This is a genomic window from Streptomyces sp. NPDC030809 (assembly GCF_055572195.1).
The window spans coordinates 1-180257 of sequence record NZ_JBVIDV010000015.1; the positions used below are offsets into that span (position 1 = coordinate 1).

Below are 180257 nucleotides of genomic sequence, written 5' to 3' on the forward strand. Positions count from 1 at the left end.
GGGGGGAGGGGGGGGGGGGGGGGGGGGTGGGGGGGGGGGGGGGGGGCGCCCCCCCCCCCCCCCCCCCCCCCCCCCCCCCCCCCCCCCCCCCCGCGCCTGTTCAGTTCTTCGCCATCACGCGGAACGTCTTCACCGAAGGGTCGGCCGCATCGGGCAGCAGCACCCCGTGCTCCGCGCCGCTGCGCAGGTAGTCGACGACCTCCTGGGTGATCACCTCGCCGGGGGCCACGGCCGGCACCCCGGGCGGATAGGGGCTGATCGTCTCCGCCGAGATGCGCCCCGCGGCCCGCTCGGCGGGTACGTGCTCGGCCTCCGCGAAGAACGCCTCGCGCGGCAGCACGGCCTGTTCCAGCTCCAGCGCCCCCGGCCGGGGCAGGTGCACCTCCGCCCGCTGCGGGATGCTCCCGGCGCCCTCCACCAGCGCGTGCAGCGCCGTCAGCAGCGTCTCCTCGGTCCGGTCGTCGTCCGCGAGCGTGACCGAGATGCTGACCCGGCACGTGTCGGAGCCGCCGATGTCCACGTTCCGGTGGGCGCGCAGCCATTCGGCGGCCTGCATGCCGCTGATCCCGAGGCCGCGTACGTCGACGACGATCTTCAGCGGGTCGAGGTCGGCGGCGAGACCCTCGTCCACGACCTCGCGCCCCATCACCTTCAGCCCCGGCAGCTCCGCAATGCGGGAACGGATGCGCCAGGCCCGCTCCAGTGCCCCTTCCAGCAGGCCGTGGCCGTGCTGGGCCATCTGGCGCCGCCAGCCGTCGAGGGTGGCGTACACGAGGGTGGAGGCGCTCGTGGTGCCGAGCAGGTCCTCGCGCTGCTTGAGCACCTCGGGCGAGACGCGGTCGTACTGGAGGTGGAAGACGGAGCTCTGCTCGATGGCGGCGCCCATCTTGTGCACGCTGGTGACGACGAGGTCGGCCTCGTGGTCCATGCCCCAGGCCGGCAGGCGGGGATGGAACGGCAGGTGCGCGCCCCACGCCTCGTCGACGATCAGCGGCACCCCCGCCTCGTGGCAGGTACGGGCCACCCCGCGGATGTCCGCGCACGTACCCCAGTCGGTCGGGGTGATCAGCAGCATGCCCTTGGCGTCGGGGTGCTCGCGCAGCCGGTCGCGTACGTCGTCGGGCTCGGGCGGGTGCGCGAGGTGCCGTTCGGCGTCGAACTTCGGGTGCACCCAGACCGGCTCGACCCCGTTGACGATCACCGCGGCGATCACCGACTTGTGGGCGTTGCGGGACACCAGGATCTTCTCGCCCGGTCCGGCGACGGCCAGCATGGCGGTCTTCACCGACAGCGAGCTGCCGCAGGTGGAGAAGAACGCCTGCTCCGCCCCGACCGCGTCCGCCATGAGCTCCTGCGCCCGGTCGAGGACCCCTTGGGACTCCTGCCGGTCGTCCAGCCCGTTGAGCAGCAGGACGTCGGAGCGGAAGACGTCCGCACCGACCACCTCCAGCACCCGGGGGTCCACCCCGCGGCCCTGCTTGTGACCGGGCGGTCCGTAGACGACGTCCCCCCTGCGGCGGAACTCCTGCAGGGCCTCCAGCACCGGGGCCCGGGCCTGGTCCAGCTCCATGACGGCATCCCTCCTGCGGATGGAACGGCCGGCCGCCTCCGGCAGGCCGCCCGCCGGGACCGGGCAGTCCCGGGGGCGGGACCGTGGCGGTCCCGCTCCGCGTCTGGCCCGCAGGCGGGCACCGAAACGTCCCCGCCTCCCCGGCCTCCGGCCTCCGCGTCCTACGTCTCACCGGACGCGGGAACCGGCGTCCCCAGGGACGCGGAGGCCGCAGCCCGGAGCCCGAGCCCGAGCCCGACCGGCTTTCGCCCGCGGGAACCGAACCCCCCGAAGCCGTGCATGACCCGCCGGACCCGGGGCAGGCGACTGGTCCACGACCGCCCGGATCCGGAGGACATCGAGATGACCACCGCACGCGAGATCATGACCCCCGACGCCACCTGCATCGGGGCGGATGACACCATCCTGCAAGCCGCGAAGAAGATGACCGAACTGGGCGTGGGAGCCCTGCCCATCTGCGGCTCCGACCAGAAGCTCAAGGGCATGCTCACCGACCGCGACATCGTGGTGAAGGTCCTGGGGATGGGCAAGGACCCCGGCTCGTGCACCGCAGGCGAGTTCGCCCAGGGCGAGGCCGTCACCATCGGCGCCGACGACGACGCCAGCCTGATCATGCGGACCATGGCCGATCACAAGGTCCGCCGCCTGCCCGTCATCGACGGGCACACCCTGGTCGGCATCGTGGCCCAGGCCGATGTCGCCCGTTCCCTGCCCGACCCCCAGGTCGGCGACCTGCTCCAGGCCCTCTCCTCGGACTGACCGGCGGACCGGCCGCCCCCCCCGCCGGTTTACGGCGGGGACTCGGCCCAGGTCTCGGGCCCCCCGCCGCGCCACTCCACCACGGCCGGATCCATCAGGTCCAGCGACTCCGGGTCCTCCATGCCCGCTGTCTGCAGGAAGACCAGGATGTCGGAGGGCTGGTGGGCCACGCCGATCGCGACGCCGTCGTACCGGACCCGGCGCCAGCCGCGCGCGTCCGGAGGATGGATCACCAACCGTGCTGCCATGCCGTTCAGCCTCCCTCAGGTGCAGCGGCCGCGCACACCGGCGTGTGGCCCGCAGGCTGCACGCCGGTGTGCGGGGGGCCGGGTATGTCTTGGCCGGGGCGCATGCTCATGCCGCCTCCCGCCGTTCCGTGTGCCCGCAGCCGCGAACCGCGCGGCGCAGCTCGACGCGGCCGGCCCGCCAGCCGGCGGAGCCCGTCCAGTAGGGGTGGGTGCACAGGCGCCCGGACAGGCTGATCAGCCGGCGCCTGAGCCCGGTCGTCCCGGCCGTGACCGGGGCGTCCGCCAGGTCGGCGTACGCGTCCCCCCAGGCCCTTTCGAGCGCGAGGAGGTCCTCAGGAAAACGGAATGCTGCTCTCACCCCCCAATAGAAACACGTGTTCGATTTCCAAGGCCAGCGAACCCGCGCCTCGGTGGAAGCGGGCAGGGCCGTCGGCAGGGCCGCGGTGGGTCGGCCCCGGCATCCGGCCGTGCCCGTCCAGGGCCACGAGGCGGTGCGCGGGCGGCTTGGCGGTGTCGGGCGGGGCGGTGTGCCGGTCAGGATTCCGGCGGCCTGGTCCAGGTCTGCCGCGGTGCGAAGCCCTCGCGGCGCAGCCAGTGCTCGGTGTAGACGATCCGGTCCGCCTCGATCACGACCAGGGGGCCGGGCGGCGGTTCGTCGAGGGAGCGGGACCGTTCCACGTGGTCGGACTGCCAGCGGAACGCCGGCCAGTAGTGCGCGAAGGCGGGGTCCTCCTCGTACAGCACGCGGGCCCGGCCGAAGAGCTGGGCGCCCCGGCTGCTCGCCTGCCCGACCAAGGGGGCGAAGACCCCGACGGACGCCCTCGGGTCGGCCGCGAGGTTCCGCATCTTCGGTGAACCGGGCGCCGTGCTGAACATCACCGCGAAACCGAGGTGGAAGTAGCGCACGGGGGTCGCGAGCGGCCCGTCCGGGCCCGTCGTCGCGAGCACGCACATGTTCTGCGAGGACAGCAGGTTGAGGATGCGCTCTTCCAGACGCTCCCGGTCGAGGCGCTTCTTCGGAGAGGGGCCGGCCAGCCACGGGTTGGTTACAGGCATGATCGATTGTCACACCGCCGGCCCCTCCGCCGCAGGGCCTTGCGCCACCTGCGGCCGACGGGCGAGGGCCGCCGATACGCTGGGCGGTGCGCAGTCGCGGAAGGGAGCCGTGGGATGAGCAGTTCGGCCGGTGACTACAGCGGTGGCGTCGATCCCGAGCAGGCCCTGAAGTACGCCGTGCAGCACATCCGCGGGGACCGGGCGCAGATCGTGGAAGGGGTCATCGAGCCGGTCGCGCCGAGCTGGGACCGCGAACGGGCCGTCAGACTGATCCGACGTCAAATCGCGCGCAGAGTCGAGGAGTTGGGGTGCCTGGAGGGCTCGGGCAATCTGGACCTGCCGGGCTCGCCGAACTGGTACGTGCCCGCCCTCGCGGTGGTGCCGGAGGAGCTGGCGAAGGGGGCCGGGGCCCTCGTCCCCGAGCAGACCCTGCTCGTCGTGGAGGTGACGGGCGAGGCCGATGCCGACACCGGCCGGATCGTCAAACGGCGGCGGTACGCGGAGTACGGGGCCCCGCTGTACCTGCTGGTGGACCGGGCCGAGCGATCGGTGACCCTGTTCGCGGAGCCGGGGCGTCTCGGGTACACGCGGGTGGAGGGTCCGCATCCGTTCGGGACGGCCGTCCGCCTGCCCCAGCCCTTCGGCCTGGACCTCGACACGGGCGCGCTGTAATCGGAAACCGGAAGGGCGGGAGACCACGTGGCCACGGACGACGGCGCGGGCGAGGACAAGGGCAAGGACGCGGGCGCGGAGGAGGCCGTCCGCGAGGGCGGGCGCCGGGACGACGGGCTCGGCGGCGCCCAGCGGGCGCACTGGCAGGCGGTCTACCGGTCCCACCCCGGCATGTACGGCGAACAGCCCTCCGCCCCGGCCGTCCACGCCCGCGAGGTCTTCCGTACGGCCGGAACCGGAACCGGAACCGGGGCGCGGCCCCGGGACCTGCTGGAGCTGGGGGCCGGGCACGGGCGGGACGCCCTGTACTTCGCCCGCGAGGGGTTCACCGTGCGGGCCACCGACTTCTCCGCCGCCGGCCTCGCCCAACTGCGCGCCGCCGCCCGCGCCCAGGGCACCGCCGAGCGGGTCACCACCCTCGTGCACGACGCGCGCGACCCCCTGCCCCTCCCGGACGCCTGCGTGGACGGCGTCTTCGCCCACATGCTGCTGTGCATGGCGCTGTCCACCGAAGAGATCCATGCCCTGGTCGGGGAGGTGCGCCGGGTGCTGCGGCCGGGCGGGGCCTTCGTCTACACGGTCCGCCACACCGGGGACGCCCACTACGGCGCCGGCACCGCCCACGGCGACGACATCTACGAACACGGCGGCTTCGCCGTGCACTTCTTCTCCCGGGAACTGGTCGAGGACCTCGCCCGGGGGTGGACCCTCCGGGAGGTGCACCCGTTCGAGGAGGGCGACCTGCCCCGCCGCCTGTGGCGCGTCACCCAGGACGCTCCGGGCGGGTCCGGCGTATGGAGGGCGTGAAGAGTGCGCTCGCCGGCGTATGGATCCCGCCAAGGGAGGTGGTGACGGGGGGGCGGGGGCTCCGAGGCTGCTGTCCTCACGTGTTCACCTCGGAGGAAACGGCGACATGGCGATGCACACGGGCGGGGCGACCGCGGCGGCCACCGGACGGGAACGGGCTCCGGGCGGCCGGGCGGAGCCGCCTGATCCGAGCGGCCCCGCCGCGCAGCCGCCGCACGACGCGGCGGGCGAGCGGCACAGGCTCACCGCGCTCCAGGGCCTCGCCGCCCTGTCCCTCGACGCGATGGCCTCCGTCGCGTACGGACCCGAGTCGATCGTGCTCGTGCTCGCGGCGGCCGGGGCGTACGGCCTCGGCTTCACCCTCCCCGTCACCCTCGCGATCACCGCCCTCCTGGCCGTGCTCGTGGCCTCGTACCGGCAGGTCATCGCGGCCTTCCCGGACGGCGGCGGCTCCTACGCCGTGGCCGGGCGGCACCTGGGGCGGCGTACGAGCCTGGTGGCGGCGGCCTCGCTGGTCCTCGACTACGTGCTGAACGTCGCGGTGTCCGTCACGGCGGGCGTGGCCGCCCTGACCTCCGCGTTCCCCTCCCTCCACGCGGACCGGGTGTGGCTCTGCCTGGGGGTGCTGGTGCTGGTCACGGCCGTCAACCTGCGCGGGATCGCCGACTCGGCCCGGGCCTTCCTGATCCCCACGGCCGTGTTCGTGGGCTCGATCCTCGCGATGATCGCCGTCGGGCTGCTCCGCGACGGGCCGGTCTCCACCGAGGCGGCCGCCGGGCACGCCTCCGCCCTCGGCGGGGGCGCGACCACGGTCGGGGCGCTGCTCCTGCTCAAGGCCTTCGCCGCCGGCTGTTCCGCCCTCACCGGGGTCGAGGCCGTCGCGAACGCCGTGCCCGCCTTCCGGGCCCCGGCCGCCCGCCGCGCGCAGCGCACCGAGGTCGCGCTGGGGGCGCTGCTCGGGATGATGCTGATCGGCCTGTCCGTCCTCATCGGACGCTTCCACCTCCAGCCGGTCGAGGGGGTCACCGTCCTGGCCCAGCTCGCCGACGCCTCCTTCGGCCACAACGCGGCCTTCTACGTGGTCCAGTTCGCCACCGTCGTGCTGCTCGCGCTGGCCGCGAACACCTCCTTCGGCGGGCTGCCCGTCCTGATGGGCCTGCTCGCCCGGGACAACTTCCTGCCGCACGTCTTCGCGCTCAAGGCCGACCGGCAGGTCCACCGGCACGGCGTGATCTGGCTGGCCGCGGTCTCCGCCGCCCTGCTCGTCTGCTCCGGCGGGGACGTCAACACCCTCGTACCGCTCTTCGCCATCGGTGTCTTCGTCGGCTTCACCCTCTGCCAGGTCGGCATGGTCCGGCACTGGTCGCTGGAACGCCCCGCCGGCTGGCGCGCGAAGGCCGTCCTCAACGGGTTCGGGGCGGTTCTGACGGGAGTGTCGGCGGTCGTGGTCACCGCGACCAAGTTCACCGAGGGCGCCTGGCTGATCGTCCTCGCCCTGCCGCTGCTCGTCCTCGTCTTCGAGGCCGTGCACCGGACGTACGGGCGGATCGGCGAGCGGCTGGAGCTGGGCCGCATCCCGCAGCCGCCCGCGCGGGCCCGCTCGCTGGTCGTCGTACCGGTCTCCGGCCTGTCCCTGCTGACCTGCCGGGCCCTGACCGCCGCCCGCTCGCTCGGCGACGAGGTCCTCGCGGTCACCGTCACCCATCCGGCCCCCGAAGAGCGGCGGGCGGCCGAGGCGCTGCGGCGCGACTGGGAACTGTGGAACCCGGGGGTGCCCCTCGTCGGCCTCGTGTCCCCCACCCGCGCGCTGGGGCGGCCGGTCTCGGGCTACGTCCGCGAGTTGTCGGCACGCCACCCCGGCACCCAGGTGACCGTCCTCATCCCGGAAACCGAGCCGGAACGGCTGTGGCAACGCCTCCTGCAGAACCAGCGCGGCGCGGTGCTCGCCCATGCCGTACGGCGGGACACGGACGCGGCAATCTGCCGCCTCCGCTTCCGCCTCCGCTTCTGAGGCCGATCGCCGGCGGGAGGGCACCCCCGGGGACGCATCGCCTCGCAGCGACCGAAGCGACCGAAGCGACTCAGGCTCGGACACGCTCCCACGCAGGCCCGTCCCCCTCCGGCGGCCGTCGTGCGGCCGGGCAGGCGCTCCCCGCCTATGCGGGGGTGGGCAGCTCGAAGGTGAGGGTGTGGGTGCCGTGGTCGTTGGGGTGGGAGGAGACCTGGGTGAAGGGGAAGGCGGCCAGGGTGGCCAGCGAGGCGGTGTTGTCGGAGGTGATGCGCGCTCGGACCGTGCGCACGGCCGGGTCCGCGGCGGCTCGGGCGAGGAGGGCCCGGAGCATGGCGCGCGCGTAGCCCTGGCGGCGGTACTCGGGTATGACGGAGTAGCCGACCTCGACCATCCCGTTCTCGTCCGGCGCGCCGTGGAAGCCGGCGTCGCCGACGACCGTGCCGTCCGGCTCGGAGACGGCGGCCCTCGTGGTCCAGGGGGCCGCCGAGGGCTCACGGTCGAGCTGGTCCGCGCGGTACGCGAAGATCGCCCGGGCCCGGTCGCCGACGAAGTGCTCGTGGAGGGTGATCCCGGCCTCGGCGCTGCCGCCGGCGAGGTCGCCGTCGGCGAGCGCCCGCAGGGCCTTCGCGGTGAGCGGGACGAAGCGGATGCGCGGGGGCTGGGGGGTGGGTTCGCTGGTCATCGCGGTGATCATCGCCCGGGCGCGGAGGGCTGTCCACCGGGTTTCGACCTGCGGTGCGTCACCCGGCGAAGGGGCCGCCGGGACCGAAGGCGAGGGCGGCGAAGCGGGTGCCGATGCGCTGGTGGGTGGCCGCGTCCGGGTGCAGGGCGTCGGGGAGCGGGAGTTCGGCGTGGTCGGCCTCGGCGTAGAGGGCGAGGCCGCTGAGGTGGTGCAGGTGCGGGTCGGTGGCGGCGCGCCGGCGGACGATGCCGGCCAGCTCGTCCCGGATCACGGCGAGGGTCAGCTTGCCGGCGGCGGTCTCCGCGGGGTCGCCGGTGGCGGTGAACCGGATCCGGCCCTCGCGCAGGGCGGTGAGGTCCGGGGCGCTGGGGCCGGGGGTGTGCTCGTGGATGGGGCAGTGGAGGGGTGAGACGACCAGCAGCGGGGTGTCGGGGTGTCCCTCGCGGATGGTGTCGAGGAAGCCGTGCACGGCGGGGCCGAAGGCGCGCAAGCGCATCGCGTCCGCGTTGACGAGGTTGATGCCGATCTTGACGCTGATCAGGTCGGCGGGCGTGTCCCGGATCGCGCGCGCGGTGAACGGGTCCAGCAGGGCGCTGCCGCCGAACCCCAGGTTGACCAGCTCCACTTCGCCGAGGGCGGCGGCCACGGCCGGCCAGATGCCCGTCGGGGTGGCGGCGTTGGAGCCCTGGCTGATCGAACTGCCGTGGTGCAGCCAGACCTTCCGCCCGCCGGTCGGCGCGGGCCGCACGGGGGCGTTCGTGCGCAGGGCGACCAGCAGGGTCGTTTCGTCGTGGGGGAGGCGGATCTCGACCTCGACCTCCTCGTCCCCGTTCCCGCCGCCGGCCGGCAGGCCGTCGAAGTGCAGGGTGCGGGCCGGGCCGGGGCGGTGTTCGGCCGTTCCGGTGGCCATGTCGAGGGTCAGGACATCGCCCCCGGCCGCGGTGGCCCGGCCGGCGAGCCGCCCGTCGACCAGCACCTCGTACACCCCGTCCGGGCGCGGCGGCGCTCCGGCGTACACCCGCTTGGTGGGTACGACGTCCAGTTCGACGGCGGTGGCGCGGGTGCGGAAGACCAGCCGTACGCCGGAGGGCTGCGACTCCGCCATGGCCAGCTGGCCGTCGGGGATCTGCTGCCGTGCCCACGCGGGCAGCCGGTGCGGCAGGATCCCGCGCCCGGTGTGCTCCAGGTCGAGGGCGCCGCGTACGTAGTCGGCGGTGAGGGCGGTGGTGATCCAGGGCGTGTTCATGGGTGGGACTCTTCGGGTCTTCCTCGTCGCGTCAGCGGGTGGGGGCGCCGGGCCAGGCGCGGAGGAGGGCGTCCAGCGCGTTCAGGATTTCCGTCCAGCTCTCCTGGGAGGCGGGGGAGCTGTGGCTGAAACCGCCGGCGCCCTCCAGGGTGACGTAGCCGCTGAAGACGCTGCCCAGCAGCCGCACCGCGTGGGTCTGCTGCGGTTCGGGCAGGTCGTAGCCGCGCAGGACCGCGCGCATCATCTGGGCGTGCCGGACCCCGGCGCCGGCCGCGGCCGTCTCCGCATCGAGCGGGAAGCGGGCGGCGGTGAAACGGCCGGGGTGTTCGAGGGCGTACGTGCGGTAGGCGTCCGCGAAGGCGGTCAGCGCGTCCTTGCCGGCCCGGCCGGCCACTGCGGCGGCGGCCCGGTCGGCGAGCTCTTCCAGAGCGAGCAGGGCGATCCTGGTCTTGAGGTCGTGGGCGTTCTTGACGTGCGAGTACAGGCTCGCCGTCTTCACGCCGAACCGCCGGGCCAGCTCGGCGGGGGTCGCGTGCTCGAAGCCGATCTCGTCGGCCAGGTCCGCCCCGGCCCGGACGAGGCGCTCGGCGGTCAGGCCGATCCGGCCCGTCCGTCCGGTCTGACCAGCCTGACCGGACGGACCAGCCTGACCGGACGGACCAGCCTGACCGGACGGACCAGCCTGACCGGCCGGACCGGACGGACCGGTCCGGCCGGTCCGTTCCGCGTGCGCGGCCTGCCCGTCCTGCGTCGTCATCCCCGTCCTCCGTGTCGCTCCACAGCCCGCCGTCTCCTGAGCAAAGGATGCACTTGCCTAATGCTCTTAGGCAAATCGGCAATCCGATGAGGCAGGGAGCATGGCTGGCTGCATCGGCTTCGGCGCAGCCCTTACGCAAGGACCGTGCGGGCTGCGCCGGCGGCGGGTCAGTGGGAGAAGAGCGGGGACACGGCGGCCTCGGACGTGCTCTGCCAGTAGGTCACGCGCGCCTTGTCGTCCACGTACACCCCTCCGGAGGGGAGTTCGAGGAGCGAGCCGTCGCCCGTCGTGGTGTCCACGTTCCGGCTCGGCGGGGCGACGGCGAGGTTCTTCGTCAGGGTGCCGACGTCCTTGTTGCCCTGGCGCGCGAGCAGGCCCGCGTACGCCTCCTTGCCGGGGGCGAGGACGACCGCGGACCGGGGCTTGCTGCTGCCGATGACCGGCAGGAGGGTGCCGTCGCCCTGTTCGAGCCGGACCACCGGGTAGTTGTACAGCGTGCACGGCTTGTCGCCGGTGTTCTTGAGCGTGAGCAGCAGCCGCGCGTCGTCCTTCACGGGAGGCAGGGCGAACTCCACGCCGAGCTCGGTGTCGTAGACGTCGCAGACGGGCGCGTGGGACGAGCCGGAGCCGGAATCCGTGCCGCTCGGCCGGGGCGATGCGGATGCGGATGCGGATGCGGATCCGGATGCGGACGCAGACGGCTGCGGTGACGCCGACCCGCCGGCGGACGCCGAGGCCGATGCGGAGGCGGAAGGTTTCGCCGACGGGTTGTCCCCCGCCTTGTCGTCGCCCCCCGACTGGCAGGCGGTCGTCGTCAGCAGCGCGGCTGCGGTGAGACCCAGGGCGCCGATCTTGAGAGTGAGATGGGTGGTGTTCCGGAAGGTGTTGCGGACGGTGCTCATCACGATCCCCCGTGGCAGGCAACTGACGTATGTTCAGTTTGGTGCGCTCAGCATGCCCGCCCCGGCCCGGAATTCACGTCTTCCGGCACGTCGTTACAGGTCGCGGACATGGAAGTGACCCTTCCGCAGAGCATCGGCCGGTACCCCCGGCGATTGGCCGGAGAGGTGCTGGTTCGTCCCGGTGGAGCCTCCTAGATTGGGCTTCGCGCTGCCGTCGTGATCAGGGGAGAGCGGCGGAGGGGGAGGGAGAACGGGTCCGTGGGGCGTCGCGAGAAACCGGTCGACCCCTCGGCCGGGCCGGTGCAGGCCTTCGCGTACGCACTGCGCGAGCTGCGCCGCGCGGCCGGGGAGCCGACGTACCGGGCCATGGCCCAGCGGGCCGGCTTCTCCGTCACGGCGCTGTCCCAGGCGGCCGCCGGGGAGAAACTGCCCTCGTCGGCCGTGGCCCTGGCGTACGTGGAGGCCTGCGGCGGGGACCGGGCCGCATGGGAAGAGCGGTGGCGGGCCGCCGAACGGGCTGCCTTCGCGCGGGAGGCGGCCGCGGAGCAGGAGGAGGACGCGCACGGCGGCGGGGACGGTGGGGCAGGCGCTGCGCCCTATCGCGGGCTGGCGCGCTTCGAACCGGGCGACAGCGGCCTCTTCTTCGGGCGGGAAGGCCTCACCGACGCGCTGCTGCGGCACTGCGCCGCACACCGGCTGACCGTGGTCTTCGGCCCGTCCGGCAGCGGCAAGTCCTCGCTGCTGCGGGCGGGGCTGGTCCCGCGGCTGGCGGCGGCGGGGGGCGCTTCCGGTCCGGCCGGAGAGCCGGTCCCCGGCCGGCCCGCGGCCCTGCGGATACTGACCCCCGGCGCCGAGCCGCTGCGCACGCACGCGCGCGCGTTCGAGCCCGCCGCGGGGGAGGGCGACACCTGGGTCCTCGTGGACCAGTTCGAGGAGGTGTTCACGCTCTGCCGTGACCCGGCCGAGCGGAAGGCGTTCATCGACCTGCTGCTCACCGCCGAGGACCCGGCCGCACGGCTGCGCGTGGTGCTCGGCGTACGGGCCGACTTCTACGGCCGCTGCCTGGAGCACCGGCGGCTCGCGGAGGGGGTGGCACGGGCGGCCCTGCCGGTCGCACCGATGACGGCGGCGGAACTGCGCGCGGCCGTGGTGCGGCCGGCCGCCGTGGCCGGGCTGATCGTGGAACGCGCCCTGACCGCCCGCCTGGTGGCGGAGGCCGAAGGGGAGCCGGGCAGCCTGCCGCTGCTCTCGCACGCGCTGCTGGAAACCTGGCGCCACCGGCGCGGCCGCTCCCTGACCCTGGCCACGTACGAGGCGATCGGCGGCCTGGACGGGGCGGTGACCCGCACCGCCGAGGAAACGTACCGCCGCCTGAGCCCCGCCCGCCGTGAACTCGCCCGCCGCCTGCTGCTGCGCCTCATCGCCCCCGGCGACGGCACCCCCGACACCCGCCGCCCTGCGGACCGGGCCGAGCTCGATCCGGGCGGCGCCGGGCCCAGTGAGGCGGCGCTCGTGCTCGACCGGCTGGCGCGGGCCCGGCTGATCACGCTCGACGAGAGCACCGTGGACCTCGCCCACGAGGCGCTCATCGCCTCCTGGCCGCGCCTGCGGGGCTGGATCGACGCCGATCGCGAACGCCTGCGCCTGCACCGCCGGCTCACCGACGCGGCCCGCGCCTGGGACGGTCTCGGCCGTGATCCCGGGGCCCTGTACCGGGGGGTGCTCCTCGCGGCGGCGGCGGACGCCTTCCCCGCACCGCACGCCTTCCCCGCACCGCACGCGGACGCGGATGCGCAGGCGGATGTGCACGCGGACGCGGTGGCGGTTGCGCGTGCCGATGCGGTGGCGGATGCGGGCAGCGCCCCCGGCCGGAACACCGAACTGACCCCCCTCGAAGGGGACTTCCTCGCCGCGTCTCTCGCCGCGCGGGACCGCGAGCAGCGGGCCGCCGCCCGCACCACCCGCCGCCTGCGGACCTTCGCCGTCTCCGTCTCCCTGCTGCTGGTGCTCGCCCTCGTCGCGGGTGTGGCCGCCTGGCGGCAGAGCCGTACCAGTGACCGGCTGCTGGTGCAGGCCGAGGCCCGGCGGGTGGCCGCGCTCGCCGAGGGCAAGCGGCTCACCGAGCCGAAGGAGGCCATGCGGCTCAGCCTGGCCGCCTGGCAGCTGGCCGACCTCCCCGAGACCCGGTCCGCCCTGTTCGGCGCCGTCGCCCAGCGCGGCCGGGACGTGCTGCGCATCCCGGGAGCCTCGGTCTCCCAGGTCACGCTGAGCCGGGACGGCCGTACCGCCGTCGCGGAGATCGGCGGCTCGGGCGGCCGCGTCGAACGCTGGGACGTGCGGACGGGCCGTCGCCTCTCCTCCGTCAAGCGGCCCGGGGTGGCATCCGACGAGGCGCTGGTCCTGGCCCCCGACGGCCGTACGGCCGCCGCCTGGGACGAGGACGGCGGCGTGTACCTCTGGGACCTGGCCTCCGGCCGACGGGCCGCGAAGCGCCTGGAGTTCGTGACGTCGCCCGCGGGGAGCGTCGACCTGGCGTTCAGCCCCGGCGGCCGCGTGCTGGCCGTCACCGCCCTGGAGCTGTGGGACGGGGCGGACGGCTCCGACCGTTCCGACCGCCCGGACCAGTACACCCGGCTGTACGACCTGGCCACCGGCCGCATGCTGTTCGAGCACGGCCTGTGGACCGACGCGGGCGCGCTGGAGAGCCGGTACGAGCTCAGCCCCGACGGCTCCCTGGTGGCCCTCTGCCGGGACGGCAGACCGCCGCAGGTGTGGGACGTGCGGCGGGGTGCGATCCGTCCGGGCGGCTGGGAGCGGGCGCCGGGCCCGCGCGGCTGCCGCGACGCGGCGCTCGTGTTCGCGCCGGACGGCCGCAGGCTCGTCACGGCATCCGCCTCCGGGCTCGTGACCTGGGACACCGCTTCGGGGAAACGGCTGTCCTCCCTCGCACAGCCCGGCTTGGGCCAGGTCGGGTTCAGCCCGGACGGCCGCTTCCTGGTGGGGCTGAGCGGAACGGACCTGCTGCTGTTCCGGGTGGGCGGCGGCTCCGATCCCGTCCTGCGCAGGCCCGTCGGCTTCGAGGACGTGGACCAGTTCCGCGTGAACGTGGCGGACCGCACCCTGACGTACCGCTCGGACAACTCGCAGGGGGTGGTCCGCACCCTCGACCTCGGCCACCTCGTCGACCGCGAGACCCGTCGCGAGCCGGTGGAGCAGACCCGGCTGAGTCCGGACGGCCGGGTGCTGGCCACCGTCGAAGCGGGCCCCGGAGGCGGCCTGGTCCGCCTCGTGGACACGCGTACGGGCGCGGTCCTGGCCGAGTCGCCCACCGCACGCTGCGGACCGGCAAAGGACCCGGGGACGGGCGGGGAGTGCGGAGGGCCCGAGCTCATCGCCTTCAGCCCCGACGGCCGTTTCCTCGCGCACGGGGGCACCCTCGAAGCGGACGGCCGCCTGGTCCTGCACGTCCTGGACCTGCGCCACCCCGCCCGTACGGCCGTCGCGCTCACCGTACGGAAGGGCCGGACGGGGCACGTCGACGTCCGCGGCTTCGGCGGGCTCACCGGGCTGGCGCCGGCACCGGGCGGTACGCGGCTGCTCGTCGGTCTGGATGCCGAGGCGGGGGCGGACTCGGGGACGGCATCCGGGACTCGGCCGCCCGAAGCCGGCCCGGCAGAGGAGACGGCCGGAGGCGCCGGGGACTCCGGAGCGGACCCTGACGGGGACTCCGGCGCGGACTCCGGCGCGGACCCTGACGACTCCGGCGCGGAAACCGGCGAAGACCCTGACGAGGACTCCGGCGCGGACTCCGGCGCGGAAACCGGTGAGGGTTCCGGTGAGGAGCCCGCCGGCACGGACTCCATCGAGGTGTGGGACCTCGCCCACCGGCGCCGGGAGCAGCGGTTCGCCGATCCGACTGCCGACGGCTCGTACGCCTACGGTGCCCCGATGGCGGTACGCTCCGACGGCCGGTTCTTCGCCGCGACCCTCTCGGGGGGCAGGGCAGCGCTCTTCGGCCTGCCGGGCCGCCGCGCTTCGTACCCGCGGCTGAGCTCGAACAACATCACCGACCTCGCCTTGAGCCCGGACGGCCGCCGCCTCGCGGCGGGCGACTCGCTGGGGAACGTGACGCTGTGGGACGGTGACGGCGAACGGCGCCTGGCCGAGCTCACGCCACCGGACGGCATCTCGGCCGGCAGCACCGACGCCCTCGCCTTCTCGCCGGACGGGCGCCTCCTCGCGGTCGGCGATTCCGGCGGCCGCCTCCAGCTGTGGGGGATCGCGGACCCGGCCGCCCCGCACCCCCTCGGTTCCCCGCTGGACACGGGCGGAAGCGCGGTCATGGCCCTGGCCTTCTCCGAGGACGGCCGCACCCTGCACGCCTCCGGCAACCACCACGCGATCCTCCGGTACGCGGTCACCCCCGAGGCCGTCGCGGCCGAGGTCTGCCGGCGGGCCGGCGGCCGCGGCCTGACCGCGGCGGAATGGCGCACCCGCATCCCGTCCGTCCCGTTCCGGCCTTCCGGATGCGGTGCGTGAGCCGCCGGGGTGGCGGCCTCCCGGGTCCGCGGCCCGGAGGAGCAAGTGACCAGGCGCCCGGGTGCCCGCGGGCCGGGGCCCGGGACCGACCGCTCCCGGGCCTCGGGGATCATGGGGTCATGCTGGATGCCCTGAGCCTGGACCTCACCCCCGTCGTCGCCGAGCAGCCCGACCCGCTCCTCTTCGCCACCGTCTCCGGGGCGCACCTCTACGGGTTCCCCTCCCGGGACTCGGACGTGGACCTGCGCGGGGTGCACCTGCTGCCGGCCGAAGACCTGCTGGGTCTGCGGGAGCCGGAGGAGACGCGCAGCCGGATGTGGGACCGGGACGGGGTCGAGATGGACCTCGTCACGCACGACCTGCGCAAGTTCGTGCGGCTGATGCTCCGGCGCAACGGGTACGTGCTGGAGCAGCTGCTCTCCCCGCTCGTGGTGCACACCACCCCGGTACACGCGGAACTGCGCGAGCTGGTCCCCGGCGTGCTCACCCTGCACCACGCGCACCACTACCGGGGGTTCGCGGCGACCCAGTGGCGGCTGTTCGAGCGGACGGGTGAGCTGAAGCCGCTGCTGTACGCGTTCCGGGCCGCCCTGACCGGGGTGCACCTGATGCGCAGCGGCGAGGTGCAGGCCCACCTGCCGACCCTGCTCGACGAGGTCCCCGAGGCCCCGCGCTACCTGGCGGAGCTGATCGAGGCCAAGGTCGCGGCCGAGCACGCGCCGGCCGCCGGCCCGGCGCGCGAGCTCCTGGCGCAGGACCTCGACGCCCTTCTCGACGCCCTCCAGGAGGCCCGCACCGCCACCGCCCTCCCCGCGGAGACCCGCGCGAACGACGCCCTCGACGCCTTCGTCGTACGGGCCCGCCTGGAGGCACGGAACACGCCCTGACGGCGGCCGCCGGCCGTCCCGCCCCCGCCCCCCTTCCCGCCCCCGCCGGGGGCAGGGACGGGGACGGGCCGGTGCATCAGGAGCCGTTGAGCCAGGGGATCTCCTGCGCGGCGTAGCGGTAGGCGCGGAAGACGGAGTTCTGGAGGCCCCGGGAGGATTCGAGGCCCACGCCCTCGTCGAAGGTGCCGAACTCGGGGACCACGAACTCCCACACCACGTCGCCCTCGGGGGTCACCTCGAAGAGGCGGCCGAAGGAGCCCTCCGCCACGAAGGTGTTGCCGTTGGGCAGGCGCTGGGCGCTCGACATGTACGGGCTGTAGAAGTTCTGCGGCGGGTTGTCCTCGTAGGACCACACCTCTTCGCCGGTGTGCGGGTCGAGTTCCAGCACCCGCGAGTACGGCACCGAGGTCGTGTCCCGGTAGGTGCCGTTGTCGAAGACGAGGACGGTGCCGCCGGGCAGTTCGTGCGGGTAGTGCTGCTGGGCGAGGACGTCCGGGCCGATCCGCCAGCTGACCGAGCCGTCCGTGCGGTCCACGGCCACGGTCGTGGACGCGCTGCGGAAGCCGACCACGATGCCGCCGTCGGCGAGTTCGTTGACGGTGTTCGCCATCGGCCAGTGCTCGCGGGCGAAGTGCTGGTTCAGCGGCACCTGGGCGGGGTCGAGGTGCTCGATCGCGGCCCACCGCCAGACCACCTCGCCGCTCCAGGTCAGCTCGTACACCACGTCTCCGTAGATCACCCCGCCGGGGGCCTCCGAGCCGGGGATCCCGCCGCGGATGCGGGCCGCGTCCGCCGGGTCCAGCGGCTCCACGGCGAGGATGACGAGGTTGCCGTTGGCGAGGACCGAGGCGTCGTGGTGGTGGAAGGGGTGGCGGGCCTCGCGCACCACCGTGCCGTCCGGGGCGATCTCCTGGAAGATGCCGCCGTGGTAGACGTCCCAGATCGGGAAGAGGGTCGGGCCGGTGGTGTCCTTGCCCTGGTAGAAGAGGTTCCCGTTCGGCAGCAGGCGGCCGTGCCGGCCGGGCGGGTGCGGTGAGCTCCAGCTGTGGACGACGTTCCCCTCGATGTCCACGAGACGGACCTCGCCGGGTCCGGCGATCGGGGTGTAGAGGGTGTAGCCGCCGAAGCTGCGCTCCGGGTCGTGGGCGCGCAGACCGAGTCCGCGGCGGCGCAGGGTGTTCTGGTCGATGGTGCTCATGGGGTGTGGGTGCTCCAGTGCAGGTTCGGGAGTGCGGGCTCGGGCTGGGGGTGTGCGGGAGGGGGAGGGGAGAGCAGGGAAGGGCAGGGCAGGGGAGGTGTCAGGGCAGGGTGACCGCGGCCGGGTCGGCGGCCTTCAGCGGGGCCGTGTGCAGGCGGGTGCGCAGGGCGGCGCGGTCCGCGGACCCGGGCAGCTTCTGCGCCGCCTTCGCCCAGGCCGCCTCCGCCGTCAGCTGGTCCAGCAGTGCGGGTGAAAGGTTCGTCCCGTACGTGTACTTGGGCTGGAAGGCGGCCGCGTACGAGGCCTGGAGCGCCCCGTGCGACTGCGCCACCACGTCGCGCTGCGCCCGCGCGGGGTCGGCGGCCAGCTCGCGCTGGGCGCGGAGCAGGGTCCGCAGCACGGCGGTGGTGCCCGCGTCCCCGGCGGCCGGTCCGGCGACGAGGAGGGTGCGTGCCGTGTACCCGGTGAACGGCAGCTCGGCGTAGCGCTCGCCGAGGGCCGTGCGGGCGGCGTCGTAGAAGCTGGGGAAGGTGACGCCCGCGTCCACGTCCCCGCGGGCGAGTGCGGCGGCGACCTGGTTGGGGGCGAGGTTCACGACGGTGACGTCCGCCGCGGTGAGCCGTGCCGAGCCGAGCATGCGCGACAGCGCGTACTCCACGTTGGTGCCCTGCGGCACGCCCACCTTGCGGCCCTTGAGCGCCGCGAAGCCGGAGACGTGGCGGTCGGTGCGGGTCAGCAGCCGCCAGTCGGAGAACCGGGACAGCTCGGCGACGATCCGGACCTCGCGGCCCCCGAGGGCGGCGGTCACGGCCGGCAGGTCGCCCACCACACCGAGCTGCGCCTGCCCGCCGAGTACGGCGTTCAGGGCGTCCCGTCCGGTGGCGAGGCCGGTGATCCTGGCGTCCACCTTCTCGGCGGCCCACAGCTGCCGCTCCTGCGCCAGGTGTACGGGTGCACCGCCCAGGTGGTCGCTGGTGGCGAGGGTGACGGCGGTCCGGCCGTCGGCCGCGGTGCCGCCGCCGTCCCCGCCCCCGGCAGAGCAGCCGGAGGCGACCGAGGCGAGTACGGCGGCCAGCACGGCGGCGGCGAGAACACGGGGTCTGAGCATGGGGAAACGTTCCTTTCGGGGGTGGTGAGAGGGAGGGAGTGAGGGAGTGAGGGAGGGGAGGAGCGTCGGAGCAGCGGCCGGCTGCCCCGTGCTCAGGCGGGCGGGGCCGCCTCGTGCTCGCCCGACAGGCGGGAGGCGATCAGCGCGCGCAGTTCCGGGTCCGGCGGGCCGGCCGGGACCGGATGGTCGGCGAGTACCCGGCCGGGGGAGCCGCCCAGGACCACCACCCGCTCGGCCAGCGCCAGCGCCTCGTCGATGTCGTGGGTGACGAACAGCACCGTGAGCCCGGTGCGTTGCCACAGCCGGCGCAGCAACTCCTGCATACGGGCCCGGGTCAGCGCGTCCAGCGCACCGAACGGCTCGTCCAGCAGCAGCACTTCGGGCTCCGCGGCGAGCGCCCGGGCCAGTGCCACCCGCTGCTGCATGCCGCCGGAGAGCTGGCCGGGGTACTTCTCGGCCCCCTCGGCGAGCCCCACCTCGGCCAGTGCGGCCAGCGCGCGCCGGCGCCGTTCGGCCCGGCCGAGGCCGAGCCGCTTGAGGGCGAACTCCACGTTGCCGCGGGCGGTGCGCCACGGGAACAGCGCGTACTGCTGGAACACCACACCGCGGTCCGGCCCCGGGCCGGTCACCGGGGCCCCGGCCACCGTGACCCGTCCCGCCGCGGGCTTCACGAAGCCCGCCACCGCGCCCAGCACCGTGGACTTGCCGCAGCCGCTCGGACCCAGCAGGGCCGTGAACGAACCCGCGGGCAGTTCCAGGTCGGTGTGCTCCAGGACCGGCGCGGCCGGCCGGCGCCGGGAGCCGCCGTACGCGACCGACAGGCCCTCGACGTGCACCGGGCGGCTCATGAGGCCTCCCAGTGCGCGAGCCGGCGGCCGGCCGCGGCCAGCAGCAGGTCCACGGCCACCCCGAGGAGTCCCAGGACCAGCAGCCCGGCGAACATCCGGTCCACCCGCAGGAACTGGCCGTCCACCTGGAGCCGGTACGCCAATCCGGCGTCCGCCCCGCCGAGTTCGGCGGCCACCAGCGCCAGCAGGGCCACCGAGGCCCCGTACCGCAGTGCCGCCAGCAGCGCCGGGGCGGCCGCGGGCAGCAGCACCTCGGCGAACCGCCGGGGCAGCGAGGCGCCCAGGCTCCGGGCCGCCCGCAGGTGGGTCGCCGGCACCCGCGAGACCCCGTCGTGCACGTAGAGCCACACCGCGAGCAGGACCGCGTACGCGATCAGCAGCCGCTTCGCGGTCTCGCCGATGCCGAACCAGGCGGTGGCCAGCGGCACCAGGGCGATCGCCGGGATCGGCCGCAGGAAGGACACCAGCGGGGTCACCGCGGCCGACAGCCGCGGCAGGTAGCCGGTGGCGAAGCCGAGCGCGGAGCCGAGCAGGGCCCCCAGCGCGAACCCCTGCCCGGCCCGGGCCAGGCTGGCGGCCAGGTCGCCGGCGAGGGTGCCGTCGCGGGCGCCCTCGGCCAGGGCGGACAGGGTCTGGGCCGGGGTGGGCAGCAGCCCCGGGGCCACCACGCCCGACCGGGCCAGGAGGTACCACAGCGCGAGCGCGGCGGCGGCCGCACCCAGGGCGGGTCCGAGCCGGCCCAGGGCCGCGGGGCCCGGCGGGGAGGGGGTGGTGTGCACGGGAACTCCTCGTTCGGAAGGTGAAGCAGGAGGCCGAGGAGGGCCGACAAGCGGCTGCCTCGCTCCGTGCCTCGATCGGTACCTCGATCAGTGCCTCGATAAGTGAGGTCAATAATTGACGAGGTCTATGAACAGCGTGTTGCAGCAGTACGAAACGTTCCGGCGCCCTCCGGGCGGCCCCGGAAGATGAGGTAATTTCACGAACGTGTCCCGCCCCGAACCCACCCCCGAAGCCATCGAGGTCGGTCGGGTGATCCGCGCCTGCCGCAAGCAGCGCGGGGTCGCCATGGCCGCACTCGCCGCCCGCTCGGGCCTCTCGCAGCCCTTCCTCAGCCAGCTCGAACGCGGCCTGGCCACCCCCAGCCTCAGTTCCATCTACCGGATCGCCGAAGCCCTGGACGTCACCCCCGGCACCTTCCTGCGGCCCCCGGACCGCCCCGGCACCGTCAGCCACGAGAGCGACCCCCAGGTCATCCGGGTCAGCGAGGCCGCCGGCCAGATCGCCCGCGTGCTCATCCCGGGCGGCCGCAGCGGCCTGATGGAGGCCTACGAGCACCACTTCGAGCCCGGCGCGGGCGAGCGCGGCTGGTTCCGGCACCCCGGCGAGGACTTCCTGTACGTGCTGTCGGGCGCGGTGGTCCTGGAGGTCGAAGGCGAGGAGCCGCTGACCCTGACGGCGGGCCAGAGCGCCCACCACCGCGGCGAGGTCCCGCACCGCTGCCGCCTCTCCGGCACCGAACCGGCCCGCACCCTGCTGGTCACGGCCAACGGCTGACCCGTACGAGGCCCCCGGCGCGGGTCCCGGGACCCCGGGGCGGGGCAGCCCGGGCCCCGCGCGGGAACCGTCGTGAGGAGGGTCACCGCGCGGCGCGGTCCCGGTGGGCCGGGGCGGGTTGCTAGATTGTGCGGCGGCCCGGTCCCGGGCCCCGGACGAGATGCGCCGTACCCGGTTACGCACGACGACGCGCCCAGGCGCGCTGTCCCACCGGCAGGCGCCGACCGCTGTCCGCACCCGGGCAGCGTTCCCTCGTCGCACAGATGGGCCGGACCGATGACCGTACCGCTCACCCGCACCCTCTACCGGACCACCGCGCACGCCAGCGGGGGCCGCACCGGATCGGTCGTCACCGACGACGGCCGGCTGGACGTCAGGCTGGCCCCGCCGCGCAAGAAGGTGCCCGGTACGACCAACCCCGAGCAGCTCTTCGCCGCCGGGTTCGCCGCCTGCTTCACCTCCGCGCTGGCCGAGGTGGCCGCAGAGTTCGGCGCGGACGCGGCAGCCGCCCGTGTCGCCTGCGAGGTGCAGCTCGGCACCACCGACACCCCTGCCGGCTACGGCCTCGCGGTCGGCCTCACCGTCTCCCTCCCGGGCTGGCGGGCGGCGGACCTGCTGCCGCTGCTGCACCGGGCGGACGCGGTCTGCCCGTACTCCCAGGCGGTACGCGGGAACATCGAACTCTCGCTGGTGGCCGTGGACGACACGGCGACGGAGGACACGGCGACGGACGACACGGCGACGGAGGACACGGCCGCGGACGGCGGCGGCACCGGTGGCTGAGCCCGCGGCCGACGCCCCCGACGGGCACCCGGCCGCCTCCCCGGCCCCCGGCGGCCCCGGCATCCCGGTCCCCGAGCCCTCCGCCTGGCTGCGGCGCGGGATCAGCCGGAACGGCGGCCCCCTGGTCGCGGACCGGCCCGGGGCCGAGGTGGTCTGGCTCCAGGCCGGACCGTACTTCGCCGACAGCCGCGGTTTCGCGGGCGTCACCTCGTACGAGGACGGCAGCGTGCACTTCCACCACCTGACGGGCGAACCGGGCGAGGACACCGGCACCTTCCGCCGGGAGGGCGCCGACCTCGTCGAATGGGGCACCAACACGGACGGCAGCACCTTCCTGGAGGTCTGGACCCCCCTGCCGCTCGGCGAGGACGGCGAGGACGGCGAGGAGGGCACCGGGTCCTGGTCCGGTCCGGACCACCACGTGGTGCGCGTCGGCCGGCACCTCGTGCACGTGGACTCCCGGAGCGGCACGTACTGGCAGCTGTGACCGGCACCCGGCCGCCGTCACGGCCGGAACTCGTAGAGGTGGAAGCCCCATTCGCCGCCGGCTGCGATACGCCGGCCGTCCGGGGTCCACGCGCAGGAGGTCAGTCCGCCCGCCGTCCGGAGCACGGTCAGCAGACCGGAGCCCGCCGTCTCCCAGATCCGCAGCGTGCCCTCGCCGTCGGCGGTGGCGAGGCGGGTGCCGTCGGGTGAGAAGGCCACGGCCGTCACCGGTCCGGTGTGGCCGGTCAGCGGTGCCGTGTACGTCCGGCGGGACCGCTCCCAGATCCGGACCGCTCCTTCCTCGTCGCCGGCGGCGAGCAGGAGGCCGTCCGAGGAGACCGCCACCGTGGTGGCCCCCCTCGCCTCACTGCCGGGGGAGGGGAACCGCATGTCGGTGTCCAGATCGTGGATGGCCACCGTGCTGCCGGCGGTGGCGAGCCAGGTGCCGTCCGGGGAGAACGCCAGCGCCTTCGACCCGGAGGTGGTCTGGCCGATGGGCACCGGGGTACCCGTGGCCAGGTCCCAGACCCGCCCGAACGCGTCGTCGGTGGCCGCGAGCCGGGTCCCGTCGGGCGAGAGGGCCAGTGCCCGGAGCCAGTTGAAGGCCCCGTGGACCTCACCGGCCGGGCTGCCGGTGACCGTGTCCCAGACCCTGATCGCCCGCTCCCCGTCGGCTACGGCCAGCCGCGTACCGTGCAGGGAGAGCGCCACCAGGGGCGGCCTCGTCCACGGGCTTCCGGGGAACACCTTCAGCCTCCCCGGGACCGCGTGCACCTCGCAGAGGTTCACGGTCCCGGCGCCGCCCGCGGTGGCGAACCAGGTGGCGTCGGGTGCGAGGGCGAGGGTGGCCGTGGTCGAGACGCGCCCCGGCCCGATCGCGCCGCGGTCCCAGATCTGCACGGCCCCGTCGCTGCCCGAAGTGGCGAACCAGCTGCCGTCTGCGGACACCGCCACCGCGTTCGCGCCGTCGCGGACGGCGCGGTGGCCGCGCCGGGCGGAGCAGGTCCCGGCCACCAGGTCCCAGACGCGGACGGCGCCGTCGGCTCCGGCCGCGGCGAGCCAGGTGCCGTCGGGTGAGACGGCCAGCGCCCGGGAGGCCGCGGACCCGTCGGACAGCGTCCGGACGCAGGCCCCGGTGGCCCGGTCCCAGATCCGGACCGGCCCGTCGGTGCCCGAGCTGGCGAGCCAGGTCCCGTCCGGGGAGACCGCCACCGAGTCCACGCGGCCCACGTGCCCGGTGAGGACGGCCGTACAGGCGCCGGTGGCCCGGTCCCAGATCCGCACCGTGCCGTCGTTGCCCGCCGAGGCGAGCCAGGTGCCGTCGGGGGCGACCGCCACCGCCCGTACCAGCCCGAGGTGGCCGGTGAGCGGGAGGGGGCGCGGATGCCCGCTCCGCTCCCGGATCCACACCGCCCCGTTGTCCCCCGCCGTGACCAGCCAGGTCCCGTCGGGGGAGACGGCCACGGCACTCACCTCCCAGGCGTGGACGCGGAATTCGGCGGTGCGCGTGCGGGTGGCGCAGTCCCAGAGCTGCACCCGTCCGTCGCGGAGTCCGATGGCGAGCCAGGTGCCGTCGGGGGCGACCGCCAGCGCGCGCACCTGCCCGTTCCCCACGTCCAGCCGGGCGGTGCGGGTGTGGGTGGCCCGGTCCCAGACGTGCACGGATCCGCTCTCGTCCGCACTGACCAGCCACGTGCCGTCGGCAGGGACCGCGACCGCGCGGACCTCCCCCACGTGCCCGAGCAGGGTGCGCTCCAGCGCCGGGTCCGGCAGGTCCGGCGGCGGCCACGCGTTGGTCAGCCGCGGCCCGGGGAGCTGTCCTTGGCGCAGGCCGGTCTGCTCCGCCCAGTCGGGGAGGCCCTGGAGGCGGCTGTGCAGGACCGCGGTGAGGGCGTCGGCGGGCTCGGTGGGCGCGAGCAGGTGGGCCGTACGGGCCAGGTCGCGGGCCATGCGTGCGGCCCGGGCGGTGGGCACGCGGGTCAGGTCGCGCCAGGGCGCGGTCGGGCCGCGGCGGTGCAGGCGTGCTTCCACCCAGCGGATGTCACCGGCGAGGGCCTCGGCCTCGGGGATGCGGCCGGCGCCGACGAGGTGGCCGGTGATGTGGTCGGCGAGGTAGCCGTCGGGCAGCGCCCACCACGCGGTGGCCGCCCCTGCGGGCCCGGCCTCCGCCTCCGCCGCCCCGGCCCGGCCGGCTCCGCGTGCGCCCGGGTCCCCGCCCGGGTCCCCGCCCGGGGATCCCGTCCACGCGGCCAGGGGCGGCGCGAGCGGCAGGTCGGCGGCGGCCGTGTCGGCCACGACGGCGTGCACGGCCCTCATCCGCTCGGGGCCGAGCAGGCTGTGCCGCAGGTAGTCGCGTACCACGTCGTGGAGGGTCACCGAACCCCCGGCCGCGTTGTCGAGCGAGGACAGCAGGCTCAGGCTGTCCAGTTCCCGGATCAGGGCCCGGGACCGGGCGAAGGTCAGCCCGCCGGTGTGCTGCCAGAGGCCGGCGACCAGGGACAGCGGTACGGCCTCGTCCTCGGCGAACACCCCCAGCTCGGCGAAGCGCTCGCGGCCCGCGGGCGGCAGCAGCCGCAGCGCCGCCTCCAAGGTCGCCGCCGCCGACTTCTCGCGCTGCTGCGGATCCCCGGCGTCGAGGACGCCCGCCTCGTGCGGATCGTTGGCTGCGGGCCCATGGGCGTGCAGCCGTTCCAGTACGTCTGCGGCGGCCGCGCCGGGATCCATCCCGGTGGCGACCTCGGCGGTGATGAGCCGGTTGGTGATGCGCAGCAGGAGCGGCCAGCGGCCGGTGGCATCCAGCAGTCCGGCCACCGTACGGCCGTCCAGACCGGGCAGTTCGTGGGTGAGGACGCGGCGGGCCTGGGCGGGGGACATCTCGTCGACCACGACCCGTACGGTCCCGGCCCCGTCGGGCAGGACGGCCGGCACCCGTGTGGTGACCAGCCGTACGCACCCGCTGCCGCCGTGCAGGAACGGGGCCATCTGCTCGTGCGTCCACACGTCGTCCAGCACCAGCAGGGTCCGCGGCAGCCGGTCCAGGCGGCGGCCGAGGTGCTGGCCGGCCAGGTCGGGGTCCTCGAACGCGGTGGTGTCGCCCGTGATCAGCCGGGTGACCTCGGCGACCTTTCCGGCGATCGCCGCCCGCCCCCGCACGTCCTGGCCCACCGTCACCATGAACACCCGGTCGCGGAACTCGCGCCGTACCTGCGGGTCGGCGCAGACCGAGCGGGCCAGCACCGTCTTCCCGAACCCGCCGGCCCCCTGGAGCCCGGTGGTGATCCCGACCGTCCTGCGCCGCCGCCCGCGCACCGCTGCGGCGGCCCGCCGAGCCTGCTCGCGGTCCACCACCCATTCCGGCACGGGCGGGGCCGACGGCGGGGGCGGCTCTTCGGCTCCCGCGGCGGGGGCCGCGGCCAGCCGCGTCAGGAGCACCGAGACCACCGCGCCGGCGAGCACGAACACGAGGGTCGCCGTCCAGGGATTGCGCCGCAGCCAGTCCAGGGGGCCCGGCCAGTGCGCGGATCCGCCCGCCACCCCGGCGACCAGCCCCACGACCGCCGCTGCGACGGCCCCGGCCACGACGAGCACCCCGGTCGCCACTCCCCGAAGCCTGCCCACAGCCATCCTCCCCGCCGCCCCACCCGCGCTGGGCCCCGGCCGGTACCCGTACCCGCCCGGTCCCCGGTCCACGCGGAACACGGCGTCCGCCGACACGGGTCGGGGTGCGGGGTACGGGGGTGGCCGGGTGGCCGGGTGGCGTACTCCGTGGCCGCACAGGGGCCTGACGACCCGAGAGCTGAAGAGGGGAGAGGGAAGAGGGGGATGGCGACGGCCCGCCGCGCGGGGGAGGGCGGCGGAGCCGTCGCCGGCCGGCGCTGGGGAGAGCGGGTGGGAGACGCCGGCCCCTTCGGGTGGTGCGGTCACGCTACGCCGTGCGCGGCTGAAACAACACCCCCTGGTGTGGCTTGTTTTCGGCTTCGGGGTGGGGGAGACGGGAGGGGCGGGGGAGAGCGGTGATCCGAGAGGGCCCGGTGTGCCGTCGGAAGGCGGGGGAACCCGCCCTCGCCTTCCGCGCCGTCGAGGTGGCCGGCCGTGCATCTCCGCCTGGAACGTGCCGCAACCCGCGCTGTCTGACGGAGGCTCATCGCGGGTCCGCGGCCTCGCCGCGGGTTCCGGGGATACCGGCCGGGTCGCGCCCGTACGGGTACCGGCCGGGTCGCGCCCGTACGGGTACCGGCCGGGCCTTGCCCGTACGGACCCGGCCCGGTCATGCCCGCAGGCGGCGGCGCAGCCTGCCGGCGAACGGTGCCACGGCCGTGCCGGTGAGGGCCAGCCCGGCGCCGGTGAAGACGGTCGGGTTGACCCACCCGGGCACCTGCTCGGTCGCGTCCGGGTCCCCGGGGTAGTCCTCGCAGACCATGGACACCGGCAGTACGGAGCGGGTGACGAGGTGCGCCTCGGGCACGGACGGGTCCCGGAACATCCGGCTCACCCGGCCGTTGCAGATCGACCCCGGGTCGGTGGGGTCGAACCCCGTCAGGTGGCCGGACACGAACGCCACCGCCCCGCAGACCAGCCCCACGAAGGCGACCATGAGGCACGCCCCGGCGCTCACCACCGGCCCCGCCGACCGCTGCCGCACCGCCGCCACCGCCCGCAGCACGAGCAGGACGAGACAGCCGAGCGCGAGGAGGGGTACGAGGGCGGCAAGTGAGATGATCATGAAAAGACCGGACGCGGAACGGGACCCCGACGGTTCCTGCGGGCCGTCACGTCAGTTGCGCCGCCGGTCCGGCGCCACCCGCCACAGGACCGGGCAGCCGGTGCTGAGGAGCACGGTATTGATGACGTAGCAGCCTTATGCCCGCAGCAGGGCAGCCTTGAGCCACGGCTCTGCCGGCTCCGGAACCAGGCGGGGAACCGAGAGGGAGGGCTCCGTCCCGGCCGACTGGACGAGCGTCCTCGCGGCGGTCGCGCGGGCCTGCGGCGGTGCGGGCATCCGGCCGGTCCCGGCCGCACCGCCCTGGGATACGGCCCCGAGCGCCCCAGGGCGTGGTCGGCGGCCGGCCCTCCAGCTGCTCGGGGGCCATGTAGGCGGGTGTGCCGACCAGCATCCCGGTCTGCGTGAGTGTCATCGTCGCGTCTGCCATGTGGGCGATGCCGAAGTCGACGGATTCGCCGCGGGCGAGGGCGTGCCGGGCCCCCGGGAGGAGGACCGTGGCGACCTGGCGGTTGGCGAGCGGGCCCAGGTCGGCGTAGCGCAGCTGCCACTGGTCCCGGTCGGCCGTCCGGTCGTGCTCGGGGTCCTGGTAGGTGCCGCTCGAACGCGTGCAGGCGCTTTTTCGGCAGCCGTGAGATGAGGAACCGGCTGAGGACGAACGCGTCCTTGAGCCTGCCCAGGTGGTGTTCCCCGGCCGCCTTCTCCACCTCGGGCGCGATGCCGACGCCAACAAGACGGTGTCTTGGTTGGTGTCGGCTCATGATCGGAGGCCGGCCGCGTTACAACTGATACCAGTCGTCGCCATCGGCTTGGAGCGAACGGCCGATGTAGTCCTGCAGGTTGTTGGCGACCCACCGACGACTGTCGCTCTCGTGCTCCCAGACGAAGATGTCGGGACGCTCGGGCTTCTGTACGAAGGCGAACTGGTCGCCTCCTCCGTTGTCCCCGAAGAAGAGGAAGGCGTCGAACGTCATGTAGAGCTGCGCGAACGTCCGGTCGGACCAGAAGAGCAGGTTCCTCTCGACGATCTGACCGATGGGCCAGACGGTGTCCACGTGAGTGTGCCCGATTACCCCGTTGCTTTCGAGGAGCAATTGCCGAAGCTCTGCCGGCAGCGTTCGCCTGAGTCGCGTCTCCGCCGCGACGAGATCGGATGCCTGGGCCGGTTCCCGGAAGCCCACGCCGGGAAAGATTGCTGTCGCTGCCTGTCTCCACATGATCCGGAGCCTAGCCAACCACCTCCAGGGCGGTTGTACTGCACCGGTGGTAGCGGATGACCATGCCGGCGATGCCGACGAAGGCCAGGAAGTGTTCGGCCTTGCGCTCGTAGCGTCCGTGCAGGCGACACCCGTTCAGCCAGGACACCGTGCCGGGCGACGCCCTGCGGGCCGACGACGATCCGGCGGACCTCGTGACCGCGGATGATGTGCTGGGGGCCGGGGCCCCGGGCGGTGGCGGTGGTGGGGTGCGTCGGCCGGGGGCCTCGGGGGTGGAGATCTGTTCACGGGGTCGGGACGGTGTCATCATGATCCTTTCTCGGGCGCCGAGTTGGGGGATCAGGGCATGGACTTCGTGCTGTCGTTGGATGCCGCCGCGGCGACGCTGGGGACGGCGGGCGGCAAGGGGGCGGCGCTCTCCGAGCTCGCCCGCGCGGGACTGCCGGTGCCCGGCGGGTTCCACGTGACGACCGCCGCGTACCGGGAGTTCGTGACCTCGACCGGGGTGGCCGACCGGATCCGGGAGGAGCTCGCCGCAGCCTCTGCTGCCGGCACCGGCGGTACGGAGGGCGGGGTGGAGCCGGGGACGGGGGCCCGCATCCGGGCGCTGTTCGCGGAGGGTCCGCTGCCCGCCGCCGTGGAACGGGCGGTCGTGCAGGCGTACGCGGAACTCGGCGACGGCGCGCGCCCGGTCGCCGTACGCTCCTCGGCCACCGCGGAGGACCTTCCGGACCTGTCCTTCGCCGGCCAGCAGGACACGTACCTGAACATCACCGGCGAGGCCGAGCTGCTGGCCGCCGTCCGGCGCTGCTGGGCCTCCCTGTGGACCGATCGGACCCTCGCCTACCGGGCCAGGGCGGGCATCGCTCACGAGGAGGTCTCGTCGGCCGTGGTCGTGCAGGAGCTGGTGGCCGCCGACGCCGCCGGGGTGATGTTCACCGTGGACCCGCTCGGCGGACGGACCGACCGGCTCGTGGTCAACGCGGCCTGGGGGCTGGGCGAAGCGGTGGTCAGCGGGCTGGTCACCCCCGACACCCTGGTTCTCGACCGGGCGAGCCTGGCCGTCGTGGAGGAACGTATCGCCGCCAAGGAGGTGATGACCGTACCGACCGCCGAGGGCACCGCCGAACGGCCGGTCCCCGCCGATCTGCGCACGGCCCCGGTCCTCACCCCCGCACAGGCCGCGGAACTCGCCCGGCTCGGCCTCGCGGTCGAGGAGCTCCACGGGGAGCCGCGCGACGTGGAGTGGGCGCGCGAGGCGGGCTCCTTCCGCATCCTGCAAGCGCGCCCGATCACCACCACCCCGGCACCCCGCCCCGAGGTGTGGAACGACAGCACCGGCACCGACTCCCTCTGGACCAGCGCCAACCTGGGCGAGGCCGTCCCGGACGTGATGACCCCCGCCACCTGGTCCTTCGTCAAGGCGTTCATGGGCGACGTGATGGTCGGCGCCCACCTGGAAGGGCGCCCCATGTACGGGAACATCGGCGGCCGCTTCTACATGAACCTCAGCGTCACGGCCACCCTCGCGGCCGCGTTCGGGCAGGGCCGGAAGTTCGCCCGGGCCAACGAACTGGTCTTCGGCCGCCTCCCGGAGGGCATGGACATCCCCCTCCTCCCCGCGTCCCGGCTGAAGGTCTGGCGGGACACCCTCGGCGAGGCCCTCGCGGTGATGAGCCGGATCCGCGCCAACGGCAAGCAGCTGCCCGCCTTCCTGGACGAGGCGCCCGCACGCTGCGAGGAACTGCGGGCCCGGGTCTGCGCCGCGGAGAGCGCGGCGGCCCTGTCGGCCCTGTGGGAGGTGCAGGTGGCCCCGTACTTCCGCCGCTGCTGCCACATGCTCCAGGCCGCCACCCGCGGGGACGGCGACTCCCTCGTCAAGGTGCGCGGCACCCTGGAAGCCCTGGTGGGCGCACAGGACGCCGACCTGCTCACCACCGGCCTCGGCGACGAGGGCCGGCTCGCCAGCATGGGACCCCTGCTCGGCCTGGAACGGCTCGCCCGCGGCGAGACCGACCGCGCGACCTACCTCCGTACGTACGGCCACCGCAGCCCGCACGAGTTCGAGGTGTCCCTCCCGCGGCCCGCCGAGGACGCGCAGTGGCTCGACCGGCAGCTCGCCGCGCTCGGCACGGTCGAGGAGGACGCGGAGCTGCGGCTCGCCCGCCAGAACGCGGCCCGCACCGAGGCCTGGAACCGGCTGGCAGCCGCCCACCCCCGCCGGGTGGCGGGCATCCGCGCCGCGCTGGACGGCTGGGTGGCCTCGGCGCGGCTGCGGGAGGCCGCGCGTACCGAGGTCGCCCGCGTCTTCTGGCTGCTGCGCACGTTCGTCCTGCGCGCCGGCGAGCTGAGCGGGGCGGGCGAGGACCTGTTCTTCCTGTCCCGCGAGGAGATCCTCGCCGTGCTCGGCGGCGACCGGGCTCCGCTCGCCGCCGTGGCGGCCCGCCGCGCCGCGTACGAGGGCTACCGCGCGCTCCCCGTCTACCCCACGCTGATCCGGGGCGAGTTCGACCCCGCCGCCTGGGCCGCCGACCCGGACCGGCGGGCCGACCTGTACGACGCGCACCACACGGCGCCCGCCGCGGACACGGTCGCCGGCTCGCCCGCGTCCGGCGGCGTGGCGGAGGGCATCGCCCGGGTCGTCGCCACCGTCGAGGAGGGCGAGTCCGTCCGGCCGGGCGAGATCCTGGTGACCACGGTGACCAACGTCGGCTGGACACCGCTGTTCACGCGCATCTCGGCGATCGTCACGGACGTGGGCGCGAACCTCTCGCACGCCTCCATCGTGGCGCGGGAGCTCGGCATTCCGGCCGTGGTCGGATGCGGGAACGCCACGACGCGGATCCGGACGGGGGACAGGATCCGGGTGGACGGCGGCCGCGGGACGGTGGACGTCACGGCGGCCGCGGCCCCCGCACCCGAGTGACCGACCGGCTCCGCCGCCCTCACCCAACCGACCACATGAACGGATGAGCTGCTCCGGTGTACCAGCACGATCAGGCCATGCGCCGCCACTTCCACGAGGCCGCGGCGCAGCGCGGCTTCGCCATCGCCCCCGAACAGGAGCCCGCCGTCGAGCGGCTGGCCCGCCTCGCGGCCGAACTGGCCCGGCCCGCATGGACCTTCCCCAAGCGGCCGCGCGACCTGTACGTGTGGGGACCGGTCGGACGCGGCAAGAGCTGGCTGGTGGACACCTTCTACGAGGGGCTGCCCGACGGGCGCAAGCGCCGCCTGCACTTCCACGACTTCTTCCGGCGGCTGCACGACGGGGTGACCGGCCCGGCCGCCCGCCGCGACGGGCAGAGCGCCGTCGACAGCGCCCTCGACGACCTGATCGGGGACAGCCGGGTCCTGGTCTTCGACGAGTTCCACGCCCACGACGCGGGTGACGCGATGCTCATCGCACGCCTCTTCCGGACCCTGCTCGACCGCCGGATCACCCTGGTCACCACCTCCAACTACCCGCCCGCCGGACTGATGCCGGACCCGCTCTACCACCACCTGTTCGAGCCGACGATCACGCTCATAGAGGAGCGGATGGAGGTCCTGGACGTCTCGGGGCCGGTGGACTTCCGCCGGGACCCGGCGGGCGGCGGCGGGCGCCGGTTCGCGACGGGCCTGTGCCTGGCCCCGGACGGCGCCGCGCTGGAGGCGGCCGGCCTCACCGCACCGGCGCCCGCGGAGGCCGCCGCCGCCCCCGCCCACCTGCGGGAGCTGCCGGCCCGTGCGGTACGCGGGGACCTGGTCTGGTTCGGCTTCGACGCGCTGTGCGAGACGGCGACGGCGGTCCCCGACTACCTGGCACTGGCGGAACGGTTCACCACGCTCGTCCTGGACGGCGTACCGCCGCTGGCCGACGCTTCCGCGGACGGGCGGCAGAGGTTCGCGAACCTCGTGGACGTCGCCTGCGACCGGGACGTACGCCTGGTCCTCATCGGCTCCGACCCCCTGGCCACCCTTCCTGCCGACCGGGCCCTCACCCGCGACCTGGACCGCACGGCGAGCCGCCTGGCCATGCTCCGCCGCCCGGACGGGGCCCGGGCGGCGGGGGCGGGCGGCCGGTAGCCGGGAGCGGGCGGCCGGTAGCCGGGAGCGGGCGGCCGGTAGCCGGGAGCGGGCGGCCGGTGGCCGGGAGCGGGTGGGCGATGGCCCGGCCCGGCCCCCGGTTGCCGCCGCCCCGGGGGCGGGAGACGCTGGACGTGAGCTCCGGCTCGGAGCCGGGGCACGTCTGCCGGAGCGGCCGGATGGCCAGGATCCCACGCGGAGTCGCCGATGTGCCCGGGCGGCGGGCGGTCGTGCACGACCGCCGGGGCACACTCGTCGCACTGGATCTGGACACCGGTGCGGTGGTGTGGCGGTACGGCACGGGACTGCGGCCGTGTGCGCTGGTTGCGGGGACGGTGGTGGCCTTGCGGGTGGGTGTCCCGGGGGCGCAGGACGCGCCGAACCTTCCCGTCGTCGAGCTGATCGACGCGGGTACGGGAGGCGGACGGTGGACCTCGGCGCGCGTGGACCTGCCCGACTGGGTGCGCCCGCGCCTGGACGACGGCCCGGAGTTCACGCTCGGCACGGGGACGGATCGGAACCCGGTGCTGCTCCCGTGGACCGCCCGGGCGCTGTACCGCGGAGGTGCACCTCCGGGGCCCGAGATCACGGGCGGCCGGGACGGTGCGGCCGCGCGTGCGGCGCAGGGGCTGCTGCGCGTCGACGTGACGGTTCCCCGCGTGGATGCGCTGCCCGCTGCGGCGGCGCCGGCCGCGGACCCGGATCCGGAGGCCGAGCCGGCGGCCGGGTCGCCGGCGCCCGTCCCCGCCTCCGGTGCCCCCGACGTGGTCGAGTACGGCCGGGCCGGCGAGCTCGGCATGGAACTGGCGGTGCACCCGGCCCCACCGGAGCCGGACGGAACCGGTACCCCCACTGTCACCACCGGCACCCCCGCCGCCACCGGCACCGGTACCGGCACCCCAGCCACCACCACCGGCACCGGCACCAGCACCGGCACCCCAGCCACCACCACCGGCACCGGCACCGGCACCCCAGCCACCACCACCGGCACCGGCACCGGCGCCGAAACGCCCGAGGTCGTCGTCCTCCGTGCCACGGACCCCCGTACCGCCTCCGTGCTCTGGGAGGTGGTGCTCGACGCCTCCGACCCGGCCACCCCGAGCCGTCCGCACCGGCTCCGGCCCTAGCGGGGGCGCACCCACCGGCCCGACCCGACGTGAACGGCCCGCAGCGGCCCCGCGACACCAGGAGGCGGACATGGCTGTCTCGGACGAGGAAATCGCCCAGGCCAAGGACATCAGCGTGGAGCAGGTGAGGCTGCTGCGCGAGACCCGCGGGGTGACGAACGAGTCGCTCAAGGAGCTGCCCGCCGCGTCGGTCCGCAAGGCCCTGCGCCGCCTGAACTACCCCGACCTGCCCACCGCGCGGGCGCGGTTCCGGCTCGTACAGGAACGCGGGGACGACGGCCGGGTCCCCGAGCACGCCCGGGGGACGGCGCGCGAGCAGAGGCGTTCCCTGGCCCGGGCGACGGCCCCGCCCCCGGAGACGGCCGGGGTTCCGACGGGCCGGCACGCCGCGGGCCGCCCCGGCCACCCGGGCCGCATCGAGCGGACCGCCGGGCTGGCCCGGCCCCGGTGGGAGTGGCTCGGCCCCGGGAACATCGGCGGCCGCACCCGCGGCATCGTCGTGCACCCGGCCCAGCCGGACCGGATGTGGGCCGCGAGCGCCGGCGGCGGCGTGTGGCACACCGGGGACGGGGGCGGGCAGTGGGCGCCGGTCGACGACTTCCTCGCCAACCTCGCCTGCGCCTGCCTGGCGATCGACCCCGCCGACCCGGACACGCTGTACGCCGGCACCGGCGAGGGCTTCCAGAACATGGACGCCCTCCGCGGCAACGGCATCTTCCGCACCACCGACGGCGCCTCCTGGCACCCGCTCCCGGCCACCCAGAACGCCGACTTCCGCGCCGTCAACCGCATCGCCGTGTCCGCCTCGGGCGAGGTCCTCCTCGCGGCCACCGAGTCCGGCCTGTTCCGCAGCACCGATCTGGCGCGGGCCGTGTGGACCGAGGTGCTGGACGTTCCCGTCGGATACGTCGCCTTCGACCCGGGGGACAGCTCCCGGGCGGTCGCGGGCGCCCGGCGCGCGGGCGCGGCCTGGGCCAGCCGGGACGGCGGGCTCACCTGGCGGCCCGCCGCGCACGGCCAGTGGTCCGGGCGCGTGGAACTCGCGTACGCGGTGCACGACCCGGACATCGTGTACGCCTCGGTGCAGGCCAAGACCGGCCGCATCTGGCGGTCCGAAGACGGCGGACTGACGTACCGGGTGACGAAGACCCTCGACCCGAGCGGCCGGATCGCCGACTACCTCGGCGACCAGGGCTGGTACGGCAACACGATCTGGGCGGGGGACCCGACCGATGCGAACCTGGTCCTCACGGGCGGGGTCGACCTGTGGCGCAGCACCGACGGGGGCGACCACCTGGCCGAGATCAGCACCTGGTGGCACCCCGAATCGGCACACGCCGACCAGCACACCATCGTCTCGCACCCCTCCTACGACGGGGTGCGGAACCGGACCGTCTTCTTCGGCAACGACGGCGGGGTGTTCAAGGCCGAGGACCTGGCGGAGGTGGGCACGGAGGCGGAGCCGCCCTTCGTCCGGGGCTGGACCGAGCTGGTCAACAACTACGGGGTCACCCAGTTCTTCGGAGGCGCCGGCAGCACCGCCACCGGCAAGATCATCGGCGGTGCGCAGGACAACGGCACCCTCTGCTTCGACCCGGCGACGGGCACCGAAGGCTGGACCGAGTTCCAGGGCGGTGACGGCGGCTGGTGCGCCGTGGACCCGGAGGAGCCCGACATCTTCTACGGGGAATACGTCTTCCTGAACATCCACCGCAACACCGACGGCGGCACGACCAACGACCCCGACCGGTACATCAGCGGGCAGTTCTGGAACCCCGCGATCCCCGACTGGGACTGGAAGCCCCTGCCGTTCCGCATTCCCGATGCCATGAACCAGCAGGCGCTGTTCATCGCCCCGTTCGTGATGGACCCGCGGGAACCGCAGCGGCTGCTCGGGGGAGGCATGTCCCTGTGGCGGACGAACGACGCGCGGACCCCGAACACCCGGACCTCCGGCCCCACCTGGAGGTCGGTCAAGCCGCCCGCCGGCTCGGAGATCAGCGCGATCGCGGTGTCCCCGGCCGACTCCGACGTCATCTGGGTGGGGCACCTGGACGGCCTGCTCTTCCGTACGGTGAACGGCACCGCCGTGACGCCGGTCTGGGAGCGGGTCGGGGTGATGGGCCCGAGCCCGCTGCGCCCCCAGCGCTACTGCGCGTGCATCACCGCCCACCCGGAGGACCCGGACACGGCGTACGTGTCCTTCGGCGGCTTCGAGGCGGGAAACCTGTGGGTGACGCAGGACGGGGGTGCGCAGTGGACGGACCTGTCCGCCACGCTGCCCGCGGCCCCCGTACGGGCGGTGGCGGTGCACCCGCGGCGGACCGCCTTCCTGTACTGCGGCACGGAGGTGGGCCTGTTCGCCAGCGAGGACGCGGGCACGAACTGGTCGCCGACGAACGAGGGACCGGCCAACTGCTCGGTCGACGACCTGTTCTGGATGGACGAGACCCTGGTCTGCGTGACCCACGGCCGCGGAATGTTCCGCATCGACCTGTCCGGGGTGTGAGGGCCCTCCGGGCGCGGGGCCGGGCCGGGCCTCCGGACGGACCCGGTCTGCGGAGGGGCCTGGTGTGCGGAGGGACCCGGTCTGCGGACGGAGGGCGGCCCCGGTCTCCCGACGGGTCCGCCCCCGCTCCGCGGTCAGAGGACGTTCATGAGGATGATGGCCAAGAGGTCCAGCAGGATCACTGCGACCACGAACCCCGTCGTGACCCAGGCTCTGCGTGATTCGTCCATGTGTGCGACTCGCCTCCGGGGTGGCTCGGGCGTACCGCGTACTGCCCTACCGCCATGATGACCCGGTTGCCCGTGAAGCACAGTCCGGCGGTCGCCCGGTCAGGCGGGGCGGGCGACGGACGGTACTGCCGGCCGCCGCCCGCCCCGTCACGTCACGCGTACGGGTCGAAGGGAATCCCCGCCGGCTTCGCCTTCGCCAGGTGGGAGGCGAAGGAGTCCTCGCGCAGGCCGAAGTGCGCACTGCCGAAATCTGCCTGGGCGAGCTTGTCGCGCAGCCCCGCGGGGTAGCCGTCCCAGCCGACGAGCGTGGGGAACTGCCAGGTTCCGCGGTGGTTCTCCGGCGGCTCGTCGTTGGGGTTCGCCGCCCGGAAGCAGTGGGTGCCGATGCCGTCCTTGTGGTAGACGATCTTGGGGTGGGTGCCGTCCCAGCGGATCTGATCGCGCGCGTGGACGGTGAAGTCCCCGTGCGCCGAGGTGGACACGTACTTCGCCTCGCCGCCCTGGCTCCACACCACCACGTGCTCCCAGTCGTGGCGGTGCCCCCCGAGGCTGATCCCGGAGAGCGCCTGGTCCTTCTCGAAGTACAAGGCGTACACCACCGCGCACCAGCCGTTGTTGCAGGCCGCGCGGGAGTAGCCGTTCGTGTTCGCCAGGTCCGAGGCGTCGCGGCAGTTGCCGTTGAGCGCCCCCGTCGGCTTCAGGCCGCCGTTCAGCTCCCCGTTCGACCCGATGGCCGGTGTCGGGTAGCAGCCGTCCGTGTCGTAGTCGTACGCCGGCTGGAACGTCGACTCCAGGCTCGACGCGTTGCCCGGCAGGGCCGGAGGCGGGGCCGCGAAGGCCGTGTACGGAAGGGCGAGGACGAGGGCGAACGCGGCCCCGGTGACGGCGGCCGCTCTCCGCATGCGCTGACTGGTCCGGGTCCCCAAGGCGGGCCTCCTGAGTGGGCGTCATGAACGCAGGACGGGGCGATCGGTCACGGCAGGACTCACCGGCGGACGCGGCGCTGTGCCGCGCCCGCCCCGACGCGCCCGCAGCATCATTGGCGAGGCAGGTCGCCGCGGCAAGGGTTCGGACGGCACGGGATCAGGTCATGAGCAGCAGCCGCGTGCTCGGCACGAGCTTGCGGTTCACGCTGGTGCTCTGCACGAAGATGGTGAACTCGTCGTTGTGGTCCGGCTTGACGCGGACCTCGGCGTCCGGCAGGCCGAGCAGCGCCCGGGCCTCCGGCCCCGTGTACACCCGGTCCGTCTTCTTCTCCAGCACCGCGATCTGCTTGCGCGCCTGGACCTTCTCCGACTTGCTCAGCTGGTAGTACGCACAACCCGTGCGGTAGGTGTGCCCGGATTCCACGACCCATTCCCGGATGGCGGCCTCACGCGCCACCGGAATGAGCTGGTAGGCCGAGGGATCGGCCGGGGTGAGACCGGCCGCCTTGATGGTTTCCGTGTTCACTGCGTCGGCGCCGGTGGAAAACACGGCACGGGATCCGCGGATTCCCTTGGTGCGGCCCACCATGAATTTCTCGGTGGCCTCCTGGATCACCTGTCCGGCCTCTTCCAGACCCTGCGTGCTGGTGGCGTCCCAAATGGCGACGTTGTCCTTCGGGAATCCGCACTGCACGGCCTCGCGCTTGCCCATCTGGTCCGGCACGAGCACGGCCAGGGTCCAGTTGTCCTCCTGGGTCTCGATCATCGAGGCCACGGCCTGCACCAGCTGGCGCGGGTTCTTGCCCTTGGCGTCCGGGCAGCGGTGGCTTGCGTTCTCCTGCCCGTCCGTCAGAACGAACGTCAGGAAGCTGTGGTCGCCGTAGAGCTGGGCCGTCTGGGCGAGTTCCCGCTGGGACTTCAGGGTGGCCGCCATCAGGGCCGTCATTCCGCCGGGCCGGTACAGCTGCTTCAGGGACGGCATCCGCAGCACGTCCTTGTCGTAGATGACGCACTCGACCGTGTCCGCGAAAACGTAGACCGTGACACGGGTTTCCTGGTCGAGTTCCTGCGACCGGCGGGCCAGGTAGGAAATCTGCTGGTCCGCCACATCGACGACCTTGCCGCTCAGATGGGACATGGACGAACTCGCGTCCAGAACGAGAGCGACGTGATTGATGTAGTTCTGGCTTCCGGACATGGCGGATCCCCTTTTTCCGATCTCCGACTTGATGTTCTGATCCTCGCACCCGCCACTGACAATCGGTCCGGAGCGGCGGACGGGGCCCCGGCCCCGGCCCCGGCCCGGGCCCCGGCCCCGGGGTGAGAGCGGGGCGAGGCGGGTCGGTTGGGCGGACCGGGCGCCGCCCGCGGGTAGCGTCGCCGGCATGAATGTCGCCCGTTCCGCAGCCCTGTTCGCCGTCGCCGCCCTGTTCGAGATCGGCGGTGCCTGGCTCGTCTGGCAGGGCCTGCGCGAGCACAAGGGCTGGGCCTGGGTCGGCGCCGGAGTCCTCGCCCTGGGCCTGTACGGGGTGGTGGCCACCTTCCAGACCGACGAGAACTTCGGCCGCATCCTCGCCGCGTACGGCGGAGTCTTCGTGGCCGGTTCCCTCGCCTGGGGCATGGTCGCCGACGGCTACCGCCCCGACCGCTTCGACATCGCCGGCGCTCTGATCTGCCTCGCCGGCATGGCCGTCATCATGTACGCCCCGCGCGGCCACTGACGGCGTGCGCAGCGGACGCGGCGGGCACAAAACCTGTCGACAGCGCGGCTCCGGCCGGGTTGGCTGGGTGGATGCCAGAGCTGCGAACCGAACGCCTCCTGCTCCGCCGGTGGCGGGAATCCGACCTGGAGCCGTGGGCCGCCATGAACGCCGACCCCGAGGTCCGCGCCCACCTCGGCGAGCTGCTCTCGCGCGAGCAGAGCGACGCCGCGGTGGCAGGGATGCGGGCCGGCTTCGACGCGCGCGGCTTCGGCTGGTGGGCGCTCGAATCGAGGCGGACGGGCGAGTTCCTCGGTCGGGCCGGTCTGGACGAGGTGGACGCCGGAATGCCCTTCGCCGGGGTGGACGTCGGCTGGCGGCTGAAGCGGTCGGCATGGGGCAACGGCTACGCCACCGAAGCCGCCCTGGCCTGCCTGGAGTTCGCCTTCGGGACCCTCGAACTGCCGGAGGTGCTCGCCTCGACCACCGCGGACAACGTCCGCTCCCGCGCCGTGATGCGCCGCATCGGCATGACCCGCGACCCGGCCGACGACTTCGAGGACCCGAGCGTGCCCGAGGGGCCCCTCCGCCGGTGCGTCCTGTACCGGACCGGCCCGGACCGGTGGGCACGCGCCTGAACCCGCGGCCCGGCGGGCCCTTCCCACCGATGTGCCTCGCGGATTCCCCGCTGCCCGATCACAACCGCTCGCGCCGCGCGCCGCGCCTCCGTCCGTCGGCGGATCCGGCCGACCCGGTGGCTCCTGCGGATCGTGCGCGCCCCGGCACCGCCTGCGGCCGGACGGTGCGCCAGCGCGGGCCCTCGTACCCGGGAGCGTCCGGAGACGGGAAGTGGAACGGGACGCGGAGGCGGTCGGCGAGGGCCCGGCCGGCCTCGGTGGCGGCCCGGCCGGGAGAGGTGCCGTCGGCGCGGCCGTACACGGTCGCCAAGTGCCCCTCCCCGTCCGGGTCCGCCAGGACCGCGAGGAGCAGTACGAACCAGTCGTGCACGGTGTCCCCGTCCCACACCGCCTCCACCGCCAGCACCCGGCCCGGGAGGGCGGCGGCCCGCGCCGCGAGTGCGGGAGTGTCGAGCGGATCGGGCGCCGCGCGCCGCACCCGGTCGCCGAGGACCTCGTACCGGGCCTCGACCACCCGCTCCGCCTCGTGGAGCCCCACTCCCAGCGGTCGCAGCGCCTCCCAGACGGACTTCACGGCCGAGATCCGGCGGTCGCGCAGCACCTCGGCGTCCACCTCCCGCCGCGTCCGCTCCTCCAGGTACGGCCACCAGCCGCTTCCTCGCATACGGCTGAACCTACGTCAGGGCCCTGCCGTGCAGCACGCGGGTTTCCCCGGCTCCGGCTCCGGCTCCGGCACCCGGCCTCCACCGTCCCTGCGGCCCCCCGCCCGGGCCCCGGCTTCCGCCCGCGTTCGCGTACGTTCAGGGCATGCACATGCACGCCACGCTGACCGACCACGCCCGGTGCATCTGGGGCGACGAGTACGGCCCGACGCCCCCGTGCGCGATCCGCGAGCACCCCGTCCACTTCTTCACCGAGGAGCTGACCTTCGCCGACGCCGAGGACATCCTCGCCATGCTGCGCGAGCTCTGCCCCCACCGCGCCGACGGCCTCCTCCCCGTATGGGTCCGCAACCTCGCCTACCGCCTGGCCCTCTTCCAGCGCCCCGAGGACCCGGCGCTGATGCGGGAGGCGGCCCTCAACCTGGAGCTGCACGGGCCGTCCTGGGACGAGATCGCCACCGCCCTCCGCTCCCGCGCGGACGCCCTGGACCCCGAAGGGGCAGTCCCGTACGGCCTCCCGCCGCGGTAGCCCCGGCCCTCCGGCACGGCCCGGCCCGTTCCGGCCCGACTCGGCCCGGTTCCGGCCCGTTTCGGCCCGGCCCGGCTCGGACCGACCCCGTCCCGGCGGCTCGGCCGCCGCCCGGAGGTCAGCCGGTCAGGTTGTGCCACGCGTGCCCGCAGGCGCCCTTGCAGGAGTTCTCCCTGCGGCGGGTGTCGGCGACCGCGAACACGGACACGAGCACGCGGAACGCCGATACGTGCTCCCCGGCGGGCAGAGCCGAGAAGCCCGTCCGCGGCGGGTCCAGGCAGATCATCACGGCCGGATCGGCGGTGGGCTTCACCCCGGAACGGGCCACCCCGCTACGGCCGTCGGCGGCCGTGACGTGGGCCTGCATCGCGTAGCGGGCGAGCTCGTCCAACACCTGCTCCCGGCGGGCCGGTCCGAGGCCCGCGAACCAGGCCGTCCCCTCGTCCAGCGTCCGGCGCTCCTGGGCGACCTCGTTGACGATCCGCTCGACCTCGCGCAGGAAACTGCGGCGCGTCCCCTCGTCGTCCCGTCCGCGGTCGGCCTCGAACCGCTCCCGCGGGCCCGGCATTCCGTGCCCGGCGAGCCAGTCCAGCAGCAGACGGCCGTCCGCCAGGACCGCGTCGCCGTCCCATCGCCCCCACCTCAGGGACACCCCGTGGTGCAGGACGACCACGGCGAGCCGCCCGCCGTCCCGGTCGAGCAACTCGAAGCGGACGTCCCCGAGGCACATGCAGTGGGAGCCGGGCAGCGCCTCCACGGCCATCGCCGCCCGCAGCCGCGCCAACTCCGCCGGAGCGGCGAGGCCCACCGTGATCCCGCCCGGCGCCCCGGACCCGTCCACGGGGCTCACCCGTACCGCGTGCGCCTGCTCCAGCACCCCGTCGAGAGCACTCGTCGCGTCCATCAACCGCTCCTTCTCCGCGCGGGTGCCGATGCCGCGCCGCCCGCCGTGACCGCCGCCGCCATCGCGGCTCCCGCGACCGCCCCCGCCTGCGCCCGGCCTGCGCCCCGCCTGCGCGGATTCCACCGCAGCACCCGGCCGCCGCGCAAGCCGCTCCGCCGGCATGCACCGCCCGCCCCGCTGCTTGGCCGGCTGCCGCCGCGCCCGTCGGCTGGGGCAGAATCGGGGACCGTGCCGACGCCCCCTCGCGAACCCGCCGTCCTCCACCCCGCCCACGCCGACATCGCCGCCCACCCCGACGTCGCCGCCTGCGGCAGTCTCGCCGCGGCCCTGCGAGCCGCCGGGGCCGGCTGCCTCGACGGTGTCGCGGTCGAGGCCTCGGACCGCTCGCCGCTGCTCGTCGCGTCCGTCCCGAGCACGCTCCCGCACCGCGCGCCGCTGCACGTCCGCGCCTGGGCGGACGAACGGCAGTGGTCTGTCCGCGGTGAGGAATCGTTTCAGGGCGCGGCCCTCCTCGACGGCCAGACCGACGACCTCGCGCAGCTGGCCCGGGCCGCCCGGGCCTGGCACGACGGCACCCCGCTCCCCGACATCCCGCACGCCGCCCCCTTCGTACGCCTGACCGGCCGTTTCGAGGTGCCCGACAACGATCCCGTACGCCTGACGGAATCCGAGTGGCAGGGCATGCGCAAGGAGGCGGCCGACCTGGCGACGGACTGGGGGGAGCGGTACCACGCGCTGATCGAGACCGGGTACGCGGCACCGGAGCTGCGCGTGCTGTACCCGTTCACCAGTCACCGGACGCTGCGCTTCTCGACCGCCCCCCGCCCCGACCTGGCCCTCACGGGCCCGTGCCTGATGACCAACACCGACGGCACGTACGGGGTCGGCCGCGGCTTCATCACCCCGGACCTCGGCTGCTTCGCCACGCCCGAGGAGGCCGTGGCCCTGGCGGTGGACGTGCTGGGGCAGGCTCCGCCCCCGCCCCCGGCCGCGTGATCACCAGTCGTCCGGCTGCTGCTGCTGCACCCGTCCCCCGCCCTGGTGCGGCTGCCGGACATGGCCCCCGGCACCGGCCACGTCGCCCCACCGGTTCACGACCCGTCCGGGCGGCGTCGGGCCGGATCCTCGCCGGGCTCGCCTCCCGGGCAGGCCAATCTCCCGGGATTGGCCCTGTGCCGGAGGGAGGCGGGCCGGGGAGACTGCGGGCACGTTTCGATCTTGGAGGAATCGTGGTGCAGGTAGCGGTGGTCACGTTCGACGGGTTCAACGAACTCGACAGCTTCATCGCCTCCGCGCTGATCAACCGGTGCCGGCGGGACGGGCTGGAGGCGTTCATCACGACACCCACGCCGGTCGTCACGTCGATGAACGGGGTGGACGTCACCGGGCAGCGGCCCATGGAGTTCGTGACCGAGGCCGACGTGGTCCTGATCGGCAGCGGCATCAAGGCGCGCGAGGTCGTCGCCGACGACGGGCTGCTCGCCCGGCTGCCGCTGGACCCCTCGCGGCAGCTGATCGGCTCGCAGTGCTCCGGTGCGCTCGTCCTCGCCCGGCTGGGCCTGCTGAACGGGATGCCCGCGTGTACGGACATGACGAGCCGGCCCTTCGTCGAGGCCTGCGACGTGACGGTCCTCGACGCGCCCTTCCACGCGGAGGGGAACGTCGCCACGGCGGGGGGCTGCATGGCCTCGCAGTACCTCGCGACCTGGGTCATCAGCCGGACGCTGGGCGAGGACGCGGCGCGCGAGGTGATCGGCTACGTGGCGCCGGTCGGCGAGAACGAGGAGAGCGTCGCGCGAGCGCTGCGCGCGGTGCGCGCGGGCGAACCGGCCCCGCTGCACTGACCCGCCCCACCCCCGGGCTCCGCCCCGGACCCCGCGCCTCAATCGCCGGCGGGGCTGGGGTTGGCGTCGGTGGGTCGTCGGGGGCCCCGGGTCTTGTGCCTCGGGTGTGGGCGGCCGTACGGGGCGGGGCGGCTGGGGCGAGTCGGTGCGCCCCGCAGCGGCGGGCTGCCGGGGCTCCGCCCCGGACCCCGCGCCTCAATCGCCGGCGGGGCTGGATTGGGGCCGCTGAGGCCTGGAGGGTGGGTGCCGGTAGGTGGGGGGTCTTCGGGGCCCCGGCCCGGGGCCCGCGCTTTGGCGTCGGCGGCTGGCGCGCCGCCGCCTCACGCCTTGATGGGGATGGAGTTGTGCCCCGCGGCGCGGTGGTCGCGACTCCGGTGGGTCCAGATCGCGTACGTTGACCAGAGCGCCGCGCCCAGGAGTACGGCGGTGGTGCCTGCGGCGAGGAGCAGGGGTTCCGGGCGGAAGGCGAGGGCCAGGCGGACGGCCAGGGCGAGCAGGACGAATCCGACCCGGCCCGGGGCGTACACGGGGATCCGGGCCGCGGTGGCCCGGAGCAGGCCGAGGGCGGCCAGGCCCGTGGCCCCGCCGAGGGCGAGGAGCGGCCACGGGGAGCCGGGTGCGGCGCTCGGGATGCCGAAGTCCCGCGGGCCGAGGCGGAATTCGGACATGATCCAGGCCGCGGTGAGGGCCGACACCGTGACCCCCAGGACCCACAGGGCGTGCCGCCACAGCGGGCCAGGGCGAAGCTCGCCCTCTTCCGCACCGTCCGGGATGTCATCGGCGTCAAAGGTCTCCATCATGCTTGATCGGACGCACGGGGAGCGGCTGAGGTTGTCCCGTTGCTGCCGGCAACTCCCCGCCCGGCGTGCGGTGATGGCAGGCGACATCCAGCCGTGCGCGGGCCGCCCCGGCGGACCGGCACGGCGGGACCCGATCCAGCCCGTCCGGCGGCCGGAGGCCGGGGTCCGGGGCGGAGCACCGCGGCCCCCATCCGCCCAGCCTGAGCCGTCCGAATCCAGCCTCGCCGACGATTGAGCCGGGGCGCGGGAAGCCCGGGGCAAACCGCCGACGCCCCACCGCCGCCGAATCCGCCCCCGCCGTTGCCTGGCGTGCCGCCCCCGCTCCAGCGGGGGCAACCCAGCCCCGCCGGCGTTTGAGGCGCGGGGTCCGGGGCGGAGCCCCGAAAGCCTGACGCTGCCCGGCGCACCGACCGGCCCCAGCCGCCCAACCCCAGCCCACCCGGCGGTTGAGGCCCGCGGGGGGTCCGGGGCGGAGTCCCGAGAGCCCGCCGTTGTCCGGGGTGCCGCCCCCGCTCCAGCGAGGGCAATCCAGCCCCGCCGGCGTTTGAGGCGCGGGGTCCGGGGCGGCGCCCCGACAGCCCGCCGCTGCATGGCGCACCGACCGGCCCCAGCCGCCCAACCCCAGCCCACCCGGCGGTTGAGGCCCGCGGGGGGTCCGGGGCGGAGTCCTGACAGCCCGCCGTTGTCCGGGGTGCCGCCCCCGCTCCAGCGGGGGCAACCCAGCCCCGCCGGCGTTTGAGGCGCGGGGTCCGGGGCGGCGCCCCGACAGCCCGCCGCTGCACGGCGCACCGACCCGCCCCAACCGCCCAACCCCAGCCCCCGGCGATTGAGGCCCGCGCGGGGTCCGGGGCAGCGTCCCGGGAAGCTCGGGTGCACGCTCGGCCAGGCTGGGCGTGCGCCGCCCCGTGCCCAGCCACTACGCAGGGATGGTGCAATGGCACGCATGGTGGTGGCGATGGACACGACGGCAGAGCTGGTGGCGCGGGCACGCGCCTGGGCGGCGCGCGGCGGGCGGCGGATGCTCGGGATCGCCGGGCCGCCCGGTTCCGGGAAGTCCACCCTCGCCGCCCGGCTGGCGGAGGCGCTCGGGCCGGGCGCGGCCGTCGTCGTGCCGATGGACGGCTTCCACCTGGCCCAGGCCGAACTGCTCCGGCTGGGCCGGGCCGACCGCAAGGGCGCCCCGGACACCTTCGACGCGGCCGGCTACGCCGCCCTGCTCCGCCGCCTGCGCGAGGCCGGACCGGCCACCGTCTACGCCCCGGCCTTCGACCGTTCCCTGGAGGAGCCGATCGCGGGGAGCATCCCGGTGGAGCCGTCCGTACCGCTGGTGATCACGGAGGGGAACTACCTCCTGCACGACGAGGGGGAGTGGCCGCAGGTGCGCCCCCTGCTCGACGAGGTGTGGTACCTCGCGCCCGAGGAGGCCGTGCGCACCCGCCGCCTGATCGACCGTCACGTCCACCACGGCAAGGACCCGGCCGCGGCCCGGGCCTGGGTCGCCCGCTCCGACGAGGCCAACGCCCGCCTCATCGCGCGCGGCCGGCACCGCGCGGACCTGGTGGTCGACCCCGGATAGGACCGGGGCCCCGCCCCGGCGGCAGCCGCCCGTGTGCCACCCGGCCCGGCAACTCCCGTGTGAGCATGGCGGCATGCCCATGAACACACCCGACCGGCACGCTGCCGCCACCACCTCCCGCGCCACCGGTCAGCGTTCACTCGCGGACCCCGCGGTCGTGCACCCCCTGACCCCCGTCCGCCTCGGCGGCTGCCCGGAGACCTCCCTCGACAAGGCGCCCGCCCCGCTGGACATCGCGTACGCCTACGACGACGTACCGGCCGGGGAGCTGTTCGGGCGGCCCGCCGCGCACGGGCTCGACCGCTGGGCGCCGCTGCTGCCGCCCCTCGCCGCCCCCGGGCTCGGCGAGGGGAACACCCCGCTCGTGCCCCTCGCCGACGGCATCTGGATCAAGGACGAGTCGCGCAACCCGACCTGGAGCCACAAGGACCGGCTCAACCGGGTGGCCGTGAGCGCGCCCTGCTCTCGGGGGCGCCCGGGGTGGTCGTCTCCTCCTCCGGGAACCACGGCGCGTCCGCCGCCGCGTACGCGGCCCGGGCGGGTCTGCGCTGCGCCGTGTTCGCCTCCCCCGAGGCGCCGCCCGCGGTGGCCTCGTTCCTGCGCGCGTACGGGGCGACGGTGCTCACCGTGACCCCTCGCGAGGCCGTGTGGCCGCTGGTGCGCCGGGTCTCCGAAGAGCTCGGCTACCACCCGGTCGGCAATTTCACGCCAGAGGCCCACACCGGCCACCCCTTCGGCCCCGAGGGCTACAAGACGATCGCGTACGAAGTCTTCCTGGAACTGGGCGAGGTGCCCGCCGACGTGTACGTGCCCACCGGCTACGGCGAGTTGCTGTTCGGCGTGTGGAAGGGCTTCCGGGAGCTGGAGATCCTGGGCCTCGCCGACCGGGTCCCGCGCATCCACTCCTGCGAGCCCGCCGCCGGGGCACCCCTGGCCACCGCCCTGCGCACCGGCCGCCCGACCGCCCGGGTCCCGGTCGGAGCCACGGACGCGTACGCCATCGACTGCGCGGTGAGCAGCTACCGCGGGGCGATCGCGGTACGGGAGAGCGGCGGCACCGCGCACGCCCTCACGGACGCCCGGATGGCGGCGGCGCGTGACGAACTGGCCGCGCAGGGCATGTGGTTCGAGCTGTCGTCCGCGGCGGGGCTGGCCGCCCGCCGCAGCACGCACCCCGCCGGCACCGCGGGCACCAGGGGCAGGGGCACCGGGGGCGAGGGCCCGGCCGTCTGCATCGCCACGTCCAGCGGTTTCAAGGACGTCGCGACCGGACTCCGCGCCCGCCACCCGGAGATGCCGGCCGACTGGGATGCCGTACGGGCCGCCCTCTCCTGAGGGGCTCCGGGTTCCAGCCGCCGGCCGCCCCTGCGCATGTAATATCCAAACTGCAAGAGGAGCCATTACGTGATGTCTGGGGGAGTGGACGGATGCGGGAGATCGCGCGCTCGTGGGTCGAGGGGTGGGCCGTCTCGCGGCGGACGCCGGCGCCGGTGGACATGCCCTGGGGGCTGAGGATCGAGGTCGGGGCTCCCGCCGAGGCCGTCCGGCACGTCCTCCTCGACGCCGAGGCCGGGACCGCCCGCGAGCTGATCGGCTCGATCTCCGAACCGGCCGCCTGCATCAAGGGGTTCCTGGAACCGGAGGTCATGGGTCCGTGGTTCCCGCCCGCCTGGCGGCCCCTCGACCCCTGCTTCCTGATGGCCGTGGACCTGCACCCGTCCGCCGCCCGCACGCCCGAGGGCTACACCGCCGCCACCGAGCACACCGACGGGCTCCTGACCGTACGGATCCTGGCCGCGGGCGGTGAGCTCGCCGCCCGCGGCCAGGCCGGGCTGGCGGGCGCCGCCTGCGTCTTCGACCAGATCGCCACCGAGCCGGCGCACCGGCGCCGCGGCCTCGGCACGCTCGTGATGGGCGCACTCACCGACGCGGCCCTCGACCGGGGTGCGACCACCGGCATCCTGGGCGCGACCGTCCAGGGCCGGGCGCTCTACGAAACCCTCGACTGGAAGGTCCTCGCCCCCCTGACCGGCTTCGTGTACGAGCCCGCCGCGCCCGAGGGGTGCTCCCGCGGTTGACCGGCATGTAGTTTGGTGCCATATTTGTTTGTGTGAGTAGTGGTGATGCGCAGGGCCCCGTGGTGGCGCCCACGTTGGAGCAGGCGCGGCGGCAGATCGAGCGGTACGGGCTGGACGCCGATCCGCAGGCGGTGCTCGTCGCGGTGCGGCTGATGGATGCGGGGGCGCGGCTGGACCGGGCGTCCGAGGTGCATTTCGCGCGGTCCGGGCTGTCTGCGGGGCGTTACCGGCTGCTCGTGGACCTGGAGGACGCCGATGGGGAGAAGTCTCCTTCGCGGCTCGCGCAGAGCCTCGGTGTTTCGCGGGCGACCGTGACCGGGCTGGTGGACGGGCTGGAGCGGGAGGGGCTGGTCGCGCGGCGGGCGTCCGCGGAGGACGGGCGCGGCAGTGTGGTCGTGCTCACCGCGCGCGGCGCCCGGCGGCTGCACGACATGGCCGGCGATCACTTCGCGCGGCTCCAGGCGATGGTCGGGGATCTGACGGTGGAGGAGCGTGCCGTGTTCCTCGGGCTCCTGGAGCGGATCACGCGGGGGATCGGGGCGTTGAGCAGTCCGTAGTCCGTAGTCCGCAATCCGCAATCCGCAATCCGCAATCCGCAATCCGTAGTCCGTCGTCTGCGGTCTGCAGTTCGTGGCTTGCTGTGGCGTGAAAGCGGCCGCCTCTTCGGAGGGGCGGCTTTCTTTTTGGCGTAGTAGTTAGCTTCCTAATTACATGGTTGGTGATGAGGAGTGAGGCTTCGCATGAGGAGTACGCGCAAGGCCCGTCCGTTCGTCCTCTGGAAGGAGGTGCTGGCCGCTTATCTGGCGCCGGCGCTCAGCGCGGGACTCGGCGGGGTGGTCGGCGGCAGGCCCGAGCTGGTCGTGGCCGCCGCCACCTCCATCGGGGGAACCTCGGCACTGGTGGCCGCCGTGGTCGGGACGCTGTTGAAGGCGCGCGGGCGGCCGGTGCACGGCGGCGGCCGGGGGGCGCCGCGGGCGGTGTTCGCCGCGGGGCTGGCGCTCGGGGCCGCGGCCGTGGCGGCTCCGGCCGGATGGTTCGCGGCCGAGTGCCTCCCGGTCGGGTTCTTCGGGTCCGAGGGCTTCGCCCCCGACTGGCTCACGCTCGACTGGCTCACGTCCGACTCGGGGGCCGGGTACGGGGGCCCGTCCGGTCCCGGCTGGCGGCCCGAACGGCTGCGTACGGACCTGCCGTTGTCGGCCGCCGTGGCCGCGGCGGTCATCGGCTGGCGCTGGCGCGGCGCCACTGCCGACCAGCCGCAGCCGCGCCCCCGGCCCTCCTCCTCCACCACCACCCGAAAGGCAGGATCCCTGTGATCACCCTCATGGGCGCGACCGGCGCCACCGGCGGGGCGCTGCTGCGCCGCCTCCTCGAACTCGGCGTGCCCGTCCGGGCCGTCACTCGTACCCCCGGGGCCCTGCGCGCCGTGGCCGACGGGCCGGTGCCCGTGCAGGTCGTCGGTGCGGACGCGGCGGATGCGCAGTCGCTCCGCGCCGCGTTCGCCGGCTCCACGCAGCTCTTCCTCGCCATGGCCAACGGCCCCCGCCAGGTGGAGCTGGAGTGCAACGTGCTGGACGCGGCCGCGCTGAGCGGCGTACGGCACGTGGTCAAGCTGTCCGCCCCGGCCGCCGAACCCGACTCCCCGGTGGCCGTCTCCCGCGGGCACCGGCGGATCGAAGACCGCCTCGCCGCCTCGCCGATGACGGGGACGATCCTGCGGCCGTACGCGTTCATGCAGAAGCTCCTGCTGGACGCGCCCGCGATCGCCACCGGGGTGCTGACCGGCTCGCTCGGCGACGCGCCCTGCACCTACGTCGACGTACGCGACATCGCCGAGGTGGCGGCCGAGGCGCTGCTGCGTCCCGGGCTCGCGGGCGGGACGTACACGCTGACCGGTCCCGAGGCGTTCACCCAGCGGCAGGTGGCGGCGCTGCTGACCGAGGTGACCGGCCGCGCCGTGCGGTACGTGGACCTGCCGCCGGAGGCCTTCCACGGTCACCTGACCGCGGTGGCGGGGATGCCCGGCTGGCTCGCCCGGCACGTGGTGGAGATCCGGCAACTGGCCGTCGCCCGGCCCGAAACCGCGAACCGGACCGTGGAACGGGTCCTCGGGCGGCCCGCCCGGACGCTCGGCGCCTTCCTCCGCGAGCACCGGGCCGTGTTCGCCCCGCCCGGGACCCTCGGGTAGCCGGGCCGGGAGGGGTCGGGCCGGGAGGGGCCGGGCCGGGAGGGGTCGGGGGCAGGGGCGTGAAGGCCGCCCCCCGACCGTGGCTCCGGCCCGGCCCGGCCCGGCCCTCAGCCCGTCCCCGCCAGCACCGCAGGCGAGTTGGCGCCCGGCACGAGGACGCGGGGCTTGCCGCTGCCGTCTGCCGGGACCGTCCACACGTCGTTCGTCCCGTCCCCGCGCTGGAGCCCGTACGCGAGGGTGCGGTCGTCGAGCCAGGCGGCCTGGTCGTCCACCGAGCGGGTCTCGGCGGACTCCGTGCGGCGCAGGGTCGCGAGGTCGAGGACGGTCAGGCGCCAGCCCTTCGCGGGGTCGGCGCCGATCGCCTGCTTGAAGGCGATCCGGGTGCCGTCGGGGGACAGCGAGGGGCACTCCACGTTGTCGGCCAGCGCGCGCAGGGTCCGGCTGGCGAGGTCCCCGGCCACCAGGGAGCGGGTGCCCCCGCTGGAGACCGTCGCGTAGAAGCGGTCGGAGTCGGCGGTGAAGGTGACGCCCCACACGTTGATGTCCGCCGCCCGGTGCCGGAGCCCGTCCCGGAGGTATGCGAACTCCTCCAGGGAGTCGATGCGTTCCCCGGTGCGCGTGTCGAGGATGCCCGTGCGGGTGGAGAAGCCCCCGCCGGCGTACGAGTCCCCGCCCACGAACAGGGTCCACGCGACCTTGCGGCCGTCGGGGGAGACCCGGGTCCGGTTGGGCAGGCCGGACAGGGGGACGCTGCGCCGCACCCGGAGGTCGGGGCCGAGGACCAGCAGCCGGGGCGCGCTGAGGGCTCCGGCGGGGGTCAGGCAGGAGGTGGTGCCGCCGGCGGTGTACGCGCGGTCGCAGTGCTGCCCGGTGACGGTGCGCGGGCCGGCGGGGTCGGCGAGGGACACGGCGGACAGGAGGCCGTTGCTCAGCACCCGGACCCGGGCGCCGGCGGGGAAGCGGCCGGTGCCGCCGCCGCCGCTTCCGCTTCCGCTTCCGGTGGCGGTGGCGGCCGCGGAGGAGGCGGACGCCGCGTTCTGGCGGCCGAGGACCACGGCGGTGGTCGCCACGGCCGCGAGCAGGACGGCGGCGAGCGCCGTGACGAGGATCCTGGCGCGCCGGCTGGGGCCGTTCACGAGCGGGTACCGGTCCTTTCGTTCGTGTTCTCTTCCGCGTCCGAGGCGGTGTCCGAGGCCGCGTACGCATCTGTGTCCGAGCCCGAGCCCGAGCCCGAGCCCGAGCCCGAGCCCGAGCCCGTGCCCGAGCCCGTGCCCGTGCCTGCGTCCGTGCCCGTGCCTGCATCCGAGGCCGTGCCCGTGCCCGTGCCTGCATCCGAGCCCGGGCCCGTGCCCGCGTCCGCCTCCGAGCCGGCGCCCCCGCCCCCGCCGGACCGGCGGCCGGTCGCCAGCAGGAAGGCCGTGGCCGCCGCGCCGGCGAGTACGCAGACCGCCGCGCCCCGGCTCGCGGCGGCCGGTCCCCACGTCTGCCACGCCAGCCCGAAGAGCACCGACGAGCCGAGGTAGGCCAGGGCCTGGCCGCTCTGGATCAGGGCGATGCCCGTGGTCCGCAGCCGTTCCGGCAGCACGGGCGCGGCGAGCGCCAGCAGCACGCCCTCGGTGGCCGCGTAGAAGGCGCCGTTGAGGGCCAGGACCAGGACGAGGAGCAGCGGGCCGTCGAGCGGGCCTTGCAGCAGCAGGTAGACCAGCGCCAGTACGCCGTAGCCGCCGAGCATCACCGGCAGCCTCCCGACGCGGTCGGCGAGGGCGCCGAGCGGGGCGGCCAGCAGCAGGTAGGAGAGGCTGGTGCCGACGGCAAGCAGCGGGAACCAGCCCATGGACAGGGACTCGCGCCGCTGGAGCAGCAGGTAGACGAACCCGTCGCCGATGGTGGCCAGGCCCAGCAGGCAGGCGGCGGCCACGAGGCGCTGCACCGGCCGGGCCCGCAGCAGCCGGCCGACGGCGCGCGGGGAGACGGTGCCGGACGGCGGCCGGGCCTCCCGGTGGTCCCGTACGAAGAGGACGAGGACCAGGACGCCGAGGGCCGCCACGCAGAAGCTGGTGACGAAGACGGCGTCGAAGGACTGGCCGGCGGCCGTCAGCACGCCCAGGGCCACCAGGGGGCCGGCGAAGGCGCCGATGCTGTCCATGGCCCGGTGCACCCCGAAGGCCCGGCCGAGTGCGTGCGCGGGGGCGGACAGGGTGAGGAGCGCGTCCCGCGGGGCCGTGCGCAGGCCCTTGCCGGCCCGGTCGGCGGTGAGCACCAGCCCGAGCGCCGGGGCCGAGCCGCCCGCGGCGAGGAGTCCGAGCTTGGCCAGTGCCGAGAGGCCGTATCCGGCCCCGGCGACCGCCTTGCGGCGGCTGACCCGGTCGGCGGTGTACCCGCCGGCGAGCCGGAGCAGGGCGGTGGCTCCGGTGTTGAGGCCGTCGAGGGCGCCGTACGCGGCCGGGCTGAGCTGGAGGCCGAGGACCAGGTACAGGGGCAGGACCGCGGTGACCATCTCCGCGGAGACGTCGGTGATCAGGCTGACGGTGCCCAGCGCGAGGACGTTGCCCCCGACCGTGGTCCAGCGGCTGCGCCGACGCGCGCCGGAGGCGTCAGAGGCATCGGCCGGCAGCTCCGTCCTGCCGATCGTGGAGAGATACACGGGGTGGTGACCTCCGGGGGGAGGGGGCCGCACCCGCCCCTCCCTCGCCGCGGACGGCGGCGGGGCGGGGCGGTGTGCGGCCGGGGGCGGGCAGGATCAGTGGCAGGTGCCGGAGCCGCTGTCGTTGTACGTCTTGCCCGCCTGCGGGACGAACTGCCAGTCGTAGCTGTTCGCGTGCAGGGTCAGCTTCAGGACGCCGAAGGTGTCGTTGTTGCGGGCCTCGCTGTTCGGCTGGAGGGTGCCGAAGCCGTACAGGCTCGCGCCGCCCATGCCCGCGACGAACTGCCGCAGGCCGCGCGCCGTGTCGAGCTGCCCGCTGGGGTTCTGCGGGGCGAACCGCTCGTACTGGTGGTTGTGGCCGGTGAGGATGACCTCGGCGTTGTTGTCGTACAGCGCCTGCACGAGCGGGCCGGTGGAGGGGTCGCCTGCGTGGCTGGAGCTCGACGTCCAGCGCGGCTTGTGCCACAGGGCCACGGTGCACGGCTTGGTGCTGGCCGCGAGGTCGGAGCGCAGCCACTGCTCCTGGGCCGAGCCCACCGCCATGGAGGTCTCGGAGTTGAGGGCGACCACGTGCCAGTTGCCCAGGTCGTACGAGTAGTAACCGCGGCCCGAGGGACCGGCGTTGGCCCCGAAGTAGCCGTAGTAGCCGGAGGCTCCGGAGGTGTGGTAGTCGTGGTTGCCGGGCACCGGGCGGGTCCGGGCCTTGTGGCGGCCCCAGGTCGGCTCGTAGTACGTGCTGAAGTCGGAGGCGGTGCCGTCCGGGTAGGCGTTGTCACCGGTGGTGAACACCGTGCCGGGGATGGTGTCGAGCAGGTTCGCCGTCACGCTGTCGCCGGAGCCCGAGGTGGCGATGTCCCCGGCGCCCACGAGCACCGGGTCGCCGGTCGGCGGGGTGGTGGAGGCCGAGGGGGTCGGGGTCGGGCCGCTGCCCGTCTCGATCACCAGCTGCGGGGCGGTGGCGCCGGTCTCCCGGGAGTCGTAGTCGGCCCCGTTGCTGCTCGACGAGGTCACGCCGATGCCGAAGGTGCCGTTGCCGGTGACGTACGAGGTGACGTCGACCTCGTACCAGGAGTTGCGCGCGACCGCGCCGAGGGTGCCGAGGGTGGCACCGTCGATCGCCGGCCGGTTGGCGTACGTGACGGAGGTCTCGGACCAGGTGGTGTTCGACATCGCGCGGAAGGTGCCGCCGCTGCTGCTCTCCGCGCCGGACACGTCGTCCACGTGGACCCGGAGGGTGGCCTTGGTGACCGGCTGGGCGAGGCCCGAGACGTCGAACTTGAGCAGCATCTGCTTGACCGGGCTGCCGTCCACGCCGAGCTGCTGCGAGGCACCGTAGTTCGTGGCCGTGTTGGCGCCGTCCACGTAGGCGTCCGCGGTCGCGGCGAAGGTGGTGCCCGCCGCGGAGGCGGTGGGCGCGAGGGCGGTCAGTGCAGTGGCCGCGAGGGCGGCCGAGGCGAGGGTGCCGACGAGAGCCACCGTGGTGGTCTTCCGACTGGGCATGCGAAACCTTTCGCTCGTGGGAGAGGGCGTCACGGAACGTAAAGGCGGGATAAAGCGTCCCGGTGATGGCTTGAGGTTGCTCAGGTGTCCCGCGGGTGAACCGCAGACCCCGCCACTCGGCCGGTGGCGGCCAGTGTGGAGCCCGGGGCTTGACACGGCCGCCGCGGTGCGGGGGAAACTCCGGCGCAACGCCTCCGCAGCTCCTGCGCAACCACTCCGCCATTGCGCGGCAACTCCTGTGTCACGCAGGGGTGTTCGAGGTCCTCTGCCTACACTGTGGGCATGGCATGCCGCATCAGCGAACTCGTCCTCGACTGCGCCGACCCCGAACGGCTCGCCGCGTTCTGGAGCCAGGTCCTCGGCTACGTCGAACTCGAACGGGAAGAAGACGGAAGCATCGCGATCGGGCCGCCCGATGCCGGTTTCGGCGGACCGCAGCCCATCCTCGTCCTGAGCCCCGGCAGCGACCCCCGGGCCGCGAAGCTGCCCCTCCACATCGACGTCAACGCAACCGACCGCGAACAGGACGCCGAGCTGGAGCGCCTGCTCGCCCTCGGCGCCCGGCCCGCCGACGTGGGCCAGACGGGCAAGGAGAGCTGGCACGTCCTGGCCGACCCGGAGGGCAACGAGTTCTGCCTCCTGCGCGGTCGGATCCGGCCCGTGTCAGCCTGACACCGCAAACGGTCCCGCCTTCGGGGCCACGCACTTGTCGACGACCGTGTCCTCGCCCGCCGCCGTGCCGGCCAGGCAGAGCCGGCCGCCGCCGGTGCGCAGGTCGAGGAGGAAGCGGGTGGCCGGGCCGGAGGCGGTCAGGCCGTGGATGCGGGAGTCGAGGTAACCGAGGCCGTTCAGGACCTTCCTGACCTCGGCGGGGGTGGGGGCCGGCAGGTCCCACAGGGCCTGGGCGATGCGCTCCTCGTGGCGGGCGCTCGCGCACCAGTCGCGCGAGTCCAGCTGCGTCGCCGTGGCCGGGAGCGGAGGCTCGGGCGCCGTGTCGGGGCCGACCGGCGCGGAGCCGTCCGGTGCCGGGCGCGGGGTCGGAGGCAGCGGCACGGGCCGGCCCGCGGGCGGGCAGGACCGGGCCACGCGCTCCAGCAGGGCGGCGAACGCGGCCTCCTCCCCGGAGCCGGCCCCGGCCGCTGCCGCCGCGCCCGCCGCGGCGGGGCTGCCGGGCGCCGCCGGTCCGCCCGCATCCGTCCGCTCGGCGCCGCAGGCGGTGAGGGCCAGCGCGGCGAGGGCGGTGGCCGCGAATGCGCACAGCGGGCGGCGCAGCGGACGCGCGGCACGGGCAGTGGAACGGGCAGTGGAACGGGTGGAGCGGGCGGTTGCGTTCATGGGCACAGCCTGCGGGCCGGGGCGTCCGTCGATCATGAGTACGGGTACTCAACCGGTCTGGGGCCGGTGGCGCGTGGGGATGGGGACGGCGAGGGGGACGGGAGAGTGAGGGGGATGGGGCGCATGCGGGTGGCCGCGTCGGTCGTGCTGGCGGTGACCGCCGCGGTGGTGGCCTCCCTGCTCGGACTCGCCCTGAACGAGGCCTCCTCACAGGGCGCGTGGGGGCCGCTCGACCTCCTGCGGCGGTATCCGTGGCCGAGCAGCGCCGCCCTGACCGTGCTCGGGGCCGCCCTGGCCCTGCTGGTCCAGCGGATCGGGTCGGCGGCGGTCGCGGGCGATCCCCCGCTGCCGGCGCCGCCCGTGGTGCCCGGCTGGGTGGTGGGCCGGACCGAGGCCGCGGCGGTGGTCCGGGCGGTCTGCGCGCGCGGGCCGCGCACGGTGGGCATCACGACCGGCTTCGCCGGGGCGGGCGGGTTCGGCAAGACCACCCTGGCGCAGCTGGTGTGCGCCAGCCCCAGGGTCCGGCGCAGGTTCCGCGGGCGGGTCTTCTTCGTGACGGTGGGCCGGGAGGTCCGCGGGCGGGCCGCACTCGCGGCCAAGGTCGCGGAGGTCTGCGAGTTCGTCACCGGGGACACCGCCCGGTTCAGCGACCCGGACCTGGCGGGCGCCCGCCTGGGCGCACTCCTCGACGAGCGTCCGCGCACCCTGCTCGTCCTGGACGACGTATGGGAACGCGAGCAGTTGGAGCCCTTCCTCCAGGGCGGCCGCAACTGCGTACGGCTGGTCACCACGCGGATCCCCGGACTCGTCCCGCAGGCCGCCGCCGTGCCCGTCGACGCCATGAGCCCCGCACAGGCCCGGGCGGTCCTCACCTGGGAGCTGCCGCCGCTGCCCCCGCAGACCGTGGCGGACCTGCTCGCGGTCTCCGGCCGCTGGCCTCTGCTGCTGCGGCTGGCCAACCGGCTGATCGCCGCCGAGATCCGCACCGGGGCCGGTCCGGCCGCCGCCGCCCGGGGGGTCCTGGCCCGGCTGCGCGAACACGGGCCGACCGGGGCCGACCCGCGGGAGCCGCTCGGCCTCGACGATCCGCGGGAACGGGCGCGGGCGGTACGCGCCACCGTGGCGGCCGCCACCGAGCTCCTGCCCGACGGCGGCCTCCGGCGCTTCGCCGAACTCGGCGTCTTCGCCGAGGACGAGGCCGTGCCCGTCGCCCTCGCCGCCCTGCTCTGGCGGCAGACCGCGGGGCTCACCGGGGAGGAGAGCCGGGACCTGTGCCGGCGCCTGGCCGGACTCTCGCTGATCGCCCTCGACCCGGAACACGGCGGCCGGCTCACCCTCCACGACGTGATCCGCGACTACCTCCGCCACCTCCTCGACCCCACCGGCCTCGCCACGACCCATGCCGCCCTGCTGGACGCGGCGGCGGGGGAGCTGCGGGGCGGGGACGCGGACCCGCCGGGTGCGGGTGCGGGTGCGGGTGTGCGGGGTGCGGGTACGGGTCTCCCGGGCGGGGAGATGGACGCGCGGGGCGCCGGCAGGGAGCCGGCGGGTGCGGGTGCGGGTGCGGGCTCGGACCCGGGCGCGGGTGCACGGGGTGCGGATGCGGGTCTGGTGCGCGCGGACGCGGACGTGTGCGGTGCCGGGGCGGAGCCGCCGGGTGCGGGTGCGGGTGTGCGGCTTGCGGGCGGGGAATCGGGGCCGCCGGGGGTGGGCGGGGGCCCGGAGGGCGCGGATGCCGTCGGGGCCGGGGGTGCGGAGACCGCCTGGTGGGACACCCCGCACGGCTATCTCCTGGACCGGCTGGTGCCCCATCTGCTGGCCGCCGGGCGCACCGAGGAGGCCGAGGCCGTCGCCACCGACCTGCGCTGGATCGCGGCCCGGCTGCACCAGCGCGGGGCCACCGCGGCCCTGGCCGACCTCGCGGAGGTGCCGACCGGTCTCGCAGCGGCGCGCTCCCGCGACCTCGCCCGGGCCGCCCACCACCTCCGGCCCACCGACCCCGAGCACGCCCTGACCGCCGTCCTGTACAGCCGGCTCGGCGACCTGCCGGGCTGGCGGGACCAGCTGACGGGCCGCCATCCGGCGGACGCGGAACACCCCGCCCTGACCAACGCCTGGCCGCTGCCCGACCTCCCCGACCCCGCCCTGCTGCGCGGCCTGCACCACCCCGACGAGGTCGTCGCGGTGGCCATTGCACCGGACAGCTCCTGGCTGGCCACCGCCTGCCGGGACGGGCACGTACGCCTGTGGGACGTGGCCACGGCCACGGAGGTCTGCCGGCTCACCGCGGGCACCGGCTTCGCCCGGGCCCTGGCGGTCGCCCCCGACGGCACCTGGCTGGCCGCCGTCGGCACCGACCGGACGGTGCGCATCTGGGACGTGGGCACCCGTACCGAACGGGCCGCGCTGAACGGCCACGTGGGGGAGCTCTGGGCAGTCGCGGCCGGCCCGGACGGCAGCTGGCTGGCCACCGGCGACAGCGACGGCGCCGTCGTGGTGTGGTCGAGCGCGACGTGGACGCGCACCGCCGGGATGACCTGGCACGCGGGCCGGGTCCTCGACATGGCGGCCGCCCCGGACGGCAGCTACCTGGTGACCCGGGACGACACCGGGGAGGTCCTCGTGTGGGACACCGCCACCTGGGCCCCGACCCACGGCCTGGCCACCGACCCGGACCTGCTGGTGCGCGCCGTGGCGGTCATCCCCGACGGCGCACGCGTCGCCACGGGGACGGGCACCCGCGTCCGGATCTGGGACGCCGCCACCGGTGCCGAAACGGCGGAGATACCCCGGGCGCCGGGCTTCCGGCTGGCGGCCGCCCCCGACGGCTCCTGGCTCGCCACCGGGGCGGTGCAGCTGCTGTCCACCGAGACCTGGGAGGTGATCGGCCGTTTCAGTGCCCCGCGGGCCAGCGCCCTCGCCGTCTCCCCGGACGGCCTCTGGATCGCCACGGCGGGGGAGGAGACCGTACGGGTGTGGGAGGTGGCGGCAGCCCGCAGGGCCGTCCCGGTCCCGGTCCCCGTCGTGGACCCCCTCCGGACGGCGGCGGCTCCCGGCCGGGCACCGGCGGACCCGGCCGACGAGCGTCCCTGGAGCGAACCGGCACTGTCGCTGAACGGCGCCTGGACGGTGACGGTGACCGCGTCGGACGGATGGGTGGTGGTCCGCGAGACCGCCTCCGGAGCGCGCATCGCCCGGCTCGGCATCGACATCAGCATCAGCGGGCGCATGGCCGTGTCTCCCGACGGCGGCCGGCTCGTACAGGCCCATCGCGACACGCTCGTCATCTGGGACACCGGCCACGGCACCGGACCGGAGGCCGGAGGAGAGGCCGGACCGGAGGCCGGACCGGAGGCCGGATCAGACGCCGGCTCAGACGCCGGATCAGAGGCCGATTCCGGAACGGGAGCGGGCACCGGCACGGGTACGGGCACCGAGATCGTCACGCTCGTCGGCCACCGCGGCGCGGTGTGCGGCATCGCGTTCGCCACCGACGGCACCTGGTTCGCCAGTGCCGCCAACGACGGCAGCGTGCTCCTGTGGGACACGGCGACGTACACGTGTCTCGGTGCCCTCGCGGAACCGGCCGGCCGGGAAGCCGCCCTGGCGATCGCCCCCGACGGCACCTGGCTCGTCACCGGCGGCGCGGACAACGTCCTGCGCCTGTGGGACGTGGCCACCGGCACCCTGCGTGCCGAACTCCGGGGCCACACCGCCGGTCTCGCCGGACTCCAGGCCATGGACCTCCCCGTCGACGGCATCCACGACGTGGCCGTCTCCCCCGACGGCACGTGGATCGCCAGCGCGGGCGGGGACGGCACGGTACGCCTCTGGGACGCGGCCTCCCGCAGCCCTCTCGCCGTCCTGCGCGGGCACACCGCGCGCGTCAACGCCGTGGCCGTGTCCCCGGACGGCGCCTGGATCGCCTCCGCCGGTGCGGACCGCACCCTGCGGGTCTGGGCGCGCTCCGGCGCCCGCCCCCACACGGGCCCCCGCACGATGATGCGCACCGACGTTCCGCTCCACGCCTGCACCTGGACCTCCGACGGCCGCGAGCTGCTGGCCGGGAGCAGCCAGGGGATCCACCGGTTCCACTTCCACCCCGGCCGGACCGGCCCGCACCCGCCCGACCCCGCTCCGGCGCGCTCCTGAGCCCCCGCCGCGGGCCGCCGCTCAGCCGGCAGGGGAGGGCGTTCCGGCCGCCGGCCCGGGCAGGGCCGCCAGCCGGGCGAGTTCCCCGGCGTACTCCTTCAGCTCGGGGGAGACCAGGGCGCTGCTCGCGAGGATCTCGCGGGCCTTGCGCGCCTGCTCGCGCACGCACGCCGGGGTCGCGAAGCCGCCGCCGCCCTTCACGGCCTGCTCCGCCGCCTGGAGCACCGCCTCCGTGCCCTGGGGGTTCATCAGGACCACCGGGGGCGTGGCCGGCCGGCTCCCGTCGTCGGCGGAGAGCGTGAGCGTGAAGGTGTAGACGGTGGGCAGGGAGCCGTCGCCGAAGACCTCCGGTCCCACGGTGAACCCGATGCGCTCGTTCCCGTGCGCCGGCACCTCGAACTTCAGCGGACGGGACCGGGTGAACGGGGTGGCCGGGTTCAGCGGCACCTTGACGTCGTACCGCGCCTTGACCACCGCACCGCCCGCCCCGTACGGGCAGCCCAGCGCGGTGACGGAACGGAAGGCGAACTCCGCCCCCGTCACCAGCACCTCGTCCTCGGAGCGGTTGCGCAGCGCGACCGAGAGCACCGAGGAGGTCCAGTTGCGCAGGTCCGGCTGCGGCTCCTCGCCGAGGGTCCAGTCGGCCGCGATGTCCTGCTCGCGGGCCACGTCCACGTCGGAGATCTCCAGCCGGGGCGTCGGGGGCTCGGGTCTGCACCCCGGGAAGAAGTCGAAGACGATCCCCAGGACCGCGATGAGGATCGCCGTCACCCCGGCGGCCACGGAGACCACACCCTGCGGCTTGCGCAGGAACGGCCGGTCCCCGTCGCCCGCCGGCCCGTCCGCCTGCTGACCTGGCATCGCACCTCCCGTGGTGTCGGGTTCCAGGTCAGCACCTGCACCGGCCGCACGCACCGGGACGCGCCGCCCGGACCCCGGCAGTCCTGTACCCCGGGGCCCGGCCGGGCGCCGCCCGGTGGGGGCAGCCGCGTGCCCCGGCCGGCGGCATCCGGGCGCCGCCCGGTGGGGGCGGAGTGGCCGAAAGTCGTCATGGTCATGCCCAACATCCCAGGTGGGAGCCGGTGTTGGCCCCCCTGCCCCGCCTTGACGTGCAGGCCACGACCGTGTTGCATGGCGGCCGATACACCCTCAGCCTCAGGGGAAGCCGGTCGAATTCCGGCGCTGACCCGCAACCGTAGGCCCGGCTCACGTCCCGGGCGAGCCGGATTGCCTGGAGCCGAGTCACCGAACCACAGAACGCCGTCGCGGACTACGGTGTGGTCGCCTCCGCCCCTGCGCGCCCGCGCACGGGGCGCACCGCCACGCACCCGATTCCGTCCGGCACGGACGAACGGGCCGATGACGATGACCACGAAGCCGAAGCCGAATCCGAAGCCGGCGAGGGCCGCGGTGCCACGCCGGACGGCGCTCCTCGCCGCCACGGCGGCCGCGCTGCTCGCCACCACCTCCTGCGGAGGATCCCCCCGTACGGAGACCTCCGGCGGGGTCGGAGCACCGGCAGCCGCCGGCTACCCGCTCACCGTCTCCAACTGCGGGGTCTCGACCACCTACCGGCGCCCGCCGCAGCGCACGGTGGCCCTCAACCAGCACGCCACCGAGCTGCTCCTCGCCCTCGGCCTCGAAAAGTCGGTCACCGCCACCGGGTACCTCGACGACCGGATCCTCCCCGAGTACCGGGCCGCCTACGACCGGATCGAGGTCCTCTCCAAGGAGTACCCCTCCGCCGAGGCCCTCCTCGCCGCCGAACCCGACCTCGTCTACGGCGGTTTCACCTCCACCTTCGACGAGAAGGAGGGCCGCGGCCGCACCGCCCTCGCCAAGGCCGGCATCCACACCCACCTCAACATCGAAGGCTGCACGCCCGGGCCCGTGACCACGGCCGCCATGGACGAGGAGATACGCACCGTCGCCCGGATCTTCGGCGTCCCGGACCGGGCCGAACAGCTCGTGAAGAAGCTGCACGCGACGCTCGACGCCGTCGCGGGCCGGCTGAACGGAGTCCGGCCCGCCCCGGTCTTCGTCTACGACAGCGGCGAGAAGACCGCCTTCACCGCCGGCGGCAAGGGCATCGGCAACGAGATCATCAAGCGCGCGGGCGGCACGAACGTGTTCGCCGACGTGCCCAAGGCCTTCGGCGACGTGTCCTTCGAGCAGGTCGCCGAGCGCGCCCCCGAGGTCATCGTCATCTACGACTACGGGGACCGGCCCGTGGCGGAGAAGAAGGCGTTCCTGCTGTCCAGCCCCGCGCTCAGGGACGTACCCGCCGTCAGGAACAAGCGCTTCGCCGTCCTGCCGCTCTCCTCGGCCGTCCTCGGCGTACGCGTGCCCGCCGCGGTCGACTCCCTGGCCCGCCAGATCCACCCGGACCGCTTCCGGTGACCGGCCCCCGGCCGGAAGCCGCGCCCGCACCCGTGCCCGCGCCCACACCCGCGCCCGAAGCCGCGCCCGCACCCGTGCCCGCGTCCGCACCCGCGTCCGCACCCGCGCCCGAAGCCGCACCCGCACCGGCGGACCCGGGCACTGCGGACCGCCGGCCCCGCGGCCGCCGCCGCATCCCCTACCCCGTGGTCCTGGCGCTGCTCACCGCGCTCCTCCTCGCCGCCGCCACCGCCGCCGTGGCCGCCGGCTCCATCCACATCCCGGCCGGCCAGGTCTGGGGGATCCTGCTGCACCGCATCCACCCCGCGCTCGCCGAGCCGGACTGGACGCCGGTGCGCGAGACGGTCGTCTTCGAGGTCCGGCTGCCCCGGGTCCTGCTGGCCGCGACCGTCGGCGCCGGACTCGCGGTGGCCGGGACGGCCCTCCAGGCCCTGGTGCGCAACCAGCTCGCCGACCCGATGCTGCTCGGGGTGTCCTCCGGCGCCTCCGTCGGCGCCGTGCTCGTCCTCGTCTTCGACATCACGCTGTTCGGCGTGCTGTCCGTCTCCGGAGCCGCGTTCTGCGGGGCCCTCGCCGCCCTGCTCGCCGTCTACTTCCTGGCCCGCACCGGCGGACGCATGACCACCGTGCGCCTGGTCCTCGCCGGGGTCGCCATGGCCGAGGTCCTCTCCGCGGTGGCCAGCTTCCTGATCGTCACCTCCGGCGACCCGCAGAAGACCCAGTCGGCCCTGCGCTGGATGCTCGGCGGGCTGGCCGGCACCACCTGGGACACGGTGGGGATCCCCGCCGCCGCCGTACTCCTCGGGACGGCCGTGCTGCTCGGAGTGTGCCGCCCGCTCAACCTGCTGCTGGCCGGGGAGGAGGCCGCCGCCTCCCTCGGCCTGGACGTGCACCGCTTCCGCGGGGCCCTGTTCGTGCTCGTCGCGCTGATGATCGGCACGATCGTCGCGGTGAGTGGGCAGATCGGCTTCGTCGGCCTGATCATGCCGCACGTGGTCCGCCTCCTGGTCGGCGCCGACCACCGGCGGGCCCTGCCCGCGGCCGCGCTCCTCGGGGCCGCCTTCCTCGTCGCCGCCGATCTGGCGGCCCGTACGCTCAAGAGCCCGGAGGAGATCCCCGTGGGCATCCTGACCGCCCTCGCCGGCGGACCGTTCTTCCTCTGGCTGATGCGGCGGAGGACCCCGTGACGGAACGCACCCCCGCCGCACCGGACGGCAGGCCCGCCCCCGCCCGGCCCGGCGCCCTCGAACTGGCCCGCGTGTCCGTCGCCGTGGACGGCGCGGACCTCGTACGGGAGGTCTCGCTGCGGGTGGCGCCCGGCGAGGTCGTCGCACTCGTCGGGCCCAACGGCGCCGGGAAGTCCACCCTGCTGCGGACCCTCTACCGGGCCCAGCGCCCCGCCTCCGGCCGGGTCCTGCTCGACGGCGAGGACGTGTGGCGGATGCCGGGCCGGGCGCTGGCCCGCCGCCTGGCCGCCGTCCTGCAGGAAACGGCCGGGGAGTTCCAGCTCACCGTGTACGACGTGGTGGCGATGGGCCGGACCCCGCACAAGAAGGCCTTCGCCGGGGACGACGCCGAAGACCGCGCCGTCATCGCCGCCGCGCTCGCCGAACTCGGGCTCACCGGGCTCACCCACGCCCTCTACGACCGGCTCTCGGGCGGCGAGAAGCAGCGGGTGATGATCGCCCGGGCGCTCGCCCAGCAGGCGGGCGTGCTCGTGCTCGACGAGCCCACCAACCACCTGGACCTGCGGCACCAGCTGGACGTGCTGCGCCTGGTGCACCGGCTCGGCGTGACGGCGCTCGTGGCCCTGCACGACCTCAACCTGGCGGCGGCGTTCTGCGACCGGATCTGCGTGCTCGCGGACGGCCGGCTCGTGGCCGAGGGCACCCCGCGGGAGGTGCTCACCCCCGCGCTGCTGTCCGAGGTCTACCGCGTGGACGCCGAGATCGCACCGCACCCGGGTACGGGCGTCCCGCAGGTCGTGCTCGGCGCCGGGGGCCGGCGGCCCTGAGGCGGGCGGTCCCGGCGGTCCGGGCGGTCCTGGCGGTCCTGGCGGTCCTGGCGGTCCCGGCGGTCCGGGCGGTCCCGGCGGTCCGGGCGGCGCGGGCGGAAGGTGCGGGGCACGAGTGGGAAGGGGGTCGCGGGCGGATGCACCCGCGACCCCCCTTTATTGCAGGGACATGTCATGGATTTCATGCGTCCGCCGGGTGACGCGTGTGAGCCGGGCGGTGGCGTGTCGGCGCTGTGGCATGTATGTGACAAACCCTCAACTCCCTTGTCCCACCTGTGGAGATGGGCGACGGTTTCGAACACACCGGCGACGGAGACGTCCGCCAGCCGGGACCGTACGACGGTACGACCCCACCCGACACACGCCCCCACGCCGCGCCGCCCCACCCGGGCCGGCGCCGCCACAGAGTGAGGAATCCCTCGACATGGCACTCAAGCGCAGCACCAGGACCCGTACCGCCGCCGCCGTCGCGGCGGCCGCCACGACCGCGCTGCTGGGCACCCTCGCGACGGCCCCGGCCCAGGCCGCCCCCACGGCCGCGGCGCCCGCCATCGGCACCGTCCTGGCCGCCGGTTCGCCGACCGCCGTCCCCGGCAGCTACATCGTCACGCTCAAGAACGCCGCCGGATTCTCCTCGGCCTCCGCCCGGGGCAAGCAGCTCATAGCCCGCCACGGGGGCACGGTCCGGCACACCTTCTCCGCCGCGCTGAACGGCTACGCCGCCGAACTCACCGCCGCCCAGGCCCGCAAGCTCGCCGCAGACCCCGCGGTCGCCTCCGTCGAGCAGGACCAGATCGTCCGGTCCGACGCCACCCAGACCAACGCCCCCTGGGGCCTGGACCGCATCGACCAGCCCTCGCTGCCGCTGTCCGGCACCTACACGTACCCCGACACGGCCGGCTCGGGCGTCACCGCGTACGTCATCGACACCGGTGTCCGCATCTCCCACAAGGAGTTCGCGGGCCGCGCCGTCAACGGCTTCGACGCGGTCGAGAACGACAGCGTCGCCCAGGACGGCAACGGGCACGGCACCCACGTGGCGACCACCATCGCCGGGGCCACCTACGGAGTCGCGAAGAAGGCCAAGGTCGTGGCCGTCCGCGTGCTCGACAACAACGGCTCGGGCACCACCGCCGGGGTCATCGCGGGCATCGACTGGGTCACCGCCAACCACCAGGCGGGCGCCCCGGCCGTGGCCAACCTGTCCCTGGGCGGCGGGGCCTCCACCACCCTGGACAACGCGGTCCGCCGGTCGATCGCGGACGGGGTCACCTACGCCATCGCCGCGGGCAACTCCGGGGCCAACGCGGGCAGCTCCTCCCCGGCGCGGGTCACCGAGGGCATCACCGTCGGCGCCACGAACAACACCGACGCGAAGGCGAGCTGGTCCAACTACGGCTCCGTCCTGGACCTGTTCGCCCCCGGCGTGTCCATCACGGCGGGCTGGAACACGTCCGACACCGCCACCAACACCATCTCCGGCACCTCGATGGCCACCCCGCACGTGGCCGGCGCGGCCGCCGTCTACCTGGCCGGGCACACCTCGGCCAGCCCGTCCCAGGTGGCGACCGCCCTGGTCAACGGCGCCGTCTCCGGCAAGGTGACCAGCCCCGGCACCGGCTCGCCGAACAAGCTCCTCCAGATCGTCCGCTGACCGCGGCGAACGGAGGCAGGGCGGGCGCCCGGACATGCAGGGCGGGCGCCCGCACGCGGCAGGCGGCGGCCCCGCTCCCGACCGGAGCGGGGCCGCCCGCGCGTGCGCGGTCGTCGCGCGGGTCCGCAGCCGCCCGTGCGTCCGCAGCCGTTCGCGGGTGCGCGGCCTCCCGCGGGTGCGCGGCCTCCCGCGCGTGCCGGCCTCCCGCGCGTGCCGGGTTCCCCGGGGACGGCCGGGGAGGGCGTGGTAGCTTCCCCGTGGCGGCCCGCAGGGGCCGGCCCCGGACGAGATGTGCGCCGTACCCGGCCTGCCAAGACGACGCACGCGAGGAGACCTCGTGCACGCAGGCACGTCCCCGATCGACTTCGACGGCACCCTCCCGCGGCGGGCCCTGGGCGTCCGCTGGATCCACGGCTCGCCGTCCGCCAAGCACAACACGGATCCGGACATCCAGGTCCACGCGTACGACGAGCACACGCTGATCCTGCGGCAGAACATGGCGATCAACTACGAGGCCCCGTTCCTGTTCCTGCTGTTCGGGAACGAACGGGCGGTGCTGATCGACACCGGTGCCACCGAGTCCGCCGCGTTCTTCCCGCTGCGCCGCGTGGTCGACGGGCTCGTCGAGGACTGGCTCGCCCGCCACCCCCGCCCCTCGTACGGGCTGCTGGTGCTCCACACGCACCCGCACGGGGACCACGTCGCGGGCGACGGCCAGTTCGCCGGCCGCCCGGACACCACCGTGGTCGGCGCCGACCGGGCCACCGCCTGGGCGTACTTCGGCTTCGGCGCGGACCCCGACGCGGTGGCCCGCATCGACCTCGGCGGCCGCGTCCTGGAATGCCTGGCCACCCCCGGCCACCACGAGGCGGCGGTCACCTACCACGACCCGTGGAGCGGCTTCCTGCTGACCGGGGACACGGTCTACCCCGGCCGGCTGTACGTGGACGACTGGGCGGCCTTCACCCGGACCATCGACCGCCTGATCGACTTCACCGCCGGCCGCACCGTCACCCACGTGCTCGGCTGCCACATCGAGATGACGACCGAGCCGGGCGTGGACTACCCCATCCGCACCACCCACCAGCCCGACGAACCCCCACTGGAACTCACCCCGGACCACCTCCACGACATCCGCAAGTCCCTCACCACTTCCGGCCCCCACCCCACCCGCACCACCCACCCCCTCTTCATCATCTGCCCCAACACCTGACCCACCCCCCGCAGGGGCCGGTCCGACGAGTCGCAGGCGAGGGCCGGCCGGCCCGGCGGCACCGGCCGCGGATACCCGGGGTCAGGACGGGAGGAGGACGCTCGTGATGCGGCCCGGGGCGCGGTCGAGGACGGAGCCCGGGGGGAGGCCGCCGCGGAGGCGGAGCAGGCGGGAAGGGGGCAGGCCGGTCATGGCCTTCATGTCCCGGCTGAAGTGCGCCTGGTCGTGGTAGCCGCACACCGCGGCCACCTGCGCGGGCGCCGTGCCCGCGGTCAGCAGCCGCAGGGCCTTCTGGAGCCGGAAGATCCGGGCCATCCCCTTCGGCGAGAGCCCGACCTGCTCGCGGAACCGGGCCCGCAGGTTCCGCGCGCTCCAGCCCGTCCCCGCGGTGACCGCGGCCAGTGACCCCGCGTCCCGCCAGAGCCGGGACAGGGCCCAGCCGACCTCCGGCGCCACCTGCGGCCCCTCGGGCAGCCGGGCCGCGAACTCCCGGTCCAGCAGGTCGAACCGCGCCTCCCAGCAGCACTGGCCGTGCAGCTGCTCGCAGAGCTGGGCACCGCGCCGCCCGAGGACGTCCACCAGGTCGAGGTGGGTCCCCTCGAAATGCCACATGGGGATCCCGAACAGGCGGTACGCGCCGAGCGGGGTCATGTTCACCTCCAGCCCGTACAGCACGCCCGTGTGCACGCCGACGGCCGGGCCGGTGTGCGGCCCGCTCACCATGCCGAGCGAGACCGGGCGCGGGGAGTCCGCACGGGACACCCACAGCCCTTCGCTGAACGTGAAGACGAGCGTGACGAACCCCGTCGGCAGTTCCAGCCGCCGCCGTGGCGCACTGAGCTCCATGCGGAAGCCGTTGTAGCCGAGCACGTGCGGCCGCAGTATCCGCGCAGGCCGACGACGTACCGATCCCGAACCCATTCCTGGGCCCTCCCCCTGAAGGCGCGCGGCTGGTCAGGCCGCACGGTGCCGGAGCGCCGATCATGCCAGCGGCGGGCGGCGCGTCACCAGACAGGTTCCGGCCGGGCCGGTCCGGGCCGGATGACACCAAGCATTCAGGACCACTTGCTCTCACCCGGCATGCCTTCCGGGGCCCGCGGACCGGCGGCGATGCTTCTGCTGCGAACGGAGCCCAGCCTCCGGAAGCGCCGGCCCGGACCCCTTTCCGGGCCGGCCCCCGGCCCGGCCGGGGGCCGTTCCTCCCCTCCCGATCCAGCGAAGGGTTTCCCGTGAAGTCCACTCTGAGGACCAAGCTCTCCGTCCTGCTCGGCACCGCCGCGATCGCGGCCGCCGGACTGGCCGCCGCCCCCGCCGCCCAGGCCGACGGCCTGGGGTGTCCGGTCGGCGCGGTGTGCTTCTACAAGGAAGGCGGTGACGTGCGGACCGGCGTCCACGAGGCCGTCACGTCGAGCTGGGTGAACCTGACCGAGAGCAAGGGGGCGCAGATCGCGAACAACTCCCGCGACCGCGGCGGCGCGATCCTGCACTTCACCAACGGCCGCACGCTCTGCCTCAAGGCCGGTCAGATCCGCAACGACCTCCGGAGCATCGGCACCCTCGACAAGCTCCGCATCACCACCCGGGACAACTGCTGACCGCCGCCCGTCTCCCGTCTCCCCTTCCGAGAAGGACACCCCTGCCGTGACAAGAAAAGTCGGCGCAACCGCCCGCAAGCTCCTCGTCACCGGTGCCGCCCTGGCCGGTGCGACCGTGCTGGCCACCGGCCCCGCCCACGCCACGACCACGAACGTGTCCGGCCGCGTCGGCGGCTCGTACACGTACTACGAGACCGGCCGCACGATCACCGCCAACGGCTCGAACGTCTACCTCCGGATCCCGGACTTCGACCTGCCCATCTCGGTCAAGTGGTACAAGTGCGGGGACCGCAGCGTCGGAGGCCAGGGCGTGGAGCTGAGCGACGGCCGGCGCCACCTGATCGGCAGCAACTTCCGCGCGGGTACGGTCTTCTGCCTCGCCGCGGCCGCCGACCTCAGCGAGATCAAGCTCACCTGGAGCGGCACGCTCGACTGGAACGTGTACTCCTGACCCTGCCCGGCGCCGGTGCGAGAGGCGCCGCAACCGCCGGTCCGGCCGCGCCCCGCGCAGGGGCCGCGCCCGGACCTGCGGCACGTCCGAGCACGGTCCCGACGAGGTTGGCCTGCTTGTGACTTGGCGGGTGTGCCGATCCGAGCCGATGGCACGGATCCGCCACCACGGGGGCGCGGGATCCGGTAGAACCCGCATCCGCACCGAGTTCCCCCGACTCGAGAGGACCCCCCATGCACCTGAGTCGTACGCATCACCGCCACGCGGTGGGCGCCGCCGTGTGCGGGCTGCTGCTCGCACTCGCGGCCGCACCCGCCGGGGCGCAGGCACGCGTGCTCCCGGCGGCCCCGGCCCCGGCCGCCGTCCCCGCTGCGCTCGCCGCCCCGTCCGCCCCCGCCGCCTGCCGGCCGTCCGCACCCCCGCAGGACCGCACCGACGAACGGGCCCACTGCCTTTCCGTGTCCCTCCACCTGTCCGGGGCGCCCGCGCTCGGCGGTACGGCCCGGCTCGACATCGAGGTCGGCACCGCCGGCCGCGACACGGGCGTGCGGCTCGACGTACAGCTGCCCGCGGGGCTGGAGTGGGCGACCGCACCCGCCGGGCTCCGCACCGCCACGCGCAGCTCCCTCGTCCCGGCCCACGGGGGCCGCGTGCACCGCGCCGAGGGCACCGGCCGGACGGGACAGGGCCGCCCGTGGCGGCTCAGCGGGACCGTCCGCGCGGTGGCACCGGGACCGGCCGGCATCCGGGCCACCGCAACCTCCACCGCCGACGCCGCGGACACCGGCAGCGGTTCCGTCTTCCTGACGGTCGGGGTTCGGCGCTCGGTGGCCGGGATCCCGGTGCCCGCCGTCGGCGCGGCGGCGCCCGCCGCGCCCGGCGCGAGCCGCCTCCGGCCGGGGCTCGCCCACCGGCCCGCCGAAAGGGCCCGCACGCAGCAGCAGTTCCCGGCCGCGGCCGGCACCGCCTGCGCCACCGGCACGTGGAACTACGTGGACCACACCGGGGTCACCCGGGTCTCGGGCAACGCACGCGTGGCGGTGTACGACGACGACGCGCGCGGCTCCGACGACCTGCTCGCGAGCGGGGTCACCGGCGCGGACGGCGGTTTCCGGCTGTGCTTCGACAACACCGACGAGGAGGGCGGCGGCCAGGACGTGTACGTCCAGTTCGCCACCGAGAACCAGAACTGGGTGATACGCAACGGCAAGTCCCGCCAGCCGTATCGTTTCGCCACCGCGACCCGCGCCAACGTCCCCACCGGCACCTCGGCCGACTTCGGCGCCTTCCGGCCCGCCGACGCCGCCCTGATGCGCGGGGTCGAGGCCTTCGACGCGGTCAACACCGGCTGGAACTGGAAGCCCGGCTCCTGCTGGGACGCCCGGGACACCACCTGCCGCCGCGGCCTGGTCAACTGGGCCCCCGACTCCACCGACGGCACGTACTACTCCACCCAGGGCAACGCCGTGCACCTGGCCGCGGAAGACCCCGACGCGCCGGTGCTCGTCCTGCACGAGTTCGGCCACGCGATGATGGACGACGTGTACGAGGACGCCTTCCCGTCCTCCCCCAACTGCAGCCCGCACTACATCACGAAGACCAGCTCGGCCGGCTGCGCGTGGACCGAGGGCTTCGCGACCTGGTTCGGCGTCGCCGCGCTGGGCGATCCCACCTTCCGCTGGCCCGGCGGCCGTACGCAGGACCTGGAGGGGCCGACCTGGGGCACGGCCAACTGGGACAACGGGGACACCGTCGAGGGCCGCGCCCTCGGCGCCATGATCGACCTCTACGACGCCTCGAACGAGCCGGGTGACGCCTGCACGGAGGACCCGGCCGGACCGCTGTGGAACACCTTCCTCGGCCATGTCTCCGGTACGTTCGCCCAGTTCTGGAGCCAGCGGGCGGCGGACGGGTACGACGTGGGGGCGGGCCCGCTGTCCTGCCTGCACCACAACACGATCGACTACTGACGGCCGAACGCCCGGCTGCTGACGGCCGAACGCCCGGCCGCACCACCCCCGCCCCCCCCGGCCCCCGCCCGGGCTCCGGCAGGGGTGGTGCGCCGGGCGTACCGCGTTGGTACCTTGCCGCCCATGGCGACGGCGGAGATCGGCGGGGCCGGGGGGAGCGAGGGGGGCGAGGCCCTCGGGGACGCCCTCCGGCAGCTGGGCCTCGGGCGGACGGCCGCCCTCCTCTACCGCTCCCTGCTGGAGGCGGGCCCCGCCCGCCTGCCCGATCTCGGCGCGGCCACCGGCCTGACCGGCCCCGAGCTGTCCGCCGCGTACGCCGAACTCGCCGGGGCGGGCCTCGTCAGCACTCCGGCCGACGGCGGCGAGGCGGTGGCCCCGCTGCCGCCCGCCGCCGGGCTCCAGCTCCTCGGCCGCCGCCGCGAGGCCGAGCTCGACGCCTCCCGGATCACCGTCACCGGGGCCTTCGAGGCCTTCCGCCGCCGGCGGCCGGGGGTGTCCGCGGGGGGCCGCGGGCACGGCCCGGTCGAGGTCGTCACCGGCGAGGACATCGGACCGCGGCTGCGCCAGGCCTGGGCCAGCGCCTGCGAGCAGATCCGCCAGCTCGACTCCCCGCCGTACTTCCCCATCCCCACGGCCACCGACGAGTCCCTCGCAACCCTGGCCCGCGGGGTGACCCAGCGGGTGGTGTACTCCCGCGATTCCCTGGAGCACCCCGGCAACCTGGCCCGCAGCATCGAGCCGTGCATCGCCGCGGGGGAGCAGGCCAGGGTGGTGTCCGCGGTCCCCGTGAAACTGATCATCATCGACGAGGCCTGCGCCCTGGTCTCCCTGTCGATCCACGAGGTGGACGACCACCACACGCTCCTGGTCGTCCAGCCCTGCGGGCTGTTCTCGGCGCTCACGGCCCTCTTCGAGCAGACCTGGCAGGCGGCGCTGCCCCTGCACGGCTCCCGGCCGTCCCTCGTGCGGTCCGGGCACGACCGGGCGGGAGCGGGCCGGCCGCCCTCGGCCGCCGACCGGCGCCTGCTGGCCCTGCTCGCGGGCGGGGTCTGCGACGAGGCCATCGCCCGGGAGCTGGGCATCAGCCGCCGCACCCTGTTCCGGCGGGTGGAGCTCCTCATGGCCAGGCTAAGCGCCGCCACCCGCTTCCAGCTGGCCCTCCAGGCCCAGCGCCGCGGCTGGCTGTAGCCGGTCCCGCCGCCGCAGGGCCGCAGCCGCCGGGAGGCCGGTGGGAAGGCCCTGCGAAGGACCGGGAATACCTCGTCCGGTGCACCCGTTCCGGGGTATAGTTGAATCGTAAACAACCTTGGGAAGGGGAGCCATGCAGTTCGGGATCTTCACCGTCGGTGACGTCACGGTCGATCCGACGACCGGACGCGCGCCCAGCGAGCACGAGCGGATCAAGGCCATGCTCGCCATCGCGCAGAAGGCCGAGGAGGTCGGCCTCGACGTCTTCGCCACCGGTGAGCACCACAATCCGCCGTTCGTCCCCTCCTCGCCGACGACGATGCTCGGCTACATCGCCGCCCGCACCGAGAACCTGATCCTCTCCACGTCGACGACCCTCATCACCACGAACGACCCGGTGAAGATCGCCGAGGACTTCGCGATGCTCCAGCACGTCGCGGACGGCCGCGTCGACCTGATGATGGGCCGCGGCAACACCGGCCCCGTCTACCCCTGGTTCGGCAAGGACATCCGCGACGGCATCGACCTCGCCATCGAGAACTACGCCCTGCTGCGCCGCCTCTGGGACGAGGACGTGGTCACCTGGAAGGGCAAGTTCCGCACCCCGCTCCAGTCCTTCACCTCCACCCCCCGCCCCCTGGACGGCGTCGCGCCCTTCGTCTGGCACGGCTCCATCCGCTCGCCCGAGATCGCCGAGCAGGCCGCGTACTACGGCGACGGCTTCTTCCACAACAACATCTTCTGGCCGGCCTCCCACACCCGGCAGATGGTGAACCTCTACCGGCAGCGCTACGCCCACTACGGCCACGGCACCCCCGAACAGGCCGTCGTCGGGCTCGGCGGCCAGGTGTTCATGCGCCGCAACTCCCAGGACGCGGTCCGCGAGTTCCGCCCGTACTTCGACAACGCGCCGGTGTACGGCCACGGCCCCTCGCTGGAGGAGTTCACCTCCCAGACCCCGCTGACCGTCGGTTCCCCGCAGCAGGTGATCGAGCGGACCCTGTCCTTCCGGGACTACGTCGGCGACTACCAGCGCCAGCTGTTCCTGATGGACCACGCGGGCCTGCCGCTGAAGACCGTCCTCGAACAGCTCGACCTGCTCGGCGAGGAGGTCGTCCCCGTCCTGCGCAAGGAGTTCGCGAACCTCCGCCCGGCCGGTGTACCGGACGCCCCGACCCACGCGGCCCGCGTGGCCGCGGCCCGGGAGACCACGAATGCCCGGGAGACCACCCAGAAGGAGATGCCCGAGGAGATGAAGGAGATGAAGGCGTGAAACTCGTCGTCGTATCGGCGGGGCTGAGCTCCCCCTCCTCCACCCGGCTGCTCGCCGACCGCCTCGCGGCCGCGACCCTCGGGCACGTGGACGCCGAACCGGAAGTGATCGAACTCCGCGACCTGGCGACGGAGATCGCCCAGCACTTCGTCACCGGCTTCCCGCCCGCCCGGCTGGCCGCCGCGCTCGACGCGGTGGCCGCCGCGGACGGCCTGATCGCCGTGACCCCCGTGTTCGCGGCCTCGTACAGCGGCCTGTTCAAGTCGTTCTTCGACCTCATCGACAAGGACGCCCTCACCGGCAAGCCGGTGCTCCTCGGCGCCACCGGCGGCACGGCCCGGCACTCCCTGGTCACCGAACACGCCCTGCGCCCGCTGTTCACCTACCTCCGCGCCCTGGCCCTGCCCACCGCCGTGTACGCGGCTTCGGAGGACTGGGGCGACGAGGGCCTGGACCGGCGCATCACCCGCGCCGGCGCCGAACTCGCCCGCTTCATGGCCCCCTCGGCCGGGCGGAGTACGGCGGACCCCGCAGCTCCGGACGTGGACACCTCCGCCGCGATCGCCCCGCGCTCGCTGACCGGAGCCATCACCTCCGTGGACCCGACGGACGGCTTCACGGTCACGCCCTTCGCCCAGCGCCTGGCCGCACTGCAGGTCCCTTAGCCCGCAGGGCCCGGCCCCGCGGCCCCGTCCCCCCAGCTGCCCGACGCCTCGCCGGGCGGCTGGGGGGACGTGCTCAGGAGCGTTCCGGTTCGAGGACGAAGACCGGGATCACGCGGTCGGTCTTCTCCTGGTACTCCGCGTACGGCGGGAACGCGTCGACCGCGCGCCGCCACCACTGCTCCCGCTCCTCCCCGGCGAGCTCACGGGCCGTCATGCCCCGGGTCTCGGGGCCGTCCTGGAGGTTCACCCGCGGGTCGGACTTCAGATTGAAGTACCAGACCGGGTGGCTCGGGAAGCCGCCCTTCGAGGCCACCGCCGCGTACCGCCCCTCGTGCTCCACGCGCATCAGCGGGATCTTGCGGAGCCTGCCGCTCTTCGCCCCGCGCATCGTGACGATGACGACCGGCAGCCCGGTGTCGCGGAGCGTCGTGCCCCGCGTGCCACCCGAACTCTCGTACAGCTCGACCTGCTCGCGCACCCACTGCGCCGGACTCGGGTCGTACTCGCCCTCAAGAGGCACCGCATTCTCCCCATCGCCGCGTACGGAACTGTGTCGGCTCAGTCCACCACAGGCGGCCGGGCGAAGGGGAGACCGCCGTTCCGGCCCGGGCCGGCGGCCGCCGACCCCGGCCGGTTCCCGTCCGACCCTCGCCCGTGGCGGCCGGTGGGGAGCACCGGCGCACGGACGACCGGGAGCGGGCGCGGCCGTCAGCCGCAGGAGCCGGAGATCCAGCGGTGGGAGCGGACCTTGTACGTGCCGGCCAGGTTGGCGCCGTGCTGCTGGCGCTCGCAGCCGATGCGGTTGTTGTAGTTCGTGCTCAGGTAGTACGCGACGCCGGTGGCGCTCGACGTGCCGTTGTTGAAGGCGGACTTCACGTTCGTCGTCCCGGCCCAGGAACAGCGGACGCTGCCGCCCAGCCAGTCCGGGTCGGCATCGGACCAGGAACACATCTGGCCCGTGAAGTTGAATTCGGTCCAGAAGCACACGTTCCCGCGAGCGCAGTCGGCTGCGGCCCGGGCGAGCGCCGCCGCACTCGGGGCGGGTACGGCGGAGGCTGCCGCCGCGGCGTGGGCGGTGGCCGGCACCAGGGCGGAGGTCACGGCGAACACGGCACCCGAAACGGCCATGGCGATACGGCTCTTGCGCATGCGGAACATCCCTTTCTGCGGAGGAGCAGGACGGTGGTCACGCGAGGGCCGGTCCGGCGCTGACCGCCGGGCCCGGCGAGCGGCCACACCCTGCCCGGCGCGCACCGCAGCCACAAGGCGGCCCCGCGAAACTGTCCGAAACCCCCGGGCCCGTTCGCGCCACCGTCCTCACCCGGGGGCCGGGGCGGCCGGATCGGGGCCCTGCCCCGCCCAGGTGACGGAAAACCGTCCGGTCAGGGGCACCCGGCGGACCCTTCACGCCGGCCCTTGCCGAGCGGGCCCGCCCGCCGGGGCGGACCTCGCGGCGCTGGCCTTGCGGCGCCGACGTGGGAGGGCGGACCCGTTCAGGAAGGGGCCGGCGCATAGCGCGCCGCCGTCGCCGCGGCCGCTTCGGCGACGGCCGTGCGCAGGTGCGGCGGGTGCAGGACTTCGGCCTCCGGGCCCAGGCGGAGGAGGTCGCCCACCGCGACCGGGTCGTGCTCCACCTCCAGTTCCGCCTGCACCCAGCCCTCGGCGTCCGCTTCGCCCGCCCCGGCCAGCGCCCGGGCGCCCGCCGCGCCGAACTGCATGGGCAGCAGCCGGGCCGCGCGCGGGGACAGCCGCAGCCGTGCCGTCTGGTGCAGGCAGGCCGCCTCCATGCGCCGGGTGGACTCCTGCCAGTACGCGGCGAGGTCGAAGCCCGGCGGCCGCTCGAAGGTCTGGTCGAGCACCTCGACCGTCCGGAAGCGGGAGACCCGGTACGAGCGGGGACCGGCGGCCCCGTCGGCCGCCTTGGCCTTTCCGGTCCCGTCGGTGTCCTCGGTGTCCTCGGTGTCCTTGGCTTCGCCGGTGTCCTCGGCCCGCGCCACCAGGTACCAGGCGCCGCCCTTGAGCACCAGCCCCAGGGGGTGCAGCGCGCGGCGCACCTCCCCGCGCCACCGCCGGTAGTCCGCCCGGACCCTCCGCTGGTCCCACACCGCCTGCGCGATCGCGGCCAGGTGCGGGACCGGGTCGGCCTCCCGGAACCAGGCCGGGGCATCGAGGTGGAACCGGTCCTGGACCCGGCGGACCCGGCCCGCCAGAGCCGCCGGCAGCGCCGCCTCCAGCTTCAGCCGCGCCGTGGCGAGATCCGCGCCGAGCCCGAGGTCCGCCGCCGGCCCGGGCGCCCCGGCGAACAGCAGGGAGTCCGCCTCCGTACCCGTCAGGCCGGTCAGCCGGGTGCGGTAGCCGTCCAGCAGCCGGTACCCGCCCGCCGGCCCGCGGTCGGCGCACACCGGCACCCCCGCCGCGCCCAGCGCCTCCACGTCCCGGTGCACCGTGCGTACGGACACCTCCAGCTCGGCCGCCAGCTCGCGGGCGGTCAGGCGGCCGCGGTTCTGGAGCAGCAGGAGGAGGGTGAGGAGTCGGTCGGCACGCATGCCCTCATGTATATGACAGAAGGTGTCAGGTATGCGTCCGAGGGTGGGTTCCGCATCCCGAACCGAACACTCGGAGGACACCCATGAGCAGCGCGCAGACGACCACGACCACGACCCCGAGGACGACCGCGACCGCGACCGTGACCGCGATCACCACCACCGGCCGGTTCCGCTTCGCGGACTGGACGGAGCAGCCGCTCACCGCGGCCGAGGCCGTGCCCCGGCTGGCGGAGGCCTCGGTCCGGAACACCTTCTCCGGCGGTATCGAGGCGGCCGACACCCACTGCCGCTACACGATCGCGTACGTGGGCGAAACCGAGGGCACCTTCACCGGCCTGGAGCTCCTCACCGGCAGTCTCGACGGCCGCACGGGCACCTTCGTCCTGGCCGAACAGGGCACCTTCGACGCGGAGGGCACCCACTGCACCTTCGAGGTCGTACCCGGCTCCGGCACCGGCGAGCTCACGGGCCTGCGCGGCAGCGGCCGCTTCTTCTCCCCGCACAGCCCGGAGTCGGTGGCGTACACCTTCACCTACGAACTGCCCGACGCGCCGGCCGCGGGCGGCATGTGACGCTGCAGAAGGGCGGGGCGAGGGGCGGCGGTCTGCCGCAGTTCACCGTCCCGTGCGGCGGCGGGGCCGTGTCCAAGCGGATCCCCTCGGCCCCCGCTTCGTTCAGCCTGTCCGTCAAGGCGACGGGAGCGTGCCCGACACCGGGCGCGCTGCCGCCCTGACGGAAAACGCGTTGGTCCGCCCCGGCCCGGATGCGACGATGCCTTCGTTTCCCAGACGGAGGATGCTTGTACGTTTTCGTGTGCGCGGGGTGCGGAGCCGAGCTGACCGCCCCGCTGAGCCAGGTCGCCCTGCCGGTCCACGCCCACCAGCAGTACGGCAACGGGCTCCAGTTGCCGGTGCTCATGGAACCGGGCACCTTCGCCGTGGACCCGGAGCCCTCGGGTCCGCCCTGGCGCAGGTGGGAGGAGATCGAACCGGACGAGGCAGCCGCCCGCGGGGTCTTCGCCCCGGTCCTCGGCCTGTCGTACGGTGCGCCCGGCGCGGTGGTCATCGCACCCGGTGACGCCCGCAACACCGTGCTGGCCCTCGACGAGCGGGGCGGCGGCTACTGCTGCGGCCTCGGCCGCGGCGACGGACCCAACATGGCCTGCGAAGGGTGCGGGATGCCCGTCGCGACCCGGATCGACGACTGCTCGCTCTGGCAGGCGGTCTGGCTCGCCCCGGCCGCGGTGCGCCGCGTCCCCGTCACGGGCGCGGAGATCCCGCCCCTGTCCTGGCCGGAACTGATGGCGGAGAGCAGGGCCACGCCTCCGTTCGAGCCGGTCGGCCGCTGGGGGTTCGCCCCGCAGCCCGACCCCTGGTGGTCCTGGAGCCCCCGATGGGTGGCGGCGGTCGGCCGGGCCCTCGCCCATCTCCTCGCCGCCTCGGAGGGCCACCCGGTCACCGTCCCGGAGGGCCTGGCCGCAGAGGTCTTCCAACGCACCCTCAACACCCTTCTGCCACCGGCCTCTCCGGCCCGCTCGGCCTCTCCGGCCCGTCCGGCCTCTCCGGCCCCAGGCCTACCGGACCGACCGGTCCAGCGGGGGCTACCGGACCCGTCGGACCCCTCGGACCTGCCGGACCTGCCGGACCCCTCAGACCCGCTCGACCCACCGGCCCGCCGGGCGGTCCTGGCCGGCCCGGACGCACCCGGCCTGCAGGGTCTCCTCGGACCCGTGCACACGGGGGCCACCCCGGGCACGGACATCCTCATCGTGCCCACCCACCCGCAGACCGGGGAGCCCTGGAGCCCACCGGGGCGTCCGGCAGGCGCCGCACCCCTGGTGCCGCTGCCCCTGGGAATCTGGCTGGCCCTGGTCCTGCCCGAGCCCGACCCCCTGCCCGTCCCCGCCTCGGGCGGACTGCCCGCGGGCGTCCTCCGCGACGAAACGCCCGTCCCGCGCCCGCGCTACCTGTTCCACCCCGACGCCGACGCCTTCCACCAGACCCTCGTCCGCCTGCCGGCCGCGCGCACCCCGTGGCTCCGCAGACTCCTCGACGACCTCACCCCCCACCAGTGGGCCCGCGCCTTCTAGCCCGCCCCTCGCGAACGGGGCCCGGGCCACCCCAGCCACACCCCGTCGCGCATCACGACCCTGCCGCTCAGCTCCGGCTCGCCCCGCCAGGCACGTACGGTCCGCGGGGCCACGCGCAGGTACACGTACGGGGCCTCCTCCCGGCCGCGGGTCCCAGCCGAACCTGTGCGCATGTAGCCCAGCCACTGGCGATGGACCCAGTCAACCGTCCCTGAATCCGCGGCACTTGGGGTGTCGTACTCGGTCATCGAACTCGGTTCCGGCTACAAAGGACGGCATGGAACTCACCCAGATACGCCTGTTGGTGTCCGACTTCCCCGCCGTCTACCGCTTCTACCGGGACGTGCTGGGGCTCAAGCCCCAGTTCGAGGCCGAGAGCGGCCCGTACGCGAAGCTCAGCCCCGACACCGGACACGCCGCCATCGCGCTGCAGGACCGGTCGCAGATGGCGGGTGTGGTGGGGAGGCTGGGGGCGGAACCGGCGGGATACCGCTCCCTGGTGGTGCTCCGGGTGGACGACCTGGACGCCGCCCACGCGGAGCTCACCTCGCGCGGGGCGGAGTTCACCCGCGCGCCCGGCCCGATGGGCGACCGGATCCGCGTCGCGTACCTGGAGGACCCGGAGGGCAACCTGATCGAGCTCCAGGAATGGCTCGCGCTGCGCCCACGGTCCGGCAGCGCCTCGGCCTGAGGATTCACTGCGCGCCGAAGGTCATCCAGCGTTCGGGGGCGGACAGGGGGGTGAAGCCGATCTTGGCGTAGACGCCGTGGGCGTCGGCGGTGGCCAGGAGGATGCGGCGGAGGCGGTAGGGGGCGAGGTGGTCGCGGACGGCGGTGACGAGGGCCGTGCCCAGGCCCTTGCCGCGGGCTTGCGGGGCGATGTAGACGTCGCACAGCCAGGCGAAGTCGGCGAAGTCGGTCACCACCCGGGCGTAGCCGACCTGGTGGCCGGAGGCCTGGTCGTAGACGCCGAAGTTGAGGGAGTGGGAGATGGCCCGGTCCTGCTTCTCGCGGGAGCGGCCGACAGCCCAGTACGCGTCCTCGGAGAGCCATTGGTAGACGAGGGCCGGGTCGATGCGGGCGGGGTCGGCGGATATCTCGTAACCGGCGGGGAGTTCGGTGGTCATGGCTCATCCAAGCAGGTCGGGCCGGTCGGCCGCGGGTATTTTCATCCCGGCCGGATGCCCGCCCGTGGCCACCCCGCTGCCCGCCCCCGCCGATCCGCTGCCCGCCCGGCCGCCCCCGGAGCGCCCCCGGACCGTCCGGGCAGCCCCGGCTACTTCCGGTAGCGGGGGCTGCCCCCACCCCCGGTCGGGCGGGCAGCGGGATGGTCGCGGGCGGTGCCGGTCGGAGACCTTGGAGGTCCGCAGCAACTCGCCCACAGAAGGGGCAAACTCGTGCGTATCGCCATGGCCACTGCCGTCGCCGCCGCCTCCCTGGCCCTCGTCGGCGCCGTCGTGCCCTCCGCCGCGGCCGCCGCCCATTCCCCGGCCCGTCCACCGGCCCCCACCCGTCAGCAGCCCGTGAGCGACGGGATCTGGCGCATGGACGGCTACGGCACCGTGCTGGCCCTCCGCAACGGAACCCTCCAGGAGTACCAGACCACCGCCCTCAGCTGCCTCAAGGGCGACTCCGCGCAGCGCACCGCCCCCGGCAGCTACACCACGGCCGACGGCACGGTCCTGACGGTGCGCACCCGCGGCGACCGCGAGCACGCGTCCCTGCGGGCGGACGGGGCGGTCGGCAGCCGGCTGCTGCGGCGGATCGCGGCGCTGCCCGCCGCATGCGGCCGCCGCGCGGCCGAGGACCCCCGCAGCGCCTTCGACGTCTTCTGGCAGACCTTCGAGGAGAACTACCCGTTCTTCGCGGCCAAGGGCGTCGACTGGCACGCGGTCCGCGACCGGTACCGGCCGCGGGTGCACCCCGGGACGACCAGGGGCGAGCTGTACGCGGTCCTCGGCGAGATGATCGCCCCGCTGTACGACGCCCACGTCGCGGTCCAGGACGGCCGCCGGGCCTTCTTCCGGGTCCGGCCGGGCACCGTCCTGCCCGGCCCGGAGCTCGACAAGAAGGTCAAGAGGTTCATCCTGGCCCGCGACCTCAAGGACGCCCGCCGCGTACGGGAGTTCGCGCGGGGCCGGATCACGTATGCCGAGCTCCCCGGCGGCCGGGGCTACCTGCGGATCTCCGGTTTCAGCGGCTACGCGGACGACGGCGCCCCGTACCCGGCCCAAGTCGCCGAGCTGGACAGGGCGTTGGACGCGGTCCTCGGCGGCGGCCGGGCCCGGCGGCTGAAGGGTCTCGTCATCGACCTGCGGATCAACGGAGGCGGTCACGACGCCCTGGGCATCCGCATCGCCGAGCGCCTCACGGACAGGCCGTACCTCGCCTACGCCAAGCGGGCCCGCAACGACCCCGCCGACGCGGCGCGGCACACCCGCCCGCAGCCCGTGCACGTCAGGCCCGCCGAGGGCCCGCGCTACACCGGCCCGGTCGCCGTGCTCACCGGCGGCTCGACCGTCAGCGCAGGGGAGACCTTCACCCAGGCGCTCATGGACCGGCCCGGCCGCACGGTGCGCATCGGGCAGCACACCCAGGGCGTCTTCTCGGACGTCATGCGGCGCGCACTCCCCAACGGCATGTACGCATGGCTGCCGAACGAGGAGTTCCTGACCCGCTCGGGCCGGACCTTCGACGGCCCCGGCATCCCGCCGCACCTCACGGTCCCGGTCTTCACCGCGGAGGAGTTCGCCGGGCAGCGGGACTCGGCCTTCGACACGGCGCTGGAGGTGCTGCGCGGCCGGTGAGGAGGCAGCTCCCGTCCGGTCGGGAGGGCAGCTCCCCCGGCAGCCGGCTGATCACCCGGTTGGCGGCTGCGTCCGGGGGGCGAGCGGTGATGGGGTGGGCCCGCGGCGCCGGACCGGTGTGACGGGGAACAGGGAACAGGGGACGGGGGACGGACGGCATGGGGCGGGCACGGGCCGGGCGGGTCTTCCTGACCGCAGGGCTGCTGGTGGCGGGCACGGCGCTGGTGCCGGGATGCGCCGCACGCGAGGCGCAGCGGCCGGCCGCCGCCGAGGAACTCGTCCGGGCCGCCACGCAGCGGCTGACGGACGACTGCCTGGCGCGGCGCGGGCTGGTCCCGCCCCGGCCGGGGCAGGAACTGCCCGCCGGGCGAAGGGAACCCGTGGCCCGGGCGCTGTTCGGCGCCGGCCCGGCGGAGCTGTCGCTCGACCTGCCCACCGGGCACACCGTACGCGCGCACACCGACGGCTGCCTCGCCCGGGCGCAGCAGCAGCTGTACGGGGACCAGGCCGCCTGGTTCGAGGCGTCCGTGACCGTCAACAACCTCCGGCCGCTGGCCGAGCACCGGCTCGCCGAGGACCCCGCCTACGCCGCCGCACTCGCCCGCCGCAGGGCCTGCGCCGACGGCGACACCGGCTGTATCTCCGCGAGCGGGGTGGACCGCGTACGGGCCCGGCTGGAGCCGGGTCTGCTCGCCGCGGTCCGCGCCGAGCACCGGCGGGAGATCGCCGCCTACGACCGGCTGCGTGCGAGCGCGGCACGACGGGCCGCCGCCGTCCTGGCGGCGGCCCCCGCCCCCGATCCGAAAGGACCCCTTCCCCGATGAAGAAGAGCAGGCTGTTCGCGTACACCGCCGCGGTGCTCCTCGGCCTCACCGCGAGCCTCGCCGCGGCGCCGGCCGGTGCGGCCGAGTGCCCCAGCGGCCATTTCTGCGTCTGGACGGACGCCAACTTCGGCGGCCAGCGCGCGAACTGGTCGGGGGACGACACCTGGTGGGAGAGCTGGATCGCCGACGAGGACTCCTCCTGGGCCAACCACGGGATCTCCGGCCCGGGCATCAAGGACCACGTGAAGGTGTTCCGCAGCTCCGGTCTGGGCGGCGGCATGTCCATCTGCCTGGCCCCGGGCCAGGAGGTCGGCTACAACGCGGCGGCCAACGACGACGGGGACTCCCACACCTGGTCCATGGGCTGCTGAAAGCGGACCTGCGGTACGGCCCGGACGCCGGCTCCCCCGATGTCGCCCCTGCGGGCGGGGGGCCGGTGTCCGCGGGGTGGGGTCAGGCCTTGAGTATCCGTCCGGAGATCCGGAGGGTGAGCCGGCGCGGGGTCAGGCTGGCGGCGACGGCGGAGATCCGGTTGGACAGGCCGGCCACGATGCTGGGCGGGGTCGAGCCGCGCTCCAGGGCGCGTCGGGCGGCCGTGACCACCTGTTCGGGGGTGGCCATGCGGCCCACGGCGGCGTCCGTGCTGCCGGCCACGTCGAAGAACTCGGTGCTGACGGGGCCGGGGGAGACGGCCAGGACGCGCAGCGGGGAGTGGCGGGCCTCGTATGCGACGGCCTCGGTGAAGTTCAGGACGAAGGCCTTGGAGGCGCCGTACACGGCCATGGCGGGGGTCGGCTGGTAGGCGGCGGCGCTGGCGACGGTGACGAGCGCGCCGCGGCCGTCGGCCAGCAGGTCGGGGAGGAAGGCGCGGGTGAGTTCGGCGACCGCCGTGACGTTCACCTGGATCATCTCGGTGATCCGGGCCGGCTCCTCGCGGGACAGGTGGCCGTAGCTGCCGAAGCCGGCGTTGTTGACGAGGGTGTGGACGGTGATGCCGCGGGCGTCGAGCTCGGCGCGCAGGGCGGCCGCGGCGCCGGGACGGGCCAGGTCGGCGGCGATCGCGTGGGCCGTGATCCCGTACCGCTTCTCCAGGTCGGCCGCGAGCTCCTCCAGCCGGTCCAGGCGGCGGGCGACGAGGACCACGTCCGCGCCCCGCTCGGCCCACTGGCGGGCGAACTCGGCGCCGAGGCCGGAACTGGCCCCGGTGACCAGTGCCACTGTGCTGCGGTAGATCATGCCCATCGCGGGTGCTCCGTTTCCTGCGTCGGATGGTTCATGATGAATGTAGGCAGAGTCACCATTGTAGTCAATGACAACATTGAACGTGGTGGGTCACGAACGAAGGAGGGGACGTTGGCCGACGGGTCCTACCACCACGGAAACCTCAGGTCAGCACTGCTGGAGCGGGCGGAGGACGTGCTGGCCGAGGCGGGCGCGGACGGCCTCTCGCTGCGTGCCCTGGCCCGCGACCTCGGGGTCAGCCACGCGGCGCCCTCCCGGCACTTCCGCGACCGCAGGGCGCTGCTGGACGCGCTCGCCGTACGCGGGTTCACCCGGCTCAACGCCCGGCTGCAGGCGGAGGCCGACGCGACCGGACCCGTGGCCGTCCGCCTGGCCGGCCTCGGCCGCGCGTACGTCGACTTCGCCGTCACGCACGCACCGCTGCTGGAGCTCATGTTCACGGTCAAGCACGCCGAGGACGCCAGCGAGGAACTGCACGCGCTCGCCCACCACAGCCTGGAGATCGCCACCGCGCTGGTCGCGGCCGGGCAGCTCACCGGCGAGCTGCGCCAGGGCGACCCGGGCCGGCTGGCCCAGGTCGCCTTCTCCGCCCTGCACGGCCTCGCGGCCCTCGCCGTGGGCGCCCTGCTGGAGGACACCCCGCTGCCGGAGGCCACCGAACTGACCCTGGACGTGCTGCTCACGGGGCTGGCGGCCAAGGGGTAGCGGCCGCCCCGGGCCCGAGCCCCTGCGGCCGCCGCGGGACTCAGGCCCTGCGACCGCCTCCGGCACGGGCCCGGCGGCGGGCGCGGGGCCCGTCCTGACGCGCCGACAGGGACAGGCCGAAGGTCACGGCGATGTGCGCGCCGCCCATCGGGCCCCGGGCGATACGGAACTCCCCGCGCGCGGCGAGGGCCGCCCGGCGCGCGATGTCCAGGCCGAGCCCGGTGGAGCCCGTACTGCCGCCGCGGGCCAGGGCCCCGTCCGGATCGGCGATCCCCGGGCCCGCGTCCTGGACGGCGAGCTCCACGGTGTGCGCCGTCCGGCACACCGAGATCTCCAGCGCCGTGCCCGGGGGCGTGTACCGGAAGACGTTGCCCACCAGCGCGTCCACCACGGCCGTGACGTCCGACTCCGGCAGGCAGACCGGTGTCGGCTCGTCGGTCACCTGCACCTGGCAGGGGCGCCCCTGCTGCCCGGCCAGCACGGCCCAGAACGCCGCCCGCCGGCCCACGACCTCCGCGATCTCGCAGCGCTCCCCGTCCGCGGGCGGCCCCTCCGGGGCGCCGTCCCCGCGCAGCACCCGGCCCATCGGGCCCACGGCCAGCGGGGTGCGGGCCTCGGCGATGATCGCGCCGAGCTCCTTCTCCAGCTCGGCGACGGCCGCGTGGATCCGCCCGGTGTCGGCGCCCGGCGAGATCCGCTCCACCGCCAGGTGCAGGGCGGTGAGCGGGGTGCGCAGCCGGTGGGACAGGTCGGCGACCAGCTCCCGTTCCACCGCGAGCAGACCGGTCATCCGGTCCGCCATCGCGTTGAACGCCGTACCCGCCTCCTTCAGCTCCGGGGGCCCCTTGGGCTGCACCCGCGAGTCCAGGTTGCCGGCCCCCAGCCGGCGGGAGGCCTCGGCCAGCCGCTTGGCCGAGGTGACCACCGCCGACCCCAGCCGGTCCGCGACGAGTACGGAACCCCCGAGCAGGACGACGGCCAGCCCGGCCATCACGCTCCACGAGAGGTTCACCCCGCGCGTCAGCTCCTCGTCGGGCACGAAGTTCTCGACGACCGCCACCCGGTCCCTCGGGAGGATCACCGGCTGGAGGTAGATCCAGCCCCCCGGCACGTCCCGCGAGATGGACTCGCGCTCCTGCTGCGCCCGGCCCAGCAGCGCCGGCGGCGCGTGCCCCGGACCGCCCACCGCACTGCGGTCCGGCAGGTGGATGACCAGGTGTTCGGCCGCCCGCAGCCCGGCGCCGGCCTCGCGCAGCTCGGCCGGGTCGGTGGTCAGGGCCAGGATCGGCGCCATCGCCCCGGCGCTCTGCTCGGCGGCGGTGACGCTCTGCTCGCGGGCGAGCGACATCACCAGCAGGCCCAGGGGGATGAGGAAGGAGAGGGCGACCATCGAGGTGACCGCCAGGGCCACCCCCGCCAGCGACCGCCTCACCGCGGCAGCCCGCGCTCGTCACCGTCTCTTCGGGGCCCTCGGGTCAAGGAACGGCGCTCCAACAGGACGGGCCGCGCTGCGGCGGCACGGGCGGGGACGGGATGGCGTCGGGTGGGGTGGGCCGGCCGTGGGGCGGTGCCTGCGGGGCGGCCCCTCGGGGTGGTGCGTACCGAGTGCCCGGATTCCCCGATGCCCGGGCGCCCCGATGCCCGGGCTCCCGGAAGCGGCCGCCGGTGGCCGCCCCGCGGTGGGCGACGGGCCGTCAGCCGGTGCCGAACGACAGGTGGTCCGCGGTGGTGCGCACGGCCACGGCCCGGTCGGCCACGGGGATCGTACACCCCTCGGTCGAACTGCAGCTCGCATAGCCGATCAGCAGTTTCGCCTCCCCCGGCGCGCTCGCGCGGATCGGCAGCCTGGCCGTCACCGGACCGTCGGGGTACACCGGAACCGGCCGGTCCACCCCGGGCACCTCGATCGTCTTCACGGGCGCCGCCACGGCCAGCCCACCCGCGGCGGCGAGCGGACCGGCGGGCCGCACCTGCGTGGGCCGGCCGACCCCGCCCACCCCCTCGGCGGGCAGGTCCACGGGATAGAGGTGGAAGCCCGCCTCGTCGGGCGTGAAGGTGGCGACCACGGTGCCCGCCGAGTCCTTCCAGTCCGAGACGCTCAGCCGGACCGTCACCCCGTTCTCGTTGAACTCCGTGACCGCGGCCGGGTGCCGCGGCTCCGGCTGCGCCCCGCAGCCCGTGAGCGCCGCGACCGCCGTGGCGGCGAGGACCGCGGCCGAGGCCGCCGCCCGGAGCGGGACCGGCCGTCCGGCGCCGCCGTGCCCGTCCCTCGGGCGTCCGTCGGCTGCGTGTCGGTGTCGTCGTCTCATCTTCGGTGTGCCGTCTTTCTGTCGTACGGGGGAGGGGGCGCGGGCCGTACGGACGACCCGCGGGCGGGGGAGGGCGGGGCCGGGGCGGCCGTGCTCAGAGCGCCGCGCTCGTGCCGGCCAGCCGCAGCTGGAGCACGTACACCAGGTCGGACCAGATGCCGGTGGCCAGCAGGGTCCCGACCAGGACGAGCATCGCGCCGCCGGCCCGCATGACGGTCCGGTGGTGGCTCCTGACCCAGCGGAACGCCCCCAGGGCCCGCCGGAACGCGAGGGCGGTGAGCAGGAAGGGCGCCCCCAGCCCCGTGCAGTAGCAGACCATCAGCAGGGCTCCCCGCCCGGCGCTCGCCTCGTTCCAGGCCAGCGCCTGCACGGCGGCGAGGGTCGGTCCGATGCACGGCGTCCAGCCCACGCCGAACACGACCCCCAGCAGCGGGGCGCCGAGCAGGCCGAAGGCGGGACGGCGGCGGCTGCGCAGCTCCCGCCGGGTGAAGCCGGGCAGCCAGCCCGCGAAGGCCAGGCCCATGGTGATGGTGAACAGCCCGAGGGCCAGCGAAATGGTGTCCTGGTAGGCGATCAGGTTCCGGCCGGCGTAGCCGAACAGGGCCCCGCCGGAGACCAGGACGGAGCTGAACCCGAGGACGAACAGGGCGGCCCCGGCGAGCATCCGGCCCCGCCGGCCGCCCTCCGCCGCCGCGAGGTCGGCCACCGACAGGCTCGTGACGTAGCTGAGGTAGCCGGGCACCAGCGGCAGGACGCACGGGGACAGGAAGGAGACCAGCCCGGCGCCCACCGCCACCGGCACGGCCAGCAGCAGGGTCCCCGACACGGGGCCGGAGTCCAGGCCCGCCCCGGCCGCCGCGGTCCACGCGGTGTCCGCCGTACGGGCGAGGCCCGCCAGGGCCGTCGTACCCGTCATGCCCGCTCCTCCGCGACGAGGGCGGCCAGGGGTTCCAGCCGGGCCCGGGTGACCGGCCCGGAGACCGCGGCCGCGATCCGGCCCCGCCGGTCGACGACGAGGGTGGAGGGGATGGCCTGCGGGTTGAGCAGGGCCGGCGGGAAGTCCAGGAGCAGCTTCCCGCCGGGGTCGTGGAGGCTCGGGTAGTGCAGGCCGTACGTCTTCTCGAACTGCCGGGCGGGGCCGGTCGAGCGGTCGCGGACGTTGATGCCCAGCAGCCGTACCCCGCGGGGCTCCAAAGCGGCGCGCAGTTCCTCCAGCTCCCGGGCCTCGGCCCGGCAGGGGGCGCACCAGGAGCCCCACACGTTGAGGACGACCACCTTGCCGCGGTAGGCGCGCAGTGCGAGCGCCCGGCCGGTCAGGTCGCGGCCGGCGGCGTCAGGGGCGGGCTGCCGCTCGGCCGCCGGCAGGACCGCGGCCGTGGCGGCCGTAGCGGATCCGGAACCGGAATCGCTTCCGGAACCGGAACCGGAGACGGAGCCGGTGTTCCCGGCTGCCGTTCCCGCGCCCGCGGCCGTTCCCGCGCCCTCGGCCCCTGGCCCGGTGCTGCCGCAGCCGGCGGCCGCCAGGGTGAGGAGGAGCAGGGCGGCCGCCGCCGGTGCGGCCCGCTTCCGCCGATGGGCCGCCATCAGGCCCACTGCCGCAGGAAGGCGCTCAGACCGTCGACGGTGAGGCTCGGGTTGCCGGTCGAGTGGGTCTCCGTCACCACCTTGCCGCTGCCGTCGAGGACCACCAGGACCGGCATCTTGTACGCGCCCTCGCCGGAGCAGTAGCTGCGCAGCAGGTCGAAGTTGTCGGAGTTCGAGCTGCCGATGTCCACCTTGACCACGTGGTACGAGGCGTCGAGCAGCTTGCCGACCGAGCTCGTCCCGAAGGCCTTGTCGGCGGCCTTGCAGTTGCCGCACCAGTTGGCGCCGAAGTCGACGAGCACCTTCTTGCCGTCGGCCTTCGCCGCGGCCAGGGCGGCCTTGACCGCCTGGCGGGCACCGGCTCCGGCGGGGTAGCCGGTGGTGAACCCCGAATCACCGGACCCGGACCCGGACCCGGACCCGGACCCCGACCCCGAGCCGCCGCCCGTCTTCGTCGGCGTGAGGACCGGCTTCGTGGCGGACTTCGCCGGGCGCGGCTCCGCCGCCCGGCCGGCCGCGCCCCCGCCCCCGGACCCCGGGGCCGCGGAGGAGCCCTTCCGGGCCGCCGGAGCGGCGGGCGCAGAGACCGAAGCGGATGACGAGGCGGATGCAGAAGCGGACGGCGAGACATCGGCGGGGGCGGCGGCCGTGGGTTCGTCTCCGGCCGCCGGGTCCTGCGGGAGGGAGGCGTCCGGGGCGGTCGCGGCCGAGACGCTCTGCGCCTCCTCGTGCCTCGCGTCGGTGCCGGCGCAGGCGGTGGCCAGGGCGGCGGTCGCGACGGTGAGGGAGACGGCCGAGAAGCGGACGAGGCCGGATATGCGGGAGGTGCGTGGGCGCCGGTGTGCGGCCATGGCGGATCAACCCCTTGGGTCGGCTGGTGTCGGTGGGACCCGCGCGGCCCGGGAGGAGGGCGGCGCGGAGCGGGTCCGGAACGCCGCCCGGCGCCGTGGTGCCGCGCCGGGGAGATCGTTGCCGAACGACCGTGAGCCTAGGGGCCGTCAAGGCCGTCCGGACCGTCCTGACGGGTCCCCTCAGGGAGCCTTAAGGAACTGCTCAGGTTCGGGCCGTACGGGGGCGGCCGCGCAGGTCGAGGGTCCGGCAGAGCCTCCGGGGCGGGGTCTAGAGCCGGGCTTCGCGGACGCTCGCCCGGGCGCTCGGCGTGACCGTGGCCGTGATCGTCGAACGGTGGCCCCCGCTGGTGAAGACCACCACCAGAGTGTCCGGATCGGTCTGCTGCGTGCTGGTCCGGAAGCCCGGTGCGGGCACCGCGGAAACGAAGCAGACGCTGCTGCGCCCGTACTGGACCGTGACCTTCCCGCCCTCGGAGGGGACGGTGTGCAGTCCCGGCCCGCCGTTGCACTGCGGCGCGGGCGGGGCCGCGGACACCGGCGGGACCCGGGTGGGCGAGGGCGAGGGGGCCCGCGTGGCCGGGGGCGCCTGCACCGACGGACGGGCGGGGGAGGGGGATGCGGACGGCGTCGGGGCCGCCGGGGCGGAGGCCGGGGCGCCCACCAGCACCGACGGCGAGGGGTACACGGCCTGGACGGAACGCGCGGCGGGGGGCGTCGGACGGGTCAGCCCGATGACGAAGTACACGGTGAGCATGACGGCCGTGACGCTGGCCGCGGTGCACGACAGCCATATGAGGAGGTAGCGCGTGAGGCGGGGCACCGCATCAGTGTGGCCGAAGGCCGCCGGTCCGACGGCGGCGGGCCTGCGCAGGGAGGTGCCCGGCAGGGTGCCGCCGTACCGGTGCTCCCGCTCCCCCTCCTTCGTCCCCTCGTTCGCCCCCTTCATCCCCCTCTTTCGTCCCGCTCGTGCGTGATTCGGGGCGAATTGTGCTGTATGCGCGGCCCGGTGGGGTGGACGGCGGCCGTGCGGGGACGGAGTCGGGTCTCCCGGTGTGACCTTCCGCACGGAACGGGTGCCTCCGCCCCGCCCGGGGGCACGGGTACGGGCGCCCCCGCCGGGAGGGCACGAGCGGTGCCAGGAGGGGGAGCTGAAGGGGCCTCGGCAACCTGAGCGGAGCCTCAAGGCCTCCTCAGCGGATCCCGCGGAGGGTGTTGCGGCGCCTGCGGGCCTGCCTACGATCCGGTCAGCACGGGCGGAGGACCCCGTTCCGCCGCCCTGCCGCCGGGGTGCGGGTCCGCCCCCGCCCGGCCCTGCCCACCCCCGGAGGTTCCCGAGATGAGTCCGCGCACCACCGCCCGCAGCCGCGGCGGGCACCGCGCCCCGCGGCCCCTGCGCGTCAAGGCGGCCATGGCGGGAGCGGGAGTCCTGGCCCTCGCCGCGGCTTCCGTGGCGGGCGTACAGCTGATCGGCTCCCCGGTCGGCAAGGCGACCTCCGTCGCCCTCGAACCCGGCACACCGACCACCGGCCACGACACCGCCTCGGCCTCCGCCACCGCACCGGACTCCGCCTCGCCGACGGCCCCGGCCACGCCCACGCCCACGCCCAGCGCCTCGGCCTCGGCCGGTCCCTCGGCGTCCACGCCCGCGGCCACCCCCGCCAGGACCTCCGAGGCGGCCCCCTCCCGGACCACCGCGCGCCCGGCCCCTGCCCCGACCCGGGCCGCCACCAGGAAGCCGGCGGCCCCCCGGCCGCCCGGCACCGGCTCCCGGCCCGCGGGCGGCAGCCAGGCCCAGGAAGTCGTCCGCCTCGTGAACGCCGAGCGCGCGGCGGCGGGCTGCAGCGCCCTGACGGTCGACGCCGACCTCACGCAGGCCGCGCAGAACTACAGCAACGCCATGGCCGCCACCGGCAACTTCTCCCACACCGGCACGGACGGCTCCCAGCCGCAGGACCGCATCGAGGCGGCCGGGTACAACTGGTCCGGATACGGCGAGAACATCGCAATGGGCCAGGCCGACGCGGCCGCGGTCGTCGACGCCTGGATGAACAGCCCCGGCCACCGCGAGAACATCCTGAACTGCCGCTTCACCGAGATCGGCGTGGGCGTCAACACCGGCGGCGGCGGCCCCTGGTGGACCCAGGACTTCGGCACTCCCGCCTGAGCCTGTGCGCTGACCGTACGCCGTACGCCGTACGCCCGCGCGCCCTGCGAGTCCCGCGCGCCCTGCGCGTCCCGCACCCCGACGCGTTCCCCGCACCCCTGCTCAGCCGGTGCAGCCGGGCACCGCGCCCGGGGGCGCGCAGTTGTCGGGCCGGTTGTCCCGGACCCCGACGTCGTTCAGCGTGACCGTCCCGGACTCCTCGTGGATGCCGCCGCCCTCGGCTGCCTTGTTCTCCGTGACCTCGCCCCTGGTCAGCTCCGTGGTCCCGACGGCGTTGAAGACGCCCCCGCCCCGGGCCGAGCCCCCTTCCGCGGCCTCGGCGCGGTTCTTCGAGACGTACGTGTCCTCGGTGCGCACGGTGCCGCCGGTGGCGTTGCTCATGCCGCCGCCCCGCGCCGTGCCCCCGGGGGCGTGGGCGGTGTTGTGCGCCACCGTGCCCTCCTTCAGCGTGAGCTCGCCGGTGCGGCCGATGTGGATGCCGCCCCCGCGCGCGGTGCCGTCCGGGGCGGTCGCGGTGTTGCGCAGGACCCGGGTGCGGATCATCGTCACGGGGAAGTCGGTGCCGACCCCGCCGCCGAGGGCGAGGCCGTCCGGGGCGCTGGCGGTGTTCTTGGCGATGGTGCTGTCCGTGACGGTGAGGGTGGTCGTCCCGCCCGGCAGCGGGCTGCCGGTGGCCAGTGCCGCGAGTGCCGTACCGCCCACGGCCCGGGCGCGGTTGCCGCTGATGGTGGTGTGCTCCACCGCCGTGAGGGCGAAGGCGGCGTGGCCGGCGCCGAGGGCGAAACCGTCGGACTTGTCGGTGACGGAGACGAAGTTGTCGGTCACCCGGCTGCGGCGGACCGTCATCGGTCCGTCGTTGGCGAGCCCGCCGCCCGCGGCGCTGGAGGAGCCGGACCCGGAGTAGGTCGCGCTGTTGTGGCTGATCTCGCTGTCGTTGACGGCGGCCGCCGGTCCGTCGCTGTCGATGCCGCCGCCCTCCGCGAACGCGCCGTCCGCGGTGGCGTCGGCGGCGTTGCGGACCACCCGGCTGTGGTTCACCGTCAGCCGGCCCAGGTTGTAGATCCCGCCGCCGCAGACTCCCAGACCGGGGAAGCGGGGGCAGTCGGTGGCCCGGCCGCCGCTGATGGTCGTCCTGTTCAGCGTCAGGTTGCCGGGCGCGTCCACGAAGAGGATGCGGAAGTCCGCGGCCCCGTTCGTACGCGTGATCGTCGCGCCGTCGCCCTCGATGGTGAGCTCGCCGGTGATGGGCGGCAGGCCGTTGGCGGGGCTGCCCGCGGCGGCCGTCCCGAGCTTGTACGTGCACGTGTGCGCCAGGCGGATGGTGTCGGGGCCCGGCGTGCCGTTGGCCCGGGTGATCGCTTCGACGAGGTCGGGAACCGAGCAGCGCAGCGCGTGCGGGGAGGCCGGTGCGGCCTGGGCCTCCTGTGCGGCGGCCGGCACCGGGAGCGCGAGCCCGGCCGCGGCCACCAGACAGGCCGCGGCAAGGAGCCGGGCGGTACGAGCGGGCCGGGTGAGCCGGGCGAGCCGGGCGAGCGGACCGGGGCCGGTGGCCTGCGGGGGGCGGAGGCCCGGGAAGGAGGCGTTCTCCGGGAACGGGTTCGGCCGGGACATCGAGGGCTCCTTCGTCCGGTGCATCGGGCGGCGCACGGCTGTCGGCGCGGGGTGCCCACGTGCCGGACCCAGCCGAACACGGGCACCCGCGGGCACCTCCCCGCCCCGGCCCGGGACGGCCCGTGTCCACCGGACCGGAGCAATCCGGATGGCCCGTTCTTGCCGGTGGGGGCCGACTGTAGGGTGTCCGCCATGCCGTGCGTACTAGTGGTCGAAGACGACCCCAGCATCCGTGCCTCGCTGATGGAAATCCTCTCGGAGCACGGCCATTCGGTACGCAGTACGGGCGACGGGTTCGGCGCGCTGCGCGAGGTCACGCAGGGGGCGCTCGACGCGGTGGTCCTGGACCTCGGGCTGCCCGACCTGGACGGCGGGGACGCCCTGCGGATGATCCGGGGCATCTCGAACGTGCCCGTGGTGGTGGCCACCGCCCGCGACGACGAGAGCGAGATCGTCAAGCTGCTCAACGCGGGCGCCGACGACTACCTCGTCAAGCCGTTCTCCGGAGCGCAGCTCGTCGCCCGGCTCGCGGCCGTGCTGAGGCGCACCGCCGCCCCCGGCCCGGCGGCGGGGCAGACCGCGGCCGCCGACCCGATGAGCCCGGTGACGGTCGGCGAGCTCACCGTGGACCCGCTGGCCCGCTCGGCGCACCTGGCCGGGCGCGAACTGGCCCTCACCCGGCGGGAGTTCGACCTGCTGGCCTTCCTGGCCCGGCACGCGGGAGCGGTGGTCTCCCGGCGTACCCTGCTCGCAGACGTGTGGCGCGAGGCGTACATCGAGGACCAGACCATCGACGTGCACGTGTCCGCGCTGCGGCGCAAGCTGGGTGAACGGGCTTCGGCGCCGCGGTATTTGCGCACGGTGCGCGGGGTCGGGATCAAGCTGGTCGCCCCGCGGTGAGGCGGCGCCCGCTGGACCGCATTCCGCCCTCGCGCTGCACATGTACATGTCAAAATTCTCCCACTGGACAACGGCCCGGAGGGAGCACGGCGTGAAGCGGACCGGCGGAGTCAGGCGGGTACTGGAGGAGGGGCTCTTCCAGGCCGCCGCGATCGGGGAGGTCTGGGCCGCACACACCGGGAACCGGCGGCTCCAACTGCTCACCAAGCCGGTGGCCGTCCCCCTCCTCGGGCTCAAGGCCCTGCGCCGCCGGGACGAACTCGACCCGGCCGAGCTGCGGTTGCTCCTCGCGGGCCTGCTCGCCGCCGGAGTGGGCGACTACTACATGTCCCGCTCCGACGAGGACGACCAGATCGTCCGCGGCGCCACCGCGTTCGGAGCCATGCAGCTCCTCTACGCGGCCGTCCTCACCCGCCGCGGCAGCCGCCCGCACCCGCGCACCGCCGCCCTCCCGGCCGCAGCCTGGACCGCGGCAACCGCCCTGCTCGCCGCCCGGAGCGAGCCGGGCCGTACGAAGGTGCCCGCGGTCCTGGCCATGTACGCCGGCATCCTCGCCGGCACCCTCACCCTCGCCCAGGACCCGCGCCCGGCCGGCCTCCCCGGGGCCCTCGCCCGGCTGGTCCGCCCCGGCACCGACCCCCGCACCTGGCTTCCGGCCGGGGCGGTCCTCTTCGCGGTCTCCGACACGGCCATCCTCCTGCGCCGCACCCTCCTCAAGGACCCGCGCGCCCGCGCCGCCGCCCAGGTCTTCGTCCTCGCCACGTACAACGCGGCCCAGTGGCTCCTGGTCGAGGGCTTCCTCGCCCAGTCCCGCACGTCCCCCGCGGGAGAGGCGGCGGGGGCGACGGCCGTGGGGGCGACGGCGACCGGCGGGGCCGGAGCATGACCGGCGTGCGGGTCCTGCCCCCGCTGGAGGAATGGACCGCGGGCGGCACCCGCATCCCCGTCGGAGGCCACACGGTCTTCGTCCGCCGGGACGGCCCCGCGGACGGCACGCCCGTCACCCTCCTGCACGGTTTCCCCACCTCCTCCCACGACTGGGCCGCCGTCCTCCCCGCCCTCACCGCCGCCGGGCTGCGCGTCACCACCCTCGACTTCCTCGGCTTCGGCGCGAGCGACAAGCCGCGCCGGCACCCGTACTCCCTCCTCGGCCAGGCCACCCTGGTCGAGGAGGTGTGGCGGCACTTCGGGACCGGGCGCACCGCCCTGGTGGCCCACGACTACGGCGTGAGCGTGGGCCAGGAGCTGCTCGCCCGCGATCCCGCCCGCATCACCCGCACCGCCTGGCTCAACGGCGGCCTCTACCCCGACCTGCACCGGCCCGTACGCACCCAGCGCCTGCTGCACGGCCCGCTCGGCCCCCTCCTCGCACCCCTGACCACGCGCCGCCGGTTCACCGCCGCGCTGCGCGGCGTACTCGGGAGGGAGGTCGCCGAGGCGGACCTGTACGACATGTGGTCGGCCGCGTCCCGCGCCGGCGGCCGCCGCCGGGCCCCGCGCCTCCTGCACTACATCGACGAACGGCGCCGGCACGCCGCGCGCTGGACCGGGGCCCTGGAGCGGCACCCGGAACCGGCCCTCTTCCTCTGGGGACCCGCCGATCCGGTCAGCGGCGGCCACGTCCTGCCGCGGATCCGTACGAGGATCCCGCGCGCGGAGATCGTGGAGCTCGGCGGCCCGCCCGCCGTCGGCCACTACCCCCAGGTCGAGGCCCCCGGAACCGCGGCCGCCGCCCTGGCGGCATTCCTGACGCCCTGACGGGGCGGAGCCCGCCGCCTGAACCCTGCCCGCGCCGGAGGCGGTGCGCGTACGCCGGGCCGGAACGGCGTACCGGATTGGGCATATCGGGCTAGCCGAGGACCTCCGATGGTGTGCCGTCCGGGCCTCGTCGCCCGCTTTGTCCATAGTCGATCCCGGCAGCCGCCTGGTTGCCGCCCCTGCCGCACGCCGCGGCCGGGCGGATCTGCGTAGAGGAGCCGGCTCATGCTGAAGCCCGCCAAGACCGTCCTCGCCCTCGCCACCGGAAGCCTGGTGCTCGGCCTGACCGGAGTGGGGACCGCGGTCGCGGACGACCACGACGGGGGCCGGTACGCCCACGGTGTGGTCGTCTCCCATGGCCCGCTCACCGTACGCAGCAAGCCGAGCACCCATGGGCGCTCGCTGGGCAAGGTCCAGCCGCACGAGAAGCTCGCGATCGAGTGCAAGGAGCGCGGGGAGGACGTCCGCGGCAACAACCTCTGGTACCAGCTCGCGGAGCGGAACGGCCACGACGACGGCGGCATGGACGACGAGTTCGGCCCGGGCGGCCGCGGCGACGAGGACGGGCGGTGGGACGACCACGGCCGTGGAGACGGCCGCGGACGGGACGACGAGAACGGCATGGACGACGAGGACGTCACCGAGGGCCGGGCCGCCCACTCCGAGCGCTGGGTCGCGGCCCGCTACGTCAAGAACCTCTCCCCGGTGAAGTGGTGCCGCCTCTGACCGGCCCGTCGCCGAGAAGGGCGCGGCCGAGGTCGGCGGCCCTGTAGTGCACCTCGCGGCCGTAGCGGTGGGCGGTGACCAGGCCCGCGTCCCGCAGCACCGCGAGGTGCTGGGAGACCGCCCCCGGGCTGAGGCCCGTGCGGGCCGCCAGCTGTGTGGTGGTGGCCGGGGCGGCGACCTCGGCGAGGAGGCCCGCCCGGCTGCGGCCGAGCAGCCGGGCCAGGCCCTCGCCGGAGCCGTTCCCGCGCTCCCACAGGGTGCCCAGCCCCCGTGCCGGGTAGATCACGCACGGCGGTACCGGGCCGCGGCCGGCCACCAGTCGGCAGCGGTCGGCGAAAGCGCTGGGCACGAGGGTCACTCCGGAGCCCCCCAGGACCAGTTCCCCCGCGGGCAGCTCGGCCGAGACCAGGCGGTTGCCGGTCCAGGCGAGCGCCGGGTGCAGCCGGGCGAAGACCTCGCCGATGCCGTCCTCGGCCAACTGCCGGGTCCGGTACGCGATGTCCGCCTCCAGTACGGCACGGATGCGCGGCCAGTGCGGCCGTAGCGCCGACCGCCACCAGCGCAGGACGGGCCCGTCGGGTGCGCCCGGGCCGGCGGGTGCCGTCACCGCACGACCCAACAGGCCGGGTACGGCGGCCAGTTCCTCTTCGATCTCCGCGAGCGGGCAGCGCGGCGGCGGGACGGTCTCCGGGTCCAGGCCGATGCCGAAGCCTGGGGCGGGCGGCGGTCCACCGGCGGCCAGGGCCTGTTTGATCCACGGCAGGTGGACGGCGTGCCGGCCCGGATCCGCCACGGCCCGTGCTCCGGCGACCGTTTCCCAGAGGGGTGAGACGGCGAACCTCAGGTTCGCCAGGTCCGTCACCCCGAAGTGCACCTCGCCCATCGCCTTCCGCCCTGCCCCCGCCCCGCGCCGCCCCGCGCCGCGTTCCCGTCCCGCGACCGTCTCGTCCCGCGATCTTTTCGTCCAGACTAAAACAATGGTCCGGGGCCCCGGCGGCTGGTGATCTCTGGGGTCATGACGACCTCTCACCTCCTCCACCCGGCCGCCGGCGCGGACAACACCGCCGAACCCGCCCCGGGTGCTGCCGATTTCCGCCGCCTGTGGGCCGCCGACACGGTGAGCCAGGCGGGGACCGCCGTGACCCTGCTGGCCCTGCCGCTGGTCGCCATCGGCACGCTGGACGCCGGACCCTTCCAGGCCGGTCTGCTGATGACCTGCGAGTACCTCGCCTTCCTCCTCGTCGGCCTGCCCGCCGGCGCCTGGGTGGACCGCTCCCGGCACCGCCGCGTGATGATCGCGGGGGATCTCGGTCGGGCCCTCCTGCTCGCCTCCGTTCCGGCCGCGGCCCTGCTCGGCGTCCTGACACTGCCCCAGGTGTACGCGGTCGCCTTCGGCCTCTCCTTCTGCACGGTCTTCTTCGACGTGGCCGCCCAGAGTGCGCTTCCGAGGCTCGTGGCCGGAGAGGAGCTGGTCGCGGCGAACGTCCGGCTGGAGAGCACCCGCAGCCTCGTCCAGGCGGCCGGCCCCGGCGCGGGCGGGCTGCTGCTCGCCGCGGTGGCCGCGCCCGTGGCGCTCGCGTTCGACGCGCTCAGCTACCTGGCCTCCGCACTGCTGATCTCCCGTACCGGCCGGACGGACACCCGGCGCGGGCCGGGCCCCGAAGCGTCTGCGCCCCCTACTGCGGTCACGTCTCCGGTCACGTCTGCGGTCACGTCTGCGGCTGTCTCCCCGGCCGGGCCGACGGCCGGGGCGCCCGCCCTCCGCGCGGAGATCGCCGCCGGTCTGCGCTTCGTGTTCGGGCACCGCCTGCTCCGCGCCGTCACCCTCGCCTCGGCGGTCTCGAACCTGTGCGGCACGGTGGGCGCGGCCATGACGATGGTGCTGCTCGCCGGGGAGCTGGGCCTGTCGCCGCTGTGGTGCGGCCTCGTGTTCACCGCCGAGGCGGCCGGCGGGCTGCTCGGCGGCCTGCTCACCGCGCGGGTGGCCGCCCGCTTCGGTGCGGGGCCCGCGATGTGCGGGTCCGTCCTGCTCAGCGGGGTGCTGTGGCTGGCGGCGGTACCGTGCTTCCAGGCCGACTGGCGGTTCGCGGCCGCGGTGGCGCTCCAGGGCCTCGGGTGGGCGGCGTTCATGCCGTTCAAGATCAACGCGGTGGTGCTGCGGCAGCGGCTGTGCCCGCCCGAGCTGCTCGGACGGGTCACGGCGACGGTCCGCTTCGTGGTGTGGGGGGCCATGCCGGTGGGCGCCCTCGTCGGCGGGCTGCTGGGCGAGCACCTCGGCGCGCGGACGGCCCTGTGGACCGGCGCCGCGGCCGAGCTGTGCGCCGTGCTGCCGCTGCTGCTGTCCCCCGTGCGTCGCACCCGCACCCTGGAGGCCTGAGGGAGTGCCGGGCCGTGCGGAGATCCCCCGGGCCGGAAGGAAATCCCTGGTCCGGCCCCCGCGCCGCCCGTACGGTGGGGCGCATGGTGCGCGTGAGGGTGATGGGCGAGGCGGACGTGGCCGCGGTGGCGGAGGTCCGGGTGCGGGGCTGGCAGTGGGCGTACGCGGGGATCGTGCCCGCTTCGCACCTCGACGCGCTGCGCCCGGAGGACACCGCCCGCCGCACCCTCGAACGCCTCGCCGACCCGGCCCGCACGGGTACCGACCTGGTCGCGGTGGACGAGGACGGCGAGGTGCTCGGCTGGGCGGCGTACGGGCCGGAGCCGGCGAGTCCGGACCCGGGCGGTCCGGACCCGGTGAGCGCGGGCGCCGTGCACACGCTGCACGCGTTGTACGTGCGTCCCGACCGGGTCGGCACCGGGGTCGGCCGGGCCCTCCTCTCGGCCGTCCACGAGGCGCTCGGGCCGCGGGCCGAGGTCACGCTGTGGGTGCTGCGCGACAACGCCCGCGCCCGCCGCTTCTACGAACGGGCCGGGTACGCCCCCGACGGCGCGGAGGAGTCCGAGGAGTACGACGGGGTCCCCGTCATGGAACTCCGGTACCGCCGGGGACCGCTGACGGCCTGACCCCCGGGTTCCCGGCCCGCTCGGGGAGCCCGTCAGCGGATCCGGTGTTCCGCCCAGAACGGCCCCAGGTCCTGAGCGGTCGCCGCCTGCGCCGCGCGCTTGAACGCGGCGGTCGTGGTCACGCCCTGCCAGTGGTCCCGTACGTATCCGCGCATCATGCGCGCCATCGCCGGGGTGCCCAGGAGGCGTTCGAGGTCGTGCAGGGCGCAGGAGCCGCGGGCGTACACCACCCGGCCGTACTCGCTGCGGCGGCCGTCCGCGTAGTAGGACATGGGGCGGGTGAGGGCGGCCGTGGCGCTGGGCCAGCGGCCCTGCTCCCGCCAGCAGCCCGCCGTGTCGTCCCGGTAGTACAGCTGGTTCGCGTACTGGGCGAAGGCCTCGTCCAGCCAGGGCGCGGCGAACTGGTCGTTGCCGACGATGCCGTAGAACCACTGGTGGGCGATCTCGTGGACGACCGCCGACCCCTCCCGCTCGGTCCACAGCAGCACGAGCCCCGGGAACTCCATGCTGCCGTGCCCGTCGAGGCGGTCGCTCATCACGAGGTCGAGCTCGCCGTACGGGTAGCGCCCGTACCGCCGGCCGAACTCGTCGACCGCGCGCGTGCCCTGCCGCAGATCGGCGGCGACGCCCGAGGCGGGCGTGGTGGCGGTCCAGTAGGCGTTGAGCCGGATCCCGCCGGGGGTGGTCACCCGCTTCGAGCGGAACGGGCCCGCCGCCCAGGCGAAGTCCCGGACCCCGCGCGCCACGCTGGTGGTGACCGTGCGGCCGGGCGTGCCCGCGCGGCGGGTGGTGGTGCCGGTGGCGGGGACCACGAGGGTCTCGGGGTGGTCGAGGCGCACGCGGAACTCGCCGGCCAGGGTGTGGTAGCTCTCGCCGAAGCCCACGTCCGGATCGAGGTGCCGGCCCTGCCGGTCGCGTACGGACAGCAGGGGCAGCGCGTTGCCGAGGAAGCGGTACGCGCCGTCCCGGCCGAAGCGGTGCACGCGGTCCGGGACGGTGATCGCGAGGTCGAAGGAGATGCGCGCCCGGGCCCCTCGGGGCAGCGGCGCGGGCAGGTCCACGGTCAGCGCGGTGCAGCCGACGGTGAGCGGGCGCGGGGTGCCGCCGGTGACCCGGGCCACGCGCACGGGTGAGGGCCGGCCCGGGGCTCCGCACCGGTCGGTGCCGTTGCCCCACAGCCGGACGTCCACCGAACGCAGCGGGGTGCGGGCGGCGTTGCGGAACGAGACCGTCTGCCGCCCGGTCCAGTGCGAGCCGTCGGCGTCGGTGCGCAGGGCCACCTCGTAGGAGGGCCGGTCGGGTGTCGCCGCCTCCCGGGCGGTGCCGCCGGCGGGGCCGGCCGGGGAGTGCGGGGAGGGTGCGGGGGACTGGGCGGCCGCGGGATGCGCGGGGCCCTGGGCCGCGGCCGTCTGCGGGCCGAGCAGCAGGGCGGCTGCGAGGGCGACCAGGGACGCCCTGCCGTACCTGAGTGAGGTCATGACGGGCACGCTAGAACGCCTGTGCGGCTGGACGGGCGGGTTCCGGCCCATCCCCGCCGAAGGGGGCCGGATCGCGGCGGTTCGGGGGTCGCACGCGTGCTTCGCCGGGACGGCCCCGACCGGAGGCCGTCCCGGAATCCCCGGGACGGCCCGCCCGGCGGTCCGGCCGGGGCGGGGCCGCCTCCTGGCGGTGGGTCAGAAGCCGCACCACCGGTCGGATCCGTTGTGCGGCAGCAGGTGGTCGCTCACCCAGCCGTACTTCCCGTCGGTCACGTTGCGGAGGTAGGTCCAGGTGGCGCCGTTGGAGTTCTCGGTCCAGCAGTAGTAGACGAGCTGGTCCTGGTTGTCGGCCCAGCCGGTGACGCCGCAGCTCGTGGTGGAACCGGAGCGCATGTTCGCCGCCACCCCGGCGGTCATGCGGAACGAGTCGCCGTCCAGGTAGGGGCCGGACGTCCCGCAGGCGGCCGTCGCGGCCGCCGGGCCGGCCGTGCCGACCAGGACCGCGGGGACGGCCAGGGCGGTCAAGGCGGCTGCGACCAGGGCGTACTTCGAAGTTCCGGACCTGAGGTTCCTCATGACTGCTCCTCCTTGGTGAGGGCCCGCCGTGCGGGCGCAGAGGCCGGCCCGGGCGGGGCGTGGGGGCGGGGGGTCCGCCCGATCCGCGCCCCGCCCCCCGTGTGCCGGCCGGCCTCGTGCCCCTCATCCTCGGGCGGCGGACTCCCCGGCCGCTTGAACATTTCTGCTCAGCTGGCGGCGGAGCATCGAGGGGGTTTCGCCCAGGAAGCGGCGGACGGTGCGGACGAGGTGGGAGTGGTCGGCGAAGCCGTGGCGGGTGGCGAGGTCGGCCAGGCTGTCGGCGCCGGCGGCCAGGTCTTCGAGGACCGCGCGGACCCGGAGCTCGTTGCGGTAGGCGGTGATGGTCCGGCCGGTGATCCTGCGGAAGACCCGGCTCAGGTGGTGGGGTGAGGACCCGACGGCACGTGCGAGCTCGTCCAGCCCCGCGGCCGCACGTGCGTCCGGGCTGTTGAGGAGTTCGCGGACCTGGGTGGCCAGGCGCCAGTGCGCGACCGCGGTGGACACCCGGGGGCCCGGTCCGTCGTCGCCGGGGTGCGGGGGCAGCGCGTCGAAGAGGTCGAGGAGGCGTTCCTCCCGTTCCAGCCGGTCGGTGGTGCGGCAGGCGGCCAGCAGGCGGCGGTGGCGCAGGTCGAGCTCCGGGCCGATGCTCAGCCGCCAGCCCTGCCAGCGGTCGGACCCTGCGACGTGGAGGGCGTACGCCTCCTCGCTCATCGCCAGGAAGGTGAAGCGCACCCTCCCGCTGCCGGGGAAGGCGGACCGCTCCTCCAGGCCCGTGTGCGAGAACGTGCCGCTCGTGGCGTCGACCAGTTCGCACTGGCCCATCGACTCGCGCAGCAGGTAGCCGGAACGCATCAGGTGCACCCCGGTGGCGATGCCGGGCTCGGCGGGCGACCAGGTCGGGCGCCCGATGGCGGTCACGTCGTGCAGCGAGATCGCGTCCGTGACCGGCCAGGCGCGGTGGCCGAGGATGGTCAGGTGCTGCCCGGCCTGCGGTCCGTCCCGCCGTCCGGCCTCCCCTCCGGCCTTCGGTCCGTCCCGTCGGCCGTCCTGATCGGGTCTGCCGTGCGCGAGACTCTGTGACATGTTCAGAGCAAACCACGGGTGCGGTCCCGGGGTCGCCCGAAGGTGGGGAACCGCGGGGTGTGCGGGCGGTGTCTGCCCAGGAGTAGGCGGCCGGTCGGCGAGGGAAAAGGTGGGGGCGCAGTGCAGTCGGAGCTCGGGCTCGGTGTCGGTCTCGGTGCGGAGGAGGTGGCCGGGCTCCTGCTGGAGAAGATCCGGGAGGGGAACGCGTACGCCCGCAGCCGCAAGAAGCGGTTCGTGCGGAGCGCCTCGGTGACCAAGGTGGCCGGCCTGGTGCTGTCCGCGGCGGCCACCGTCATCCTGGGGCTCCAGAACCTCAACGCCTGGGCCGGGCTGGCGCTGGCGTTCATGGCGCTGGTGACCTTGCTGGGGGCGATCGAGCCGTTCTTCAACTGGCGCTCGCGGTGGATCCTGATGGAGGAGGCGCAGCACCGCTTCCAGCGGCTCGCCGACGACCTCGAATTCCTGGTGGCCACCACGCCTGCCGGGGAGCTGACGGTGGATCGGCTGGGTGAGGTCTTCGGCCGGTACCAGGAGATCTGGGACGACCTCAGCCGTACGTGGCTCCAGCACCGCAGGGAGTCCGGGCCGACCCCCCAATCATGACGGCCGGGGCGGTCCCGGCGGCCCGCGGAACCGGACCGCGGACCTCCGGCCGGGACCGTCAACTCCCGAGAATTCAGCGGTGATTGGGCCAGCACGCCGAGAACCGCTCGGCCCCGTGGTGCGTGTTACAGGACGACTTCTCTTGGCATGCCCACACAGACGGGGGAAACGCGCGTGGGACGCATTTCGAAAGCAGGAACGGTGGCGGTCGCCGCCGCCGTGGCCGGAACGCTGATCGCGGGGGCGGCCCCGGCCGGTGCCCGCTCCGGCGCACCGGACGGCGCACCGGGGAGCCACCGTACGAACGCCACGGCGAAGACCGCGCCGAAGACCGCGAAGGCCCCGGTGGCCGTCACGCTCGTCACCGGGGACAAGGTGCTCCTCGGCGCCGACGGCCGCGTCGCCCGGATCGAACGCGCCCGGGGCCGGGACGGGATCGTGTTCACCGTCCGGCGCGAGCCCGGGCACACCTACGTCATCCCGCAGGACGCCCTGCCCCTGCTCGGCGCCGGGGTCCTCGACCGGCGGCTCTTCGACGTGGCCCGGCTGGCCGCGGACGGGTACGACGACGCGCACCGCAGCACCCTGCCCCTGATCGTCGGCCACCGGAGGGACGCGGGACGGGGCGCACCGGACGCGTTCGCCGCCTTCCGCGGCACGTTCGACGGGCTCGCCCGCGACCGGCGCGCGCTGCCCGCCGTGGACGGCGAGGCGTTCACCGCGCCCAAGTCCCGTACCGCGGAGCTGTGGTCGGCGGTCACGGGCCGCCGGGCGTCCGCCGCCGACTCCGGTACGGGCTCCGGCACGGCAGCCCCCGCGGCACCCGTCGCCCACCTGTGGCTGGACGGGAAGGTGCGCGCCGCCCTGGAGCAGAGCGTGCCGCAGATCGGCGCCCCCACCATGTGGCGGGCCGGCTACACCGGCAAGGGGGTCAAGGTCGCGGTCCTGGACACGGGCATCGACCAGACCCACCCCGACCTCAAGGGCCTGGAAGTCGCCCAGAAGAACTTCAGCGGCTCGCCGGACTCCGCGGACCGTCACGGCCACGGCACCCACGTGGCCTCCACCATCGCCGGCTCGGGAGCGAAGTCCGGCGGCCGCCGCAAGGGCGTGGCCCCGGGCGTCCGGCTGCTCGACGGCAAGGTCCTCGGCGACGACGGCTGGGGCACCGACTCGGGCATCGTCGGCGGCATGCAGTGGGCCGTCGACCAGGGCGCGAAGGTGGTCAGCATGAGCCTCGGCGGCGCCGACGAGGCCGCCGTCGACCCGAAGGAGGCCGCGGTCGCCCGCCTGTCGGCCAAGGCCCTGTTCGTGGTGGCCGCCGGCAACAGCGGGGACGAGCCCGGCACCATCGCCTCGCCCGGCAGTTCCCCCGCGGCGCTGACGGTCGGCGCCGTGGACAAGCAGGACCGGCTCGCGGACTTCTCCGGTCGCGGCCCCACGGCGGCCGGGCTCGCCAAGCCCGACATCACCGCCCCGGGGGTGGAGATCACCGCCGCCCGGAGCACCCAGGTCACCCCGCCCCCGGACAGCGCGTACACGACCATGTCGGGCACGTCCATGGCCACCCCGCACGTCGCCGGTTCCGCCGCGCTGCTGCTCCAGCAGCACCCGACCTGGAGCGGCGCCCGCATCAAGGCCCTGCTGACGGGATCCGCGAAGCCGCTCGCCGCGACCGGCCCGCACCAGCAGGGCACCGGCCGGGTGGACCTCGTACGCGCCCGCACCGCCTCCGTCGTCTCCGAGCCCGGCACCCTCGACTTCGGCACCCGGCTGTGGCCGCACGGCGACGACAAGCCGGTCGCCAAGACGCTCACCTACCGCAACCTCGCCGCCCGGGCCGTGACGCTCAAGCTGAGCCTCGCCGCGACCGGCCCCGGCGGCCGCCCGGCCCCGGCCGGGATGTTCACCCTGAAGAACGCCCAGCTCACCGTGCCCGCCGGCGGGACCGCGCAGACCACGGTCACCGTCGACACCCGCAAGGGCACGGCGGACGGCACGTTCGGCGGCACGGTCCTGGCCGCCGGCGGCGACCAGTCGGTGCGCACCGGCCTGGTGGCCGTCCGCGAGGTGGAGTCGTACGACATCGCCTTCCGGCACATCGCGGACAACGGTGCGCCGGCCGGGAACTACGCCACCTCGATCCTCGCGCGCGGCCGGTACGGCCTCAAGCGCATCGACCTCCCCGACCACGCCGACGGGATCACCGTCCAGCGGCTGCCCAAGGGCGAATACCTGCTGGAGAGCCTGGTGTTCAGCCCCGGCAGCGACAACCGGACGGCCGTCTTCGTCCAGCCGCAGCTGAAGGTCACGGGGAAGGCCACGGTCCTCCTGGACGCCCGCAAGGCCAAGCCGTTCGCCGTCACCGCCCCGGATCCGGCGGCCCGGCGGGTCTCGGCCAACGCCGGGTACGACGCCCCCGCGATGTCCGTGGGCACCTCCTGGGCCATCGGCGGCGCGACGCGGTTCAGCACCGCCGGACTCGGGGCCGCCTCCCCGGGGATGCAGGCGCAGTTCCAGGGCCTCTGGAAGGTGCCCGGGACGGCCGGCCGGAACACCGACTACCGGTTCGCGTTCCACCGCACCGGCAGCTGGTTCACCGGCCTCAGCCACGCCGTCACCCGCGCGGAGGTCGCCGAGGTCCGGCTCGGGGTGGGGGCGTCCGTCACCGCGAAGGGCCGGGTCTACGCGACCCCGTACGCGGACGACGGCTTCAGCGTGGGCTCGCAGGCCCCGCTCGACGGGAACCTGCCGCTGAGCGCCACCCAGTACGTCAACACCGCCAACGCGAACTGGCACTGGAGCGCGGCGCAGCTCGACGCGCAGGGCAACGAGGTCAGCAGCCACTCCGCCGGGCCGGTGGCGTACACGGCGGGCAAGCGGTACGTGCTGAACTTCAACACCGGTGTGCTCGGCCCCGACCTGGGCGCCGGGTTCGAGCAGGGCGCGACCCGCACCGGCGACTGGCTCGACGCCAGCGTCATGATGTTCGTCGACGGCAGCGGCCACGAGGGCGGGGCCGTCGCCGACGGCTACAGCCGGCTGGAGTCCGGCGGCCGCGTCATCGCCGCGAACACCTCGCCGGGCTGGCTGAGCGCCGAGGTCCCGGCCGCCTCCGCGGGCTACCGCCTGACCATGGAGGCCACCCGGCCCGCCTCGGTCACCGCCATCAGCACGAAGGTCAACGCGTCCTGGACCTTCACCTCGGCCCGCCCGGCCGCGGACCGGACCGCCCGGCTGCCGCTGTCCACCGTACGGCTCTCCCCGCAGCTGCGGCTGGACGGGACCGCACCGGCGGGCGGCACGCTCAAGGTGCCGCTGCACGTGGCCGGGGCGGCCGCCGCGCGCGGCAAGGTCGCCGCGCTGACCGTCAGCGTCTCGTACGACGGGGGCGCGACCTGGAAGGCGCTGGCGGTGGCCACCGACCCCGCGGGGGCGCGCTCGGTGACGGTGAAGCACCCGGCCGCGGCCAAGGCCGCCACCTTCCGCGTGGACCTGAAGGACACGTCCGGCAACACCGTCCGCGAAACCCTGACGAACGCCTACCGCCTGGCGCCGTGACCTGATCCGTCCCCGCACAGCGCACGACCGGGCCCCGGGTCCACGGCCCGGGGCCCGGTCGTCGGAGCGGTAATTCGTTTGACCCTGTGACGCAGGGCGGTTGCACTGTGGCGGGGCGCCGCGGGGTGCGGTGTCCGCGCGTACGGGGAGGCAGTGGCAGCAATGGAGATCCGTCCCACGACCGGCCAGGACCTGGAGGTCTTCGTCGACACGGTGCACGCGGCGTTCGGGCGGTTCCCCGAGACGCCGGCCGAGGACGGCGGCGGGGTGTTCTGGTCGGCCTACGAGATGGACCGGAGCCTGCTGGCGGTGGCGGCGGACGGGCGGCCCGTGGGGACCGCCGGCGCCTACTCCTTCGAGCTCACCCTGCCCGGCGAGACCATCGTCCCGGCCCCCGGGGTCACCGCCGTCGGGGTGCTGCCCTCGCACCGGCGGCAGGGCGTGCTCACCGCGATGATGCGGCACCAGCTGGCGGAGTTCCGCGACCGCGGCGCGTGCCTGTCCGTCCTGCTGGCCTCCGAGGCCCTGATCTACCGCCGGTTCGGCTACGGCCCGGCCACCTACACCTCACGGCTGACGGTGCCCCGCGGCCGGGGGGAGTTCGCCGTGCCGCGGGCGGCCACCGGCGCGGAGACCGGGGCGGACACCGGCTCGGTCGAGGTGCTGCGCCGGTCCGAGTGCGGGGAGGTCCTGGAAGAGGTCTACGACCGGTACCGGCGCGCCCAGCCCGGGGCCCTGTCCCGGCCGCACCACTGGTGGACCCTCGGGGCGGGACAGCCCCCGGTCGCACGGACCCCGCGGTACGTGGCCCTGCACCGGGACGCCGACGGGGTGCCGGACGGGTACGCCAGCTATGCGCTCTCGGAGTCCGGCACCCTGACCGTGGACGAGACCGTCACCACCGACGACGCCGTGTACACGGCGCTCGCGCGGTTCCTGCTCGCGCACGACCTGGTCGACGAGGTCGTGTTCCGGCACGTCCCGGACGGGCACCCGCTGCGCTGGCAGCTCCGGGACTTCCGCGCCGGGGAAGTGGGCGGGGTCACCGACTGGCTCTGGGTGCGGCTCCTGGACGTGCCGCGCGCGCTGACCTCGCGCGGCTGGTCCGCGGACGGCGAGCTCGTCCTCGACGTGACCGACCCGTTCCTCGGCGAGCACGGCCGCCACCTGCTGACCGTACGCGACGGCAAGGCGGACTGCGTCCCGACCGACCGGGAGCCCGACCTGTCGATGGACATCGGCGACCTCGGCTCGGTCTACCTCGGCGGCACGGCTCCCAGCCGGCTGGTCCGGGCCGGGCACGTCACCGCCCACCGGCCGGGCGCGGCCGCGCTCGCGGACGCCCTCTTCCGGTCCGAGCGGGCCCCGCACTGCCTCCACTGGTTCTGAGCCCCGCGCCCCGCGCCGCCCGGCCCGTACCCGCCGCGCCTCAGGGGAGGGTGCGCAGGGCGGACCGGCCCTGGTCCCAGGCGGTGCGCAGGTGGGCGGCGAGGCGGTCCTCCACCAGGAGGGTCGCCGCGCAGCCGAAGGCCACGTCCGGTTCCAGTGCCGGCCGGCCGGCGAGGAGCCCGGCGATCACCTCGTGCCGGACGACCTGCTCGTGGACGGCGTCGGCTTCCACGTGCTCGGCGTAGAAGCGCTCGGCCGCCGGGCCCGCGCCGCACCGGCGCATGGCCTGCGCCAGCCGCCGCGAGCCGGGCGAGGAGGTCACCTCCACGCACGCGAAGTGGCCGATCAGCGCGCCGAGCAGGGACCGGTGCAGGCCCAGCAGGGACATCAGGTTGACGGTGGCCAGGGCCGGGGCGGGGGCCCGGTCCAGGTAGCGGCCGTAGCCGGGGTCGAGGCCGAGGTCGGCCATGAGCTCGGCGAAGAGGCGGGCGTGGACCGCCTCGGGGTGCCCCGCCCCGAACTCGTCGTACTCGATGGCCGCCATCGCGGCCTTGGCCCGGCCGGTGAGCCGGGGGAGGGCCCAGGCGTGGGGGTCGGCCTCCTTGAGGTGGTAGAGCGAGCGCAGGGCCGCGTACTCGCGCAGCTGCCAGAGCTCGCCCTCGGTCGCCAGGCGGTGGCTGAGGCTGCCGCTCAGGTCCACCGGCTCCACCAGCAGCGGGGCGAAGGCCTCCGCCACGGTGGCCGGGGCCTCGGCGGTGCCGCTGCGCAGCGCGCCGAGGAAGGGCGCCTCCAGCCGGCTGCGCAGCCGCAGCAGATCCGGGTCCCATTCGAGGCGGTCCTCCACGCCTTCGAAGCCGCGGTAGTGGAGCTCGTAGAGCAGGTAGAGCGCCAGGTGCAGGTCCTCGCCCCAGGGATCGGCCGCCGCGGCTGCCACGGCCGCGTCGGCGTCGGGGCCGGCCGGGGGCCGCCCGGTGCGCAGGGCTTCCACCACGGCGTACGACAGGGCGCCGCGCGGCGCCGGCAGGGCCGGGGCCCGCTCGGAGCGGGGCAGGGTGGCGGCGGCAGGTCGGTGGACGGTCACGGGTTCCCTCACTGCTCGGTCGGGGTCGTGGTCGGATGGGGGGCCGGGTCCGGGTCGGGGGCCCGGGTACGGGAGCGGCGGCGGTGGCTGGTGTCGCACCACGGGTACGAGCGGCTGCGGCGGCAGGTGCAGACGGCGACCACGAAACGGTCGGACCGGGCCGTCGTGCCGTCCTCCAGGACGATCTCCACGGGACCCTCCACCAGCTTCGGCCCGGGGTCCTCCGGCGGCCACAACTCCGTGTCCCGGCGGCGCGGCTCAGAGGTGGCGGGCACGGATGACCACCAGCTCTTCGCGGTCGGCCCCGTCCGCCGCCAGACCGCGTTCCTCCAGCCAGGCCCGGCGGGCGCGCAGCACCGGACCCCAGGGCGTCAGGGTGCGCGCCGTGACCTGCCCGCGCAGTCCGTGGCGGGCCAGCAGGCCGAGGGTGCGTTCCGTCCCGCACAGCTGCGACTGGACCATCAGGAGGACCCCGCCCGGGTGCAGGACGTCCGCGGCGGCCGCGCAGATGCGGTCGATCACCGCCCGTCCGTCCGGTCCGGCGTCCCAGGCCCGGGCGGCACCCGTGGGTGGCCCGGTGTCCGGGCTGGGAACGTACGGCGGGTTGGCCAGCACCAGGTCGAAGCGCCGGCCCCGGGTGCGGGCGGCGAAATCGCCGTGCAGGACGCGCAGCGGCAGGCGGTGCCGCCAGGCGTTGAGCCGGGCCGCCAGCACGGCGGGCCAGGCCACGTCCACGGCCGTGACCTGCGCCCCCCGCGCCGCCGCGCACAGGGCGAGGGCACCGGTACCCGTACCGATCTCCAGGACCTCGGAACCGGGTCCCACGGGCTCCCGGGCGAGGGCGTGCGCGAGCAGTCTGGTGTCGCACTGGGGGCGGTACACGCCCGGCAGCGCGATCAGACGCGGGGCGGGGGCGCCGTGCGCGAGGGCGGAGGCTGCCGGGCTCGGGGGGCTGCCGGAGCCGGCGGCCGTGCTGGTGGTGCCGGCGGTACCGGCGGTGCTGGTCAACGGGGGTACCTCCTGGACGGGAAGCCCGGCCGGTCCCGGCGGCCGGGTGCGAGGGCGGTTCGGCACGTCAGGGGGACTCGTCCGGGGTCTGCCAGGAGTCCTCGCGGGCCCGGGCGGGCGGGGTCTGGTCCGCGGGGCGGGCACCGGGGTCCTTGCGGGCCCGGACGCGGTGGGATCCCCACCAGAAGGCGGCGATCAGTACGGCGGCCACGACCACTCCGGCGAGGATCAGCCAGAGGCTCGGGGACGCGGCGGCGGCGAGAGGCAGCGAAGCGATCATGCGGCGCGCCTACCCAGGGTCCCGCGCAAAATTCCGGCATCGTTCCGGTTCTCGCGCCCCGTGCCGCCCTCCGGCCCCACGAGTGGCGCACCGGCGTCCCGCATGCCGCGACCGGTCGTGCGGGCCGCGCGCGGGGCGCGGTCTTCAAGGGCGCGTCCGCGGTCGAGACCTTCGCCCGCGCGTACGAGCCGGGCCACGAGGCGCCGCTGCACCGGCCGAACCGGGTCCCGGTGCTGTTCCAGGAGCGGATCGACGGGCCGGACGTACGGGTCCACACGGTCGGCGGGGAGGCGTTCGGGGGGCGATCCACTCGTCCGAGCTCGATTACCGCACCGTGACCGGCGTCAACGACTACCGGCCCCTCGACCTTCCGGACTCCGTGGCCGAGGGCTGCGCCCGCCTGACCGCCCACACCGGGATCCCCTCCGCGGAGTGGACTTCGAGATCGACCGGGCCACCGGTGGGTGGTACTTCCCCGAAGCCAACGCCCTGCCCTGCTTCGAGGGCTGCGACCGCCGTGCCGGCGGGGCCATCACGCGGGCGATGGCCGCCTGGCCGGCCGCGCCGGACGGGGGCCCGGTCAGCCCGTGCAGCCCGGTACCGCACCGGCCGGGCTGCAGTTGTTCGGCCGGTTGTCCCGGATCACGTCGCCGGCCAGCGTGAGGAGGCCCGAGGCCTTGTAGATGCCGCCGCCGTCGCCCGCCTTGTTGTGGGCGATGGTGTTGCGCTCCAGGGTGCTGCTGCCCTGGCCCGTGGTGCCGCCGCCCTGGTAGAGGCCGCCGCCCTGGGCGGTGCCGCCCTTCGCCGCGACGGTGTTGCGGAGGATCTCGTTGCGCCTGGCCGTCAGGACCCCGCCGTCGGGGTTGTCGATCCCGCCGCCCTGGGCCGTGCCGTTCGGGGCGTCGGCGCTGTTGCCGGTGATGCGGCTGTCGGTCAGCTCCAGCGTGCCGAAGGGGCCCATCCGGACGCCGGCCCCGCGCGCGGTGCCGTGCTCGGCGACCACGCGGTTGCCGCTGATCTTCACGTCGGTCACCGTCATCACGGCGTTGTTCGCGATGGCTCCGCCCTGGGCGGCGCCGCGCGGTGCGTGCGAGGTGTTGTCGTTGATGGCCCCGCCGGTCACGGTCATCCGGCCCGGTGCCGGAACGCCGTTGGCGACCGCGGCGCGGGCGATGCCGCCCGGGGCGTAGGCGCGGTTCTTCGCGAACACGGTGTGCTCGATGGTCACGGGGGCGAAGCTGATGATGCCGGCCCCGAAGGCCACGCTCTGGGTGTCGGCGGTGACGGTCGCGGTGTTGCCGGTCACCCGGGAGCGCGTGAGCTTCAGCGGGCCGTCGTGCGCGATGCCGGCGCCCGCGGCGCTGCCGCCGGTGTTGCCCCCGTCGTAGACCACGCGGTTGCCGCTCACCTCGGTCTGGGTCACGGTCCCGGTGCCGGCGTTGTCGATGCCCCCGCCCTGGGCGAACGCCGCGGACTCGGACGTGTTGCCGGTGAACCGGCTGTGGCTCACCCGCAAGGTTCCCTTGCTGGAGATGCCGCCGCCGCAGGCCACGCCCGGCTGGTCGGGGAAGGCCGGGCAGTCCGTGGCGTGGCCGCCGCTGACCGTCGTGCGGGTGAGGGTGAGGCTGCCCGGCCCGTCGACGTAGAGGATGCGGAACTTCGGCACGTTCTTGCCGCGCCCGTCCCTCCTGATCGTGGCCCCCCGCCCGTCGATGGTGATCTCACTGGTGATCACCGGCAGGCCGGTGCCCGGCTGCGAGGGATCGGGCGCCGTCAGCCTGTACGTGCACGAGCGGGCCAGCCGCAGCGTGTCCGGTCCCGGTGTGCCGTTCGCGGTGCGGATGGCGGCCACGAGGTCCGGCACCGAGCACCGGACCTGCACGGTGGCGGCGTGCGCAGCGGGGGCGGGGAGCGCGACCAGCGCACCCGCCACGAGGCCGAGGGCTGCCGGGACATGACGACGGGACATGAGGACTCCTTCTCATCGGTGGGGCCGGCCGTCGGCGGACCGCGGACGGCAACCGGCCGAGCCCAGCCGACCACGCACACCTGCCGCCGACCTCCCGGCCTGATCCGTACGGGCGCGCGGACAGCCCGTACGGACGACGGGCGGGGCCGGGCCGCCGCCCCACCCCGCCCAGTGCCCGCCGCGCGGCCCGCCCTACGCCGCCCCCAGCGCCAGCGTCGGAGACAGCCGGGAGGCCCGTACGGCCGGATAGAGCCCGGCAACCGTGCCGATCAGCAGCGTGGCCCCGAAGCCGCCGGCCACCGCCCACGGCGGCACCACCCACGGCAGCCCGCCCGCCGCGGCGTACACGCCCGTCACCGCGCCGCCCAGGGCCACCCCCGCGAGGCCGCCGAGACCGGACAGCATCAGGGACTCCGTGACGAACTGGATCCTGATCTGCCCCCGGGTCGCCCCCAGGGAGCGCCGCAGGCCGATCTCGTGACGGCGCTCCAGCACCGAGATGATCATCGTGTTGGCCACGCCCACCCCGCCGACCAGCAGGGCGATCCCGCCGAGGCCCAGGAGCAGCGCGGAGAACGCGCCCTCCGTGGCCGCCTTGGCCTGGAGGGCCGCGGACGGGTCCCCCACCTGGACGTTCTGCGGGTTCTGCGGGTCGATCGTCGGGGCGAGGAGCTTGCGTACGGTGGCCACGGACGCGTCCGCGGACCGCTCGTACACCGCCGTCGGGTGCCCGTCGAAGCCCAGCAGGTCCTGCGCGGCCCGCCAGCCCACCAGGGCGGAGCGCTCGACCTCGGGCGCCAGGGGCAGCGGACCGAGGATGCCGACGACGGTGAAGTACCGGTCGCCGATCCAGACCTGACGGCCCGGCTCGGTGATCCCGAGCCGCTCCGCCGCCACGTGCCCGAGGACCACGGAGGGGTAGCGGCCGTTGGCCGCGTTCAGCCAGGTCCCGGTGCCGATCGTGCCGCGCAGCACGCCGAGCAGCCCCTCGGTCGCGGCCTTCACCGCGATCCCGCCGGTCTCGCCTTCGGGGATCTTCTCGGAACGCCGTACCGAGTGCCGCAGCTCGCCGGTGGCGCCGACCCCCTCGACCCCCGGGATCCGGCCCACCATCCCGACCGCCTCCTTGGGCAGCCGGACCTCCTCCCCGCTGAACATGCCCTCGCCCGGCTTGGCCACCAGCATGTTCGTGCCCAGCGCGTCGAGCTGCCGGATCAGCTGCGCCTGGCTGGACGCGGAGATGCCCACCACGGCGATCATGGACGCGATGCCGATGGCGATGCCGAGCGCCGACAGCACCACCCGTACGGGCCTGCTGCGCAGCCCGGCCGAGCCCACGTGCAGCACGTCCCGTGGGGTGAGCCGGGCGGCCTTGAGGCCCCTGCGCGTACGGGCCATCAGAGGGCCTCCTTTCCGGACGGGACGGGGGTTCCGTCCCCGGGTCCCGCGCCGGCCCGGGCCCCGGCCGCCGTGTCGGCCCCCGCGCCGGCCCGGGCCCCCGCCCGCGCGTCGGCCCCCGCCCCCGCGACCGGCGTCAGCCGCCCGTCGCGGATCCGCACCTGGCGGGGCAGCCGTTCCGCGATCCCCGTGTCGTGGGTGATCACCGCGATCGTGGTGCCCTGCGCGTTCAGCTCGTGCAGGAGTTCCATCACCGCCTCGCCGGACGCCGAGTCCAGCGCCCCCGTCGGCTCGTCGGCGAGCAGCAGATCCGGCTCGCCGACGACCGCGCGGGCGATTGCGACCCGCTGCTTCTGCCCGCCGGACAGCTCGTGCGGCCGGTGCTCCATCCGGTCGCCGAGCCCCACCCGGGCGAGGGCCTCGGCGGCCATCGACCGCCGCCGGGCCCGGGACAGCCCGGAGTACAGCAGCCCTTCGGCCACGTTCTCCACCGCGCTCACCCCCGGCACCAGGTGGAAGGCCTGGAAGACGAAGCCGATGTGGCGGGCGCGCAGCGCCGACAGCCGCCGGTCGGACAGGGCGGCCACCTCGTGCCCCGCGATCTCGACCGTGCCGGAACTGGGCCGGTCGAGGGTGCCGACGATGTGCAGCAGCGTGGACTTCCCCGACCCGGACGGGCCCACGATGCCGAGGAGTTCGCCCTCGGCGACCGTCAGGTCCACCCCGTCGAGCGCGCGCACCCCGCCCGCGTACTCCTTGGTGACCCCGCAGAGCCGTACGACCGTGCTCATGGCGCCGGCACCCCGATCCGCATGCCCTCGCGCAGCCCGCTGCCCGTGACCTCCACCCGGCCCTGGCCGAACATGCCGAGCTCCACCTTCACGTCCCGGGCCCGGCCGTTCTCCACGACCTGGATGCCGAAACCGCCGGCGGGCAGCGCCAGCAGCGCGTTGACGGGCACCGAGAGCACGTTCCTGCGCGTCTCCCCGGTCAGCTCCACCGTGACCGGGGACTGGTCGATGCCCGACACCTGCCCGGGCTTGTCGAAGGAGACCGTGACCTCGATCTTCGGGGTCCGGTCCTGCGGGTCCTGGCCCGCCGACGCGGTCCGCCCCACCGAGGAGACCTTCCCCGGCTGCCGGGACCCGTCCGGGAGCCGGACGAAGACGCGGGTGCCGAGCTTGGCCGTGCCGGCGTCCGCGACCGGGATCTTGAACCGTACGACCCGCTCGGAGCCCGTCACGGTCAGCACCGGCCGACCGGGGGCGACCTGGTCGCCCGGCGCGGCGCCCGCCTCCTTGACGCGGACCGCGCTGCCGGCGAAGGCGACGGCCTCGGGGCCGACGGTGCCGGTCCGCTTCGCCCCGTGGGACTTCTGCCAGCGCTTCACGGCCTCCGCCGTCTTCTCCGTGTACTCCTCGTCCACCGTGAAGCCGGTGTGTCCGAGGGCGGCCAGGTTCTCCTCCAGCTGCCGCACGTCCTTGCCCTTCGCGCCCGGCTTGAGCGTCCGGTACATCGGCTCGTCCCCGTACATCAGCCGGACGGGCTCCCCGTTCACCTCGTACAGGCGCTGGTCCCGGGAGACCGTGGAGCCGCCCGGGGCCACCCACGTGAGGGTCCCGGACGGGCCCGCGTTGATCTTCCGTTCGCCGAGGTGGCCGAGGGTGCCGTCCTGCTGCGAGCTGTCGCTGAGGTCCGCGCGGGTCAGCGGGACCGTGGCCGGCGGCAGCCCGGGACGGGCCGCCTGCTGCGGTGCGTCCGCCGGGCGCAGCGCGGTGACGGCCGCGCCGCCGCCCGCGACCGCGGCCACCGCGGCGAGGGCGGCCACGAGGGTGCGCCGCTTCACCGCGACACGCTCTCGCAGGCCTTGTTGGCCTTCTCGAACTTCTTCATCTCGGCGCCCTGGGGTATCGGCCGCGCCGCCGTCATGCCGCCTTCGCCGAAGGTCGGGTCGGGCATGTCGTACCCGTTCTTGCGCATGCACTGCGCGTACCGGACCATCTTGTCCTTGTCGGCCTGGGTGAGCTCCTTGCCCGCGCCGGCCCCGCCCTTGTCCCGGCAGGCCTTGAACGCCTTCTCCATCTTCTCCTTGGAGACGCCGTCACCGCCGATGGTCAGCCCGACGCCCTCCTCGCCGGGCTTGGGCTCCGGCACGTCCAGCCCGTGTGCGCGCAGGCACTTGCGGTGCTCCAGCGCCTGATCCGCCTTCTTGCCCTCCTCGCTCACGCTCTTGCCGCCGGTGCCCGATCCGCCCGTCCCGCTCCCGCCGCCGGCGGTGCAGGCGGTGGCGAGCAGGCAGAGGGCGGCGAGCGAGGCGGCGGCCGCGAGCTGGAGGGTCTCCCGGGTACGCCGGTTCGTCATGCGTCGGTTCGTCATGGGGGCCAGCGTGCGGGGAGGCGGTGTTTCGTTTCCCTCAGCGGATCGGTTAACAGAGACGAAAGGTCACTTCCGCTACACAGGGGACATGCGCGTACTGGTGGTGGAGGACGAGGCGTTCCTCGCAGAGATGATCGCCGAAGGGCTGCGCCGCGATGCGCTGGCCGTCGACGTGGCGGGCGACGGCACCGAGGCCCTGCGGAAGATGGAGTTCGCGGAGTACGACGTCCTCGTCCTGGACCGCGACCTGCCCGGGATGCACGGGGACGAGGTCTGCCGGCAGGTCGTCGCCCGGCGGCTGCCGACCCGGATCCTGATGCTGACGGCCTCGGGAACCGTACGGGACCGCGTCGCCGGGCTCGGCCTCGGCGCCGACGACTACCTGACCAAGCCCTTCGCGTACGACGAACTCCTCGCCCGTGTCCTCGCCCTGGGCCGCCGCGCCCGGCCCGCGCTGCCGCCCCTGCTCGAACGCGCCGGGATCGTCCTGGACACCGCCCGCCGCCAGGCCAGCCGCGAGGGCCGGCACCTCCAGTTGTCCCGCAAGGAGTTCGCGGTCCTCGAAGCCCTGCTGCGCGCGGAAGGGGCCGTGGTCAGCGGGGAGGACCTCATCGAGCAGGTGTGGGAGGAGCACACCAGCTACCGCACCAACGCCGTACGCGTCACCCTCAGCAAACTCCGCGCGAAGCTCGGCGATCCGCCGGTGGTCGAGACCGTGCCGGGCGCGGGCTACCGGATCGCCTCGTGAGCGCGGGCACCCGCGGGACGGCGGGCGCGGCGGCCCGGCGCATCCCGGCGGCGGCGCTGCGCGTCACCGCGGCGCTGCGCCGGGCCACCGGCGGCGAACGGGCCCGGCTGACCGCCCTGTACGGCGGACTGCTGCTGCTCGCCGGGGCGCTGCTCACGGGCGTGGTGTACGTCCTCGTCCAGGAGGGGCTGTACGCCTCGATCAGCACGGCGGTGACCACCGCCGTGCCCGCGCAGCGGCTCCAGGACCTGCCGGCCGCGTCCGCCTCCCCGCTGTGGCAGCCCGCCGCCCCCGCCACCGCGGCCCCTGCCCTGCCCACCGGACCGAGCCGCGGCCTGGCGCTCACCCGGACGCTCAGCGGCGCCGCCGAGAGCGCCGCGCTGGAGCGGCTGCTGACCGTCTCGCTCGTCGTCCTCGCCGCGTACGCCGTCGCGTCCGTGGCCCTCGCCTGGTGGATGGCGGGACGGGTGCTCCGGCCGGTCTCCGTGATCACCGACACGGCCCGCCGCCTGTCGGGCGAGAACCTGCACGAGCGGATCGCCCTGGCGGGCCCGCCCGGGGAGCTCAAGCACCTCGCCGACACCTTCGACGACATGCTCGCGCGCATGGAGCGCCTGGTGTCGGCGCAGCAGCGGTTCGCCGCGAACGCGGCCCACGAGCTGCGGACGGCCCTCGCCGTGCAGCGGGCCGCCGCCGAGATCGGGCTCGCGGGCGAACCGGACGGGCCGCGGGTGGCCCGTATCCGCACCAAGCTGATCGAGGTCGCCGACGACAGCGAACGGACCATCGACGGCCTGCTGCTGCTCGCCGCCTGCGACCAGGGCCTGCCGGAACGGCGGCCGGTGGCGGTGCACGAGGCCGCCCGGCGGGCGGTGGACGCCCTGGCGGCCGAGGCGGCGGAGCGGGGGGTGAGCGTCTCGGCCGAGCTGCGCCCCCTGACCGTCCCCGGCGACGAGGTCCTCCTGGACCGGCTCCTGCACAACCTGCTGGCGAACGCGGTACGCCACAACCGCCCGGACGGCACCGTCCGGGTCCGCACCGGCCCGGACGGCATCGAAGTGGCGAACACGGGCCCCGAGATCCCCGCCGAGGTGGTCCCCCTGCTCTTCGAGCCCTTCCGCCGCCTGTCCGAACGCACCCACGCCCCGGGCGAGGGCGCAGGCCTGGGCCTGTCCATCGTCGATTCCATCGCCCGCGCCCACGGCGCGACGGCGGAGGCGGCACCGAACGCCGCGGAGGGCGGCCTGACGGTCCGGATCCGCTTCGCCGGTCCGGGGACCGGCTGAGGCGGCCGCCGAGGGCGGTCGCTCAGAGCCATCGGCGGCGAGCCTCCGGCCGGGGGCGGCCGGCTGACAGCGGCCGGGCGGGCCCGGCCGGGCCGATCTACGATGGCGGGGTGCGGTACCGCCCGGCGCGCGTGGCCCTGCCCGCTGCCGTGATCTGCGTGTCGCTGGTGTCCTGTGGGGTGCCGGAGGCGGCGGCGCCGGTGTCCCGGGCCGTGGCCGGGCACCCGACGGCGGAGCTCGACGCCCGCGTCTCGGCCGTGCCGGCGGCAAAGCTGGGCGCCGCCCACCGGCCCGGCTGCCCGGTGCCGCCCCGCCTGCTCCGGCTGGTCCGGATGAACCACTGGGGCTTCGACGGCCGCGTCCACCAGGGCGAGCTGATCGTCCACCGCGATGCGGTCGCCCCCCTGCTCCACGTCTTCGGGAAGGCCTTCGAAGCCCGCTTCCCGATCCGCAGGATGCGTGTCACGGCCGCCTACGGCGGCAGCGACACGAGGTCGATGGCCGACGACAACACCTCCGCGTTCAACTGCCGCAAGGTCACCGGAGACCTCCGGCGCCCGTCCCGGCACTCCTGGGGCGATGCCGTGGACATCAACCCCGTCGAGAACCCGTACGTGGACCGCCACGGCAGGTGCCACCCGCCGAACGGCCTGCCCTACCTGGACCGGGACCGGGCCGCCCCCGGCATGATCCGGCCGGGGGACGCCGTGACCAGGGCCTTCGCGGAGGTCGGCTGGTACTGGGGTGCCCGCTGGTCCGCCCCGGACTACCAGCACTTCTCCGCGAACGGCGACTGACGCCGGCCCCTGGAGGCCGCCGCCCGCGCTGCGGCCCGCCCCGGAGCCCATGGCCCACGTCACGTGCAGGAGCCCTTCTCCGGAAACGGAGCCTCGGATACCGTCGTTTTTCGCCCGTTACGGGGTGACCTTCACACCCCCGCGGCGCCACCGCCCGGCGACAACCTGGAAGCCCCCATGCCGCGTCACCGAACCCTTCCCGCCGTGCTCGCCGCCACCGCCCTGGCGGCCGCCCTGACCGGCTGTGCCAGCGCGGCCGACGCGGCGAGCGGGGCTCCCCACGGGGCCGGGCCCGCCGCGGCCGCCGCGCCGCGCCAGGCGGCGGCCCCGGCCGCAGCCGCCGCAGCCGCCGCGGCCCCGCCCCGCGCCACCGCCGCCGCAGCGGTGGCCGCGGCCGCCACGCCCTCCGCCGCACCCGCACCGCGGACCGGACCGTCCGCCGCCGCGCGCACCCGCCCCGCCGTGCTGGACATCCCCGGCATCGGCCTGAAGGGGCTGCGGGTCCTGCCGTACGAGGGGACCACCGACGACCCGGCCGGCACCCGCATCCAGGACCGGGGCCTCGCCGCCAGCCCGTACGGCGAGCAGGGTGGTACGGCACCGGGCCGGATCGGCAACTACCTGGTCACGGCGCACCGGCTGTCCGCCGGCGGCCCCCTGCGCGAGCTGCCCGCCCTGGACCCCGGCGACTCGGTCTTCGTCCGCGTGGACGGCACGGTGTACGAGTACCGGATCACCCAGACGCGGAAGACCTCCTTCCGGTCGGAGCGCTCCCTCGCCGAGCAGCGGGCCGCGGTCCCCGGCGAGCCGGGGGCCGTACCCACCCGGGCCATGATCACGATCTCCACCTGCGCCACTCCCGAGGACCACGCGGAGGGCAACTTCTGGCGGGACGCCCAGGGCAACCCCGAGCACCGGATCGACAAGATCGGCGTCCTGGTCGCGTCCCGGCCCGCGACGGGCACGTCCAGCACCCCGTGACCCCGCCCGTGAGGCCGTACCGGAACACCCACCGGAACACCCGCCGGTACGGCCTCACGTGCACCCCGGGGACGTTGCACCGGTCCGGTGCGGGCGGGGAGAATCGGCGGGTGCCCGGGCCGTCGCCCGGTGCCGGTCGCCGGGCCGGAGCGGGCGGGGGCCCCGCGTCCCGGGACGGGGAGGAGGGCGGACGGATGACGCCGGACGGACCCGCGGAGCGGGAGCCGGTGCTCGACGACTACGCGGACATGTGGACCACGGGACTCGACGCGTGGCAGCTGGAGCGGGCCGGGAGCGGGTACGTGCTCGTCCTGAAGGGCGAGCGGCCGATGGAGGTGGCGGTCTGTCACGAGGCGCTCGCCGAGCAGATCATCGCCAGGATGCTCGCCGCAGGGGTCGAGATCGTGGACGGGTGAACCCGGGCCGGCGCCCGGGCCGGCGAGCCTTCCGGACGGCCGGAAGGCCCGTCGGCGGAGCAGCCGGAAGGCCCGTCAGCCGGAGACCGCGTAGCCCGCGCCGCCCCCGCCCAGAACGGGGCGGGTGGTCCGCACGCCCGGGACGCGCAGGGGCACGGGGCTCAGGGTGAGGGTGCCCGGCTGGGGGGCCGGGTTCCACCAGTCGTGCCAGCGCTGGCCGAGTTCGCCGCCGCCGTTGTCGCCCCACGCCCACACCGACCCGTCGGCGCGCACCGCGTAACCGTTGCCGTAGCCGGAGCCGATGGAGGTCACCCCGGTGAGGTTCTTCACCGGGGCGGCCGTGCTGCTGTGCCCCTGGCCGGGACCGTCCGCCGATCCGCTGGTGCCGCGCCCCAGCTCCCCGCTCTGGTTCCAACCCCACGCCCACACCCGGCCGTCCTCCCGCAGGGCGTAGCCGGCCAGCCCGAGGGAGGAGGCGATGGCCTTCACCCCGGTCAGCCCCTTGACCTTGGCGGGGAGGAGCGCCACCTCGCGGTCGGTGCCGCTGCCGAGCGCCCCGCCGTACTTGTCGCCCTCGCCCCAGGCCCACACCGTGCCGTCCGTGCGCAGGGCGAAACCGTTCATGGCGCTCGCCGCGATGGCGCGCACACCGGTGAGGGCCTCCACGCGGACCGGGGCGTACGCGTCGTCGGTGCGGCCCGTGCCGTCCTTGCCGTTCGCGAGCCGCCCGCGCAGGGCGTCGCCCCAGGCCCAGACCCGGCCGTCGGCGTCGAGCGCGTAGCCGTTCATCCCGCCGACGGCCACCTGCACGATGCGGCTCAGGCCCGGGATGCGGGTCGGCACGTCCACGACCTCGTCGTGCGGCGGCTGTCCGAGGCCCAGCTCCCCGTTGTGGTTGAACCCCCAGGACCAGACGGTGCCGTCCGCGCGCAGCGCCAGCGTCACGTCCTGGCCGGAGGCCACCGCGGTGACCCGGTCGATCCGCGCCTTCACCGGTACCGTCACCACCGTGTTGCGCGCGTGCGTGCCGTTGCCCAGCTGCCCGTTGACGCTGTGCCCCCAGGCCCACAGGGTGCCCTGCGCGGTGAGGGCGTACCCGTTGCGCATCGAACTGCCGCTGACGGCCACGACCCGCTCGGGGCCCGCGACGGTGCCCGCCCGGAACGGGGCCCCGACCACGTGGCGCAGCGGCGAGTTGCTGCCCCAGGTGCAGAGCGTGCCCGGGACCGTGCAGGGCGCCCCGGCGGGGGCCGCGTACAGGTACTCCAGGCGTTTGCCGTACGCCGGCAGGTCGGAGACCCGCAGGTGGGACGCGAGCGGGAGGTCGCCGAACGGGAGCGCGAAGTACGCGGCCCGCTGCGTACGGGCTTTGAAGGTGTACGCCCGCCAGCTCGTGGGACCCCGCCAGTCGGTGGGGTACGCGAACACGTCGGTGCGGCGGGCGACCGCCATCGCGACCAGGTCCATGTTCACGGAGTACTGCTTGTCCTTCTTGACGAACCGCCAGCCTTTCGCGCCCTGCGCGAGCAGCAGCACGGCCCGGTCGAAGCCGAGGCTCCGGGCGGCCCGGTCCATCTCGGCGGCGCCCACGGGGGTGCCGACCCGGCTGCCGAAGAGGCCGGCGGCGCTGTCCTTGTCCCGCTGGGTGTACGGGTAGGTGTAGCCCTCCTCCTTGGTGTGGATCATCGCCTCGGTGTAGTGCCGGCCGGCCCCGAACCGTTTCGCGTCCAGGCCGATGGCGCGGGCGGCGGCATCACCGGTCACCACCCACTGGAGGGTGCCGCCCCGGCGCAGGTACCAGGCGCCGTTGTCCCCGCGGACGGACCGCCCGTCGGGGATCTCCTCGAAGAGCTGCTGGTACGCGCGGGCCGTGGCCACCGCCGCGTTGTGCCGGTCGAAGGCGGCCTGCTCGTCCGCGGAGCGCGGGGCGGGGGTGCCGTCGGCGAAGAGCCTGAGGCGGAACGCCCGGGTGTTGGGACCGTTGAGGTCGATGAAGTGCTCGGGCATGCGGAACCGGCCGGTGCCCGTGGGGAGCACGGTGCGGCGCTGGAACTCGCCGTCCGACTCCTTGTTGTACTCGGCGACCTCCACGCCGCCGTCGGGCCGGACCTTCTCCACGAAGGCCACGTGCCCGAACCGGCCCGGCCCGGTGGCGCTCGTCGGCTCCCACTGCGCGAGGTCGCCCACCTCGGGGGCGCGGTCCACCCGGTAGCCGGCGGCGAGCGCCCCCGTGTCCCAGTCCCCGGCGTCGTGCCAGCCCCGGACGTCCGTGCCGAACTCCTGGAGGGCCCGCCACCAGGCGTAGTCGGTGCAGTTGCGGTAGCCGTAGCCGGCGGGGCTGTTGACGCTGCCGTTCTTCTCGAAGTCACCGAGGGCGGGGTCCCCGACGGGCACGGCGTCGTGGTGCGGGTAGTTCCCGTAGGAGTTGTACGCGATCTGGTCGGCGCCGTCGGCGCTCGCCCGTACGCCTCCGCCGCCCGCGCCCGCCCCCACGCCTCCGCCGGCGGCAGCGTGCACCCCGCTCCCGCCGGCGAAGACCAGCGCCATGGCCAGCAGTCCGCGTACGGCCGCGGCGCGCGCCCGGCACGCGCGTGCCCGGCCCGTCCGCGCCCGGCCCGCCCGCGCGGTCCTCCGTACGCGGCCCTGCATCCGGTCCGTCCCGCCCATGTGGCCCACCCGCCCCCGGTCGTGGAGAGCACCACGCTAGCGCCCCGGACCTTGGTCATGCGGGCTTCCGGAAGGACTCCGTCCCGGCGGCGCCTCAGCGGCAGTCGCGCACCGGGTCGTCCTGGGTCATCGCGCACGCCATGCGCTGCCCGCGCTCGGCGCCGTAGCGCGCGATGAGGGCGCTGCGGAAACCGGCCCACTGCGCGCGGGTGTCGGCGATGGCGGCCTGCACGGCGGCATTGAAGTTGTCCGCGATCTTCCCCCGGGCGGTGGTGGGGGAGGAGGTCGCGCCGGTGGCGGGGTCGATGGTGCCGTTGTCCTTGTTCAGGACGCCGTGGGTGATGCGGCCGCCGCAGCCCCACGGGTTGATGCTGAAGCAGCCCGTCGAGAGCCCGGCGGGGATGTCGGCGGCCGAGGGGGCCGCGGCGTTCAGCCGCAGGAAGGGCGCCGGACCGGTACGGGCCAGCCCGGGCGGGTTGGTGACGCCGATCGCGGAGCGGCTGTCGGACCGGTCGGCCCAGTTCGAGTGCGAGTAGAAGTCCTCGGTGCCGTGCAGCGCCCGGCCGAAGCCCTCGATGGCGTTGCACTTGGCGCGGCCCGCGACGCCCAGCACGAAGGTGCAGTCGGAGCCGAGGTCGGTGCCGGAGGCGCTCACGGCGCCCGCGGTGTTCACGAGCGCGTCCGCCCGGTCCACCCCGCGGTTGAACTGGGTCTTCAGGTGCGCGATGCAGGCCTGGAGCACGGCGGTGGCCTGCGCCCGGGTACGGGGGTAGCCGGGCGCATCGAGGTGGTCGGCCCCGTCGCAGTGCGCCGCCTCCGTGAAGATCTCGTCCATGTCCGGGGCGCCGATGGCCCCCGTGGTGCCGTTGGCCCCGGCCAGCTGGCGGATGGAGGCGGGCTGGAAGCAGAGCCCGGCCGCGCCCGGGGCGGTGCCGGGGGCGCAGGCGAGGGCCGCGCGGGTGATCCGCTCGTGCTCGGCGTTCTGCCCGAGGCTGTTGATGGTGCCGAAGTACTGGACCGGCGGTATGCCGCCGCCCCCCGGCTTCGGCTTGACGGGCTTCGCGGGCCCGGGCAGTACGGAGGCCCCGGCCGCCCGGGACGCAGCAGCCGCCGCGGAGCCCTCGGCCGCCCCGGACACCGTGGCCGTCCCGGCCGTCTTGGCCGCCCCGGCCGTCCTGGCGGCAGGCGCCGGGAGCGGGGCGGCCCCCGCCGCCGTCGCGAGCCCGGCCACGAGGGCGGTCGTGGTGATGCCTGCCGACAGCGCCGCGAGCAGCGGCCTGCCCCGGCGGTGAGTCATCGTCATGATGCGTTCCCCTTGTCGAGACCCGTGCACCGCTTCTCCGGTGGACCGGGCCGGTCGAGGGAAAATATAGCTACCCTCCGGTAAGCAGACCTCCGCCCGGCCCTGTTGACCGGCCGGGTCGGGGTCGGGGCACGACGATCGAGGGAGGGGCGCCGGTGCGCAGGGCGCTGGGGAAGCGGGCCGCGGTGGCGGCGGTCGCAGGGCTGCTGCTCGCGGCGGCGGGGTGTGCCGGACCGCCCGAGGAGCACGCGGGGAGCACGGCCGGCGTGGGCGACGGGGCCCGGGCCTACCTGGAGGGCGCCCTCGGCGTGATCGAGCGGAACTCGCTGCTGCGCCACGAGGCCGATTGGAACGCCGTACGGGCGGCTGCGTTCCGGCGTGCGGAGCGGGACCGGGCGCGGACGCCCGCGCAGACCCACCCGGCGATCCGCGAGGCGCTGCGCGAACTGGGGGACGGGCACAGCGCGTTCCTCGACCCCGGACAGGCCGAGGAGGAGACCGCAGCGACCGCCGCGGAGCCGCCCGCCGTCGAGCTGCTGCCGGGCCGCATCGCCCACGTCACCCTGCCGTCCGTGCCGAACGAGGCGGCCGGCGCGCAGTACGTGCGCACGGGCCGGGCGGCGGTGGCGAAGGCGGCGGCGCAGGGCGCCTGCGGATGGGTGATCGACCTGCGCTCGAACCCGGGCGGGGACATGTTCCCGCTGCTCGGAGCCGTCGGCGCGGTCCTCGGCGACGGCACGGCCGGGGCCTTCGTGGAGCCCGACGGCACGCGCACGCCGTGGGTCGTGCGCCAGGGCTCCCCGGCCGGGCAGCTGCGCGCCTGGGGTCCGGCGCAGCCGCTGCCCCGCCCCGCGCCGCCGGTCGCCGTGCTGACGAGCGACCGTACGGCCAGTGCCGCGGAGGCGGCGGCCATCGCGTTCCGCGGCCGCCCGGACACCCGCTCCTTCGGCGAGCCCACCCACGGGCTGACCACGGCGAACGAGGCGCACCGCCTCCCCGACGGGGCCGTGCTGGTCCTGGCCGGCGCCCGCGAGGCGGACCGTACCGGCCGGGTCCACCCGGGCCCGCTGACCCCCGACGAGCAGACGGACGAGGCCCGCGCCCTCCCGGCCGCCGCCCACTGGCTCCGCACCCGTCCCGCCTGCCGCCCCTGAGGGTCCCGACGCCCGGCATCCCGCACGAAGGGACCGGCTCAGTGCGCCCAGGGCAGCCGGACCGCCTCGATCTCCGGGTCGTGCAGCAGCGCCTCGACGAGGGTCGGAGGGCCGGCGACCTTGGTCCCCCACAGGTCGTAGTCGGTGCACAGCACCCACGACCGGTCCTCGGCCCAGAGGTTGGAAGGGCTGTAGTCCGCTTCGGACCGGTCGTAGAGGACCTCTGCGTCGCCGAGCCGGCCCGCGCGCACGTGCAGGCGGTCGAAGTCCGGGTCCGGCAGCATCAGCGGGGTGGAGTAGGCCAGGCAGCGGGTGTCCGGGCCCCGGCTGCTGTGCTCGGCGAGGACGGCGGTCAGCCGGTTCCAGGTCTCGCGGTCCAGGCTGCCTTCGGTCGGCGGGCTCATGCCCAGCGGCCGGCTGCCGTCCTTCCTGACCGAGGGAAAGCACCGGTGGGAGGGCAGCAGCCCCTCGGGCACGACCGGGTCGCCGGTCCGGCGGGCGAGTTCGGCCCAGCGCAGCCGCCGCCAGCCGGGGCCAGGGTGCCGGGCCCGGCCCAGTCCGCCGCCCGTGGCCACGCCCACCGCGTCGAGGTCGATGCCCGCGACCACGTGCGGCTGCACGCTCCCGTCCGCGAGCCGGGCCCGGCGGTACTCGTCGTACGAGATCCCGGACGGGCCCCGCTCGTGTTCGTACATGGCGTTGAGCACCCACACCGCGTCGGGCATCGCCGGGGGCATGAACCCGAGTACGCCGTCACCGCACAGTTCCGTCAGCCAGTCGGTGGCGTCGGATGGCACGACCGGCCACAGCGCGGACAGCGGGTCCGGTTTCTCGTACATCCGCCCATGGCCCCAGGTGGGCATCCGGACCCGGCCGCCGCCCTACAGGTCCAGGAGCGCCGACAGGGTGGCCGTCGCGAGCTCCTCCGGCGCGCCGGTCAGGCGGAAGCGGGCGTGCGGGCCGCGCAGGCTCAGCGAGGCCAGGCCGTGCACCGCGGCCCAGACGGACCGGGCCATCAGCTCCGCCGGCACCCTCGCGGAGACCAGGCCCGCCCCCTGGGCGTCCGCCACCGCCCGCACCAGCACGTCGAACGAGTCCAGCCCGAGGGTGCTCTCCAGCGGCCGGCCCCGGAACATGGTCACGAACAGGTCGGGATGGTCGTGCGCGAAGCGCACGTACGCGCCGCCCAGGCCCAGCAGCCGCCCGCGTACGTCCTCCTCGGCGGCCGCGGCCGCTTCGAGGCGGGCGTGCAGGGTGGCATACCCCTCCTCGGCCACGGCCGCGAGCAGCTCCTCGCGGTTCTCGAAGTGGCGATAGGGCGCGGCCGTGCTCACCCCGGCCCGGCGAGCCACCTCGTTGAGGCTGAACTGCTCGTGCCCCCGCTCGGCGAGGATCTCGCGCGCCCCGTCGATCAACGCCTGGCGCAGGGCGCCGTGATGGTAGGTCTTGCGTGCCATCCGACCGTTCCAGCTGGTGAGTTCCGGGCATTCGGCAGCGAGGGGCTTCCCGAGCGGGTCAACGGCCCGGCCGCGCTGTTATGTTAGAGCCTCTCACATTGGAACGCTTCGCATGACACGAGGAGTTCGAATGGCCGTTACCGACCCCGTCACCGACCCCGTCACCGACTCCGTCACCGATCCTGTCGCCCCGGCCCCGCAGCCCTGCTCCCCACCGGCCCCCGGGGGCCGCTGGAGCTGGACGTGGGTCGCCTTCTCCGCACTTGCGATCGCCGCCGTCTCCGTCGGCCAGTACGCCCGGGGCAGCCTCGAATCCCTCGCCCGGGACGGGGCCGGGCTCGCCGCCGACTACGCCGGCCAGGCCCTGCCCGTCCGGATCGCCTTCTACCTGCACGTCGCCTTCGCCGGGCTGTGCCTGGCCCTCGGCCCCTGGCAGTTCTCCCGCCGGCTGCGCAGCCGCCGCCCACGGCTCCACCGCACCCTCGGCCGCACCTACCTCCTCTGCATCGCCGTCGGCTCACCGGCCGCCTTCGTGCTGTCGGCGTTCAGCTCGGTGGCCCTGCTCGGCTTCTTCGGCTTCGGCAGCCTGGCCGTGCTCTGGGGCTGGACGGCCTGGCGCGCGTACCGGGCGATCCGCACCGGGGACCGGGCTGGCCACCAGGCCTGGATGATCCGCAACTTCGCCCTCACGTACGCCGCCGTCACCCTGCGGCTCTGGTACGGCGTACTCGTCCTCGCCCAGCTGCCGTTCGCGGACGGCCCGGACCCGGCCGCCACCGTCGCACCGGTCGCCTACGCCCCGCTGCCGTTCCTGTGCTGGCTGCCCAACCTCGTGATCGCGGAGCTCATGGTCCGCCGCCGCGGCCTGCCCGCGCTGGGCTTCAGGGACTGACCGGGCCGCTGGTCACCGCGGTCCAGCTGCCGCCGGACACCGTGAACACCGTCAGCCGCCGATTGCGGGTGTCGCCGTACTCGTCGAAGGAGACGTGCCCGGTCACCCCGTCGAAGGCGGACCCGCCCACGGCCCGCGCCATCTTCCCCCGGGCGTCCCGGGGGAGGGTGCCGCCGTGGGCCGCCACCAGGGACTTCACGCCCTCGATCAGGCTCCAGGCCGCGTCGTAGGCGTACGGCCCGTACCACCCGGCCGGCTCCGGGTATCCCGCCTTTCCGTAGCGGGCGAGGAAGTCCTCCCCGCCCGCCTGGTGCTCGGCGGGCACCCCGATGTTCAGGGCGAGGTCCCCGTCGGCCTTCGGGCCGGAGGTGAGGAACTGCAGGTCGTAGATCCCGTCCCCGCCCATCAGCGGGACCCCGGCCCCGCCCTGCTTGAGCTGCGCGGACAGCGGCCCGGCCGTGTCGTAGTAGCCGCCGAACCAGACGGCGTCGGCCCCCGAGGCGCGGACCTTCGCGGCCAGCCCGGGGAAGGTCCGCTGCCCGGCGGTGACGCGCTCCGTGCCGGCCACGATCCCGCCGAGCCGCTCGAACTCGGCGGTGAAACCGGCGGCGAGCCCGCTGCCGTACGCGCCCCCGTCGTCGATGACGAACACCTTGCGCTTGCCGGCCTCCGCGTGGAGGTAGCGCGCGGCGAACGGCCCCTGGTCCACGTCCGTGGTCACGGTGCGGAAGTACGTGCCGTACGGACGCGCCTTGGTGCCCGCGGCCCAGCCGGGGCCCAGGGTCAGGGAGGGGTCGGTGTTGGCCGGGGACACGATGACCAGGCCCGCGCGGGCCAGGGCCGGAGCCATGGTCCGGGCCACGCCGGAGGTCAGCGGGCCCACCACCCCCAGCACCTTCGCATCGGAGACGAAACGGGCGGCGTGGGGGCCGCCCTTGGCCGGGTCGCCCGTGTCGTCCAGGGCCATGACCTCGAACGTCACCCCGGGCACGTACGCCTTGGCGTTCGCGGTACGGGCCGCGAGGTCGGCGGAGTTCCGGATGCCGAGCCCCATCCCGGACAGACCGCCGGTGAGCGGCGCGTCCACCCCGATCACCACCGTGACCGCCTCGGCCCCGCCGCCGTGGCCGGCCGCACCGCCGCCGCCGGGCTCACCGTCCTCACCGGACAGCGCCCACGTCAGCACGGAACCGGCCGCGAGCGTGGCCAGCGCCGCACCCAGCACGACGGAACGCCGGGTCAGGGCGCGCGCCTGCACCCGCCCAGGCCCTTCGCCCTCCGGCACCGGGGCCGTCGCGGCGAGGGAGACGAGCTCGTCGGCGGGAGGGCCGGAGGCGGGGGTGGGGTCGGGGCCGGGGGTGGGGTCGGGGTCCGGGATCGAGGCGGGGCCGGGGGCGTGGGCGTGATCGGGGCCCTGCGGCGGGCCGGTCGGCCGCTCGGGTGCGGGCGTACGGGGATCCGCCGGGGAGCCTGCGCTCCCGGGCGTACCGGAGTCCGCCGGCGAGCCTGCGCTCCCGGAGTCCGGCACGGTGGGCGTCTGCGGTGCGGACGGCGCCGACGGCGCGGAGGACGCAGGGGAGGAGGGGGAGGCCGGGGAGGCGGGCGGGGTCGGCTCCGTGTCCGGGAGGGAGCGCAGCACCGAGGCCAGCATCCCCGCCGCCTCGGCCGCACCCACCCGCTGCTCCGGGTCCTTCGTGAGCAGCGCCTCCAGCACGGGCGCGAGCGGCCCGGCATGGACCGGCGGCCGGTGCGGCCGGGTGAAGACGGCCACGGCCAGGGCGTGCAGCCCCTCCGCCTCGAACGGCGGCCGCCCCTCCACCGCGTGGTAGAGCGTGGCGCCGAGGGCCCACAGGTCGTTGGCCGGGGTCGGCCGCCTGCCCTCCAGCTGCTCCGGCGGCATGTACTGCGGGGTGCCGATGACGATGCCGCTGTGGCTCAGCTTGGTGGTGGCGTCCGCGAGGTGCGCGATGCCGAAGTCGGTCAGGACGACCCGGTCCTTGGCGAGCAGCACGTTGTCCGGCTTGATGTCGCGGTGCACGATCCGCGCCGCGTGCGCCTCGGTGAGCGCGTCGAGCAAGGCCGCGCCGATCTCGGCCACCCGGCGCACGGGCAGCCGCCCCTGCCCGCGGATGGCGGCGGCCAGGGACTGCCCGCGGATGAACTCCATGACGATCACGGGGGCGCCGTGGTGCTCCGCGATGTCGTGGATCGTGATGATGCCGGGGTGGCTGAGAGTGACCGCTGCACGGGCCTCGCCGGTGAACCGCCTGAGCAGCGTGGCGCGGTCCTCCTCGTCCATCCCCGGCGGGAACAGGATCTCCTTGACGGCGACCTCGCGCCCGAAGAGCTGCTGGTCGAGGCCGCGCCAGACCCGGCCCATCCCGCCTTGGCCAATGCGTTCGACGAGCCGGTAGCGGCCGGCGACGAGTTCGGGGTTCTGCTCGGTCACGCGCACACTCTAGGGGGTGCTGAGCCTTTCGGGTGACGGAACGGTGGCCTGATCACACCCCCCTGCCCCGGCCCGTGCGCACTCCTGCCCCGCCCCTTCCGCTGTCCGTCCGCCCCACGGACGGGACAGGTGCGAGATCACGTGCCGGAGCGACGGGCCGTACGGGCCGGGCCGACCGGGGGAACCGGCCCGCGTCCCGTGCAGCGGTCGGGCGGCCCGCCGGTCAGGCCGGGCGCGGTACGTACGCCAGCCCGTGCGCGCCCGGTTCGCCGAGCTTGGCGATGTCCAGCCGGCCCACCCGCTCCAGCGCGTCCAGGTCCACGATGTCCACCGTGGAGGAGACCACGCAGGACACGTAGGCCAGTCGGCCGTCGGGGGAGGAGGTGATGGTCAGCGGGAACAGCCCGACCTCCACCTCCCCCAGCCGCTCGCGGGTCCCGGCGTCGAACACGGTGAGGCGCCCCGGCGCGTGGCGCCCGAGCTGCGCACCCGCCTCGGCCGTCATGCGCAGCTCGCCCGCGAGCAGCCGGCCGGTGGAGGTGAGGTGCACCGGCAGGACCACGTGCTCCGTGGGCAGGGTGTCCACGACGGTCGCCGTGCGCGCGTCGATGACGCGGATCCCGGGGGCCGGCCGCTCCCCGTCGCCGCCCGAGAAGTTGCCGTAGGGCGCGGCGACGTACGCGTGCCTGCCGTCGGGGGAGACGGCGAGCCCCTCACTGCCCGGCACCTCCACCCTCGCGCTCAGGACGCCCCGTCCGAGGTCCACCACGGACACGAACGGCGCCTCCTTGTTGGTCGCGAACCCGGTCCGCCCCGCCGGATCGATCGCGAACCAGTGCGGCCCCGGCGCGTCCGTGTCGATCCGCCCCAGGGGCTTCCGCGTGGCCGTGTCGATCACCACGACACCGCCGGGCCGGTCCTCCGAGCTCTCCACGCTGACGTAGAGCCGCCCGCGGGCCGTGTCCAGCGCCAGCCCGTGCGGCCCGTGCTCCGGGGCGAGGTCCACGATCTCGACGACGCGGCGGCTGTCGGGGTCGATCAGGGCCAGCTCGGTGCGGCGGCCGCCGTTCGCGTGGTAGTAGCCGGAGTGGTACGTCAGCGTGCACCACAGCAGCCGCTCCGCCGGGTCGTAGCACAACTCGTGCGGCTCGGCGGGTACGTGCACGTCGCCGAGGTGCCGGTCGGTGGCGGCGTCGAAGAACGAGACCGTCGGCCCGCTCTGGCTGACCACGGCGAGGACATCGCCTTCCCGGCCGGTACGGGCGGACTGCCGGGGCTGGCCGGACTGCCGGGACTGGCCGGGCTGCTGGGGCTGCTGCACTGCGGCTCCTTGAAAGAGGTCTTGGGGGAGGGAGGGGTTCAAAGCCGCGCGTTCCCGCGGCAGTTCCCACCCTCCGGCGCACGGGCCTCCGGCAGCAATGCAAAGATGGGCAGCCAATCATTGCCACAGACGCAAAAATCGAGGTCAGGGCCAGGACATCGATGGATCTCAACCTGCTGCGCGTCCTGGACGCCCTCCTCCAGGAGAACAGCGTGACCCGCGCCGCCGAACGCCTCGGCACCTCCCCCGCCGCGGTCAGCCGCACCCTGGCCCGGCTCCGCCGCACCGTCGGCGACCCGCTGCTCGTCCGGGCCGGCCAGGGCCTGGTCCCCACCCCGCGCGCCGTCGAACTACGCGAGGAGGTAGGGGCCTTGCTCCGCAGCTGCGACAACGTCCTGCGCCCCGGCGCCGGCTTCGAAGCCGTACACCTCCAGCGCACCTTCACCGTGCAGGCCACCGACCTGCTCCTCGTCGGCGTGGCCGGCCGCCTGACCGAACGCATCCACGCCGAGGCCCCCCGGGTGGACGTGGTCTTCCTCCCCGAGGCGGTCGAGGGCGGCCCCGGGCTGCGGCAGGGCTGGGTGGACGTGGAACTCGGCGTCCTGGGCCACCTCGACCCGGAGATCCGCACCCGCCCGCTCACCCGCATGCCCCTCGTCGGCATCGCCCGCAGCGGGCACCCCCTCTTCGACGGCCCGATCGACGCGCGCCGCTTCGCCGCCGCCGACCACATCGGCATCTCCCGGCTCGGCAAACGCCTGGGCCCCATCGACACCGCCCTCGCCGGACTCGGGCTGCGCCGCCGTACCGCGGTCGTCGTCCCCAGTCACACCAGCGCCATGCTCCTCGCCCGCGACACCGACCTCGTCGCGCTCAGCCTGGCCGGCTGGCTCCCCGACACCATCACCGCCATGGGCCTGCGCACCTTCCCCGTCCCCCTCGACCTGGCACCCCTGGACCTCGGCATGGCCTGGCACCCCCGCAACTCGGCCGACCCGGCCCACCAGTGGTTCCGCGACCACCTCGCCTCGGCCGTCCGGTCCCTGTCCGGCCCGTAACGCCGAGAGCCACCCGGCGAGGCCGGGTGACGGCGGGCGACACCGAGCGACGCCGCGAGACGACGCCCGGCGACGCCGAGCAGCGCGCCCCGCCGGACCGCCCCCGTCAGGCAGGGTCGTCCCGCACCGTCGAGGTGATGATCGAGAACGAGGCCCCCTGGGGGTCGGCCAGCACCGCCATGCGCCCCGCCACCATGTCGAAGGCCGGGGCCAGCACCGAGGCCCCGGCCCGCACGGCCGCCGACTGGACCTCGTCCACGCTGTCCACGTGGAAGTACGGCTGCCAGTGCGGCGGCACCCCCGGGGGCATCCTGCTCATGTCCATCATCCCGCCCACCACCCGGCCGGCGACCTGGAACTCCACGTACCCGTCCGCCCCTTCCATCCCGGAGCGCTCGGTCGCCACCGGCAGGATCGCGGAATAGAACGCCGAGGCCCCCGCCAGGTCGGGAGTGACGAGTTCGTTCCAGATCAGCGCGCCGTGCTCGTTGACGATGCCCGCCCCGTCGAACGTACCGGGCTCCCACAGACCGACGACGGCCCCGGCAGGGTCGGCGATCACGGCCATCCGCCCGAGGTCCATGACGTCCATCGGGCCCACCACGACCGTGCCGCCCGCGTCCGTGACGGACTTGACGGCGGAGTCGATGCCGTCCGTCGCCAGGTACGTCGTCCACACCGCCGGGGGCATCGGGTCGGGCACCGTCCCGTCCGGGTTCATCGCCTTCATGATCCCGGCGACCGGCTTCCCCTTGAGCGTGCAGACGGAATACCCGCCCGTCTCCGGCGGCCCCACTTCGCCCTGCCAGCCGAAGAGGTCGCAGTAGAAGTCGAGTGCCGCCTGCTGGTCGGGGACCATCAGATCGACCCAGCACGGAGTGCCGGGCTTGTAGGGGCTGTTCATGTCGGGCACGGATGCCTCCGGAAGTGCGCTGCGGGGGAAGGACGGGCCGTCCCCTACCCGGCCCGCACCCGCAGAATCGCGCCGAACGGGTGAGGGTATTCGCAGCGCGCGAAGAAGGCAGGCGAACTGCCGTGCGCGCTGCACGGCGCACCCCCGGATGCGGGATCATCATGCGGGTACGACACGGGACACGAAGCGCAGGCACGGGGGAACGGGCAATGGGAGAGGGGCGGCAGGCGGAGACCGCGACCGTCGGGGCGCTCGTCGCGGACGCGACGGCCGAGGACCGCAGCGGCGCACTGTGGCGGCTCGGCGGAGCCGAGCGGCAGCTCGACGCCAACCTCGTGCGCCACCTGCCCGGCGCCTCGGTGGCCATGCACACCGAGGCCGAACTCGACGTCATGCTCGTCGTCATCACCGGCGGCGGCACCCTCACCCTCGACGGCGAACAGGTTCCGCTGCACCCCGGATTCCTCGCCCTCCTGCCGCGCGGCGCCTCCCGCGGCCTGTCGGCCGGCCCGGACGGCCTGACCGTCCTCACCGTCCACCGCCGCCGCCGCGGCATGAGCATCGGCCGCTCCGCCGCCTCCGCCCCGGCCGCCGAGTGCCCCGTACACCTGGTCTGCAGCGCCTGCCACCACCACGCGATCGAGGCAACCGCCCACTACTGCTCCACCTGCGGCACCCCCCTTCCCCGCCGCCCCCGTACCCACCCCTGACCAGCCGCGCCCCCGTCCCGTGTCCCCACGTTTCTCCAGGCCCAGGCCCAGGCCCAGCCCAGGCCCAGGCCCGTGCGCCGACGTGGGCGACACGGGCGGTCACCCGCACGGCGGCGAGATCAAGGGGGCCTGCCGCCGGGCGGGCCGGGCCGAGCCGGGCCGGGACTGACCGGCGCGGCCGCTACTTCGGGTCGCGGTTGAAGACCGCCGTCGACCAGCGGTAGCCGAGGGCCGCGAGGGCCAGGCACCAGGCCAGGGCGATCCAACCGTTGTTGCCGATTTCCGTGCCCAGGAGCAGGCCGCGCAGGGTTTCGATGGCGGGGGTGAAGGGCTGGTATTCGGCGACGGGCCGGAACCAGCCGGGCATCGCGTCGACGGGGACGAAGGCGCTGGAGATGAGGGGCAGGAAGATCAGCGGGAGGGCGTTGTTGCTGGCGGCCTCGGCGTTCGGGCTGACCAGGCCCATGCCCACCGCGATCCAGGTGAGGGCCAGGGCGAAGAGCACGAGCAGGCCGAACGCGGCGAGCCATTCCACGGCCGTGGCGCCGGTGGCGCGGAAGCCGATGGCCACGCCGACGGCGCCGACCAGGACCACGCTGGCCACCGACTGCAGGACGCTGCCGATGACGTGCCCGATCAGGACCGAGCTGCGGCTGATCGCCATGGTGCGGAAGCGGGCGATGATGCCCTCGGTCATGTCGTTGGAGACGGAGACCGCGGTGCCGATGACGGTGCTGCCGACGGTCATCAGCAGCAACCCCGGCACGAGGTACGCGATGTACTCGGCCCGGTCCGCGCCCCCGCCGCCGATGCCCGCGCTCATCACGTCCCCGAAGACGTAGACGAACAGCAGCAGGAGCATGACCGGCGTGAGCAGGAGGTTCAGGGTCAGCGAGGGGTAGCGGCGGGCGTGCAGCAGGTTCCGGCGCAGCATCGTGGACGCATCGCGGACGGAGAGGGAGAGCGAGCTCATCGGACGGCCTCCTCGGCCTGGTCGGGGTGCTGGGCGGGAACGGCGGCGCCACGTCCGGCGGCGCCGGTCAGGGCGAAGAAGACGTCGTCGAGGTCGGGGGTGTGGACCGTGAGCTCGTCGGCCTCGATGCCGGCGGCGTCCAGCCAGTCGAGGATGGCGCGCAGTTCGCGCTGGCTGCCGTCGCTGGGGATCTGGAGCGCGAGCGCCTCCTCGTCCCGGCCGGCCTCGCGCAGGGCGGCGGCCGCGGCCCGGTAACCGGCGGGGTCGGTGAAGCGGAGCCGGACGTGGCCGCCGGGGATGAGCCGCTTGAGCTCCTCGGCGGTGCCCTCGGCGGCGATCTTCCCGTTGTTGAGCACCGCGATGCGGTCGGCGAGTTCGTCGGCCTCCTCCAGGTACTGGGTGGTGAGGAAGACGGTGACCCCGCCGGTGACGAGCTCGCGGATGATCTGCCACATGTTGTGGCGGGAGCGCGGGTCGAGGCCGGTGGTCGGCTCGTCGAGGAAGATGATCCGCGGGCTGCCGACCAGGGTCATGGCGATGTCGAGGCGGCGCTTCATGCCGCCGGAGTAGCCGGCGGCCGGCTTCTTCGAGGCCTCCACCAGGTCGAAGCGCTCCAGGAGTTCGGCCGCGATCCGCCGCCCCTCCTGCTTGGAGAGGTGGTGCAGGTCGGCCATCAGGAGCATGTTCTCCTCTCCCGTGATCAGGCCGTCCACGGCGGAGAACTGGCCGGTGACGCCGATCGCGGCGCGCACGGCCTGCGGCTCGGCGGCGAGGTCGTGGCCCGCGACCCGGGCCTGCCCGCCGTCGGCGCCGATGAGGGTGGAGAGGATCTTCACGGTGGTGGTCTTGCCGGCGCCGTTCGGGCCGAGCAGAGCGAACACGGTCCCGGCCGGGATGTGCAGGTCGATGCCGTCGAGCACGGCCTTGTCGCCGTAGGACTTGCGCAGTCCGGTGGCGGAGATGGCGACGGCGGAGGACGGGGGCGGTCACCCGACTGATTTGACGCAGGCATGACAGAATTGGGCATGGAGCTCTCCGTTCGGGCGTGGTGAAGCCTGAAGGTGACGGTGAAACCTGAAGGTGGAGCCTGAGGTTGGCGCGGAAGGCGAAGGCGAAGGCGAAGGCGAAGGCGAAGGTGCAGTCGGCGTCGCAGCCGCCCTGTGGCGGGGAGCGGGGCCGGGGCGGACCAGGAGGGCCGACCCGGCCCCGGCGTCAGACCCTCGCGCGGAGGATGTCGATGTTGCCGAACTTGGTGCGGGCGAGGATCTTGACCGTCTCCTCGGAGTCCTCCGGGGCCCCGGAGGTGGTGAGCATGTTGCGGACCTGACCGGAGCCCGAGCTCGCGTCCAGCCAGGCCGCCGTACCCTCGCGCACGCCCACCTCGATGGACCCGTACGAGGTCTCCAACTGCACGGTCCCGCGCGCGACTTCGCCCACCCGGAGGGTGCCGTGCGCGGTGGTGGCGGTGACCGAGGACTCGGCGCGCCGGACGTCGATGTCCCCGTTGGCCCCGCTCACGCGCAACTCGCCGGTGGCGGCGCCGACGGTCGTGGTGCCGTGCGAGTTCTTCAGGACGGCGGGGCCGTCGAGCAGGCCGACGCGCACGCTGCCCGAGCTGGTGGTGAGCTCGCCCCGGCCCGTGACCCGGTCCACGGTGATCGAGCCGTGCGAGGCGGTGAGCGTCAGCGGGCCGGTCGCGTCCAGGCGCACGTCCCCGGTCGAGGTCTTCACGCGGACCTCGCCGAGCAGCCCCTCGCCGAGCACCTGGGCCCAGGCGCCGGTCGTGTCCACGTGCGACCCGGTGGGCAGTTCGACCGTCACGTCCACGGTCCCCGGCCGCCGGAGGGTGTTGCGGGCCTTGGGCGTCCTGATGCTCAGGACTCCGTTGGCGTACGCGACCTCGGTCTGCTCGGCGGCCTTCGCGTCCCGCTCCAGCTTCGGTTCGCGCGGCCGTACGTCCACGACGGTGTCGGCGCGGTCGCCCGCGGTGAACCGGATGGACCCGGCCTCCACGTGCGCGGTGACCGAGATCGGTGCGGGCGTGTCGAAAGTAGGCATGGCTGTCCCGTCCTCTTGGGTCTTGGCGGCGTCCCCGCAGGTGGGGCGCGGTGGATGGAGCGATACGGGCGAAGTCGCGCGGGCCGTACGAGTCGTACGGAGTCGTGCGCGTGGTGCGGGTCGTCCGGTCGTGCGGTCGTCCGGTCGTGCGGTCGTCCCGGCCGGGCCGGATGCCTGTCGCTAGCGCACCCAGCCGGTGATGCTCTGTCCGACGGTCTGGACCCGCTCGGTCGAGGCCGCCCGGCCGCCGCCGTCGACCGCGGCCGACACGGCCCGTACCAGCCAGGCGTTGACCGACAGGCCCTCGCGGCCCGCGGCCTCCTCGGCGCGGGCCTTGAGGTGCGCCGGCAGCCGCAGGTTGACCCGGGCGGTGCCCCCCTCGTCCCCCTCGGAGGGGGCCGGGGCCTTGAGGGGCTCGGCCGGCAGGGGCGCCTCCGGGGCCGCGCCGCCCTCGGCGGGCGGCAGCGTCACCACGAAGTCGGGGTCCAGCCCGCGCAGCCGTACGTCGACGGAGCCGGGGGCGAGCTCGCGGGTGATCTCGTCCATGGCGGCGGAGAGCACGTGGAGCATGGTCAGCCGGGTGGCCGACTCCAGCGGAGCGGTCAGCCGCTCGGCGAGCTCCCGGGCGTCTTCCCCGCCTGCCTCGGCGGCCACCGCGAGTTCCCGGCGAAGGTTGTCGACATACGGAGTGAGGTCCATGACGTCATCATGGCACCACTATGGCGCCATCCGCAAGCCTCCTCGGCGCCACGCCGGCCCATGCTCGCCGATCGAGCCTCTGACCTGTGTAAATGTGCGGCGGCGCCCGCGGGTCTGGGGGGTGTCACGCCTGGCTGTGCACGTCTGGAGCCATCGAATGGCGCCATCTGGCACCGCCTGGCGCCATTTGGTGCCACTGAGCGCCATGGGGCGCCACCCGGTGCCAACCCATGGCGGCACCCGCGGCCCCGGCCGGTCCCGTGTCGCGTCTGCCGTCACCCCTCGCGGCCGGGCGCCACACGCGGCACGGCACCCGGCAACGGCGCACCGGCGGACTCCCGGCGAACGGCTGCCGCCTCGGGAGCTGCGACAGCGGCGACAGCACCGGCGACAGCACCGGGGACAGCGCGGGGCACGGCGCCGGGCGCGGCGGCAGGGACCGCGGTGGTGACGCCCGCCGCGGCGGCCGGGAGGGAGAGGACCATCGTGAGGCCGCCGCCCGGCGTGTCCTCCGCATGCAGGGTGCCCCCGAGCGCCTCCGTGAAGCCCCGCGCCACGGCCAGGCCCAGTCCGACCCCCGCACCCCGCGGCGCGTCCCCGTGCCGCTGGAACGGTTCGAAGATGCGTTCCTTCGCCGCGTCCGGAACCCCCGGTCCGCGGTCGACCACGCGCAGTTCGACCCGCTCCCCGAGGGCACTGGCGGAGACCAGGACGGGCGTGCCGCCGGGGCTGTACTTGACCGCGTTCTCGACCACGTTGGCCACGGCCCGCTCCAGCAGCCCGCGGTCCACCGCCACCATCGGCAGGGTCTCCGGGATGTCCAGCCAGACGCTGTCCTCCGGTACGCCGCCCAGGGCCATCGGGACCACCTCGTCGAGGTCCGTCTCGCGGATCAGCGGCACGACCGTCCCGGTGTTCAGCCGCGACATGTCCAGCAGGTTGCCGATCAGGTGCCCCAGCCGGTCGGCGCCCTCCTCGATGCCTTCGAGCAGCTCGGCCCGGTCCTCCTCGCTCCACTCCACGTCACCGGACCGCAGCGAGGACACGGAGGCCTTGATGCCGGCGAGCGGGGTGCGCAGATCGTGGCTGACCGCGGCCAGCAGCGCGGTGCGGATGCGCCCCGACTCCTCCAGCCGGCGAGCCCGGGCCGCCTCGTCCACCAGCCGCTGCCGGTCGAGCACGACCGCGGCCTGCGCGGCGAACGCGCCGAGCACCCGCCGGTCCTCGGCCGGCAGCACCCGGCCCGAGAGCGCGAGGGCCAGGTGGTCGCCGATCGGCAGGTCCACGTCCGCGTCCTCCGGCCGGGCCACGGCCCCCGTCCCCGCCGCGGCCGCCGTCCCCCACGCCTCGACCTCGCTGGCCCGCTCCAGCAGGGCCACGGAGTCCATCGCGAAGGTCTCCCGCAGGCGTTCCAGGAGGGCCTGGAGGGAGTCCTCGCCGCGCAGGACGCTGCCCGCGAGGAAGGACAGGGTCTCGGACTCGGCGCGCAGCCGGGCGGCCTGGTGGGTCCGGCGGGCCGCCAGGTCCACCACGGAGGCCACCGACACGGCCACGCCCACGAATATGGCGATGGCGAGGATGTTGCGCGGGTCGGACACCGTCAGCCGGTACAGCGGCGGGGTGAAGTAGTAGTTGAGCAGCAGCGAGCCGAAGGCCGCCGAGGCCAGCGCCGGCAGCAGCCCGCCGAGCAGGGCGGCCGCCACCGTGAACGTGAGGAAGAGCAGCATGTCGTTGGCGAGCCCGAGCTCCGGAACGGCCCGGCTCAGCAGCAGGGCCAGCAGCGCCGGCCCGGCGATCGCGGTGAGCCAGCCCCACAGGATGCGCGCCCGGCCCAGCCGGGCCCCGCGCGCGATCGGCAGCCCGCGCCCCTTGGCGACGGCGTCGTGCGTGACGAGGTGCACGTCGAGGTCCGGCCCGGAATCGCGGGCCACGGTCGCGCTCACCCCCGGCCCCAGCACGTACTGCCAGGGCTTGCGCCGGCTGACGCCGAGCACGATCTGGGTGGCGTTGACCCCGCGGGCGAACTCCAGCAGGGCGGTGGGCACGTCGTCCCCTATGACGTGGTGGAAGGTGCCCCCGAGGTCCTCCACCAGGGTCCGCTGCACCGCCAGCTCGTTCGGCGAGGCGGACGTGAGCCCGTCCCCGGCCGAGACGTACACGGCCAGCACCTCACCCCCGGCCCCCTTCTCGGCGAGCCGGGCCGCGCGGCGCAGCAGCGTACGGCCCTCCGGCCCGCCCGTGAGCCCGACGACGATCCGTTCGCGCGCCTGCCAGGTGGTGCGGATGTCGTGCTCGCCGCGGTACTGCCGGAGGTACTCGTCCACCCGGTCGGCCACCCACAGCAGCGCGAGCTCGCGCAGCGCGGTGAGGTTGCCGGGGCGGAAGTAGTTCGACAGGGCGGCATCGACCTTGTCGGACTTGTAGATGTTCCCGTGCGCCATCCGGCGGCGCAGCGCCTGCGGGGACATGTCCACCAGCTCGATCTGGTCCGCGCGCCGCACCACCTCGTCCGGGACGGTCTCCCGCTGCCGGACCCCGGTGATCGTCTCGACCACGTCGCCCAGTGATTCGAGGTGCTGGATGTTGACGGTGGAGACCACGTCGATGCCGGCCTGGAGGAGTTCCTCCACGTCCTGCCAGCGCTTGGGGTTGCGCGAACCCGGCACGTTCGTGTGCGCGAGCTCGTCCACCAGGACCACGGCCGGCCGCCGCGCCAGCACCGCGTCCACGTCCATCTCCGTGAACGACGTGCCGCGGTACTCGATCGTCCGCCGCCCGATCACCTCCAGCCCGCGCAGCATCACCTCCGTACGCGGCCGGTGGTGGTGCTCGACGAAGCCGACGGCGCAGTCGGTGCCGCGCTCGACGCGGCGGTGCGCCTCGGAGAGCATCCCGTACGTCTTGCCGACTCCGGGCGCCGCACCGAGGTAGATCCGAAGCTTTCCGCGTCCCATGATCCGATCCCACCCCAGGCCCGGGGCCCCGTCGGCCCACCTTGACGGGGTCCATACGGGCGGACGGGGAGTTTTGACGCGTTCCCTACGCGACGGCGGGATGCGGGCGGCGGCCGGACCCCTCAGCGCGCGGGCAGGCGCATGCCCAGGCGGGAGTACAGGGCGCGGGCCGTGGTCTGCACCTCCTCGCCGCTGTCGCCGTCGGCGACGGCGCACAGCAGGGCCAGTGCGAGCAGGATCTCCGAGCGGGTGAGCACCGGGAGCCGCGGGGGTTCCTCCTGGCCGTCGATCTCCTCGGCCATGACAGCGGTGTACAGGTCGTCAAGCGTCACGCCGGAGCCAACGCGCGGCCGCCGCCGGGGTTACGCCCCACTCCCGCCCCCGCTCAGGCGAGGTGCGCGCAGATGGCCTCGGCGAAGCGGCCGGCGGCGCCCTCGCTGTGCGCCAGGAACAGGAAGGGCGCGACGAGTTCCAGCTCCATCACCATCGGCCGTCCGTCGGCGCCGAGGACCACGTCCACGCGGGCGTACAGGGGCGTGATCCCCGGGCAGAACGCTTCGAGCGCCGCCCGGCCGAGCGCGCGCTCCGCGTCGGTGGGCCGGTACGGGCGCGGGTTGGGGTGCGGATCGTGCCGGGCGTCGAACGCCACGTCCGGCTTCAGCACGCCCTCCTTCACGACGGCGTGGTCGTACGCGCCGTCGAGGTAGACCAGGGCGCGCTCGCCGAGGGCGTCCACGGAGGCCACGTACGGCTGCACCATCGCGGCGGCCGAACGGCGGTGCAGGTGCGCGAGGTGCACGAGCGCCCGCCGCGTCTCCCCGGCGCCGTAGCGCGCGCTCTCGTGCGCGGCCCCGGAGACCACCGGCTTCACGACGAACTCCCCGTCGGGGAAGGCGGGTTCCATCCCCGGTTCGACGAACGAGGTGGGTACGACGGACACCCCGGCGGCCGCCAGCCGGCGCAGATAGCGCTTGTCGATCACCCGGCGGATCACGGCGGGCTGGTTGAGCACCCGGGTGTGCCGGGCGAGCTCCTCCACCCAGGGCAGGAGCTCGCCCGGCCGGTGCACGAACAGGTCCCACGGGGACCGCAGGACCACCAGGCCGAACCGGGCCCAGTCCTGAGGCTCGTCCCACGCCACGACGGAGGCGTCGATCCCGCGCTCCCACAGCGCCTCGCCCAGGGGGACGGTGTCCCCGTCCTGCCAGCCGTGCGCGGCGAGGTGCCGCGAGGTGACCAGTGCCACCCTCGGCGCGGTGCCGGGGCGGGTCACGGCCGCTTCCGGCGGGGTGGCGCCCACCCGGCGCCGCTCATGCGTCGTACGTCCGGGGCGTGAGCCTGTGCGCGGCGCGGGGCCCGACGACGAGGGCGAACCCGTGGTTCGCGGCGATGGCACGGGTGTGGTCCGCGGAGAGCGATCCGTGCCGTTCGAGGGTGAGGGCGGGGAGCCCGGACCGGTTGGTCCCGGCCTCGCGGTGGAAGGAGACCACCGTGGTCGACACCGGCGTGTGGTGCGGGTGCCGCCGCCGCGCCGCGGCCTCGTCCTCGTGGGCCAGGGCGGTGATCTCGTCCTCGTGGTCGAACTCGGCGCGCACGCCCTCGCACCGCCAGTGGGCGGGCTCGTACTCCGCGCCGGTCAGGTGCCGGGACCGGTGCGCCGAGGTCACGGCCAGGAAGCCGGTCCCGGTCTGCTCCATCGCCGCGGCGAGGAGGGTGTTGGACGGGCAGCGGTACCCGGGGCCGATGAGCTGCACGGTCGCGACTCCCCGGTCGGCCGCCGTCAGATGCGCGGGCACGTGCCGGGCCGCCGGCCCGCGGAAGCCGAACGGCCCGAGCAGGAACAGCTCCTCCATGAGGTCCTCGACCTGCCGCCGCCTCAAGCCCGTGGGCAGCCGGCTCCAGTCGAAGAGCGAGGCCACCCGCCCGCGCACGGTGGTGACGCTGCCGACGTGCTCCGCGGGCCGCCCCTTCATCCGGTTGACCCGCTCGACGGCGTCCCGCTCGGGCCGCGCCGTCAGCGCGTAGACGTTCCCGAACCCGTGCGCCACGGCCCGTCCCCGAGCGATCTCCTCGGCGCTCCGCGCCACACCCTCCGCGTCCCCGAGGAACAACTGCTCGGCGACTCGAACTCCCTGGCCCATCCCAACCTCCCACAGCGATCGCTCACAACTCCCAACGACGGATCCCGTCACGGGTCACCAGCCTCGCCGCCGACTCCGGCCGAGCGTGCTGGTTCACCCGTTCGAGGCGTGTCGTGCGGGTTCGCGGAGGTCCGCCCGGGGGAGGATCCGCACGACGCCGGGGCGGAGTGCCCCGGACAGCACAGGAAGGGCCCCGGGACATGCCTCAGCAGGGCACCGTGAAGTGGTTCAACGCAGAGAAGGGATTCGGCTTCATCGCCGTCGACGGCGGCGGCCCCGACGTGTTCGTCCACTACTCCGCCATCCAGAACAGCGGCTACCGGAGCCTGGACGAGAACCAGCGCGTCGAATTCGAAGTGACCCAGGGCAACCGCGGCCCTCAGGCCGACGCCGTCCGCCCGCTCTGACGGAGGATGCCACGGGCGCGCCCGCGGACCGGCCCGCCACCCTTCGGCAGGGCACACCTCCGGCGCGGGGCCGGTGGGCGAGGGCCGGAACCTCCCCTTCCCCCGCAGATCCGGCCGGTGCGCCGCCGCCCCCGACCGCATCGCGTGAGGGCGCCGTGAGGGGCCCCCGCCGTGACCGACAGCGCCCGCCGCGACACCAGCACGCCGGACCACGAGACGCCGACCCGTACCGGTACCCCCGATGGGGTGAAGCCCGCCGCCTTCCGGGCGGCGGGCGCCGCGATGCCCGCCGGTGTGCGCCTTGATGGAGGCAGTCAACGCGCCGGGAGTACGCCATGGGCCTCGTCCACATCGAGATGTTCGCCACCCTCGACCTCGTCGGGCAGGCGCCCGGCGGCCCCGACGAGGACCCGACCGGCTTCCCGTACGGCGGCTGGCAGGCCCCGCTGCTCGACGAGGTCGCCGGGGCGCAGATCGGGGCCGCGTACGAGGGCACGGACGCGCTCCTGCTCGGCCGGCGGACGTACGACATCTTCGCCGGCTACTGGCCGTACCAGGAGGGCGGTGAGGACAACGCGATCGCCACGCTCTTCAACCGCGTCCCGAAGTACGTGGCCTCCCGCGGCCGGCCCGACCTGTCCTGGGCCGGGTCCAGCCTGCTCGGCCCGGACCTGGCCGCCGCGGTGCGCGAGGTCCGCGACCGGCACGAGCACATCAAGGTGGTCGGGAGCCTGAACCTGGTGCAGAGCCTCCTGCGCGAGAAGCTCTTCGACCGCCTCGACCTCTGGGTGCACCCGATCGTGCTCGGCGTGGGCAAGAGGGTCTTCGGCGACGGCGCGGTCCCCACCAACCTCACCCTCCTCGCACCCCCCGCCGCCAGCCCCAAGGGCACCGTCCACCTCCGCTACGCCCTCGCCGACGGCACCCCCGCGACGGGCGACATGAGCGCCCCCGACCGCGGCATGACTCCGGAGGCCTGAAACCCGCCCCGGCAACCGCAACCGCCGGCAACCGCAACCGCCGGCAACCGCAACCGCCGGCAACCGCCCCTCGCACGGGCCGCCACAGCCCCGCCGCCGATCCCGCCCGACCCGCAGCACCCCGGAGCACCCACGCATGTCCGAGGACCCGAGCGACCACAGCGTCATCACCTACACCACCTACATCCGCGCCACGCCCGAGCAGGTCTGGCAGGGGCTGACCGACCCCGAACTCACCGCCCGCTACTGGGGAGTGCGTTTCGCCACCGACTGGGTGACCGGTTCGCCGATGGTGTGGGACGAGCGGGGCGGGCACACCGCCGACCCGGAACAACGCGTCGTCGACAGCACGCCGCCGCACCGGCTCGCGTACACCTGGCACACCTTCACTCCCCAGTGGGCCGAAGCGGTCGGCGTCGACGAGGAGTTGCGCGCCCGTCTCGCCACCGAACCCCGCACCGAGGTCGCCTTCACCCTCGACCCGGTCGGCCCGCTCACCCGCCTCACCCTCCACCACACGGGTTTCGACCCGGAGGGCACCATGATCGGCATGTGCCGCCCGACCTGGCCCCTCCTCCTCTCCAGCCTCAAGACCCTGCTGGAAACGGGCACCGCCCTCCCGATGCCCGACGCCCCGGACCCGGCTCAGCGGGGGACGCACGGGCCCTGATCGCGGGGCGCAGCCTCGTACCCGCCCCGGGGTCAGCCCGCTACGTGGTACTCGTTTCCGGCGGTGTCGAGGAACTCGCCCGGTGCCCGGCCGGGGGCGGTGACCTCCGGGCGGAGGCGGTTGCGGGTGGTCTTCGGAGTCGCCGGCGGGCCCATGACCAGGGAGACCGGGCTGGTGGGGGTGGTGCGGAAGCGGACGCCCCAGGCGTGGGACTCGACGGACTGCCAGTCGGCCTGGGAGCGCCAGAAGGCCTCCTGGGCGGGGCGGTCCGCCTCGGCCATGTCCAGGCAGACGGCGACCAGGCCGGAGTCGGCGAGGACGCCGGGGTGGCCGGGGCGCAGGACGCAGAACTCGTTGCCCTCCGGGTCCGCCAGCACGTCCCAGGGCACGTCGCCCTGCCCGATGTCGGCCCGCGTCGCGCCGAGTTCGAGCAGGCGCTCCACCTCGGCCTCCCAGTCCGGGCCCCCGGCCAGGTCGAGGTGAAGCCGGTTCTTGCCCGTCTTCGGCGTGGCCGCCGGCACGCAGCGGAGCCGGAGGCCGCCCGTGCGGCCCTGCGTCGCCTCCTGCCAGAAGCGCTCCATGCGCGCGACGTCGTACGCGTCGATCACGATCCCGGTCAGCATTCCGTTCCCCCCGGTCTCCGGACCGCACGTGCCTTGAGGCAGCGTGCAGCACACGTCCTGGCCACCCTGCCGACCAAGATCCCGGAGTGCAAGGCCCTCACCTCACGCGGTTGTGCCGGGGTCTTGGATCAGGGGGCAGGTGAGGGGGAGGACGCGCTCGCTGAGGCGGCCGGTGAGGTGGGTGTCGGTGAGGGCGGCTTCGGTGAGCCAGTCCGTCGCCGTCAGGCGGTCGAGCAGCGGTTGCAGGTCCTCCGCCGGGACGGGGACGAAGGTGGCGAGGGTGTCGAGGGGGAGGCCTTCACCGGCGGGGCCGAGGCTTCCCCAGACGTCGGTGTGCGCGGCCAGGGTCAGGGCCAGGAGCCGGGGGCCGGCGGGGGCCTTGGACTTGCGGAGCTTCTTGTCCGAGACCACCCGCTGCGCCCATCCGCTGAGCTTCGGGCGCAGCTTCCTGCCGAACGCCAACGGGCTCGTCCCGTCCTCGTCCGGCAGCAGGGCGGGGAGGGTGATCGCAGTGGCGCTCTCCGGGCGGGAGGCGAGGAGTTCCTCGACGGTGCCGGGGAGGCGCAGCCAGCCGCAGCCGGCCAACTGCTCGACCAGCCCCTGGGGGTCGGCCAGGCCCAGCCCGGCCACGTCCTGCCCCACCACGTTGCCGTGGCCCGTGTGCGCGGTGCGCAGGGTCAGCATCACGGACAGCAGCCGGGCGTCCGGGCCGGGGAGCGGGGTGTGCCCGGCCACGTACGAGAGGACGGTGCGTACGTGTTGCCACTGCGAGGCCGCGGTCAGCAGCCGGGCCACGACCGGCCCGTCGCCCGCCGGGGTGAGGCCCATGCGCTGCGCGTGCTGGGCGCGGGCGGCGGCCGCCGCCTGCTCGGCCCGCCCGGCCTCCGACCGCAGACTGCCGTCGCCGGTGACATCGGCCCAGGTGGCGAAGGCGCGGGCCTTGCGCTCGTGGAGCTCGGCGAGGAGCTCCAGGTCGGGCTCGGCGCGCCGCTGGTAGGCGCGGAACTGGTCCCCGAGCTCGACCAGTTCCTCGCGGAGGACCTCGGGTTGCAGATCGAGGGGGATGATCCGCTGCGCGATCGTCTTCAGGCGGGGTCGGCGCTGGGGCCGCCGGGGTGCGGGCACCTGCCGCAGACCGGCAGCCTGTCGGCGGTCTCCGGCCGTGTCCCCGTCCCCGTCGCCGTCCACGCCCCCGACTCCCGCCACCGCCGGCCGGTCGGAGAACTGCGGCACCCCGGCCGCCGCGCCCGAGGGCCGGTCGGCCGCGCCGCCCGGTCCGGCGGGCCCGGCCGCACCCGTCCCCGCCCCCGTCCCCTGCCCGGGCACGGCCGGAGGCGTGGGTACGACCTTCGCCCCGGGCGTGGCGGCTGCGCAGCGGGAGCAGCACTCCATCGCCTGCCACCAGCGGCCCGCCCGGTCCGTGACCACGGTCAGGACCACCGCCCCGCCGCACCGCCAGGGCTGGGCGCGCGTCTGCCGGTCGTCGTCCGCCCGCAGGTGCGTACGGCAGCCGTCGGCCCGGCACGCGCAGTACGCATCGGCCCGGGGCGCCGTGGCGGCCCGCAGGTGGGTCTTGATGTGGGCGACCGCGGCCGCCCGGCCCTCGGTCGCGGACGGCAGACGCTGCTCGGTGCAGGCGGCCCGACTGCACGACACGCGTACGGTCGCACTGCCGCGCGCGATGCCGTCCAACCGCACCGTCCACTTGCGCCCCAGCACCGGCTTGTCCAGCTCGCCCGCCGCAGCCTCCGCCATCCCGCTCTTCCCTCCGTACCGTGTCACCCCACCACCGCGCCCCGCCCGCTGGCAACGGACAGTGCACGACTGCTGGCACACCGTACGCGGCTGCGCAAGCACTTGGCCGTGGAACCGGCTTTGTTCACCTGTTCTGGCGCTCGTCAGTCCATGGGCCTGGACGAGGCCCGGGCCGGACCGGCCGGCGTTCACGGAGGGCGGCTAGAGGGTGCCGGCCAGGGAGACGGAGCCCAGCGGGGTGGTCGGGAGGGAGCCGGTCGTGGGGACCGCGGCCGGGTTCGTGAAGCGGTGGGCCGTGTCGTCCCACGCGGTGTGCACGATCCGGTTGTCGGTCGTGGTGAAGGCGATGTCCACGTCGCGGTCCACGTTGCCCGCGCCCACCGAGGTGGCGGTGATGTTGCCGAGGTGGCCGGTCAGTTCGCGGAAGGGGCTCCAGGAGCCCGATTCCATGCGGACGGAGTGGTACTGACGGGTGCCGTTGTCGGTGGTGACGACGACGTGGGCGTTGCCGCCGCTCCCGGCCATGGCCACCGCGCCGACCGGACCGGTGGCCCCGGCGGCCCGGGCCACGTCGCCCCACTTGGTCCAGTGGCCGCCGGTGTCGCGCACGGTGTGGTACGCCTTGCCGCCGGAGACGGCGATGACCTGGAGCCGGCCCCCGGTCTGGGCGGTGGCGACGGCCGTCACCCCGCTCATGGGGCTGCTGACGGCGGCGACGTCGCCGAACGGGGCCCAGGTGCCGTCGGCGCGGCGCAGGCTGTGGAACACCTTGCCGTCGGAGACCGCGACCACCTGGACTTCCCTGCCGGTGGAGACGGCCGACACCTGCGTGACGTGGGGGAGGACGCCCGCCACGGCACCCACGTCGCCGAACTTCTGCCAGGTACCGTCCGGCGTGCGGATGGTGTGGTAGATGCGGCCGTTGGTGCCGAGCGCCACCACATGGGTGTCGCCGTTGACCCCGGCGACGGCGGCCCTGCGGACCCCGCCGATGCTCCCGGCCGCGGACTGCACGTCGGTGAAGCCGGTCCAGGAGCCGTCGGGGAGGCGGATCCCCTGGTGGAGGCCCGTGCCCGCCTGCACCACGGCCTCGGTCTTCCAGCCCGCGGTGCGCGAGCGGACCTCCGCGGCCCATGCACCGAGGTCGTCGGCCCGCACGGAAAGGGCGCCGGTCCGGGTCTCCCCGGCGGGGGTGCCGAAGCACCCGCCCTGCCAGGAACGGCTGTTGACGCCGACGATCCGGCCTGCGGAGTCGAAGAGCGGACCGCCGGTGTCGCCCTTGCAGACGGCGTCGGTGCCCTGGCCGGTGACGGAGAGCGTGCCGGCGGCGGGGTCCGCGGAGTCGAGGGTGAAGCGGCCCGTGTGGAGTTTGCCGGGAACCCACTCCGTCCTCGTGCGGCCGAACCCGGCCGACGTGAGCGCGGTGCCGGGGGCGGGGGCTGCGGGGGCGAGCCGTACGCCGGGCAGGGCGGTGGCGGTGGCCAGGCGGGCCAGGACCAGATCGCGGTCGGTGCGCGGCGCGAGCTCGACGAGCTCGACGGTCTTGCCGTCGGACAGCGTGGCGACCGACTTCAGCGCCGGCTTGCCGGCCGGCACCGGCGTACCGGGGGCGGAGGCGAAACAACTGGCGGCCGAGACGATCCAGTTGGCGTCGAGCAGGGTTGCCGTACAGGCGCGGGTGCCGGCCCCGGCGCCGATGTCCAGCTTCACGACGGACGCGTACGGGCCGCCCGACGGGGCCTCGGGACCGGCCAGCGCCAGGGCGGGGACGGTTATGACCATGCCGCCGACGAGCGCGGCGGCCGTGGCGGTGGCCGTGACGAGCACGGCGGGAATCCGCGCGGAACGCGGACGGGCGGGAATCAATGCATCTTCCTTCGGACGGACGGACGGACGGACGGGCGGGCAACAGGGTGGACGGGCGGCCGGGCAGCAGGGCGGACGGGCGGATGAAAGGCGCGGCCGGCGGCCCGGCCCCGGGGGCAGGGCCGCCACCAGCCCGGCTCGCGGCGGGGGTCACGGCAGGGGCTCACGCCGGGGGCTCGCAGCAAGGCCCCACGGGGCAGGCGCTCAGGGCAGGGCCGGCCAGGCGCCGGTGCCGTCCGCGATCGCGCCGCGGCCGTCGCCCTTGTGCAGGCTGAGCTTGCTCCCCTGGCGGATGAGGACGTCGGCTTTGCCGTCGCCGTCGAAGTCCCCGTCGAAGACCGCCGCTCCGGTCCATGCGGGCTCGGGCCGCAGGTGGACCGCGGGGTCGAGGCCGCCCTTGGCGTTCCCGGCGTAGCGGGAGAGCCAGCCGTTGTAGGTGACGGCGACGACGTCGTCGCGGCCGTCGCCGTTGTGGTCCCCGGCGGTGATGCGGCTGATGCTCTTCCAGGAGTTGTCCGGCCACATCGGCCGCTTCTGCCCGTTGAGGGTCCCGTCGGCGGCGGGGTGGTACGCGTACAGGGCGCCGGTGCCCCAGACGGCGAGGAGCCCGTCGCGCCCGGAGGCGTCGGCCTTGAAGCGGGTCAGCTGGAGCATGGAGTTCCAGTTGGAGGCGTCCGGCCACATCACCTTGCTGTCGCCGAGCACCGAGTCGTTCCCGGTGCCCGGGTAGAGGCGCAGGGTGCCGTTCGACCACACGCCGGCGATGTCGGTGCGGCCGTCGCCGTTGAAGTCCCCGGCCGTGATCTTGGTGACGACCTTCCAGGAGCCGTCCTGCTTCCACAGGGGCCGCCCGTACGCGAACGCGCCGTCGGGGCCCGCGTAGAAGGCGTGCAGGTTGCCGTCGGCGGTGACGGCCGCGATGTCGGTGCGCCCGTCGCCGTTGAAGTCGCCCGTGGTCATCACGTCGGTGACGTCGGGGACCATCGTAGACAGCCGGATCTGCTGCACCCACCCGTTGACGTCGTCCACGCGGGTGGCGTGCGAGGTGGTGCGCTTCTCGGCGGGGTCGCTGCCCCAGCAGGCACCCTGCCAGCCTATGACGCTGATGGCGGCCAGCTCGGCCGTCCCGTCCTGCTCGCGGACCACCGGGGCGCCGCTGTCGCCCGCGCACACGTTGGTCGTGCCGCCGGGGCCGTTGAGACCGACCTTCGTCGCCGTGACCCCGTACACGTCGAGGGACGCGGTGTGCGTGCGCCACGGCGACCACTCGGTCTTGGTGCGGCCGTAGCCGGAGACCCGTAGCTTCTCGGTCTTCTCCGGCGCCGAGGTGGCGAGCCGGACCGGGGTCACGCCGGTGACGGGCTTGGCGAGCCGGGCCATGACCAGGTCCCGGTCGGTGCGCGGCACCAGCCGGGTGACCTGGACGACCGTCCCCGCGGTCGAGGCCAGGTCGGTGCGCCCGATGGTGGCCGTCGTCTTCCACTTCGGTGCCCCGCCCCGGACCGTACCCGTGGCCGGGTCGTCGGCGAAGCAGCTCGCCGCCGTCAGCAGCCACTGGGCGTCCACCACGGCGGCCGAGCAACTGCGCGCGCCGGCGCCCACGTCGAGCTTGGCGGTGTACGCGTACTGGCCGTCCTTGGCGGGGTCGCCCGCCACGGCGTGCGCGGTCGCGGGCAGCAGGGCCAGGGCGCTGCCGCACACGGCGGCGGTGGTGATGCCGGTGGCGAGTGCGGTGCGGCGGGAGGTGCCGGAGGGGCGGGTTTCGCCGGAGGGGGTGGTGGGGCGGGGCGGCCGGGGCATGGTCGGTTCCTCGGGAGGGCGCGGGCGGGCGGCGGTGCCGCCCGGAAGGGGTGTTGCTCGCGGGCGGTGCCGCGGGGCGGCGGTGCTGCGCGACGGTGGGGCCGCGCGACGGTGGGGCTTGTTCGGCGGTGGGGCCGCCTGGACGTGGGGCTGCTTGCCGGTGGGGCTACTTGGCGGTGGGGCTACTTGGCGGTGCGGATTTCGAGGAGGACGTGGTCGCGTCCCTTCGGGTCCGTGGTCTCGCCGATGCCCTGCCAGGTGTTCTTGGCCACGTCGTAGGACTTGCTCTCGTCCTCGGCCTTCATGTTGATGTGGGCGCTGTGACCGGTGGTCTGGACACCGGTGACGGCGGGGACTTCGAGGCTGAGGTACCCGGTGGGGCCGGTGGTGCGGAAGCAGAAGTCCTCGCGGTCGCGGCCGATGAAGCGCATGAGGTCGGGGGCGCTGCCGCATTCGGCGAGCATGATGTGCCCGTCCCCGCGCTTCAGCTTGAGGTTCTTCTCCGCCAGGATCTGCGCGGCGTTCGGGTAGTCGAAGGTCTCCACCGCGGACGGCATCGCGGCGGTGTCGGCGGCGGCAGCGGTGACCGCGGTGCTCGCGGTGCTCGCGGTGCTCGCGGTGCTCGCGGTGCTCGTGCTGCTCGTGGTGGTGTTCGCCTGTGCGACGGCGATGCCGGCTGCTGCCAGCACGGTGACGGTCGCCGCGGCCGGAAGGGTCCATCGCAGGGGTGCGCGCATCACGGGAATGCCTCTCTGGAGGTGGGGGATTCGAGGGGACGGTGCCGCGCGCCGTCGGCTGTGCACGGCGGGCCCGTCCGTCAGATCCCATCAGTAGCAGAGAATTGACGGGGGCTCACTGTGAGCAAGATCAATTTATTGGGGTTTTATTTACCTCCGGCGGGCCCGTCCGGGACCAAAGTCCTTACGGTGAATCCGCTGGTCAGAGTCGCGATGCGCGCCCTTTTCCGGCTCCGGAACAGGACCCGCTCGGGTATTTGGTCCTTTATTCATATGTGACGTGCATGTGCTGGGGTGAGGCGGTCGGCAGGCTCGTTCCTGTCCGAAATCCCTGTTCTTTCCTTCTGTTTGAGGAGGGGTGACGCCCCCATATGAAATGGTCCCACCGACCCCGGCGTGTGCTGCCGCGCGTCATGACCAAGGGCGCGGCGGCCGTCGCGCTCGGAATGTCGGTCGTCGTGTTCGGCACGGCGACGGCGCAGGCGGCACCGGCCGCCGTACGGGCGGAAATCCAGGCCGACGGGCGGGCCCGTGCGGTGGACGAATGGATCGCCGGCGGGAAGGGGGTGAAACGCGAAGCCGAGAAGGCCCTGCTGGGCAACACCGAGGACCTGCAGAGGTTCTTCGCCACGGGCCTGCGCCGGGCGACCGTCGAGGACGCGCGCGTGGCCGTCCTCAAGATGCTGCCGCTCGCCGGCAAGGGCGTGCTCGCCGCCGCGAACAAGGCCCTGTCCGGCACCGACCAGGACGTGCTGGACTTCGTGAAGTCCGGCTACGAGCAGCCCCTCCAGGACGACCGCCGGGTGGCGGTGCTGGCCGTGATGAACGGCGCCGGCAACGCCGTCAACCGCGAGGGCAGGCGGGCCCTGAACGACGGCAGCCCGCAGGCCCTCGACGCCTTCCTCGGCGCCGGGCTCGCCAAGGCCGCGGTCGAGGACAACCGGGTCGCCGTCCTGCGGCTGATGAGCCAGGGCGGACCGGCCGTGAAGGAGGCCGGCACCCGGGCGATGAACGGTACGGCGCAGGACCTGCAGGAGTTCATCGACTCCGGGCAGTTCCTCGCGCAGGCCCGGGACCAGGAGCTGATGACGGTCACCCAGCTCGCCCAGGTCGCCGTGGACGCGGGCAAGCGGGCCAAGACCGAGACGGACGCGGCCAAGGCGGCCGCCGACCGCGCCGATGCGGCCGCCGCACTGGCCAAGGAGGCCGCGCAGAAGGCCGCCAAGGAGACCGAGGCCGCCAAGGGCGACGCCGACAAGGCCGGCGCCGCCGCGGGCCGCGCCGCCACCGCGGCCGAGGGCGCGGCCGCCGCGGCCCGTACCGCCGTGTCCGCCTCCAACACCGCCGTCGCCGCCGCCCGTACGGCCGCGGCCGCCGCCTCGAACGCGGCCGCCGCCTCCGCGGCAGCCGGCCGCGCCGCGGCTGCCGCCTACCGAGCGGCCAACGCCGCGATCGGGGACCGGAACAAGGCCGGCGACGCCCGCAAGGCCGCCGAGGCCGCGCGCGACGCCGCCGCGGGCGCCCGTACCGCCGCCACCGCCGCCTCGCACGCCGCGGACGCCAGCGCCGCGGCCGGGGACTCCGCCTCGGCCGCCGCCCGCGCCGGGCAGAACGCCGCCGCGGCCGCCGATGCGGCGGCCACCGCCGGCGCGCAGGCCGGAGTCGCCGACTCCGAGGCGCGGCGGGCCCGCGAGGCCGCCGCCACCGCGCGCGCCGCCGCCGCCCAGGCCACCCGCGCCGCGGGTCGCGCCCAGACCCTCGCCTCCCAGGCCGCGACCGCCGCCCGGCAGGCCCGGACGTACGCCAACTCGGCGGCCGACCACGCCGAAGCGGCCGCCAAGGCCGCGGACGAGGCCGCGGACCACGCGGGCGAAGCCGACGCCGAGGCGAAGAAGGCCACCGCCCACGCGGGCGCGGCCGTCCGGGCGGCCGACGACGCGGCCGCGGCCACCAAGCAGGCCACCGAGGTCGCCAAGGTCGCCCGCGAGGCGGAGCAGTACCGGCTGGAGCAGGACGAGGCCGCCGGGATCGAGCAGGCCAAGCTCCTCAACGACCTGGAGGCCCAGGCGAAGGACCGGGCCGCGGACACCGAGATCCGCACCCGGGACCAGCAGCTGGCCACCGCCACGAGGACGCTGCTGGCCGAGGCCGCCGACAAGGCCAGGACCGACGGCGCAGCCGGTGCGGCCCTCGCCCGGAAGGCGGCCCTCGCCCTCCTCGACTCCACCGGGGCCTGGACCGGCAACGCCGCCAAGGCGGCCCTCGCCGGTGACGACACCGACGTGCTCGACTGGCTCCGCGGCAAGCGGGAGGCGGCCGCCCGCGAGGACGACCGCGAGACCGCCCTCACCCTCGCCCGCGTGGGCGGCGCCAAGACGGCCGCGAGCGCGAAGGCGGCTCTGGCCCAGGGCGGCCAGGCGGTCGAGGCGTTCCTCACCAAGGGGGCGTACGAGACCCTGAAGGACGAGTACCGGATCCGGACGCTCGCCCTGATGGAAGGCGCCGGGAAGGCCGTGAAGGCCGCCGGCGCCAAGGCGCTCGACGACGGCTCGGCCAAGGCCCTGCAGGCCTTCCTGGCCGTCACCTACCCCAAGGCCCGCGAGGACGACAACAAGGTCGAGATCCTGCGGATCATGGAGCGGGGCGGCCCGAACGTGAAGTCGGCCGCCCGGATCGCCATGGCCGGCCCGGCCTGGATGCGCGAAGCCTTCGTCACCCGGGCCCAGTACAAGGCGGCCGAGGCCGACCTCGCCACCCTCGCCCACGTCGAAGGGGTGCAGACCCAGCTCAGCATTGCCGCCAAGGCCACCGCCGAGGCGTACCAGAACGCCAACACGGCCCTGGAGGCCGCCCACCGGGCACGCGGCGCCGCCGCCGAGGCGGAGAAGGCGGCCGCGGCCGCCAGAAAGTCCGCACAGGAGGCCAGCGGATACGCCGTCAAGGCCCGGGAGAGTGCGAACGCCGCCGACAAGTCCGCCGCCGACGCCGCCGCCTCGGCCAAGACGGCCAAGAACGCCGCGGCCACCGCTCAGGGCGCGGCCCGCTCGGCGAACCACTCCGCCAACAACGCCACCGCCTCCGCGCAGCAGGCCTCCACCTACGCGGCACAGGCCGCAGCCTCCGCCGCGACCGCACGCCAGGCGGCCGTCGACGCCGGCAAGGACGCATCGGCCGCCCGCCAGGCGGCCGGCGAGGCCGAGGCCACCGCGACGCGGAAGCGGCACGAGGAGCAGGCGGCCGCAGCCGAGGCGGCCCGGCAGAAGGCCGAGGCGGACGCCCAGAGCGGCTACCGCCCCCAGGACGATCCGAAGAACGACAAGGTCGACACCGTCAGTGCGGAGAAGGAGGCGTTCGACAGTGCCGCCTCGGCGGCGACGGCCACGGCCAAGATCAGTGCCGCCCTGGGCGCCGCTGCGGTGGTGACCGCGTTCATTCCGGGCGGTCAGCTGATTTCTGCGGGCCTCGGCGGTGCTTCCCTGGTATTCGCCGGGATCAGCACGTTCTACAACGGCAAGGCATACGGCTGGAACAGCAGCCAGTTCCGCACCGCTGCCGCGGGTGTGGGACTCAGCCTCCTTCTGGGAGGCATGGGAAGTGCGGCCGGTTCCATGGCCCGCACCAGCCTCGGAAAGAACATCGCCGAAGGCGTGCACGGTGCGGTCTCGTCCATGGTCGGCTGGTTCACGGCTTAGGCAGCCCACCTTGTAGGCTGATTCGCAACGGATTCTTCCGCTGTATCCGAGCCGGATTTCCCTGACCCATTCCCGTGGAATACCGTGTTCAGCGGTCGCCGGCAGGGGTGCCCGTGCGCAAGTGCGGCACCCCTGCCGGCGAGCTCCCGTCCAAGAAAGAAGCCCGGCTGAAATGTTGGAAAAGACCTCTCCCGTGTGGTGGATCCTTTCACTGGCCAGCGTGGCCGTTTTTCTGTGGATCATGCTCCCGTGCATGGCCAACCGCCGCCAGAAGGCCTTCGTGGCCTGTGGGCCGGTGGCGGCGTTCGGCGCCCTGCTGGCGTACTGCGCCAACTACGAGTGGTCCATAGGCGAGATGCTGCCCGTCTACTGCTCGCTGTACGTGGCGGTTTCCCTGGGGATGGTGGGCCACCGGAAGGCCTTGAGCGCATACATGCTCGAACGCGCGAAGGACCCCACCAAGCCCGAGGACGGGACGGCCACCCCCTGGATCCTGCAGATGGCCTTCACCTTCCCCGTGTTCCTCGGTGCTTCGCTCTGGTACGTGACCAGCACCTGAGCGGGTGTGCCGGGCCCCGATGCGCCGCAGCGGGGGGGGGGGGGGGGGGGTGGGGGGGGGGGGGGGGGTGGGGTGGGGGGGGGGGGGGGGGGGGGGGGGGGGGGGGGGGGGGGGGGGGGGGGGGACGTANNNACCCCTCCCCCCCCCCTCTCCCCCCCCCCCCCCCTCCCTCGTCCTCCCCCCCCCCCCCCCCCCCCCCCCCCCCCCCCCCCCCCCCCCCCCCCCCCCGCCGCTGCGTTTCGGCGGTCGGCTAGTTCCAGGTGTTGGAGTGCCAGATGGCGCCGCCCTTGCCCTCGCCGCCGTCCTTCTTGTAGACGACCAGGTTGCCGTCGCTCTGGAAGCGGGCGTACGCGCCGGGGTTGTTGTGCGTGCCGCTGGCCCAGACGTAGCCGCCCTTGCCGTCGCCGCCGTCCTTCTTGTACAGGACGAGGTTGCCGTCGTTCTGCATGTCGAGGTGGGTGCCCTCGCCGCCGTACGCGGTGCAGGTCCACAGCTCCTCGGCCTTCGTCTTGTCCCAGATGACCAGGCGGCCACCGCGGTCCACGAAGAGGATCTTGGTCGAGGAGTCGATCCAGAACGGGGAGTCGTAGCGCGTGCCGCCGGTGAGCCCGGCGCCGCGCTGGTAGGTGCCGGAGGCCCAGATGGCGCCGCCCTTGCCCTCGCCGCCGTCCTTCTTGTACACGACGAGATTGCCGTCGTTCTGGAAGCGGAGGTAGGCGCCGCGGTTCTCGGTGCCGTCGCCGTAGGTGCCCGAGGACCACAGGTCGCCCTTGGCGTCCCCGCCGTCCTTCTTGTAGATGACGAAGTTGCCGTCCTCCTGCATGATCGCGTAGGCCCCGGGGTTGCCGTGGGTCTGCGAGCTCCACAGGGCGGCGCCCTTTCCGTCGCCCCCGCTGTTGTGGTAGATCACCATGTTCCCGTCGGCCTGCATGACGAGCTTCAGGTGCTTGCCCGTCAGGGTGGTGCCGGAGGGGATGGTCTGCCCCGGGTGGACCACCAGCGGGTCGGTGACCGCGGCGATCCACTCGCCCAGGTCGTCGGTGCGCGTGGCGAGCGCCCCCGTACGCGTCATCGTCCGTCCCAGGCAACCGCCTTGCCAGGAGCGGGAGTTGATGCCGACGAGCTCCCCCGCCCCGTTCAGGACCGGGCCGCCCGCGTCCCCCTCGCACACCGCGGCGGCGCCCTTGCCCGTGAAGGCGAGGGTGTCCGCGTTCACGGCGTCCGCGGTGAACGTGCCGCCGTGCGCCTTGCCGGGGACCCATTCGGTCTTCGTACGGCCGAACCCGGCGGAGCCGAGGGCGCTGCCGACGGCGGGCGCTTCGCCCGCACGCTTCACGGCCGGGACGCCGCCGGCGGGAGCGGCGAGCCGGGCGAGGACCAGGTCCCGGCCGGCATGCGGCACGAGCTCCGCGACCTCGCTGTGCCCGCCGTTGCCGAAGGTCAGGGTGGACTTCAGGGCCGGCTTGCCGGCCGGCACCGGCTGCCCGGCCGCGGTGGCGAAGCAGCTCGCGGCCGTGGCCACCCACCACTGGTCGAGGACCACGGCCGAACAGGCGCGCCCACCCGCCGCGTTGCCGATCGCCAGCCGCGCGGTGTACGCGTACCGGCCGTCCTCGGCGGGGTCGCCGACCACCGCGTGCGCGGTCGCGGGCGTGAGCATGGCCCCGCACACGGCGGCGGTGAGGGCGGTGGGCAGCATGGCGCGGCGGGATGGGCGGGCCACGGGAACTCCTTGGCGAAAAAGGCAATTGCAGGCGGGGATCCGCCGGTTCCCATGACTAGCAGAGAATTGACGGAGCCTCACCGTGAGCAAGATCAATTCCCGGCGGATTCACTTACCCCGGAGAAGGCCTTTCGGGACCAAAGTCCCTGCGCTGAAACCGCTGGTCAGGGCTGCAAGAGAAGGATTTCGGACCCTCCGTGACGGGCGCCGGGCAGGTATTTGGTCCTTTATCTGTACGTGACTTGAGTGTGATGGGGTGAAACGCCTGCGGCCGCCCGGCACGAGTTCCACCCGGCGCTGGTCGTCGTACACGTACCGCAGGACCCCCGCCCGCTCGTCGATGCGCACGTCCCTGGGCAGGCGGCGGCGCAGGGGTTGGTGGAACACGAGGGGATCGGGGCGGCCGTCACCGGTGCGCCACACTCGTGCGGAGTCCGGTGCCACGGCCGCCAGGAGGGCGCCGTCCCGGCTGAAGGAGAAGCCGGTGACCGCGGCTGCCGGGAGCGTCCGGGCACGCGGGCCGCCGGGGCGGGCGGACGCCAGTACGACGCCGGTGTCCAGCCGGACGGCCGGCCACGACCCGTCGGCGCTCAGGCTCAGGGCGTCCGAGCCGCAGGCACGCGTGACGTCCCATGCCCGGTCCGCCGCCCCCGTGATGCCCGCCCGGATGTCCGTCCCGTCTCCCGGTCAACCTGGGGTGGGGTCACGGAGGGGGCTGCGCGGACGGGGGCAGCCCTGCCCCGTGCTGCCCCCGCCTCGCGAGGAGGCGGGGGCAGCCGTACGCCTGGTCAGGGCGTCACGTGTCGAGGCGGCAGTGGTCAGCCGGCGACCAGGCCCGTCTTGTGCGTGGTCGAGTTGGGGAAGTCGAGGTAGAAGTAGGTGCCGTCGGCGAAGTCGGTCCCGAGGATGGTCCACCTGCCGGCCTTGGCGGTGACCCAGTTCTTGCAGACCTCCGAGCCGCTCCTGACGTAGCACAGCTTCATCTTCGTGTCCCCGTCCGGCGAGACCTGGATGTCCGCACACCGGTTGGTCGTCACGTAGTAGCCGTTGCCCATCGGGGCGTAGTTCGTCCCGTCGTACCGCCACGCCCCGCCGATGCAGGACGCGCTGACGGCCGGCTTTCCGCCCTCCGGGTGGGAGGGAGCGGCGGACGCGGTGGACACGAATCCGCCGAGGGCCCCGGCGGAGAGGATGCCCGCCGCGAGCGTGGTGAGGAACTTCGTACGAGTAGCCACGGTTGCGGTTCTCCTTCTGCTCGTTGTGCGCAGATGCCCGTCGGAGGCATCTGCCAACGAGTCCAGCGGCTCGCGGATTGTTCATCAGCCCTGTTCCGGGCGCTGAACAATGGGATCCGGGGCGGGATCCCACGCGGGCGTCGGGGAGCCGTCGGGCTCCAGCCCGTAGGCCCATACGTCCTCCCCTTCCGCACCGGATTCCCTGAGCAGCCGGATCAGCTCCCGCACGGGGAACGCGTTCCCGCTGTCGGCTGCGGCCACGGCGCGGCGCCTGGCCGCGGGGGTGTCACCGGCCTTGAACCGCAGGCGTACGAGCATGACCTCGGCGTCGAGGTGGCCGGCTTGGGCCGCCGGCCGGGCGAGCTGCTCCGCCTCCTCGACCCGGTCGGCGCGTTCCCGCCGCTCGGCGAGCAGCATGCGGGCCATCGCGCTGCCCGCCGCCATCCCGTTCCGGAGCATCGCTTCCGCGCGCTCCCCTTCGCCGTCCCGATCGGCCTTGTGGACCTGAACGACGAGGACCAGGTCGTTGCCCTCGGCGACGGCCTCCGCGAGGACCCGCTCCGCTTCCTCCCGGTCGCCGCACTCCTCGAGCATCTGCACGGTCCGGAGGACCCGCACGGCCGCTTCGGCCTCGGTGGTCAGCCGGCGCATGACGTGGTCCGGCACCGCCCCCACCCCACCGGCCCGGTCCGGCGACCGGGCCGCCGACCGCAGAACGGCACCGGCCTCTCCGCTCGGGTCCCGGGCCGCCCGGGGCCCGAGGGGCGGTGCCGGCATGATCAGCCGGCGAAGTGCGCCGGGCGACAGCCGGGCAAAGGGCCGCGCCCCGGCCGCCTCCGCCCGCTCGCCCAGGACATGGGACCACCGGAGCCGGTACCGGACCCGGGCGGCGCCGGAGAGGCGCACGAGGCCTGCCGGATCCGCGATGTGCCGGTACCCGGCCGCCCAGAAGGAGGCCGGCGGGCACAGGGGGCTGCGTTCGGCGCGTCCGTGCTGTTCGAGGTAGTCGGCGAGCCGGTAGACGACGGGTGGGGGAGGGGGCGGGGCGCCGGGGCCGGGGTCGGGCAGCTCGGGCGTCCACGCCTTGCGGGGCCGCGCCCGGCGCAGCGGGGCGAGCTCGCCGTGTACGGGCCGGGCGAGTTCGGCGAGGGCCCGTTCGGCCCAGCCGTCGGCCAGGGCGTCGTAGTCGTGGTCGCCCAGGTAGTCCTCCGCCGCCTCGGCCAGGAACGCGCGGGGCAGGTGGAGCCCGAGGCCGAGCCGGCGGGCGTCCATCGCGGCGTGCAGCAGGGCACGGGCCCCGGGAGAGGCGTTCCGGTAGCGGCGCAGCAGTTCCGGCGCCCCGCCCAGGTCCTGCGTCAGCCGCCCGTCGGAGACCCGGCCCAGTGCCGCGGCCAGCAGGGCGTCGCCCCCGTCTGCGAGCCGCCGGGCGGCGTCGAGCGCGGCCCCGTCGAAGGAATCCGGGACGGACACCGTGCGCCCCGCCAGGAGTTCGCGCACCCGGCCGTGCACATCGGGCGCTCCGGGACGCGGCAGCGCACCGTACTCCTCCTCGTACTCCGGCCAGAGGGTGCCCAGCACGAGCACCGGGGCGCGCCTGCGGTCCATGAGCAGGCCGTGCAGCGCCGCGGCCGTCTGCTCGCCGCACTGCGGGTCGCCGAGGTAGTGCTGCGCCTCGTTGAGCCACACGACGGTCCCGGGCCCGACCCGGCCCAGATCCGCGAGCGCGGCCTCGGCCCGGGTGGGATCGAAGGGGTGCCACAGGCGCCAGCCGTGCGCCGCCAGCGGCTGTACGGCCTCCCAGCAGGCACGCGTCTTGCCGGTGGACGAGGACCCCACCAGCACGAGCAGCCCGCTCTGCCCGCCCGCGGCCGCTTCGACCAGGCGGGCGAGCGCGAGGTCGTGCGGGCGCCGTACGTAGGCCGGGAGCGCGGCCGTCACCAGGGTGCGGGACGCGGGGACTCCGGACGCGCCGCCCCCGGTGCCGGGCGCGGCGGGGTCTGCGGCGGGGTGGACCTCCAGATCGTGCGGGTCCCAGTCCTCGATCGGCCGCCCGAGCGCCGCCTCCTGCGGTCCGGGCACCGGCTCCGGCCGCGCCCCGGGCACCGGCTCCGGCCGCCCCCCGGACACCGCCGCGGCCCGCGCCGCTTCGCCGGCGGCCGTGCGCCGCAGCCGCAGCAACTCCCGCTGCTCGCCCTCGGACAGCCGCAGGGCGCCGGCCAGCGCCGCCACCGTGGCTGCGGAGGGCACCGAGGGGCCGCCGCCCCGCAGCGCATGGTGCACGGTCGTACGTCCCAACCCGGCCCGGGCCGCGAGCCGGGCCACGCTCAGCCCGGCCCGGGCCCGGTGGTCGTCCAGCCCGGCACGCAGCCCGGAGAGCGCCACCGCCTCGCGACCGCCGCGGTCGGCCTCGTGATCGCCTGCCACATGTCCCCCTGCCGCGCCTGCTTCCCGTACGTGGTGCACGTGCGGCTCATCATCCGGCACGGCGGCCGAGCGGACCGGGACTCTCAGGACGTGCGAATCCACCCGCGGGGAAGCCGAGTTGGCGAGGTCGCTCCGTCGCGAGGCCGATTTCCGGACGGGTTCCGGGGATGCCAGGCGCCTGCCCGCGGCGCCGGCCCCGCCGCTCCCGCAGCTCGCGGGCCCTCGGGTGGCGGCCGGAACCCGTCCGGCCCGCCCCCGGCGGCCTTTGCCCACGGCCTATGCGAATGCCAGCATTCCCCCGGCACGCCCCGCGGAGGACCGGCACCAGAGCAGCCCCCGGCCTTCCCGTTTTCCTGGTTCCGTCCGGTGAACAACACGTCAGGAGTGCACCCTTGATCCGATCGAAGCTGCGTACGCTGCTGCTCGGCGGCGGAAGCGCGGCGGTCGTGCTGGCCGCCGCCCTCGTCCCCGCCTCCGCGTCCGCCTCGGCCGCACCCGCCGGCGCAGCCGGCGCGACGGACACGGCAGCCGCCCGGCCCGCGGCCACCGCCGCGTTCTGGTCCTGCACGGTCCCCGCCGGCTACGTCTACACGGCCACCCAGAACACGCTGAGCTGCGGCGGCACGGGCTTCCGCACCCAGTTCCTCGTCCAGCCGCCCGCGGACAACCTGTGGTCCTGCACGACCGCCGCCGCGTACACGTACAGCGCCACCCAGAGCACCCTCGACTGCTCGACCAGCGGCGGCTTCCAGACCAAGTTCCTGCTGCGCAAGCCCGCGACCGGGCTGTGGGCCTGCACGGTGCCCTCCGGATTCACCTACACGAGCACGCAGAACACGCTGGACTGCTCCACCAGCGGCGGCTTCCGCACGAAGTTCCTCCTCCGCGCCCTCTGAAGCACTCCGCGGCGGGCGGGTGGCGGCTCCGGCCCCGCCGCCCGCCCGTTCGGGCTAGTCTTCCCCCCGGCACGAACACGCGCGGGGGACGGGGCACATGACGGCGGAGCCGGTACAGCGCTGGGAATCGACCCTCGATTCGGTCGTGGTGTACGCGCAGGGCGCGCTCTGCCACCGGCTGGCCCGGGGGACCGTGCCGCCGAACGGCCGGGTCCGGGTCACGGGACTGCCGAAGTCCATGGACCCCGACTCGCTGCGGGCCCGGGTCCTGGGCGCCACCGGGATCCGTATCACCGAGGCCCGGGTGGAGGTCGAGGCCGAGCCCCACGACACCGGCGCCGATGCCGGCACCGGCTCCGGCGCGTCGGACGAGCTGCGCCGCGAGATGGAGCGCCTGCGCGACGCGTACACCGCAGCGCAGGGGCGCCGTGACCGGCAGCTCGGGCTGATCGAGGAGACGGGCGAGCTGCGCCCGGTCGCTCCGGAGCGCAGCCCCGAGAACCCGCGGCACCGGCGGACCGCAGTCGACGCCTGGCTGGAGCTGGCCGACTTCGTCGACGACCGGCTGGCCGCGCTGCACGCGCGCCTCGCCGAGCTCGACGAGGCCCTCAAGCACGCCGAGCACGCGTACGCGCTGGCCGCGGACCGGTTCGCCCGCGCCTCCACCGACAGGCCGGCGGCGCACGTGGACACCACGTTCTCCGCGGTCCTCACCTTCGAAACCGTCGGAGCTGTCGGAGCTGTCGGAGCGATCGGAGCCTTCGAGTCCGACGCCGAGATCGCCGAGCCGGGCGCGGAGCCGGCCGCCGAGCCGGTCGCGAAGGCGCAGGACGGGACGGCGCCGGGCCCGGAAGTGCAGCTCGACCTGGAGTACGGAGTGCCGGGCGCCGTCTGGGTCCCCTCGTACCGCCTCGCCCACCGCCACGGCGACCGCGACGGCCGCCTCACGCTGCGCGCCTCGGTCGCCCAGCGCACCGGGGAGGACTGGACCGGCGTGCGCATCGCGCTGGCCACCGCCGACCTGCGGCGCCGGACCGATCTGCCCAAGCTCCGCTCGCTCCGCATCGGCCGCCGGCAGGAGGCCCCCGCGCCCTCCGGCTGGCGCGAGCCGCCGGCCGGGCTCGCCGACCTGTTCACCGGGTACGACGCCGCCGGCCCGCGTCCGGTCGCCGCCGGGGCCCCCGCCGCGCCCGCGCTCCCCACCCCCGCCGTGCCCCGGCGCCCGGCCGCGGTCACCGGGGCCACCCTGGCCGGACCCGTACTCCCGCCGGCCCCGGCCCCGGCCCCGGCCGCCGCCCCGGCCCCGCAGGCCTACGGCGCTCCCCCCGTCCTGCCTGCGGCGCCCGGCGCCGCGCGCGGCCGTCCGGGCTTCGCCGGACGCCCGGCCGGGAGGCCCACAGGAGGCGGTGCCGGCGGCGCGGCCCCGGCCGCTCCCGGCGGACCCGTGCCCGCGCCCCCCTCGCCGCCGGTCGCGGGTCCGCCGCAGCCGAGCGGGGCCGAACTGGACTACGCCGCGCTCGTACTGCGCGGCCCGGAGGAGCCGGCCGCCCGCAGGGGCCGGCTGTTTCCCAAGGCGGCCCCCGACGGCAGCGCGCTGGACCACCGGCGCCGGGCCGCGGCCGTGGCCGAGCTGCCGCTGCCCGTGCACGCCGTGCGGCCCCGCGTGTCGGCGGGCTCGTTCGACCACCGCTTCGATGCCGCGGCCCGAGCGGACATCCCGTCCGACGGGACCTGGCACTCCGTCACCGTCGCCGAGATCCCCGTCGGCCTGCACGTCGAGTACCTCTGCGTGCCGTCCGTGGAGCAGACCGCCTACACGACCCTGGTGCTCTCCAACGCCACCGACCGGCCGCTGCTGGCGGGCCCGGTGGAGGTGAGCGTCGACGACGCGTACGTGCTGACGGCCGCGCTGCCGACCCTGGCCCCCGGCGGGATCCGCCGGGTGGGCCTCGGACCGGCCGAGGGCATCCGCGTCGTACGCCGTACGCACCTGCGGGAGTCGACCGCCGGTCTGCGCAACAACACCACCGTGCTCGACCACCGCGTCCACGTGGAGCTCGCCAACCGGATGGCGGGGCCCGTCACCGTCGAGGTCCGCGAGCGGGTGCCCGTCACCTCCGAACCGGACGTCCGGATCGAGGAGCGTGCCGACTGGACGGCTCCCGACCCGGATGCGGGCCGCGGGAAGACCGCCGGTCCGGCCAACGGCACCGGCACGGACACGGCCCCGGAGCAGGACGCCGCCGGCCCGGACGAGTACGCCCCGGGCACCCGCCTGTGGCGGGTGGAGCTGCCGTCCGGAGGCACCGCCGCCCTCGAAGGCGGCTACGAGATCCGCATCCCGACCGGCAAGGCCCTGGCCGGCGGCAACCGCAGGAGCTGACCGAACCGTGTCCCCGTCCCCGTTCCCGTCCTCCTCCCCGTTCCCGTCCGGGTCCCCATCCGCGTCCGCGGCCCCGTCCCCGTCCTCCGTTCCGGATGCCCCGAGCCCCTCGGACCCGGCACCGGCCCCCGTCCCGCTCCCCGTCACCGCCGTCACCTGCCTGGAGGACCGAGCCCACGTCGAGCGCTCCGCCGTGCTCGACGTGGCGGCCGGGGTGCAGCGGCTGCGCCTGGGACCGGTCAGCGCGCTCGCCGTGGACCGGACCCTCCACGCCGAGCTGACCGCCGCGCACCCGGCGGCCGTCCTGGACGTACGGATCGTCCGTACCTGGACCCCGCGCGGCCCGGTGCCGGACGCCGACGACTCCCTCCTGCGCCGGCGCGTGCACGCCCTCGAAGAGGAGCGGAACGCGCTGGACCGGCAGCGGGACCGGCTGACCGCCCGCCTCGACCTGCTCCGCGGCCTCGCCGCCGACCTGCTGCGCGAGATCGGCGAAGGCGTCGGCCACGGCGAGAGCGAACGGGCGCGCTGGACGGCCGAGCTGGACCGGGTGGACGGCGAACGCGAGACCCACGGCGAACGGCTGCACACCGTCGAATCGGGTATCGCCGCCCTCGACGCCGAACTCGCCGAGACCCGGCGGGCGATGGAACTCTCCGAGGAGCAGCCCGCCGAGCTCGTCGGCCACGTCGAGCTGACCCTCGAATCCGCCGCCGCCGGGCCGGTCGCCCTGCGCCTGAGCCACCTGACCCCGTGCGCGCTGTGGCGGCCCGTCTACCGGGCCGTGCTCGACGGGGACTCCCTGACGCTGGAGACCGACGCCATGGTCTGGCAGCGCACCGGCGAGGACTGGACCGGCGTACGGCTGACCCTCTCCACGGCCCGCTCGGCCCTGGCCACCGATCCGCCGCGGCTGGCCGAAGACCGCCTGACGCTGCGGGACCGGACCGCCGAGGAGCGCCGTACGATCGACGTGGAGCTGCGCGAGGAGGAGACCGCGTCCCTCGGCCCGGCCCGGGTGGTGGGCCTGCCGGGAGTGGACGACGGCGGCGAGACCCGGGTGCTCCACGCCCCCGCGGCGGTGTCCGTGCCGGCCGACGGCCGCGCGCACCGCGTACCCGTCTCCGCGTTCACCACGGCCGCGGGCAGCGAGTACTCCTGCGCGCCCGAACTGTCCCCGCTGGTCACGCAGGTGGTGCGGTTCGACAACCGGTCCGGGCACGCCCTGCTCGCCGGACCCGTGGACCTGGTCCGCGGCGGCGGCTTCGGAGGCCGCGGCACGCTGGACTTCACGGCCCCCGGCGCCGCGGCCGAACTCGCCTTCGGCAGCAGCGACGACTACCGGGTGGTCCGGCACACCGAGGAGACCCGCGACACGGCCGGGCTCACCCAGCGGACGGTCATCACCCGCACCGTCCGGCTCGACGTGTCCCGCTTCTCGGCCCCCGCGGAGGTCGGTGACCGGCGGGTCGTCCTGCGCGAACGCATCCCGGTCGCCGAGGTCGCGGCGGTGGAGGTGCGCCTGCACCGCGACGCCTGCTCACCGGCCCCCGACAGCGTGGACGCCGACGGCATCGCCGAGTGGAGCCTCCCGATCCCGCCCGGCGGCCGCCGCACGGTCACCCTGGTCTACGAACTGTCCGCGAAGTCCAAGGTCGCGGGCCTCTGACGGGGATCCGCCGGCCGGACGGCGCGCGGGCGGGGCGGACGGCCGCGCGGGCACTTGGAGGTCCGGACGAATGCGCGCCCGGAGTCCGGTGCCTTGGCCCGAAGAGGGGGCGGCGCCGTATCCGTACGGGCTCTCCACCGGCGAGGATGCCCGTCATGAGCACGGACCACAGCGTTCCTTCCCTCCGGCCGGCGCACTCGGCGCCGGTCGTCTTCGGTGCCGGGGCCGCCGTCGGCGTCCTCGGCGGGATGATCGGCCTGGGCGGTGCGGAGTTCCGGCTTCCGCTGCTGGTCGGGCTCTTCGGCTTCGCGGCGCTCTCGGCGGTGATCCTCAACAAGGCGATGAGCCTGGTCGTGGTCCTCGTCGCGCTGCCCGCCCGCCTCTCCGCCGTCCCGGCGGCCGCGGTCGCGGCAGAATGGGCCGTCGCAGTCAACCTGCTGGTGGGCAGCGTCCTGGGAGCCTGGGCAGGCGCCTCCTGGGCCGTACGCATGCGCTCCACGACTCTCCACCGGGTGCTGGCCGTGCTGATGGTCGTGATGGCGGCCGCCCTGGTCCTGACCCACGCCACCCCCTTGGGCACGCTCGCGATGCGGCCCGGAGTGCAGGTCCCCGTCGGGGTCGCGGCCGGGTTCGGCATCGGCGTCGTCGCCGCGATCATGGGGGTGGCAGGCGGCGAGCTGCTGATCCCGACGATCGTGCTGGTCTTCGGCGCGGACATCAAGACCGCCGGGAGCCTGTCCCTGCTGGTCTCCCTGCCGACCATGCTGGTCGCGTTCGCGCGCTACAGCCGTGACGGCAGCTTCGCCGTCCTCCGGGGCAACCTGCGCTTCACGGCCACCATGGCGGCGGGCTCCCTCGCCGGGGCCGTCCTCGGCGGGCTGCTCCTGGGCGTGTTCCCCGACCTCCTGCTGATTCCCGTCCTGGCCGTGATCCTGCTCGTCTCCGCGCTCACACTCGCCCGTCACGACCGAGGCGCCGGACGCCCGGCGCCCACGCGCCCGACAGGACATTGAACGTGTTCAAAACCTCTGGCAGGATGAGGCTGCGGACGCGCCCGCCCGCCATGGGCGGGGTCGTCGCGCATGTCTCTGCGTCCGTCCCCTCGCGCCCCCGGAGGCCGCCCTCATGGTCGTCGCCCTGCTCTTCTTCGCCCTCCTGGGCATGATCGCCGTCATCGTGCCCGGGGTCGTGCTCGGATTCGTCCACGTGGTCGCGAGCCGCAAGCTGCCCATGTGGGCCAGGGCGGTGCTGCTCCCGGTGCTCGCCGTGGGCGTGGCGGCCCTCTGGCCGGTCATCGCGGGCACCGGCAACTACTGGTGGCCCGCCGCCGTGCTGCTCACCTTCGCCGCCATGTGCGTCACCGGCGGAACGTTCCTCCTGAGCGAAACCCAGCGGCGGCAGCCCCAGCGGCCCCCGGTGGTCTGGACCGGCGGACACTCCGCCGCAGGGCCCCGCTGGTGAGGAGCGGTCCCGTCGCAGGTCCCCGCTGGTGAGGGGCGATCCCGTCGCAGGTCCCCGCCGGTGGGAAGCGGGCGGGTGGCTGCCCGGAGGTCGCCGGGGCACCCGATAATGGACCGTCGGACGGGCCCCGCCGGGGCCGCGGCGGACGAGGAAGGCCCGACGTGTTCGATCCGGTCCAGGAGACCCCGTACCCCGACACCCACGTCCTCGGCGAGGGTCCGGAACCGCACCCGCAGCTGAAGCCGGTGCTCGACCTCCTGGGCCGCTGGCGCGGCCGCGGGCAGGGCGAATACCCCACCCTGGAGAGCGGCTTCCGCTACGAGCAGGAGATCTCCTTCGGCCACGACGGCCGGCCCTTCCTGCGCTACGAGTCCCGCGCCTGGCTCGTCGACGACACGGGCGCCGCGCTGCGCCCCTCGCACCGGGAGAGCGGCTGGTGGCGGGTGCTGCCCGACGCCTCCCTGGAAGTGGTCCTCGCACAGCCCACCGGCATCGTGGAGACGTACACCGGCGGGGTTTCGGACACCGGCTTCGCACTGGAGACCACCCACGTGACCGGCACCCCCACCGCCAAGGAAGTGCACGGCATGCGCCGCCGGTACGCCCTCGCCGACGGCCGCCTGACCGTCACCCAGGAACTGGCGGCCATGGGCCTCCCCTTCCACCACCACCTGGCGGCGGAACTCCACCGCCTGTGACCCGCGGGGCGGGCCCGTGCCCGCCCCGCCACACGGCCGAGCCGTCCCGCCGTACGGGCCCTTGACGGCCGGTGGGCCCAGCCCCGGCCGCCGGTCCGGTCAGAAGATGCGCTGCCCGGGGGTCAGGATGCCGTCGGGGTCGTACCGGTGGCGGGCGCTCTCGAACTCGCTCCAGAACGCGCCGAAGTGGTGCACCCAGTCCTCGCGCGTCAGCGGCACCGACCCGATCGGGTAGAAGCAGCCGCCCGCCGCGCGGGTGAGGTCGTACTGACGTCGGTTGGCGGCCACCATCTCCTCCGCGGGATCCGCCCCCGGGGAAGCGGTCTTCAGGAGCGAGAACAAGTAGACGAGGTCCCCCTCCGGCAGGACGGGCAGCGGGGTCGTGCACCGCGAGGTGAGGATCGGGTAGAGCAGGATGACGGCGGTCGCGCCGACCGCGTCCCGCTTGAGCCCGGCGAGGGTCTCCGCGACCACGGAGTTCACGGCGGAGGCGGGAAGGAAGGTGTCGATCCAGGGGTGCGGCCGCTGCCACTCGCCGATGGCCGCGAGCGCCTCCACCGCCGGTGCGAGCCGGTCGATGAACTCGAAATAGGGCACGTCCTGCACGTCGAGCGTGCTGTGCCCGAGGTCCTCGGTGAGCCGCGCGTCGTCCGCGGCGGTCCCGTCGTACGCGGCGGCCTCGATCATGAAGGACCAGCCCTCCGGCGTGAGCAGGGCCTGCCCGACGAGGTAGTCGAACCGGCCCTCCCTGATCAGCTTCGTCTGCTGCGCGGTGATCGCCTCGACGGTCGGGTACATCAGGACGTAGTGCCGTACGGTCCGGGGCGCGGGCACCAGGGGGAGGGTGGCGCGGGTGATGATGCCGCACTGCCCGAGACCGCCGAGTGCGGCGCGGAACAGGTCGGGGCGCTCGGCGGCCGAGCAGGTGAGGATCTCGCCCTCGCCGGTGACGACTTCGAGTGCGGTCACGTTGGCGACCTGCGTGCCGTAGCGGCCGATCTGCCCGCCGAGGCCGCCCGCGGACAGGGTGCCGCCGACGGACAGCTCCAGGTAGTCGGTGAACGCGGGCGGGGTGAGCCCCTCGGCCAGCGTGGCGCGCAGCAGCTCGCTCCACCGCACCCCACTGCCGACCACGGCGCTGCCGTCGCGTATCTCGATCGAGTCCAGGGCGCTCAGCTCGACGACGAGCCCGTCCGGCGCCTGGGCCTGCCCGTACGTGGAGTGGCCCTGGCCGCGTCCGGCGACCTGCACCCCGCGGTCCCGGCAGTGGCGCACCATGGCGGCGACGTCCGCGGCCGACCCGGGCCGCAGGACGGCTGCGGGCCGCCGGCGTACGAGCCCCCCGAAGTCGGCCGAAGCCGCCTCCAAGGCGGCCTGATCGAAACGCAGTTCGCCGTGCAGCGGCGGTACGCCGGAGAACGGACGGGGCGTGGCGGCGTCGGGCGTCACACGGACTCCATTTCAACTCGCTTGCGCGGCAACGGCGGTGGCACTGACGGTGCCCCCTCCATGTGATCATGCTTCTGCTGCTGGATCCAGGGTTGGGCTCGCAGCCGGTTCAGCGCGGGCCGGCCGAGGGCGGTGGGGTCGGTGCGGTCGGCGGGATCGGCGGGGTCGGCGCAGCCGTGTTGACGATGCCGAACGGCACGTGGACGCTCGGGGTGGCCGGCGCCGTGCCGTTCAGGTGGGAGACCTGGTCGTCGAAGAAGATGTGGGGATCGAGGGCGCGCATCACGGCGGCCTTGTCCACCCCGCCGAGGAAGAAGGCGTCGTTGACGCGCAGCCCCCATTCCTTGAGGCTCCGTACGGCCCGTTCGTGCGAGGGGGCGTCCCGGGCCGTGACCAGGGACACCCGCAGGCGCGGCTGGTAGGCGGGGTCCGTGCGGCGCTCCTCCTCCTCGCGGTGCTGGATGCGGTTGATGCCGGCGAGGAAGTCCTTCAGGGGGCCGGGGTCGTGCGGGGTGGTCGCGTTGCGGACCTCGTGCGCGCGGAACTCGTCGATGCCGGCGCTCTGGAAGATCCGCTCCGAGGCGTCCCCCGCCAGTACGCCGTCGAAGTCGAAGGCGATGCGCAGCTCCCGGTCGGCGTCGTCGTCGACCCGCTCCGTCTTGAGCACGTGCCCCGCCGGCATCCCGTCGGCCACCGCCTCGCGCACGTCCGTACCGTTGGCCGACAGGAACAGGGACATGTTGAGCGCGCGCATGAACCGGTGGGCCGAGCGGCCCTGCCGGAAGACCGCCCGGCTGATGTGCAGGCCGTGCGCCGCGATGGAACGCATGACGCGGAGCCCCGTGTCCGGGTCGTTGCGCGACAGGATGATCACCTCGACCAGCGGATCGGCGGGATCCGCGAGGTCGTTGAGCGCCAGCAGCCGCCGGACGAAGGGAAACGCCACCCCCTTGTCCAGGACGTCGTCCACGTGGTCCTCCTGGTACTTCCGGTACGCCGCCTCACCCTGCTCCCGGAACACCGCGTCGCAGTCGGTGAGGTCGAACAGGGCGCTGGAAGCGATCCCGACCACGAGCCGGCCGGACAGGTCGTACTTCATCTCGCCCCCTGGAGGCACACGTGCACCATGCGACTGATTATGGTCTTGTCGCACGATCGTCTGCACCGCGACTGAGCCCCGGGCGCGGCGCCGCCGCCCGGCGGGTCCCCCGTGAGCCGCGCGATCCCCCCGTCGGGCGGGGCGGGACATGCGGGTGCCCGCACAGCGGCGCCGGGGGGAGGGGGCGCCGCTGTGCGGGGTGCGGCTTCCTGGGGCCGCCCGTCCGCCAGGAGCGCCGCCGTGGTGTGCAAGGGGGCGGCGCGCGGACGGCTCGTCAGGAGCCGCGGTCGGTGGGCCCGTAGTGGTGGACGGGCGCGGTGCGCAGGTGCGCGCGTGTGCGCGTGTGCGCGTACGTACGGGGTACGGGCTGCCGGTTACGGGTTACCGGGTCAGAAGGAGAAGACGACGCTGCGCGCGAGGGCCGCGTTCATCTTGCAGGCGTTGCCGAAGGTCTGCTGCCAGGAGACGCGCTGCCCCTGCCAGACCCCTTCGATCACAGCCACCCTCGGCTCCCACTCGACCGAGCACAGGCGGTCCCGGTCGTTGAGCAGCAGCTGGTCGAACTCCCCGCGGGAAGCCCGCAGTTTCTCGCAGGCCCGGCGCGGGGTGGGGTGCGTGCCGCGCGCCGTGGGCGTGCAGGTGAGCGTCACCGCCCTGGTGACCGTCGCCTGGGCGGCCTCCTCGCCGACGCCGACGGACAGCACCAGCGCGGAGGGCGCGTACAGGCTCGCAGCGGCGGGCGGGGCAACCGCCGGCTGGGCCTGGGCCGGAGCGGCGACCAGGGCCGCCAGACCGGCGACGGCGGCTGCGCAGGCGAGGGACGGGAAGACCTTCGCGATGTGACGCACCGTGAAATCTCCTTCACTGAGGGGAGTTGGTCGCTTGCGGGGGGAAGTCTGGCCCACGGGACCGGCGGGGGCGAGTCGCCCCACCGGAGTTCGGACATGGCTGCCACGCGCACCCGCCCGAACGGTCGTTTGGGCAGCTCGGCGCGGGGTGGCGGGGCCGCCGTTCCGTGTCAGGAGCCGTGGTCCGGTCCAAGAGTGACCGCGCTGACCTGCGGAAACCCGAGCGGGCCGAGCAAAGCCCGAAAGCCTTTCGGCCGAAACCCGTGCCAGACGAGTGACGGTGCATCAGTCGGCGGCGCTTGAACCCGACCGGCGGAACGGATGTCCGGCCGGTCGGGATGTCCGGCCGGTCCGGATGTCCGGGCATCCGGTTGCCCGGAAGGCCGGTTGGCCCGTTGGCCCGTTGGCCGGTTGTCCGGATCGGCCGCATGGTCGGCCGGTCGGCCGCTGGTACCTCGTCGCCCGCGCAGGACAATCGTCATATGGCTCTCACGAACATCGCGCTCCCCGTCGCCGTCAGTGCCGTCATGGCGCTGGTCCCCCTGTCAGGCGGCCCCGCCGCGGCGGACAGGTCTCCCTCGGAAGCCTCCGCGGCCTGCAAGGGAGCCCGGACCTGCTACGTAGACGTGGCGGTGGCCCAGATCTGGGAGAGCCCCGAGAAGGTGCGCGACGTGGACGCCAAGGCGCTCACGAACCCCGTGGACATCCGCGGCTGGTTCGCCGCCATGGCCCCCGACCTCGACCTGCGCCGGAACGTCGCGGGCGAGACGCAGGCCCTCTACGGCGGCCGGGTCACGGTACTGGAGACGAAGACCAGGAACGGCGTGCTCTGGGACAAGGTCCTGGTCGACGGCCAGCCCACCCCCAGGGCCACGGGCGGCTACCCCGGCTGGGTGCCCGACCGGCAGCTGACGAAGCACCGGAAGAAGGACCCGTACGACACGACGCGGGAGCGCATCACCAGCCCGACCGCCTGGGGCCACCCCTCCCGCGAGGCCCTGCAGTCCGGCTCCCCGGCCACGGGCGGCGGCACGGAGTACTCGTACAACACGGAGTTCGCGGTGAAGCCGGTCCCGGGCGACCCGTCCCTCGTGGAGGCCCGCGCGAACGACGGCAGCCCGGTCTACTTCGAGCGCGAGGACTTCGAGGAGGTCCCGGCGTCCGGGGTGACCGGCGAGGACGTGGTCGCCGAGGCCCGCAAGTTCCTCGGGATCGACTACCTGTGGTCCGGCACGGCCGGGTTCGGCTACGACTGCTCCGGCATGACCAGCCAGGTGTACTCCGCCCTCGGCATCACCATCCCGCGCGACAGCCAACCGCAGTACGACGCCGGCGGGGGCAAGGCGCCGGCCGGATCCGCCGAGGGCGTGCGGATCACCTCCACGGCCGACCTCCGCCCGGGCGACATCGTGGCCTTCGGCAGCAGCACCTCCAACGTCACGCACGTCGGCATCTACGTCGGCCGGGACGAAGAGGGCCGCCCCATGATGATCAACTCCCCCCGCACGGGCGACAAGGTAAGGGAAGAACCCCTGTCAAACCGCCCGTTCGTCGGCGCCACCCGCTTCCTCACCTCCTGACCCGGGCCGGGAGCCCGAGCCCGGACGCAGAACGGCGAGGACGGCCGGCAAGGCGAAGGCGGTCGCCGACACCCAGAGCGGCAGCGCCTCGAAGACCACCGCACCGGCCGGTGCGGCCGCCACCACGAGCAGCCGCGATGCGTGCTGTCCCGCGAGGGAACGGGCGGAATGCGTTGCCCGCCCCGGACCCCGGCCCCCACCCGGTCCCGCACCCACGGCCGCCTCCGGGGCGTTCCGCTGAAACCTGCTCCACATTTTCCACACCGCTCCGCCCGCCTCCGATCTCTGCTCCCGGACTCCTTGCACCCAGGACACCAAAGGCGGCGACGGCGCACAGGGCTCACGAGGGGGGCTCACGGATCGCGCCCCGAGCCCATGCGAACACCCTTGCCATACGCTTGAGTTGAAGCGAACGTGACCGAGCCGGAGGGGCGGCGAAGGGGAGCGTGATGACGACGGGGGCACGAACGGGTACGGGTGCGGGAACGGCGCGAACGGGAACGGCGCGAACGGGAACGGGACGGGCGGGACCGGCGCGCACGGGCAGCGGACGCAAGACGAACATCGACCTGGAGACGCTGATCTCCGAAGCGGGCATCAGCCACAAGAGGCTGGCCCACCGACTCAACCAGATCTCCTCGGCACACGGACTGTCTACCGAGTACACCCACACCTCCGTGGCGAACTGGTGTCGCAGAGGGGTGACCCCGAAATGGCCGGTTCCGCGGTACCTCTGCACTGTGCTCACGGAGAGCCTGGGCCGTCCCGTCGACCTTGCCGACGTCGGGATGGAGTCCGCGCACGGTGACCCTACCGTCGGACTCGGATTCCCGAGGGAGCAGGACCAGGCCCTTGCCGAAGCAACGTCGTATTGGAGTGCCTTGAACCGTCGAGACTTCCTCGCGACGGCACCGTTCGCCGCCGCTGCGTTCTCCGAGCCCGTGACCCGCTGGCTGGTCAGTCCCACCGAGCCCGTGGCGCTGTCGCGCGGCCGCACCACGGTGGAACGGGGGCACATCGAGGAGCTGCGCCAGGCGGCGGACGCGGCACGGGCCTGGGACTCGCGGTTCGGTGGGGCCGCCTGGAAGTCCCAGTCCCTGACCGAGTACCTGTACGAACGGGTCACGCCGCTGCTGCGGGCCAGGTATACCGAGCGCGACGGCCGAGACCTGTTCTCGGTGACGGCGGAGATGGCCCGGCTCGCCGGGTGGACGGCCTTCGACGCCGGGCATCACCACACCGCCCAGCGCCACTACATCCAGGCGCTCCGCCTGGCCAAGGCCGCTGGTGACGTGCATCTCGGTTCCTATGTCCTCACCACCATGGCGATGCAGGCGATGATGCGGGGCTTCCCGTCCCAGGCGATCGACATGGCCCAGGGGGCTTACGAGCGCGTGCCCGGCGCCGACCCCCGGGTGCTGGGGTTCGCGAAGCTGATCGAGGCCCGGGCCCACGCCCGGGCCGGCGATGCCCGCGCCGCGTGCGCCTGCCTGTCCACCGCGGAGCGACTGGGGGAGCAGGGGGCGGCCGAGGGCTCGGGTGAGCGGACCTGGATCGAGTTCTTCAACCGGCAGCGGATCGTCACGGACGCCACAGAGATCTTCCGCGACCTCGGCCGCCCGAAGTCCACCTTCGCCTGGCACGCCCTGGGTTCGATGCCGGGCGACGCGTTCGCGCGGTCCCGCGGGATCCGGCTGTCCGTCCTCGCCACCGCGCACGCCCAGCAAGGGGACTGGGAAGCGGGCCTGCGGCTCGGCCGGGAATCCCTGCACCTGTTCAGGAGGCTCCAGACCGTCCGGGGCGGAGACTACATCAAGATCTTCGCCACCTCCCTCCGCCCGTGGCGCCACGAACGTGCGGTAGCGGCCTACCTCACGGAAGCCCGAGCCTTCGCTGTCCGCCCATCCAGCTGACGCCTCGTGCCGCACGGCCGAGGAGGCCGGTTACGTACGGGAGGGGCTGCTGCGCAGGTGGCAGCAGGTGGGGGAGGAGCGTCGGGACATGTACGTGTACGCCAAGCTCGGTGCCGACGCCGGTGCGAGCGGACATTCGGGTCGCTGAATCGGTCATGAGTTGAATCGAAAGAGACAACTGCGAAGGTTCCGCACAGGGGGCGAGGGTTCGCTGGAACGATGTCGGCGACTCGCGTGCCCGGGCTCCGGGCGGCGGGCTCGGATGGCTGTCGCGGGGGCCCGGATGCCGCCGCGGCGGAGGACGAGGGACGCGCCAGTCGTCGGCGGGGGTGGTTGACGCCGACGGCGCGGGGCGTCCTGTGCGAACGCGACACCGCCGGTTCCCGGGGGCCTCCGCTTCCCGCCGTCGTGCCGCGGCCTTCGAGGGGGGATTCACCGTGTCTGCGCTCACCCGGTTACGCCTGCGCCGCCCGCAGAACCCGTACGGCCTGCACGACCCGCACGACGGGCACCACACCCAAGACCCGCACGCCCCGCACCGCCCGTACCACGCCCACCGCTCACGTCACGCCCACCGGCACCGCCGCCGTACCGCACTGGCCGCCGCCTTCGCGCTCGCCGTCACCGGGCTCGGAGCCCTGAGCGCCGCACCGGCCGCCGCCGTCACACCGGCCGTGATCGCCACCGTGCCGCTCGGCGTGAACCCCGAGAACCTGGCCGTGGCCCCGGACGGCAAGCACGTCTACGTGAGCAACTCCGGCGAGTTCGGCGGGTCTTCCGGCAACACCGTCACCGTGGTGGACACCGCCACCCACACCGTCGGAGCCACCGTTCCCGTCGGCAGCGATCCGGCCGGGCTCGCGGTCACCCCCGACAGCGCACACCTGTACGTGGTCAACCGCGGCGCGGGCACCGTCAGCGTCGTCGACACGGCCGCCAACACGGTCGTGGCCACCGTCACCGGGATCCACGACGCGAGGACGGTCGCCGTGAACCCGGCCGGCACCCAGGCCTACGTCGTCGACTCCGCCAGCCCCAACGGCGCGCTCCGCATCATCGACACCGCCACCAACACCGTGGTCGCATCGGTCCCCGTGGGCCCGTCCCCGCGCGACGTGGCCTTCAGCCCCGACGGGGCGCGCGCCTACGTCACCAACGCCGGCAACAGCACCCTCGGCGTGGTCGACACCGCCACCCTCACCGTGACCGCGAACGTGGCGCTGAGCGCCCAGCCCTTCGCCGTCGCGGTCAACCCCGCCACCGGAGCCGTGTACGCGAGCCACGGCAGGGACGACTCCGTGTCCGTGGTGGACCCGGCCGCGCTCACCGTCGCCGCGAAGGTCACCACCGGCGCCAACCCGGGCGGCGCGGCGGCCGGCCCCGACGGCACGACCGCGTACGTGCCCAACATCGGCAGCAACACCGTGTCCCTGATCGACACGGCCACGAACACCGTGACCGGGAACGCCCCGGTCGGGGGCGGCCCCGTCGACGCCGGGGTCAGCCCGGACGGGGCCCTGCTCTACGTCGTCAACAACACCGCCAAGACCCTCGACGTGCTGAGCGTGGGCACCGCGGCCCCGGCCGTCACCGGCGTCAGCCCCGCCTCCGGCCCGGCCGCGGGCGGCACCGCCGTCACGGTCACCGGCACCCACCTGGCCGGCGCCACCGCCGTCACCTTCGGCGACACCCCCGCCGCCGTCACCTCCTGCACGGCCACCACCTGCACCGTGACCGCCCCCGCGCACGCGCCCGGCACCGTCGACGTACGGGTCACCACGCCCGGCGGCACCAGCCCGGTGACCGAGGCCGGGCGATACGGCTACGTGGAGCCGCCCGCGGACATCGACGTGGACCTCACCACCCAGCCGCACCTCGGCCTCCTGGTGCCCTACCTCGCCTACACCCTGACCGCGCACAACACCGGCCCCGGCGCCGTCACCTCGGCGACGCTGACCGCCACGCTCCCGCCCGGCGCCTCCGCCACCCACCTGTCCGCCGGCTGCACCGGCTCCGCGGCCACGGTCACCTGCACCTACGGGGCCATCGCGGACAAGGCGAGCGCGAGCAAGTCCTTCCGCGTCCCGCTGAGCCTGCTGGCCCTCGGCCCGGTCAAGGTCACCGGGACGCGCACCGCCTCCTCCCCCACCGACCCGAACGGTGCCAACGACTCGGCGTCCGTCACCTGCTCCGCCGTCTCGGTCGTCCTCGTCACCTGCCCCTGACCGGCAAGGGCGGGGCCCCCGAGGGCCCCGCCCCGCCCTGCCCTCGGGCCCCGGGTCCCCGGCGCGCGGCGGCGGACGGCCGCCCCCCTGCCCCGGGCCCGCCGCGGCCCGGGTGAAGAATCACACTTTATGGACCTTATGGGGTCATTTGTGATTCCTGCGCCATGCCGTCCCCGGCGCCCGCTCGTTGCAGTGGTCCGATATGCGGCGTCACGGAGCCGGATCGGGACCGCTGCGGGTACGGGCGACGAGGCGCCGACCGCCCCTCGCACCGACCGCGGCACAGCGTCCCGGGCTCCTTCCTCCTCACCCGTGGAGCAGCTGCATGCGCAAGACGACGTTCCTCAGCAGTGCGGTGGCGGTGGCAGCCCTCGTGGTCTCTGCGATGCCGCTCGCGCACCCCAGCGCCACGGCGGCCCCGGCCGCACGGCCGGGCACCGTGGCCGGCGGGGCTTCCCATACCGCCGCGGCCCCCGCCGCGAAGCCCGGCGCCGCACGCGCCGGCCGCGGCGCGCCGCAGCAGATCGTGCCCGCCACGTGTACCCCGCGCTTCGGCTACGTCCTGGCCAAGCAGGGCCCCGCCGCAGGACGGTCCGTGCAGCGGGTGGCCCTGGCCACCGGCGCGCGCACCGAGATCGGCAGCTTCACGGAGCCGGACGCGGCGAGGAACCTCAACGGTCTCGACATCGCCCCGGGCGGCCAGACCGCGTGGGCCGTGTCCACGGCCCCCGACGCCAACGGCGCGTACACGGTCTACCGGCTGGACCTGAACACCAACGCCACCCAGTCCTTCCCCGGTGCCACGGGCACCACGGGGACCGAGGTCAACCGCGGCGCGATCAACCCGGTCAACGGCTGGTTCTACTACTCCCGGGCACTGCCGGACCGCAGCGGGGACTTCACCCGCCACGCGATCTACGCGTTCGACACCGCCAACAACGTCAACGTCGGCCTGGTGGGCACCGTGAGCACCGCCCCGTTCGCCGGCACCTCCGGAGACCTCGTCTTCGACTCCGCCGGCACCCTCTACCTCCTGCTCTCCGACCCCGACGAGGCGCTGCTGCGCGTCAACGGACCCCTGCCGGCCACGCCGGTCAACGCGCCGCTCACGGCCGACCTCATCGCCGAGCTGCCCGACGCCGCCACCGGTGACCACACCGGCGCCCTGTTCGGCGCCGACGGCTACCTCTACGTCACGCAGGAGAACGGCCTGAGCGCCGGCAACCTGCTCAAGGTGGACCCGAACAGCGGCGCCGTCGCGGCCACCATCCCGATGACCGGTGCTCCCCTCGGCCTCGAACAGCCCCAGGACGCCGGGAACTGCACGTACGGCTCCTCGGTCACCGCGCACAAGGACGTCGCGGGCCGCGTGAGGCCCACCGACCAGTTCACGGTCTCCATCACCGGCGCCGGCATCAGCTCCGGCAACACCGGTACGACCACCGGCACGGACACGGGCGTGCAGGACGGCCCCGGCGAGTCCGCCGGCGCCCTCCCGGCCGTGGTCGGCCGCGCGTACACCTTCAGCGAGTCCGCCTCCGGCACCACCAACCCGGCCGAGTACGCCACCACGTACAAGTGCGTGGACACCGCGCACGGCAACGCGGTGCTCCAGCAGGGCACCGGCACCTCCTTCACGCTCACCGTCCCGGCCTCCGCGAACGCGCAGGGCGTCGCCGCGGACTGCGTCTTCACCAACACGCCCCTCGCGGACCTGGCGGTGGTGAAGTCCGGCCCCGCCTCCGTGGCGGCCGGCGGCCAGGTCACGTACACCATCACCGTCACGAACAACGGGCCCGCGACGGCGGTGAACTGGACCCTGATCGACACCGTCCCGGACGGCCTGGAGAACGCCTCCACCGCCACCCCGGGCTGCCGGATCAGCGGTGGCGTGCTCACCTGCGGCGGCACCGACATCGCCCCCGGCGACAGCCGCACGATCACCTTCACGGGCACCGCGAGCGCCGAGGTCAAGCGGATCAGGAACACGGCCATCGTGGACGCGGACACCGCCGACGCCGTGCCGGGCAACAACACCTCGACCGTCACGACCAAGGTCGACAGGCCGAAGCTGCAGATCGTCAAGAAGCAGCACGGGCACGGCAAGGTCGGCATCGGCGAGACGGTGAAGTACACCATCAAGGTCAAGAACACGGGACAGGCGCCCTTCACGGCCGCCGACCCGGCCCGCATCACCGACAACCTCCACGGGCTCCTCGACGACGCCGACTTCAACGACGACGCCGAGGCCAGCACCGGAGAGGTCGAGTACGAGGAGCCGAACCTGCGGTGGTCCGGGGAGCTGGCGCCCGGTGAGTCCGCGACCATCACCTTCTCCGTGACGGTCAAGTACCGCCCGTACGCGGACCACAAGCTCACCAACAAGGTGGTCTCCAAGTCCTCGGGCAGCAACTGCGGCACCGGCAGCAAGGACCCGAAGTGCCGGACCACCGCGGTGGTCGAAGGCCCCGAAGACAAGGGGGAGGGGCCCAAGAAGCCCCAGGAGAAGCCCCACGGCCCGGGCAAGGGCGACGGCACCGGCAAGACCGCCAAGCCGAAGGCGGACAAGGCCAAGACCAACAAGAAGCCGGCGGCCAAGCCGGTGGCCAAGCCGGTGGCGGGCAAGAAGGCGGCGGGCAGCAGGAAGCCGTGACCGGTCGGCCGGCGCGATGACCGGCGGCGGTCCGGGGTGGCGGCCGGAGGGCCCTCCGCCGGCACCCCCCCACACCGACCACCCCGCGGGGGTAACCAGGGAAGAGTGTAAGAGAGGCATGTCAGAACAAGGTTGCC

At 74.8% G+C, this 180257-nt stretch carries 155 protein-coding genes, 1 pseudogene and 2 riboswitches; of the genes and pseudogenes, 78 read left to right on the forward strand and 78 right to left on the reverse strand.

Features of this window, described 5'->3' with window-relative positions:
- Window positions 1-100: 100 nt before the first annotated feature.
- A complete protein-coding gene (locus ACZ407_RS20355) occupies window positions 101-1564 on the reverse strand; it encodes an aminotransferase class I/II-fold pyridoxal phosphate-dependent enzyme (RefSeq protein WP_468130430.1) in 1464 nt (487 codons plus the stop codon).
- Window positions 1565-1912: 348 nt separating this feature from the next.
- Between ACZ407_RS20355 and ACZ407_RS20360 the strand changes: the two genes are divergently transcribed.
- Window positions 1913-2329: a CBS domain-containing protein gene (locus ACZ407_RS20360; RefSeq protein WP_468130432.1), complete on the forward strand. Its 417-nt coding sequence runs from the start codon at window positions 1913-1915 to the stop codon at window positions 2327-2329.
- A gap of 29 nt (window positions 2330-2358) precedes the next feature.
- Here ACZ407_RS20360 and ACZ407_RS20365 read toward each other — a convergent pair whose 3' ends face one another.
- The 3 genes from ACZ407_RS20365 to ACZ407_RS20375 all read right to left on the reverse strand — a co-directional run bounded on the left by ACZ407_RS20365 (window position 2359) and on the right by ACZ407_RS20375 (window position 3633).
- A complete protein-coding gene (locus tag ACZ407_RS20365) occupies window positions 2359-2577 on the reverse strand; it encodes a hypothetical protein (RefSeq protein ID WP_468130084.1) in 219 nt (72 codons plus the stop codon).
- Window positions 2578-2683: 106 nt separating this feature from the next.
- Window positions 2684-2935 (reverse strand): hypothetical protein, encoded by a 252-nt coding sequence (locus ACZ407_RS20370; protein WP_468130086.1) that lies wholly within the window; start codon window positions 2933-2935, stop codon window positions 2684-2686.
- A gap of 176 nt (window positions 2936-3111) precedes the next feature.
- Window positions 3112-3633 (reverse strand): pyridoxamine 5'-phosphate oxidase family protein, encoded by a 522-nt coding sequence (locus ACZ407_RS20375; protein ID WP_468130088.1) that lies wholly within the window; start codon window positions 3631-3633, stop codon window positions 3112-3114.
- A gap of 114 nt (window positions 3634-3747) precedes the next feature.
- Between ACZ407_RS20375 and ACZ407_RS20380 the strand changes: the two genes are divergently transcribed.
- From ACZ407_RS20380 to ACZ407_RS20390, 3 genes are all read left to right on the forward strand, one after another.
- The gene (locus tag ACZ407_RS20380) at window positions 3748-4305 is read left to right on the forward strand and encodes a Uma2 family endonuclease (protein ID WP_468130090.1); all 558 of its coding nucleotides are present in this window, start codon (window positions 3748-3750) and stop codon (window positions 4303-4305) included.
- Between the two features lie 27 nt (window positions 4306-4332).
- A complete protein-coding gene (locus ACZ407_RS20385) occupies window positions 4333-5112 on the forward strand; it encodes a class I SAM-dependent methyltransferase (RefSeq protein ID WP_468130092.1) in 780 nt (259 codons plus the stop codon).
- A gap of 106 nt (window positions 5113-5218) precedes the next feature.
- Window positions 5219-7123, forward strand: coding sequence for an APC family permease (locus ACZ407_RS20390; protein WP_468130094.1), 1905 nt, complete (start codon window positions 5219-5221; stop codon window positions 7121-7123).
- A 145-nt stretch (window positions 7124-7268) separates the two neighbouring features.
- On the opposite strand, the gene ACZ407_RS20395 is transcribed toward ACZ407_RS20390, so the two are convergent.
- From ACZ407_RS20395 to ACZ407_RS20410, 4 genes are all read right to left on the reverse strand, one after another.
- Entirely contained in the window at window positions 7269-7805 is a 537-nt protein-coding gene (locus ACZ407_RS20395; protein ID WP_468130096.1) for a GNAT family N-acetyltransferase, read from the reverse strand.
- Window positions 7806-7863: 58 nt separating this feature from the next.
- Window positions 7864-9051: an SGNH/GDSL hydrolase family protein gene (locus ACZ407_RS20400; protein ID WP_468130098.1), complete on the reverse strand. Its 1188-nt coding sequence runs from the start codon at window positions 9049-9051 to the stop codon at window positions 7864-7866.
- Between the two features lie 31 nt (window positions 9052-9082).
- The gene (locus ACZ407_RS20405; protein ID WP_468130434.1) at window positions 9083-9652 is read right to left on the reverse strand and encodes a TetR/AcrR family transcriptional regulator; all 570 of its coding nucleotides are present in this window, start codon (window positions 9650-9652) and stop codon (window positions 9083-9085) included.
- 323 nt (window positions 9653-9975) lie between these two features.
- On the reverse strand, window positions 9976-10710 hold the full coding sequence (locus ACZ407_RS20410; protein ID WP_468130100.1) for a DUF4232 domain-containing protein: 735 nt from the start codon (window positions 10708-10710) through the stop codon (window positions 9976-9978).
- Window positions 10711-10968: 258 nt separating this feature from the next.
- On the opposite strand from ACZ407_RS20410, the gene ACZ407_RS20415 reads away from it, so the two are divergent.
- Together ACZ407_RS20415 and ACZ407_RS20420 are read left to right on the forward strand one after the other, a co-directional pair.
- Window positions 10969-15249: an nSTAND1 domain-containing NTPase gene (locus ACZ407_RS20415; protein ID WP_468130102.1), complete on the forward strand. Its 4281-nt coding sequence runs from the start codon at window positions 10969-10971 to the stop codon at window positions 15247-15249.
- A gap of 119 nt (window positions 15250-15368) precedes the next feature.
- Window positions 15369-16136: a nucleotidyltransferase domain-containing protein gene (locus ACZ407_RS20420; protein ID WP_468130104.1), complete on the forward strand. Its 768-nt coding sequence runs from the start codon at window positions 15369-15371 to the stop codon at window positions 16134-16136.
- A gap of 76 nt (window positions 16137-16212) precedes the next feature.
- Here ACZ407_RS20420 and ACZ407_RS20425 read toward each other — a convergent pair whose 3' ends face one another.
- The 4 genes from ACZ407_RS20425 to ACZ407_RS20440 all read right to left on the reverse strand — a co-directional run bounded on the left by ACZ407_RS20425 (window position 16213) and on the right by ACZ407_RS20440 (window position 20069).
- Window positions 16213-17334 carry an aryl-sulfate sulfotransferase gene (locus ACZ407_RS20425; protein ID WP_468130106.1) on the reverse strand — a complete coding sequence of 374 codons (1122 nt, stop codon included), beginning with the start codon at window positions 17332-17334 and terminating at the stop codon, window positions 16213-16215.
- A 100-nt stretch (window positions 17335-17434) separates the two neighbouring features.
- Complete coding sequence (locus ACZ407_RS20430; protein ID WP_468130108.1) at window positions 17435-18442, reverse strand: ABC transporter substrate-binding protein; 1008 nt, start codon at window positions 18440-18442, stop codon at window positions 17435-17437.
- Window positions 18443-18534: 92 nt separating this feature from the next.
- Window positions 18535-19290 (reverse strand): ABC transporter ATP-binding protein, encoded by a 756-nt coding sequence (locus tag ACZ407_RS20435; protein ID WP_468130110.1) that lies wholly within the window; start codon window positions 19288-19290, stop codon window positions 18535-18537.
- On the reverse strand, window positions 19287-20069 hold the full coding sequence (locus tag ACZ407_RS20440) for an ABC transporter permease (protein ID WP_468130112.1): 783 nt from the start codon (window positions 20067-20069) through the stop codon (window positions 19287-19289). Before ACZ407_RS20440 ends, ACZ407_RS20435 begins: the two co-directional genes overlap by 4 nt.
- 205 nt (window positions 20070-20274) lie before the next feature.
- Here ACZ407_RS20440 and ACZ407_RS20445 point away from each other — a divergent pair, with 205 nt between their 5' ends.
- From ACZ407_RS20445 to ACZ407_RS20455, 3 genes are all read left to right on the forward strand, one after another.
- Window positions 20275-20844, forward strand: a complete 570-nt coding sequence (locus ACZ407_RS20445; protein WP_468130114.1) for a helix-turn-helix domain-containing protein — start codon at window positions 20275-20277, stop codon at window positions 20842-20844.
- 132 nt (window positions 20845-20976) lie between these two features.
- Window positions 20977-21038: riboswitch (guanidine-III (ykkC-III) riboswitch) on the forward strand.
- A gap of 82 nt (window positions 21039-21120) precedes the next feature.
- The gene (locus tag ACZ407_RS20450) at window positions 21121-21627 is read left to right on the forward strand and encodes an Ohr family peroxiredoxin (protein WP_468130116.1); all 507 of its coding nucleotides are present in this window, start codon (window positions 21121-21123) and stop codon (window positions 21625-21627) included.
- On the forward strand, window positions 21620-22114 hold the full coding sequence (locus ACZ407_RS20455) for a hypothetical protein (RefSeq protein ID WP_468130118.1): 495 nt from the start codon (window positions 21620-21622) through the stop codon (window positions 22112-22114). The genes ACZ407_RS20450 and ACZ407_RS20455 overlap by 8 nt, the downstream gene beginning before the upstream one ends.
- Before the next feature lie 17 nt (window positions 22115-22131).
- On the opposite strand, the gene ACZ407_RS20460 is transcribed toward ACZ407_RS20455, so the two are convergent.
- The 4 genes from ACZ407_RS20460 to ACZ407_RS20475 all read right to left on the reverse strand — a co-directional run bounded on the left by ACZ407_RS20460 (window position 22132) and on the right by ACZ407_RS20475 (window position 28198).
- On the reverse strand, window positions 22132-25713 hold the full coding sequence (locus ACZ407_RS20460) for an NB-ARC domain-containing protein (protein ID WP_468130120.1): 3582 nt from the start codon (window positions 25711-25713) through the stop codon (window positions 22132-22134).
- Window positions 25714-26380: 667 nt separating this feature from the next.
- Complete coding sequence (locus ACZ407_RS20465) at window positions 26381-26836, reverse strand: hypothetical protein (protein WP_468130122.1); 456 nt, start codon at window positions 26834-26836, stop codon at window positions 26381-26383.
- 776 nt (window positions 26837-27612) lie between these two features.
- Entirely contained in the window at window positions 27613-28050 is a 438-nt protein-coding gene (locus ACZ407_RS20470) for an SMI1/KNR4 family protein (RefSeq protein WP_468130124.1), read from the reverse strand.
- Window positions 28051-28060: 10 nt separating this feature from the next.
- Complete coding sequence (locus ACZ407_RS20475; RefSeq protein WP_468130453.1) at window positions 28061-28198, reverse strand: hypothetical protein; 138 nt, start codon at window positions 28196-28198, stop codon at window positions 28061-28063.
- Window positions 28199-28396: 198 nt separating this feature from the next.
- Here ACZ407_RS20475 and ACZ407_RS20480 point away from each other — a divergent pair, with 198 nt between their 5' ends.
- The 4 genes from ACZ407_RS20480 (at window position 28397) to ACZ407_RS20495 (ending at window position 35751) form a co-directional block, all read left to right on the forward strand.
- Complete coding sequence (locus ACZ407_RS20480; protein WP_468130126.1) at window positions 28397-30976, forward strand: PEP/pyruvate-binding domain-containing protein; 2580 nt, start codon at window positions 28397-28399, stop codon at window positions 30974-30976.
- 56 nt (window positions 30977-31032) lie between these two features.
- Complete coding sequence (gene zapE / locus ACZ407_RS20485; RefSeq protein WP_468130128.1) at window positions 31033-32115, forward strand: cell division protein ZapE; 1083 nt, start codon at window positions 31033-31035, stop codon at window positions 32113-32115.
- 179 nt (window positions 32116-32294) lie between these two features.
- A complete protein-coding gene (locus ACZ407_RS20490; RefSeq protein WP_468130130.1) occupies window positions 32295-33242 on the forward strand; it encodes a hypothetical protein in 948 nt (315 codons plus the stop codon).
- A 70-nt stretch (window positions 33243-33312) separates the two neighbouring features.
- Window positions 33313-35751, forward strand: a complete 2439-nt coding sequence (locus ACZ407_RS20495) for a WD40/YVTN/BNR-like repeat-containing protein (RefSeq protein WP_468130132.1) — start codon at window positions 33313-33315, stop codon at window positions 35749-35751.
- 382 nt (window positions 35752-36133) lie between these two features.
- On the opposite strand, the gene ACZ407_RS20500 is transcribed toward ACZ407_RS20495, so the two are convergent.
- On the reverse strand, window positions 36134-36883 hold the full coding sequence (locus ACZ407_RS20500) for an NPP1 family protein (protein WP_468130134.1): 750 nt from the start codon (window positions 36881-36883) through the stop codon (window positions 36134-36136).
- 181 nt (window positions 36884-37064) lie between these two features.
- Window positions 37065-38105, reverse strand: a complete 1041-nt coding sequence (locus ACZ407_RS20505) for a vWA domain-containing protein (RefSeq protein ID WP_468130136.1) — start codon at window positions 38103-38105, stop codon at window positions 37065-37067.
- A gap of 187 nt (window positions 38106-38292) precedes the next feature.
- Here ACZ407_RS20505 and ACZ407_RS20510 point away from each other — a divergent pair, with 187 nt between their 5' ends.
- Both ACZ407_RS20510 and ACZ407_RS20515 read left to right on the forward strand, forming a co-directional pair.
- Window positions 38293-38628 carry a YnfA family protein gene (locus ACZ407_RS20510; RefSeq protein WP_468130138.1) on the forward strand — a complete coding sequence of 112 codons (336 nt, stop codon included), beginning with the start codon at window positions 38293-38295 and terminating at the stop codon, window positions 38626-38628.
- Between the two features lie 71 nt (window positions 38629-38699).
- Complete coding sequence (locus tag ACZ407_RS20515; RefSeq protein ID WP_468130140.1) at window positions 38700-39245, forward strand: GNAT family N-acetyltransferase; 546 nt, start codon at window positions 38700-38702, stop codon at window positions 39243-39245.
- A 58-nt stretch (window positions 39246-39303) separates the two neighbouring features.
- Here ACZ407_RS20515 and ACZ407_RS20520 read toward each other — a convergent pair whose 3' ends face one another.
- The gene (locus ACZ407_RS20520) at window positions 39304-39909 is read right to left on the reverse strand and encodes a hypothetical protein (protein ID WP_468130142.1); all 606 of its coding nucleotides are present in this window, start codon (window positions 39907-39909) and stop codon (window positions 39304-39306) included.
- A gap of 149 nt (window positions 39910-40058) precedes the next feature.
- Here ACZ407_RS20520 and ACZ407_RS20525 point away from each other — a divergent pair, with 149 nt between their 5' ends.
- Window positions 40059-40436, forward strand: a complete 378-nt coding sequence (locus tag ACZ407_RS20525; protein ID WP_468130436.1) for a hypothetical protein — start codon at window positions 40059-40061, stop codon at window positions 40434-40436.
- Between the two features lie 118 nt (window positions 40437-40554).
- On the opposite strand, the gene ACZ407_RS20530 is transcribed toward ACZ407_RS20525, so the two are convergent.
- Window positions 40555-41340 (reverse strand): DUF5958 family protein, encoded by a 786-nt coding sequence (locus ACZ407_RS20530; protein WP_468130144.1) that lies wholly within the window; start codon window positions 41338-41340, stop codon window positions 40555-40557.
- Between the two features lie 228 nt (window positions 41341-41568).
- Between ACZ407_RS20530 and ACZ407_RS20535 the strand changes: the two genes are divergently transcribed.
- A complete protein-coding gene (locus ACZ407_RS20535) occupies window positions 41569-42336 on the forward strand; it encodes a DUF6193 family natural product biosynthesis protein (protein WP_468130146.1) in 768 nt (255 codons plus the stop codon).
- A 236-nt stretch (window positions 42337-42572) separates the two neighbouring features.
- Window positions 42573-43184: a DJ-1/PfpI family protein gene (locus tag ACZ407_RS20540; protein WP_468130438.1), complete on the forward strand. Its 612-nt coding sequence runs from the start codon at window positions 42573-42575 to the stop codon at window positions 43182-43184.
- A 320-nt stretch (window positions 43185-43504) separates the two neighbouring features.
- Here ACZ407_RS20540 and ACZ407_RS20545 read toward each other — a convergent pair whose 3' ends face one another.
- Window positions 43505-43984: a hypothetical protein gene (locus ACZ407_RS20545; RefSeq protein WP_468130148.1), complete on the reverse strand. Its 480-nt coding sequence runs from the start codon at window positions 43982-43984 to the stop codon at window positions 43505-43507.
- A 934-nt stretch (window positions 43985-44918) separates the two neighbouring features.
- On the opposite strand from ACZ407_RS20545, the gene ACZ407_RS20550 reads away from it, so the two are divergent.
- The 6 genes and pseudogenes from ACZ407_RS20550 to ACZ407_RS20575 all read left to right on the forward strand — a co-directional run bounded on the left by ACZ407_RS20550 (window position 44919) and on the right by ACZ407_RS20575 (window position 49823).
- Entirely contained in the window at window positions 44919-45560 is a 642-nt protein-coding gene (locus tag ACZ407_RS20550) for a nucleoside/nucleotide kinase family protein (protein ID WP_468130150.1), read from the forward strand.
- Between the two features lie 79 nt (window positions 45561-45639).
- Window positions 45640-46895 (forward strand): annotated as a pseudogene (locus tag ACZ407_RS20555) (threonine synthase).
- 92 nt (window positions 46896-46987) lie between these two features.
- Window positions 46988-47638: a GNAT family N-acetyltransferase gene (locus ACZ407_RS20560; RefSeq protein ID WP_468130152.1), complete on the forward strand. Its 651-nt coding sequence runs from the start codon at window positions 46988-46990 to the stop codon at window positions 47636-47638.
- A gap of 32 nt (window positions 47639-47670) precedes the next feature.
- The gene (locus ACZ407_RS20565) at window positions 47671-48195 is read left to right on the forward strand and encodes a MarR family winged helix-turn-helix transcriptional regulator (protein WP_468130154.1); all 525 of its coding nucleotides are present in this window, start codon (window positions 47671-47673) and stop codon (window positions 48193-48195) included.
- A 183-nt stretch (window positions 48196-48378) separates the two neighbouring features.
- Complete coding sequence (locus ACZ407_RS20570; RefSeq protein WP_468130156.1) at window positions 48379-48951, forward strand: hypothetical protein; 573 nt, start codon at window positions 48379-48381, stop codon at window positions 48949-48951.
- Window positions 48948-49823, forward strand: coding sequence for an NmrA family NAD(P)-binding protein (locus tag ACZ407_RS20575; RefSeq protein WP_468130158.1), 876 nt, complete (start codon window positions 48948-48950; stop codon window positions 49821-49823). The genes ACZ407_RS20570 and ACZ407_RS20575 overlap by 4 nt, the downstream gene beginning before the upstream one ends.
- A gap of 107 nt (window positions 49824-49930) precedes the next feature.
- Here the strand turns inward: ACZ407_RS20575 and ACZ407_RS20580 are convergent, their stop codons facing one another.
- The 3 genes from ACZ407_RS20580 to ACZ407_RS20590 all read right to left on the reverse strand — a co-directional run bounded on the left by ACZ407_RS20580 (window position 49931) and on the right by ACZ407_RS20590 (window position 53967).
- Window positions 49931-50959: a TolB family protein gene (locus ACZ407_RS20580; RefSeq protein ID WP_468130160.1), complete on the reverse strand. Its 1029-nt coding sequence runs from the start codon at window positions 50957-50959 to the stop codon at window positions 49931-49933.
- Window positions 50956-52467 carry an MFS transporter gene (locus tag ACZ407_RS20585; protein ID WP_468130162.1) on the reverse strand — a complete coding sequence of 504 codons (1512 nt, stop codon included), beginning with the start codon at window positions 52465-52467 and terminating at the stop codon, window positions 50956-50958. Before ACZ407_RS20585 ends, ACZ407_RS20580 begins: the two co-directional genes overlap by 4 nt.
- Before the next feature lie 96 nt (window positions 52468-52563).
- Window positions 52564-53967, reverse strand: a complete 1404-nt coding sequence (locus ACZ407_RS20590; RefSeq protein WP_468130164.1) for a CBM96 family carbohydrate-binding protein — start codon at window positions 53965-53967, stop codon at window positions 52564-52566.
- A 282-nt stretch (window positions 53968-54249) separates the two neighbouring features.
- Here ACZ407_RS20590 and ACZ407_RS20595 point away from each other — a divergent pair, with 282 nt between their 5' ends.
- Entirely contained in the window at window positions 54250-54639 is a 390-nt protein-coding gene (locus ACZ407_RS20595; protein ID WP_468130166.1) for a VOC family protein, read from the forward strand.
- On the opposite strand, the gene ACZ407_RS20600 is transcribed toward ACZ407_RS20595, so the two are convergent.
- Complete coding sequence (locus ACZ407_RS20600) at window positions 54631-55302, reverse strand: hypothetical protein (RefSeq protein ID WP_468130168.1); 672 nt, start codon at window positions 55300-55302, stop codon at window positions 54631-54633. The two genes, ACZ407_RS20595 and ACZ407_RS20600, sit on opposite strands and share 9 nt — an antisense overlap.
- Window positions 55303-55416: 114 nt before the next feature.
- Here ACZ407_RS20600 and ACZ407_RS20605 point away from each other — a divergent pair, with 114 nt between their 5' ends.
- Window positions 55417-59454, forward strand: coding sequence for an NB-ARC domain-containing protein (locus tag ACZ407_RS20605; protein ID WP_468130170.1), 4038 nt, complete (start codon window positions 55417-55419; stop codon window positions 59452-59454).
- 21 nt (window positions 59455-59475) lie between these two features.
- Here ACZ407_RS20605 and ACZ407_RS20610 read toward each other — a convergent pair whose 3' ends face one another.
- A complete protein-coding gene (locus ACZ407_RS20610; RefSeq protein ID WP_468130172.1) occupies window positions 59476-60315 on the reverse strand; it encodes a hypothetical protein in 840 nt (279 codons plus the stop codon).
- Between the two features lie 498 nt (window positions 60316-60813).
- On the opposite strand from ACZ407_RS20610, the gene ACZ407_RS20615 reads away from it, so the two are divergent.
- The 5 genes from ACZ407_RS20615 to ACZ407_RS20635 all read left to right on the forward strand — a co-directional run bounded on the left by ACZ407_RS20615 (window position 60814) and on the right by ACZ407_RS20635 (window position 66735).
- Complete coding sequence (locus tag ACZ407_RS20615) at window positions 60814-61854, forward strand: ABC transporter substrate-binding protein (RefSeq protein WP_468130174.1); 1041 nt, start codon at window positions 60814-60816, stop codon at window positions 61852-61854.
- A gap of 74 nt (window positions 61855-61928) precedes the next feature.
- Window positions 61929-63041 carry a FecCD family ABC transporter permease gene (locus ACZ407_RS20620; RefSeq protein ID WP_468130176.1) on the forward strand — a complete coding sequence of 371 codons (1113 nt, stop codon included), beginning with the start codon at window positions 61929-61931 and terminating at the stop codon, window positions 63039-63041.
- Window positions 63038-63868, forward strand: a complete 831-nt coding sequence (locus ACZ407_RS20625; protein ID WP_468130178.1) for a heme ABC transporter ATP-binding protein — start codon at window positions 63038-63040, stop codon at window positions 63866-63868. The genes ACZ407_RS20620 and ACZ407_RS20625 overlap by 4 nt, the downstream gene beginning before the upstream one ends.
- A gap of 424 nt (window positions 63869-64292) precedes the next feature.
- The gene (locus tag ACZ407_RS20630) at window positions 64293-65522 is read left to right on the forward strand and encodes a S8 family peptidase (protein WP_468130180.1); all 1230 of its coding nucleotides are present in this window, start codon (window positions 64293-64295) and stop codon (window positions 65520-65522) included.
- Between the two features lie 257 nt (window positions 65523-65779).
- Window positions 65780-65847: riboswitch (guanidine-III (ykkC-III) riboswitch) on the forward strand.
- Between the two features lie 12 nt (window positions 65848-65859).
- On the forward strand, window positions 65860-66735 hold the full coding sequence (locus ACZ407_RS20635; RefSeq protein WP_468130182.1) for an MBL fold metallo-hydrolase: 876 nt from the start codon (window positions 65860-65862) through the stop codon (window positions 66733-66735).
- Between the two features lie 81 nt (window positions 66736-66816).
- On the opposite strand, the gene ACZ407_RS20640 is transcribed toward ACZ407_RS20635, so the two are convergent.
- Entirely contained in the window at window positions 66817-67656 is an 840-nt protein-coding gene (locus tag ACZ407_RS20640; protein ID WP_468130184.1) for a helix-turn-helix domain-containing protein, read from the reverse strand.
- 308 nt (window positions 67657-67964) lie between these two features.
- Here ACZ407_RS20640 and ACZ407_RS20645 point away from each other — a divergent pair, with 308 nt between their 5' ends.
- From ACZ407_RS20645 to ACZ407_RS20670, 6 genes are all read left to right on the forward strand, one after another.
- Window positions 67965-68330, forward strand: coding sequence for a hypothetical protein (locus ACZ407_RS20645; protein ID WP_468130185.1), 366 nt, complete (start codon window positions 67965-67967; stop codon window positions 68328-68330).
- A 46-nt stretch (window positions 68331-68376) separates the two neighbouring features.
- The gene (locus tag ACZ407_RS20650; RefSeq protein ID WP_468130187.1) at window positions 68377-68781 is read left to right on the forward strand and encodes a hypothetical protein; all 405 of its coding nucleotides are present in this window, start codon (window positions 68377-68379) and stop codon (window positions 68779-68781) included.
- Between the two features lie 233 nt (window positions 68782-69014).
- The gene (locus ACZ407_RS20655) at window positions 69015-70751 is read left to right on the forward strand and encodes a transthyretin-like family protein (protein WP_468130189.1); all 1737 of its coding nucleotides are present in this window, start codon (window positions 69015-69017) and stop codon (window positions 70749-70751) included.
- 123 nt (window positions 70752-70874) lie between these two features.
- Window positions 70875-71939 (forward strand): LuxR family transcriptional regulator, encoded by a 1065-nt coding sequence (locus tag ACZ407_RS20660; protein WP_468130191.1) that lies wholly within the window; start codon window positions 70875-70877, stop codon window positions 71937-71939.
- Between the two features lie 133 nt (window positions 71940-72072).
- Window positions 72073-73212 carry an LLM class flavin-dependent oxidoreductase gene (locus ACZ407_RS20665; protein WP_468130193.1) on the forward strand — a complete coding sequence of 380 codons (1140 nt, stop codon included), beginning with the start codon at window positions 72073-72075 and terminating at the stop codon, window positions 73210-73212.
- The gene (locus tag ACZ407_RS20670; RefSeq protein ID WP_468130195.1) at window positions 73209-73877 is read left to right on the forward strand and encodes a CE1759 family FMN reductase; all 669 of its coding nucleotides are present in this window, start codon (window positions 73209-73211) and stop codon (window positions 73875-73877) included. The genes ACZ407_RS20665 and ACZ407_RS20670 overlap by 4 nt, the downstream gene beginning before the upstream one ends.
- Before the next feature lie 73 nt (window positions 73878-73950).
- Here the strand turns inward: ACZ407_RS20670 and ACZ407_RS20675 are convergent, their stop codons facing one another.
- The 3 genes from ACZ407_RS20675 to ACZ407_RS20685 form a co-directional block, all read right to left on the reverse strand.
- The gene (locus ACZ407_RS20675) at window positions 73951-74397 is read right to left on the reverse strand and encodes a nitroreductase family deazaflavin-dependent oxidoreductase (protein ID WP_468130197.1); all 447 of its coding nucleotides are present in this window, start codon (window positions 74395-74397) and stop codon (window positions 73951-73953) included.
- Between the two features lie 188 nt (window positions 74398-74585).
- Window positions 74586-75026 (reverse strand): peptidase inhibitor family I36 protein, encoded by a 441-nt coding sequence (locus tag ACZ407_RS20680; protein ID WP_468130199.1) that lies wholly within the window; start codon window positions 75024-75026, stop codon window positions 74586-74588.
- Window positions 75027-75370: 344 nt separating this feature from the next.
- Window positions 75371-76423, reverse strand: coding sequence for a helix-turn-helix transcriptional regulator (locus ACZ407_RS20685; RefSeq protein ID WP_468130201.1), 1053 nt, complete (start codon window positions 76421-76423; stop codon window positions 75371-75373).
- An 83-nt stretch (window positions 76424-76506) separates the two neighbouring features.
- On the opposite strand from ACZ407_RS20685, the gene ACZ407_RS20690 reads away from it, so the two are divergent.
- From ACZ407_RS20690 to ACZ407_RS20700, 3 genes are all read left to right on the forward strand, one after another.
- Window positions 76507-76995, forward strand: coding sequence for a DUF3224 domain-containing protein (locus ACZ407_RS20690; protein ID WP_468130203.1), 489 nt, complete (start codon window positions 76507-76509; stop codon window positions 76993-76995).
- A gap of 227 nt (window positions 76996-77222) precedes the next feature.
- Window positions 77223-78512, forward strand: coding sequence for a hypothetical protein (locus tag ACZ407_RS20695; protein ID WP_468130205.1), 1290 nt, complete (start codon window positions 77223-77225; stop codon window positions 78510-78512).
- Between the two features lie 277 nt (window positions 78513-78789).
- Window positions 78790-79203, forward strand: coding sequence for a VOC family protein (locus ACZ407_RS20700; protein ID WP_468130207.1), 414 nt, complete (start codon window positions 78790-78792; stop codon window positions 79201-79203).
- 4 nt (window positions 79204-79207) lie between these two features.
- Here ACZ407_RS20700 and ACZ407_RS20705 read toward each other — a convergent pair whose 3' ends face one another.
- Window positions 79208-79639: a GNAT family N-acetyltransferase gene (locus ACZ407_RS20705; protein ID WP_468130209.1), complete on the reverse strand. Its 432-nt coding sequence runs from the start codon at window positions 79637-79639 to the stop codon at window positions 79208-79210.
- A gap of 270 nt (window positions 79640-79909) precedes the next feature.
- Between ACZ407_RS20705 and ACZ407_RS20710 the strand changes: the two genes are divergently transcribed.
- From ACZ407_RS20710 to ACZ407_RS20720, 3 genes are all read left to right on the forward strand, one after another.
- Window positions 79910-81319 (forward strand): S41 family peptidase, encoded by a 1410-nt coding sequence (locus ACZ407_RS20710; RefSeq protein ID WP_468130211.1) that lies wholly within the window; start codon window positions 79910-79912, stop codon window positions 81317-81319.
- A 158-nt stretch (window positions 81320-81477) separates the two neighbouring features.
- Entirely contained in the window at window positions 81478-82143 is a 666-nt protein-coding gene (locus ACZ407_RS20715; RefSeq protein ID WP_468130213.1) for a hypothetical protein, read from the forward strand.
- A complete protein-coding gene (locus ACZ407_RS20720) occupies window positions 82140-82514 on the forward strand; it encodes a peptidase inhibitor family I36 protein (protein WP_468130215.1) in 375 nt (124 codons plus the stop codon). Before ACZ407_RS20715 ends, ACZ407_RS20720 begins: the two co-directional genes overlap by 4 nt.
- A gap of 82 nt (window positions 82515-82596) precedes the next feature.
- Here the strand turns inward: ACZ407_RS20720 and ACZ407_RS20725 are convergent, their stop codons facing one another.
- The gene (locus ACZ407_RS20725; protein WP_468130217.1) at window positions 82597-83385 is read right to left on the reverse strand and encodes an SDR family NAD(P)-dependent oxidoreductase; all 789 of its coding nucleotides are present in this window, start codon (window positions 83383-83385) and stop codon (window positions 82597-82599) included.
- Between the two features lie 111 nt (window positions 83386-83496).
- On the opposite strand from ACZ407_RS20725, the gene ACZ407_RS20730 reads away from it, so the two are divergent.
- A complete protein-coding gene (locus tag ACZ407_RS20730; RefSeq protein ID WP_468130219.1) occupies window positions 83497-84090 on the forward strand; it encodes a TetR/AcrR family transcriptional regulator in 594 nt (197 codons plus the stop codon).
- 40 nt (window positions 84091-84130) lie between these two features.
- On the opposite strand, the gene ACZ407_RS20735 is transcribed toward ACZ407_RS20730, so the two are convergent.
- The 6 genes from ACZ407_RS20735 to ACZ407_RS20760 all read right to left on the reverse strand — a co-directional run bounded on the left by ACZ407_RS20735 (window position 84131) and on the right by ACZ407_RS20760 (window position 89780).
- On the reverse strand, window positions 84131-85522 hold the full coding sequence (locus tag ACZ407_RS20735; RefSeq protein ID WP_468130221.1) for a HAMP domain-containing sensor histidine kinase: 1392 nt from the start codon (window positions 85520-85522) through the stop codon (window positions 84131-84133).
- 262 nt (window positions 85523-85784) lie between these two features.
- Window positions 85785-86399 (reverse strand): hypothetical protein, encoded by a 615-nt coding sequence (locus ACZ407_RS20740; RefSeq protein ID WP_468130223.1) that lies wholly within the window; start codon window positions 86397-86399, stop codon window positions 85785-85787.
- Between the two features lie 94 nt (window positions 86400-86493).
- Window positions 86494-87315, reverse strand: a complete 822-nt coding sequence (locus tag ACZ407_RS20745) for a cytochrome c biogenesis CcdA family protein (RefSeq protein WP_468130225.1) — start codon at window positions 87313-87315, stop codon at window positions 86494-86496.
- Window positions 87312-87983: a TlpA family protein disulfide reductase gene (locus ACZ407_RS20750; RefSeq protein ID WP_468130227.1), complete on the reverse strand. Its 672-nt coding sequence runs from the start codon at window positions 87981-87983 to the stop codon at window positions 87312-87314. The genes ACZ407_RS20745 and ACZ407_RS20750 overlap by 4 nt, the downstream gene beginning before the upstream one ends.
- Window positions 87983-88834: a thioredoxin family protein gene (locus ACZ407_RS20755; RefSeq protein ID WP_468130229.1), complete on the reverse strand. Its 852-nt coding sequence runs from the start codon at window positions 88832-88834 to the stop codon at window positions 87983-87985. Before ACZ407_RS20755 ends, ACZ407_RS20750 begins: the two co-directional genes overlap by 1 nt.
- A 268-nt stretch (window positions 88835-89102) precedes the next feature.
- Complete coding sequence (locus ACZ407_RS20760; RefSeq protein WP_468130231.1) at window positions 89103-89780, reverse strand: hypothetical protein; 678 nt, start codon at window positions 89778-89780, stop codon at window positions 89103-89105.
- Window positions 89781-90170: 390 nt separating this feature from the next.
- Between ACZ407_RS20760 and ACZ407_RS20765 the strand changes: the two genes are divergently transcribed.
- A complete protein-coding gene (locus ACZ407_RS20765; protein ID WP_468130233.1) occupies window positions 90171-90998 on the forward strand; it encodes a CAP domain-containing protein in 828 nt (275 codons plus the stop codon).
- A gap of 102 nt (window positions 90999-91100) precedes the next feature.
- Here the strand turns inward: ACZ407_RS20765 and ACZ407_RS20770 are convergent, their stop codons facing one another.
- Window positions 91101-92609: a hypothetical protein gene (locus ACZ407_RS20770; RefSeq protein WP_468130235.1), complete on the reverse strand. Its 1509-nt coding sequence runs from the start codon at window positions 92607-92609 to the stop codon at window positions 91101-91103.
- 192 nt (window positions 92610-92801) lie between these two features.
- Here ACZ407_RS20770 and ACZ407_RS20775 point away from each other — a divergent pair, with 192 nt between their 5' ends.
- The 4 genes from ACZ407_RS20775 (at window position 92802) to ACZ407_RS20790 (ending at window position 95993) form a co-directional block, all read left to right on the forward strand.
- A complete protein-coding gene (locus tag ACZ407_RS20775; RefSeq protein ID WP_468130237.1) occupies window positions 92802-93509 on the forward strand; it encodes a response regulator transcription factor in 708 nt (235 codons plus the stop codon).
- Window positions 93510-93600: 91 nt separating this feature from the next.
- On the forward strand, window positions 93601-94395 hold the full coding sequence (locus ACZ407_RS20780; protein ID WP_468130239.1) for a lysoplasmalogenase family protein: 795 nt from the start codon (window positions 93601-93603) through the stop codon (window positions 94393-94395).
- The gene (locus ACZ407_RS20785) at window positions 94392-95267 is read left to right on the forward strand and encodes an alpha/beta fold hydrolase (RefSeq protein ID WP_468130241.1); all 876 of its coding nucleotides are present in this window, start codon (window positions 94392-94394) and stop codon (window positions 95265-95267) included. The genes ACZ407_RS20780 and ACZ407_RS20785 overlap by 4 nt, the downstream gene beginning before the upstream one ends.
- A gap of 225 nt (window positions 95268-95492) precedes the next feature.
- Complete coding sequence (locus ACZ407_RS20790; RefSeq protein ID WP_468130243.1) at window positions 95493-95993, forward strand: hypothetical protein; 501 nt, start codon at window positions 95493-95495, stop codon at window positions 95991-95993.
- Here ACZ407_RS20790 and ACZ407_RS20795 read toward each other — a convergent pair.
- Window positions 95956-96876 (reverse strand): ArsR/SmtB family transcription factor, encoded by a 921-nt coding sequence (locus ACZ407_RS20795; RefSeq protein WP_468130245.1) that lies wholly within the window; start codon window positions 96874-96876, stop codon window positions 95956-95958. The genes ACZ407_RS20790 and ACZ407_RS20795 overlap by 38 nt on opposite strands.
- A 132-nt stretch (window positions 96877-97008) precedes the next feature.
- Between ACZ407_RS20795 and ACZ407_RS20800 the strand changes: the two genes are divergently transcribed.
- Both ACZ407_RS20800 and ACZ407_RS20805 read left to right on the forward strand, forming a co-directional pair.
- Complete coding sequence (locus ACZ407_RS20800) at window positions 97009-98370, forward strand: MFS transporter (protein WP_468130247.1); 1362 nt, start codon at window positions 97009-97011, stop codon at window positions 98368-98370.
- An 83-nt stretch (window positions 98371-98453) separates the two neighbouring features.
- Window positions 98454-98996 carry a GNAT family N-acetyltransferase gene (locus ACZ407_RS20805; RefSeq protein ID WP_468130249.1) on the forward strand — a complete coding sequence of 181 codons (543 nt, stop codon included), beginning with the start codon at window positions 98454-98456 and terminating at the stop codon, window positions 98994-98996.
- A 32-nt stretch (window positions 98997-99028) separates the two neighbouring features.
- Here ACZ407_RS20805 and ACZ407_RS20810 read toward each other — a convergent pair whose 3' ends face one another.
- The 3 genes from ACZ407_RS20810 to ACZ407_RS20820 form a co-directional block, all read right to left on the reverse strand.
- Window positions 99029-100474 (reverse strand): M1 family metallopeptidase, encoded by a 1446-nt coding sequence (locus ACZ407_RS20810; RefSeq protein ID WP_468130251.1) that lies wholly within the window; start codon window positions 100472-100474, stop codon window positions 99029-99031.
- Window positions 100475-100669: 195 nt separating this feature from the next.
- Entirely contained in the window at window positions 100670-101050 is a 381-nt protein-coding gene (locus tag ACZ407_RS20815; protein ID WP_468130253.1) for an SH3 domain-containing protein, read from the reverse strand.
- A 123-nt stretch (window positions 101051-101173) separates the two neighbouring features.
- A complete protein-coding gene (locus ACZ407_RS20820; RefSeq protein ID WP_468130255.1) occupies window positions 101174-102133 on the reverse strand; it encodes a helix-turn-helix domain-containing protein in 960 nt (319 codons plus the stop codon).
- A gap of 120 nt (window positions 102134-102253) precedes the next feature.
- On the opposite strand from ACZ407_RS20820, the gene ACZ407_RS20825 reads away from it, so the two are divergent.
- The 3 genes from ACZ407_RS20825 (at window position 102254) to ACZ407_RS20835 (ending at window position 107686) form a co-directional block, all read left to right on the forward strand.
- Entirely contained in the window at window positions 102254-102736 is a 483-nt protein-coding gene (locus ACZ407_RS20825; protein ID WP_468130257.1) for a DUF4231 domain-containing protein, read from the forward strand.
- A gap of 174 nt (window positions 102737-102910) precedes the next feature.
- Window positions 102911-106297: a S8 family peptidase gene (locus ACZ407_RS20830; protein ID WP_468130259.1), complete on the forward strand. Its 3387-nt coding sequence runs from the start codon at window positions 102911-102913 to the stop codon at window positions 106295-106297.
- Between the two features lie 162 nt (window positions 106298-106459).
- On the forward strand, window positions 106460-107686 hold the full coding sequence (locus ACZ407_RS20835; RefSeq protein ID WP_468130261.1) for a GNAT family N-acetyltransferase: 1227 nt from the start codon (window positions 106460-106462) through the stop codon (window positions 107684-107686).
- 40 nt (window positions 107687-107726) lie between these two features.
- Here the strand turns inward: ACZ407_RS20835 and ACZ407_RS20840 are convergent, their stop codons facing one another.
- The 9 genes from ACZ407_RS20840 to ACZ407_RS20880 all read right to left on the reverse strand — a co-directional run bounded on the left by ACZ407_RS20840 (window position 107727) and on the right by ACZ407_RS20880 (window position 115798).
- Window positions 107727-108767: an iron-containing redox enzyme family protein gene (locus ACZ407_RS20840; protein WP_468130263.1), complete on the reverse strand. Its 1041-nt coding sequence runs from the start codon at window positions 108765-108767 to the stop codon at window positions 107727-107729.
- 8 nt (window positions 108768-108775) lie between these two features.
- Window positions 108776-109042, reverse strand: a complete 267-nt coding sequence (locus ACZ407_RS20845) for a CDGSH iron-sulfur domain-containing protein (protein WP_468130265.1) — start codon at window positions 109040-109042, stop codon at window positions 108776-108778.
- Window positions 109026-109667 (reverse strand): HemK2/MTQ2 family protein methyltransferase, encoded by a 642-nt coding sequence (locus ACZ407_RS20850; protein ID WP_468130440.1) that lies wholly within the window; start codon window positions 109665-109667, stop codon window positions 109026-109028. The genes ACZ407_RS20845 and ACZ407_RS20850 overlap by 17 nt, the downstream gene beginning before the upstream one ends.
- Before the next feature lie 175 nt (window positions 109668-109842).
- Window positions 109843-110055, reverse strand: coding sequence for a DUF6479 family protein (locus ACZ407_RS20855; RefSeq protein WP_468130267.1), 213 nt, complete (start codon window positions 110053-110055; stop codon window positions 109843-109845).
- 580 nt (window positions 110056-110635) lie between these two features.
- Entirely contained in the window at window positions 110636-112024 is a 1389-nt protein-coding gene (locus ACZ407_RS20860) for a hypothetical protein (protein WP_468130269.1), read from the reverse strand.
- 192 nt (window positions 112025-112216) lie between these two features.
- Entirely contained in the window at window positions 112217-113422 is a 1206-nt protein-coding gene (locus ACZ407_RS20865; RefSeq protein WP_468130271.1) for an ABC transporter permease, read from the reverse strand.
- Window positions 113422-114213 (reverse strand): ABC transporter ATP-binding protein, encoded by a 792-nt coding sequence (locus tag ACZ407_RS20870; protein ID WP_468130273.1) that lies wholly within the window; start codon window positions 114211-114213, stop codon window positions 113422-113424. The genes ACZ407_RS20865 and ACZ407_RS20870 overlap by 1 nt, the downstream gene beginning before the upstream one ends.
- Window positions 114210-115268 carry a peptidoglycan-binding protein gene (locus ACZ407_RS20875; protein WP_468130275.1) on the reverse strand — a complete coding sequence of 353 codons (1059 nt, stop codon included), beginning with the start codon at window positions 115266-115268 and terminating at the stop codon, window positions 114210-114212. Before ACZ407_RS20875 ends, ACZ407_RS20870 begins: the two co-directional genes overlap by 4 nt.
- Window positions 115265-115798 carry a hypothetical protein gene (locus ACZ407_RS20880; protein ID WP_468130277.1) on the reverse strand — a complete coding sequence of 178 codons (534 nt, stop codon included), beginning with the start codon at window positions 115796-115798 and terminating at the stop codon, window positions 115265-115267. The genes ACZ407_RS20875 and ACZ407_RS20880 overlap by 4 nt, the downstream gene beginning before the upstream one ends.
- Before the next feature lie 88 nt (window positions 115799-115886).
- Between ACZ407_RS20880 and ACZ407_RS20885 the strand changes: the two genes are divergently transcribed.
- From ACZ407_RS20885 to ACZ407_RS20905, 5 genes are all read left to right on the forward strand, one after another.
- Window positions 115887-116546 (forward strand): response regulator transcription factor, encoded by a 660-nt coding sequence (locus tag ACZ407_RS20885; protein WP_468130279.1) that lies wholly within the window; start codon window positions 115887-115889, stop codon window positions 116544-116546.
- Window positions 116543-117832, forward strand: coding sequence for an ATP-binding protein (locus ACZ407_RS20890; protein WP_468130281.1), 1290 nt, complete (start codon window positions 116543-116545; stop codon window positions 117830-117832). Before ACZ407_RS20885 ends, ACZ407_RS20890 begins: the two co-directional genes overlap by 4 nt.
- A 110-nt stretch (window positions 117833-117942) precedes the next feature.
- Window positions 117943-118629 (forward strand): M15 family metallopeptidase, encoded by a 687-nt coding sequence (locus tag ACZ407_RS20895; protein ID WP_468130283.1) that lies wholly within the window; start codon window positions 117943-117945, stop codon window positions 118627-118629.
- Window positions 118630-118806: 177 nt separating this feature from the next.
- Window positions 118807-119610, forward strand: coding sequence for a class E sortase (locus tag ACZ407_RS20900; RefSeq protein ID WP_468130285.1), 804 nt, complete (start codon window positions 118807-118809; stop codon window positions 119608-119610).
- Window positions 119611-119804: 194 nt separating this feature from the next.
- Window positions 119805-120026: a hypothetical protein gene (locus ACZ407_RS20905; protein ID WP_468130287.1), complete on the forward strand. Its 222-nt coding sequence runs from the start codon at window positions 119805-119807 to the stop codon at window positions 120024-120026.
- A 75-nt stretch (window positions 120027-120101) separates the two neighbouring features.
- Here the strand turns inward: ACZ407_RS20905 and ACZ407_RS20910 are convergent, their stop codons facing one another.
- Together ACZ407_RS20910 and ACZ407_RS20915 are read right to left on the reverse strand one after the other, a co-directional pair.
- Window positions 120102-122693: an RCC1 domain-containing protein gene (locus ACZ407_RS20910; protein ID WP_468130289.1), complete on the reverse strand. Its 2592-nt coding sequence runs from the start codon at window positions 122691-122693 to the stop codon at window positions 120102-120104.
- Between the two features lie 94 nt (window positions 122694-122787).
- Window positions 122788-123996, reverse strand: a complete 1209-nt coding sequence (locus ACZ407_RS20915; RefSeq protein ID WP_468130291.1) for a CinY protein — start codon at window positions 123994-123996, stop codon at window positions 122788-122790.
- Window positions 123997-124151: 155 nt separating this feature from the next.
- On the opposite strand from ACZ407_RS20915, the gene ACZ407_RS20920 reads away from it, so the two are divergent.
- Window positions 124152-125150: a S41 family peptidase gene (locus ACZ407_RS20920; protein WP_468130293.1), complete on the forward strand. Its 999-nt coding sequence runs from the start codon at window positions 124152-124154 to the stop codon at window positions 125148-125150.
- Between the two features lie 38 nt (window positions 125151-125188).
- Here the strand turns inward: ACZ407_RS20920 and ACZ407_RS20925 are convergent, their stop codons facing one another.
- Entirely contained in the window at window positions 125189-125989 is an 801-nt protein-coding gene (locus tag ACZ407_RS20925) for a hypothetical protein (protein WP_468130295.1), read from the reverse strand.
- Window positions 125990-126031: 42 nt separating this feature from the next.
- Window positions 126032-126607, reverse strand: a complete 576-nt coding sequence (locus ACZ407_RS20930; protein ID WP_468130297.1) for a TetR/AcrR family transcriptional regulator — start codon at window positions 126605-126607, stop codon at window positions 126032-126034.
- A 130-nt stretch (window positions 126608-126737) separates the two neighbouring features.
- On the opposite strand from ACZ407_RS20930, the gene ACZ407_RS20935 reads away from it, so the two are divergent.
- The gene (locus tag ACZ407_RS20935; protein ID WP_468130299.1) at window positions 126738-127499 is read left to right on the forward strand and encodes a DUF2306 domain-containing protein; all 762 of its coding nucleotides are present in this window, start codon (window positions 126738-126740) and stop codon (window positions 127497-127499) included.
- Here ACZ407_RS20935 and ACZ407_RS20940 read toward each other — a convergent pair.
- Both ACZ407_RS20940 and ACZ407_RS20945 read right to left on the reverse strand, forming a co-directional pair.
- A complete protein-coding gene (locus ACZ407_RS20940) occupies window positions 127489-129948 on the reverse strand; it encodes a bifunctional serine/threonine-protein kinase/ABC transporter substrate-binding protein (protein ID WP_468130301.1) in 2460 nt (819 codons plus the stop codon). The two genes, ACZ407_RS20935 and ACZ407_RS20940, sit on opposite strands and share 11 nt — an antisense overlap.
- A gap of 223 nt (window positions 129949-130171) precedes the next feature.
- The gene (locus ACZ407_RS20945; RefSeq protein WP_468130303.1) at window positions 130172-131269 is read right to left on the reverse strand and encodes a YncE family protein; all 1098 of its coding nucleotides are present in this window, start codon (window positions 131267-131269) and stop codon (window positions 130172-130174) included.
- Between the two features lie 161 nt (window positions 131270-131430).
- Here ACZ407_RS20945 and ACZ407_RS20950 point away from each other — a divergent pair, with 161 nt between their 5' ends.
- Window positions 131431-132327, forward strand: a complete 897-nt coding sequence (locus tag ACZ407_RS20950; RefSeq protein ID WP_468130305.1) for a LysR family transcriptional regulator — start codon at window positions 131431-131433, stop codon at window positions 132325-132327.
- A 106-nt stretch (window positions 132328-132433) separates the two neighbouring features.
- On the opposite strand, the gene ACZ407_RS20955 is transcribed toward ACZ407_RS20950, so the two are convergent.
- Complete coding sequence (locus ACZ407_RS20955) at window positions 132434-133231, reverse strand: VOC family protein (protein ID WP_468130442.1); 798 nt, start codon at window positions 133229-133231, stop codon at window positions 132434-132436.
- 218 nt (window positions 133232-133449) lie between these two features.
- Between ACZ407_RS20955 and ACZ407_RS20960 the strand changes: the two genes are divergently transcribed.
- Window positions 133450-133950: a cupin domain-containing protein gene (locus ACZ407_RS20960; RefSeq protein WP_468130307.1), complete on the forward strand. Its 501-nt coding sequence runs from the start codon at window positions 133450-133452 to the stop codon at window positions 133948-133950.
- 181 nt (window positions 133951-134131) lie between these two features.
- On the opposite strand, the gene ACZ407_RS20965 is transcribed toward ACZ407_RS20960, so the two are convergent.
- The 8 genes from ACZ407_RS20965 to ACZ407_RS21000 form a co-directional block, all read right to left on the reverse strand.
- Complete coding sequence (locus ACZ407_RS20965) at window positions 134132-134923, reverse strand: ABC transporter permease (protein WP_468130309.1); 792 nt, start codon at window positions 134921-134923, stop codon at window positions 134132-134134.
- Window positions 134920-135843 (reverse strand): ATP-binding cassette domain-containing protein, encoded by a 924-nt coding sequence (locus ACZ407_RS20970; protein ID WP_468130311.1) that lies wholly within the window; start codon window positions 135841-135843, stop codon window positions 134920-134922. Before ACZ407_RS20970 ends, ACZ407_RS20965 begins: the two co-directional genes overlap by 4 nt.
- A 292-nt stretch (window positions 135844-136135) precedes the next feature.
- Window positions 136136-136981, reverse strand: coding sequence for a DUF4097 family beta strand repeat-containing protein (locus ACZ407_RS20975; protein WP_468130313.1), 846 nt, complete (start codon window positions 136979-136981; stop codon window positions 136136-136138).
- Window positions 136982-137161: 180 nt separating this feature from the next.
- The gene (locus tag ACZ407_RS20980; RefSeq protein WP_468130315.1) at window positions 137162-137680 is read right to left on the reverse strand and encodes a hypothetical protein; all 519 of its coding nucleotides are present in this window, start codon (window positions 137678-137680) and stop codon (window positions 137162-137164) included.
- A gap of 275 nt (window positions 137681-137955) precedes the next feature.
- A complete protein-coding gene (locus ACZ407_RS20985; RefSeq protein WP_468130317.1) occupies window positions 137956-140634 on the reverse strand; it encodes an ATP-binding protein in 2679 nt (892 codons plus the stop codon).
- Window positions 140635-140756: 122 nt separating this feature from the next.
- A complete protein-coding gene (locus tag ACZ407_RS20990; protein ID WP_468130319.1) occupies window positions 140757-140966 on the reverse strand; it encodes a hypothetical protein in 210 nt (69 codons plus the stop codon).
- A gap of 53 nt (window positions 140967-141019) precedes the next feature.
- Window positions 141020-141934, reverse strand: coding sequence for an ATP-grasp domain-containing protein (locus ACZ407_RS20995; protein WP_468130321.1), 915 nt, complete (start codon window positions 141932-141934; stop codon window positions 141020-141022).
- A 10-nt stretch (window positions 141935-141944) separates the two neighbouring features.
- Window positions 141945-142775: an L-threonylcarbamoyladenylate synthase gene (locus ACZ407_RS21000; RefSeq protein ID WP_468130323.1), complete on the reverse strand. Its 831-nt coding sequence runs from the start codon at window positions 142773-142775 to the stop codon at window positions 141945-141947.
- A gap of 200 nt (window positions 142776-142975) precedes the next feature.
- On the opposite strand from ACZ407_RS21000, the gene ACZ407_RS21005 reads away from it, so the two are divergent.
- From ACZ407_RS21005 to ACZ407_RS21015, 3 genes are all read left to right on the forward strand, one after another.
- On the forward strand, window positions 142976-143182 hold the full coding sequence (locus tag ACZ407_RS21005; RefSeq protein WP_468130325.1) for a cold-shock protein: 207 nt from the start codon (window positions 142976-142978) through the stop codon (window positions 143180-143182).
- Window positions 143183-143517: 335 nt separating this feature from the next.
- On the forward strand, window positions 143518-144162 hold the full coding sequence (locus ACZ407_RS21010; RefSeq protein WP_468130327.1) for a dihydrofolate reductase family protein: 645 nt from the start codon (window positions 143518-143520) through the stop codon (window positions 144160-144162).
- Between the two features lie 136 nt (window positions 144163-144298).
- The gene (locus ACZ407_RS21015) at window positions 144299-144832 is read left to right on the forward strand and encodes an SRPBCC domain-containing protein (RefSeq protein WP_468130329.1); all 534 of its coding nucleotides are present in this window, start codon (window positions 144299-144301) and stop codon (window positions 144830-144832) included.
- 32 nt (window positions 144833-144864) lie between these two features.
- Here the strand turns inward: ACZ407_RS21015 and ACZ407_RS21020 are convergent, their stop codons facing one another.
- From ACZ407_RS21020 to ACZ407_RS21040, 5 genes are all read right to left on the reverse strand, one after another.
- Entirely contained in the window at window positions 144865-145455 is a 591-nt protein-coding gene (locus ACZ407_RS21020; RefSeq protein ID WP_468130331.1) for a VOC family protein, read from the reverse strand.
- Between the two features lie 102 nt (window positions 145456-145557).
- The gene (locus ACZ407_RS21025) at window positions 145558-147210 is read right to left on the reverse strand and encodes a hypothetical protein (protein WP_468130333.1); all 1653 of its coding nucleotides are present in this window, start codon (window positions 147208-147210) and stop codon (window positions 145558-145560) included.
- Between the two features lie 201 nt (window positions 147211-147411).
- On the reverse strand, window positions 147412-149037 hold the full coding sequence (locus ACZ407_RS21030) for a trypsin-like serine protease (RefSeq protein WP_468130335.1): 1626 nt from the start codon (window positions 149035-149037) through the stop codon (window positions 147412-147414).
- Between the two features lie 243 nt (window positions 149038-149280).
- Window positions 149281-150876 carry an FG-GAP-like repeat-containing protein gene (locus tag ACZ407_RS21035; protein ID WP_468130337.1) on the reverse strand — a complete coding sequence of 532 codons (1596 nt, stop codon included), beginning with the start codon at window positions 150874-150876 and terminating at the stop codon, window positions 149281-149283.
- Window positions 150877-151058: 182 nt separating this feature from the next.
- Window positions 151059-151613 carry a hypothetical protein gene (locus ACZ407_RS21040; RefSeq protein WP_468130444.1) on the reverse strand — a complete coding sequence of 185 codons (555 nt, stop codon included), beginning with the start codon at window positions 151611-151613 and terminating at the stop codon, window positions 151059-151061.
- A 413-nt stretch (window positions 151614-152026) separates the two neighbouring features.
- Here ACZ407_RS21040 and ACZ407_RS21045 point away from each other — a divergent pair, with 413 nt between their 5' ends.
- Window positions 152027-155305, forward strand: coding sequence for an ALF repeat-containing protein (locus tag ACZ407_RS21045; protein ID WP_468130339.1), 3279 nt, complete (start codon window positions 152027-152029; stop codon window positions 155303-155305).
- Window positions 155306-155525: 220 nt separating this feature from the next.
- On the forward strand, window positions 155526-155864 hold the full coding sequence (locus ACZ407_RS21050; protein WP_468130341.1) for a hypothetical protein: 339 nt from the start codon (window positions 155526-155528) through the stop codon (window positions 155862-155864).
- A 250-nt stretch (window positions 155865-156114) separates the two neighbouring features.
- On the opposite strand, the gene ACZ407_RS21055 is transcribed toward ACZ407_RS21050, so the two are convergent.
- The 3 genes from ACZ407_RS21055 to ACZ407_RS21065 all read right to left on the reverse strand — a co-directional run bounded on the left by ACZ407_RS21055 (window position 156115) and on the right by ACZ407_RS21065 (window position 161246).
- Window positions 156115-157587 (reverse strand): trypsin-like serine protease, encoded by a 1473-nt coding sequence (locus tag ACZ407_RS21055; protein ID WP_468130343.1) that lies wholly within the window; start codon window positions 157585-157587, stop codon window positions 156115-156117.
- A gap of 818 nt (window positions 157588-158405) precedes the next feature.
- On the reverse strand, window positions 158406-158822 hold the full coding sequence (locus tag ACZ407_RS21060; protein ID WP_468130345.1) for a hypothetical protein: 417 nt from the start codon (window positions 158820-158822) through the stop codon (window positions 158406-158408).
- Window positions 158823-158906: 84 nt separating this feature from the next.
- Window positions 158907-161246, reverse strand: coding sequence for a helix-turn-helix domain-containing protein (locus ACZ407_RS21065; RefSeq protein WP_468130346.1), 2340 nt, complete (start codon window positions 161244-161246; stop codon window positions 158907-158909).
- A 392-nt stretch (window positions 161247-161638) separates the two neighbouring features.
- Between ACZ407_RS21065 and ACZ407_RS21070 the strand changes: the two genes are divergently transcribed.
- From ACZ407_RS21070 to ACZ407_RS21095, 6 genes are all read left to right on the forward strand, one after another.
- A complete protein-coding gene (locus ACZ407_RS21070; protein WP_468130348.1) occupies window positions 161639-162142 on the forward strand; it encodes a hypothetical protein in 504 nt (167 codons plus the stop codon).
- A 97-nt stretch (window positions 162143-162239) separates the two neighbouring features.
- Entirely contained in the window at window positions 162240-164525 is a 2286-nt protein-coding gene (locus tag ACZ407_RS21075) for a DUF4139 domain-containing protein (RefSeq protein WP_468130350.1), read from the forward strand.
- Between the two features lie 7 nt (window positions 164526-164532).
- On the forward strand, window positions 164533-166194 hold the full coding sequence (locus tag ACZ407_RS21080) for a mucoidy inhibitor MuiA family protein (RefSeq protein ID WP_468130352.1): 1662 nt from the start codon (window positions 164533-164535) through the stop codon (window positions 166192-166194).
- Between the two features lie 155 nt (window positions 166195-166349).
- Complete coding sequence (locus ACZ407_RS21085) at window positions 166350-167207, forward strand: sulfite exporter TauE/SafE family protein (protein ID WP_468130354.1); 858 nt, start codon at window positions 166350-166352, stop codon at window positions 167205-167207.
- Between the two features lie 112 nt (window positions 167208-167319).
- On the forward strand, window positions 167320-167655 hold the full coding sequence (locus tag ACZ407_RS21090; RefSeq protein ID WP_468130356.1) for a hypothetical protein: 336 nt from the start codon (window positions 167320-167322) through the stop codon (window positions 167653-167655).
- A gap of 161 nt (window positions 167656-167816) precedes the next feature.
- On the forward strand, window positions 167817-168353 hold the full coding sequence (locus ACZ407_RS21095) for a heme-binding beta-barrel domain-containing protein (protein ID WP_468130358.1): 537 nt from the start codon (window positions 167817-167819) through the stop codon (window positions 168351-168353).
- A gap of 99 nt (window positions 168354-168452) precedes the next feature.
- Here the strand turns inward: ACZ407_RS21095 and ACZ407_RS21100 are convergent, their stop codons facing one another.
- The 3 genes from ACZ407_RS21100 to ACZ407_RS21110 form a co-directional block, all read right to left on the reverse strand.
- The gene (locus ACZ407_RS21100; protein ID WP_468130360.1) at window positions 168453-169802 is read right to left on the reverse strand and encodes an FAD-binding protein; all 1350 of its coding nucleotides are present in this window, start codon (window positions 169800-169802) and stop codon (window positions 168453-168455) included.
- A 109-nt stretch (window positions 169803-169911) separates the two neighbouring features.
- Complete coding sequence (locus tag ACZ407_RS21105; protein WP_468130362.1) at window positions 169912-170901, reverse strand: 5'-nucleotidase; 990 nt, start codon at window positions 170899-170901, stop codon at window positions 169912-169914.
- 389 nt (window positions 170902-171290) lie between these two features.
- On the reverse strand, window positions 171291-171749 hold the full coding sequence (locus ACZ407_RS21110) for a subtilase-type protease inhibitor (protein ID WP_468130364.1): 459 nt from the start codon (window positions 171747-171749) through the stop codon (window positions 171291-171293).
- A 482-nt stretch (window positions 171750-172231) separates the two neighbouring features.
- Here ACZ407_RS21110 and ACZ407_RS21115 point away from each other — a divergent pair, with 482 nt between their 5' ends.
- From ACZ407_RS21115 to ACZ407_RS21130, 4 genes are all read left to right on the forward strand, one after another.
- Window positions 172232-173329 (forward strand): C40 family peptidase, encoded by a 1098-nt coding sequence (locus tag ACZ407_RS21115; protein ID WP_468130366.1) that lies wholly within the window; start codon window positions 172232-172234, stop codon window positions 173327-173329.
- A gap of 881 nt (window positions 173330-174210) precedes the next feature.
- Window positions 174211-175242 carry a sporulation protein gene (locus tag ACZ407_RS21120; RefSeq protein ID WP_468130368.1) on the forward strand — a complete coding sequence of 344 codons (1032 nt, stop codon included), beginning with the start codon at window positions 174211-174213 and terminating at the stop codon, window positions 175240-175242.
- A 437-nt stretch (window positions 175243-175679) separates the two neighbouring features.
- Complete coding sequence (locus tag ACZ407_RS21125) at window positions 175680-177467, forward strand: IPT/TIG domain-containing protein (RefSeq protein WP_468130370.1); 1788 nt, start codon at window positions 175680-175682, stop codon at window positions 177465-177467.
- A gap of 325 nt (window positions 177468-177792) precedes the next feature.
- Window positions 177793-180120, forward strand: coding sequence for a DUF7927 domain-containing protein (locus ACZ407_RS21130; protein ID WP_468130372.1), 2328 nt, complete (start codon window positions 177793-177795; stop codon window positions 180118-180120).
- Window positions 180121-180257 lie beyond the last annotated feature (137 nt).

Coding starts and splice junctions, on each gene's coding strand:
- ACZ407_RS20360 (WP_468130432.1), top strand. CDS start 1,913: ATGACCACCGCACGCGAGATCATGACCCCCGACGCCACCTGCATCGGG.
- ACZ407_RS20365 (WP_468130084.1), bottom strand. CDS start 2,577: ATGGCAGCACGGTTGGTGATCCATCCTCCGGACGCGCGCGGCTGGCGC.
- ACZ407_RS20375 (WP_468130088.1), bottom strand. CDS start 3,633: ATGCCTGTAACCAACCCGTGGCTGGCCGGCCCCTCTCCGAAGAAGCGC.
- ACZ407_RS20380 (WP_468130090.1), top strand. CDS start 3,748: ATGAGCAGTTCGGCCGGTGACTACAGCGGTGGCGTCGATCCCGAGCAG.
- ACZ407_RS20390 (WP_468130094.1), top strand. CDS start 5,219: ATGGCGATGCACACGGGCGGGGCGACCGCGGCGGCCACCGGACGGGAA.
- ACZ407_RS20395 (WP_468130096.1), bottom strand. CDS start 7,805: ATGACCAGCGAACCCACCCCCCAGCCCCCGCGCATCCGCTTCGTCCCG.
- ACZ407_RS20400 (WP_468130098.1), bottom strand. CDS start 9,051: ATGAACACGCCCTGGATCACCACCGCCCTCACCGCCGACTACGTACGC.
- ACZ407_RS20410 (WP_468130100.1), bottom strand. CDS start 10,710: ATGAGCACCGTCCGCAACACCTTCCGGAACACCACCCATCTCACTCTC.
- ACZ407_RS20420 (WP_468130104.1), top strand. CDS start 15,369: ATGCTGGATGCCCTGAGCCTGGACCTCACCCCCGTCGTCGCCGAGCAG.
- ACZ407_RS20425 (WP_468130106.1), bottom strand. CDS start 17,334: ATGAGCACCATCGACCAGAACACCCTGCGCCGCCGCGGACTCGGTCTG.
- ACZ407_RS20430 (WP_468130108.1), bottom strand. CDS start 18,442: ATGCTCAGACCCCGTGTTCTCGCCGCCGCCGTGCTGGCCGCCGTACTC.
- ACZ407_RS20435 (WP_468130110.1), bottom strand. CDS start 19,290: ATGAGCCGCCCGGTGCACGTCGAGGGCCTGTCGGTCGCGTACGGCGGC.
- ACZ407_RS20450 (WP_468130116.1), top strand. CDS start 21,121: ATGACCGTACCGCTCACCCGCACCCTCTACCGGACCACCGCGCACGCC.
- ACZ407_RS20465 (WP_468130122.1), bottom strand. CDS start 26,836: ATGATCATCTCACTTGCCGCCCTCGTACCCCTCCTCGCGCTCGGCTGT.
- ACZ407_RS20470 (WP_468130124.1), bottom strand. CDS start 28,050: ATGTGGAGACAGGCAGCGACAGCAATCTTTCCCGGCGTGGGCTTCCGG.
- ACZ407_RS20480 (WP_468130126.1), top strand. CDS start 28,397: ATGGACTTCGTGCTGTCGTTGGATGCCGCCGCGGCGACGCTGGGGACG.
- ACZ407_RS20490 (WP_468130130.1), top strand. CDS start 32,295: ATGGCCAGGATCCCACGCGGAGTCGCCGATGTGCCCGGGCGGCGGGCG.
- ACZ407_RS20495 (WP_468130132.1), top strand. CDS start 33,313: ATGGCTGTCTCGGACGAGGAAATCGCCCAGGCCAAGGACATCAGCGTG.
- ACZ407_RS20500 (WP_468130134.1), bottom strand. CDS start 36,883: ATGCGGAGAGCGGCCGCCGTCACCGGGGCCGCGTTCGCCCTCGTCCTC.
- ACZ407_RS20505 (WP_468130136.1), bottom strand. CDS start 38,105: ATGTCCGGAAGCCAGAACTACATCAATCACGTCGCTCTCGTTCTGGAC.
- ACZ407_RS20510 (WP_468130138.1), top strand. CDS start 38,293: ATGAATGTCGCCCGTTCCGCAGCCCTGTTCGCCGTCGCCGCCCTGTTC.
- ACZ407_RS20515 (WP_468130140.1), top strand. CDS start 38,700: ATGCCAGAGCTGCGAACCGAACGCCTCCTGCTCCGCCGGTGGCGGGAA.
- ACZ407_RS20520 (WP_468130142.1), bottom strand. CDS start 39,909: ATGCGAGGAAGCGGCTGGTGGCCGTACCTGGAGGAGCGGACGCGGCGG.
- ACZ407_RS20525 (WP_468130436.1), top strand. CDS start 40,059: ATGCACGCCACGCTGACCGACCACGCCCGGTGCATCTGGGGCGACGAG.
- ACZ407_RS20530 (WP_468130144.1), bottom strand. CDS start 41,340: ATGGACGCGACGAGTGCTCTCGACGGGGTGCTGGAGCAGGCGCACGCG.
- ACZ407_RS20545 (WP_468130148.1), bottom strand. CDS start 43,984: ATGATGGAGACCTTTGACGCCGATGACATCCCGGACGGTGCGGAAGAG.
- ACZ407_RS20550 (WP_468130150.1), top strand. CDS start 44,919: ATGGCACGCATGGTGGTGGCGATGGACACGACGGCAGAGCTGGTGGCG.
- ACZ407_RS20560 (WP_468130152.1), top strand. CDS start 46,988: ATGCGGGAGATCGCGCGCTCGTGGGTCGAGGGGTGGGCCGTCTCGCGG.
- ACZ407_RS20570 (WP_468130156.1), top strand. CDS start 48,379: ATGAGGAGTACGCGCAAGGCCCGTCCGTTCGTCCTCTGGAAGGAGGTG.
- ACZ407_RS20590 (WP_468130164.1), bottom strand. CDS start 53,967: ATGCCCAGTCGGAAGACCACCACGGTGGCTCTCGTCGGCACCCTCGCC.
- ACZ407_RS20595 (WP_468130166.1), top strand. CDS start 54,250: ATGGCATGCCGCATCAGCGAACTCGTCCTCGACTGCGCCGACCCCGAA.
- ACZ407_RS20600 (WP_468130168.1), bottom strand. CDS start 55,302: ATGAACGCAACCGCCCGCTCCACCCGTTCCACTGCCCGTTCCACTGCC.
- ACZ407_RS20605 (WP_468130170.1), top strand. CDS start 55,417: ATGGGGCGCATGCGGGTGGCCGCGTCGGTCGTGCTGGCGGTGACCGCC.
- ACZ407_RS20610 (WP_468130172.1), bottom strand. CDS start 60,315: ATGCCAGGTCAGCAGGCGGACGGGCCGGCGGGCGACGGGGACCGGCCG.
- ACZ407_RS20615 (WP_468130174.1), top strand. CDS start 60,814: ATGACGATGACCACGAAGCCGAAGCCGAATCCGAAGCCGGCGAGGGCC.
- ACZ407_RS20630 (WP_468130180.1), top strand. CDS start 64,293: ATGGCACTCAAGCGCAGCACCAGGACCCGTACCGCCGCCGCCGTCGCG.
- ACZ407_RS20640 (WP_468130184.1), bottom strand. CDS start 67,656: ATGGGTTCGGGATCGGTACGTCGTCGGCCTGCGCGGATACTGCGGCCG.
- ACZ407_RS20655 (WP_468130189.1), top strand. CDS start 69,015: ATGCACCTGAGTCGTACGCATCACCGCCACGCGGTGGGCGCCGCCGTG.
- ACZ407_RS20660 (WP_468130191.1), top strand. CDS start 70,875: ATGGCGACGGCGGAGATCGGCGGGGCCGGGGGGAGCGAGGGGGGCGAG.
- ACZ407_RS20665 (WP_468130193.1), top strand. CDS start 72,073: ATGCAGTTCGGGATCTTCACCGTCGGTGACGTCACGGTCGATCCGACG.
- ACZ407_RS20680 (WP_468130199.1), bottom strand. CDS start 75,026: ATGCGCAAGAGCCGTATCGCCATGGCCGTTTCGGGTGCCGTGTTCGCC.
- ACZ407_RS20685 (WP_468130201.1), bottom strand. CDS start 76,423: ATGCGTGCCGACCGACTCCTCACCCTCCTCCTGCTGCTCCAGAACCGC.
- ACZ407_RS20690 (WP_468130203.1), top strand. CDS start 76,507: ATGAGCAGCGCGCAGACGACCACGACCACGACCCCGAGGACGACCGCG.
- ACZ407_RS20700 (WP_468130207.1), top strand. CDS start 78,790: ATGGAACTCACCCAGATACGCCTGTTGGTGTCCGACTTCCCCGCCGTC.
- ACZ407_RS20705 (WP_468130209.1), bottom strand. CDS start 79,639: ATGACCACCGAACTCCCCGCCGGTTACGAGATATCCGCCGACCCCGCC.
- ACZ407_RS20715 (WP_468130213.1), top strand. CDS start 81,478: ATGGGGCGGGCACGGGCCGGGCGGGTCTTCCTGACCGCAGGGCTGCTG.
- ACZ407_RS20720 (WP_468130215.1), top strand. CDS start 82,140: ATGAAGAAGAGCAGGCTGTTCGCGTACACCGCCGCGGTGCTCCTCGGC.
- ACZ407_RS20725 (WP_468130217.1), bottom strand. CDS start 83,385: ATGGGCATGATCTACCGCAGCACAGTGGCACTGGTCACCGGGGCCAGT.
- ACZ407_RS20740 (WP_468130223.1), bottom strand. CDS start 86,399: ATGAGACGACGACACCGACACGCAGCCGACGGACGCCCGAGGGACGGG.
- ACZ407_RS20745 (WP_468130225.1), bottom strand. CDS start 87,315: ATGACGGGTACGACGGCCCTGGCGGGCCTCGCCCGTACGGCGGACACC.
- ACZ407_RS20750 (WP_468130227.1), bottom strand. CDS start 87,983: ATGGCGGCCCATCGGCGGAAGCGGGCCGCACCGGCGGCGGCCGCCCTG.
- ACZ407_RS20755 (WP_468130229.1), bottom strand. CDS start 88,834: ATGGCCGCACACCGGCGCCCACGCACCTCCCGCATATCCGGCCTCGTC.
- ACZ407_RS20760 (WP_468130231.1), bottom strand. CDS start 89,780: ATGAAGGGGGCGAACGAGGGGACGAAGGAGGGGGAGCGGGAGCACCGG.
- ACZ407_RS20765 (WP_468130233.1), top strand. CDS start 90,171: ATGAGTCCGCGCACCACCGCCCGCAGCCGCGGCGGGCACCGCGCCCCG.
- ACZ407_RS20770 (WP_468130235.1), bottom strand. CDS start 92,609: ATGTCCCGGCCGAACCCGTTCCCGGAGAACGCCTCCTTCCCGGGCCTC.
- ACZ407_RS20775 (WP_468130237.1), top strand. CDS start 92,802: ATGCCGTGCGTACTAGTGGTCGAAGACGACCCCAGCATCCGTGCCTCG.
- ACZ407_RS20785 (WP_468130241.1), top strand. CDS start 94,392: ATGACCGGCGTGCGGGTCCTGCCCCCGCTGGAGGAATGGACCGCGGGC.
- ACZ407_RS20790 (WP_468130243.1), top strand. CDS start 95,493: ATGCTGAAGCCCGCCAAGACCGTCCTCGCCCTCGCCACCGGAAGCCTG.
- ACZ407_RS20795 (WP_468130245.1), bottom strand. CDS start 96,876: ATGGGCGAGGTGCACTTCGGGGTGACGGACCTGGCGAACCTGAGGTTC.
- ACZ407_RS20800 (WP_468130247.1), top strand. CDS start 97,009: ATGACGACCTCTCACCTCCTCCACCCGGCCGCCGGCGCGGACAACACC.
- ACZ407_RS20805 (WP_468130249.1), top strand. CDS start 98,454: ATGGTGCGCGTGAGGGTGATGGGCGAGGCGGACGTGGCCGCGGTGGCG.
- ACZ407_RS20810 (WP_468130251.1), bottom strand. CDS start 100,474: ATGACCTCACTCAGGTACGGCAGGGCGTCCCTGGTCGCCCTCGCAGCC.
- ACZ407_RS20815 (WP_468130253.1), bottom strand. CDS start 101,050: ATGAGGAACCTCAGGTCCGGAACTTCGAAGTACGCCCTGGTCGCAGCC.
- ACZ407_RS20820 (WP_468130255.1), bottom strand. CDS start 102,133: ATGTCACAGAGTCTCGCGCACGGCAGACCCGATCAGGACGGCCGACGG.
- ACZ407_RS20835 (WP_468130261.1), top strand. CDS start 106,460: ATGGAGATCCGTCCCACGACCGGCCAGGACCTGGAGGTCTTCGTCGAC.
- ACZ407_RS20855 (WP_468130267.1), bottom strand. CDS start 110,055: ATGATCGCTTCGCTGCCTCTCGCCGCCGCCGCGTCCCCGAGCCTCTGG.
- ACZ407_RS20860 (WP_468130269.1), bottom strand. CDS start 112,024: ATGTCCCGTCGTCATGTCCCGGCAGCCCTCGGCCTCGTGGCGGGTGCG.
- ACZ407_RS20865 (WP_468130271.1), bottom strand. CDS start 113,422: ATGGCCCGTACGCGCAGGGGCCTCAAGGCCGCCCGGCTCACCCCACGG.
- ACZ407_RS20870 (WP_468130273.1), bottom strand. CDS start 114,213: ATGAGCACGGTCGTACGGCTCTGCGGGGTCACCAAGGAGTACGCGGGC.
- ACZ407_RS20880 (WP_468130277.1), bottom strand. CDS start 115,798: ATGACGAACCGACGCATGACGAACCGGCGTACCCGGGAGACCCTCCAG.
- ACZ407_RS20885 (WP_468130279.1), top strand. CDS start 115,887: ATGCGCGTACTGGTGGTGGAGGACGAGGCGTTCCTCGCAGAGATGATC.
- ACZ407_RS20900 (WP_468130285.1), top strand. CDS start 118,807: ATGCCGCGTCACCGAACCCTTCCCGCCGTGCTCGCCGCCACCGCCCTG.
- ACZ407_RS20905 (WP_468130287.1), top strand. CDS start 119,805: ATGACGCCGGACGGACCCGCGGAGCGGGAGCCGGTGCTCGACGACTAC.
- ACZ407_RS20910 (WP_468130289.1), bottom strand. CDS start 122,693: ATGGGCGGGACGGACCGGATGCAGGGCCGCGTACGGAGGACCGCGCGG.
- ACZ407_RS20915 (WP_468130291.1), bottom strand. CDS start 123,996: ATGACGATGACTCACCGCCGGGGCAGGCCGCTGCTCGCGGCGCTGTCG.
- ACZ407_RS20925 (WP_468130295.1), bottom strand. CDS start 125,989: ATGTACGAGAAACCGGACCCGCTGTCCGCGCTGTGGCCGGTCGTGCCA.
- ACZ407_RS20930 (WP_468130297.1), bottom strand. CDS start 126,607: ATGGCACGCAAGACCTACCATCACGGCGCCCTGCGCCAGGCGTTGATC.
- ACZ407_RS20935 (WP_468130299.1), top strand. CDS start 126,738: ATGGCCGTTACCGACCCCGTCACCGACCCCGTCACCGACTCCGTCACC.
- ACZ407_RS20950 (WP_468130305.1), top strand. CDS start 131,431: ATGGATCTCAACCTGCTGCGCGTCCTGGACGCCCTCCTCCAGGAGAAC.
- ACZ407_RS20955 (WP_468130442.1), bottom strand. CDS start 133,231: ATGAACAGCCCCTACAAGCCCGGCACTCCGTGCTGGGTCGATCTGATG.
- ACZ407_RS20960 (WP_468130307.1), top strand. CDS start 133,450: ATGGGAGAGGGGCGGCAGGCGGAGACCGCGACCGTCGGGGCGCTCGTC.
- ACZ407_RS20965 (WP_468130309.1), bottom strand. CDS start 134,923: ATGAGCTCGCTCTCCCTCTCCGTCCGCGATGCGTCCACGATGCTGCGC.
- ACZ407_RS20975 (WP_468130313.1), bottom strand. CDS start 136,981: ATGCCTACTTTCGACACGCCCGCACCGATCTCGGTCACCGCGCACGTG.
- ACZ407_RS20980 (WP_468130315.1), bottom strand. CDS start 137,680: ATGGACCTCACTCCGTATGTCGACAACCTTCGCCGGGAACTCGCGGTG.
- ACZ407_RS20985 (WP_468130317.1), bottom strand. CDS start 140,634: ATGGGACGCGGAAAGCTTCGGATCTACCTCGGTGCGGCGCCCGGAGTC.
- ACZ407_RS21000 (WP_468130323.1), bottom strand. CDS start 142,775: ATGGGCCAGGGAGTTCGAGTCGCCGAGCAGTTGTTCCTCGGGGACGCG.
- ACZ407_RS21005 (WP_468130325.1), top strand. CDS start 142,976: ATGCCTCAGCAGGGCACCGTGAAGTGGTTCAACGCAGAGAAGGGATTC.
- ACZ407_RS21010 (WP_468130327.1), top strand. CDS start 143,518: ATGGGCCTCGTCCACATCGAGATGTTCGCCACCCTCGACCTCGTCGGG.
- ACZ407_RS21015 (WP_468130329.1), top strand. CDS start 144,299: ATGTCCGAGGACCCGAGCGACCACAGCGTCATCACCTACACCACCTAC.
- ACZ407_RS21020 (WP_468130331.1), bottom strand. CDS start 145,455: ATGCTGACCGGGATCGTGATCGACGCGTACGACGTCGCGCGCATGGAG.
- ACZ407_RS21025 (WP_468130333.1), bottom strand. CDS start 147,210: ATGGCGGAGGCTGCGGCGGGCGAGCTGGACAAGCCGGTGCTGGGGCGC.
- ACZ407_RS21035 (WP_468130337.1), bottom strand. CDS start 150,876: ATGCCCCGGCCGCCCCGCCCCACCACCCCCTCCGGCGAAACCCGCCCC.
- ACZ407_RS21040 (WP_468130444.1), bottom strand. CDS start 151,613: ATGCGCGCACCCCTGCGATGGACCCTTCCGGCCGCGGCGACCGTCACC.
- ACZ407_RS21045 (WP_468130339.1), top strand. CDS start 152,027: ATGACCAAGGGCGCGGCGGCCGTCGCGCTCGGAATGTCGGTCGTCGTG.
- ACZ407_RS21075 (WP_468130350.1), top strand. CDS start 162,240: ATGACGGCGGAGCCGGTACAGCGCTGGGAATCGACCCTCGATTCGGTC.
- ACZ407_RS21085 (WP_468130354.1), top strand. CDS start 166,350: ATGAGCACGGACCACAGCGTTCCTTCCCTCCGGCCGGCGCACTCGGCG.
- ACZ407_RS21090 (WP_468130356.1), top strand. CDS start 167,320: ATGGTCGTCGCCCTGCTCTTCTTCGCCCTCCTGGGCATGATCGCCGTC.
- ACZ407_RS21105 (WP_468130362.1), bottom strand. CDS start 170,901: ATGAAGTACGACCTGTCCGGCCGGCTCGTGGTCGGGATCGCTTCCAGC.
- ACZ407_RS21115 (WP_468130366.1), top strand. CDS start 172,232: ATGGCTCTCACGAACATCGCGCTCCCCGTCGCCGTCAGTGCCGTCATG.
- ACZ407_RS21130 (WP_468130372.1), top strand. CDS start 177,793: ATGCGCAAGACGACGTTCCTCAGCAGTGCGGTGGCGGTGGCAGCCCTC.